This window comes from Fulvivirga ligni (assembly GCF_021389935.1).
In the GTDB taxonomy this organism is placed as follows: domain Bacteria; phylum Bacteroidota; class Bacteroidia; order Cytophagales; family Cyclobacteriaceae; genus Fulvivirga; species Fulvivirga ligni.
The window spans coordinates 2,489,650-2,720,335 of sequence record NZ_CP089979.1; the positions used below are offsets into that span (position 1 = coordinate 2,489,650).

The 230,686-nt window shown below is 38.8% G+C and carries 134 protein-coding genes, 2 tRNA genes and 1 pseudogene (2 of these 137 running past the window's edge); 88 read left to right on the forward strand and 49 right to left on the reverse strand.

Going from position 1 to position 230,686, the window contains the following annotated elements:
- From LVD16_RS11005 to LVD16_RS11120, 24 genes are all read left to right on the forward strand, one after another.
- On the forward strand, nt 1-294 hold the end of the coding sequence (locus LVD16_RS11005) for a ParB N-terminal domain-containing protein (protein ID WP_233773994.1). It extends 585 nt beyond the left edge of the window; the window shows 294 of its 879 coding nt (coding positions 586-879); its start codon lies beyond the left edge, outside the window; the stop codon is at nt 292-294.
- A gap of 141 nt (nt 295-435) precedes the next feature.
- Nucleotides 436-507: transfer RNA gene (locus LVD16_RS11010), tRNA-Glu, on the forward strand.
- 62 nt (nt 508-569) lie between these two features.
- A tRNA-Glu gene (locus tag LVD16_RS11015) sits at nt 570-641 on the forward strand.
- Between the two features lie 559 nt (nt 642-1,200).
- A complete protein-coding gene (locus LVD16_RS11020; RefSeq protein WP_233773995.1) occupies nt 1,201-2,193 on the forward strand; it encodes an ornithine carbamoyltransferase in 993 nt (330 codons plus the stop codon).
- 587 nt (nt 2,194-2,780) lie between these two features.
- A complete protein-coding gene (sbnA, locus tag LVD16_RS11025) occupies nt 2,781-3,770 on the forward strand; it encodes a 2,3-diaminopropionate biosynthesis protein SbnA (RefSeq protein ID WP_233773996.1) in 990 nt (329 codons plus the stop codon).
- Nucleotides 3,771-3,790: 20 nt separating this feature from the next.
- Nucleotides 3,791-4,759, forward strand: coding sequence for a 2,3-diaminopropionate biosynthesis protein SbnB (locus LVD16_RS11030; RefSeq protein WP_233773997.1), 969 nt, complete (start codon nt 3,791-3,793; stop codon nt 4,757-4,759).
- A 91-nt stretch (nt 4,760-4,850) separates the two neighbouring features.
- Nucleotides 4,851-5,846, forward strand: a complete 996-nt coding sequence (locus tag LVD16_RS11035; RefSeq protein WP_233773998.1) for a TauD/TfdA family dioxygenase — start codon at nt 4,851-4,853, stop codon at nt 5,844-5,846.
- Nucleotides 5,847-5,878: 32 nt separating this feature from the next.
- The gene (locus tag LVD16_RS11040; protein WP_233773999.1) at nt 5,879-6,688 is read left to right on the forward strand and encodes a phytanoyl-CoA dioxygenase family protein; all 810 of its coding nucleotides are present in this window, start codon (nt 5,879-5,881) and stop codon (nt 6,686-6,688) included.
- A gap of 61 nt (nt 6,689-6,749) precedes the next feature.
- Nucleotides 6,750-8,684: a cyclic peptide export ABC transporter gene (locus LVD16_RS11045; protein ID WP_233774000.1), complete on the forward strand. Its 1,935-nt coding sequence runs from the start codon at nt 6,750-6,752 to the stop codon at nt 8,682-8,684.
- 33 nt (nt 8,685-8,717) lie between these two features.
- Nucleotides 8,718-11,099: an ABC transporter permease gene (locus LVD16_RS11050; protein ID WP_233774001.1), complete on the forward strand. Its 2,382-nt coding sequence runs from the start codon at nt 8,718-8,720 to the stop codon at nt 11,097-11,099.
- A 52-nt stretch (nt 11,100-11,151) separates the two neighbouring features.
- On the forward strand, nt 11,152-17,496 hold the full coding sequence (locus LVD16_RS11055; protein ID WP_233774002.1) for a type I polyketide synthase: 6,345 nt from the start codon (nt 11,152-11,154) through the stop codon (nt 17,494-17,496).
- A gap of 31 nt (nt 17,497-17,527) precedes the next feature.
- Nucleotides 17,528-19,567 (forward strand): non-ribosomal peptide synthetase, encoded by a 2,040-nt coding sequence (locus LVD16_RS11060; RefSeq protein WP_233774003.1) that lies wholly within the window; start codon nt 17,528-17,530, stop codon nt 19,565-19,567.
- A 38-nt stretch (nt 19,568-19,605) separates the two neighbouring features.
- On the forward strand, nt 19,606-28,638 hold the full coding sequence (locus tag LVD16_RS11065) for a non-ribosomal peptide synthetase/type I polyketide synthase (protein WP_233774004.1): 9,033 nt from the start codon (nt 19,606-19,608) through the stop codon (nt 28,636-28,638).
- 10 nt (nt 28,639-28,648) lie between these two features.
- A complete protein-coding gene (locus LVD16_RS11070) occupies nt 28,649-33,301 on the forward strand; it encodes a non-ribosomal peptide synthetase (protein WP_233774005.1) in 4,653 nt (1,550 codons plus the stop codon).
- 33 nt (nt 33,302-33,334) lie between these two features.
- Nucleotides 33,335-44,569 (forward strand): non-ribosomal peptide synthetase, encoded by an 11,235-nt coding sequence (locus tag LVD16_RS11075; RefSeq protein ID WP_233774006.1) that lies wholly within the window; start codon nt 33,335-33,337, stop codon nt 44,567-44,569.
- A gap of 86 nt (nt 44,570-44,655) precedes the next feature.
- Nucleotides 44,656-54,342: a non-ribosomal peptide synthetase gene (locus LVD16_RS11080; protein WP_233774007.1), complete on the forward strand. Its 9,687-nt coding sequence runs from the start codon at nt 44,656-44,658 to the stop codon at nt 54,340-54,342.
- On the forward strand, nt 54,339-73,766 hold the full coding sequence (locus LVD16_RS11085; RefSeq protein ID WP_233774008.1) for a non-ribosomal peptide synthase/polyketide synthase: 19,428 nt from the start codon (nt 54,339-54,341) through the stop codon (nt 73,764-73,766). The genes LVD16_RS11080 and LVD16_RS11085 overlap by 4 nt, the downstream gene beginning before the upstream one ends.
- Nucleotides 73,767-73,828: 62 nt before the next feature.
- A complete protein-coding gene (locus LVD16_RS11090; RefSeq protein WP_233774009.1) occupies nt 73,829-74,620 on the forward strand; it encodes an aspartate/glutamate racemase family protein in 792 nt (263 codons plus the stop codon).
- Nucleotides 74,621-74,641: 21 nt separating this feature from the next.
- On the forward strand, nt 74,642-75,358 hold the full coding sequence (locus tag LVD16_RS11095) for a thioesterase II family protein (protein ID WP_233774010.1): 717 nt from the start codon (nt 74,642-74,644) through the stop codon (nt 75,356-75,358).
- Between the two features lie 250 nt (nt 75,359-75,608).
- A complete protein-coding gene (gene greB / locus LVD16_RS11100) occupies nt 75,609-76,085 on the forward strand; it encodes a transcription elongation factor GreB (RefSeq protein WP_233774011.1) in 477 nt (158 codons plus the stop codon).
- A gap of 301 nt (nt 76,086-76,386) precedes the next feature.
- Entirely contained in the window at nt 76,387-81,141 is a 4,755-nt protein-coding gene (locus LVD16_RS11105; RefSeq protein WP_233774012.1) for a T9SS type A sorting domain-containing protein, read from the forward strand.
- 151 nt (nt 81,142-81,292) lie between these two features.
- Nucleotides 81,293-82,321 (forward strand): LamG-like jellyroll fold domain-containing protein, encoded by a 1,029-nt coding sequence (locus tag LVD16_RS11110; RefSeq protein ID WP_233774013.1) that lies wholly within the window; start codon nt 81,293-81,295, stop codon nt 82,319-82,321.
- A gap of 131 nt (nt 82,322-82,452) precedes the next feature.
- Nucleotides 82,453-83,019, forward strand: coding sequence for a hypothetical protein (locus LVD16_RS11115; RefSeq protein ID WP_233774014.1), 567 nt, complete (start codon nt 82,453-82,455; stop codon nt 83,017-83,019).
- Nucleotides 83,020-83,201: 182 nt separating this feature from the next.
- Nucleotides 83,202-84,662 (forward strand): TlpA family protein disulfide reductase, encoded by a 1,461-nt coding sequence (locus LVD16_RS11120; RefSeq protein WP_233774015.1) that lies wholly within the window; start codon nt 83,202-83,204, stop codon nt 84,660-84,662.
- A gap of 124 nt (nt 84,663-84,786) precedes the next feature.
- On the opposite strand, the gene LVD16_RS11125 is transcribed toward LVD16_RS11120, so the two are convergent.
- Entirely contained in the window at nt 84,787-85,641 is an 855-nt protein-coding gene (locus LVD16_RS11125; RefSeq protein WP_233774016.1) for an AraC family transcriptional regulator, read from the reverse strand.
- Nucleotides 85,642-85,734: 93 nt separating this feature from the next.
- Here LVD16_RS11125 and LVD16_RS11130 point away from each other — a divergent pair, with 93 nt between their 5' ends.
- The 7 genes from LVD16_RS11130 (at nt 85,735) to LVD16_RS11160 (ending at nt 93,035) form a co-directional block, all read left to right on the forward strand.
- Nucleotides 85,735-86,673, forward strand: coding sequence for an NADP-dependent oxidoreductase (locus tag LVD16_RS11130; RefSeq protein WP_233774017.1), 939 nt, complete (start codon nt 85,735-85,737; stop codon nt 86,671-86,673).
- Nucleotides 86,674-86,767: 94 nt separating this feature from the next.
- The gene (locus LVD16_RS11135) at nt 86,768-87,610 is read left to right on the forward strand and encodes an aldo/keto reductase (RefSeq protein WP_233774018.1); all 843 of its coding nucleotides are present in this window, start codon (nt 86,768-86,770) and stop codon (nt 87,608-87,610) included.
- Nucleotides 87,611-87,755: 145 nt separating this feature from the next.
- A complete protein-coding gene (locus LVD16_RS11140; RefSeq protein ID WP_233774019.1) occupies nt 87,756-88,739 on the forward strand; it encodes an aldo/keto reductase in 984 nt (327 codons plus the stop codon).
- 1,301 nt (nt 88,740-90,040) lie between these two features.
- A complete protein-coding gene (locus tag LVD16_RS11145; protein ID WP_233774020.1) occupies nt 90,041-90,886 on the forward strand; it encodes a methylated-DNA--[protein]-cysteine S-methyltransferase in 846 nt (281 codons plus the stop codon).
- The gene (locus tag LVD16_RS11150; RefSeq protein ID WP_233774021.1) at nt 90,886-91,599 is read left to right on the forward strand and encodes a 2OG-Fe(II) oxygenase; all 714 of its coding nucleotides are present in this window, start codon (nt 90,886-90,888) and stop codon (nt 91,597-91,599) included. Before LVD16_RS11145 ends, LVD16_RS11150 begins: the two co-directional genes overlap by 1 nt.
- Nucleotides 91,600-92,194: 595 nt before the next feature.
- Nucleotides 92,195-92,440, forward strand: coding sequence for an Ada metal-binding domain-containing protein (locus LVD16_RS11155; protein ID WP_233774022.1), 246 nt, complete (start codon nt 92,195-92,197; stop codon nt 92,438-92,440).
- Nucleotides 92,427-93,035 carry an alpha-ketoglutarate-dependent dioxygenase AlkB family protein gene (locus LVD16_RS11160; protein WP_233774023.1) on the forward strand — a complete coding sequence of 203 codons (609 nt, stop codon included), beginning with the start codon at nt 92,427-92,429 and terminating at the stop codon, nt 93,033-93,035. Before LVD16_RS11155 ends, LVD16_RS11160 begins: the two co-directional genes overlap by 14 nt.
- Before the next feature lie 6 nt (nt 93,036-93,041).
- Here LVD16_RS11160 and LVD16_RS11165 read toward each other — a convergent pair whose 3' ends face one another.
- Entirely contained in the window at nt 93,042-94,556 is a 1,515-nt protein-coding gene (locus LVD16_RS11165) for an Ig-like domain-containing protein (RefSeq protein WP_233774024.1), read from the reverse strand.
- Between the two features lie 366 nt (nt 94,557-94,922).
- Between LVD16_RS11165 and LVD16_RS11170 the strand changes: the two genes are divergently transcribed.
- Both LVD16_RS11170 and LVD16_RS11175 read left to right on the forward strand, forming a co-directional pair.
- Entirely contained in the window at nt 94,923-95,687 is a 765-nt protein-coding gene (locus LVD16_RS11170) for a hypothetical protein (protein WP_233774025.1), read from the forward strand.
- A 164-nt stretch (nt 95,688-95,851) separates the two neighbouring features.
- Nucleotides 95,852-96,721, forward strand: a complete 870-nt coding sequence (locus tag LVD16_RS11175; RefSeq protein WP_233774026.1) for a T9SS type A sorting domain-containing protein — start codon at nt 95,852-95,854, stop codon at nt 96,719-96,721.
- Nucleotides 96,722-96,776: 55 nt separating this feature from the next.
- On the opposite strand, the gene LVD16_RS11180 is transcribed toward LVD16_RS11175, so the two are convergent.
- On the reverse strand, nt 96,777-98,096 hold the full coding sequence (locus LVD16_RS11180; protein WP_233774027.1) for an acyl-CoA dehydrogenase family protein: 1,320 nt from the start codon (nt 98,094-98,096) through the stop codon (nt 96,777-96,779).
- 81 nt (nt 98,097-98,177) lie between these two features.
- Nucleotides 98,178-100,859 (reverse strand): family 43 glycosylhydrolase, encoded by a 2,682-nt coding sequence (locus LVD16_RS11185; protein ID WP_233774028.1) that lies wholly within the window; start codon nt 100,857-100,859, stop codon nt 98,178-98,180.
- Between the two features lie 128 nt (nt 100,860-100,987).
- Between LVD16_RS11185 and hutI the strand changes: the two genes are divergently transcribed.
- On the forward strand, nt 100,988-102,226 hold the full coding sequence (gene hutI / locus LVD16_RS11190; protein ID WP_233774029.1) for an imidazolonepropionase: 1,239 nt from the start codon (nt 100,988-100,990) through the stop codon (nt 102,224-102,226).
- Here the strand turns inward: hutI and LVD16_RS11195 are convergent, their stop codons facing one another.
- The 5 genes from LVD16_RS11195 to LVD16_RS11215 all read right to left on the reverse strand — a co-directional run bounded on the left by LVD16_RS11195 (nt 102,227) and on the right by LVD16_RS11215 (nt 105,739).
- Entirely contained in the window at nt 102,227-102,631 is a 405-nt protein-coding gene (locus LVD16_RS11195; protein WP_233774030.1) for an OsmC family protein, read from the reverse strand.
- A gap of 71 nt (nt 102,632-102,702) precedes the next feature.
- The gene (locus LVD16_RS11200; protein WP_233774031.1) at nt 102,703-103,107 is read right to left on the reverse strand and encodes a response regulator; all 405 of its coding nucleotides are present in this window, start codon (nt 103,105-103,107) and stop codon (nt 102,703-102,705) included.
- Nucleotides 103,108-103,114: 7 nt separating this feature from the next.
- Nucleotides 103,115-103,711 (reverse strand): ATP-binding protein, encoded by a 597-nt coding sequence (locus LVD16_RS11205; RefSeq protein ID WP_233774032.1) that lies wholly within the window; start codon nt 103,709-103,711, stop codon nt 103,115-103,117.
- 124 nt (nt 103,712-103,835) lie between these two features.
- A complete protein-coding gene (locus tag LVD16_RS11210; protein WP_306309404.1) occupies nt 103,836-105,389 on the reverse strand; it encodes a PAS domain-containing protein in 1,554 nt (517 codons plus the stop codon).
- Entirely contained in the window at nt 105,377-105,739 is a 363-nt protein-coding gene (locus LVD16_RS11215) for a PAS domain-containing protein (RefSeq protein ID WP_233774034.1), read from the reverse strand. The genes LVD16_RS11210 and LVD16_RS11215 overlap by 13 nt, the downstream gene beginning before the upstream one ends.
- A 162-nt stretch (nt 105,740-105,901) precedes the next feature.
- Here LVD16_RS11215 and LVD16_RS11220 point away from each other — a divergent pair, with 162 nt between their 5' ends.
- Nucleotides 105,902-106,492 (forward strand): LON peptidase substrate-binding domain-containing protein, encoded by a 591-nt coding sequence (locus tag LVD16_RS11220; protein WP_233774035.1) that lies wholly within the window; start codon nt 105,902-105,904, stop codon nt 106,490-106,492.
- Between the two features lie 46 nt (nt 106,493-106,538).
- Here LVD16_RS11220 and LVD16_RS11225 read toward each other — a convergent pair whose 3' ends face one another.
- The 8 genes from LVD16_RS11225 to LVD16_RS11260 all read right to left on the reverse strand — a co-directional run bounded on the left by LVD16_RS11225 (nt 106,539) and on the right by LVD16_RS11260 (nt 120,820).
- Complete coding sequence (locus LVD16_RS11225) at nt 106,539-109,919, reverse strand: methylmalonyl-CoA mutase family protein (RefSeq protein ID WP_233774036.1); 3,381 nt, start codon at nt 109,917-109,919, stop codon at nt 106,539-106,541.
- A gap of 61 nt (nt 109,920-109,980) precedes the next feature.
- The gene (locus tag LVD16_RS11230; protein ID WP_233774037.1) at nt 109,981-112,287 is read right to left on the reverse strand and encodes a patatin-like phospholipase family protein; all 2,307 of its coding nucleotides are present in this window, start codon (nt 112,285-112,287) and stop codon (nt 109,981-109,983) included.
- A 12-nt stretch (nt 112,288-112,299) separates the two neighbouring features.
- On the reverse strand, nt 112,300-113,460 hold the full coding sequence (locus tag LVD16_RS11235; RefSeq protein WP_441716201.1) for a THUMP domain-containing class I SAM-dependent RNA methyltransferase: 1,161 nt from the start codon (nt 113,458-113,460) through the stop codon (nt 112,300-112,302).
- Between the two features lie 93 nt (nt 113,461-113,553).
- The gene (locus tag LVD16_RS11240) at nt 113,554-115,824 is read right to left on the reverse strand and encodes an aconitate hydratase (protein WP_233774039.1); all 2,271 of its coding nucleotides are present in this window, start codon (nt 115,822-115,824) and stop codon (nt 113,554-113,556) included.
- Between the two features lie 272 nt (nt 115,825-116,096).
- Nucleotides 116,097-116,786 carry a GTP cyclohydrolase I FolE gene (folE, locus tag LVD16_RS11245; protein WP_233774040.1) on the reverse strand — a complete coding sequence of 230 codons (690 nt, stop codon included), beginning with the start codon at nt 116,784-116,786 and terminating at the stop codon, nt 116,097-116,099.
- On the reverse strand, nt 116,746-117,156 hold the full coding sequence (locus tag LVD16_RS11250; protein ID WP_233774041.1) for a 6-pyruvoyl trahydropterin synthase family protein: 411 nt from the start codon (nt 117,154-117,156) through the stop codon (nt 116,746-116,748). The genes folE and LVD16_RS11250 overlap by 41 nt, the downstream gene beginning before the upstream one ends.
- Before the next feature lie 104 nt (nt 117,157-117,260).
- Nucleotides 117,261-118,163: a PorP/SprF family type IX secretion system membrane protein gene (locus tag LVD16_RS11255; protein WP_233774042.1), complete on the reverse strand. Its 903-nt coding sequence runs from the start codon at nt 118,161-118,163 to the stop codon at nt 117,261-117,263.
- A complete protein-coding gene (locus tag LVD16_RS11260; protein ID WP_233774043.1) occupies nt 118,160-120,820 on the reverse strand; it encodes an FG-GAP-like repeat-containing protein in 2,661 nt (886 codons plus the stop codon). The genes LVD16_RS11255 and LVD16_RS11260 overlap by 4 nt, the downstream gene beginning before the upstream one ends.
- Nucleotides 120,821-120,920: 100 nt before the next feature.
- Here LVD16_RS11260 and LVD16_RS11265 point away from each other — a divergent pair, with 100 nt between their 5' ends.
- Complete coding sequence (locus LVD16_RS11265; RefSeq protein WP_233774044.1) at nt 120,921-121,397, forward strand: hypothetical protein; 477 nt, start codon at nt 120,921-120,923, stop codon at nt 121,395-121,397.
- Here LVD16_RS11265 and LVD16_RS11270 read toward each other — a convergent pair.
- The 3 genes and pseudogenes from LVD16_RS11270 to LVD16_RS11280 all read right to left on the reverse strand — a co-directional run bounded on the left by LVD16_RS11270 (nt 121,387) and on the right by LVD16_RS11280 (nt 123,900).
- Nucleotides 121,387-122,547 carry a cytochrome P450 gene (locus LVD16_RS11270; protein ID WP_233774045.1) on the reverse strand — a complete coding sequence of 387 codons (1,161 nt, stop codon included), beginning with the start codon at nt 122,545-122,547 and terminating at the stop codon, nt 121,387-121,389. The genes LVD16_RS11265 and LVD16_RS11270 overlap by 11 nt on opposite strands.
- Before the next feature lie 36 nt (nt 122,548-122,583).
- Nucleotides 122,584-122,838 (reverse strand): acyl carrier protein, encoded by a 255-nt coding sequence (locus LVD16_RS11275; protein WP_233774046.1) that lies wholly within the window; start codon nt 122,836-122,838, stop codon nt 122,584-122,586.
- Nucleotides 122,822-123,900 (reverse strand): annotated as a pseudogene (locus LVD16_RS11280) (TIGR03032 family protein). Before LVD16_RS11280 ends, LVD16_RS11275 begins: the two are co-directional and overlap by 17 nt.
- Before the next feature lie 120 nt (nt 123,901-124,020).
- Here LVD16_RS11280 and LVD16_RS11285 point away from each other — a divergent pair.
- The 3 genes from LVD16_RS11285 (at nt 124,021) to LVD16_RS11295 (ending at nt 126,742) form a co-directional block, all read left to right on the forward strand.
- Nucleotides 124,021-124,677, forward strand: coding sequence for a phosphoadenylyl-sulfate reductase (locus tag LVD16_RS11285; RefSeq protein ID WP_233774047.1), 657 nt, complete (start codon nt 124,021-124,023; stop codon nt 124,675-124,677).
- Between the two features lie 92 nt (nt 124,678-124,769).
- Complete coding sequence (locus tag LVD16_RS11290; RefSeq protein ID WP_233774048.1) at nt 124,770-125,696, forward strand: NAD-dependent epimerase/dehydratase family protein; 927 nt, start codon at nt 124,770-124,772, stop codon at nt 125,694-125,696.
- 53 nt (nt 125,697-125,749) lie between these two features.
- Nucleotides 125,750-126,742 carry a 2-hydroxyacid dehydrogenase gene (locus tag LVD16_RS11295; RefSeq protein ID WP_233774049.1) on the forward strand — a complete coding sequence of 331 codons (993 nt, stop codon included), beginning with the start codon at nt 125,750-125,752 and terminating at the stop codon, nt 126,740-126,742.
- On the opposite strand, the gene LVD16_RS11300 is transcribed toward LVD16_RS11295, so the two are convergent.
- Genes LVD16_RS11300 through LVD16_RS11315 form a run of 4 tightly spaced genes read right to left on the reverse strand, consistent with a single transcriptional unit; the run spans nt 126,739 to nt 131,948 of the window.
- On the reverse strand, nt 126,739-129,189 hold the full coding sequence (locus LVD16_RS11300) for a YfhO family protein (protein WP_233774050.1): 2,451 nt from the start codon (nt 129,187-129,189) through the stop codon (nt 126,739-126,741). The two genes, LVD16_RS11295 and LVD16_RS11300, sit on opposite strands and share 4 nt — an antisense overlap.
- 59 nt (nt 129,190-129,248) lie before the next feature.
- Nucleotides 129,249-130,028, reverse strand: a complete 780-nt coding sequence (locus tag LVD16_RS11305; protein WP_233774051.1) for a sulfite exporter TauE/SafE family protein — start codon at nt 130,026-130,028, stop codon at nt 129,249-129,251.
- Entirely contained in the window at nt 130,028-131,014 is a 987-nt protein-coding gene (gene moaA / locus LVD16_RS11310) for a GTP 3',8-cyclase MoaA (protein ID WP_233774052.1), read from the reverse strand. The genes LVD16_RS11305 and moaA overlap by 1 nt, the downstream gene beginning before the upstream one ends.
- A 16-nt stretch (nt 131,015-131,030) precedes the next feature.
- The gene (locus tag LVD16_RS11315; RefSeq protein WP_233774053.1) at nt 131,031-131,948 is read right to left on the reverse strand and encodes a sterol desaturase family protein; all 918 of its coding nucleotides are present in this window, start codon (nt 131,946-131,948) and stop codon (nt 131,031-131,033) included.
- 62 nt (nt 131,949-132,010) lie between these two features.
- Between LVD16_RS11315 and moaD the strand changes: the two genes are divergently transcribed.
- The 6 genes from moaD (at nt 132,011) to LVD16_RS11345 (ending at nt 138,019) form a co-directional block, all read left to right on the forward strand.
- Entirely contained in the window at nt 132,011-132,256 is a 246-nt protein-coding gene (moaD, locus tag LVD16_RS11320) for a molybdopterin converting factor subunit 1 (protein ID WP_233774054.1), read from the forward strand.
- Between the two features lie 3 nt (nt 132,257-132,259).
- Complete coding sequence (locus LVD16_RS11325; RefSeq protein ID WP_233774055.1) at nt 132,260-132,670, forward strand: molybdenum cofactor biosynthesis protein MoaE; 411 nt, start codon at nt 132,260-132,262, stop codon at nt 132,668-132,670.
- A 67-nt stretch (nt 132,671-132,737) separates the two neighbouring features.
- Nucleotides 132,738-133,319: an RNA polymerase sigma factor gene (locus LVD16_RS11330; protein WP_233774056.1), complete on the forward strand. Its 582-nt coding sequence runs from the start codon at nt 132,738-132,740 to the stop codon at nt 133,317-133,319.
- A complete protein-coding gene (locus LVD16_RS11335) occupies nt 133,316-134,083 on the forward strand; it encodes an energy transducer TonB (RefSeq protein WP_233774057.1) in 768 nt (255 codons plus the stop codon). Before LVD16_RS11330 ends, LVD16_RS11335 begins: the two co-directional genes overlap by 4 nt.
- Nucleotide 134,084: 1 nt before the next feature.
- Entirely contained in the window at nt 134,085-136,466 is a 2,382-nt protein-coding gene (locus LVD16_RS11340; RefSeq protein WP_233774058.1) for an FG-GAP-like repeat-containing protein, read from the forward strand.
- Entirely contained in the window at nt 136,463-138,019 is a 1,557-nt protein-coding gene (locus LVD16_RS11345) for a PorP/SprF family type IX secretion system membrane protein (protein WP_233774059.1), read from the forward strand. The genes LVD16_RS11340 and LVD16_RS11345 overlap by 4 nt, the downstream gene beginning before the upstream one ends.
- Here the strand turns inward: LVD16_RS11345 and mobA are convergent.
- Nucleotides 138,003-138,545 carry a molybdenum cofactor guanylyltransferase gene (gene mobA, locus LVD16_RS11350; protein WP_233774060.1) on the reverse strand — a complete coding sequence of 181 codons (543 nt, stop codon included), beginning with the start codon at nt 138,543-138,545 and terminating at the stop codon, nt 138,003-138,005. The two genes, LVD16_RS11345 and mobA, sit on opposite strands and share 17 nt — an antisense overlap.
- Entirely contained in the window at nt 138,542-139,021 is a 480-nt protein-coding gene (gene moaC, locus LVD16_RS11355; protein WP_233774061.1) for a cyclic pyranopterin monophosphate synthase MoaC, read from the reverse strand. The genes mobA and moaC overlap by 4 nt, the downstream gene beginning before the upstream one ends.
- Before the next feature lie 20 nt (nt 139,022-139,041).
- On the opposite strand from moaC, the gene LVD16_RS11360 reads away from it, so the two are divergent.
- From LVD16_RS11360 to LVD16_RS11370, 3 genes are all read left to right on the forward strand, one after another.
- Entirely contained in the window at nt 139,042-140,232 is a 1,191-nt protein-coding gene (locus tag LVD16_RS11360) for a molybdopterin molybdotransferase MoeA (RefSeq protein WP_233774062.1), read from the forward strand.
- 77 nt (nt 140,233-140,309) lie between these two features.
- Complete coding sequence (ffh, locus tag LVD16_RS11365) at nt 140,310-141,638, forward strand: signal recognition particle protein (protein ID WP_233774063.1); 1,329 nt, start codon at nt 140,310-140,312, stop codon at nt 141,636-141,638.
- Between the two features lie 132 nt (nt 141,639-141,770).
- The gene (locus tag LVD16_RS11370) at nt 141,771-143,591 is read left to right on the forward strand and encodes a M61 family metallopeptidase (protein ID WP_233774064.1); all 1,821 of its coding nucleotides are present in this window, start codon (nt 141,771-141,773) and stop codon (nt 143,589-143,591) included.
- A 75-nt stretch (nt 143,592-143,666) separates the two neighbouring features.
- On the opposite strand, the gene LVD16_RS11375 is transcribed toward LVD16_RS11370, so the two are convergent.
- Both LVD16_RS11375 and LVD16_RS11380 read right to left on the reverse strand, forming a co-directional pair.
- Nucleotides 143,667-144,644: a pyruvate dehydrogenase complex E1 component subunit beta gene (locus tag LVD16_RS11375; RefSeq protein WP_233774065.1), complete on the reverse strand. Its 978-nt coding sequence runs from the start codon at nt 144,642-144,644 to the stop codon at nt 143,667-143,669.
- A gap of 125 nt (nt 144,645-144,769) precedes the next feature.
- The gene (locus LVD16_RS11380; RefSeq protein WP_233774066.1) at nt 144,770-146,542 is read right to left on the reverse strand and encodes a tetratricopeptide repeat protein; all 1,773 of its coding nucleotides are present in this window, start codon (nt 146,540-146,542) and stop codon (nt 144,770-144,772) included.
- Nucleotides 146,543-146,768: 226 nt separating this feature from the next.
- Here LVD16_RS11380 and LVD16_RS11385 point away from each other — a divergent pair, with 226 nt between their 5' ends.
- Nucleotides 146,769-146,987, forward strand: coding sequence for a PspC domain-containing protein (locus tag LVD16_RS11385; RefSeq protein ID WP_233774067.1), 219 nt, complete (start codon nt 146,769-146,771; stop codon nt 146,985-146,987).
- Between the two features lie 11 nt (nt 146,988-146,998).
- On the opposite strand, the gene LVD16_RS11390 is transcribed toward LVD16_RS11385, so the two are convergent.
- From LVD16_RS11390 to hisS, 5 genes are all read right to left on the reverse strand, one after another.
- Nucleotides 146,999-148,015 (reverse strand): glycosyltransferase family 2 protein, encoded by a 1,017-nt coding sequence (locus tag LVD16_RS11390; RefSeq protein WP_233774068.1) that lies wholly within the window; start codon nt 148,013-148,015, stop codon nt 146,999-147,001.
- Nucleotides 148,016-148,348, reverse strand: coding sequence for a YbaB/EbfC family nucleoid-associated protein (locus LVD16_RS11395; RefSeq protein WP_233774069.1), 333 nt, complete (start codon nt 148,346-148,348; stop codon nt 148,016-148,018). It abuts the gene before it with no gap.
- Between the two features lie 122 nt (nt 148,349-148,470).
- Entirely contained in the window at nt 148,471-150,372 is a 1,902-nt protein-coding gene (locus tag LVD16_RS11400; RefSeq protein WP_233774070.1) for a T9SS type B sorting domain-containing protein, read from the reverse strand.
- Nucleotide 150,373: 1 nt separating this feature from the next.
- Nucleotides 150,374-151,864, reverse strand: a complete 1,491-nt coding sequence (gene hutH, locus LVD16_RS11405) for a histidine ammonia-lyase (protein ID WP_233774071.1) — start codon at nt 151,862-151,864, stop codon at nt 150,374-150,376.
- On the reverse strand, nt 151,857-153,230 hold the full coding sequence (gene hisS, locus LVD16_RS11410) for a histidine--tRNA ligase (protein WP_233774072.1): 1,374 nt from the start codon (nt 153,228-153,230) through the stop codon (nt 151,857-151,859). The genes hutH and hisS overlap by 8 nt, the downstream gene beginning before the upstream one ends.
- A gap of 150 nt (nt 153,231-153,380) precedes the next feature.
- On the opposite strand from hisS, the gene LVD16_RS11415 reads away from it, so the two are divergent.
- Complete coding sequence (locus tag LVD16_RS11415; protein ID WP_233774636.1) at nt 153,381-153,599, forward strand: hypothetical protein; 219 nt, start codon at nt 153,381-153,383, stop codon at nt 153,597-153,599.
- A 59-nt stretch (nt 153,600-153,658) separates the two neighbouring features.
- Here LVD16_RS11415 and LVD16_RS11420 read toward each other — a convergent pair whose 3' ends face one another.
- A complete protein-coding gene (locus LVD16_RS11420; protein WP_233774073.1) occupies nt 153,659-154,162 on the reverse strand; it encodes a metallophosphoesterase family protein in 504 nt (167 codons plus the stop codon).
- Complete coding sequence (locus LVD16_RS11425; RefSeq protein WP_233774074.1) at nt 154,163-156,136, reverse strand: glycoside hydrolase family 97 protein; 1,974 nt, start codon at nt 156,134-156,136, stop codon at nt 154,163-154,165.
- A 122-nt stretch (nt 156,137-156,258) separates the two neighbouring features.
- On the opposite strand from LVD16_RS11425, the gene LVD16_RS11430 reads away from it, so the two are divergent.
- The 6 genes from LVD16_RS11430 to LVD16_RS11455 all read left to right on the forward strand — a co-directional run bounded on the left by LVD16_RS11430 (nt 156,259) and on the right by LVD16_RS11455 (nt 160,764).
- Nucleotides 156,259-156,816, forward strand: coding sequence for a thioredoxin family protein (locus tag LVD16_RS11430; RefSeq protein WP_233774075.1), 558 nt, complete (start codon nt 156,259-156,261; stop codon nt 156,814-156,816).
- A 61-nt stretch (nt 156,817-156,877) separates the two neighbouring features.
- Nucleotides 156,878-157,600, forward strand: a complete 723-nt coding sequence (locus LVD16_RS11435) for an SGNH/GDSL hydrolase family protein (protein WP_233774076.1) — start codon at nt 156,878-156,880, stop codon at nt 157,598-157,600.
- Nucleotides 157,601-157,739: 139 nt separating this feature from the next.
- A complete protein-coding gene (locus LVD16_RS11440; RefSeq protein WP_233774077.1) occupies nt 157,740-158,297 on the forward strand; it encodes an RNA polymerase sigma factor in 558 nt (185 codons plus the stop codon).
- 11 nt (nt 158,298-158,308) lie between these two features.
- The gene (locus LVD16_RS11445) at nt 158,309-159,088 is read left to right on the forward strand and encodes a HEAT repeat domain-containing protein (RefSeq protein ID WP_233774078.1); all 780 of its coding nucleotides are present in this window, start codon (nt 158,309-158,311) and stop codon (nt 159,086-159,088) included.
- A gap of 48 nt (nt 159,089-159,136) precedes the next feature.
- Complete coding sequence (locus LVD16_RS11450) at nt 159,137-159,949, forward strand: DUF4097 family beta strand repeat-containing protein (RefSeq protein ID WP_233774079.1); 813 nt, start codon at nt 159,137-159,139, stop codon at nt 159,947-159,949.
- A 53-nt stretch (nt 159,950-160,002) separates the two neighbouring features.
- Nucleotides 160,003-160,764 carry a hypothetical protein gene (locus LVD16_RS11455; protein ID WP_233774080.1) on the forward strand — a complete coding sequence of 254 codons (762 nt, stop codon included), beginning with the start codon at nt 160,003-160,005 and terminating at the stop codon, nt 160,762-160,764.
- A gap of 4 nt (nt 160,765-160,768) precedes the next feature.
- Here LVD16_RS11455 and LVD16_RS11460 read toward each other — a convergent pair whose 3' ends face one another.
- From LVD16_RS11460 to LVD16_RS11475, 4 genes are all read right to left on the reverse strand, one after another.
- Nucleotides 160,769-161,647, reverse strand: a complete 879-nt coding sequence (locus LVD16_RS11460; RefSeq protein ID WP_233774081.1) for a DMT family transporter — start codon at nt 161,645-161,647, stop codon at nt 160,769-160,771.
- On the reverse strand, nt 161,644-162,561 hold the full coding sequence (locus LVD16_RS11465) for an endonuclease/exonuclease/phosphatase family protein (RefSeq protein WP_233774082.1): 918 nt from the start codon (nt 162,559-162,561) through the stop codon (nt 161,644-161,646). Before LVD16_RS11465 ends, LVD16_RS11460 begins: the two co-directional genes overlap by 4 nt.
- A gap of 93 nt (nt 162,562-162,654) precedes the next feature.
- Nucleotides 162,655-163,032, reverse strand: a complete 378-nt coding sequence (locus tag LVD16_RS11470) for a VOC family protein (RefSeq protein WP_233774083.1) — start codon at nt 163,030-163,032, stop codon at nt 162,655-162,657.
- 70 nt (nt 163,033-163,102) lie between these two features.
- Nucleotides 163,103-163,921 carry a helix-turn-helix domain-containing protein gene (locus LVD16_RS11475; RefSeq protein WP_233774084.1) on the reverse strand — a complete coding sequence of 273 codons (819 nt, stop codon included), beginning with the start codon at nt 163,919-163,921 and terminating at the stop codon, nt 163,103-163,105.
- Between the two features lie 215 nt (nt 163,922-164,136).
- Here LVD16_RS11475 and LVD16_RS11480 point away from each other — a divergent pair, with 215 nt between their 5' ends.
- Nucleotides 164,137-167,382, forward strand: a complete 3,246-nt coding sequence (locus LVD16_RS11480; protein WP_233774085.1) for a hypothetical protein — start codon at nt 164,137-164,139, stop codon at nt 167,380-167,382.
- Nucleotides 167,383-167,630: 248 nt separating this feature from the next.
- Here the strand turns inward: LVD16_RS11480 and LVD16_RS11485 are convergent, their stop codons facing one another.
- From LVD16_RS11485 to LVD16_RS11500, 4 genes are all read right to left on the reverse strand, one after another.
- Nucleotides 167,631-171,071, reverse strand: a complete 3,441-nt coding sequence (locus LVD16_RS11485) for an FG-GAP-like repeat-containing protein (RefSeq protein ID WP_233774086.1) — start codon at nt 171,069-171,071, stop codon at nt 167,631-167,633.
- Nucleotides 171,072-171,194: 123 nt separating this feature from the next.
- Complete coding sequence (locus tag LVD16_RS11490) at nt 171,195-172,268, reverse strand: agmatine deiminase family protein (RefSeq protein WP_233774087.1); 1,074 nt, start codon at nt 172,266-172,268, stop codon at nt 171,195-171,197.
- Complete coding sequence (locus LVD16_RS11495) at nt 172,258-173,133, reverse strand: carbon-nitrogen hydrolase (protein ID WP_255697920.1); 876 nt, start codon at nt 173,131-173,133, stop codon at nt 172,258-172,260. The genes LVD16_RS11490 and LVD16_RS11495 overlap by 11 nt, the downstream gene beginning before the upstream one ends.
- 164 nt (nt 173,134-173,297) lie before the next feature.
- Nucleotides 173,298-175,163, reverse strand: a complete 1,866-nt coding sequence (locus tag LVD16_RS11500) for a basic secretory protein-like protein (protein ID WP_233774088.1) — start codon at nt 175,161-175,163, stop codon at nt 173,298-173,300.
- A gap of 378 nt (nt 175,164-175,541) precedes the next feature.
- Here LVD16_RS11500 and LVD16_RS11505 point away from each other — a divergent pair, with 378 nt between their 5' ends.
- Complete coding sequence (locus tag LVD16_RS11505; protein WP_233774089.1) at nt 175,542-177,518, forward strand: FGGY family carbohydrate kinase; 1,977 nt, start codon at nt 175,542-175,544, stop codon at nt 177,516-177,518.
- Here the strand turns inward: LVD16_RS11505 and LVD16_RS11510 are convergent.
- The 3 genes from LVD16_RS11510 to LVD16_RS11520 are packed head-to-tail and all read right to left on the reverse strand — an operon-like array spanning nt 177,515 to nt 182,017.
- On the reverse strand, nt 177,515-178,600 hold the full coding sequence (locus LVD16_RS11510) for a glycoside hydrolase family 26 protein (RefSeq protein ID WP_233774090.1): 1,086 nt from the start codon (nt 178,598-178,600) through the stop codon (nt 177,515-177,517). The genes LVD16_RS11505 and LVD16_RS11510 overlap by 4 nt on opposite strands.
- A gap of 46 nt (nt 178,601-178,646) precedes the next feature.
- Entirely contained in the window at nt 178,647-180,233 is a 1,587-nt protein-coding gene (locus LVD16_RS11515; RefSeq protein ID WP_233774091.1) for a glycoside hydrolase family 43 protein, read from the reverse strand.
- 8 nt (nt 180,234-180,241) lie between these two features.
- Nucleotides 180,242-182,017 carry a sugar porter family MFS transporter gene (locus tag LVD16_RS11520; RefSeq protein ID WP_233774092.1) on the reverse strand — a complete coding sequence of 592 codons (1,776 nt, stop codon included), beginning with the start codon at nt 182,015-182,017 and terminating at the stop codon, nt 180,242-180,244.
- A gap of 338 nt (nt 182,018-182,355) precedes the next feature.
- Between LVD16_RS11520 and LVD16_RS11525 the strand changes: the two genes are divergently transcribed.
- The 8 genes from LVD16_RS11525 (at nt 182,356) to LVD16_RS11560 (ending at nt 197,639) form a co-directional block, all read left to right on the forward strand.
- Nucleotides 182,356-183,849, forward strand: coding sequence for a xylulokinase (locus LVD16_RS11525; protein ID WP_233774093.1), 1,494 nt, complete (start codon nt 182,356-182,358; stop codon nt 183,847-183,849).
- 13 nt (nt 183,850-183,862) lie between these two features.
- Nucleotides 183,863-185,197: a xylose isomerase gene (gene xylA / locus LVD16_RS11530; RefSeq protein WP_233774094.1), complete on the forward strand. Its 1,335-nt coding sequence runs from the start codon at nt 183,863-183,865 to the stop codon at nt 185,195-185,197.
- A gap of 32 nt (nt 185,198-185,229) precedes the next feature.
- On the forward strand, nt 185,230-187,266 hold the full coding sequence (locus LVD16_RS11535; protein WP_233774095.1) for a transketolase family protein: 2,037 nt from the start codon (nt 185,230-185,232) through the stop codon (nt 187,264-187,266).
- Between the two features lie 274 nt (nt 187,267-187,540).
- Nucleotides 187,541-190,564, forward strand: a complete 3,024-nt coding sequence (locus LVD16_RS11540; protein ID WP_233774096.1) for a SusC/RagA family TonB-linked outer membrane protein — start codon at nt 187,541-187,543, stop codon at nt 190,562-190,564.
- 19 nt (nt 190,565-190,583) lie between these two features.
- Entirely contained in the window at nt 190,584-192,206 is a 1,623-nt protein-coding gene (locus tag LVD16_RS11545) for a RagB/SusD family nutrient uptake outer membrane protein (RefSeq protein ID WP_233774097.1), read from the forward strand.
- A 127-nt stretch (nt 192,207-192,333) separates the two neighbouring features.
- Complete coding sequence (locus LVD16_RS11550) at nt 192,334-193,029, forward strand: NUDIX hydrolase (protein ID WP_233774098.1); 696 nt, start codon at nt 192,334-192,336, stop codon at nt 193,027-193,029.
- A 128-nt stretch (nt 193,030-193,157) separates the two neighbouring features.
- Nucleotides 193,158-196,760 carry an Ig-like domain-containing protein gene (locus LVD16_RS11555; protein WP_233774099.1) on the forward strand — a complete coding sequence of 1,201 codons (3,603 nt, stop codon included), beginning with the start codon at nt 193,158-193,160 and terminating at the stop codon, nt 196,758-196,760.
- A gap of 144 nt (nt 196,761-196,904) precedes the next feature.
- Complete coding sequence (locus LVD16_RS11560) at nt 196,905-197,639, forward strand: DUF4395 family protein (RefSeq protein ID WP_233774100.1); 735 nt, start codon at nt 196,905-196,907, stop codon at nt 197,637-197,639.
- On the opposite strand, the gene LVD16_RS11565 is transcribed toward LVD16_RS11560, so the two are convergent.
- Nucleotides 197,636-200,542, reverse strand: coding sequence for a ligand-binding sensor domain-containing protein (locus LVD16_RS11565; RefSeq protein ID WP_233774101.1), 2,907 nt, complete (start codon nt 200,540-200,542; stop codon nt 197,636-197,638). The two genes, LVD16_RS11560 and LVD16_RS11565, sit on opposite strands and share 4 nt — an antisense overlap.
- Before the next feature lie 284 nt (nt 200,543-200,826).
- Between LVD16_RS11565 and LVD16_RS11570 the strand changes: the two genes are divergently transcribed.
- The 5 genes from LVD16_RS11570 (at nt 200,827) to LVD16_RS11590 (ending at nt 209,057) form a co-directional block, all read left to right on the forward strand.
- Nucleotides 200,827-203,904, forward strand: coding sequence for a SusC/RagA family TonB-linked outer membrane protein (locus LVD16_RS11570; protein ID WP_233774102.1), 3,078 nt, complete (start codon nt 200,827-200,829; stop codon nt 203,902-203,904).
- Between the two features lie 3 nt (nt 203,905-203,907).
- The gene (locus LVD16_RS11575) at nt 203,908-205,383 is read left to right on the forward strand and encodes a RagB/SusD family nutrient uptake outer membrane protein (RefSeq protein WP_233774103.1); all 1,476 of its coding nucleotides are present in this window, start codon (nt 203,908-203,910) and stop codon (nt 205,381-205,383) included.
- Nucleotides 205,384-205,404: 21 nt separating this feature from the next.
- Nucleotides 205,405-207,279: a PKD domain-containing protein gene (locus tag LVD16_RS11580; protein ID WP_233774104.1), complete on the forward strand. Its 1,875-nt coding sequence runs from the start codon at nt 205,405-205,407 to the stop codon at nt 207,277-207,279.
- 30 nt (nt 207,280-207,309) lie between these two features.
- Nucleotides 207,310-208,401 (forward strand): family 16 glycosylhydrolase, encoded by a 1,092-nt coding sequence (locus LVD16_RS11585; RefSeq protein ID WP_233774105.1) that lies wholly within the window; start codon nt 207,310-207,312, stop codon nt 208,399-208,401.
- Between the two features lie 107 nt (nt 208,402-208,508).
- The gene (locus LVD16_RS11590) at nt 208,509-209,057 is read left to right on the forward strand and encodes a DUF4920 domain-containing protein (RefSeq protein WP_233774106.1); all 549 of its coding nucleotides are present in this window, start codon (nt 208,509-208,511) and stop codon (nt 209,055-209,057) included.
- Here the strand turns inward: LVD16_RS11590 and LVD16_RS11595 are convergent, their stop codons facing one another.
- Together LVD16_RS11595 and LVD16_RS11600 are read right to left on the reverse strand one after the other, a co-directional pair.
- Nucleotides 209,058-209,426 carry a hypothetical protein gene (locus LVD16_RS11595; protein ID WP_233774107.1) on the reverse strand — a complete coding sequence of 123 codons (369 nt, stop codon included), beginning with the start codon at nt 209,424-209,426 and terminating at the stop codon, nt 209,058-209,060. It lies immediately after the preceding gene.
- Entirely contained in the window at nt 209,423-211,873 is a 2,451-nt protein-coding gene (locus tag LVD16_RS11600; protein WP_233774108.1) for a penicillin acylase family protein, read from the reverse strand. The genes LVD16_RS11595 and LVD16_RS11600 overlap by 4 nt, the downstream gene beginning before the upstream one ends.
- Nucleotides 211,874-212,003: 130 nt before the next feature.
- Here LVD16_RS11600 and LVD16_RS11605 point away from each other — a divergent pair, with 130 nt between their 5' ends.
- The 17 genes from LVD16_RS11605 to LVD16_RS11685 form a co-directional block, all read left to right on the forward strand.
- Nucleotides 212,004-212,552: a KdsC family phosphatase gene (locus LVD16_RS11605; protein ID WP_233774109.1), complete on the forward strand. Its 549-nt coding sequence runs from the start codon at nt 212,004-212,006 to the stop codon at nt 212,550-212,552.
- Nucleotides 212,553-212,575: 23 nt separating this feature from the next.
- A complete protein-coding gene (kdsA, locus tag LVD16_RS11610) occupies nt 212,576-213,394 on the forward strand; it encodes a 3-deoxy-8-phosphooctulonate synthase (RefSeq protein ID WP_370687648.1) in 819 nt (272 codons plus the stop codon).
- A 37-nt stretch (nt 213,395-213,431) separates the two neighbouring features.
- Complete coding sequence (locus tag LVD16_RS11615; RefSeq protein ID WP_233774110.1) at nt 213,432-214,382, forward strand: SDR family oxidoreductase; 951 nt, start codon at nt 213,432-213,434, stop codon at nt 214,380-214,382.
- A gap of 3 nt (nt 214,383-214,385) precedes the next feature.
- On the forward strand, nt 214,386-215,195 hold the full coding sequence (locus LVD16_RS11620) for a polysaccharide biosynthesis/export family protein (protein WP_233774111.1): 810 nt from the start codon (nt 214,386-214,388) through the stop codon (nt 215,193-215,195).
- A 4-nt stretch (nt 215,196-215,199) separates the two neighbouring features.
- The gene (locus LVD16_RS11625; RefSeq protein WP_233774112.1) at nt 215,200-217,587 is read left to right on the forward strand and encodes a GumC family protein; all 2,388 of its coding nucleotides are present in this window, start codon (nt 215,200-215,202) and stop codon (nt 217,585-217,587) included.
- A 6-nt stretch (nt 217,588-217,593) separates the two neighbouring features.
- Nucleotides 217,594-219,036 (forward strand): lipopolysaccharide biosynthesis protein, encoded by a 1,443-nt coding sequence (locus LVD16_RS11630; protein WP_233774113.1) that lies wholly within the window; start codon nt 217,594-217,596, stop codon nt 219,034-219,036.
- A 346-nt stretch (nt 219,037-219,382) separates the two neighbouring features.
- The gene (locus LVD16_RS11635; RefSeq protein ID WP_233774114.1) at nt 219,383-220,276 is read left to right on the forward strand and encodes a sulfotransferase; all 894 of its coding nucleotides are present in this window, start codon (nt 219,383-219,385) and stop codon (nt 220,274-220,276) included.
- A 1-nt stretch (nt 220,277) separates the two neighbouring features.
- Entirely contained in the window at nt 220,278-221,183 is a 906-nt protein-coding gene (locus tag LVD16_RS11640) for a glycosyltransferase (protein ID WP_233774115.1), read from the forward strand.
- 33 nt (nt 221,184-221,216) lie between these two features.
- Nucleotides 221,217-222,770 carry an aldolase catalytic domain-containing protein gene (locus tag LVD16_RS11645; protein WP_233774116.1) on the forward strand — a complete coding sequence of 518 codons (1,554 nt, stop codon included), beginning with the start codon at nt 221,217-221,219 and terminating at the stop codon, nt 222,768-222,770.
- Nucleotides 222,771-222,829: 59 nt separating this feature from the next.
- Nucleotides 222,830-223,465, forward strand: coding sequence for an acylneuraminate cytidylyltransferase family protein (locus tag LVD16_RS11650; protein ID WP_233774117.1), 636 nt, complete (start codon nt 222,830-222,832; stop codon nt 223,463-223,465).
- Nucleotides 223,443-224,066, forward strand: coding sequence for an HAD family hydrolase (locus LVD16_RS11655; protein ID WP_233774118.1), 624 nt, complete (start codon nt 223,443-223,445; stop codon nt 224,064-224,066). Before LVD16_RS11650 ends, LVD16_RS11655 begins: the two co-directional genes overlap by 23 nt.
- Nucleotides 224,067-224,858, forward strand: coding sequence for a glycosyltransferase family 29 protein (locus LVD16_RS11660; RefSeq protein ID WP_233774119.1), 792 nt, complete (start codon nt 224,067-224,069; stop codon nt 224,856-224,858).
- Entirely contained in the window at nt 224,851-225,891 is a 1,041-nt protein-coding gene (locus tag LVD16_RS11665; RefSeq protein WP_233774120.1) for a polysaccharide pyruvyl transferase family protein, read from the forward strand. Before LVD16_RS11660 ends, LVD16_RS11665 begins: the two co-directional genes overlap by 8 nt.
- Before the next feature lie 9 nt (nt 225,892-225,900).
- On the forward strand, nt 225,901-227,121 hold the full coding sequence (locus LVD16_RS11670) for a glycosyltransferase (RefSeq protein ID WP_233774121.1): 1,221 nt from the start codon (nt 225,901-225,903) through the stop codon (nt 227,119-227,121).
- 57 nt (nt 227,122-227,178) lie between these two features.
- The gene (locus LVD16_RS11675; protein ID WP_233774122.1) at nt 227,179-228,255 is read left to right on the forward strand and encodes a glycosyltransferase; all 1,077 of its coding nucleotides are present in this window, start codon (nt 227,179-227,181) and stop codon (nt 228,253-228,255) included.
- Between the two features lie 507 nt (nt 228,256-228,762).
- The gene (locus LVD16_RS11680; RefSeq protein ID WP_233774123.1) at nt 228,763-229,494 is read left to right on the forward strand and encodes a DUF1796 family putative cysteine peptidase; all 732 of its coding nucleotides are present in this window, start codon (nt 228,763-228,765) and stop codon (nt 229,492-229,494) included.
- A 476-nt stretch (nt 229,495-229,970) separates the two neighbouring features.
- On the forward strand, nt 229,971-230,686 hold the 5' end (the start) of the coding sequence (locus LVD16_RS11685) for an MBOAT family O-acyltransferase (protein ID WP_233774124.1). 733 nt of this gene lie beyond the right edge of the window; 716 of the gene's 1,449 nt are visible here — the first part of the coding sequence; the start codon lies at nt 229,971-229,973; its stop codon lies beyond the right edge, outside the window.

The following is a 230,686-nucleotide window of genomic DNA, read 5'->3' on the forward strand; positions in this document are numbered from 1 at the left end:
CTTAAGAACATTAAAAACGAGGCCGATTTGTATAACAAGGCTAAGCTCATTAAAGAGAATATCTTGGATGAGGTAGAAAGTGCTTTAACAGAAATTAAAGAAAAGCAAATTGAAGAAGCCAAAGAGTATTTCGAGTCTAAAGAGCCTTTGTTTCAGGAAAAAGATGATCAAATAGTTAGAATAAAAGGTAAGGTTATTTCAGCTATAAATAGGGCAATTAATAACAAGGATATGGATGCTATTGATGAACTTAGAAAACTTATTGAAAGACTAGAGAATCTACTCTTTAGTTAGTGAGATAAAAGGGGTGCTATGAGTCATAGTGATAATTCTTACATATAAACTGGTGTTTGCATTATCTGGGTTAAAATAAATTTTCGACATGTGTTGAAAAATGTTAGAATCATTCTTATAATTGCACCTCGTTTTAAAAGCGGTCCGTTCGTCTAGGGGTTAGGACGCCAGGTTTTCATCCTGGTAACAGGGGTTCGATTCCCCTACGGACTACAAGAAAAATACGCTTATTACCGTTTTGAGTGTATTTTGTTTTTTTGATGAAAACGGTTTATGGTCCGTTCGTCTAGGGGTTAGGACGCCAGGTTTTCATCCTGGTAACAGGGGTTCGATTCCCCTACGGACTACACAATTTTAAAGCAAAGATTCTGTTTTGCTTTTCTTTATACTTTATCCTTTATAGTTTAGATGCACTTGCTTTGTTAAAGTGAGCTATTTATCAAAACTTTGATCCTAATTTAATGCTGATTGGGTGTGTCATTGGTTTATTTTAATATTTTCCTTAATTTCAGTGATAAGATTGAGCTATAGTTTTTGCTCTAAGAGGCTCGGAATTGGTAGCTTTAAATTTCTTTAAAAATGGAATCTATCTAATTTATGAGATAGACTGGTGATCTGATGTTCAGATTGAACATTTATTTATAATTGAATTCTTTATTGGAATTAATTTTGAATGAACAGATGTACATCTTTAACTAAAGATATGTATTATCAGCTATCAAATAAAGATGTCCTTTGGTTATTGAGATGATCTGATGGGTTTTTAAAACAATTTCGTTAATAAAAGTTAGTCGTGCTCCATGACTCATTTCGAAATAAGAGTTGCTCTTGTAGAATTTAGCAGGCTAATTTTTTCGCGTAATAATTTCAATTTGTACTATTAATAAATAACTAAATTAAATCAATATGGAAAAACAAAAAGTTAAGCATTTGGTGTCATTATCTGATTTATCAAACTCTGATATAGACGAAATTGTGAGTAGGGGCGCAGACTTTTCCAGTGGGAGTGCTCAAATGAATAATTTATTAACAGATAAAATTGTAGGTATATATTTCCGGAAGACTTCTACAAGGACTCGAACTTCTTTTTCTTCAGCGGCATTAAGAATGGGAGCACAAATCATTTCATATGGACCTAATGATTTGCAGGAAAATACAGGTGAGACTGTACAGGATTCTACGGAGGTTCTTTCTCGGATGCTTCATTGTCTAGTTGCGAGAACCGCCGGATCATGTGAAGAAATGAGGTGTTTTGCTTCGCAGGACAAGATGGCAGTTATTAATGCCATGACTGCAAAAGAGCATCCTACCCAAGCAATAGCTGATCTGATTACCATAAGGAGACATTTTGGAAAAATTGAAGGACTAAGAATTGCATATGTAGGCGAGGGTAATAATACTGCGTCTGCTTTGGCACTATCATTATCTAGATACTCAGGAGTTAAACTTTGTTTTTATACTCCCAAAAATTATGGTTTAGATCAAGTTGCAAAAGAATGTGCTGAGCAACTCGCTTTACAGAGCGGTGCTGATATTAAGGAATATCATGAGTTGAAAGATATCGATAAAGAAACTGATATAATATATACTACTCGCTGGCAAACTACTGGTACATCCAAACCTGATCCAAATTGGAGAGACGCATTTGAGCCATTTAAATTGACCTCAAAGTTTATGAGTCAGTTTACTAATGCTGTCTTTATGCACGATTTACCGGCACATAGAGGTGAGGAGGTAGACGCAGAGGTTATCGACGGTTCGCTTAGCATAGTTTTCGATCAAGCAGAAAATAAATTACATGCAGCAGCGGCTGTTTTGGAATGGTGTTTATGCGAAAAAGTAAACCCATTATCAAAAAGTGAAACAAGTGATGTTCATTATTCACTCATCGCTAACTGACTTTAAACTTGTATTATAATTTAATAGAGGGTTACAGACTATTTTAGTTAATTCTGTCGAAGGTTCAGTTTGACCTTTTGAAATATTCGTAAGGATGTGGTCTATGAAATAGATTGGTAATAATTATTTCATTATCATTTATTTTGAAATTTGTTATAACTCCCATATCTTAAAGCTATATTTTAAGTAGCAAAATAAAAATCTTCTTAAACGATAAATTAAATTAATCGCATCAATTATTATTTTTAATTGATAAAGGTGAGATATTACAATTTGACTTGTGGTGTCTACCGAGTATGTTTTAGGATATAGGCAATCATGGATTCTTTTTTTGTTAATAATGTAGCTTAAGCCTACTTGTTAGATTCTTATTTAAGGGAAACATTACAGCAAGAATTTTATCCATTCATGACCGCTCTGAATTTATTCATTTATTTTATTGAAATGAGTTCAGATGATATTTTAATAAATGTCAAGAGTAATAATTGATTTCTGAAATAATTTTGATCTGTCATAGTTATTGAACTAAATGGTAAATTAACTAATCCTTTTTTTTAATTTAAAACGGCCTTATCGCTATATGTGATATGATTAATAATATTCTAAATAAGGTAGGAAATACTCCTCTTATTCCATTGAAAATTCAGGAGAGCCCTAATCTAAATGTTTTTGCCAAGTTGGAATTTTACAATCCAACGGGTAGTGTAAAGGATCGAGCAGCCTGTTACATTATGAATCGTCTGTTGAATGAACGGGTAATTAATAAAAATACAACTATTATAGAATCATCCTCGGGTAATTTTGGTGTTGCTCTTTCTGCGTATGCACGAATGCATGGATTGAAGTTTATTTGCGTTATCGATAAAAATACCTTGCCTGTTAATGAAATGCTTATAAGGTTACAAGGGGCTGAAGTTATCTGTATTACCGAACCGGACGAATTTGGCGGATACCTTATGAATAGATTGAAGAAAGTACGAGAGATAATTGATAACACTGACAATATTTATTGGGTTAATCAATATGGTAATCCATTGAACGCTCAAGCTTATTATAACTCTTTAGGTAAGGAAATATGTCTTGAGATACCCAGGCAAAAATTGGATTACCTTTTTATGGGGGTTAGTTCAGGAGGCACAATTACTGGGGTATCACAGATGGTTAAGAGGAAGCACCCTGAAGCAACCATTGTTGCAGTGGATGTGGAAGGATCTGTAATTTTTGGTAGGGAAGCTAGCAAGCGTTTTATACCCGGAATAGGATCGAGCATAAGGCCTAAAATATTGGATGATGCATTTATTGATGAAATAGAATTTGTTTCAGAAAAAGACACTATTACTTCATGTCGCGAGCTTTTAGAAAAACATAACCTTTATGCTGGAGGCTCTGCAGGTTCAGTTTATCAAGCAGTGAAGCAATATTTCCAAAATAAAGCAATAAATAACCCTGTCAATGTGATGTGTGTATTTGCAGACAGAGGGGAGCGATATATAAGTACAATATATAATGATGATTGGTGTAGAATGGTTCAAGAATATGTTGAACGAAACCATTCTAAGGCGTCAGTTTCAGTTTAAAATATTTAGAATTTCATAAAATGATCTACCTAAACGAAAATGATATAAAGCAGCAAGATTTGGATTGGAGTAGAAATGTTGAAGTTATTGCTAATGCCATAACCTGCATTAAATCCAAAGATATTTCACAGCCTGTGAAACCATATTTGCGCTATGGGAATTTGAAAAACAGAATAATAGCTATGCCAGCATATATTGGAGGGGACATACATATGTCAGGTATAAAATGGATTGCTAGCTTTCCAGACAATATAAAAAAAGGACTGGTAAGAGCTCATAGCGTTATTGTACTGAATGAGGCTGATACGGGCCTTCCTGTTGGTATTCTTAATAGTGGTTCAATTTCCGCTATCCGAACTGCTTCTGTCAGTGGCCTTGTTCTAAAGGAATATATGAAAGCTCGTAAACCTAGAGGTCTAAAGATAGGTATAACAGGTTTCGGACCGATTGGACAGTACCATTTAAGTATGTGCAGAGAAATTCTAGGAAATACTATAGATGAGGTGGCCATTTATGATCTTAAGGGAATTTCTCTGGACACTATTCCTGAGAATACAAGAGATAAAATAAGGCCCGTTACCAGTTGGGAAGAAGCTTACGAGGATGCGGATGTTTTTATAACTTGTACAGTATCTAGTGAAAGGTATATTGATAAGAAACCTAAGGTAGGATCACTTCACCTTAATGTTTCACTAAGAGATTATAAATCTGATGTTTATCCACATTTTGTGGGAGGTATTGTAGTGGATGATTGGGAAGAGGTGTGTAGGGAAAATACAGATATAGAACAGTTTCATAAAATTAATGGACTGCAAAAGGCTGATGTGTATGCAATTCAAGATATTATAGCAGATGGCGTTTTTAGTCGTATACCAGTAGATCAACCTATTATGTTTAATCCCATGGGGATGGCCGTATTTGATATAGCGATGTCCAATCATTATATGAAGTTAGCAATGGCCTCTAGTAGCGGGTTGGCACTCGAATAATGTGCGTGTTGCTCCACTATTAGAAGCTCTCTGTTATTTAAAGAATGATCAAATGATCGAATTAATCAATTAATTCTTAAAACCGTATTACATGGAACCTTCCACAGAAGCACAAATAAAATATTTAACAAACCTGAAGGGTGCTACAACATTCGATGCATCAGACCATTTTCCATTCATGATTAAACCAAAAGGTAATGCAAATGCATTACTCTGGGCAAAGGAAAATAGCGATGAATTAAATAAGCTGCTGCTTCAGCATGGGGCGTTGCTATTGAGGGGCTTTGAAATTGGTGGTGCTGAAACCTTTAATAAAATGTTTTCAACCATATCTGGAGATGCCATGGCCTATAACAATAGAACATCTCCAAGGGAACAAGTTTATAGTAATGTTTATACATCTACTAGCCACCCTAATGATCAGAATATATATATGCATACTGAGAATTCTTACTCAAGCATATTTAATAGAATAATAGCATTCTATTGCCTTAAACCTGCGAATGTAGGTGGAGAAACACCAATAGCAGATGAAAGAAAACTTTTAGCTGGTTTAAAAAAGAGCACTATTGAGAAGTTTAGAGAAAAGGGAATTCAGTATGTGCGTAATTCCATGCCGGGCATTGGTCTTGATTGGAAAACCATATATCAAACCAATGATCGGCAAAAGGTGAATGATATTCTCACATCCAATGGGCATCATTTTACTTGGGTTAGTGATGAACATTTAAGGGTGAAGTGGAGTCTCCCTGCGTTTCATCAACATCCGCTCACCTCTGAAGATATGTGGTTTAATCATATGTATTTTGGTCATAAAAGTTTGTACGATCCGGCAGTTTTGGAGTTTTTTTCGGAAGAGGATTTGCCTTTTGTTACATATTATGGAGATGGGAGTGATATAGAGCCAGATGTAATAAAAGAATTTCATGATTTTTACGAGAGTGAATCGATAGTCTTTAAATGGGAGCAAGATGATTTTTTACTTTTGGATAATCTCATGTTTTCGCACGGGAGAAAACCATTTCAAGGTGAACGTACAATACTTACCGCCATGGGGCAACCTTACCAAATGGACCGGAATATATAATACCATTTCAACTAAACTTTAAACTCAATCCAATGATTAGTCAAGAACAAATAAGCCAATACCATGAGAAAGGTTATCTTCTGCTGGAAAACTATTTCACTCCGAAGGAAGTAAGTCTAATGAATTCTCAACTTACACTGCTTATGCAGGACGATGGGCCAAGAAAGATCATAGAGTCTAATGGGGAGATAAGATCCTATTATGGAGCTCACCAGATGAATAATATTTATAACGAAGTAGCGCGTGTTAGAAAACTCGTAGAACCTGTTAAACAGATTCTTGACAGTGATATTTACATCCATCAAACCAAGGTTAATTTTAAAAAGGCGCTAAAGGGAAACTGGTGGGAATGGCATCAAGACTTTCCATATTGGAATCTTGAAGATGGTATGCCACTACCAAGGGTTACATCGGTTATGATATATCTGGATGATGTAACTGAGTTTAACGGGCCTTTAATGGTAATACCTGGGTCTCACAAGTTGGGAATTGTTTCATTCGAAGACAAGCAGCAAAGTGAGGAGGAAGTTAGCTATACAGGAGCAAATTTGAAATACACAATAGGTAGATCAATTTTAACAAAAGGGTTTGAAGATAACAATGTAGTTAGTACCATTGGAAAAGCAGGTAGTGTACTTTTCTTTCATGGGAATATTTTCCATGCCTCCAATTGTAACATGTCTCCTTTCGACAGAAGGACATACATTATTACCTACAACAGCGTAGAAAATACTTTAAATAATGTTGGAAAAGAGAGACCTGAATTCCTTTCTGAGCGCAATTTCTCTCCTTTGCAAGCCTTGGAAAATGAATGGTATCAGAATGCGGAAATAACTTCCTGAAGAAGTTGTTTTCTTGGTGTAAAAAAAAACTAAAATATTGAATCTTTTAAATTCAAAGTAAGTGGGAAATATACCTAACTATCTATACATATTTGGAGGGCTTTTAATCCTTGTGGGGGTTTCGATATCAACGGTAACCTTTGTGCAGTTTTATAGAAAAAAAAGAAGTATCCAAATCACAGCGAGAAAAGTGTACCACTATTTGGGAGGAATATTGTTACTTCTACCACTATTCATATGTGTATACTTTATCCCGGTAGCTTTTTATGATGAGAATTTTTGGAATGCAATATCTGTCAGATATGATGATATAAAGCAATCTATGATGTTTTTTAGCTTTTCTTTATTAGGCTTTTATTTGCTCACTGCGTCTACATCCTTTTTTCCTCATTATAACAAATATTATAATGAAATACCTCCACTTTTGATTTTAAGCCTTTTTCCAGGAGTTGCTAATTCAATGTTGGTAATGATCATAACAAATTTCATCAATAGTGATACTGATGTGAAGTATCTGCTTTTCTTTTTTGCCTTGTGTACCTACGTATATATTATCACTGTGAGACTAAGTAAAAGAAAGGCAGCCTATATAGGAACGTTAGTAGCAGGAGATTTGAATGTGTTGGTACTGAGAAATATTTTTGATTTCTCCTACATTAAATTTGAAAAGATTAAAAGCAGTAAAATCTATACAATTTTAAATGATGATCTTGGCATACTGATTGGATTTTCAAAAGATTTAATCAGAATTTATACTAGCGTAGTCATGGCATTGATTGTTCTTGCTTACCTATTTAGTCTTAATCTTTTAAGTTCCTTGTTGTTAGTGCTTATAACTGGTTTAATCCTCGGCTTTCACTACCTGGTATCCAACAATTATGTTAAAGCACTCCATTACGCTAAAGAGCAGCGTGAACATTATATGGATTTGGTTATGGGCTTAGCTTCAGGATTTAAAGAGTTGGTGTTACATGGGGTAAAACGTAGTGAATATCATACAGACCTTGAAGGAGGGAGTGCAGATTATTATAATGCAGATTTGAAGACAACAAACATTAATATTAATAAGATTTTATTTTCAGACTTATCTTTTATTATAGCCATAGGAGCTACTTGTTTAATGTTTCCTTTGATTTTTAATTTCAGCAAAGAATTAGTTACATCTTATGTTATAGCAACTCTGTTTTTATGGTCGCCTTTTAATACTATAATTAATGCGGTGCCTCAAATTTCGCAAGTGCAGGTTTCTTGGAAACGAATAAGTGATTTTCTCCATCATACAGCCGCAGAAGATTTAGTAGAAGAGCCATTAACCTTAACAGCTAGTAATATTAATACGGTAAATCATATTATGATGAAAGATGTTAGTTTTAATTATAAACCTGACATTAAGAATGAGGATATCACGTATGGAATAGGACCTATTAATTTTGAAGCAGATAAGGGTGAGATAGTTTTCATAATTGGTGGTAACGGAAGTGGTAAGACTACATTTTTAAAAATCCTTATAGGACTTTATAAGTCGGATAAGGGACAAATTCTAATCAATGGGCAAAAGATTAATTATAGATTTCTTGGGGAATACTTTTCTGTTATTTATAGTGATTTTTACCTCTTTAAGAAAATCTATGGTATAAAGTATGAAAGGCTAGAGCAGGTATATGAGTGGTTAGATACACTTGGCCTAGCTGATAAAGTGAAGATTGAACATGGTTCTTTTAGTACTTTGGACTTATCTCAAGGTCAAAGAAAAAGACTTGCCATATTGAAGTCTTATCTTGAGGATAGACCAATTTATTTTTTTGATGAATGTGCAGCAGATTTAGATCCTGATTTTAAAGAATTTTTTTACTACGAATTATTGCCAAAAATGCGTGATGAAGGCAAGGTACTTATCAGCATTACTCATGACGAAAAATACTTTGATGTGGCAAATAGGTGCTACAAAATGGAGATGGGTAAAATGAAGGAACTGTCTAAACTTGAAAAGGTTTAGAATTTAAATTCTAAATAATAAAATATTTAACTTATGTTAAAAAAGAACTTTTTGATAGCTGTCCGTAGATTACTTAAAAATAAAGGGCATGCTGTGGTAAATATATTGGGATTATCGATTGGCCTTGCTTCAATTATACTTATGTTATTCTACATAAAGTATGAAACCACTTATGATTCTTTTAATAGCAATTACAATGAATTGTATAGAGTTGAGCGAAGTTACAATGTTGGGAACCAAAATGAAATATGGGATTCAGCGCCTTATATTTTGGCAGGAGAGTTAAAAAGTTCTGTACCTGAAATTGAAAATGCAACTAACATTAATTATACCTCGAATTACCTCACGTTTAATGATAAAATGTATAATGAGAAAAAAGGGTTGTATGCTGATAGTAGTTTTCCTGATATGTTCACTTTTCATTTTATAGAAGGTAATAAAATTGAGGCACTGAAAGAGCCGATGAGTATTATAATTTCTGAATCGTTGGCAAACAAAATTTATGATGATGTAGATATAATTGGAGAGACACTTCTTGTCGATAAAAAGCATAACTGTGTAGTAACTGGAGTATTTCAGGACTATCCTGAAGACTCTCATTTAGACATTGATTATGTTATTTCGTATAACTCATACGAGCAATTGACCGGATTTAAACGCGATGCGGGATGGGATTATGATAATTCTACTATTTATGTACAGCTTAAAAATAATGCTAACTATAAAGATGTCTCTCAAAAGATAAAAGACATACTAATGTCTCGTGGTAAACATGAGCAGGGAGTAAGTGAATTACTAAGTTTAAGGCCAATAGGCGAGATTTATCTGAATAGTTCCAATGTAAGAGGAGGTTCAGGCGGTCAAAGAAGTGAAATAACTATAATATATATGTTTGTGGCAGTGGTAATTTTCACTGCACTTATCACCATTCTTAACTACATTAACTCGAGTACTGCACAGCTAATGTATAGAGAGTTAGAAATTGGTATTAAAAAGGTACTTGGTAGTTCACAACGTCATTTGATTTCCCAATTTATAGCAGAATCATGGGTGATGACAATTGCATCATTTATAGTCTCAATTGCGATTGTTTTTGTAGCGTTACCATTTTTCAACCAATTAATAGATAAGGAAATTTCATTTGAATTGAATAGGGATTGGCTACTTTTAATTAAGATCACTGTAGCTGTGTTTATTGTGGGAACCATTTCAGGACTTTATCCAGTATTTTATCTTTCTTCTCTCAAAGTATCGGCCTTTCTCCATGGAAACTCTTCTTTTAAACGTAGAACTCGATTAAGAAAGGTATTAGTAATATTTCAGCTAATGGTGGCCATTCCTTTGATTTTCGTTTCCATTCTTATAACTGAACAGATCAGGTATATTGAAAATAAAAATATAGGTTTTGTTAAGGGAGGTTTGTTGGTGTCAAGAGTAGAAACTGCCGGTAAAAAAGACCTAGAGCTGCTTAGGTCGTTGAAGACCATTCTACGACAAAATCCGGAGGTAGAAGAGGTAACTATCTCCAGCTCAGCTCCTTTTAATGGAGGTGGTCAGGAAACGTTTAATTGGGAGGGAGGTGAGCCAGGAAGTCAAATTGCCCTTAGGTCACATGCAATTGATTATGACTTTATAGACACTTATAAGATTCAACTTGTAGCTGGAAGGGACTTCTCAAGGGAACATGGTATGGATTTACGATCGGCATGTATGCTAAATGAAACGGCGGTTGATGCATTTGGCTGGGAAGATGCTATTGGTAAAACTATTGATGATGGACGGTTGCGCGTGATTGGGGTAGTTGAAGACTTTAACGATTATACGTTATTCAAGAGAATTCCACCTATGATATTAACTATGAATGAAGACTGGCATAATCCCTTGGTTACAATTAGAGTAAATACTGAACAGGAGGCAAGGGTACAGCAAGAGATCAATACATTATTTAATGATTATTTTCCCAATGATCCTTTGGAATTCAGGTATTTGAACACAGAGTTTGATAGCAATTTCTTGGATGCTCTTAGAAGTGCCACTAAAATGTTTATATTTTTTTCAATGTTAGCCATTCTTTTGGCGGTTCAAGGACTTTATAGTCTTGTTTCTTATTCTTTAAAAAGCCAAAAAAAGATGATTGCGGTTCGTAAGGTGTTAGGCGCGAGTATTCCGAGTCTGTTTACATTGATGATGAAAGAGTATATGATACTGTTTGCCATTGCAGGCTCTTTGGGTCTAATTTCTGTCTACTTAGCAGCAGGCAAGTTAATGAGTGTATTTGCTTACCATGTGGAGGTGAAATTATTCTACCTATTGGCAGCTGGTATGCTGGCACTCTTTGTTGTAATAATATCAGTGAGTAGCAAAATAATATCAGCGTCCAAAGAAAATCCAATAAAAGCTATAGCTGCAAAATGATAAGTAGTAATGCTTTATGTCTTAACTATTAAGGTTGAAAATTAATTGAGTTATGAGTAATGAAAAAAAACCGATAGCTATTGTAGGTATCGGATGCCGGTTCCCCGGTTCAAGTTCTTCTCCAGCGAGTTTTTGGGAGATGCTGATTAATGAAACGGATGCTATTATTGATGTGCCAGCTGATCGTTGGGATAACAGGCGTTTTTATGATGAAAATGACAATAAATCCGGAAAGATAAGGGCAAAACAGGGAGGGTTTCTTACTGAAAATATTGGGGAGTTTGATCCAATGTTCTTTGGAATTTCACCACGGGAGGCAGAGCCCCTTGACCCTCAAACACGCTTGCTCTTGGAGGTTGCTTATGAGGCCATTGAAGACAGTGGGCATACTTTAAAGGCAATTAGGGGGTCTAGAACAGGTGTATTTATTGGCGGATTTACTTTCGATAATTATGGCCTACAAACGATCAAACCTAACCGGGAGCTGATTAATTCTCATACCGCCACTGGCGTTACTTTGACCATGTATTCGAACAGATTGTCTTATACCTTTGATCTAAAAGGACCTTCAATTTCAATTGATACTGCCTGTTCTTCCTCACTTGTTTCTACACACTATGCATGCCAAAGCATATGGAATGGAGAGTCTGAAATGGCGTTAGTGGGTGGAGTTAATCTAATGTTGAGGGCAGAGAATTCGATTCTCATGAGTAAAGGGAAATTTCTTTCAAAACATAGTCGTTGTAAGGCTTTTGATAGTGATGCTGGAGGATATGTAAGAGGTGAAGGAGCAGGCATAGTTCTTTTAAAACCGTTAGATAAAGCATTGGAAGATAACGATAGGGTTTATGCACTCATTAAAGGGACTGGGGCAAATCAAGATGGCCAAACCAATGGTATAACGGTACCAAATGGTGAGTCGCAGAAGGCCTTGATTCATGAGGTATATTCCAATAGCAATGTTAATCCTGCTAAAGTTCGTTATGTAGAAGCACATGGCACTGGAACCCCAGTAGGTGATCCAATAGAGTTTAAGGCATTAAACGATGCTCTTTCTTTAAATAGAAAAGGAGATGATAAATGTTTGATAGGTTCTGTGAAGACCAACATGGGACATTTGGAAGCTGGAGCTGGAGTTGCGGGCTTAATCAAGGCCGCTCTTTGCCTGTACCATAATGAGGTGCCGGCAAATCTTCACTTTAATAAACCGAATCCTGCTTTAAATTATGAAAAGAGTTTACTGAAGGTCCCAGTGACCAGAGAGAGCCTTCCCGATACCAGAGATTCTTTTGCCTCAGTTAATTCGTTTGGTTATGGAGGTACTAACGCTCATGCAGTGTTAATGCAATATACAAAGGATGAGAAGGACTTGAGCATCTCGGAAATTCAGAAAAAGGATATGTTTATTTTTCCTATTAGTGCAGCTAGTGAATTAGCACTAAAGGAAATGGTTCTAAAATTTAGGGAATATCTTGAAGTAACAACAGATAAGTTTGCCCAAATTTTGAGCAATGCAATTTATCGAAGAACGCTTCATACAGAGCGACTTTCCATAGCTGCCACATCAAAAGCAGATCTGATTAATAAATTAGAGGCCTGGGAGGAGGATGTGCAGTTAAAAGGAGTAGCAAGATTTAGTGAAATTAATGAAGAGGCTAAAGTTGTGTTTGTATATACAGGAATGGGCCCGCAGTGGTGGAAAATGGGCAGAGAGCTTTTAGATAGCGAGCCAGTTTTCTATGATGCCTTGCTGGATTGTGATAAAGAGTTCCAGACAATATCAGGGTGGTCTGTACTAGAAGAGATGAAAAAGCCAGAGGAAAGCTCTCGTATTAAAGAAACACATATAGCACAACCTGCAAACTTTCTGGTTCAGGTTGGGCTCACTAAACTTCTAGAATACTATGGAATATCCCCTGACGCAGTGGTAGGACACAGTGTGGGTGAAGTAGCCTCTCAGTATGTTTCTGGAGCGCTTTCTCTTCGAATGGCATTAAATATTAGCTATCATAGAAGCCGTTTGCAGCATAAAACTTCTGGAATGGGGAGTATGTTAGCTGTAGGTTTGCCTGAAGAAGAGGTGCTGAAAGATCTTAAGAAATATGAAAATGTATCTATTGCTGCGGTAAACAGTCCTGGTTCAGTAACATTAGCTGGAGATACTAACCAGCTGGAAATGTTGGCTAAAAAATATGAAGAGCAAGGTTACTTTAATAGAATGTTAGAAGTTTCCGTACCTTATCATAGTCCTGTAATGAACAAGATTGAGGATGAGTTATTAGAGGAGCTTGCAAATGTTAAGGGAGGGTCTACAAATATTGACCTCTATTCGACAGTAACGGGAGATATCGTTAAAGGTGAGGAAATTAATAATAGATATTGGTGGAAAAACGTCCGTGACACAGTGCGATTCAATACCGCTATCAATTCTCTAGCACGGGATAACTACAATGTTTTTATTGAAATAGGGCCTCATCCGGTTTTAAGAAACTCAATGATAGAATGTGTTCAGAATAACCCAAAGTATCATTTCTTGCAAACTCTCAAACGGAATGAGCCTGAGCAACTTAATTTCTTTGAAAACTTAGCAGCCCTTCAAGCCATAGGGTGTAGTATCAATTGGGACAGATGGATAGGTAAAATGCCTCATCTAAACTTACCGAGTTATCCTTGGCAACGAGAACATTTTTGGATGGAATCAAGATTTTCCAGAGAAGATCGACTTGGTCGAGATGGTAGTGTTTACCTCAATACTCAAGTTCACTCACCACAACCCACCTATGAAACTGAATTAAATAAGTATTTCTTTCCATTTTTAAATGATCACATAGTGCATGGAAAGGTGGTGTTTCCAGGTGCCGGATATGTTGCTGCTGCTATTGCCCTTTACCAACAGGAAGTTAGCACCAAGACTCCTTTCAGTTTAGAAAATATTAAATTTCATCAGGTCTTAACTGTGGATAACAATAAAGTGCAGAAGCTCTACACATCTTTTAATAGAGAAAATAGGCAATATATTGTTCAGAGCAGAGATGAAGGTGAAAATAGTTCATGGTTTACTCGTTCCTCAGGAAAATTCACAATCGGGAAATACGAAAATAGTCCCAAAAATCTAAATATTGCAAGTATCAGGAGCAGGATGAACCGCCAAATCAATGAAGAAGAGGTTTACGAAAAACTTAGCAATTCAAAGCTGGAATATGGTCCTTGGTTTAGAACTATCAAAGAAATAGAAGTTGGGGATGGTGAACTTATAGCCAAAATAAAAGCTTATTCTGGATTAGAGGAGACGGATGATAACTTTTTTCATCCTACTTTACTTGATGCCTGTTTTCAATCCATGATTTTGTTTGATAGCTCTGAATTTGTGCCGGTTTCTATCGGCAGAATTAAATGTTATATGAATCCGGGTAATGAATTTTACTGTTATTCATATCTTAAATATACCACCGTAAATTCTGCTGTAGCCGATCTGCTAGTATGTAATGAAAATGGTGAAGTACTCATTGAAATAGAAGATTTTAAATGTCAGGAGCTTGTGAGCAATGTGGCTCAATCAACTGACTTTCTCAAGGATAGCTTATTTGAAGTATTCTGGGCCGAAGAAGAAGCTAAGGATTTACAACCGGATCAAGATAATGTGATTTGCGTTTTTACCTATGATTATGGACTCTGTGAACCACTTTTAAAGGAGCTACAAGGTAGAGTCATTGTATTTCAGGGAGGTACCGCCTTCAGAGAGTTAGGTGATGATCATTTTGAATTTAATACTTCTGATCCCCAGGGACTCGCCAGAGTGCTTCCTGACGTTAATACATTGCAAATATTATCTTTACTTAGTATAGACGACGTGTCTTCAGACAAAATCCAAAGTGAAGAGTGCCTCGATAAAATTATGCCTCATGTGAATCTACTAAGGTACGTGCGAGATAATCATAAAGGCAGGTTGAAGGTAAGTTTTGTAACTCAAGGAAGTCAGCTTGTATTTGATAATGATGTTGTTTCTTCAGTAGTGGGAGGCGCTATACATGGGCTCGCGCGACTCATAGGAAATGAAATGAGAAATTGTCAGGTCAATTTAGTTGATTTGCCAGGAAAAGTAGGTGATAAGATTGATATAGTCACTTGGCAAAAGGTTGCTGCTAGACTGATGTGGGATGGTAATGGCTTTGAGGAGTTGGCAGTTAGAAATGATATAATTTATACCAAAGCAGCGAAAAAGTCTATCAGTAACAAGGAGGAGAAACTTACAGAGTTGGTTTCATTTAAGGATGGACCCCTTAAACTTAATTCTTCTCGTCTGGGTGACTTAGATTCACTTCGATTTGATTATATGGAAAAGCTCGTCCCAGGTTCCGATGAAATTGAGATACTGATTGATAATACTTCGATTAATTATAAGGATTATCTTAAGGTATGCGGAAAGATTACGGCAGAGGCATTGGAAGGTACATATTGCGAAGATAAAATCGGATTAGATTGTGCTGGTACTATCTTATCAGTAGGTAAGGATGTTAAAAACTTTAGTGTGGGAGACCGAGTAATTGCTTTTGCCAGAGGCACTTACCAGTCTAGCAGTATTACCTCGGCGAAGTTAGCAGTAAAGTGCCCTGAAGGATTTTATGACCATGGTTCAGCCATAGTTACCAGTTATGTTACTGCTATATATGCTCTTAGAGACAAAGCTATGATTTCTGCTGGGGATAAGGTCCTTATACATAATGCTACTGGGGGCGTAGGAATTGCAGCCGTAAACTATGCAAAATCCGTTGGAGCAGAAATATTTGCAACGGCAGGAACTGTGGAGAAGAGAGAGTATCTGAAATCTATTGGTATCTCTAAGGTGTATAGCTCCCGTAATCTGGATTTTTTCCACGAAATAATGGAGCATACTGACAGTTATGGGGTAGATGTGGTACTTAGCTCTTTGCCTGGCGAAATGATGCACCAAAGCATGGGGCTTCTGGCTCCTTATGGTACATATCTTGAAATAGGAAAGAAAGACATTATCGATAATGCCTCCATGCCAATGAGATTTTTTCATAAAAACCTTTCTTATATTTCCATTGATGTAGATAGGATGTTGAGGGAAAGACAAGATAAAATTCAGGACTTACTGATTGATGTTTGTAATTATATTCATGCTGGACAACTAGAGGCCTTACCGATAATAAAATATCAGGCAAGTGAATTGGCAGATGCCTTCGGTCTGGTGGAGGCTAGTAAGCATATCGGTAAGGTTGTCATAAATTTTAATGAGCAGTTTGTAGAAGTAAATACAAAACGTAAATGGGGGGTTAAACCCGATATGACATATTTAATTACTGGTGGAACCAATGGTCTTGGGCTGGAAATTGCCCGGTGGCTTGCTGCTAATGGTGCCCAGAATCTTGCACTAGTTAGTAGAAGCGGCCTTAAAACTAAGCAGGCTGAAATTGCAGTGGAAAATATGATTAGAACCGGAGTGAAGGTAAAAGTTTATACCACTGATATAGCTGATTCGAATCAAGTAAATGAAATGTTTAAGAAATTAAATTCTGAATTGCCAAAGTTGATAGGGGTATTTCATGGAGCGATGGTACTCGATGATGGTTACTTGGTAGACATGAATGAGCAAAGATTCAATACCGTGCTTAAGCCTAAAGTAGATGGCGCTGTAAATCTTCACCATGCCACAAAAAACGATGACTTGGATTATTTTATAATGTTCTCATCTATTTCCTCCCTAATAGGAAATGTAGGTCAGGCAAATTATGTGGCGGCCAATGCATTTCTTGATGCTTTTGCTTGGTATAGACATGGTCTTGGTTTGCCTGCAACAACTATTAATCTTGGAGTTTTGGCAGAAGCAGGGGTAGTGGCTAGAAACAAAAACCTTGAAACTGTCTTAGATAGTGTGGGTATCAAAAGTTTTACAAATAGCCAGGTTCTGGCTGGGCTAAATCGTATATTAGAAGAGAAGCCTGTTCAAATAGGTTTTTTTGACATCAACTGGAAAGTTCTATCCAAGAATATTGGTGCTAGTGGAGTATCACTTTTTAAAAACATGATTGCAGCCAATGCCTCTTCGGATGAAAGCCTTTCAGAAAAACAAGCCGCCCATTTGCAAAATATTAAACGACTTAGTGGCTTAGAGAGGCACCTCTATATAATGAATCTATTGACTATAGAATTAGCTAAAATACTTAAAATGTCTGAAAGCCAGATTGCTCCGGACAAGGGTATTAATTTTTTAGGGATTGATTCTATTCTTTCTGTTGAACTAATCAGAAGAATCAGTGACGAACTTGCTGTAGATATGTCTCCTATGGAATTCTTGGCGGGTCCTTCAGTGAGCCAATTGGCAACTAATATTATGGAAAGAATAAAGCAAGATCAGGAAGTAGAGGTAGTTTGATTTTAAATTAAATAAATGAATCATTGAGATTATGGAGGAAGTGACATTACAGGATATATTTCGAGAAAATATCAAAAGTGGGGCTAAGAGAGGTATCACATTTCTGGATGTAGGCGGTAAATCGGATTACTTGTCTTATAAGAAATTATACCTTAAGGCTACTTGTATGTTATATAGTTTGAGGGAGAAGGGAGTTGGTGCTGGCTGTGAACTAGTATTTCAATTTCAATCAAATCAAGATTTCCTTATCACATTTTGGGCCTGCATCTTTGGTAAGATTATTCCTGTTCCAGTTACTTTTGGAGTATCTCAGGAGGGAGTAAACAAGTTATTAGGGGTGTGGAAGAAATTAAAAGACCCATACTTGATAACAGATCTTCCCGGACTAGCCGATAAAGTTGGGAAATTTGACGAAATAGAAGAAGATGTGGTGATAGCGCAAATACGTCAGCGTTGCTTATTGTATTCAAATCTTACTTCTAATATTCAGGCAGAGCCACTTGCTGCTTCTATGGATGACCTTGTCTTTATACAATTTTCATCAGGATCAACAGGTTATCCCAAAGGGGTAATGAATTGTCAAAAAAATATAATGTACAATATTAATAATTCAATTAAACACCTGGGTGTTAAAGACGATGATAGATTTTTAGGCTGGATGCCCTTGACTCATGATATGGGGCTGGTTTTTTTTCATTTGTTGCCCCTGCTTCTTAATGCTGATCAGTGGCTTCTACCACCCGTAGTTTTTCTTACTTATCCTAACCTGTGGCTTTCAAGCCTTGCTAAAGAGCAGATAACGGTGTCTGGTTCTCCTAACTTTGGATATAACCATGCCTTGGAGAATATTGACATAGCGGCAATTCAACCTCAATCATTTGATAAACTAAGAATAATGATTAGCAGCGCCGAACCGGTTTCTATAAAAGTATGTAGAGATTTTACAAATATGTTAGGTCCTTATGGATTTGGTCCCGATGTTATTTGTCCGGGGTATGGATTGGCAGAAGCCGTACTTGGTGTATCACTATGTTTTCCTGATGAGAAAGATAAATTAAAAGAGCACCAACTAAACCGACATAAGTTAAATGTTGGTGATAAGGCTGAATATATTAAAGATGACATTCGAAATGCTGCCTCTTTTGCCGATTTAGGACCTCATAATGGTACGGAAATAAATATAAAGGATGCAGATGGTAACAGCTTGCCGGAAGGAACTCTTGGATATGTTCATTTAAGAAGCCCCGCTGTAACTTCTGGTTACTATAATGACCCTGAAGCCACAAAAAAAGCCCTTTCTAAAGATGGTTGGTTTGACACTGGAGACCTTGGACTATTAAGTAACGGAAATCTTGTAATAACTGGAAGGCAAAAGGAGATGATACTAATTAATGGACAAAATTATTTTCCTAATGACCTTGACAGAGTAATAGAAGAACTTTCTATTATTGAGTTTCAGCAAGCCGCATCATGTAATATATATAATAATACAACACTTCAAGATGATATAATAGTCTTTATAGCTTACCAAGGTTCTATACAGGAATTTGTGCCATTGGCACAAGCTGTAAAAAGACACGTGAGACAGCGAGTAGGCTTACGTGTAAAGGACATTATTCAAGTTGTAAAAATTCCGAAAACTACTAGTGGAAAAGTGCAACGCTACATACTAAGAGATAACTACTCTTCTGGGATTTATAATGACTTTCTTTCAAATTTTAAAACAAAGACTAATTTGATGAGGTCAAAGGCTAAAAATTTTTCAAAAGAGGAGCTAGAAAAAATGATAATTCAATCCGCCAAGGATATTTTGGAGGTGAGTGAAATAGTTAGGTCAACTAATTTTTTTGATCTCGGAGCCACGTCTCTTCAGATCATGCAACTCAATGGTATTATTGAAGCTTATATTGATAAAGAGTTGGATGAGGTAGCGATGTTTAAATACACGAATGCTAAGGATCTTGCAAGCTATATTCACAACGAATTACTTAGCAATCCATTGGACAAAGACGATGATACAATTGACTTTTCTTCAGCAAAGGAGCGTATTAAAAGACTTATCCGTCAGTGATAAGATATTATCATGGAGATAATAAAAAATTAAATTGAATGAAATCTAATAATTATACAGGATTTGAAGTTGCGGTAATTGGAATGGCCTGTAGGTTTCCTGGAGCTTCTGATATTAACCAATTTTGGAATAATCTACAAAATGGGGTAGAATCTGTATCTCGATTTAGCGAGGATGAACTTCTGGAGTATGGTAATTTAGATCGTGATATTTTGAATCCTGCATATGTAAGAGCTAAGGGGTTAATTGAAGACGCAAACCTGTTTGATGCATCGTTTTTTGGCTTCAATCCAAATGAAGCCAATATGCTTGATCCCCAAGTGAGGCTTCTGGCCCAATGTACCTATCATGCATTAGAGGATTCAGGATATGGTTTTGAAAATAATCTTAACCGAGTTGGGGTTTTTGTAGGTGCACTTCCTAATGTGCCGTGGCAAGGACATTGTTTTAGAAATAGTGGCACAGAATACTCTGAGCAATTTTCTTCTCTTATTCTCAATGATAAGGATTTTGCAAGTACTAGGTTGTCTTATCTACTTAATTTGCACGGACCAAGTAGTACTATATATACGGCGTGTTCTACTTCTTTGGTAGCTGTTGATATGGCATGTCAAAATCTGCTAACTGGCAAATGTGACTTATCTGTTGCAGGTGGCGTGGCACTGTCACTACCCTACAAGTCTGGCTATACCTATGAACCCGGAATGATTATGTCAAAAGATGGTCATACGCGTTCTTTCGACTCAGAAGCAACAGGCACCGTGTGGAGTGATGGAGTGGGTATAGTTATATTAAAGCGTCTAGATGATGCTCTTAAAGATAGAGATAATATATATGCCATTATTAAAGGGAGTGCGGTAAACAATGATGGCAATAGGAAAGTAGGATATACGGCACCAAGTGTAAGAGGGCAGGCTGAGGTGATTCGTGAGGCGTGTATGATGGCTGAAGTAAATCCCGAAAGCATTAGCTATATAGAAGGTCATGGTAGTGCTACAAACCTTGGAGACAAAATTGAAATTACAGCATTGAATGAAGCTTTTAGCGAGGTGCCAACAGATTACAAGTGCCCAATTGGAAGTGTGAAAGCAAATATTGGACATTTGAACGTGGCGGCTGGTATAGCTGGATTTATAAAAGCCTGTCTCATGCTGAAAAATACCTCACTGCCACCATCTATTAATTTCACAAAGGCAAGTTCAAAGTTAATGGAGGGCGATGCTCATTTTTATGTAAATAGAGATTTAGTTAGATGGGAAAATACTAATTATCCTTTAAGAGCAGGAGTAAGCTCTTTTGGAATTGGCGGTACAAATGTGCATGTTATTTTAGAAGAAGCCCCTGAGCAACCTTCGAATGTAGCAGATGAAAGGGGGTCATTAGTTTGTTTTTCGGCAAAAACCGAAGAAGCACTTAACCGAACAATAAATAATTTTTCGCTATATCTTGAAAATAATAAGGAAGTAAATCTCGACAAGTTGGCTTATACCTTGCAGGTTGGGCGAGAACATTTTTCTTTCAGAAAAGCCTTTTATGCATCTAACTTGGGAGATGTTAGTCTACAATTATCGGAAAGTAGTCATGCTACTTTATCAAAAGAAACACCCCCAATAGTTTTCATGTTTCCAGGTATGGGCGCTTTATACTCTCATCTGGGGCGTGAAGTTTATGGTAAAGAAAAAGTTTTTAGAGAAGCGCTAGATCATTGTTTCTCAATATTGAAGAAAAAAACAGGCAAGAATTTTAAGGAAATACTTTATCCTGAGAAGCCTTCAAGAGTACCTGATGATTTTCAGGTGCCTCAGCTTTTAATTTTTTCCTTTGAATACTCATTGTCTCTATTACTTAAATCATGGGGTATCTCACCGGATTATATAATAGGATATAGTCTGGGGGAATATGTGGGCGCTTGTGTGGCGGGCGTCTTTGATGTTGATACTGCCCTCGAGATTCTTGTAGAAAGGGGAAGACTTATTAATAGCCTGGATACAGGTGGTATGGTAGGAGTAGGCCTTTCAGTCGAGAAAGTTCAACCTTATCTTATAGATGGAGTCAATGTTGCAATAGATAATGGTAGGTCGGTCGTTCTTGCCGGTAAGAAGGAAGTACTTCAAGAATTAAAAGTTCATCTTAGTGAGCAATCCATTGCTGCTATTGATATGAATGGTTCATATGCCCTTCATACTTCAGAGATGTTACCTATTTCAGATGAATTTCGGCAAGTAGTGGCACGGTATAGTTTAAACATACCCGAGGTGCCACTCATGTCTAATTTAACAGGTAGCTGGAGTGATGAAAATATAACCTTTCCAGATTACTGGGTTAAGCATTTGTCACAAACAATGGTTTTTAAAAAGAGTATTGCCAATTTGTTAAATGAGCACCCAAATGCTTTGTTCTTGGAAGTTGGTGCAGGTAATAGTTTGTGTAATCTGGTGCGTCGCATGGCTGATAAGACAGCACTACCAACATTGATAAATCTTGTTAGATCTGAAAATATCAAGGATTCAGATCATGCCCATCTGATAAAAGCACTAGGCACATTTTGGGAGACTGGTGGGGTAGTAGAATGGAAAGGGTACCATTATGGTAATAAAAAGGCTAAGCTTTCATTACCAGTATATCCATTCGAGGAGAAAGCCTTTAACCTTCATGTAGATAACGACTTCAAAAAGATAATACCTTATGAGGATTGCCTTGAAAGAAATAAAGACATTTCTACTTGGTTTTATACACCTTCCTGGAAGCAATTATCGATAAGCTACAATACCCAGGTAAACACGGGTAATGTCTTGATGTTGGGCTGGGAAAAGACCGTAGAACTCACCGGTCTTATGGCCGCAAATGCAAATAGAATTATTTCAGTTTCATATGGCAAAACTTTCGCTGAAATTGGCCCTGGAAGTTATGAGCAAGACTACAGTCGTGGACAGCTTGATCAATTATTTACTGAGCTTCGTAGACTAAATTTCAATCCAGATATCATCGTCGATGTAACATCACTGAAAGGAAAAACGAATCGTTCTAATGATGATTTATTTCGACTTTTAAATGTATGGCAGTCATTTTCTTCTTCAGGTATGGCTCGCAAAAATGAGAAATTAAAATATGTAGCTATATCCAAAGATATATTTACCGTTTTTGGGGATGAAGAGATAGACCCCGACAAATCAACATTAATTTCCGCAATACAGGTTATACCACAGGAGAACGCAGGTTTGAATGGCAAGATAATCGAAATAGACGGCACCTCACTTTTGAAAAACCATCAGCAGATTTATCATACTATTTATCAAGAGATAATTTCTGATAATGCTGATTCGATTATAAGTTTTCGGGGAGGTAAAAGGTGGGTTCGCAATATAGAGCCGTATGACTTGAAGTACCATAATGAACTCCAGTCCATTGTGAAACCCGATGGAACTTATATAATAATAGGAGGATTGGGAGAAATCGGACATACTCTTGGAATGTATCTTCTCTCCGCCTTTAATGCCAATGTAATTTTAATAGGTCGGTCGGCTCTGCCAAAAAAACACCAATGGATTAAGGAAAATGGAACTGATGATGAGATAAGTAAAAAAAATTCTCGTTTTGCAGAAATGGAAAAGGCCGGTGGAAGGGTTGAATTTATTCAAACAGATTCATCTTCGGTGGAACAGATGTCAAAAGTTATCGATCAGGTATCTGCTGAATATGGGAAAGTGCAGGGGATATTTCATGCAGCAGGAGTATTAGATAGAGATCTTTTCAACCTGGCTTCTAGCATTACTCAAGAACAGGTACGAGGTCATTTTCCTGCAAAGGATAAAATTTTAACTGTTTTAAAAGATATTGTTGAACATCATGAAGTTGAGTTTATCGCAGCTGTTTCATCACTTTCATCGCTTGTAGGCGGCTTAGGCATGGTAGGGTATGCTGCGGCTAATCAATACATGGATAGCTGGATAGAACGTGAAAATAGACGAAGTAATGTCAAATGGATATCACTCAATTTCTGTAACTGGGAAGGGTGGAAAGATGACTTCGCAGACCTTTCACTAAGTGATGATGCTTTAAAAACATTCATAACTCCAAAGGAGGGGAAGGAAGTATTTAAGCGCTTGCTAATGGCTAATAACAATGAAACGCAAATAGCAATATCGCCTGTGGATTTACCGTCTCTCATTGAAAAATGGAAGTCCATTGAAACGAGTAAAGAGGTAAATAAAGTAAAAAAGCAAGCAACACGTCAGGATAAGCCAGCTATTTCGGTCACTTATCAGGCACCAGAGTCAGAGATGGAGGAAAAGTTGGTAGTTATATGGGAGGAGCTATTTGGTTTTGGTCCCATAGGTGTAAATGATGATTTCATGGAGCTTGGTGGAGACTCTCTTAAGGCGGTTACTATGCTTTCTCATGTTCACAGTGTTACAGAAATGGTAATGTCTCTTCAGGATTTCTTTAAAAATACAACGATAAAGCAAATTGCGTTTCACTTGGCCTCTGCACAGAAACAGATGTTTGAACCAATACCTTTAGCTGATGATAAACCATATTATCAATTATCATCGGCACAGCGTCGCCTTTTCTTTTTACATCAGCTAAATGAAAAAAGTATCACTTATAATGAAATAGATGCAGAAACTTTATTAGGTAGACTTGATGTAGAAAAACTAAAATCCGCCTTTAAACAATTAATAAAGAGACATGAAGCATTACGTACTGAAATCTTTTTTTCGGATGGTGTACCGGTGCAGCGAGTTTTGGAAACTTGTTCTTTTGATATCGAATATTTTGAAGCCGATTCAGATAGTGTGCTGCAGATTATTGAGCAATTTCAAAGACCTTTTAATCTGGCTAAAGCTCCTTTGTTACGAGCCTGCCTCATAATGGTTGACCCAGATCAGCATGTTCTGGTGATTGAAAGACATCATATTATATCTGATGCTATTTCTAGTACAACACTTGTAAAAGATCTGGCGGCATTATATAATGGAGATGTTTTACCAAAATTGGAAGTTCAATATAAGGACTACGCAGAGTGGCAATTATCAGAAAGTAATACAGAGCGTATTAAAAAACAGGAATCTTTCTGGGTAGACAATTTGAGAGACTTTATACCTCTTACTCTACCCGTAGATTTTTCTAGAAAACCTGACCAAAGTCATACAGGTAGTCAGTTAACTTTTGAGCTTGACTCAGCAGATGTTAAGAAAATAAAGAGGGCTGCTCTGGCTGGGGGGGTAACGGTATTCAATTTTATGCTGGCGGCTTTTAACGTTCTCTTATCAAAGGTAGCAGGCCAGGAAGAAGTAATAATTGGAACTATAGTGGCGGGCAGAGATCATCCTGATATAAGAGAAACAATGGGTGTTTTTGTGAATGCTCTACCCCTAATCAACACTGTAAATAATAACCTGACTGTTGGAGATTTTGTGGAGCAGGTCAATAGTAATTCAATAAAAGCTTTTGAGCATCAGCAGTATCCTTTTGAAGATATGGTTACTAAGCTAGATCTGCCAAAAAATTTGTCTCGAAATCCAGTATTCGATGTTACTTTTGTATATCAACCGGTGGATGTAAAGGCTCATACCATCAACGGTATTGAACGTCATTCTTATCCACTGCCTTGCAATACTTCAAAGTTTGATCTGAGTCTCAACTGTTTTGATAATGGTGAGACATTGAAGTTAACCTTTGAGTATGCAGACAGTCTCTTTAAAGAATCTACAATTAGGCGGTATTCTGTATACTTTCAAAAAATTCTAGCTGAGTTTTGTGAAGATAGTAGTCAGTTACTAAGAGAAATAGAATATATACCAGAGGAAGAGAGAAAAAATATTATGGAAATGTCTACAGGACTATATGTAGATACTCCTACTATGTTGATACAGGAATATTTAGAACATCACTCCGCAATCAAACCTGAGTCGACAGCCCTAATTACAAATCATGAAAGCCTAACCTATCGTTCGTTAAATGATTACGTTTTAAAACTTGGTAGATTTTTAATGAGCAAGGGCGCCGCCAAGGATAAACTAGTGGTTTTAGCTCTTGATAGAAGTATAGATATGGTAGGAGCAATGCTGGCAATTTGGAAAGCTGGTGCAGCATATGTGCCTGTTGATCCAAACCTTCCTGAAGAAAGGTTGAATTTTATACTGAATGACACAAACCCAATACTTGTTCTCACAGAAAGTAGATACGAAAATAGATTTTCTGAGGTGAAATTTGTTGAGGTTGTAAATCTGAATTTATGGAACGTAGCAAGTCATGAACCTTTAACCTTTGACTTTCCACACCCAGATCTTGACAGCCTCGCTTATGTAATCTATACCTCTGGTTCCACAGGGAATCCAAAAGGAGTTATGGTGGAACACAAATCCGTGATAAATAGGCTTATTTGGATGCAGAATGCATATCCTATAAGTGATGCAGACAGGGTGTTGCAGAAAACCCCAGCCACCTTTGACGTATCTGTGTGGGAGCTTTTCTGGTGGATCATTCCTGGAGCTACACTTGTACTTCTTGAACCAATGGGGGAACGTTTTCCAGAAGTAATTGCCAGTACATTCAAACAGCAACAAGTTAATGTAGTACATTTTGTGCCATCTATGCTCAATGTATTTTTGGATTATTTGGATACGGAAAGCAAAAATGAGGGAATTGGATTCTCTGAATTGAGACAAGTGTTCTGCAGTGGGGAGGCTTTATCTTCAGGCACCGTTAGGCGTTTTAACCAGCTAATGGGGATGAATGGATGCAAACTTGTTAATTTATACGGCCCTACGGAAGCAACGGTAGATGTTTCATATTTCGACTGTCCTGAGCAAGATGTGCCAAATATAATACCCATCGGTAAGCCGATATCCAATTGCACCCTTTTGGTTTTAGATAACCAGTTGAATTTAGTACCTACTGGTGTTCATGGAGAGCTATGTATAGGGGGAGTGCCTGTTGCGCGAGGTTATTTAAATAGGCCCGAGCTTAATCAGGAAAAATTTGTGGATGGTCCAGAAAATATCGGAAGGCTTTATCGTACTGGTGATATTGTACGTTGGTTAGACATCGGAGACCTCGAATATATGGGGCGTTCGGATCACCAAGTTAAGGTTAGAGGGTTCAGAATAGAAGTTGGTGAGATTGAAGTGGCCTTTACGAAGCATAAAAATATAACTGAGGCGGTGGTAACCACAATTATAGGTGCAGATGGCAATAAACGACTATGTGCATATTATGTAGGACACGAGGATATGGAAGAAATTCAAATAAGACACTTTCTTCAAGCATTACTTCCAGAGTATATGCTCCCTCATTATATTATACCCATCGAGTCACTGCCTTTAACAAAGAATGGGAAGGTAGATAAGAAAAATCTGCCCGAGCCAGGAATTAATGAGTTGAGAGGCAAACAGGAAAGGGTTTTACCTACTACTGATATTGAACAACAACTGACTGATATAGTCGGACTTTTACTGAACATAAAGGATATAAGTATTACGGATAATTTTTTTCGTATTGGAGGTGATTCTATTGTCAGTATTCAGGTGGTCAATCGAGCAAGGGAGGCAGGGATTAATATTAAAACTCAAGATTTATTCAGGCATCAAACTATAGAAAGGTTGGCGGCTTTTGCTGCCTCAAATGGAGTCAGTGAAAAAGGAGAGCAAGGAATTCTTTCAGGTCCTGTACCACTAGCGCCTATGCATAAGTGGTTCCTTGCGAATGATTTTCATCTGCCTGACTTCTGGAACCAGTCTGTATTACTAAGAATATCATCTGATGTTGACCCAAAGGTAATAGAAGTAGCATTTAAGAAGCTTACACTTGTACATGATTCTCTTCGCCTTAAATTTGTGAAAAATAAGCATGGTTGGAGCCAAGAGTATGGAGCAGAACTGCAAGAACCGATTGTAGAGGTAGCGCAGATAGATCATTCTGATACTGAAAGGTTAATTCCTTTGTTCAATGATATCAATAATCAAATGTCTCTTGAGGAAGGCCGTGTGATTCGAGCTTTATTACTAAAAACCCCTCCTTCTGAATTGAATTATCTCTATATAGTGATACATCATATGGTTGTGGATGCGGTATCATGGCATATAATATTAGATTCTTTTTTCAAGTTATTGTTTGATAATATAGATGTAAGTAAAACCCTGAAGAATAAAACAAACTCGTTTAGAGAATGGTCTACGGCCATGGAAAGTTGGGGTAAATCAGATAAATTATCAAGTGAGTTGGTTTATTGGCAACATGTACTCAATCATCAGTTTGAATTAAAAGCAGATTATTCCGAAGGTTCTAATTTTGAAAAGGACGCAATAAAAATGTCTTTAAAGCTTGATGCTAATTATACGGCACGACTTATTGGTCAAAGTCAGGTGGCCTATAATACACAAGTTCCTGATCTTCTAATTCTTGCACTTACCAGAACCATTGGTCGGTGGATAGGTTCGGATGATATTGTAATCTGGTTGGAAAGACATGGGCGGGAAGATGTAGAGCTTGATGTATCCTCAACAACCGGCTGGTTCACTTCACTTTATCCTCAGTTATTAAAACTTAAAGAAAAAAGCGATTTTGAAGATGAGATCATAAGCATAAAGGAGCAGCTGAGGAGCGTACCAAATAAAGGAATTGGATATGGAGTGTTGCGTGACAAACTATTTGACAATGATCATCAGTATGAGGGTGAACACCCTTTACTATTCAATCATTTAGGGCAGCTCGATAATCTGGATAATCTTGATTATCCGGTATACATGGAGGAGTTACCGGATATTGCGAACAGTCATCAGGATAATAAGCGCACTTCAGATTTTGAGGTTTTGACTTTTATTGCCTCAGGAAATCTAAATCTACAATGGTCATATAGCAAGAACAGATGGGAAAAAGAAACCATCAGATTACTTGGTGAAACATTCTTAACTAACCTGAAAGAAATTATTGACTATTGCGCTAATAAGCAAAAAAGAAATTATACCCCGTCAGACTTTCCTTTGGCACAACTTGATCAGACAGATCTTGAGGAGGTTTTAAGAGGAAATGGTGAAGGAGATAAGGAATATAACATCTATGAAATTTAATAAGTAGAGGATGGAATTTTTAAATTATTTAAAAGATCATGGTATTGAAGTCTTTCTTAAAGATAATGATAAGCTTGAGGTAAAAACTGAAGAAGCTCAAATTGATGAGTCTTTATTACAACAGATTAGAATAAGGAAAAAGGATTTAATCAGTCATCTCCAAAATTCAGGCAAAAAAGGGGGGGGGGGGATAGTGAAAGGCATAGATGATGTTTACGCTCTGTCAGCTATACAGGAAGGTATACTTTTCCATAGTATTCTTTCTCAGTATACAGGTATGTACATTGAGCAGATTTGTTGTGAAATGACTGGTGAATTTGATGTTGAAACTTTTAAGCAAAGTCTTTCTAAACTTGTTCCATTGCACAGTATACTCCGAACTTCATTCGTTCATGAATCCATTAGCAAACCAGTACAGCGAGTTCATGCTGAAGTAGAAATACCTGTAGATACCTATGGGTTTTCATATAACGACGGAGATGAGTTAAAAGATGCACTTAATGAATTTCTAATAAAGGATAGAAATAAAGGATTTGATTTAGCGAAACCACCCCTCATTAGAATTTCACTAATAAAATTTGCGCCGGACAGTTATTATCTGGTTTGGACTAGCCACCACATTTTAATGGATGGCTGGTCAATGATGTTATTATTGGAAAAAGCATTTAGGTATTACCGGATGCTAATTCAAAATATAGAACCTAAGAAGGAAGAACTAGATGATTATAAGGACTTTATTAACTATTTGCAAAGTCAAGAGACCTCCGCAGCAAAAGAATTTTGGACTCATAATTTGGCAAGATTTGAAGAGGCTTCAGAGTTTGCATTTAAGAAAAAGAAGCTTTATTCTGTTCCTACTAGCCAATCAGCTTTTCATTTTTCATTAGATAAAAATACTTCAAGTCAATTAGTTGATGAGGCTAGGCTACGGGGGGTTACTGTAAATAATGTAATTCAAGCAGTTTGGAGCATTGTGCTTTCACGCTATACTAATCAATCTGAAGTGTCATTTGGTATAACGCTGGCAAACCGGCCAGATAATATTAAGAATATTGAGAATCGCATAGGGCTATATATTAATACACTTCCGTTTTGTGTATCGATCAACCCGGAGATTTCATTTTGGGACCTGGCAGCTTATTTAAATAACCAGCAACTGAAACTATTTGAATATCAATTTACTCCTCTAGCAGATATTCAAGATTGGGTGGGGAAAAAACCCTTATTTAATAACATTCTTGTATTTGAGAACTATCCAGTTCAGAGTCTAAATGAAAACGAGCAGCTTTTTCGGATAAATGATATTAACGTTTTTGAAAAAACCAACTATGATATATCACTCATTGTGAAATATTCAGATACTCTGGATTTTGAAGTTCAGTTTGACGAAAGTAATTATGATAACCAACAGATGTCCTGGTTGGAGGGGCACATCAAAACATTGATTACACAAGCTATTTCTTACCCTAATAGACGTGTGAAGCAAATGGAAATAATATCTATAGAGGAGAGGAATGCACTTTTTTCTAATTTTCATGAGAATAACAATCTAGCTGTGCCTGATGATTGTCTTCATCAGTTATTTGAAAAGCAAGTTGAAACCCACCCAAATCGCAAGGCACTTTACTTTGAAGGGAAGAGCTATTCTTATCTAGAACTAAACAATCGATCTAATATTTTGGCTCATGTACTAAGAGAACAAGGGGTGGGTAGGAATATATTGGTCGGACTTAGTATAGAGCGATCTGCCGAAATGGTAATAGCAATTTTTGCTATTTTGAAAGCTGGAGGGGCTTATGTTCCAGTAGATGTAAAACTACCAGAGGAACGTATTAGCTATATGCTTGAAAATAGTGGCGTTAAATTGGTCTTAACAGGTGCTTCCACTGATAAATTACACCTCATATGCGGAGAAAATGTAAAGCTTCTAGATTTGAGGTCTTTCAACTTCAATTCAGACGCCTATCAAAGAGGACCACAAAATATTAATACTCCTAATGATGCCATTTATGCACTTTATACGTCTGGGTCTACTGGTAAGCCTAAAGGAGTGGTGCTAGAGCATAGGAACATCACTAATCTTGTACGCCATTGTATTGATCGCACGTCCTTAGATTTTACCAGAGTGTTGCAATACAGCACTATTTCTTTTGATGTCTCAGTTTCTGAAATATTCTATACACTGTGTGCTGGTGGGGAGATTTTCATCATCACAGAGGAAATCAGGAACAATTTGGATCTACTTTTTAAATTTATTGATGTCCACAAAATTTGTACGGTGTTTTTTCCAATGTCACTTCTTAGAATACTTTTTAGTGATGCCCATCTCAAAGAGTTAATACCTTCTTGTATTAAGCATATACAAACAGCGGGAGAACAAGTTGTCATCAATAATAACTTTAAAACATATTTAAAAGAAAAGAATATTTTCCTGCATAATCACTACGGACCATCGGAAACCCATGTATCATCTACATTGGAGATTCATCCTACTTCCAATATTCCTGAACTTCCATCTATAGGTCGCCCAATACAAAACTGCTGGAACTATATTGTGGACGGTAACGGCTTGTTACAGCCTGTAGGAGTTCCCGGAGAACTATGGATTGGAGGTGTACCAGTAGGCCGGGAGTACATAAAGAGAGATGATTTGAACCAACATAAATTTGTGACCGATCCTTTTCATCTAGAACACAGGCTATATAAAACAGGTGATCTGGCACGTTGGCTACCTGATGGTAATATAGAATTTCTTGGTAGAATGGATCGTCAGGTCAAAATTAGAGGTTTTAGGGTTGAGCCTGGAGAAATTGAGCAGTGTTTATTGAATCATTCACAAGTAAAACAGGCAGTGGTAGGTTTTTTTACGGATGTAGATGGTAACAAAGAGATTAGGGTTTACTTTGTTAGTAATGAAACACTGGATACCGATTTACTAAGAAAATATCTTCAGAAGCATTTGCCAGACTATATGATCCCTTCAGTCTTTGTGCAAGTGCAGGATATCCCGATTACTTCAAATGGTAAAATTAATTTATCAGCACTGCCTGAAGCAGGATCGAAAAGTGTTCAGGGATATGTTCCTCCTGCTAACTATAGTGAAGAAACGCTGGTAAGCATATGTAAAGAAATATTGAATAGTAACGGCAGTGATATAAGCATGAATGATAATTTTTTGGCTATAGGAGGACATTCCATAAAGGCAATGCAGCTTATATCCAGAATCCAAAAAAAAATGAGCGTCAAGCTCAAGTTATCGGATGTCTTTGAAAATCCTGTATTAGCAGATCTGGCAGAAGTCATTACAAAGGCCAAATCAAATCCAGTAAACACTATTAAGAAGGCAGATTATAAAGCCTATTATAAAACGTCATCAATGCAAAGGCGATTATTCTTCTTACAGCGGTTTAATCCATCAATAACCACATACAATATGCCTGTGGCCTACATAGTGGGGGGCTCAATTGATTTGAAAAGAATAGAAAATGCTTTCAAAAGGCTGATTCAAAGGCATGAGGGACTAAGAACAAGTTTTGAAGTGGTTAATAATGAAGTGGTACAAAGAATTGAAAGTATCATCAATTTTAAACTAGATGTTGAGCCTGGCATAGAAGCTGAATGTGGTGATTATCTAAAGAGATTCATTCGGCCGTTTGATCTTACTCTTTCACCATTATTCAGGATAAAACTAATAAAGTTTCAGGAAGACAAGAATTTGCTCATGCTAGATTTTCATCATATAATCAGTGATGCTTTTTCTATTGATACACTTATTAAGGATTTTGGAAGCTTATATAAGGTGCAGCCTTTGACAGATCTAAAGCTTCAGTATAAGGACTACGCCGAATGGCAATACTCAACCACTTTTACGGCAATAAGGGAAAAACAGGCTGAATTCTGGCTTGAGAAATTATCCTCAGAAATACCTCGGTTAAAGTTGCCGGTATCAGGCCAGAATACAGGTGACGGAACCTATAACTTTATTATTGGCTCTAAGAAGACACAACAAATGAGACAATATGCTGAGAGGCAAGAAGTAACTATGAATATTCTGTTACAAACTTTGTTCAACGTATTGCTATCAAAAGTTTCTTATCAGGAAACTATCTGTATTGGTACTCCCATGTCTGGACGTAGATCAGAAGAACTTGAAAACGTGGTCGGAATGTTTGTGAATACTGTCGTTCTGCTAAATTATGCCGAGGCAGACAAGCTGTTTAGCAACTTCCTTCAAGAGGTGAAATATACGGCTATTGAAGCTTTTGAAAATCAGGAATACCCATATGATGAATTAGTAGAGCAACTGCGAGATAGAGATATAGGCACACAACCTCTCTTTAACATTATGTTTGAGTTTCAGAATGTTGAAGTTGGAGAGATAAGTATCCCTGGACTTACTCTAACTCAAAAACTGTTCGAAAGTAGAGAATCCAAGTTTGATTTGACTTTTGTAGTGCAGGAAACAGCAGAAGGAATACACCTTGAGTACCGGTATTCTGGTAATTACTTCACTGAAAATTCAATAACTGATTTTAATCTCAATTTGCAGCATATCATCGATCAGGTACTTAGAAATGATAATGTCACCATTGAAGAGTTAACATTTGCAGGACATCAGACAAACAATGCATTGATGCAACTAGCAAAACCCATTAGTGAATAAAACAAAGAAAACCGATAATTTCCCTTAATCAACATGAGCCAATTTTCAACAATCGATATTTCGTCAGAGACCATACAGGAGACGTTTTTGCAAAGCTTTCAACAGAATGCGGATCAATTAGCCATTTCTTCCGATGAAAAAGAATATACTTATGGTGAACTTAACCGAGTCACTAATGAAATTTCTTTATGGTTACAGCATAAGAATCTTGGTAATGGTAAACACATTGCTCTATATATTGAGGATAAATCTTCTCTTATCATTTGGATTTTAGCGGTCTTAAAGGCACGATCGGTTTTTATTCCTCTAGATACCAATCATCCCATCGAAAGAATTATACAACTTGTTGGTGCCAGTGAGTGTAATCTGATCATAAGTGACGCAGCGGGAAAGGCAGATCTTAAGGATAAAGATATTTGCACTGAAATAGTGGTTGCTTCCGAAATTATGACTGACTTACCTAAAGATATGGCAGAATTTATTCAGCCAGAATATGATGGGGAAGATAAAGTTTATATCTATTTTACTTCAGGTTCAAGCGGAACCCCGAAAGCTATTGTTGGTAAAAATTTGAGTTTAAATCATTTTATTAATTGGGAAATTAACACTTTCAATATTGATAGCACCTTTAAAGTCAGTCAGTTTATCAATCCTGGATTCGATGCTTTCTTAAGAGATATCTTTTCAGCCTTGGTCGTTGGAGGAACAATCTGCATTCCTTCTTCAAATTTATCTGGTGACGAGATCATAGAATGGATTGATAAACAAAAGATTACTCTAATTCACTGTGTGCCAAGTTTTTTTAAGCTATTTCTATCAACAGGACTTAGCAGTGTGAAATTTGAAAGCCTGAGATATATTTTAATGTCAGGTGAAAAGCTTAACACTCGTGATTTATCAGTATGGTATCAAGTGATGGGTAATAAGGTGCAGTTGGTTAATCTTTATGGTCCCTCTGAGACAACGATGATCAGGACTTTTTACTTAGTGCAACCTGGAGATGCAAAGCTGCCATCGGTACCTATAGGAAAGCCTATATCTGGCACACAAATATTCCTACTTGATAAAAATCTCCGTCCTGTTGGAGAAGGGCATGTGGGAGAAATTTTTATAAGAACAAAATATGGTACACATGGATACCTGGACAAAGAATTGAATAAAGGTTCCTTCATTGCTAATCCATATGCGAACGATAAACAGGATTTTCTTTACAAAACTGGTGATTTAGGACGATTTAACCCACAGGGTGACTTGGAATTTTTGGGTCGGGTAGACCGCCAGGTAAAGATCAGAGGAGTTCGGATAGAACCTGCCGAAATAGAAATTAAACTTCAAGAACATCCTGTAATTTCCAATGCTGTAGTAAAAGCTTTTACTGCAGATACCGGTGGTCACTTTCTTTGTGCTTATATGGTTAGAGGCCAACATGAAATTACTGCTTCAGAGGTTCGTCAATACCTGCATGATCATTTGCCTGCTTATCTCATTCCTGATCACCTCATATTTTTAGAAACCTTACCATTACTAACTAATGGTAAGATTGATGAAAGAAGTCTTCCTGATCCGCGTAAGATAGCAGATGTTCAAATTATTCCGCCTAAAACTCAGACACAAAAGGTTTTGGTGGAAATATGGGCTGAAATACTAGATATGGATATCAACTCGGTAAGTGTGGAGACAGGATTCATGGATTTGGGGGGACACTCATTAAAATTATTATTTCTTGGGAATCAAATCATGAAACGTTTTTCTGTAGATATGGAGCTTACTCGTATCGTTGAATTACAGACTATTGTCAAGTTGGGTGAGTTCATAGACTCAGCAGCTGAGGCGTCTCATGAGAAGATTCCAAAAGTTGAGACCAGGGATTTTTATCCATTATCTTCTTCTCAAAAACGACTATTTTATTTACATGCCTATGATAAAGAGTCATTGTCATATAATATGACTCAGGTTGTTACATTAAATGGAAAATTGTCCAAAGATTGGTTAGAGAAAACTTTTGAGAGACTCATCGAACGACATGAGAGCTTAAGAACTAGGTTTGGATTTGAAAATGATGAGCCTGTGCAGTATATAGCTGATAAGTTAGCATTTAAGGTGAATTATTTGGGCAAGCAAGAAAATATTGCTGATGCTATTCATCATTTTATTAAGCCGTTTGACTTATCACAGGCATCAGTATTCCGTGTTGGAGTTATAGAGGTGTCTAGTGTTGAAAATGTTTTGATAATAGATAACCATCATATTATTTCGGATGGTCTTAGTCATAATATTTTATTACAGGATTTCATGTCTTTATATAACGATGAGGAACTCCCTGAACTACACCTCCAGTATAAAGATTATGCGGTTTGGCAACAATCAGAGAGTCAAAAGCGCGCCTTGTCTTCACACAAAGAGTATTGGCTAAATGAATTTGCGGATAACATTCCTGAATTGTCCTTACCAGTAGACTATTCCTCAGTATCCGAAAGAGATGGCACAAAGGGTACAGTTAAGTTCACGCTAGGGGCTGTACAGACAGATAAATTGCGAAATCTTGCCGGAGAAGAATCTACGACACTTTTTGTGGTACTGTTGAGTATATATAACATTTTACTTTCCAAGCTCGCTAATACAGAAGATGTGATTATAGGTACTTCTGTTTCTGGTCGTTCTCACGCCGATCTTGAAAGAGTAACAGGCGTATTTATTAATGCATTGGCATTGCGCAACTATCCACATGGAGGTAAGCCGTTTCGAGAATTTTTAAAGGAAGTAAATAAGCGTACTTTTGATGCGTTTGAACATCAAAAGTACCCCTATGAGGATCTGATTGAAGCTCTTAACCTTCAGAGAGATTCGAATAAAAATCCTCTTTTCAATGTGATGTTTGAGTATTTTAACTTTGACCAGCCGGAACTAACCATTGATGGACTTAAACTGACACCAGTTGATACTGGAGCCGGTGCTGCAAAGTTTGATATCACCTTAAGGGTAAATGAGGTTAAAGATTATCTTGATCTCAGTTTTCAATATGCCAGTGATAAGTTTAAAGAGGAAACTATAATTCGATTTACAACATGGTTTGAGCGTATTGCAGAGCATATTACGGAGCAACTTGACACTCAGTTGATGAATATATCACTGTTATCGTCAGAAGATTATGATCTGTTAGCTTTATACAATAAAACTACATTAAATTATTCTTCTTCAGAAAGTTTAGTGTCAATGTTTGAACAGCAGGTGTCTCAACATCCGGATCGCGTGGCGATTTCATTTGGAGGTGAGAGTCTTACCTACAAAGAACTCAATGAATATGCTAATAGAGTAGCTCATTATCTTCTTTCAGTGGGTGTGGTACCCGGAAGTGTAGTTGCATTGTTATTGGATAGATCCTTGAATATGCTTATAGGTATTTTTGGAGTATTGAAAGCCGGAGCGGGATACTTACCATTAGATCCAGATTTACCAGAACAGCGAGTTAGCTATATGCTTGATCAAAGTCGAGCAGGAATTTTGCTATCTCAAGCTAATTACCTTGAGCAATTTTCTGCCTATCTTCCTGTGCAGGATATTGATTCACCAGTAATAACAGACAGCCCCAATACCAATCCAGGGATCGAGGTAACAGGTTCAGACCTTGCATATTGTATTTTCACATCTGGTTCTAGCGGGCGTCCTAAGGGTGTTATGATGAGCCAGGGCAGTGTTATCAACCTTGTAAAAGGTTTGGAAAGTAGAGTATATAATAATTTGGATGTATCCTCGGGTCTTCGTGTTGTCTTGGTTGCATCTTATTCTTTTGATGCATCGGGTCAGCAGATCTTTGGCGCGTTACTACATGGTCATAGTCTTTATATAACAGAAGAGGATAGCCGCCGTGATGGAGGTCAATTGCTTTCATTTTATAATACCCATTCAATAGATGTTTCGGATGGCACTCCCACCCATTTACGGATGCTGGTTAATAGTTTGGAGGAAGGTTCTACTCTATGTCTTCAGTCATGGATATTAGCAGGAGAAGCTCTTCCTAAGGATCTGGTATTAAAGTTTTATTCTCAACTAGGGGAGGGAGTACAGTTGTACAATTTTTATGGACCAACCGAGACCTGTATAGATTCTACAGGTTATCGAGTTGAGCTTTCGAATCTTGAAAAATATGATACTATCCCAATCGGTAAACCACTACCTAATGAGCGCGTTTACGTTACAGATCGATATGGCAAGTTAGTGTCTCCCGGTGTAATAGGAGAGCTCTGCATTGCAGGAGACGGGCTGGCCAGATGTTATGCAGGAGAGGAGTCTCTTACAACTGAGAAGTTCAGCACTGGCTGGGTTGATGGGGAGGATCGCGTATATCGAACAGGAGATCTGGTAAAATGGCTTCCATGTGGTAACCTGTCCTACCATGGTCGCATGGATGATCAGGTAAAGCTACGAGGTTATCGTGTAGAGTTACAGGAGATAGAGCACAGACTAAGTATGCACGAATCTATTCATGGTTCTGTGGTACTGATAAATGATGATTCAGGTGATGAGCATCTTGTGGCATATTATGAATCAGAGTTTGAGTTATCAGTAGAAGTACTGCGTCATTATCTGGAGTCTTACCTACCATCTTACATGGTTCCCTCTTATTATGTTCACATGCACAAGCTACCTTTAACAGTAAATGGTAAATTAAACCGCAGGGAGTTACCAGCATATGAGCATACTAAAGGAGAGGCATTTGTATCTCCCACTACCGATACGGAGCTGAAGCTGGCCTCTATCTGGGGTGATGTTTTAAAGCTGGATCCTGAATCTATCAGTGTGAACACTGGATTTTTTGATCTTGGAGGACATTCTCTCAAGCTTGTTTTCTTGGCTAATAAAATCAGGAAGGAACTAGGAGCAGAACTTTCACTAACACAGATTATAGAGTTACAAACTATAGCCAGGCTTGCTGCGGCTATTGTTCCTGTAGTTACTACGACACATTCATCAATACCTAAAGCTTCCCCTTCAGAGTATTATCCTTTATCCCCTTCCCAAAAAAGATTATACTTTTTACATTCTTACAATAAAGAATCACTGGCCTATAACATGACTCAGGCGGTAACTCTGAAGGGTGTTTTAGATAGAGAGAAATTGGATAATGCTTTTAAGTCACTGATTAGTCGTCATGATAGTTTACGTACATCTTTTGATTTTGTAGATGGCGTTGTTGTTCAGCGGATCAGTGATTTCACGGATTTTCAGATAGAATATTTAGAACCTCAGAACGATATCGAGAATGAAGTACTGAGTTTTATACGTCCATTTGATTTATCACAAGCCCCCTTGATACGTGCAGGGGTCATTGAAGTGGCATCTGATGAACATGTTTTGGTTGTAGATAACCATCATATTATATCAGACGGAGTTACGAACGGTATCTTATTGAAAGAGTTTATGGCCCTTTATGCTGGTCATTCTTTACCATCACTACCTCTTCAATATCATGATTATGTTGTTTGGCAGCAGCAGGAAGATCAGCAGGCTGTTTTAGCATCACAGAAAGATTTTTGGGTCAATGAATTCATAGATGAAGTAGAAGAGCTAACACTTCCGATGGATTATTCACGGCCATTAAGCAGCACCAATGAGGGGGGCATAGTCTGGTTTAATCTGGGTAAGGGCCACACATCTGCATTAAAAGCATTGGCTGGGCAGGAAAACACCACATTATTTGTGGTGATGTTAAGCATCTATAACCTGCTACTAGGTAAACTGGCCAATACAGAAGATGTGGTAGTGGGCACTTCTGTTTCCGGTCGTTCTCATTCAGATCTTGAAAGTGTAACCGGAGTATTTATTAATGCATTGGCATTGCGGAATCATCCTCATGGATCTAAGTCTTTTCGAGAGTTTTTAAGGGAGGTAAATAAGCGTACTTTTGATGCGTTTGAACATCAGGATTATCCCTATGAGGACCTTGTAGAGGCATTAAACCTTAATCGTGATAGTGCGAATCGTCATCCGTTATTCAATGTGATGTTTGAGTACTTTAACTTTGAGCATCCTGAACTTACTTTACCAGGGCTTACATTAGAACCTTTTACTTATGAATTGGGAGTTTCCCGATTCGATCTCACCTTGAGAGTTAAAGAAGAAAATGAGCAGCTTATTTTAAGTTTTCAATATTCTGGAGATTTGTTTAAAAGATCTTCTGTGGAATCATTTGCTTTAGCTTTTGAAAAGCTAACAGATGTAGCTTTAAAGCATCCGGAGTCAGCAATTATGGATATGTCAATGGTATCAGAGTATGATCTGAGCCTGTTATCTTCTTTTAACAATACATCACTTTCCTATGCAGGAGAGGCAGGCCTTGTGGCCTTGTTTGAAAAGCAGGTGTCACAATATCCTGACCGCGTGGCAGTGGTCTTTAAAGGGGAGTCGTTAACATATAGTGAGTTGAATGAACGAGCCAATCAAGTGGCTAACTATCTTTTATCTTCGGGAGTTACACAGGGTAGTATAGTAGCTCTACAGCTAGACCGCTCTGTAGATATACTCATAGGTATTTTAGGAGTATTAAAGGGCGGAGCAGGCTACTTACCAATAGACCCCGATTTACCGGAGCAACGTATTAATTATATGCTAGCACAAAGTGGTGCCGAATATTTGCTTTACCATTCGCGCTATCAGGTGGATAAATCTGTACTTCCTGTTGTGGCTATAAATGCACCAGTAATAACAGACAGCCCCAATACCAATCCAGGGATCGAGGTAACAGGTTCAGACCTTGCATATTGTATTTTCACATCTGGTTCTAGCGGGCGTCCTAAGGGTGTTATGATGAGCCAGGGCAGTGTTATCAACCTTGTAAAAGGTTTGGAAAGTAGAGTATATAATAATTTGGATGTATCCTCGGGTCTTCGTGTTGCCTTGGTTGCATCTTATTCTTTTGATGCATCGGGTCAGCAGATCTTTGGCGCGTTACTACATGGTCATAGTCTTTATATAACAGATGAGGATAGCCGCCGTGATGGAGGTCAACTGCTTTCATTTTATAATACCCATTCAATAGATGTTTCGGATGGCACTCCCACCCATTTACGGATGCTGGTTAATAGTTTGGAGGAAGGTTCTACTCTATGTCTTCAGTCATGGATATTAGCAGGAGAAGCTCTTCCTAAGGATCTGGTATTAAAGTTTTATTCTCAACTAGGGGAGGGAGTACAGTTGTACAATTTTTATGGACCAACCGAGACCTGTATAGATTCTACAGGTTATCGAGTTGAGCTTTCGAATCTTGAAAAATATGATACTATCCCAATCGGTAAACCACTACCTAATGAGCGCGTTTACGTTACAGATCGATATGGCAAGTTAGTGTCTCCCGGTGTAATAGGAGAGCTCTGCATTGCAGGAGACGGGCTGGCCAGATGTTATGCAGGAGAGGAGTCTCTTACAACTGAGAAGTTCAGCACTGGCTGGGTTGATGGGGAGGATCGCGTATATCGAACAGGAGATCTGGTAAAATGGCTTCCATGTGGTAACCTGTCCTACCATGGTCGCATGGATGATCAGGTAAAGCTACGAGGTTATCGTGTAGAGTTACAGGAGATAGAGCACAGACTAAGTATGCACGAATCTATTCATGGTTCTGTGGTACTGATAAATGATGATTCAGGTGATGAGCATCTTGTGGCATATTATGAATCAGAGTTTGAGTTATCAGTAGAAGTACTGCGTCATTATCTGGAGTCTTACCTACCATCTTACATGGTTCCCTCTTATTATGTTCACATGCACAAGCTACCTTTAACAGTAAATGGTAAATTAAACCGCAGGGAGTTACCAGCATATGAGCATACTAAAGGAGAGGCATTTGTATCTCCCACTACCGATACGGAGCTGAAGCTGGCCTCTATCTGGGGTGATGTTTTAAAGCTGGATCCTGAATCTATCAGTGTGAACACTGGATTTTTTGATCTTGGAGGACATTCTCTCAAGCTTGTTTTCTTGGCTAATAAAATCAGGAAGGAACTAGGAGCAGAACTTTCACTAACACAGATTATAGAGTTACAAACTATAGCCAGGCTTGCTGCGGCTATTGTTCCTGTAGTTACTACGACACATTCATCAATACCTAAAGCTTCCCCTTCAGAGTATTATCCTTTATCCCCTTCCCAAAAAAGATTATACTTTTTACATTCTTACAATAAAGAATCACTGGCCTATAACATGACTCAGGCGGTAACTCTGAAGGGTGTTTTAGATAGAGAGAAATTGGATAATGCTTTTAAGTCACTGATTAGTCGTCATGATAGTTTACGTACATCTTTTGATTTTGTAGATGGCGTTGTTGTTCAGCGGATCAGTGATTTCACGGATTTTCAGATAGAATATTTAGAACCTCAGAACGATATCGAGAATGAAGTACTGAGTTTTATACGTCCATTTGATTTATCACAAGCCCCCTTGATACGTGCAGGGGTCATTGAAGTGGCATCTGATGAACATGTTTTGGTTGTAGATAACCATCATATTATATCAGACGGAGTTACGAACGGTATCTTATTGAAAGAGTTTATGGCCCTTTATGCTGGTCATTCTTTACCATCACTACCTCTTCAATATCATGATTATGTTGTTTGGCAGCAGCAGGAAGATCAGCAGGCTGTTTTAGCATCACAGAAAGATTTTTGGGTCAATGAATTCATAGATGAAGTAGAAGAGCTAACACTTCCGATGGATTATTCACGGCCATTAAGCAGCACCAATGAGGGGGGCATAGTCTGGTTTAATCTGGGTAAGGGCCACACATCTGCATTAAAAGCATTGGCTGGGCAGGAAAACACCACATTATTTGTGGTGATGTTAAGCATCTATAACCTGCTACTAGGTAAACTGGCCAATACAGAAGATGTGGTAGTGGGCACTTCTGTTTCCGGTCGTTCTCATTCAGATCTTGAAAGTGTAACCGGAGTATTTATTAATGCATTGGCATTGCGGAATCATCCTCATGGATCTAAGTCTTTTCGAGAGTTTTTAAGGGAGGTAAATAAGCGTACTTTTGATGCGTTTGAACATCAGGATTATCCCTATGAGGACCTTGTAGAGGCATTAAACCTTAATCGTGATAGTGCGAATCGTCATCCGTTATTCAATGTGATGTTTGAGTACTTTAACTTTGAGCATCCTGAACTTACTTTACCAGGGCTTACATTAGAACCTTATAAGTATGATCCACCTGTGTCTCGTTTTGACCTCACCTTGAGGGTAAATGAAGAAAATGAGCAGCTTATTTTAAGTTTTCAATATTCTGGAGATTTGTTTAAAAGATCTTCTGTAGAATCATTTGCTTTAGCTTTTGAAAAGCTAACAGATGTAGCTTTAAAGCATCCGGAGTCAGCAATTATGGATATGTCAATGGTATCAGAGTATGATCTGAGCCTGTTATCTTCTTTTAACAATACATCACTTTCCTATGCAGGAGAGGCAGGCCTTGTGGCCTTGTTTGAAAAGCAGGTGTCACAATATCCTGACCGCGTGGCAGTGGTCTTTAAAGGGGAGTCGTTAACATATAGTGAGTTGAATGAACGAGCCAATCAAGTGGCTAACTATCTTTTATCTTCGGGAGTTACACAGGGTAGTATAGTAGCTCTACAGCTAGACCGCTCTGTAGATATACTCATAGGTATTTTAGGAGTATTAAAGGGCGGAGCAGGCTACTTACCAATAGACCCCGATTTACCGGAGCAACGTATTAATTATATGCTAGCACAAAGTGGTGCCGAATATTTGCTTTACCATTCGCGCTATCAGGTGGATAAATCTGTACTTCCTGTTGTGGCTATAAATGCACCAGTAATAACAGACAGCCCCAATACCAATCCAGGGATCGAGGTAACAGGTTCAGACCTTGCATATTGTATTTTCACATCTGGTTCTAGCGGGCGTCCTAAGGGTGTTATGATGAGCCAGGGCAGTGTTATCAACCTTGTAAAAGGTTTGGAAAGTAGAGTATATAATAATTTGGATGTATCCTCGGGTCTTCGTGTTGCCTTGGTTGCATCTTATTCTTTTGATGCATCGGGTCAGCAGATCTTTGGCGCGTTACTACATGGTCATAGTCTTTATATAACAGATGAGGATAGCCGCCGTGATGGAGGTCAACTGCTTTCATTTTATAATACCCATTCAATAGATGTTTCGGATGGCACTCCCACCCATTTACGGATGCTGGTTAATAGTTTGGAGGAAGGTTCTACTCTATGTCTTCAGTCATGGATATTAGCAGGAGAAGCTCTTCCTAAGGATCTGGTATTAAAGTTTTATTCTCAACTAGGGGAGGGAGTACAGCTGTACAATTTTTATGGACCAACCGAGACCTGTATAGATTCTACAGGTTATCGAGTTGAGCTTTCGAATCTTGAAAAATATGATACTATCCCAATCGGAAAGCCACTACCTAATGAGCGCGTTTATGTTACAGATCGATATGGCAAGTTAGTGTCTCCCGGTGTAATAGGAGAGCTCTGCATTGCAGGAGACGGGCTGGCCAGATGTTATGCAGGAGAGGAGTCTCTTACAACTGAGAAGTTCAGCACTGGCTGGGTTGATGGGGAGGATCGCGTATATCGAACAGGAGATCTGGTAAAATGGCTTCCATGTGGTAACCTGTCCTACCATGGTCGCATGGATGATCAGGTAAAGCTACGAGGTTATCGTGTAGAGTTACAGGAGATAGAGCACAGACTAAGTATGCACGAATCTATTCATGGTTCTGTGGTACTGATAAATGATGATTCAGGTGATGAGCATCTTGTGGCATATTATGAATCAGAGTTTGAGTTATCAGTAGAAGTACTGCGTCATTATCTGGAGTCTTACCTACCATCTTACATGGTTCCCTCTTATTATGTTCACATGCACAAGCTACCTTTAACAGTAAATGGTAAATTAAACCGCAGGGAGTTACCAGCATATGAGCATACTAAAGGAGAGGCATTTGTATCTCCCACTACCGATACGGAGCTGAAGCTGGCCTCTATCTGGGGTGATGTTTTAAAGCTGGATCCTGAATCTATCAGTGTGAACACTGGATTTTTTGATCTTGGAGGACATTCTCTAAATGCAATTCAAATAGCTAATTCAATAAAAAAGGTTTTTGGAAGCAATCTTAAACTCGCCGATATCTTTGAGAAGAGGACAATTAGACAATTAGCAGAGTTGATTGAAATGGACTTATGGCTGGATGCGGACGATGATCTGGAAGATAATAATATTAAACGAAAGGAAACAATTATCTAATAAGGCTAATACGATACATTATAAGGATAGGTGAATAGGTAGTTCGATAAAAAACTGCCCAGATAAAGAACTAATACATAAATCTGATGGAAGAATTATTATTGAAATTAAAGCAGTTAAACATTCAGCTGGCTGTCGAAAATGACAGCTTGAAACTTAATATTCCGGAAGGTGTAGATAGCCCGGAGTTGCTTCATGAAATAAAAGAAAATAAATATGATTTAATAGAATTTATTTCAAACAGAAAGCAGCGAAAACCTTCAAAAGGTATAGGGGATATGGGTGATGTTAGAAAATCTTCTAGTCTTAAGCTTACTCCACAGCAGACCCGATTGTTTATTCTGCAGGAACTTGATAGGGATTCTACCGCCTACAACCTTCCTCAGGCATATGAGATAAAAGGCTTTTTAGATAAGGCGCGCCTGCAGGATACCTTCAAGAAAATTATCAGTAGGCATGATAGCTTGAGAACAAGGTTTTTGCTGAATGAAGACAAAGCACCTGAGCAGCACGTGCTTGATGACGTACCATTCTCTATAGAATATTATAAGGCTATAGAGAGCGAAGTAGAGAATATAATGCGTGAGTTTGTTAGACCGTTTGACCTCTCTACAGCTCCTCTTATAAGGGCTGGATTGATAGAAGTTGGTGAAGGTTGCGCAATACTTCTAATCGATCTTCATCATATTATATCTGATGGAACTTCGCAGCAGATACTTGTTCAAGACTTTGGAGCAATTTATAATGGAGTCGATCTTCCGGCAGTAGATTTGCAATACGGTGATTACGTTAATTGGTATTACAGTACATCAAATCAAGCTGATATTGCTGATCAGCGTGCATTTTGGTTGAAAGAATTTTTTGGATATCAGAACCAGCTATTTCTTCCTACCGATTACATGCGGCCTAAACAGTTAACTTTTGAAGGGAAAACAGAATATTTCACCATAGGTAATACACAATCCAATTTCTTAAGAAAAATAGCTCGAGGCTCTAACACTTCTTTGTTTTCTATATTAATATCTTTCTACAGTATTCTACTTTCTAAACTTTCGGGAATCACTGATTTGGCTATAGGTACTCCTGTGGCTGGTAGATCGCATAAAGATCTTGAAAAGATATTAGGAATGTTTGTTAATACTTTATCACTACGCCTGACGCCTCATGGAAATATTAATTTCATAAATTACTTAAAGGCGGTAAGTAGAAAAACAATCTCCTCTTTTGAAAATCAGGAATATGCATATGAGAATCTATTGCATGACTTGGATTTGGATAGACATGGTGATGTAAATCCACTGTTTAATACGCTTATGGCTCTCAATAATATTAGAAAAGAGAACTCCTCAATAAGTGGACTTAATATCAGACCCTTTGAGGTGGCCAAATCCACAGCCAAGTTTGATTTATCTTTTTATTTCACAGAAAATGGTGAATCAATAGATTGTGCTATCGAATACAAGACTCAACTTTTTAGTAGTGAATCAATTAAGAGATTCTTCAATTATTTTACTAATCTCATTGATCAGGTGATGGATAATGATCAGATTTTACTGAAAGACTTATCACTTTTAAGTGATGCCGAATGTAAAGAGCTGATCAAAAGGAATGATTATTCAGATATCGGATATCCTCTCTCGGATACTCTTATCACAATGTTTGAAAGGCAGGTTTCCCTAACACCGAAGAAAGTGGCATTAGTGATGGATGATGATACAATAACCTATTCTGAACTGAATAGCAGAGCTAATCAAATTGCCTTCGAATTACGGTCTAGAGGTATTGGTCGTAATGATATCGTGTGCCTGCTATCAGGAAAAACTATGGAAACGGTGGTGCAAATGCTTGGGGTGATCAAATCAGGGGGTGCCTATCTTCCAATAGATATTACATATCCTGAAAATCGTATTCGATACTCTATTGAGAACAGTGGAGCAAAGTTGATCCTTCTAAACAAGGAATTTACTTCACTTGTAAATGGAGTGAAGTCAGAGTTGTTGTATACGGATAATATAAACCACGTAGAGCGTTTGGAAAACCCTCAACATATCAATAGTCCCACAGATCTTTGCTATGTATTATATACTTCCGGAACAACAGGAAACCCGAAGGGAGTCATGATTCAGCATAAAAATGTGGTCCGTTTGCTATTTAATGATGCCTTTCAATTTAACTTTTGCTCAACCGATGTATGGACTATGTTTCATAGTCACTGTTTTGATGTGAGTGTCTGGGAGATTTACGGTGCACTGTTAAGGGGAGGGACACTTGTAGTGGTGGCTCCGGAAGAAGCCAGAGATCCTTCAGTATATCTCGAAATAGTGCGAAAGCATGAAGTTACCGTGCTTAACCAGACGCCAACGGCATTTTATAATCTTGATGAAGTTGTAAAATTGCAGGATATAACTTTACCGCATATTAGGTATGTAATTTTTGCCGGAGAGGCCCTTCTTCCTGCCAAACTTAAAAATTGGAACAATATACATCCTAGCTGTAAGCTAGTAAATATGTACGGCATCACGGAGGTTACGGTACATATGACCTATAAGGAGATTGGAGTTGAGCAGATTAAACATAGCATAAGTAATATAGGAAGGCCACTTCCAACAGGCTCAATCTATCTGCTGGATGAACATAAAAAACCAGTGCCTCCAGGGATTACAGGAGAAATATTCGTTGGTGGACACGGTGTTGGGCGCGGATATTTAAATAACGATGAACTCACCTCTTCTCGTTTTATTTCAAATCCATTTAAATCGGGTGACATATTATATCGATCTGGAGATCTAGCTCGAATGATAGGTGGTGGAGAGTTGGAATATCTTGGTCGTTCTGACCATCAAGTTCAGTTAAAGGGGTTCAGAATAGAGCTAGGAGAAATTGAACATCAGTTAGTTCAAAATGAGTATATTGAACATGCTGTAGTGTTGGCCAAAAAGGATGAAATTGATGATCAACCTTTCCTTTGTGCCTATGTGGTAGGAACAAAAAAGCTGGAAACAGAGTACCTGCGAAATTATCTCTCGGCGAATCTGCCTTTTTACATGATTCCAGCATATTTTATGCAGGTAGAGAGTATTCCGTATACTACAAACAATAAGGTAGATCGATCCAAATTACCGGCACCTGCTTCGGCTGAATTAGATAATTATGTTGCTCCTTTAACAACAGATCAGGAGATTATGGCATCCTTATGGATGAAAAGACTGTCTGCAAGTAGGGTAGGTATTAGAGATAATTATTTCTCACTGGGCGGAGATTCTCTAAAAGCAATTGGAATTATTTCCGAAATCAATGAAAAGCTGGGTGTGAACCTTACTATTGCTGATATCTACTCGCATCAAACTATTGATGAACTAACTTATCTGATCAATAAATCAGTCAATAAGGATCAGAAAAACTTAGCGGAATTGGCTTTAGATGTCATTCATAAATTCGAAAAGAAATACAAAGCAGCAGGCCTTTATAAGGAAATATATGAAAGTGTATACCCTATGAACGGTGTGGAAAAAGGGATGGTCTATTATTCTTTAAAGAAGGCTGCTGAGGAAGAGGATATTCATAAAATTATCTATCATGAGCAGAATATTTATCCAATTCCCTTCGGATCATTTGATTTTTCAGTTTTTAAAGAATCACTTAATTTACTGGTAAAAAAGCATTCCACCCTCCGGAAAATCTATGACCTTGATTATTTTGCACATATCGTCTTAGAACATGCCGAGCCAGAGTTGAGTTATCTTGATCTATCGGGGTACCCTTCCAATATGCAGGAAAGAGCAATTAAAGAAAGAATGCATGAGGAAAAGATCAGAGGAACTGAACTTTCATTATCACTTATATGGAGAATGTGTGTGATTAAGGTGTCTGATTCACGTCATTATCTTTTATTCGATTTTCATCACTCTCTGTTTGACGGGTGGAGCTTATCAACGTTCATGACGGAATTAAATAATACCTATCTTAACCTACGATCCAATTCTCAATATATTCCTGAGCTACTGCAGGTTGCATATCAGGATCAAATACTGGCTGAAGTTGCAGCAACCTATAATGAGGATAGTGCTGAATATTGGCGACAGGAGCTTGAAGATTATCATCGTCTTCAATTTGCCAATACAGGACTTGCACATAAATATAATCATGACTTCTATGACTTGGGTAATGATCTTCGTCAGGAGTTAATGGTGGTGGCGACTCAATTCAATTCTAGTTTTAAGCATTTGTGCTTTGCAGCCTATATATATGTGATGAAAATGATCACCTCTACAAACGATGTTGTTCTTGGAATCGTCACTAATAATAGGCCGTTGGTTACAGACGGAGAAAAATTGTTGGGATGCTTCCTTAATACTATTCCTTTCAGAGCACAAATGAAAGAAGGTATGTTGTGGAGTGAATATATCGAGTATATAGAAAGCAAATTAAGGAATCTTAAAAAGCATGAAAAAGTGCCTTTTAATGAGATCTTGCAAATGATTAAAGAGCCTGTCGGTGACCAGAATCCTATATTTGACACATCATTTAATTTCGTTGATTTTCACGTTTTTAAAGAAATGATCCAGGATGAATCCGTTACGGAAGACCATGGTTTCCAGCTTGATAACTATGTTAATAATAATACACTTTTTGATTTACACGTATTCGCACATAATACTGGCTTTCAGACAGGGTTAACCTATTCTACAACCATCATTGATGAATCATTATCCTTAAGAATATACAAATATTTTAAAAACGTACTGACTGCCTTTGTACACTTCAGAGACCAACCGATGGATCAAAATACAATTTTGCCAAAGCATGAAATGCAACAGCTAATTAGTATGAATGAAGCATCTATTTTTAACCATTCTTCTGGGTACAACTCGCTAATAGAGCGATTTAAGGAACAAGTGGCGGCTCAGCCAGAGAAAATAGCTATTAAATTCGGTGATCAGTCAATGACATATACTGAACTGGACAGTCGCTCTAATCAGGTTGCAAGAAGTTTACGTGAAGAAGGAGTTGGTAGAAACATAGTGGTGGCTCTGCTGATGGGGAAAACTATGGATACCATCATAGGGATGCTGGGGATTTTGAAAGCAGGAGGAGCATACTTACCTATTGATGTTATATACCCTTCGGAAAGAATAGCTTACATGCTTGAAAATAGTGGAGCTAATATTGTCCTTACAACCGGAGAGTATGAAAACGTGATTAAAAGAGACGATTTAACAAAGATTTGTATTGAGGAAACGATGGATTTTGATGATTCTATGGTAGAATATATCAATACTCAGCAAGATCTTTGTTATATAATTTACACCTCAGGAACAACAGGCAGGCCAAAAGGAGTAATGATCGAACATCGTAATGTGCTACAATTGTTCTTTAATCAGGCACCTGTATATGATTTTAATGAAAAGGATGTATGGACTCTCTTTCATAGTCATTGTTTTGACTTTAGTGTATGGGAAATGTATGGTGCTTTACTTTATGGAGGAACACTAATTATAATTCCGGCCGAAATTGCAAAAGATCCATCTGCCTTTTTGGATATAGTTTGTACTCAAGGTGTGACTGTATTGAACCAAACACCGTCCGCATTTTATAAGTTATCAGATGAAGCCAGGGTTTCTTCAGCTCAGTTGCCTAAACTCCGGTATGTTATTTTCGGAGGGGAAATGTTAACACCTGCAAAACTCGCCTCTTGGAAATCTGATTTTCCAGATACCCGACTTATTAACCAATATGGTATTACGGAAACTTCAGTTCATGTTACATTCAAGGAACTACAAGAAAGGGAAATTGAAGCTAACACTAAAAGTATAGGTAGACCGCTGCCGCTTACATCGATATACCTTTTGGATAAAGATATGAAACTTGTGCCTCAGGGTGTAATAGGTGAAATGTATGTAGGTGGTGCAGGTAAAAGTAGAGGTTACATTAATAACGAAGCATTAACTGCATCAAGGTTTATTGATAATCCTTATCGAAAAGGAGAGAAGTTGTATAGTTCGGGAGACCTTGCACGGGTTTTAAATGATGGTGAATTAGAGTACCACGGCCGAAGTGATCATCAGGTACAACTTCGAGGATACAGAATTGAGCTTGGAGAGGTAGAAAATAGGTTAGAAGCTATTCCTGAGGTAAGCAAAGCGCTGGTCGTAATATGTGGTGATGAGGATAATAAGAAGCTTATAGGCTATCTTGCTGGTAGAGAACATTTGGCCCACAGTATAATAAAATCACAGTTAGCATCACATCTTCCAGAGTATATGATCCCGTCTGGTTATGTGTGGCTAGAGTCTTTTCCACTTACATCAAACGGAAAGATTGATAGTAGTTCATTGCCAGACCCAGATTTAACAAAAGACAAGGCATACGTATATCCTAGGAATGAAACTGAAGAAAAGTTATTGTCAATCTGGGCTGACATACTCGAACTAAACAAAACAAAAATTAGTGTTGAGACAGATTTCTTTGAACTGGGAGGCCATTCTATCACAGCCATTACACTCGTAAATAAAATTGCAGAATTATTTTCAGTAAGGGTGCCCTTAAAGGACTTTTTTTCCTACAGAACTATTGCTCAGCTGGCCGATCTAATTCCGAAACTTGAAAAAGAATTATTCATCTCAGTTGGAAAGGCACCGATTCAGGAGTATTACCCACTGTCATCAGCTCAGAAAAGAATGTATTTTCTGTTTGAATTTGACAAGTTTTCCACGGCGTATAATACTCCTACAGTATTTGAGATAATAGGTAAACCGGATGAAAGGCGCCTTGAATCTGCTCTGTTTTCTTTAGTGAAACGGCATGAGAGCCTTCGTACGACTTTTAAACTTATAAATGATCAGCCGGTTCAGCAGATAAACACAGGTGACGAGTTTACCATGGGTAGAAAACTAAGTACTGCTGAAACTCTTGCAGAGGATATTCGAAGCCTGGTACAACCTTTTAATTTGAATTCCGATTATCCGATTCGTACATGTCTGCTGAGTCTTTCTGATAAAAGGCAATTCCTGTTTGTGGACATGCATCACATTATCAGCGACCTGTTATCCAGAAATATTCTTATTAGAGATTTTATATCAGCTTATCATGAAGAGCATCAGGCACCTCTCCATCTGCAATATAAGGATTATGCGGTATGGCAGCAGAGTGAATATGTTCATCGAATAATGGATGAACAAAAGGCTTTCTGGATCTCAGAATTTACCGAAGGTGGATATCAGGTAAATCTGCCTGCAGACTATTCTCGACCATTAATGAAGAGTTATCAAGGGGCTTCGGTTGATTTTGTAATAGATAGTGAAATTACAACCGGATTAAAAAAGCTTGCAGAAAATACGGAAGCCACTCTGTTTATGGTAGTTCTTTCTGCATATAATATACTGCTTAGCAAAATGGCCCGTACTCAGGATATAGTGGTTGGCTCACCGGTATCCGGGCGGCAACACACCGACCTTGAGGGAATTATAGGTATGTTTGTTAATACCTTGGCCATCCGTAATCAGGTTGAAGGGGGGCTTACCGTACAGGGTTTTGTGAAGGAAGTACGTGAAAAAACTCTAAAATGCCTTGAGAATCAAGGTTATCAATATGAAGAGTTAGTAGATGAACTGAAGCTCAATCGTGACACAAGCAGAAACCCACTTTTCGATGTGATGTTTGTGTTTGAAAATGCTAATGATGGCACCTTTGAAACAAAGGACTTTGCACTAAAGGGCTATACAAGTGATGAACATACTTCCAAGTTCGACTTGACTTTATTTAGTATTGAGAAAGGAGATAAATTACAATGCAGCTTCCAGTATTATTCAGCAATTTTTAAAAAAGAGACAATCAATACACTTATTGATTGTTTTCAGACGCTGCTTAGACAAATTGTTGATTTCCCAGAAAAGGCAATATCTGAGCTGCATTTACTAGAAAGGGAGTCACAACTCCGGTTGATAGATCAGTTTAACGATACTATTTGTCCTTATAAGGGTAAACCAACCATTCATTTATGGTTTGAAGAACAAGCAGAGAAAACCCCGGAAGCTTTTGCACTAACCTTTAAAGGTGAGTCAATTACTTACAAAGACCTCAATGAGCGAGTCAATAAACTAGCTCGTGCTCTTAGGGCACGAGGGGTTAGACACAATGTAGTAGTTGGACTTATGGTGGAACGCTCCGTTGAAATGATTACATCATTGCTTGGTATAATGAAGGCGGGAGGGGCATATCTTCCTCTAGATAAAAGTCATCCTGAAGATAGGATAATTGGTATGATCGAAGACAGTGGTATGCAACTGCTACTTACAGATACAATACCCAAATCCTCATTAACATCATGCGTAGACTGCATCAATGTAAAAGAATGGAATGTTTCAAAATTTGATAAAGAAAACCCTCGATATCCTGGTAAAAGTGAGGATCTGGTTTACGTTATTTTCACCTCTGGTTCCACTGGAAAACCTAAGGGAGCAATGCTTACGCATGGCAATCTTACCAATCTACTAGATTTTCATATCAACCACATTGGTCTTGATGGTTCATCTGTATTACAATTCACTACTATGACTTTTGACCCTTCATTCGTGGAGATATTTTTAGGCTTGCTAACTGGCGGGGTGGTACATTTGATCGATGAGGACTTAGCTCGTGATTTTTCGAAGTTGACCTTGTACATTCAACAAAATGAAATTTGTACAATTTTTATGCCTTCGTCTTTGCTGAACCAAATATTCAATTCTGGTCACTATCAAGACCAGTTGCCCAATACACTCAGACACATAGTGACAGCAGGTGAGCAAGTTGTTGTGGGGGAGCTGTTTAAAAAATATTTGAAAGAGAATAATATTTACTTACATAATCATTACGGACCGGCAGAGACTCATGTGGTAACAAGTTATATGGTTGATCCTGAGGGAGAAATACCTTCAATGCCCTATATTGGAAGGCCCATTCAAAATACCCAGATTTACATTCTTGATGAACAAATGCAACAGGTGCCAGTTCATGCCGCTGGTGAACTTTACATTGGAGGTGAACAAGTTGGTAACGGATATATTGGAAATAAGGAACTTACTACCAGTCGCTTTATAGAAAACCCTTTTAAGCCAGGATTTACACTCTACCGTACTGGTGATCTTGCCTGTTGGAAAGCTGATGGAAATATTGAATTTCTAGGAAGGATAGATCAGCAGTTGAAACTTAACGGTGTGCGTATTGAGCCAGGGGAGATTGAAAGCCAAATTAATACCATAGAGGGCATGGTAGAATCTGTGGTAATCCTTAAATCTGTCAGGGGTGATAAGACATTAGTAGCCTATTATATTTCTGAAAGAGATATTTCTGTTAGAGAGATAAGATCACATTTGATGGATAAATTGCCAATGGTTATGGTCCCCAGCTTCTTTATCAAAGTAAGTGAGATGCCTGTAACCTCGACCGGAAAACTACATCGTGCCAGTTTGCCCGATCCGGAACCCGAAATTGCTGTTGAATATATAGCGCCAGCCAATGAAATAGAGGAAGAACTTGCGGCCTTGTATGCAAAAGTGTTGAATCTGGATGATAATAAAGTGAGTACAGAAATTAGTTTTTTTGAAATGGGGGGACACTCTTTAAAGGCCATTACTCTTATAAACGGAATTAGCCGCGCATTTAATGTAGAAATTGCACTTAGGGAAGTGTTTAGTAAGCAAACTATTAAAAGATTGGCTGATTACATTATTACCGTAAAGCAGCTTGATATAACCAAGGAAGATGGTGAGGAGATAACCAAGATAATTATATGACGATTGACGAATATATAACCGAACTGAGACAAAGAGATATAATTGTTCAGGTACGGGATAATCAACTTGAGGTGAAAGCTTCTAAGGAACTTCTTACTCCGCAGGTGGTTGGCGAACTCAGAGAAAAGAAAGATGAAATACTTGATTTTTTCCTTAAGGTGAATAATAGGAAAATTTCAGATCCCATTCTTCCTGCGGCTCCACAACCTTACTATGCTTTGTCAGCGGCGCAACATCGTATGTATTTTCTCTATGCTTACGAACGAGGGGCAGTGGCATATAATATGCCACACATCCAAAGGTTGGGCGCCTCTCTTGATGCAGATCAGTTGAGATATGCATTGAAGGAACTGGTAGTGCGTCATGAGATATTACGCACTAGCTTTGAAGAGTATGAAGATGATGTTGTGCAGGTTATTCATTCAGGATTAGACTTTGAAATAGAAGAGTATAGTTGTACAGAAGAAGGAGTGTCTACTGCAGTAGATAATTTCATTCGCCCTTTTAAACTGGAATTTAGCTCTTTTCGGGCAGGTTTGATTAACGTTGATAATGGTGACTATATATTACTCATGGATATGCACCATATTATAAGCGATGGTGTATCTGATGGAATATTACTGGATGATTTGGTAAAGCTGTATAGAGGAGAGTCGCTTTCCCCAGTCCGGCTTCATTACAAAGATTATTCAGAATGGCAGCAGAATGAGTCACAGCAGACTTTGCTTTCAAAACAAAAGTCATTCTGGCTCAATACTTACTCTGATTTAGTAAGCCCCTTGGAGCTTCCATTGGATTATGAGCGTCCGGAAGAGATGAATTATGATGGAGGTTTCCAAAAGTATACTCTTAGTAAGAAACTTAGTTCTGGTCTTCGTTTACAATCACAGGAAACAGGACACACCCTGTTTATGACATTCTTGTCCATTTTTAATATTTTTCTGGCAAAGGTGTGCAATCAGGAAGATATAGTAGTGGGCACCCCTGTAGCGGGTCGTCAGCATCCAGATCTGGAAGATGTTGTTGGACTGTTTGTAAATACTCTGCCTTTAAGAAACCATGCTACTGGAACTCTAAGTTTCCAATCCTTCCTTAAATCAGTAAAATCAAGGGTGCTACAAAGTTTTGAGAATCAAGGCTACCCTTATGAAGAGTTGGTAGATGTTCTGCATATACCCCGATCAGTGAACCGCAACCCTTTGTTTGATGTACTATTTAACTACCAAAATCTGGAAGGGCATACAGTAGATTTTGATGGTTTGGATATTATTGGCCAAGAAGCCAGTTCCCATATCATATCCAAGTTTGATTTGAGTCTGTCAGTTTCCGATGTAGGAGACTGTTTTCAAATGGAATTTGAATATAAGAGTTCATTATTTTCACCCTCCACGATAGATCGTTTTATGGGGTACCTTGAGCGAATCATATCCTCCGTATTATCAGAGCCGGGTATTCTGTTGCAGGATATAGATATTTTATCGTCTAGAGAACGAGAGGAGTTACTTGATGATTTTAGTGGTCAGGAATTTTCACATCCTATAGATAAAACAGTTTTAGATTTTTTCAAAAGTCAGGTATCCCAAACTCCAGATAACATAGCGCTAATTTATGAAGATATACAGCTAAGTTATAAGGAGCTTGATGATCGGACGAATCAATTGGCTAATTATCTAATTGAGAGAAAAGGGGTTAATATTGAAGATGTTGTAGGTATTTATCTTCGTCGCTCTGAAGAGATTGTCATAGCGATGTTAGGTATCTTGAAATCAGGGGGATCATATGTGCCAATTGATAATGAGTACACTAACGAGCGTGTAAACAAGATTATAAAGGAATCGGGAGCTGGGTGCATCATTACCGATATAGAGGTTGAGATGCTTGAAGGTTTAGATGTTATTTACATAAAAGAAGATCCGATAATTTCAGAGTCTCCATCGACTGCACCTAATGTTTCCATTTCATCCTCGTCATTGGCTTATATAATTTATACTTCAGGTAGTACTGGAGTTCCGAACGGAGTTTTGATAAGCCATAATTCCCTTTTGGATTACAGTCTGACTTTTAAGGAATATTTTTCAATAACGGCGGCTGATCGTGTTATTCAGCAGTCCTCCATAGCTTTTGATACTATAGTTGAAGAAGTTTTCCCAGCTCTTTTATCAGGTGCTTCGATTATTGTTATGCCTAATGGAGGAAGAGATATTGACTACCTGAAGAACTCTATACAGAATCATGGGGCTAATGTTTTAAGTACTACTCCTTTGGTTCTTAGTGAATTAAATACCAGTGCAGCTGAACTTCAGAACTTACGCTTGATTATAAGCGGTGGAGATGTCCTTATTCCTACTTACATTGATAGGCTGATGAATTTTTTTCCTGTTTATAATACTTATGGTCCATCCGAGGCAACCGTTTGTATAACATATAACAGAATTAATAAATTATCTGATACATCCTTAATCGGCAGGCCGGTATATAACCACCGGGTTTATATAGTTGATAAGTATGGTAAGCTGTGTGTGCGAGGTTCTGTGGGGGAGTTATGTGTAAGCGGACCAGGATTAGCCCGCGGCTACCTAAACAACCCTTCTCTCACACAAGATAAATTTGTAGATAACCCTTATGGATCAGTAGGAGATCGGATGTACCGCACGGGAGACCTAGCCCGGTGGGGTTCAGACGGTGTTCTGGAGTTTATGGGTCGTGTAGACGATCAGGTTAAAGTTCGAGGCTACCGTATAGAGCCAGGCGAGATAGAACACCAGCTACTGTTACATCCATCTATAGACAGTGCAGTAGTTGTAGCACAGGGAGAGTCAGAGAAGTACCTTGTGGCTTACTATGTATGCTCCTCAGATGTGTCCTCATCAGATCTTAGAGGTCATTTGCAATCAGTTTTACCTGATTATATGGTTCCTCCGCATTATGTACATTTATCACACTTACCTCTTACTTCCAGCGGGAAGGTAAACAAAAGGGCGCTGCCTATCCCAGATCTTACAGAAGGATCAGACTATGAAGGTGCATCCACGGCCCTGGAGAGTCAGTTGGTAGAGGTTTGGTCAGAAGTATTAAAGTTACCCGCGGCAGATATCAGTGTTACCCGCAGTTTTTTCGAGCTGGGAGGTCATTCACTACGGGCAACGGTAATGGTCAATAAGCTGGCAAAAGTTCTAGAGGTATCAGTACCCTTGCAGTCGGTATTCCGTTATCAGGATATTCGTAGCCTTAGTCGCTACATATCAGGTTTAGGAGTTACCTCATATGAGCCTATTCCTATAGCCTCAGAAAAGGCCAGTTATTCCCTGTCTCCCTCTCAGCAGCGGATGTATTTTCTATATGAGTATGACCGTAGCTCTGTAGCTTATAATATGCCCCGAGTTTTACGATTGGGCTCTACGATAAATTTAGATCAGTTAAAGTTGGCTATACATGGTCTGGTTCTTCGTCATGAGATATTACGTACCAGCTTTGAAGAGGATGAAGAAGTTGTATTTCAGCGAGTTCAAAGTGGAGAAGATTTTGCGCTAGAAACTTATAGAGGGAAAGAGTGTGAGATAGACTCAATAGTTTCAGATTTTGTACGTCCTTTTAATTTGAGTGAGAGTCCCTTCCGGGCAGGTTTAATCATTTTAGAAGAAGGGGGTTATATTTTACTCATGGATATGCATCACATAGTAAGTGATGGTGTTTCAGACGGTATACTTGTAGATGACTTTGTGCAGTTATATTCTGGTAATGACTTGCCCGAAGTTCGTCTTCATTACAAGGATTATGCGGAATGGCAGCAGTCAGATTCCCAGCAGTCATTACTAGAGTCCCAACGTACCTACTGGCTGGAGGTTTATTCTGACTCAGTGAGTCCTCTTGAGCTTCCACTGGATTATTCACGTCCAGAAGAGATGAGCTATGCAGGAGGTTTACGCAGTTATAGATTAAGTGAAGATTTGAGTATCGGCCTACGCAAGTTATCAGAAGGGAGTGAAGCTACTATGTTCATGACGTTTTTGTCGTTACTGAATATTTTTCTGAGCAAATTATGTAATCAGTCAGATATAGTAGTAGGTACTCCTGTAGCGGGTCGTCATCATGCAGATCTTGAAGATGTTGTTGGCTTGTTTGTTAACACCTTGCCATTACGTCATCATGTTGAAGGTTCTGGAAGCTTCCGTTCTTTTCTGGAGCATGTAAAAAGCGTTTCATTATCGGGCTTTGCGCATCAGGTTTATCCTTATGAAGAGTTGGTAGATATTCTGCATATACCCCGATCGGTGAACCGTAATCCTTTGTTTGATGTGATGTACTCCTATCATAACCAGGAGTCTTCTAGTGATGTTCAGGGAGATTTGGATGTTTCTCTTTATGAGGGTTCGAGTTCCCGAATTATATCCAAGTTTGATTTAAATTTTTCTATTGTAGATCAGGGGGCACAATTTGAGATTAATCTGATATACAAAACCTCATTATTTTCACCCTCCACGATAGATCGTTTTATGGGTTATATAGATCGTATTATCACTACGGTCATACCGAACCCTGATATACTTTTGAACGATATAGATATTTTATCAGCTTTAGAGCGTGATAAGTTGCTTGAAGATAGCAGAGGAGAGGAAGTGGATTATTCATCAGAGAAGACAGTTCTGGACTTATTTGAAGAGCAGGTATCTCTTACACCGGATCATATATCCTTGGTTTATCATGATCAGGAGTTGACCTACCGTGAATTAGATGCTCGTTCAAACCAGCTGGCTAATTATTTGATTCGAAGAGGTATTACATGCGGAGATATTGTTTGCATATTGTCGGAGCCATCCTTTGATTTTGTAATCGGTATTTTAGGTATATTAAAATGTGGTGCAGCTTTTCTGTCTATAGCTCCAGATTATCCTTATGAGCGAATAAATTATATATTGAAAGATAGTCAGTATAGGTTATTACTGACTCAGTCAAAATTTAGTTTAAAAATTCCTTCATTGGAGAAATATATAAATCTCGATGATCCTTCTTCGTATGATTTATCAGATGATCCATCGCAGATGTTTCCAGCAGCAAAGGATTTGGCTTATGTAATCTATACATCAGGAAGTACGGGGAATCCCAAAGGAGTTATGATCGAACACTCCTCTCTGATGAATTTGTGCAACTGGCATAACTTGCATTTTAATGTAAGTTCATCAGATCGAGCTACAAAATATGCTGGTATTGGTTTTGACGCTTCTATATGGGAAATATTCCCTTACCTAATATTGGGTGCATCTATACATATAATCGATACTTCTATTAAGTATGATGTTCATCAATTAAATAATTATTTTAATGCCAATAATATAACTATATCTTTTTTGCCAACTCAGTTGTGTGAGCAATTTTTGACTTTAACCAATCATTCTCTTCGTGTCCTGCTCACGGGTGGTGATAAGCTAAGGGTAGTGCACAAAAATGATTACAAGTTATATAATAATTACGGTCCAACGGAGAATACTGTTGTTACTACATGTTTTGAAATTGATGATGATTCCTTGGCTTTAGGAAATATACCAATCGGCAGGCCGGTATATAACCACCGGGTTTATATAGTTGATAAGTATGGTAAGCTGTGTGTACGAGGTTCTGTGGGAGAGTTATGTGTAAGCGGACCAGGATTAGCCCGCGGCTACCTAAACAACCCTTCTCTCACACAGGATAAATTTGTAGATAACCCTTATGGATCAGTAGGAGATCGGATGTACCGCACGGGAGACCTTGCCCGTTGGCGTTCAGACGGTGTTCTGGAGTTTATGGGTCGTGTAGACGATCAGGTTAAAGTTCGAGGCTACCGTATAGAGCCAGGCGAGATAGAACACCAGCTACTGTTGCATCCATCTATAGACAGTGCAGTAGTTGTAGCACAGGGAGAGTCAGAGAAGTACCTTGTGGCTTACTATGTATGCTCCTCAGATGTGTCCTCATCAGATCTTAGAGGTCATTTGCAATCTGTTTTACCTGATTATATGGTTCCTCCGCATTATGTACATTTATCACATTTGCCTCTTACTTCCAGCGGGAAGGTAAACAAAAGGGCGCTGCCTATCCCAGATCTTACAGAAGGATCAGACTATGAAGGTGCATCCACGGCCCTGGAGAGTCAGTTGGTAGAGGTTTGGTCAGAAGTATTAAAGTTACCCGCGGCAGATATCAGTGTTACCCGCAGTTTTTTCGAGCTGGGAGGTCATTCACTACGAGCAACGGTAATGGTCAATAAGCTGGCAAAAGTTCTAGAGGTATCAGTACCCTTGCAGTCGGTATTCCGTTATCAGGATATTCGTAGCCTTAGTCGCTACATATCAGGTTTAGGAGTTACCTCATATGAGCCTATTCCTATAGCCTCAGAAAAGGCCAGTTATTCCCTGTCTCCCTCTCAGCAGCGGATGTATTTTCTATATGAGTATGACCGTAGCTCTGTAGCTTATAATATGCCCCGAGTTTTACGATTGGGCTCTACGATAAATTTAGATCAGTTAAAGTTGGCTATACATGGTCTGGTTCTTCGTCATGAGATATTACGTACCAGCTTTGAAGAGGATGAAGAAGTTGTATTTCAGCGAGTTCAAAGTGGAGAAGATTTTGCGCTAGAAACTTATAGAGGGAAAGAGTGTGAGATAGACTCAATAGTTTCAGATTTTGTACGTCCTTTTAATTTGAGTGAGAGTCCCTTCCGGGCAGGTTTAATCATTTTAGAAGAAGGGGGTTATATTTTACTCATGGATATGCATCACATAGTAAGTGATGGTGTTTCAGACAGTATACTTGTAGATGACTTTGTGCAGTTATATTCTGGTAATGACTTGCCCGAAGTTCGTCTTCATTACAAGGATTATGCGGAATGGCAGCAGTCAGATTCCCAGCAGTCATTACTAGAGTCCCAACGTACCTACTGGCTGGAGGTTTATTCTGACTCAGTGAGTCCTCTTGAGCTTCCACTGGATTATTCACGTCCGGAAGAGATGAGCTATGCAGGAGGTTTACGCAGTTATAGATTAAGTGAAGATTTGAGTATCGGCCTACGCAAGTTATCAGAAGGGAGTGAAGCTACTATGTTCATGACGTTTTTGTCGTTACTGAATATTTTTCTGAGCAAATTATGTAATCAGTCAGATATAGTAGTAGGTACTCCTGTAGCGGGTCGTCATCATGCAGATCTTGAAGATGTTGTTGGCTTGTTTGTTAACACCTTGCCATTACGTCATCATGTTGAAGGTTCTGGAAGCTTCCGTTCTTTTCTGGAGCATGTAAAAAGCGTTTCATTATCGGGCTTTGCGCATCAGGTTTATCCTTATGAAGAGTTGGTAGATATTCTGCATATACCCCGATCGGTGAACCGTAATCCTTTGTTTGATGTGATGTACTCCTATCATAACCAGGAGTCTTCTAGTGATGTTCAGGGAGATTTGGATGTTTCTCTTTATGAGGGTTCGAGTTCCCGAATTATATCCAAGTTTGATTTAAATTTTTCTATTGTAGATCAGGGGGCACAATTTGAGATTAATCTGATATACAAAACCTCATTATTTTCACCCTCCACGATAGATCGTTTTATGGGTTATATAGATCGTATTATCACTACGGTCATACCGAACCCTGATATACTTTTGAACGATATAGATATTTTATCAGCTTTAGAGCGTGATAAGTTGCTTGAAGATAGCAGAGGAGAGGAAGTGGATTATTCATCAGAGAAGACAGTTCTGGACTTATTTGAAGAGCAGGTATCTCTTACACCGGATCATATATCCTTGGTTTATCATGATCAGGAGTTGACCTACCGTGAATTAGATGCTCGTTCAAACCAGCTGGCTAATTATTTGATTGAAGTACAGGGAGTTTCTCGCGGAGATATTATCGGGTTGATGGTTGATCGTTGCCCGGAGCTTATAATTGGGATGCTGGGTATCCTGAAATCAGGGTGTACTTATCTTCCTGTTGATATTAGTCAGCCAGAATTACGTATACTGAATCAGCTTGCTGAGAGTGGTTCTGTTCTTTTACTTACAGGTAGCACAGATACATGGTCAGGTAGTAGTATACCGTTGCTGAATATTAATGACCGTTCTATACTTAATTCTTCTATTAGTGCCCCGTGTGTTAGGATATCGGTTACGGATACGGTTTATATTATTTATACATCAGGCAGTACAGGTACTCCTAAAGGGGTTATGATAGGTCATGAAGGGATTGTAAATCTGATAGCTCACCAGAAGAGGTATTTTGGGATATCTGATGATGAGCGTATACTTCAGTTTTCTACGATAATATTTGATGCTTCCGTAGAGCAGATCTGGCTGGCACTATTAAGTGGTTCATCGCTGGTGCTGATCGGTAAAGATGATATTTCAGAGTCAGACAGGTTTAAAAGTTATTTAATTACTCATGGAGTCACCCATTTGCATGCTACACCGTCGTTTCTTGAGAGCATTGATATCGGTGAAGTTCCTACTTTACGCAGGGTAGTTTCCGGAGGAGAGGCTTGCAAAAGAGATCTTTACAACCGGTATAAAGGGCGCTATTTATTTTATAATAAGTATGGACCTACCGAGACAACTGTAACCAGCATTGAATACCATGCAACAGATAGTTCTTCAATCCGTTCAGAACTTCCTATAGGCAAACCTATCCAAAACACACAGGCCTATGTATTGGGTTTGAATTTGGAGGTATTACCAAAGGGTGCTATCGGAGAGCTTTACCTTGGAGGGAAGGGGCTTGCACAGGGCTACCTAAACAACCCTTCTCTCACACAAGATAAATTTGTAGATAACCCTTATGGATCAGTAGGAGATCGGATGTACCGCACGGGAGACCTAGCCCGGTGGGGTTCAGACGGTGTTCTGGAGTTTATGGGTCGTGTAGACGATCAGGTTAAAGTTCGAGGCTACCGTATAGAGCCAGGCGAGATAGAACACCAGCTACTGTTACATCCATCTATAGACAGTGCAGTAGTTGTAGCACAGGGAGAGTCAGAGAAGTACCTTGTGGCTTACTATGTATGCTCCTCAGATGTGTCCTCATCAGATCTTAGAGGTCATTTGCAATCAGTTTTACCTGATTATATGGTTCCTCCGCATTATGTACATTTATCACACTTACCTCTTACTTCCAGCGGGAAGGTAAACAAAAGGGCGCTGCCTATCCCAGATCTTACAGAAGGATCAGACTATGAAGGTGCATCCACGGCCCTGGAGAGTCAGTTGGTAGAGGTTTGGTCAGAAGTATTAAAGTTACCCGCGGCAGATATCAGTGTTACCCGCAGTTTTTTCGAGCTGGGAGGTCATTCACTACGGGCAACGGTAATGGTCAATAAGCTGGCAAAAGTTCTAGAGGTATCAGTACCCTTGCAGTCGGTATTCCGTTATCAGGATATTCGTAGCCTTAGTCGCTACATATCAGGTTTAGGAGTTACCTCATATGAGCCTATTCCTATAGCCTCAGAAAAGGCCAGTTATTCCCTGTCTCCCTCTCAGCAGCGGATGTATTTTCTATATGAGTATGACCGTAGCTCTGTAGCTTATAATATGCCCCGAGTTTTACGATTGGGCTCTACGATAAATTTAGATCAGTTAAAGTTGGCTATACATGGTCTGGTTCTTCGTCATGAGATATTACGTACCAGCTTTGAAGAGGATGAAGAAGTTGTATTTCAGCGAGTTCAAAGTGGAGAAGATTTTGCGCTAGAAACTTATAGAGGGAAAGAGTGTGAGATAGACTCAATAGTTTCAGATTTTGTACGTCCTTTTAATTTGAGTGAGAGTCCCTTCCGGGCAGGTTTAATCATTTTAGAAGAAGGGGGTTATATTTTACTCATGGATATGCATCACATAGTAAGTGATGGTGTTTCAGACAGTATACTTGTAGATGACTTTGTGCAGTTATATTCTGGTAATGACTTGCCCGAAGTTCGTCTTCATTACAAGGATTATGCGGAATGGCAGCAGTCAGATTCCCAGCAGTCATTACTAGAGTCCCAACGTACCTACTGGCTGGAGGTTTATTCTGACTCAGTGAGTCCTCTTGAGCTTCCACTGGATTATTCACGTCCAGAAGAGATGAGCTATGCAGGAGGTTTACGCAGTTATATATTAAGTGAAGATTTGAGTATCGGCCTACGCAAGTTATCAGAAGGGAGTGAAGCTACTATGTTCATGACGTTTTTGTCGTTACTGAATATTTTTCTGAGCAAATTATGTAATCAGTCAGATATAGTAGTAGGTACTCCTGTAGCGGGTCGTCATCATGCAGATCTTGAAGATGTTGTTGGCTTGTTTGTTAACACCTTGCCATTACGTCATCATGTTGAAGGTTCTGGAAGCTTCCGTTCTTTTCTGGAGCATGTAAAAAGCGTTTCATTATCGGGCTTTGCGCATCAGGTTTATCCTTATGAAGAGTTGGTAGATATTCTGCATATACCCCGATCGGTGAACCGTAATCCTTTGTTTGATGTGATGTACTCCTATCATAACCAGGAGTCTTCTAGTGATGTTCAGGGAGATTTGGATGTTTCTCTTTATGAGGGTTCGAGTTCCCATATCATATCCAAGTTTGATTTGAGTCTGTCAGTTTCCGATGTAGGAGACTGTTTTCAAATGGAATTTGAATATAAGAGTTCATTATTTTCACCCTCAACGATAGATCGTTTCATGGGGTACCTTGAGCGAATCATATCCTCCGTATTATCAGAGCCGGGTATTCTGTTGCAGGATATAGATATTTTATCGTCTAGAGAACGAGAGGAGTTACTTGATGATTTTAGTGGTCAGGAATTTTCACATCCTATAGATAAAACAGTTTTAGATTTTTTCAAAAGTCAGGTATCCCAAACTCCAGATAACATAGCACTAATTTATGAAGATATACAGCTAAGTTATAAGGAGCTTGATGATCGGACGAATCAATTGGCTAATTATCTAATTGAGAGAAAAGGGGTTAATATTGAAGATGTTGTAGGTATTTATCTTCGTCGCTCTGAAGAGATTGTCATAGCGATGTTAGGTATCTTGAAATCAGGGGGATCATATGTGCCAATTGATAATGAGTACACTAACGAGCGTGTAAACAAGATTATAAAGGAATCGGGAGCTGGGTGCATCATTACCGATATAGAGGTTGAGATGCTTGAAGGTTTAGATGTTATTTACATAAAAGAAGATCCGATAATTTCAGAGTCTCCATCGACTGCACCTAATGTTTCCATTTCATCCTCGTCATTGGCTTATATAATTTATACTTCAGGTAGTACTGGAGTTCCGAACGGAGTTTTGATAAGCCATAATTCCCTTTTGGATTACAGTCTGACTTTTAAGGAATATTTTTCAATAACGGCGGCTGATCGTGTTATTCAGCAGTCCTCCATAGCTTTTGATACTATAGTTGAAGAAGTTTTCCCAGCTCTTTTATCAGGTGCTTCGATTATTGTTATGCCTAATGGAGGAAGAGATATTGACTACCTGAAGAACTCTATACAGAATCATGGGGCTAATGTTTTAAGTACTACTCCTTTGGTTCTTAGTGAATTAAATACCAGTGCAGCTGAACTTCAGAACTTACGCTTGATTATAAGCGGTGGAGATGTCCTTATTCCTACTTACATTGATAGGCTGATGAATTTTTTTCCTGTTTATAATACTTATGGTCCATCCGAGGCAACCGTTTGTATAACATATAACAGAATTAATAAATTATCTGATACATCCTTAATCGGCAGGCCGGTATATAACCACCGGGTTTATATAGTTGATAAGTATGGTAAGCTGTGTGTGCGAGGTTCTGTGGGGGAGTTATGTGTAAGCGGACCAGGATTAGCCCGCGGCTACCTAAACAACCCTTCTCTCACACAAGATAAATTTGTAGATAACCCTTATGGATCAGTAGGAGATCGGATGTATCGCACGGGAGACCTAGCCCGGTGGGGTTCAGACGGTGTTCTGGAATTTATGGGTCGTGTAGACGATCAGGTTAAAGTTCGAGGCTACCGTATAGAGCCAGGCGAGATAGAACACCAGCTACTGTTACATCCATCTATAGACAGTGCAGTAGTTGTAGCACAGGGAGAGTCAGAGAAGTACCTTGTGGCTTACTATGTATGCTCCTCAGATGTGTCCTCATCAGATCTTAGAGGTCATTTGCAATCTGTTTTACCTGATTATATGGTTCCTCCGCATTATGTACATTTATCACATTTGCCTCTTACTTCCAGCGGGAAGGTAAACAAAAGGGCGCTGCCTATCCCAGATCTTACAGAAGGATCAGACTATGAAGGTGCATCCACGGCCCTGGAGAGTCAGTTGGTAGAGGTTTGGTCAGAAGTATTAAAGTTACCCGCGGCAGATATCAGTGTTACCCGCAGTTTTTTCGAGCTGGGAGGTCATTCACTACGAGCAACGGTAATGGTCAATAAGCTGGCAAAAGTTCTAGAGGTATCAGTACCCTTGCAGTCGGTATTCCGTTATCAGGATATTCGTAGCCTTGGTCGCTACATATCAGGTTTAGGAGTTACCTCATATGAGCCTATTCCTATAGCCTCAGAAAAGGCCAGTTATTCCCTGTCTCCCTCTCAGCAGCGGATGTATTTTTTATATGAGTATGACCGTAGCTCTGTAGCTTATAATATGCCCCGTGTTTTACGATTGGGCTCTACGATAAATTTAGATCAGTTAAAGTTGGCTATACATGGTCTGGTTCTTCGTCATGAGATATTACGTACCAGCTTTGAAGAGGATGAAGAAGTTGTATTTCAGCGAGTTCAAAGTGGAGAAGATTTTGCGTTAGAAACTTATAAAGGGAAAGAGTGTGAGATAGACTCAATAGTTTCAGATTTTGTACGTCCTTTTAATTTGAGTGAGAGTCCCTTCCGGGCAGGTTTAATCATTTTAGAAGAAGGGGGTTATATTTTACTCATGGATATGCATCACATAGTAAGTGATGGTGTTTCAGACGGTATACTTGTAGATGACTTTGTGCAGTTATATTCTGGTAATGACTTGCCCGAAGTTCGTCTTCATTACAAGGATTATGCGGAATGGCAGCAGTCAGATTCCCAGCAGTCATTACTAGAGTCCCAACGTACCTACTGGCTGGAGGTTTATTCTGACTCAGTGAGTCCTCTTGAGCTTCCACTGGATTATTCACGTCCAGAAGAGATGAGCTATGCAGGAGGTTTACGCAGTTATAGATTAAGTGAAGATTTGAGTATCGGCCTACGCAAGTTATCAGAAGGGAGTGAAGCTACTATGTTCATGACGTTTTTGTCGTTACTGAATATTTTTCTGAGCAAATTATGTAATCAGTCAGATATAGTAGTAGGTACTCCTGTAGCGGGTCGTCATCATGCAGATCTTGAAGATGTTGTTGGCTTGTTTGTTAACACCTTGCCATTACGTCATCATGTTGAAGGTTCTGGAAGCTTCCGTTCTTTTCTGGAGCATGTAAAAAGCGTTTCATTATCGGGCTTTGCGCATCAGGTTTATCCTTATGAAGAGTTGGTAGATATTCTGCATATACCCCGATCGGTGAACCGTAATCCTTTGTTTGATGTGATGTACTCCTATCATAACCAGGAGTCTTCTAGTGATGTTCAGGGAGATTTGGATGTTTCTCTTTATGAGGGTTCGAGTTCCCGAATTATATCCAAGTTTGATTTAAATTTTTCTATTGTAGATCAGGGGGCACAATTTGAGATTAATCTGATATACAAAACCTCATTATTTTCACCCTCCACGATAGATCGTTTTATGGGTTATATAGATCGTATTATCACTACGGTCATACCGAACCCTGATATACTTTTGAACGATATAGATATTTTATCAGCTTTAGAGCGTGATAAGTTGCTTGAAGATAGCAGAGGAGAGGAAGTGGATTATTCATCAGAGAAGACAGTTCTGGACTTATTTGAAGAGCAGGTATCTCTTACACCGGATCATATATCCTTGGTTTATCATGATCAGGAGTTGACCTACCGTGAATTAGATGCTCGTTCAAACCAGCTGGCTAATTATTTGATTGAAGTACAGGGAGTTTCTCGCGGAGATATTATCGGGTTGATGGTTGATCGTTGCCCGGAGCTTATAATTGGGATGCTGGGTATCCTGAAATCAGGGTGTACTTACCTTCCTGTTGATATTAGTCAGCCAGAATTACGTATACTGAATCAGCTTGCTGAGAGTGGTTCTGTTCTTTTACTTACAGATAGCACAGGTACATGGTCAGGTAGTAGTATACCGTTGCTGAATATTAATGACCGTTCTATACTTAATTCTTCTGTTAATGCCCCGTGTGTTAGGATATCGGTTACGGATACGGTTTATATTATTTATACATCAGGCAGTACAGGTACTCCTAAAGGGGTTATGATAGGTCATGAAGGGATTGTAAATCTGATAGCTCACCAGCAGAAGTATTTTGGGATATCTGATGATGAGCGTATACTTCAGTTTTCTACGATAATATTTGATGCTTCCGTAGAGCAGATCTGGCTGGCACTATTAAGTGGTTCATCGCTGGTGCTGATCGGTAAAGATGATATTTCAGAGTCAGACAGGTTTAAAAGTTATTTAATTACTCATGGGGTCACCCATTTGCATGCTACACCGTCGTTTCTTGAGAGCATTGATATCGGTGAAGTTCCTACTTTACGCAGGGTAGTTTCCGGAGGAGAGGCCTGCAAAAGAGATCTTTACAACCGGTATAAAGGGCGCTATTTGTTTTATAATGAATATGGACCTACCGAGACAACTGTCACCAGCATTGAATACCATGCAACAGATAGTTCTTCAATCCGTTCAGAACTTCCTATAGGCAAACCTATCCAAAACACACAGGCCTATGTATTGGGTTTGAATTTGGAGGTATTACCAAAGGGCGCTATCGGAGAGCTTTACCTTGGAGGGAAGGGGCTTGCACAGGGCTACCTAAACAACCCTTCTCTCACACAGGATAAATTTGTAGATAACCCTTATGGATCAGTAGGAGATCGGATGTACCGCACGGGAGACCTTGCCCGTTGGCGTTCAGACGGTGTTCTGGAGTTTATGGGTCGTGTAGACGATCAGGTTAAAGTTCGAGGCTACCGTATAGAGCCAGGCGAGATAGAACACCAGCTACTGTTGCATCCATCTATAGACAGTGCAGTAGTTGTAGCACAGGGAGAGTCAGAGAAGTACCTTGTGGCTTACTATGTATGCTCCTCAGATGTGTCCTCATCAGATCTTAGAGGTCATTTGCAATCAGTTTTACCTGATTATATGGTTCCTCCGCATTATGTACATTTATCACACTTACCTCTTACTTCCAGCGGGAAGGTAAACAAAAGGGCGCTGCCTATCCCAGATCTTACAGAAGGATCAGACTATGAAGGTGCATCCACGGCCCTGGAGAGTCAGTTGGTAGAGGTTTGGTCAGAAGTATTAAAGTTACCCGCGGCAGATATCAGTGTTACCCGCAGTTTTTTCGAGCTGGGAGGTCATTCACTACGAGCAACGGTAATGGTCAATAAGCTGGCTAAAGTTCTTGAGGTATCAGTACCCTTGCAGTCGGTATTCCGTTATCAGGATATTCGTAGCCTTGGTCGCTACATATCAGGTTTAGGAGTTACCTCATATGAGCCTATTCCTATAGCCTCAGAAAAGGCCAGTTATTCCCTGTCTCCCTCTCAGCAGCGGATGTATTTTTTATATGAGTATGACCGTAGCTCTGTAGCTTATAATATGCCCCGTGTTTTACGATTGGGCTCTACGATAAATTTAGATCAGTTAAAGTTGGCTATACATGGTCTGGTTCTTCGTCATGAGATATTACGTACCAGCTTTGAAGAGGATGAAGAAGTTGTATTTCAGCGAGTTCAAAGTGGAGAAGATTTTGCGTTAGAAACTTATAAAGGGAAAGAGTGTGAGATAGACTCAATAGTTTCAGATTTTGTACGTCCTTTTAATTTGAGTGAGAGTCCCTTCCGGGCAGGTTTAATCATTTTAGAAGAAGGGGGTTATATTTTACTCATGGATATGCATCACATAGTAAGTGATGGTGTTTCAGACGGTATACTTGTAGATGACTTTGTGCAGTTATATTCTGGTAATGACTTGCCCGAAGTTCGTCTTCATTACAAGGATTATGCGGAATGGCAGCAGTCAGATTCCCAGCAGTCATTACTAGAGTCCCAACGTACCTACTGGCTGGAGGTTTATTCTGACTCAGTGAGTCCTCTTGAGCTTCCACTGGATTATTCACGTCCAGAAGAGATGAGCTATGCAGGAGGTTTACGCAGTTATATATTAAGTGAAGATTTGAGTATCGGCCTACGCAAGTTATCAGAAGGGAGTGAAGCTACTATGTTCATGACGTTTTTGTCGTTACTGAATATTTTTCTGAGCAAATTATGTAATCAGTCAGATATAGTAGTAGGTACTCCTGTAGCGGGTCGTCATCATGCAGATCTTGAAGATGTTGTTGGCTTGTTTGTTAACACCTTGCCATTACGTCATCATGTTGAAGGTTCTGGAAGCTTCCGTTCTTTTCTGGAGCATGTAAAAAGCGTTTCATTATCGGGCTTTGCGCATCAGGTTTATCCTTATGAAGAGTTGGTAGATATTCTGCATATACCCCGATCGGTGAACCGTAATCCTTTGTTTGATGTGATGTACTCCTATCATAACCAGGAGTCTTCTAGTGATGTTCAGGGAGATTTGGATGTTTCTCTTTATGAGGGTTCGAGTTCCCGAATTATATCCAAGTTTGATTTAAATTTTTCTATTGTAGATCAGGGGGCACAATTTGAGATTAATCTGATATACAAAACCTCATTATTTTCACCCTCCACGATAGATCGTTTTATGGGTTATATAGATCGTATTATCACTACGGTCATACCGAACCCTGATATACTTTTGAGCGATATAGATATTTTATCAGCTTTAGAGCGTGATAAGTTGCTTGAAGATAGCAGAGGAGAGGAAGTGGATTATTCATCAGAGAAGACAGTTCTGGACTTATTTGAAGAGCAGGTATCTCTTACACCGGATCATATATCCTTGGTTTATCATGATCAGGAGTTGACCTACCGTGAATTAGATGCTCGTTCAAACCAGCTGGCTAATTATTTGATTGAAGTACAGGGAGTTTCTCGCGGAGATATTATCGGGTTGATGGTTGATCGTTGCCCGGAGCTTATAATTGGGATGCTGGGTATCCTGAAATCAGGGTGTACTTACCTTCCTGTTGATATTAGTCAGCCAGAATTACGTATACTGAATCAGCTTGCTGAGAGTGGTTCTGTTCTTTTACTTACAGATAGCACAGGTACATGGTCAGGTAGTAGTATACCGTTGCTGAATATTAATGACCGTTCTATACTTAATTCTTCTGTTAATGCCCCGTGTGTTAGGATATCGGTTACGGATACGGTTTATATTATTTATACATCAGGCAGTACAGGTACTCCTAAAGGGGTTATGATAGGTCATGAAGGGATTGTAAATCTGATAGCTCACCAGCAGAAGTATTTTGGGATATCTGATGATGAGCGTATACTTCAGTTTTCTACGATAATATTTGATGCTTCCGTAGAGCAGATCTGGCTGGCACTATTAAGTGGTTCATCGCTGGTGCTGATCGGTAAAGATGATATTTCAGAGTCAGACAGGTTTAAAAGTTATTTAATTACTCATGGGGTCACCCATTTGCATGCTACACCGTCGTTTCTTGAGAGCATTGATATCGGTGAAGTTCCTACTTTACGCAGGGTAGTTTCCGGAGGAGAGGCCTGCAAAAGAGATCTTTACAACCGGTATAAAGGGCGCTATTTGTTTTATAATGAATATGGACCTACCGAGACAACTGTCACCAGCATTGAATACCATGCAACAGATAGTTCTTCAATCCGTTCAGAACTTCCTATAGGCAAACCTATCCAAAACACACAGGCCTATGTATTGGGTTTGAATTTGGAGGTATTACCAAAGGGCGCTATCGGAGAGCTTTACCTTGGAGGGAAGGGGCTTGCACAGGGCTACCTAAACAACCCTTCTCTCACACAGGATAAATTTGTAGATAACCCTTATGGATCAGTAGGAGATCGGATGTACCGCACGGGAGACCTTGCCCGTTGGCGTTCAGACGGTGTTCTGGAGTTTATGGGTCGTGTAGACGATCAGGTTAAAGTTCGAGGCTACCGTATAGAGCCAGGCGAGATAGAACACCAGCTACTGTTGCATCCATCTATAGACAGTGCAGTAGTTGTAGCACAGGGAGAGTCAGAGAAGTACCTTGTGGCTTACTATGTATGCTCCTCAGATGTGTCCTCATCAGATCTTAGAGGTCATTTGCAATCTGTTTTACCTGATTATATGGTTCCTCCGCATTATGTACATTTATCACATTTGCCTCTTACTTCCAGCGGGAAGGTAAACAAAAGGGCGCTGCCTATCCCAGATCTTACAGAAGGATCAGACTATGAAGGTGCATCCACGGCCCTGGAGAGTCAGTTGGTAGAGGTTTGGTCAGAAGTATTAAAGTTACCCGCGGCAGATATCAGTGTTACCCGCAGTTTTTTCGAGCTGGGGGGTAACTCTATAAATGCAATGAAACTAATTTCTAAGATAAAAAATGTCCTCAAAGAGAATGTCGCTTTAAAAGATATATTTCATTATCAAACGATTAGAAGTTTGTCTGAAAATATCGAAAATATTCAATCTGAAGAAAATTTGGTGATTAGATTAAATGAGATAAAACAAGAGCATCGTAGTGCATTTTTTGTGCCACCTATAGTTGGATCATCTACTATATTTAAATCCTTGGCTCTCTTGCTTAATGAGCATTTCAACGCATATGGATTTCAATATAAAGGTTTTGATTATGATGAATCATTTAGCAGAAGTATCGAAGAGATGGCACAAACCTATGTAACCTTAATTGAAAAAGTCAAACCTGATAGAAATATTTCACTTATAGGGTATTCAATGGGAGCTATTGTGGCTTTTGAAATGACCAAATTATTAGAAGATCTGGGATATAATGTAGTGTTAGTATTGCTAGATAGATATCCCTATCAGGAAATTGAACATGTTAGTGATCAGTCTCTTGAAAAGATAGTTAAAAATGAGTTGCGAGACTGGTTACATGATCTTGAAAATAGTCAGCTAGAAAGACTCGAAAATCTCATTAAGAATAACATCAGAATTCAGGACGGGTATAGTGTGAGCGGCAAAATAAAAGGCAAAATAATCGCAGTGGAAGCAAAAGGGAATTCAAATCAGGGAAGAATGAGGGAATGGAGAGATTTATCTGAAGGGGGATTTGACCATCATTTTATTGATGCTGATCATTACAGTGTATTAAGAGAAGAAAATTTAATTAAAATCTCCAATTTAATTTTGAGGGAAATTTCCCAATACGCCTGAATGATATAAAATGAAATATAAGGTAAAGTGTGAAACTAGGCTAATCATTTAAAAGGAAATCCATGGATGATAAAATCATAGGAATTGTAGGGGGTATGGGACCCCAGGCAGGAGCAGCATTATTCAATGAAATATTAGCTAATACTACCGTAAAAGAGGACCAACAACATTTATCTGTAATACTAATGTCCTTTCCAAAAGATATTACTGATCGTACAGCATTTCTGGAAGGAAAAGAAAAGGTTAATCCTGCCAAAAGCATAGTCGAGGTTATTTCTAAACTTGAGTACGCCGGGGCGAAAATAATAGGATTGGCATGCAATACGTCTTATTCTCCAGAAATATATGATGTTATTATAAAAGAACTTAAACAAATAAATAGTGAAGTTCAGTTATTAAATATGCCTATAGAAACGTGTAAATACATTAGAGATAATTATAAGCAGGTACGGAGAATAGGACTGATGACTACCAATGGAACATACAAAACGGGATTATATAAGAATATCTTGGAAGATATGGGTTATGAGATTGTTATTCCAGACTTACAATTTCAGGAGAATTTCATTCATAAGATGATTTATGATCGCAATTTTGGGATTAAGTCAAATACTAATAGCATATCCAAAGAGGCGCTGTCTTTATTAGATCGGGCTTTGGGTTTTTTCTCTGAAAGAAAAGCTGATGCGATTATTCTTGGTTGTACCGAATTATCCTTAATCTTAAAGAAAGAAATGGTTGAAAATATGCTAATAATAGATTCAACACAAGTTTTTGCAAAAGCCTTAATCAGAGCAGGCAGAACCCATGAAATAAAATGCAATTCTACAATATTATTAAAACAGGAATTTTAAAATAAAAAGAATAATGAAATTATGAGTCATTTAAAATTATTTGCTTTTCCCTATGCTGGGGGTTCGTCAGGTGTTTACGATAGTTTAAAACCACTTTTGCTAGAGCAGATAGACTTTATTCCTGTAGAGCTGGCTGGGAGGGGAAAGAGGATGGGCGAAAAGCCATACGAGAATTTGGACGTTGCAATTGATGATCTCTGTAAAATTGTTATTCCTCAAATAGGTTACAGTCAATTCGCTTTCTTAGGACATAGTATGGGGGCCTTACTTTCACATGCATTAGCTAAAAGACTTGAAGATGAGTCGGTAATATCCCCGAATCACATTTTTTTTTCCGGTCGAGGGGCTATACAGGTGAAAAGGAAAAAGGATAAAATATATCATCAAATGAATGATAAACAGTTTAAAGAAGAATTACATTTGCTTGGTGGTACACCTCGAGAATTCTTTCAATACCCAGAATTAATGGAACTATTTCTGCCATTGTTGAGAAATGACTTTCGAATTTCAGAGACTACAATTAAATATGAGGACTTTAAAAAAATGAATTTTGATATAACTGTATTTACAGGAACTCAAGATGATATAACGGAAGAACAGATTAATGGCTGGAATGATTACACTACAGGTAGTTGTAATATTCACACTTTTAAAGGTGGGCACTTCTTCATTAATAATGAAATGCATTCCATTGCTCAAATCATTAATGATACCGTTGCCCAATGTATCGCTAAATAATTAAAATTTCAATATGAGAATTCATTTTAAATCTCATTAGAACAGAAATTATTTATGAATTCGCAATAACGCACTTTGTAGAAGGATGACCTATTGTTGTATCCTTTAAAAGCAGGGTTCGATTCCCCTACGGACTACAGCAGAAGCCGATCACTGAAAAGTGATCGGCTTTTTTGTTTTATTTACATTTCAAAGGCACTTTTGCATGATGATAAAGAATCCTATTCTTTATGCTAAACCTTAACCAAATATGAAAAGATCACAGCTTATAACCCCTGAGGGATTAGAGAAGCTAAAGGCTGAGTTAGATCATCTTTGGCGTGTAGAGCGACCTGAAACAACCAGAAAGGTTTCCTGGGCTGCCAGTCTTGGTGATAGATCTGAAAATGCTGACTATCATTATAATAAAAAACGACTTCGTGAGATAGACAGGCGAGTGCTTTATCTTCGAAAATGCATAGATGACTTTAAGGTAATACGTTATGACCCCCACCAGGATGGCAAAGTGATGTTTGGTGCCTGGGTGGAAATTGAGAGTGATAAAGGTTTGAAAAAGCGCCTTCGTATAGTGGGATATGAAGAGCTCATTGGTAATAAAGATTATATATCTATGGATTCGCCAATGGCGCAGGCCCTTCTCAATAAAGAAGTTGGAGATGAGGTAGTGGTGCAAACCACAGTAAGCAAGTTTGTATGGCGAATTAATAAAATTGAATACCTGAAATAGCAAGATTTCAATTGAATATATGGGAAGGCAACCTCTAGAGGTTGCCTTTTTTTATGCTTTACCGGTTTAATGCTTATTATGGGCCCATAACAGTCCATTTACCGAATAAACCTTAGCTGAGCAATCACGTGAGCATTTTATCATTTTTTTCATCCATTTCATAGAAAGCTTCCACTTAATGGAAAATATTTACCTGTTAAATTATTAATTAATTATTTGATAATCAGTATCTTATTAGTATTTGTGCCGTTTGGTTCTCCCTTTGTCATGGGATGTAATAAAATTCATAAACTGCACAAATATGAAAATTAATTTGACCAAGGTAATGTTGGGGATGATTTTGTGGGGAGCGTTAATTAATGTTTCTATAGCGCAAAATTGTGTTTCTCCTTATGATGTTGACTGGGATACCTATGCACTGGGTACCGATCCTCGAAATCAGACTTATGATGTGAGTGATGTAGAGCTAAGTATTAGTTCAATAGATATTTATGGACACGTAAGTGGCTTTTCTGTTTCTAATACCCTTCAAGGTATTAATAGTATAGTATGGGAGCAAACCATAGATAACCGAAATGAATATGCTTTAGCCACATTCAAATTCAGTAAACCCACCTACTCATTTAGTTTTACTATTTTTGACGTGGATCAGGGAGTTTTCCAGGATTCATTAACTATTAATGGTTACTCAGATGGAAAATTAGTGAGCTTGTCGGCTTCAGATGTAGTCACATCAGCAGCCAATACTTTCATAGGTAATAACACCGTGTTAGGTACTGGTTTCGCTGATAATAACACTTCTGATGGTAATGTAACCATTACCATTCCTGAAACCATTGATTCATTGGTTTTTCTTTATAATAACCATACCCCAGCCACTTTCCAAACCATAGGTATCCATGATTTTTATTGGTGCGGGGCTGATAGTGATTATGATCACGTGCTGAATGTAGACGATGCCGATGATGATAATGACGGTATTCCTGATGCCGATGAAGTAGGAGGTGTAGACCCTGGAGCAGATGAGGATGGTGATGACATTCCTGATTATATGGATCCTGATTTTTCAGCCTTTGTAGACGCCAATGGCGATGGTGTTCATGATGGTTATGACACTGATTTAGACGGTATCCCTAATCATTTAGATAGAGATTCTGATAATGATGGTATTCCTGACGCTGTAGAGGCCAATGCAGGGGTAGTGCCGGCAAATATGTCTTCTGATGGTAGATTTTCAAAAGATTATGCCATGGCTAATGATACTGACGGAGATGGTATAGTGAATGACTTTGACGCTGATAATGGTGGTTCTCCGCTTGCCCTCCCAGATACTGATGCTGATGGAATAATTGACATGCTAGATAGAGATAGTGATGGTGATGGTATCACTGATGCCGTAGAGGCTGGGGCAGAAGATGCTGATGGAGATGGCATAGCTGATAATTTTTATGACTATGATAATGATGGCTTAAACGATAGTTATGATCTTACTTTTAATGGCAATATCCTGTCTATCTCAGACACTGATAATGATGGTCTGGTAGATTATAGAGATATCGATTCAGATAAAGATGGTGTATTAGATAATGTAGAAGCTCAAAACAGTTTGGCATATCGTGCGGCTTCAGGCAGTGATTCGGATGGTGATGGTATTGATGATGCCTATGATTCTGATGCCACCGGAGCTATCGTGTTACAAGATACTGATGGTGATGGAAAGTATGACTTTATAGATGGAGATTCTGATGGAGATGGTTTAAGGGATATTTTCGAGGCCAATGATGGTAATAGCGATGGTCAGTTTGTGCTATTTAAGCATAATATAGATACTGACGGCGATGGTCTGGCTGATATGTTTGATGCTGATAATGGAGGTTCTCCTGCTGCAATTCAAAATACAGATGGTGATGGTCTGCCAGATTATAGAGATAGCGACGATGATAATGATGGTATTCTTACCCTGAATGAAGACTTTGATGCGGATAAGAATTACTCAAATGATTTTACACAAGGAGGAAGTCCTACTCCTGATTATTTATATGCCACTGATGATATGGATGGTGATGGTGTGCCTTCAAGCCTGGATGAGGATGATAATAATGATGGTATTGCTGATGTTGATCAAGGTTTTGGAGTAGATCCAGGTGCAGATGCTGATTCAGATGGCATTGAAAACTATTTAGATACAGACTATGTGCACCCTACAAAAGGCGCTTATGTAGATGCCAATCAGGATGGTATAAATGATATTTTTGATGTCGATCAGGATGGTATTCCTAATCATTTGGATCTGGATAATGATAATGATGGAATAGTGAATGCTGTTGAGGCTAATGGTGGTGTACTGCCAGCTAACATGAATGAAAATGGCCAATACCCAGCAGTTTATGTGGCTGCTAATGATAGTGATGGCGATGGATTGGTAAATGATACAGACACTAGCACTGGTGGCGTAGCATTATCTACTGACACCGATGGTGATGGTGTAGATGACTTTTTAGATGTAGATTCTGATGGTGATGGCATGCTTGACGTTGATGAAGCAGGAGCCACCTATTCTAACGCTAACGGCATAGTAGATAGCTATTCTAATATAGACGGAGATGCCCTGCCAGATTACCTTGATGCTGATAGCGATGGCGATGGAATCACAGATAATGTAGAAGGGCAATCAACAGCCGGTTATATCGCCCCGTCCGGATCTGATACTGATGGAGATGGCTTAGATAATTCATATGACGCTGATAATGGAGGAATTGCATTTGGTGCTGTTGATACAGATGCTGATGGCACACCAGATTTTCAGGATACTGATAGTGATAACGATGGCGTATCTGACTTAGTGGAAGGTCACGATAGCAATTCTGATGGTATTGCCGATAGAAGCCCTGTTGGTATTGACTCTGATGGAGATGGTTTAGACAATGCTTTTGATGCTGACAATGGTGGCGTTGCTGCGGCTGTTCAAAACACTGATGCGGCTGGAGAAGTAGATTTTAGAGATAGTGATGATGATGGTGATAATATACCCACTGAGGATGAAATGGCAGATTTAGATCCGGTAAACGGAATTAGTGACTACCTTGAGGCGACATCAAACCCTTGTGGAAGCAGCTCTGTGCAGAGAGCTGTTTCTGGAAGCGCCTCAAGCGTAGTTTTTAACGTGGGCGTGGCATCTGCTAATTTTATGTTGGGTAATCCTAATTTCGATGGAACCACTAACACGGTGAGTACTTTTGGAAATGGAGATTACATTTATATTGATATGCAGGAGTTTATACCTGCTGGTGAAACAGTTATATTATATACTGTGACTGATGCAGGTGATCAAATGCTGGTAGCTAGCGGTTTGCAAATAAACAATGGATATTTAAACCTAACTGGAAATACTTATTTTACAGATAATGCTGGTGGGAATGCTTATGTTACTTATAACTATACTGTTCCAGCTGGTGGAGCCAGATACATGTTCATTCAAAGAACAGCGGGCACTTTTTATATAGATGCGCTAGTATATAATTTTAATAAGTGCGTGAGTGATATGGATAATGATGGCATAGCTGATGATCAGGATCTTGATGACGATAATGACGGTCTCACTGATCTTCAAGAGGTTACTGCCTATGCCGCTGATCCAGATGGAGATGCTGACTATGACAATATTCCTAACTACATGGATACAGATTTTGCCGGATTTACTGATCTCAACTACGATGGTGTAGATGATAGAGCAGATTATGATGGAGACGGCATTCCTAATCACATGGATCTTGACAGCGATAATGATGGTGTGGTTGATGCAGTGGAAGCTAATGAAGGAGTGCTACCCGCTAACATGACCACCCAAGGTAAATACACTGCCTCTTATGTGAAAGCCAACGATGCAGATAGCGATGGCTTAGCTAACGACGTTGACGGCACACCTTTGTCTAACCCTGATACAGATGGCGATGGTTTAGCAGATATTTATGATAGAGATTCTGATAATGACGGTATTACAGACCTGGCAGAAGCCGGAGGAATAGATGTAGATGGAAATGGAGTGCTGGATAGCTTTGCAGATGACGATGGTGACGGACTGGGCAATTCAGTGGATTCAAATTCTGGCGGTTCAGCTTTGTCTAATCCTGATACAGATGGAGACGGTACACCTAACTATCTGGATGCTGACTCTGATAACGATGGTATCCTGGATATTATAGAAGGGCATGATGGCAACGCTAATGGTATAGCGGACTGGGATGATGATAGCAATCGTACACTCAGTGCCTCTGAGGGTAATGCAGATACAGACGGTGATGGTATTTTAGATGCCTTTGATAGAGATAATTCAGGCGAAATAGCCAGTCTTGTTGATATTGATAATGATGGTCTGTATAACTACATAGATAGTGATGATGATGGCGATGGCGTGAGTACAGCTGCCGAAGATAGCAATGGTAACAATGACTGGTCAGATGACTTTACCTCTGGTCAAAGTAGTGCTCCTGACTATCTATATAACATTTACACTACGCTTCCCGTAGAGTTGGTAAGCTTTGAAGCTAACTGGCAAGAACCTTTCGTGCTGATAGAATGGGAGACCGCCTCAGAGCTTAATAATTATGGCTTTGAAATTGAGAGATCAATTAATGGCAGGGATTTTGTTTACATAGGTTTTGTGTCTGGTAATGGTACTTCGGATCAAGTTCATAACTATGAGTTTAAAGATAGAGAGGCGGCAGCAGGCACCAGATACTATTATCGCTTAAAGCAAATTGATTATGATGATCAATATGAGTTTTCCAAAGTGGTGATGGTAGAGTCTGAAATTGAGACAAGATTGGATGTTAATGTATATCCAAACCCTAGTTCAGACTTCATAAATATTCAGATTAATGACTACGAGGCAGAAGGTCAGTTTGAGATACTGAATTATAGTGGAGAGGTTGTTTTAAATGGAACATTCTCTAATAGAAGAGAGACAGTAGATGTCCGGTCTTTAAAAACAGGAGTGTACATTTTAAGGGTCTCAACTCGTGATCAAGTAATAACAAGTAAAGTGATAAAGAAATAGTAAATATTATAGTCCACTGAGAAAAGGGGTGAGAAATCATCCCTTTTCTTTTTTCTTCTAAAAGTTAAGCATCGTTTTATCTTATCTATGAATAAAACTCTAATTTTAACCCACTAATAGCCTCATGTTATTTAATCAAACCAAACCATTCATGAACTTATTCCGATCTCTGTTAGCTTTTGTATTATTTATTTCAATTATGGCCTGTGGAGATAATGAAATAACTGGTCCATTTACAGTGGATCAAAACTTTACAATAGAAGAGAACGCGGCCAATGGAACCTATGTTGGCAAACTGGTGGCTGCATCTGGAAGTAACGTTACTTTCTCATTCAAATCTGGTAATGATCAGGGGATATTTAACCTTGAGGCTGCAAGTGGAGTAATTACAGTGGCTGATTCTAGTGGTCTGGATTATGAAACCAACCCAGAATTTAATTTAGTGGTTGAGGCTCAGGATGAATCTTCTCAGAAAGCAGATATGGCAGTTTTAATTACGCTGGCAGATGTGACACCAACCACTGATGGTCTTATGGCTTATTATTCTTTTGATGGAAGTGCGCTAAATCAATTGAGAGCATCTTTGGCTTCAGATACTACGCACGGAAAAGTTACTGCAGCCACCATACAAGCTAATGATCACGGTTTAGAAACGGATAGTGTCTACTATTTTAATGGTGCAGCTTATATCAATTTTGGTACAGACACCATTTTCGATCTGGGTAAATTTGATGATTGGACCTTGTCAGTCTGGGTAAAGCAAGAGAGTAGTGCTGAAGGTGGGGCTATTTTTAGTAAATACTGGTCTACTGAGGGTCGTAGTTATAGCTTATCCACCACCAGGTCAGGAGATGAATATGGTGTTAATTTTACAGCCTTTGTAAATAATAGCGAGGTAAGCCTTTCATCGTCTATTACAGCCAATCAATGGCAGCATATTTTAATTAAGGAAGAAGATAACAGTACGCTCACTATGTTCGTGCAGGGAGAGCAGGTAAATCAGCTAGTTCTTGAAGATATAACCATTATGCAATACGATACTGTGCCAGCTATAATGGGTGCTTATAGAGAATTCAATAGTGCATATGACAACGGATTTACTGGTCAATTAGACGACCTAAGACTATATAATGCAGCACTATCTGATGAGGATTGTAGAACTATTTTTACCGAAGAGTAAACCGGAGATTACGTATTTACCAGCCTCTGGAGCTATTGCTTTAGCAGCTCTAAATGACTATCTTACTATTAATGACCGTCGCAGCTTTCAAGTGCGGATGTTATAGATAAAATGGGATTAAAAGGCTGGCCATGAGTAAATACTGGAGTTCTCTACCTATTGTAGTGCTGGGAAGTGGAATCATTTACCTTCTTTATTTTTCAGCCTGCAATGGAGTATTTGAAATCTACTCATCTCTGTTTATTATCATAATCATTCTCGGTTATCTCGCCTTCTACTACCTGATTCAAATCATTGATTCATTGCAAAGTGGCAGAAACAAAATGAAGTACCAACCTCTACTGGTACTTTTACTGGTTTCTATTGTCGGTTATGGTATTCACCAAGTGCAGGAGCATAGTGAGAGTGAAATAATCTTAAAAGCACATAGGTCTGTTAAATATGAAGAGGATGTTTTAATTCACCTACAGGAAAATGGAAAACTAGAAATAGTTTACGGCTATGTAGAAGACCGCTGCTCCTGTCTGGAAGTGTATACGTTCAAAGACGATACATTGAAAATGCCAGAATTGAGCGAAGAACGTCAGCGTATGTTTAATTTATCTAAGGTCTTGGTCAGATCAGACCAATTTCTAATTCCCGTAGTAAATAACCAAATAGAGGCTGATAGTAGTGTGTTTTTTAAGGTTTATGATTAGGTTTTCCAAAGAGTCGGGCTTCCGGTCCTCCCGTGAATGCATGGTGTCTTCTCAATGTTTTTCCTTGAAATAGTTAAATTAATAAGTTGAATTTTATATATTTCACTCTAAATCTGCAGTGTAACGGAATAGTGTAAGAGAAGCCTTAAGAGCCTTTCGATCATTGTGTGCAAATAATTTATATGAAGTCAACCTTTGTAAACTCTATAGTTTTATCACTTATAATTAGTTTATTGAGTTGTGACCAACCTGATATAGAGTCTCCATTAGAAATCAACTTTAATTCTAGAGCATATGTTTCTTTAGAGATATTTAACATTTCTTCAGCAAGGAATTTTAAGTTCAGCTATCTTCCAAGATTATATCCAAGGCGAAGGGAGACCCCCGAATATAATATAAATAGTGATACCACCCTTATTGTGGAGCTTATCACAAATATGCCTCAAGAATTCGATTTTAATTTAATTGACCTTCAAATACCCTTTTTTTCGGTCCCTAACGACACTGTTCATATATCTATTGATTTAAAAAATGGAGATATTAATTATTCTGGAATCAATCAAAATATTAATCGTTACCTTCTTTCAAAGACTAAGATTCAGCGGAAAATTGATGCGCGAAGAAGCGAAATTTATAATGACGAATCGTTATCCTATTCTGAGTTCTGCTCTAACCTAGATTCGGTATCGAAAGTAGAAAGGAAAATAATTGACACCACCACTCTTGATTTGCCTAAGTGGTTTAGATTGTTGACAGATAAAAATATTGATTTTAAAACTGCATACTCTAAATTAAGTCTTCCCAATTATCGAAATTTTTTGAAGCTTGAAAATTCAAACATGCCATCTAAGGCAGATCTGGAATTTTTATCAAGTATAGATTTAACGTCTCCCTACAACCAATATGTGTCTAGTTTTTATTCATTTATGAATTTCTATAGTTTCTATCTGATATATGGTGATAATTATGTTATCAGTGATTCAGTTCAGTTACTTTTTAATGATTTAAGTCAATCTACCAGGATGTTTGAGGCTGCGTTAAAAACTGACCTTACTGAGGATAATTTTTTAGCTTTTGCTACTGCTCAGACTATTAGTGACATAGGCCTTGTGCGTGATAGAAGAAAAGGAAGATTAGAGTATTTAGATTCAATGTATGGCCCTGAGTCAAGTGTTGTGAAATATCTGGTTGCTGTAGATTCTGAATTAGCACAGTATAATTTGAAAAGTGGAGATACTGCGCCATCCTTCTATCTGGAAGATTTGAATAAGAACTTGCATAGCCTTCAAGATCATAGGGGTAGAATTGTACTTCTTAACTTTTACACACCAGGCTGCGTTGCCTGCAAAAAGGAAGTACCATACGAACGTGAGCTTCAGGCAAAGTACGAAGACAATTTTCAAATAATAAATGTCTGTATGACCGATTCAAAAGAGTCATTTCAGAAAACCTATTCAAAATTTCAACTTGAAGGAATTAATGTCTTTACACCTGGAAGTTGGATGAAAAAGTTAAGAGATAAATATATGATTAATGGTTATCCGCACTATGTCCTTGTTGATAGAGATGGCAATATAGTAAAGAACCATGCCTTCAAACCAAGTAGTAAAAAACTTGAACCTCTTATAGAGTCTATTTTATAAAGGAGCTAATATTAGCTATAACAAAATGATATCTCTCAGATGATCCATCTTTTTAGTACTTACCTAATAAGCACATCCTTTTATCCAATTCCTTGATATAGGAGAAGGTTTGTGAAAACACTTTTCATTGCATTTGCACCAATGCCCTTATCTCCTTCCTAAACGCTACCGGACTCATTCCTCTGTTCTTTCTAAAAAATTTATTCAAGTGGCTTTCATCTGTAAAGCCCATGTTAAAGGCAATTTCATTGATTCTTAGGTTGCTATGTTTTAGTCTGTGCTCTATGAGTTTGAGTCTGTAGTTATTAATGTATTGCTGCAGTGTTTCAGAGGTGTGTTTCTTGAAATATCGCCCAAGGTATGATTCAGAGATACCAAATATTTCACTGATGGCTTTAGACCTGATTTTCTCGGGCTCATAAATGTTTTGTTGGATGTAATGAAGAATGTCGAGTATCTTTTCTTCGCTGTATTCTGTGATGCTGTCAGGTAAGAATTTGGCAATGTTCCTGGTCACTACCACAATCAAAGTATTGATCATTTGTTGGGTAAGTTCCGTGTTGTAAAGATCCTGGTTCAGGTACTCGCGAACTATGGCTTCAACCATCGGCCTTACCAGTAGCTTATCGGTTTGATTCTTCAAAATACAGCCAGGCTGTTTGCCTGCATTTTGCAGCATAAACTCTATTCTTTCGATGTTATTAGCCTGTAAACCAGATGATTTGATATAGATATCATTAAAGCGCAGGAAGAAGAATGTGGTAGGCTTTTCTATTTCAAATTTATGACAATCATTCGGGGTGATCAGGAACATGTGATTTTCAATGTATCTGAATTTGCTGTTGTTGATACACTGCTTTCCTGATCCTGACAGTACATATACCAATTCAAAAAAGGTATTCTTATGTCCCACGGCCGGACTTTCCTCCATGGTTACATACTCTATTTCGTACGGTTGATATAAGCTCAGCTTCTGCATGACACAAAATTACCGAAAATACGAAAACATGTACCAGTATATCGCTTGTTAACTGGTATATATTTGCTATGTATTTAAACGAGAACTGAAAAAATGAAAGCAATAATAATAGAAAAAGGTGGTGGAATAGAGGAATTGAAACTGAAGGAGATTGAAAAGCCATCCGTTAATAGTAATGAAGTGCTGATTAAGGTGAGGGCCTTGAGCATTAATCCTGTAGATGTGAAGACAAGGGCAGGCAAAGCTTTTTATGGAAAGTTAGAGCAGGAAAATCCTATCGTCTTGGGTTGGGACGTGTCTGGCATAGTGGAGGAAGTTGGTGCGGATGTAACCAAGTTTAAAAAAGATGATGCGGTTTTTGGAATGGTGAACTTCCCCGGACATGGCAAGGCGTACGCAGAATATGTGGCATCTCCGGCTGATCACCTGGCTTTAAAGCCAGAGAATATATCTTTTGAAGAGGCAGCTGCAACTACACTGGCAGCCTTAACTGCTTATCAGGATCTTGTGCATCAGGCGGGTGTAAAAGCTGGACAAAAGGTGTTGGTACACGCTGCTTCTGGTGGTGTGGGGCATTATGCGGTGCAAATAGCTAAGAGCCTGGGTGCTTATGTAATTGGCTCTTCATCAGGTGCTAACAGAGATTTTGTTTTAGGGTTGGGTGCAGATGAGCACATTGATTATAAAACTCAGGATTTTGAAGACGTGGTTTCTGATGTGGATCTGGTCATCGAAATTGTAGGTGGTGATCATATCAAAAGATCTATTCGGGTCATTAAAGAAGGCGGAACATTGGTGAGCAATCTGGGACTCAATGAAGAGGCCGCCACACTGGCAAAAGAAAGGGGAGTCAAAGGAATAGCTTATTTGGTGCAATCTAATGGAGATGACATGGATCAGTTGGCGGAGCTATTGGCATCGGGCAAGGTGAAAGCCCATGTTTCGAAGACCTATCCTTTTGAGCAATTGGCAAAGGCACATGAGCAGGTAGAGACGGGCCATACAGTAGGAAAAGTAGTAGTGACAGTTTAATTGAAATTTAACTTAAAATAATGGTCTTTGGGTTAACTAAAAGCGTTTAAAGACATTATAGTAATATCAACTAACCTAATAAACTTGAATAGTTATGGTAACAGAAAAAGTAAATTTAACATATAAAATTGGCGACCTTGAAGTGAATAGATTAGGCTTCGGAGGTATGCAGCTTACGGGTAAAGGTGTTTGGGGTGAAGTTCCCGATAGAGAGAATGGAATTAAAGTGCTTCAGCAGGCAGTGGAAATGGGTGTGAACTTCATTGATACGGCTGATTCATATGGTCCATATACCAATGAAAAACTGATTGCAGATGCTTTACACCCTTATAAGGAGGGTTTAGTGATAGCCACCAAGTCGGGCTTAGAAAGGCCTGGACCTGATAACTGGGTGCCCAATGGTAGTCCTGATCATATTAAAAAAGGTATTGAAGGTAGCCTGGAAAGGCTGAATGTAGACCAGATAGACCTTTGGCAATTACATCGTATCGATTCAAAAGTGCCTGTAAGAGAAACTTTAAGACCGGTAATTGATGCCGTGGAAGCTGGAAAGATAAAGTATGTTGGGCTTTCTGAGGTTACGGTGGATCAGATCAAAGAAGTGAAAGATATTCTGCCAATTGTATCGGTTCAAAATAGATATAATCTGGGAGACAGAGAATGGGAAAAGGTGCTGGATTACACCACTGAGAAAGGTTTGGCCTTCATTCCATGGTTTCCTCTAGCTTCTGGTCCGGATAAGATGCAGGAGAAGATCGAAAAAATAGCCAATAAATATGATGCTACCACTGCTCAGATAGCATTGGCCTGGTTAATGAAAAGAGCAGAGAACATCCTGTTAATCCCGGGAACCAAATCCCTGGATCACCTGGCTGAAAATATTAAAGCTGCTGAAATAGAGCTTACAGACGAAGAGTTTGAGGCTTTATCTAAATAATAGTTGAATTTGGAAGGTGTATCAGGTGGTTAGTGTCGTGATATCGGGGTTACTTCGTTCCTCGCAAAGCCTGAGGCCCTCGAAGGCTAGACGGTATTAAAAATCGTGGGCCTGGATACACCTTCACCATAAAATAAAATCAATTATGAAACATAGAGAATTAGGAAATACAGGGGTCAAAGTATCTGCCATTGGTTTAGGTTGTATGGGCATGAGTCATGCCTATGGAGAGCGAGATGATGCAGAATCTATAGCCACTTTGAAACGTTCCATAGAGCTGGGAATCAACTTTTGGGATACCGCAGATATCTATGGTAATGGAGAAAATGAAAAGCTGATCTCGGAAGTGCTGAAAGGGCACAGAGATAACATCTTCCTGGCTACCAAATTCGGGTTTATCTGGGGAGATAATATGTATAATAACTTTGATGGATCACCCAAACATGTGAAAGAGGCAGTGGAGGCCAGTCTGAAAAGGTTAAATACAGATGTGATAGACCTTTACTATACGCATAGGGTAGATCCAAATGTGCCCATCGAGGAAACGGTAGGTGCCATGGCTGATTTAGTGAAGGAAGGAAAAGTAAAATATCTGGGGCTTTCTGAGGCATCGGCTACTTCTATAAGAAAGGCTCATGCAGTTCACCCTATTTCTGCATTACAAAGTGAGTATTCATTGCTTACCAGAGAAGTGGAAGATGAGATTATTCCATTGTGCAAAGAATTAAAAATTGCATTTGTTCCATTTAGTCCGTTAGCTCGAGGCCTGGTTACAAACACATTAAATGTATCCGACTTGAAAGAAGATGATTTTAGGAAGCAACTGCCTCGTTATCAGGAGGAATATGCCGATAATAATCAAAAACTGGCGGCAGAGTTTGCTGAAATAGCAAAGGAAAAAACATGTACACCCGCACAGTTGGCAATAGCCTGGGTTCTCCATCAGGGCGATCACATCATACCGATTCCTGGAACTAAAAAGCGTAAATATTTAGAAGAAAACGCGGGCAGTGTGGATGTTGAGCTGTCTCCGAAAGACCTTGAAAAGATTGAGGATTTATTAAAGAAATACCCAAACACAGGAGCCAGATACAGTGAGAAAATGGCTCAGATGGTCGATAAGGATTGAGGTTTGGTTCTACTAACCGGTCTGGGCTTCGAGTGCCTCAGCCTGACCTCAGAGCTTCAACCGCGTCACCCTGAGGCACTCGAAGGGTAGACGATCAGGAGGCGACTGGCTTTTTGGTGCGAAGTGATCCTTATGCACAAAACGTCATTCCGGCCGCAGCGCAGCGGAGAGCCGGAATCTTACCGCTCGGTAACAGAGACTGAACAGTAAGATTCCGGATATTCTTCCGCCCCGCTTCAGAATTCCGGAATGACGTTATGATATAACGTGAGGTTAGTATGAGGTCGCGTAAAATGAGATACGCAACGATAGAGCAAGATGGCACCACCACCGAGTCACCCTGAGGTACTCGAAGGGTAGACGATCGGATAGGTGCAGACCTTTTGGAGCGAGGTGGTCCTTATGCACAAAGCGTCATTCCGGTCGTAACGCAGTGGAGAGCCGGAATCTTACCGCTCGGTACAGAGGCTGAACAGTAAGATTCCGGATATTCTTCCGCTCCGCTTCAGAATTCCGGAATGACGTTATGATATAACGTGAGGTTAGTATGAGGTAGCGTAAAATGAGATACGCAAAGATACAGCAAGATGAAGCCACCACGGAGTCACCCTGAGGCACTCGAAGGGTAGACGATCAGGAGGTCATCCCTTAATTCCAGGACACAACCGTTCGGTAATCTATTGCCTTATGAATTTGTAAAGCTTTCCATAGTCCAGTGTTTTTACTTTTTTGCAATCGATCAAAAAAGTAACAAAAAAATCTTTCTTGCTGCAAGGTCTTCCGAGAGCTTTAGCATTCCATAGTAATGAACTGCCACCAAGGACTTGAGATAAGCCTTCTTTTCAATCTTCTTTTACCTCACGACTAAGCAGCAAGATGAAACCATACCCGAGTCACCCTGAGGCACTCGAAGGGTAGACGATCAGGAGGTGACTGGCTTTTTGGTGCGAAGTGATCCTTATGCACAAAACGTCATTCCGGCCGCAGCGCAGCGGAGAGCCGGAATCTTACCGCTCGGTAACAGAGACTGAACAGTAAGATTCCGGATATTCTTCCGCCCCGCTTCAGAATTCCGGAATGACGTTATGATATAACGTGAGGTTAGTATGAGGTCGCGTAAAATGAGATACGCGACGAAAGAGCAAGATGAAGCCACCACCGAGTCACCCTGAGGTACTCGAAGGGTAGACGATCAGATAGGTACTGACCTTTTGTGATACTACCTTAAATTAAACTCCGCAAGTTTCGGATTTTATTGGTGCCCATGTCCTGCGATTTTTGTAATATAAATTTTACAAATAATGGAAACGCAGGAAAACTTAAGCTTCAATAGAATAGCCACTGCTATAGAGTATTTACGAACTCATTTTAAGCAGCAACCCGACCTGAATGAGGTGGCTGAGAAGGTGCACCTGAGCCCTTCACACTTTCAACGCCTATTTACAGAATGGGCAGGCACCAGCCCCAAGAAATTTTTACAATACATCAGCTTGGAACATGCCAAAGGCATTTTAAAACAAGAGGAGGGAGCGACACTATTCGATGCTACCTTTGAAACGGGACTTTCCAGTACTAGTCGCTTACATGATCTCTTTATCAACATCGAGGGAATGACTCCGGCGGAGTATAAGAACGGGGGCAAAAACCTGAGTATTAACTATAGCTGGGCTGAAAGTCCATTCGGTAATTTGCTGGTGGCCTCTACACATAAAGGTATTTGTCATATGGCCTTCCACCAAGATGAAGAGGCCGCGCTTCTTGAACTACAGGCTAAATTCCCCAATGCATCTCTGTCTAGAAAGCTAGACCTAATGCAGCAAAATGCCTTGTTCATTTTTCAGAAGGATTGGAGCCAACTATCTAAAGTGAAGTTGCATCTGAAAGGCACTGATTTTCAGCTCAAAGTATGGGAGAGTTTGTTGAAGATTCCAATGGGGAAACTTTCTACTTATGGTAGAATCGCCGAGCAAATTGGCAATCCAAAAGCTTCACGAGCAGTGGGAACCGCCATTGGTTGTAATCCAGTAGCATTTTTGATTCCATGCCACAGAGTGATACAATCCTCCGGAGTGTTTGGAGGCTACATGTGGGGACCGACCAGAAAGGCCGCTATCATCGGTTGGGAAGGGGTGAAGGTAGCTCAGTAATGGAAAGTATAATTTCAAAAGTGAAAGCGGTAGACTGGCAGTCTGTGGCTACCGAAATGCATACGAAAGGATATGCCATTTTACCTGGCTTTTTATCGATAAAGGAATGTGATGAGCTAAAAGAACTCTATTCGGCTCCTGCAATTTACAGAAAAATAGTGCCGATGGAGAGGTATAGATTTGGTAGCGGAGAATATAAATATTTCAAATATCCTCTTCCCGATCTTATCGACAGTATTCGAAGGAATGTATATCCTTATTTAGCGCCTATCGCCAATACTTGGATGAAAGTTTTAAATATTGACAAGGAGTTTCCTCCAGGTTATGAGCAGTTGAAACAAGAATGTCATGAAAAAGGGCAGATGAAACCAACTCCTTTGATTTTAAAATATGGAGAAGGCGGATATAATACACTGCATCAGGATTTATATGGAGATGTTTACTTTCCTATTCAAACCCTTGTGGTGCTCAGTGATAGAGGGAAGGATTTTACCGGAGGCGAGTTCATAATGACAGAGCAGGTACCCAGAGCACAATCTAAGGCGATAGTGCTAAAGCCTAATAAAGGTGATTTAGTGATCTTTACCACCAATTTCCGGCCTGTAAAAGGATCAAGAGGCTATTACAGAGTGACTATGAAGCATGGAGTAAGTGAAGTAGAATCAGGGGAGAGATATGCTATGGGAGTTATTTTTCATGATGCGGTTTCTTAGTTTTTATATTAAACGGCCGACCTTGATGAAAATGCGTTAAGAATTTCAAGTAATGAAGCGTTAAGAAAATATCCCTGTTTGAGCCCGATGATAATCGGGTGAGTTTGGATATTTTTAGCGTATGGATTGAAATTTAGCAATTTTTATCACAGTCTTGATCTTTTTGTTTCGCTTTTGGATCAAGCCAAAAATGAAAGATCCATAAGAACTGCATAACGTTGATCTATGCTGAACCACTCTTCTATATCAAAAGAACAGCTATTTAGACTCATCAAGTCAAATGAAATACAGTTTGCTGGAAATAAGAAATTGAAAATATATGGCACCCTTCAGTGTAAATCGGGTGAACGTTGCTTGTTTATATAGCATTAAATGAATTTTAAAATTGACCTTGATGAAAATGCGTTAAGAATTTCAAGTAATGAAGCGTTAAGAAAATATCCCTGTTTGAGCCCGATGATAATCGGGTAAGTTTGGATGTTTTTAGCGTAATGGATTGAAATTTAGCAATTTTTATCACAGTCTTGATCTTTTTGTTTCGTTTTTAGATCAAGCCAAAAATGAAAGACCCTTAAGAGCTGCGAAACGTTAATCTATGCTAAACCACTCTTCTATATCAAAAGAACAGCTATTTAGACTCATCAAGTCAAATGAAATACAATTTGCCGGAAATAAGAAATTGAAAATATATGGCACGCTTCAGTGTAAATCGGGGAAACGAATGAAGCATGAATATAGAGTATTCTTTCTATCAGAAGAGGAGGCAAGAGAACAAGGCTATAGACCTTGTGGACATTGTATGAGAGAATTTTACCAACTTTGGAAATATGGATCTATTTAGCCCTCAACCAGATAAAACCACCAACTGGCTTCCTTATGGAGGTACGGTGCATTATTTCGGCTGTATCTTAAGTCAAAAGCAGGCAGATGATTACTTTAATGTTTTGATGGATACCATAGAGTGGAAGAATGATGAGGCTAACATATTCGGAAAGAAGTTCATCACTAAGCGCAAGGTCGCCTGGTATGGAGATAAGGCCTTTGAATATACTTATTCTAATACCACCAAATACGCGTTGCCCTGGACTAAAGAGCTGGAAGAACTTAAGTCTATAACAGAGAAAGAAACAGGAGAGACCTATAACTCATGCCTGCTTAACCTCTACCACACAGGAGAAGAGAGCATGGCCTGGCATAGTGATGGTGAGGAAGATCTGAAAAAGAATGGCTCCATAGGGTCCTTAAGCTTCGGGGCTGAGCGAAAATTCGCCTTTAAACATAAGAAAACCAAAGAGAAAGTAGAGCTAGTGTTAGCCCATGGCAGTCTGCTTGAGATGACTGGCACCACACAAACCCACTGGCTTCATAGGTTACCACCCACTAAAAAAATAAAAAGGCCAAGAATTAACTTGACCTTTAGGAGTATTGTGGAGTAATTGCTTTTAAAATTTTTTGCGAACTGTCATATGTTTAATAAGGCTTGATTCTATATCTGTGGCTGGATATAGTATTAATGATAGATTTTTATCAGAACTTAACGATTCATAATCTATTAGACTAACCATAAAACTTACAGCATCTCCGTTCTTGAAATTTGTCTCGGTAATTTCAGGATATGAATCGAAAATATCATTGGGTATTTCAGGAAAGTGTATTATTTCTATGGTTTTTGATCTTCTGGACCATGTATAGTTAGTGGTAGTTGATTGACTTATATTATTCGTCCATGCAGACATTATATAGTCATAGTTTCCACTAACTTCAGCAGATATTTCTTCAATATTTGAGCCCGTTATAGAAGCATGTGCGTCTATGTAAGAGAATTTTTCTGGAAGTGAACCGTGGCTTTCATTGGTATATGATACTATATCATTAGTCACTTGTGATGTTGAAATATAACTGTCGAATAAATTAGAAGTGGGTATGTTATATTCAAAGGTCTTAATGTCACTTTGATCATTAAAAGTTTTTGTAAATAAATCTTTTGTTTTAAATATTGTTTGACTATTCTGAATTCCTCGCAATGTAAAGCTTAGTATGTTGAAGGAAGGATCATTTACCTCAAAGTTTTTCGTTGTCATTTCATAATTTAGATCAGACAAAGTAATATCATAATTATTGTCGGCAATTAGATCATTGATCTGAATATAAGCAGGACCTGTTTCAGTTTCTAAGTACAGGTATGCATCTGCGTTTTCTCCATAAATATTGATTGTTAGCGGTTTCGTAAAATCGTCTATAATTAAAGATCTATTTTGCACTAAGATTTTTGCAAAAGAAAACTCTGGAATGTTCGTGAAATTGAGGATAGCATCTCCGGTGTATTCAGGAAACGGATCAATATTTTTACCAATTGTTAATTTTCTTGGGATCATACCATAGTCACTTTCAAGAAATATGTAATTATTACTAATGATAGGCATTAATACCAAGTTGTGCATAGCGAAAGTAGTATCATTAAAATCTAAAGGTCTTTTAATTATTATAGCTTCCCCTGAATTATTAGTTTTTATATAATCAATTAATTCACCTTTGTTGGTCGTCAGTAGAATGTATTGATTGGTTTTCAATGAATTTCCTAGAATGGTTAAATCAATCAAAGTATTATAAATTTTAAAATCCACCTCTTTCGAAGCTACCTGCTCATCTAAATCGTCATAAGAAACCACTTTGATTTTATAATCTCCATCGTCATAATCCTGAGAATTAAAGGTGGCTTCATAAGGCTCAGATGTTACCGTTTCTAGTAATTCTTCGCCCAAATAGAATTCCACTTTTGAAGGGAACTGATTGAAGGTGATATCCGTGGTGATTTTGATCTCATTCCACAAGGTTTGTTCTGCCTCAGGCGAGGTAATATTAATTTGATGATCTGCATCTATTGTCCCTTCATCATCCTTTTTGCAACTGATGATTATTAAGAAAAGGCTGAGAAAGATAAGTTGATGTCGTTTCATGAGTTAAAATATATTTTTTCTTATGTTAATACTACTTTATTTCAAAGGTAACAGGTAGCCTACACGCAACCTATAAAATTCTATTTTTCATTTTTAAGATGGAAGGCGATAAAGGTTATTGTTAATAATTTCAACGCCAACCATGCCTAACTTTATATAATAGAAATTACTTACAATATGGCTATTCGGCTAAATCATTGGATTCTCAAATCGCCTGTTTGATAATCAACGTCATACTTTGACAGATAGAATCTATTAAAATAAGCATTGCACTGAAAAAATACATAGCTGATAGGATAGTAAGAACCCTAGATTTTGCTCCCTAAGAAATGGTTAAATTCAATAACTAACCAAATAGAAAAAGTTATGGAATTAGTTAAAACACCCACAAGATCAGATTATGTCAAAGGCTTGGAATTGGCAAGTCCAAATCGATTAGAGCAACTGCAGCTGAAAGCCGGTCAGTTAAACCTTAGTGAGGAGCCTGACTCTGCGGCAGTTGTAGCTGGAAGCACCATTTCATTTGTATCTGGCGTACCTGCTCAACTGCAGCAAGATGTAATGAATTCAGCTCTGTTAGCGCAGTTGGCCGCAAATAAAGCTTATGACCGTGAAACACAAACGGTAAACTGGTATGATAAGTATAAAGAGGTATTAGAAAATGTTGGATGGATAATCCAGGATTTTAGCTTTAGTAGACAGGAGGCGCATGGCACCACTGTTGAAATGGATAAAGTAGTGCTGGATATTTTAGCTGCTGCCATTTCAGGAAATGAGCTTGCAGTGCTCAAGGCTACAATTGATGCACTCAGAAATGCTGATCCAAATAGCAACCAGATTAAGCTTTTTGAAAATCATGGATCTTCCGGAGAAAGTGGTAATTTCCAAATGTCTACAGCTAGGTTAAATGGTCAAGGGAGTATGGAAATGTCACTGGGGGCATTTTATTTTCATGCTAAAGAAAGTCAAACTAGATTCTTATTCTTTAGTTGGTCTACAAAGGACCTTAATCTCTATGCAGGTTCTCAAACTATAGTGCTGAATGAGGAAATATACGCTACTGTAAGAAATGCTATTACTGAGAAGTTAGGAGACAAGGCTAAAACCTTTGTGGATTCTCTTGATATCTAATCCAAAATGAAATAGAAAAGGTCTCCAATTTGGAGGCCTTTCTATATAATTTAATTTAAAATATATTTTATAATAATTATCATTTTTTTTATATATATTAAATAATGGTTCTGATGAGCCATGAGTACTATACTATGTTCAACCTTCAATAAAACCTAAATCCTATGAAAAAATCAATTTTACTATCAGTTCTATTACTATTTGCCGTGATTTCTTCTTATGGTCAAATTATTAATGTTACAGGCGGTCCTGGTCGTGTAAATAACAATACTGTTATTAAGGGCCAACCGTTTACGGCTACCGTTACGGGGTTGAACGGCACACCACAGAAATGGTCTGTAGGTATTGGTACCATAAACGGCCAATTAATCTACAGCACGTCGAGTACAACCGTTTCTAATGCCATAGTTGACCGTACCTTAACGGGAAATACTGCTCTTATATCAGTTGGTGCAACTAATGGAAGAGGTGTAGCCAGGTATTTAACTGTTCAGGATCCACCTACACCGTGTTTGTCGCAAGTAAGGTTTCTATCAGCAGAAGATTGCTCAATAGTAGCGGCCATTTTAACGCCTGTGCCAGATGGTGCTACAGGTTATAGTTGGACAGTTACACCTTCCATACCTTTTACTAACTATGGAAATTATATACAACTGAGAAATTTAAATCCTTTTAGCACCTACAATGTGTCCATAACGGTTACTGGAGGCACATGTAATGGAGCTACATTTAGGGGAACCTATAGAACAGGAGATTGCAATGGTTTTGAAGAACCATTTGGGCAGGAGGATGAAATGACTTTATTTCCTAACCCAGTAGATAACAAACAGCTTAATGTGTTACTTAATCCGAATTCGGGTAAATATCAAATTGAGGTAATGGATGAGTCTGGGAATATTCTTAAAGGCATACCAATGAGCTCTGAAGATAATATTGCCACATTCGACCTTCAATCACTTAAATCGGGTACCTACTACTTAAAATATATAAGTGGTAGTGGTAAGGAAGAGGTGAAACGTTTTGTATTAGAATGATACTTTAAAACATAATTAAGAAGGTCTCAATCCGCGGGTTGAGACCTTCTTATTATTATAAGAATGAACTGATACCAGTTATATCCCTACCTACAATCAGTGAATTTACTTCCTTGGTTCCTTCATAGGTGTAAATAGCTTCAGCATCGGCAACAAACCTTGCTATGTCATGCTCTAATAATATACCATTGCCTCCGAAAATTTCTCTTGCTTTACCTACAATTTCACGTGTATGGCGGCTGCAGGCTACTTTCGCAAGGGATGCCTGTTCATCGGTCATAGTGCCTTCATCTTGTAATTTAGAAAGGTGGAAAGCCATACTCTGAATAGCTGTGAGGTCAGTGAGCATTTCTACTAACAGATCTTGAATGAGCTGAAAGGCACCGATCGGTTTGCCAAATTGATATCGCTTGTGCGAATAATCAAGAGCCAATTCATAGGCACCGCGGGCACAACCTACTGCCTGCCAGGCAACGCCAGCACGAGTGGCTTTTAATACTTTGGCAGTGTCTTTAAAACTGTGACATTCCTGAAGTCTGTTTTCTTCGGTAATTTCACAATCTGTTAGCGTGATAATGGCATTTTGAACTGTACGAAGGGCCATTTTGTCTTTTTGCTTCTCTGCTTTAAACCCTGGATTATCTTTCTCCACGATAAAGCCATGCACTTTATGATTTTCAACATTCCTTGCCCAGATAATGATCAAGTCAGCAAAGGTGGCATTACCAATCCATTTTTTCTGTCCGTTGAGAATCCACTTATCGCCCACTTTTTTACAGGTAGTTTCCAGCCCTCCGGCTACGGCAGAGCCTACATTAGGTTCGGTGAGTCCAAAGGCGCCTATCTTTTCCATACGCTGCATGGCAGGGAGCCATTTTTGCTTTTGCTCTTCACTGCCACAGAAATAGATACTGCCCATAGCCAGCCCGCTGTGTACTCCAAAAAAGGTGGAAATAGATGTATCAACCCTGGCCATTTCCATGGTAATAAAACCCTCCAAAAGATAGCTTCCTTTTGGGCTGTTGTACCCCTGATAAGTAAGGCCAGAAATATTTAACTCAGCCATTTTCGGGATCAAATGCATAGGGAATTCGGCCTTATTCCAATATTCATTGGCTATCGGCTTCACTTCACTATTCATAAATTCTCTTACCTGAAGTTGCTTTTCTCTTTCTTCTGCTGATAGGAATCGAGCTAATTGATAGTAGTCGCCTTCAATGGCAGGCGGTGTATAAGGCTTTGATTTAGATTTGATTACGCTCATGATCTGGTACAGATCTGTTCTGTCCAGCTTACCTAGCGCCTCGAGCGTTTCTGAGACGTCTATTTCAGAGACAACCTTACCAAACTTGCGTATACTTTTAAATATTGACATGTCATTTAGTTTTGTTATAAAACAGCCCTAAATATACAATGTTCATTAAAGTAGGGTGCCCATCCGGACACCCTTATTTGTTTATTGTTTTACGAATTTTGTAACCACACTTTCTTCGGCTTGTAATAAGTAAATGCCTGGGCTAAGTTCCTCAACATTAACACTGTTATTTTCCACCTTTACTGTTTTTATTAAACGACCATCGGTACTGTATATGTGCAGCGTTGAGTCATTATATTGATCGTCTTTCAACATCAAAACATCATTTACCGGGTTAGGAGAGTGATGCTTCATGGACTCAGTAGTGCCAGCTTTTCGGGCATTATTTGGAGTTCCGTTTACACTGAAATTATTAAAGAATGTTCTGGTGGCATGTGATCTTAATCCCACCCGTCCATTAATAAAAGGATCGTTATCTGTGTGATTGATTACCAATGAGTTATTGACATATATCTGAAAATTATTATCATAAGCTCTCACTGAAATATTATACCATTGCCCTGCACTTAACGCATATGGCGCTGAGGCCAGCTCTTGCCATTCATAGTTTTCTTTGCCTAGCACTATATTGCCAGATTGTATACCAACATAATAGCCTTGGAAGAAGTCTGTGCCTAGCTGAGAATCATTTCCTGCACCGCCGTTTGCAGGATTTTTAACTCTAAACATAATGCCTGCGTTACCAGTGGCAGGGCAGATAATGTCAGCACTTACAGTATAATTATGCCATTCTGAAGATCCCATTACTCTTTTTCCAAAGTCAGGTGAGTAAGCATTTCCGTTCGAAATGGTCCAATCTCCATTGCTATAATTCCATAGGTTATTGTAACCTGAATCGAAATTATCACCTCCGGAAGCACTATTGTTGGTAGACTTTACGAATTCTAAGGTGTAAAAATCAAACTCACCTTCTACTGTTTGAAGTTTGATAATGTGCTCTCCTACAGGTAGGTATAAATTCTTTAGGTTGTGTGTTATCCAATTATTCCAATCGCCAGTGCTGGGTAAAGACGTAACACCTGTCACATCGCTGTTGTCACATTGAATCTTTACTTTGCTGGAAGCGAAGGTGGTTGCATACCTTAATCCTAAATTGTAAAATCCTGATTCTTTTACATTGACCTTATATTCATACCATTCGCCAGTGGCATTCCAGCCAATGTTGAAGCCACCTTCAGGATTTGCCCTTATATCTACGTTGCCGCTTCTATAGCCACCACCGATATTGCCGCCAGAATTGTCATATGCATTGCTGAAATGAACAGCCTGTACTTCACCAGGAATGGGCTTAGGAATATCATAGATGGCGCTACCATTCACAGCATTGTTAAAAGCAATATATCCAAAATCGGCATGATCATTAAAAGTGGTGACACCTATCTTTCCTCCGTTTAATGCTTCGTTTCGGGTGAATTTCAGCATACCGTCTATATACACTTTAAAGACATTGCCACTTTTTTCTACTCTCATGGAGTGCCATTTCTGATAATCATAACCAGCGGGTAGGTTCACAAACTGTTCTCCAGTCCAGCCACCGTTTACTTTAAAGTTTACTTCTATTCTGTTAAGAAAGCTACTCAATACGGCCTGGCCATAGTTGTTTTCATCAGTATAACTGAAGACCACTCCAAACCTTGCGTTATCAGCTCCTCTACCCATTTCTTTCATATTGAACTCAGCTGTATAATCAGAAGCTGTGCTGCTGGAGGAGACTTGTCTAAACCAGCTGGAGCCGGTTCTATTGTCTTGCCATAATAACTCCTGATTGTAGATTCCCCAGTTTCCGCCATTAATATTTTGCCAGTTGTTTCCAATGTTGTTTCTGTCCCAGCGGTCATAGAATGCTGGTAATCTGGGTGCTTGCTGAGACCAATTAGTAGGCCCCAGTACACTGAGCTGATTACCGTTAAAAGCTACTGGATCAATGTTGAGCTTTCTGTTAGGACCTATAATGGAGCTTTGTCCTAAAAGATTGTGATATGCGATATACCATGTGTCCAGATCAGGGCCAATGATATTACAGCTATGCCCCAGGCCGAAGAAGCTACCTTCGCTGTGCAATACAATCGGGTTTTCTTTTTGTCTATTGTATGGGCCTAACGGATCAGTGCTGGTGGAGCAGTACACCCGGTAGCCTTTGCTAAAAACATGATTGCCAGTGTAGATTACATAATAAAGGCCATTTCTTTTGAATATTGTGCTGCCTTCAGTCCAGCCTCTGCTCCTGGCATTGATGTTTACTGCGGCGCCGTTTACGGTAATCATATCGCTCATGGTTGCGGCCTGTATACCGTCGCCACCAGCGTATGAAAAATACTTGGAACCATCATCATCTATGAACACCGAACCGTCAATGGTTCGTCCAAAATTGCCTGTTCTTAAAACAAAAGGTCCGGTAGGAGAGGCACTTGAAAGCACATAATGGCCACGACCAGCCGGTGATGTGTACATGTAGAAAGTGCCATTCCAGTAGTTTACTTCAGGTGCGTAAGCCCCTTTAGTGATAGATTCTGTGGTGACCAAGCCTTCATAATTCCAATTGGTCATATTCCAGCTGCTCCAGCATTTTACGCCCGTCTGATCATCTCTGGTACTGCAGTATAAATAGTATTTACCCCTGAATTTTAACATGTAGGGGTCGCCGATGCCATATTCTCCCCATTCTTGCGGTAGCGTTCGGGGATTAATTACTTGAGAAAATGCTGAGAAGCTTATGAGTACACAAGCCATCAGCAGGATGGTGAGGTGAAGTGTTTTTTTCATAGCGTTTTAGGTTGAGTATATTCTTAAGAGTGACTAAAAATGAAAATCTCACTCATTTTTAACTAAATCTGTGGACACCATCTGCTAAATCATTAGTCATCTAGCACTTAAGACCTTATTTTTGCCTCATGGATATTCTTATTAAAAATATAAAGCAGTTAGTTCAGGTAAGGGAAGAGTCACTGAAATGGGTGGCAGGAGATGATATGGCGAACCTCCCTGTACTTGATAATGCTTTTTTATATATCGAAAATGGTAAAATTGCTGACTATGGCTCAATGGCAGACTTAACCATTAATACCGCAGAAGAAGTAATTGATGCTACCGGAAGATTCGTTTTCCCTTCATTTGTTGACTCTCACACGCACTTGGTGTTTGCAGCCAGCCGAGAAGAAGAGTTTGTAGATAAAATTAAAGGGTTATCCTATCAGGAAATAGCGGCGAAGGGCGGAGGAATTCTTAATTCGGCTAAAAAGCTACAGGCTACTTCGGAAGATGAACTTTTGGAAAGAACGCTCAAAAGAGCCTGGGAAATTATAGGCTTTGGAACTGGTGCAGTAGAGATAAAGAGTGGCTACGGTCTTACGCTAGAAGATGAATTGAAAATGCTCAAAGTGGCCAAAAGGGTAGGGGAGTTAACCCCATTGACGGTGAAAACTACTTTTTTAGGGGCTCATGCTTTTCCAAAAGAGATGAGCCGAGAGGACTATATAAAGCTTATAAAAGATGAAATGATTCCTGCAGTTGCGGAGCAAAAATTAGCTGAATATATTGACGCATTTTGTGAGCAAGGATTCTTCACCGTTGAGGAAACGGAAGATATTATGGAAGTGGGCAAGCGTTATGGATTAATTCCAAAAATTCATGCGAACCAGCTGAGTATCAGTGGAGGTGTACAAGTAGGAGTAAAGACGGGCGCGCTTAGTGTTGATCATTTAGAAGCTATGGGAGAGGCGGAGATTAAGGTGCTACAGGGCTCTGAAGTGATGCCTACTTTGCTTCCGGGTGCAGCATTCTATTTGGGTACTAGCTTTCCTCCCGCTCGGGATATGCTTAATGCAGGTTTACCATTAGCCTTGGCTACAGATTATAACCCAGGAAGTGCTCCTTGTGGTAAGATGGCTTTCATGCTGTCATTAGCATGTATAAAAATGAAAATGACCCCAGAAGAGGCCATTAATGCTGCTACCATTAATACGGCATACGCCATGGATCTATCTGATTCTCATGGAAGTATAACCCGCGGTAAAGTTGCTAACGTATTTATAACCAAAGAGATACCTTCTTATAGTTTTATGCCTTATTCTTTTGGAGGCGATGTAATTGAAGAGGTAGTTCTCAATGGAAAATTAGTTGAAAAGCATTAATTACTGCTTTTCAACTACTTCAGTTTCGAATGTAATGTCCGCTTTCAGTGATGATGCCACTGAGCAATATTTTTCAAGGCTAAGCTTGGTTGCTTTGTAGAGCTCATCATTGTTAGCATCTGGAGATACTAAGGTGAACTTCAGGTGGATATTAGTGAAGTATTTTGGAGCTTCACCATTGCGAGTTCCCTCAGCATCAATAATTAGGTCTACCAAAGTTTTTCTTCGTTTTTTGATTACCAAGGCTATTTCAACGGCAATACATCCGGTCAGTGCAGAAAGTACTAACTGCATGGGAGACTGGTCAGTTTTGCCAGCATCTTTCATGTCTATCTTCACTTTCTGACCTTCTTCAGTAGTGGCTACATATTCGTAGTCCGATATATAATTAGTAGTAATTTTCATTTGCTATAATCTTGTGTTTCGCTGCAAAGATGAGAAATAATTAAGGTTTCAGCCGAAATTATGAGTTTTGTTTATAGGAAATATTTTTGATGAAGATCTTTTACAATCTCTTCGGTAAGTGGTTTTGAGATGTATTCCTTTACTTCCGGATAGCTTTTGGCTCTGTCTATATCTTCTTTATAAACAGATGAGCTAAGCATGCATAAGATGGTTTTTTTAGGAAAATGTTTACTTACACTGCGGTAGTTTTCCAGAAAATCCCAACCACTCATAACGGGCATATTAATGTCCAGAAAAATGAGATCGGGAAACTCGTCACTGTTCAGCTCGGAATGTTTTATGAGGTATTCAATAGCCTTGCTGGCCTGCGGGAAAGTCATAATCTGCTCTGAAACCTCAGCCATTTCTATCACCTTCTTAAATATAAAATTAGCTACACTGTCATCATCTATGATGAGAATGTTCTTCAGTTTCATTCTAACGTTATTTTCTATCACTGTTATTGGTGAAAATGACCTTGAAGGTAGAGCCAACATCTGGGGTGCTGGTTAATTCTATTTTCCCTCCCATGGACTCAATTTGCGATTTTATAATATATAATCCAAGACCTTTACCTTCCTTGTTTTCATGGAAACGCTCGTACATTCCAAAAATCCGTTTGCTGTTCTTCTCCAGATCTATACCCAGACCATTGTCTCTCACCGTCAGGTAGATAGTGCCATTTTCATCTTTATCTGTAGTTATATCGATCTGTAGAGGCTCTTCTTTTCTGTATTTGATGGCATTAGTGAGTAGATTAAGTAATATGCTTTCTAATAACGGCTTTTTATACATCACGGCTTTCACCTTGAAATCTGTATTTATAGTAGCTTCAGCACTTTTTATTTGAGTCTCAATACTATTGTAAACACTTTTATAGACCTCTCCAAAATAGATTTTTTCATCAGCCTGATATTTTTGATCTCTGATGGCCACCAGCTTAATAAGGTCGTTAAGGCTAGAGTTAAGTTGATTGAAAGACTGCTCAATCTTGTCTATCACCACAGGGTTGCCCGGGTCACTCCAGTCATCTTTATTCAAGAATTTGATCAGTGCACCAATATTCACAATAGGACCCCGAAGATTGTGTGAAGTGATATAAGCAAATTGCCTTAACTCATGGTTAGAACTAGTAAGTTCTTCGGTGAGTTTTAGCAGTTCTTTCTCATTTTTTTTTTCTTACTGAAATGTCAGAGATCATGAGTAGAATAGCTGACTCTTCAGCTATGGTGATGATCTCAGCAGAGAGCACCACATCCTTAAAGCTGCCATCACTCACCCTGATTTCTGCTTCATAGTCATAGACTCTTTTGTTTTTGTTGAGTTCACCCACAAAGTCTTTTCTGGAGTGTTCAGTTTTCCAAAAATTAAGGTCTAATGACGTTTTGCCTATAATATCCTCTCTTTCAAGTTTCACCAGATCAGCAAAGCGCTGGTTTACATCTATCAATTCGCCATTTTTTAGATGGCTGATAGTTACAGCAATAGGGCTAATATGGAAGGCAGTGTAGAAACTCTTTAAAGATTGAGCGGCATTCAGCTCATCTTGTTTGGCCTTGGTTACGTCTCTGATGATACTCAGGACCTGGCCAAGCTTATGTTTCACAATCCGTGCTTCGAAATATTTCCTGTCATTATCTAAAATAAGTTCGAACTCAAGGGATTGACCACTATTGGTTTTATATGCTGCGAGGAATTTTTTCTGTAATGTATTAGCTATATTTTTTGGGAAAAGAGCTTCCAAATCTTTACCTACCACTTGAGCCCTCGAAACATTCAAAGATGTGTTTTCAGGTAGCTCAAAATCCAGAAAGGTGCCATCCACCTGATGGGTGAATATCATATCAGGAATAGCTTTAAGCAAGGCTTTGTTCCTAGCTTCACTTTCTTTCAGTGCCACTTCTGCCAATTTGCTTTCAGTGATATCCTGCATGGTGCCCAATAAGGTATTACCGTCTTTACTCAGCTCAGTTCGAACTTGCGTAAAACGTACCACGCCATCAGCTCGCACTATTCTAAATTCGGTCTGTTTCCTAAACTCCTTCTTGTCAATTCCTTTCAGCTTAGTCTCCAGTTTTTTTCTATCACTAGGGTGAACAAAGCTTATGGCTGTTTCAATACTGGGCTTGAACTCTGCGCGCTTTGCTCCGCAGATCTTGAACAGCTGGTCTGACCATAGCATTTCTTTAGTAGTTAGATCCAGCTCCCAGCTGCCGATGTTGGCCACATCTTGTGCATGCAGCAGGTTCATCCTACTTTTATTCAAGTCAGATTCTAATGCCTTTTGGTGACTTACATCTAGCAAGATGCCTTCTACCGATAAAAGCTGTCCATTTTGATCAAAAACACCCTGACCGCGCTCTACAATTTCTTTTATAGTCCCACCTTTGGTCTTTATTCTATAGTTGACCTCAAAAGGCTGCTTCTTTTTTAAACTTCTTTCAATAGTATTCCAAACATATTCCCTGTCTTCTGGTAAGATTAGTTTGGTGAAGTTGGTAGTGCTTTCCTTTTTGAAGTCCTCAGGGCTGTATCCGGTAAGCTCAAGAGAGGCGCTACTTACAAACTGGATGGTCCTGTTCTGATCTCCAGAGCAACTGTAGGCCATACCAGGAATGTTTTCCACGAGAGTACTTAGCTTCTTCTGGCTACTTTTTACCAGTTGCTCGTTTTTCTTCCGATCAGTAATAAACTCTGTAAACAGGATTACACCGCTGATCTCCTTTTTTCATTACGCCAAGGACGAACATCCCATCTTAAATATTCCTTTTCACCATTGGCTTTAACAAACTCATCACTATCATTAAATTCAATGGCTCCTTTTAAAGCTCTCTTGTGCACACTTTTCCAATAGGGTGCCACATCATCAAAAAGATCATAATGATTTTTACCTATGACTTCAGGGATGGTGATGGGTTTTTCCTGCACCCACCAGTCAGCCAGCCATTTTTGGCTACAGGCCACATAGTTCATCTCCTTATCAAACATAGCTACCGCCACCGGTGCATACTGGATGAAATGAAGGAGGTCTGAGTATGATTCAGAGTTGTTGATTGATTGTGAAGTCATTAATTAAGACTCAATTACAATTATGGAGGCATAAGATAATAAATAATCCCAAATAAGAGATAAGTTTTTATGTCATTGTAATCTACATAGTTGTGATCGGTTAAAGTAAAATAAATGCGCGTTATAGCATAACATTAGTATAGCGATCCTGTTCTTAAATAGATGCAGCATTTTTCTGATATACCGGTTTTCCCGTTAGCCATTTTACCATTACCAAACGAGTTAGTACCTCTGCACATTTTTGAACCTCGCTATAAGCAAATGCTGAAAGATGTGGAAGAAAAAGGAGCGTTATTTGGTATTTACTACAGCCATGGTTTGAATAAAGATAGGATGGGAGGGATCATGAAGCTTGAGAGTATTTTAAAAAGATATGAAACGGGCGAGTGTGATATATTAGCCAAGTGCGTAGATACCTTCTTGCTTACCCAATATTATAATAAATGGAAAAAGAAGCTCTACCCAGGGGGTAAAGTTTATCAACTTGATGCCTCGAAGATCGAACCTATGAGTGCTCCATTTGTGGAGAAATTCAAAGCCTATATGGCTCTCAAAAATGTCACCGACATAGATGACGATTTTGATATCCACGATATTGCCAATGAGCTAAATTTAGATATTGGTGACAGGATCAAGTATTTGAAGCTATTGAGCAATATGAAACGCGAGAAGTTTCTTTTGGAGCGCTTGAAGTATCAGAAATTCATTTTGCAGCAGGAGCAAAAACATAAGGACAGCTTTTACCTCAATTAGCCTAAAATAAAAGAAGGCAACCTTTCAGCTGCCTTCTTCATTAATTTTACATATTTCTTCGGTATTCGCCACCCACTTCAAAAAGTGAGGTAGTTATCTCACCCAGGGAGCAATATTTCGAAGCTTCCATAATAGACTCAAAAATATTTTCGTTTTGAATGGCCGCATTCTTAATCAAACCAAGTTGCTTTTGTGATTCATCTGCATAATGGTTGTGTAAGCGTCCGAGCATATCTATCTGGTATTCTTTTTCATCTTTGGTAGCTCTGATCACCTCCTGCGGTATAACCGTAGGAGACCCTTTTGAGCTTAAGAATGTATTCACACCTATGATAGGATATTGTCCTGAATGTTTCAGTGTTTCATAGTGAAGGCTCTCTTCCTGTATCTTACTACGTTGATACATGGTTTCCATCGCACCAAGAACACCACCACGTTCAGTAATTCTATCAAATTCTGTGAGTACCGCTTCTTCTACTAAATCCGTAAGTTCTTCGATAATGAATGAACCCTGTAGTGGATTTTCATTTTTGGCTAGCCCCAATTCTTTGTTAATGATTAACTGAATAGCCATAGCTCGTCTCACAGACTCTTCCGTAGGAGTAGTGATAGCTTCATCATAAGCATTGGTATGCAACGAGTTACAGTTATCATAAATAGCGTATAATGCCTGAAGGGTAGTTCTGATATCATTAAAATCAATCTCCTGAGCGTGCAACGAACGACCTGAAGTTTGAATGTGATATTTTAACATCTGAGATCTGGCATCAGCTCCATATTTTTCTCTCATGGCTTTCGCCCAGATTCTTCTTGCCACTCTACCGATTACCGCATATTCAGGATCAATTCCGTTAGAGAAGAAGAAGGATAGGTTAGGAGCAAACTTATTGATATCCATACATCTGCTCAGATAGTACTCTACATAGGTGAAGCCATTAGCTAATGTGAAGGCTAACTGTGTAATTGGGTTAGCCCCAGCCTCAGCAATGTGATACCCTGAAATGGATACAGAATAGAAGTTTCTTACGTTTTGTTCAATGAAATACTCCTGCACGTCACCCATTAATCTTAAGGCAAATTCAGTAGAGAAAATGCAGGTGTTTTGCGCCTGATCTTCCTTTAAGATGTCTGCCTGAACGGTTCCTCTTACCGTGGCTAAAGTTTTCTGTTTGATGTTCTCATAAACATCAGCAGGTAGCACCTGATCACCAGTTACGCCTAATAGCATTATTCCTAAGCCATCATTGCCTTCAGGTAAATCTCCCTGATAAGTTGGTCTTTCATCTTCACGACCTTTGTAAATGCTCTTTATCTTTGCTTCTACCTCATCTTCGAGTCCATTTTCTTTGATGTATAGCTCGCATTGCTGATCAATGGCGGCATTCATAAAGAACCCTAGAAGCATAGGAGCAGGCCCATTGATAGTCATGGAAACTGACGTTAATGGATCTGCTAGGTTAAATCCAGAGTATAGTTTTTTAGCATCGTCAAGGCAGCAGATGGAAACTCCGGCATTACCAATTTTACCATAGATATCTGGTCGGTAATCCGGGTCGTTACCATATAAGGTTACAGAGTCAAATGCGGTAGAAAGCCTTTTGGCAGGCATATCCTTACTCACATAGTGAAATCTTCTGTTCGTTCTCTCAGGGCCACCTTCACCAGCAAACATTCTAGTTGGGTCTTCACCTTCTCTTTTGAATGGATAAATACCTGCGGTATAAGGAAACTCCCCAGGAACGTTCTCCTGAAGGATCCACTGCAATCTATCTCCCCAACCTTCGTATTTAGGTAAGGCTATCTTTGGTATCTGAGAATGAGATAATGACTCCGTATGTGTTTTTATAGAAATCTCTTTATCTCTTACTTTAAAAGTATATAATTCTTTGCCGTATTTGTCCTTTTTCTCAGACCAGTCATCAAGCACTTTCTGGTTTTTCGGATCGAAGTTAAGGGCCACTTTTTCATAAGATTCCTGTAATCCCTTAATCAAGCGGTCTTTATCTTCGATGTCAGAATCTTTCAGCGTGTCTATCGACTTTTCAATGGCATAGAGCTTTTGGGCTACATCAGCCTGATTTTTAGCCCATTGATCATAGCCACGATTGGTCTCAGCTATTTCTGAAAGGTATCGGGTTCTATGTGGAGGAATAACAAAAATCTTTTCAGACATTTCATCTGTGATTTCGAAAGTAGACTCCAGGCTGGCTCCGGTCTTCTTTACAATCACATCCATTACCTCCTTATAGAGCCTGTTCATGCCAGGATCATTAAATTGAGAAGCGATAGTGCCATAAACAGGGATGTCCTCATCAGGAGTCTCCCAAAGTTGATGGTTGCGCTTATATTGTTTCTTTACATCGCGTAAAGCATCCAAAGAACCTCTCTTATCGAATTTATTAACGGCGATTACATCTGCAAAATCAAGCATATCGATCTTTTCCAGCTGCGTGGCGGCGCCGTATTCAGGCGTCATCACGTATAGACTCACATCAGAGTGGTCAGTGATTTCAGTATCTGATTGGCCGATACCAGAAGTCTCCAGAATAATAAGATCAAAAGTGCTGGCTTTCAATATTTGAATGGCCTCTTTTATATGCTTAGAAAGCGCCAGATTAGATTGTCTGGTAGCTAATGAACGCATGTAAACACGATTGTTCTTGATAGCGTTCATGCGAATTCTATCTCCTAGTAACGCTCCGCCTGTCTTTCTTTTAGACGGATCTACAGAGATAATTGCGATATTTTTATCTTCAAAGTCAATTAAAAACCTTCTTACAAGTTCATCTACTAAAGACGATTTTCCTGCACCACCGGTACCAGTTATACCTAGTACTGGTATTTCTACTTTGTCTGCCAGAGTGTGTACCTCATTCAGGTATTGCTGGTTCTTTTCCGGGAAGTTTTCGGCGGCAGATATTAACTTGGCTATGGCCAATGGAGACCTTTCTGGTAGATGAGCCACCTCACCGTTTAGGGATTCTCCAGTAGGGAAGTCGCACTGCTCTATCATGTCATTGATCATGCCTTGCAGACCCATAGATCTACCATCATCAGGAGAGTAGATGCGGGTTACACCATACTCGTGCAATTCTTTAATTTCTTCAGGGAGGATAACACCGCCACCTCCGCCGAATATCTTGATATGATCTGAACCCTTTTCTTTGAGTAGATCATACATATATTTAAAATACTCTGTGTGACCACCTTGATAAGATGTCATGGCTATGGCCTGAGCATCTTCTTGTATGGCCGTATTTACTACCTCTTCTACACTTCTATCATGCCCTAAATGTATCACTTCACAGCCTGTAGACTGAATGATTCTGCGCATGATATTAATGGCAGCATCATGACCGTCAAAAAGGCTGGCAGCGGTAACGATTCTTATCTTATTCTTGGGCTTGTAAGGCTCTACTTGCTTCATGATGGGTATTTATGTTCAGAAGCCAAAAATAAAGATTAAATAGGGATTATGCTAACAATCATTAGTTAGCCTGTGTGGGCTTGCTTTCTAGCGTCTCCTTTAAGGATTTAAGTGCGTTTTGATTGGATTTTGTCCCCAGAGTGTTGATTAAGCTGGTTTTTTCTCTACTGGTAAGTCGCCAACTCAGTGAGGCTCTCTTGATGTTCTCCATCCTTAAACTGTCAGTTTTAGGGAGGTTTTCTTTCATATATTCCTGTGGAATATATTGAATATCAATTCTCTCTATGCTTCCTGAAAACCAGTTTTTAGCATATTCCACTCTATCGTCATTGGTAATATCCTGCAGACTTTGAAAGTTTTGATATATGCTGCTAATGGGCAGAGAGAATTTCTCGAATAAGGAAAGCTTTTCTTCCTTCTTTATAGGCTCCTCTTTTTCGGAATCTCTAATAGATAGTATTACTACACCTGACGTGTTTTCAGCTATCCAACCTTTAAAGGCATATAGGAATCTTACAGCATCTGATATTCCAAAATTATCTGTAATACCCGCGTCCATAATTTCCATAGGAGGGTAGCTGGGTAATGTAATGTTGGGAGTGATGTATGGGAAGGTGGCACTCATTCTTAAACCACTTAAAAAGCGGAGGCTATCACTACTTTGTTTATTGAAAAACCTTAAAAACTCAATACCATTGATCTTCTCACCATGATAGATGGAGTCATTTACATCCATCATATAGGAAACATGCTGAGGTGAGATGTATAATTTCCGGCCATCGTTTATGATGGTGGGTGCTAAAATCAGCATAGGGATTTGAGCGCTGGTTTCAGCTGCTTTATAAGCAGAAATGGGTTTGTCCAAGACAGAACCTGTATTTCTATTGAGCTGCTGTTCAAAGGCATAGCCCCGATCTTTGGAGTAGTCCTGACCTTTATAATTGAAATCTTGAAAACCTACAAAGGTATCGTTCATGAGCAGGCTGAAGATTACGGCATTGAGGTTGTCGCTACCCAGGCTGTCAAAGTAAACCTTTGAGTATAAATCACATATCTTTTGCTGCTGTTGTCTTAAGTAAAGCTCTCTGTAATAGCTAGCTCCAATAAGCCCACCAGAGGCACCTGTAATCAGCATGGTGTGCTTCATTAGATCTCCGCCAGTGAGACTGTCTGCTTGCTGCAGCGCATGTAATGTCCAGAGAGCAGCACGCTGACCACCGCCGCTAACGCAGAGAAATACCATCTTTGGCTTTTCATCTGCAGGGAATTTTTTGCGCCAGTTATTAAGGATTACTTGTGTTGACTTTTTGTCTTCATCTAAGATCTCTGGTGCCGTAAGCTCATCTATTCTATCCAGATTATAGTTGGCAGGTTTTGCATCATAGTTCAACCCATAGGCCATATAAGTTTGATTAAATATGCCTTCTTTCACTAGTAGATTGATAGAAAGTATCATAATCACTGCTACCGTGCTGGACCAATTACCAAACCAGTAAGCAAATGCACCTGCAAACATCACGAAGATGGTGAGAAATAGCACAAAGCTGGCTGCGGCTGGCAACTGGAAGATCTCGTGATCTCTAAAAATGCCCATAACAAATAATAAGGCCAAGATCAATAACTCAATGATTACCAGATTGAAGTGGTTTTGATCGAACACCTGAAGAATGGTATTTCTGTCATAGAATCCTTGTGCTTCATCGGCTCTTTGAAAATCAAACTTCAAAGACATATAGTGATCCACTCTTATTTGCTTTTTCTTGGCAATATTGAGTTTCTTCATGGCGCTGGCTCGCGTAGCCTTGAAATTTTGCTTCAGCTTTTCATCAACCTTGCATACCACATATTTGAAAATATCCTTATTGGTAAACCAGAAGTAAGAATATAATGCGAGCAACATGATGGCATATCCGCAAATAAGCCCCAGGATATTTATGAAGAGACCATCAAAGGAAACATATTCATTAGATACCTGATATTGAATGATATAGATGACATAAGTGAATAGGAATAGAAAAGGTATCACACTGTTATTCAAGCTGAATACGGTGAAGGGCTTTGAAACTACTCCTATAAATGAAAATCTATGCCCATCATTTATGTAGGTGGTAATGTGGAAAGCTACGCTGAACCCGGAAATAACCACCCCCATTATAAAGAAGCTTGAGAAGCTTACTTTATTCAAATAAACAGGGTCAAGGAATAAATAGGGGATTCCCAGATAGTTGCCGAAGTTGCCAGAAATTATAGAAAATAGGATAAGCCAGCAAAGAAGTAAAACGTAGTTTCTCTTTACATGATTTACCAGTAGCTGTATAGGAAATAGGTAATAAAAATTCTCCCCAATTACTCTTATCCTCTCTATCATTCAGTGAATATACTATTTTTTTCTAGTGCCTGAATATAATTCATATTCTAACAAACGGCAGTCGATTTTTGCGTTGAAAAACTCGATCCTGCGTTTTGTTCTAAGGCCTATCTTTTTAGCTAGATTCAGGTTTCCGGTGAAAATGTAACCGATATAACCTGATGCTTTTTGTTTGAAAAAATCTCCTATTTCCTGATATGTTTTCTCCAGAGCTCTCTCTTCACCCAGCCTTTGTCCATACTCAGGGTTGATGAATATCACTCCCTGGTTTTCCTGAGGCAGTTCGGTATCTCGGAAATCACAGGTTTTAAAGTCAATATATTCTTCTACGCCGGCAGCTATGGCGTTTTGTCTGGCAGCTACAATGGCGGCAGGATTAAGGTCTGTGGCTATGATTTTGAAAGGTAAGTCTTTCTTTTCCATAGCTTTAGCTTCAGTCTTAAGTTTATCCCAAATTTCAGGTTTGAAAAGCTTCACATGCATAAAACCAAAGTTTTCTCTGGTTACATTGGTGAATTTCTGCTTGGCAATCAAAGCTGCTTCAATGGCAAGGGTACCGCTACCACACATGGGGTTGATGAAGTGGCTTTTGCCATTCCAGGCAGAGGCCATGATGGTGCCGGCAGCCAATGATTCCATCATAGGTGCCTTCATGGGGATTTTTCGATAGCCATGTTTGGCAATGGTTTCACCGGAAGTATCAATGTATATAGAGGCCTGGCTTTCAAACCAGTGAAGGAAGAGTACAGTCTGAGATAGGTCTTTGCCGGAATCAGGTCTTTTGCTATACTTCTCCATGAAATAGTCAGCAATGGCATCTTTCGCCCTCAGGCTGGCAAACCTTTGATCGAGAATTTTTTCATGTTTCACAAATCCTTTGATGCTGAAATAACCATCAACATCAAATATATTATCCCACTGGATTTGCTTAACTTTTTTATAAAGCTCATCAGGATGGTTGATTCGAAAGCTCGATATTTCAAATAATACCCTGTTAGCAGATCTTAAATACATATTTAAGCGCAGAGTATCATGAAATGAGCCCGTAAGCTCTACGTTCTGATGATTGATGCTGGTATCCTTAAAACCCAACGCTTTTACCTCTTGCTCTACTACACTGCTCATTCTGGGGGAGCAGGTGATAACTATTTTATGTTTTCTATGATCTTGCAATGCTTTCTTCCTTCCTTTTTATTTCCGCAAAACTATATAAAAAAAGGCTACTTCGCTTTGAAGTAGCCTTCGGTATATTGTTGATGCAAAATTTTAGTTTGCTTTTTCTTTCTCTTTGATAAGATTAAGAGCAGAACCAGCTTTGTACCATGCAATCTGCTGATTGTTGTACGTGTGGTTTGCCTTGATAGTATCTTCAGATCCATCAGCGTGCTTAACTAGTAAAGTTAACGGCTTTTCTGGAGCGAACTGATCAAGATCTAAGAAGTCGAAAGTATCGTCTTCCTGGATTTTATCATAGTCAGCTTCGTTAGCAAATGTTAAACCAAGCATACCTTGTTTCTTAAGGTTGGTCTCGTGAATTCTGGCAAATGATTTCACCAATATCACTTTCACACCTAAATGTCTTGGCTGCATTGCTGCGTGCTCACGAGAAGAACCTTCACCGTAGTTGTGGTCTCCCACTACTATTGTAGGGATGCCTTCTGCTTTGTAAGCTCTTTGTACTGCGGGAACAGTTCCGTACTCACCAGTGATCTGATTTTTAACAGAGTCAGTAGCATCGTTAAAGAAGTTTACTGCACCTGTTAAAGTGTTATCAGAAATGTTATCTAAGTGACCTCTGAATCTTAACCATGGACCTGCCATTGAAATGTGGTCAGTAGTACACTTGCCTTTAGCTTTAATTAAAAGCTTCATTCCAGTGATGTTGTTGCCATCCCATGGTTTGAATGGAGTCAATAACTGCAGACGCTTAGAGTCTGGAGCTACTTTTACCTCTACATCGCTACCATCTTCTGCAGGAGCCTGGTATCCGTTATCTTCCACATCAAAACCTTTCTCAGGTAATTCAAATCCTGAAGGAGGGTCTAACTTTACTTGCTCGCCGTCAGCGTTTGTCAAAGTATCAGTAAGTGGGTTGAAACCAAGGTCTCCACTAATAGCTAAAGCAGCTACTAATTCAGGAGAAGTTACAAAGGCATGTGTATTTGGGTTACCATCAGCTCTTTTAGAGAAGTTTCTGTTGAAAGAGTGGATGATAGTGTTTTTCTCTTTTTTGTCAGCACCAGCTCTGTCCCACTGACCGATACAAGGACCACAAGCGTTAGTAAAGATTCTTGCACCAAGATCTTCGAATACTTGTAGGATACCATCGCGGTCTACTGTGAAACGGATTTGCTCAGAACCAGGGTTAATACCGAAGTCTGATTTTGCTGTAATTTTCTTATCTATTGCTTGCTGAGCGATGGATACTGCACGTGTTAAATCTTCATAAGAAGAGTTAGTACATGATCCGATTAGTCCCCACTCAACTTTTGTAGGCCAACCATTTTTCTCAGCTTCTTCTCTCATTTTGGACACTGGAGTAGCTCTATCTGGAGTGAATGGTCCGTTAATGTGTGGCTCTAAAGTAGAAAGATCAATTTCGATAACTTGATCGAAGTATTTCTCAGGGTTAGCATATACCTCATCATCACCAGTAAGATGCTCTCTTACAGCGTTAGCGGCATCAGCTACATCTGCTCTTCCTGTTGCTCTTAAATATCTCTCCATGCTATCATCATAGCCGAAAGTAGATGTAGTAGCACCAATTTCAGCACCCATGTTACAGATAGTTCCTTTACCTGTACAAGACATTGAGGTAGCACCTTCACCAAAATATTCTACAATAGCACCAGTACCACCTTTTACAGTAAGGATACCAGCTACTTTTAATATAACATCTTTAGGAGCAGTCCAACCGTTTAATTTACCGGTAAGTTTTACTCCAATCATTTTAGGCATTTTAAGCTCCCAAGGCATTCCGGCCATAACGTCTACTGCGTCAGCACCACCAACACCAATAGCCACCATACCTAAACCACCAGCGTTTACTGTATGAGAATCGGTACCGATCATCATACCACCAGGGAATGCATAGTTTTCAAGAACCACCTGGTGAATAATACCAGCACCTGGCTTCCAGAAACCTATACCATATTTGTTTGATACTGATTCTAAGAAGTTAAATACCTCTCCACTTGCAGTTAATGAACTCTTTAAATCTTCTTTAGCACCTTCCTTGGCCAGGATAAGGTGGTCACAGTGTACTGTAGAAGGTACAGCTGCTTGTTTCTTTCCTGCTTGCATAAACTGCAAAAGGGCCATCTGTGCAGTAGCATCTTGCATAGCTACACGGTCTGGAGCAAAGTTTACGTATGATTTCGCTCTTACGAAGTTTTCTAGGTTCTGCTCTTCGTGAAGGTGAGAGTAAAGTATTTTTTCAGATAAAGTAAGCGGCTTGTTTACCACTTTTCTGGCGGCTTCAATTTTTTCTCCCATGCTGGAGTAAACCGCCTTTATCATGTCAATATCAAATGCCATATGTCTTAGCGTCTTTGTTTTTAATTTGAAATGAGTCGCAAAATTACAAAATAATATTGCTTTTTGTATTAAGAGTTATTACGGTGTCCTTATTTATATCTTCTTTAAATAATGGATGCAATTTGTGCTACTTAAAAACCTCATTTTTTACTTACTAACAGCTCTTTTGCATAAGAGTTCTGTTTATTTTATAGGTTCCGCCTATAATGAAATAGATATTTTAAATATTACACCCATATAAATGATAAAAGCCACTTTAAGTGGCTTTTAAGCTATTTTGCATTAATGTAATTCAGAAACTCGTTTTTGATCTGGTTTTCTTTAAATTTTCCAGAAAAATAAGCTGTTCCTGTTTTGCTATTAGTATCGCCTACACCTCTTGAAGCTACGCAAAGGTGAGTGGCATCGATTACTATACCTACGTCTTCGGTATTGAGGGCTTTCTTTAGCTCATTGCCAATCTGTACCGTGAGCCTTTCCTGTACCTGAGGTCTTTTGGCGAAATACTGTACTATTCTATTGATTTTAGAAAGGCCGATTACTTTCCCGGAAGAAATATAAGCTACATGAGCTTTACCAAAAATGGGTACGAAATGATGCTCGCAATGCGAGTAGAAAGTAATGTCCTTCTCTACCAGCATCTGATCATACTTGTATTTGTTATCAAAAAGTCTGGCTAAAGGCTTGTTTGCCGGATTTAAACCGCTGAAAACCTCTTTAACAAACATTTTGGCTACTCTTTTCGGGGTGCCTTTAAGGGAATCATCCGTAAGGTCCAAGCCTAAGGTTTCCATGATTTCTTTAAAGTGGCCTTCTATTTTGACCATTTTCTCCTCATCACTCATGTCGAATGCGTCTGGCTTTAGTGGAGTGTCAGCAGCAGAACCCACGTGATCATCACCTATCTCGTCAAATTCTTCTTTATCCAACGGGGTATTCGACAAAGTTTCTTTCTGTTTCATATAGTCTTATTTTTAACTCCAAATCAGCGTCAATTTCCTTTCTTAGGATGTCGTATATAATTACGGCAATATTTTCAGCAGTTGGAATTTTGTCTTTAAAATATTCTGTATCCAGATTTAGGTTTTTGTGATCGAACTTTTTAATGACGTGCTCACGAATTACATCGCTTAAGAGCTTCATATCATATACGTAACCTGTTTTAGGATTTACCTCACCTATAAGTTGTACGTAAAGTTCATAATTATGGCCATGATAATGCGGATTACTGCATTTGCCAAACACCTTGAAGTTGGTGTCATCATCCCAGTCAGGGTTAAATAGCCTGTGGGCAGCGTTAAAATGTTCTTTTCTGAAAACAGCTACTTTCAAATCGTATGCTTTTTGATTGATTTTTGAGGTGTGAATATACGTGTTAAAACATTAAGTTTAAGGAATAGTTTCCTTAACTTAAACAAACCTCAATTACCAGCATACTAGAAATATCTTTCGCTCAGGAAGTGAAAGTCAAAGATTTCAAAGTCAACTCCAAGGGTGATTTCATGGGTTGAATAGCTGGTGCCTACGGAGTTATTTCCAGGCACTTCAAATACATAACCCAGTCGAAAATGATCTTTGAAATTGAATTGGGCCAATAGGCCATAAGTGTTAAAGTTTCGGCTAAATACGCCGGCTGTATACTTGTCATGAATGACCACACTGGCATTATAGTCTACCGATAGGGGAGCATTAGATACACCTTTGAGAAGAACGGAAGGTTTTAAAGCTAATTCGGCATTTAGGTGATAAACATAACCGGCGGCCAGGTACACATGACGTTGATAAATTTCCCCTTCTAAATTGCCAAAATCCGCCGTACTATTGATCATTCTGGGTATGGAAAGACCTAGATAATAATCTTTTGCCTTTAAGGCTACACCAGCACCAAAGTTGAACTTTGAAAAATTTTGGTCTCCTTCAAATAGCTTGTCAGGATCTTTTACGTTGAGCTCGCTGTTGCTCTCTTTGTAACCGACTACTCCAGCCTGTAAGCCAAATGAGAACGTAGCATCGCCTAAATCAATTTTGTAAGATCCTGTGGCGCTAAATTCTGTATTAGTGATATTAGCTATGCCATCTCTAACGAAGATTAATCCAACCCCAACTTTATTGTCTACCAGCGAAGTATGCGCTGTAAAGCTGGTAGTTTCGGGAGCTCCGCTAAATCCGCTCCACTGGCTCCGATGACTTAAGGTAGCGTTAAATACATTATTGATTCCTGAATAAGCAGGATTGAGCACTAAAGGGTTATTCAGATATTGGGCATGAAGTGGATCTTGCTGGCTATAACCGGTCACATAGGTGACAATCATAAGTATTGGAAGTAGAAGTTTTTTCATAGTCCTCTTTTTAGTACCACGTTCCCTTTATAAGTGCCTGAAGATGTTTTAATCTTATAGAAGTAGATGCCGGATGGCAGGTCTTTCCCTTTGTTACTGGTGCCATCAAAGCGAGTTAAGTCATTGTCATAATCAACAGCATCATAAACCAAATCACCCCATCTGTTATAGAGCTCCACTTTATTAGGTAGTGATATGTTTTGAATGTCCCAATAATCATTAGCTCCATCACCATTGGGAGATATGGCTGTATAAATGTTAATATCTGAATTTGGAGGTTCTGTGCCCACCGTAATGGTCCAGCTGGTTAGCTCTGCATTATTATGGGTTGGATCTGTATTGTCATAATCAGTGGCGTATACTTCAAGCGTTTTAATGGTGGCTTGAGCATTTTCGTTGCTGTTTTTGTAGATCAAGCTTTGCAGGGCATCCATATACTCTGAAATTTCTGCACGGCCACTGAAAACTAATTCTTCCGTGGAGGCATTGAAAGATCCGGTGATGTTATCCGTATTGGTGAACTCCAGAATGTCTTCATCGGCATCATAGCCAGAGGTAAATCTTACCACTGCACTAATAATCAGATCATCGTCTGTATCTGTAATGGCCAGGTTTGAGGCAATTTCAATGGCTGTATCTTCCGTTGGGTTATAATTCAGATCGGTGAGTCCTGTTATGCTTGGAACCTCGTTCTGGTTTTCGTAGTATTTTATTTGCCCAGAATATGAGCCCACGAGTATATCTAAATCGCCATCACCATCAATATCCTGAAAAACAGGGGCTTTGGATACTTCATCATCACTTCTCTCCATGAAGGTCACTGGATCAGCAAACTGAGGAGCAGTGGGTGTACCTATGTTTTGTAGCATATGAACCATGCCGTATTTTATCCCCAGAAAGGCATCCAGATCTCCGTCATGATCAATATCTGCGAAAGCTATATTAACATCATAACCAAAGGAGGTCGATGTTAAAGGGTCTGATTCATCAATTTTTACATTATAGACGCCGTTATCATTAATATAAAATTGTAATAATCCATCATATCCGCTTATAAATACGTCTAAGTCTCCATCACTATCTATGTCAGTGAAATTTAGGTCTTCCAGGAAAAATGATTGATCAACATCCTTAAAAGGGTTATTATCGGTAGATGTCTGATTCTCGTAAGAATCAGCAGATCTCGCGAAGTACATCAGATCATAAGAGAAATAGGCATAGCTGGTGAAAATATCCTGATCGCCATCTTTATCATAATCAACCAGAAAGCTTTTAAAGCGGCCAGCATCAAATCCGATTTGAAAACTGAGATCTTCTATAAAATCATCAGATTCAGCATATTTAAAATCACCGGTATTCTCATAGTATTTACAGTTAGCGAACTGATTGTTATACTTATTGCCTGAAATGAAAACATCAAGATCGCCATCGTTATCCATATCTACCAGCTCAGGATTCGAATAACTCATCACATCCACTCCATCCACCGGGTTTGCAAGGCCCTCCTTCAGTTCCATCTGGAAATCGCCATTGTTTTTTATGTAAAATAATGGGCCAGCTTCTGAATAACCTGAATATGTAGTAAAACCTGATATAACATCCAGGTTGCCATCATCATCTAAATCAGCAAATATGGGGGAGGCGTTATATTCGTCAATGCCTACATTCAGTAATGGATTTCCCTTTTTGGTAGCAGGGTTCCAGGGGTTAGGTTCAAGGGTGTATTCATCATTATTGTTGATGTATAACTCAAAATCACCATTATTCTTACCAATGAAAAGGTCCATGTCTCCATCATCATCAATATCTGTCATCATAGGAGCGGCAAAAACATATGACTGGATATTTCTGAATGGAGAAACGGCATCTAGTTCTTTTTCAAAAACATTGTTATCATTTTTAAAATAAAGGACTGAGCTACCTGATTCATAGCTGGCTGATCTTCCAATTAATAAATCCAAATCGCCATCGCTATCTGCGTCAGCAAAATGCGGATGTATATTAGCCGAAAAGTATGAACTTGAGAAATTTTGACCTGCAAAAGGGTTAGCATCGTCATCTCTCGTGAAACTTCCGTTGTTATTATCAAAGTAAATTAGATTTCCTGCCTGGTTTCCCACAAATAAATCCATGTCACCATCACCATCTAGGTCGAAGAAGGCCGGTGAAGCGTTGCCACCTACCCTCACTTGTTTAAAGGGATTGTCCTCATCATTCACCGAGTTGAATCTAGGCTCCGTAGCAGTGCCAATGTTTTCGAAGAGGTGCACATTGCCGTACTTATCGCCATCTACCAGATCAAAGTCGCCATCATCATCAAAATCAAAAAGGGCAGGTGCATTTACAAGAGATGTATTAACCGGAGGTGGTAAAGGATTCTTTAAAGGATTATTTACAAATGGACCAAGCTGCTGTGCCTGAGCAGCGGTGGCACTTAGTATTAAACTTAAAGAGCCAGCGGCCACTCCTAGTTTCAATTGTAGGCCGAGAGCCTTTAATCTTTTGTATAGCTGCTCAACCTTTTTGATTAAGGAAAATTGCTTTCTTTTAGAAAACTGATAGAAACGCCCTGACTTTAAATTCTTGTCGAGCCTCCCTTTGAACTTACGATACTTCTGTAAAGTTTCGCTGTAGAAGGTTTGATGGTAGCGATGCATCTAATTCGGTTAAAGGTTGAAGGAGGTATCTATATATTAATATAATTTTGGTAAATTTTCTTAAAAAAGGAAACTAAATCATCTTTAAATTAATATAGTATTGAAACTAATTGATAAGTACCAGGCTTCAGTTCATAAGCAAAAAGTCATCGATTTTTGGAATCATCTGCATGCGTTGCCTTCCGGAGTAAATCCTGAGGACCGTGTGAAAGAAGTAATATATGTAGCACAAAATGAAGAAGGCCAGGTAATTGGTGTAACTACTGCGGTAAGAAATGTGGTAAAGAAGCTGAATAATAGCCCTATGTTTTTGTTTCGGACCTTGATTCATCCTACAACCAGGATTCCCGGGCTTGTAGATAAGTTGGCGGTGGAAACAAAGAATTACCTACAAGATCAATACTTAGCAGGCAAAACAGACTGTATTGGAATAATAGCGGCCATTCAGAATAAACAACTCATGGCGGCTAAACCAGAAGCGGTATGGCCTTCCACAGGGCTTACTTTTATTGGCAATAATAAAGATGGCTCTCAAATAAGGGTAGTTTATTTCGAGAAGGCAAAGATCAGCATTTGATGTTCAGATTTTTTAAAGAACGGATAGCAATGTTGTTGTTCCATTCATAGTCAAAATGCTGATATTCAGGATGTGATGAAAGAAAATTGGCTATGACTTTTTCCGTTTGCTTTACCGCCAAATGATCGCCCAGACAAAAATGAATGCCTGAGCCAAAGGCTAGATGGCGGTTGGGGTTGCGGTCTAGCCTAAACTCATCAGCATCAGGAAACTGATCAGTATCTCTATTGGCGCTGGCCACGCATAATGTCACTGTCTCACCTGCTTTTATCAGTTTTTCATCAATCAAAATATCCTCTGCAGCTATTCTTCCCAGCAAGTGTACAGGGCCATTAAATCTGAGCAGTTCATTCACAAAGGCTGGAATTAGCTGATGGTTTATAGAAAGCTTTTGCCGTTCAGCTGGCTTTTGAGAGAGAAACAAAAAAGCATTTGAAATGAGGCTCGAGGTAGTTTCCTGCCCTGCTACAAAAATGAAAATGCATATGGAGATTAATTCTCGTTCTGTTAAAGAATCATCTGTTTTTGTGTTTTCGAGGATAATACGACTAATAAAGTCATTGCCAGGATGATGTTTTTTGGTTTCAATCTGTGCTATGAAATAGTCGATAAATTTTCGGGATGCAGAATCAATATTCACCAAATCTTCCAGGCTATTGTAAAGGTTTAACACTTTCACCAGATGCTGGCTTAGCTTTTGGAGTGCTCTATAATCATCCAAAGGAATGCCCAATAAACTACAAATGGTAAGTAAAGGTATAGGAGAGGCAAGTTCTTGCACGATCTCTATTTCAGCTTTGTCAGATAAATCTTTTAAAACCCCTGAGATATTTCTATCCAAAATTTCATTGAGATTAACATAACTCCAGTTTTTAGCTATAAACTTTCTAATGCGCTCATGTTCAGGTGGGTTAATGAGCAAGATGAACTTGTTGATGGCATCTGCAATGGCAGAGAAATCCTGATCTTTACTTTCGAAATAGGTGATAGCATTATTGACCCAGTCTAGCTTGTTGCCGGTTTTGAAGCGCCCATCTCTTAAGATTGAGTTCACCAGATTAAACGAAGTAACAATCCATTCGCCGGTCTGACTTTTATACATGGGGCTCTCTTCCCTTAGTTTTTGATACATAGGAAAAGGATCCTTCATGTTTTCTGGGGAGAGGGGAGACCAGAGTGTCATGGCTTAAGCGGCGAAGTTTTCATGAAAGATTTTCTCAGACAATGAGTTTATAGTGGGATAATCCCAAAAATCCATAGGGCTCATTTCTATATTGAATTGGTTTTGAATTTGATCCATGAAATATAGGCAGCTTATAGAATCAAAACCGAGCTGGTGAAAAGTAGCTGTGGTGGTGATCTGGCTCGAATCTGTTTTCATTTCCTGAGCAGCTAACTCACGTAGATAAGCTGCTATTTCATTGCTATTTTGAGGTGACATAATCATCTTTCTTTAGAGCCCAAAAGTCGCCTTCTGGGGAGGTAATGGCTATTTTACTTTCTTCTCGGTCAGGGCTGAGTAATCCTGGTCTTTTCAGGTTGGGAATAATTTTTACATCATAAATTTCATCTACACTGTTTTCATATTTTAGAGATGCCACTTGGCTCATGGTAGGAAGATGTAATACAGTGATTCCACAAAAGATTGACCGTTTCGCTATGGGTAAGTCATTAAAGGCCGAGCTATTTTCTCTCAATCGGGATGATCCTATGAACAGGTAGTCGCCATATAGATCCATGCCCCTCACAAAGCCATCAAACTGCTTTAAGGTGGTTGTTTTTCCATTGGAAGGGTCAATGCTTATGAGTTCTCCGCTACAGATAATAGTGCATACAAGGTGCCATTGTACAATCGTGGGGAGTGAGGCATGGCCAGTCCTTCGGCTACAATGGTGTTTTCTTTCACATCCATAACTATACCTCCGCTGGTTTTGGTCGCCCTCCATCCTTCCGCATCTGATGATTTTCCCAGAGCTGTAACATACTTTGGTTCACCGTTTTGCATGGCTACACCATTTAGATGACAGCAGTCTCCTGGCTGAAGTTCGTTAATGAAATATGGTTTCCATTTAGGTTTAAAACTGTAGGTATGGTCTACCGTAGCCAGGCATGAAAACAGGGTGTTCACCATCCAAAGCTCATCATTTACCCATTCCAGATCATGCACATTCATTGGGCCGGTGTAATAGGAGGCACGTGGAAGGTACAGTGCATCGTACGTATTTCGTTGTTTAGGGTAGTTGGGGGCCATTTTGCTGGCATTGGCCAATAGAATAATGCTGTCTTCAGTGGCCAGGGCCATTTCATTATTTCTGAAACTTATGCCCATAGGCTTATTAAAATTTCTGGGCAATTGTATTAGCTTTTGATCGTCTATGGCGCTGAGGAAAATGACTTTTCCAGCCTGATAAGTGCTAATGGCTATGGTGCATTCAAGTTGGTTTAAAAGCTCAGGCAGATTAGGTGAATGGGTACAGCTAAATGGAGGTAAAGGTTTATTCATGGCTGATATTTTAACCTAAACTAATTTTTGACGTAGTTAAAGTCCAGAGATATTTTATTTTTTATTTTCAAATGGTATTCAATTGAATAACTTTGACCTAACCAAAAAGGAGGTGTATTAGTGAATTTTGATGAAATAAAAAGGCAGCTAGAGATATATAAATCGGAAGGAAGAACCATGTTTACCACTTCTTCTTTTCAATCTCACAGTATTGTATTGCTTCATATTTTAAGCAGAATAGATAATAGCATTCCTGTGGTGTTTATAAACACCGGATATCATTTTCCTGAAACTGTAGAGTTTAAAGATAAGGTGGCTACGGAGTTCAATTTAAATGTGATTGACCTGAAGTCAGAAACACCCAAGTTTATGCAGAAGGACCCTGATGGTAAGTTACTATTTACCTCTGACCCTGATCATTGCTGTTTTTTAAATAAGACGCAGCCTGTGAATAGGCTTTTAATGCAATATGATATTTGGATCAACGGTGTAAGAGCTGACCAGAGTGCGGTGCGTAAGGCTATGCAAGTAGAGCAGCCAGCCCCAAATGATACCGTGAGATTTCATCCCATGCTGGATTGGAATGCAAAAATGATTTATCAATATCAAAAAGAGTATAATTTACCTAAACATCCACTTGAAAATGCCGGCTATCTCAGCATAGGATGCGAGCCATGCACCCGCAGGGTAGATCCTGAAATGATGGAAAGAGAAGCGCGCTGGTATGGCATGAATAAAACAGAATGTGGATTACATACTGATCTGGTAAGTAAATAATTATGAAAAAAGCGGCATCCTGAATTATCCTGTTATGAGGGAAAGGTTTGCCTGCTACAATTCCATTTGACCATTAAAAGAACATTATATAAATGAAAGTTTTAGTAACGGGTGGTGCTGGTTATATAGGCACTGAATTAGTAAGTCTGCTCCTGGAAAGAGATGATGTAGAAGAAATAGTGGTGTATGATAATTTGAGTAAGAATAACGTTAATTTTTTCTTAGGTCATTCTTTGCCTAATAACTCTAAACTTAAGTTTGTAAAGGGTGAGCTTTTAGACTCACGGTTCTTGAATAAAGCATTGAAGGGTATTGATGTGGTTTATCACCTGGCGGCTAAGGTTACTACACCATTTGATAATACTGATCCTCATTTTTATGAGCAGGTAAACCACTGGGGTACGGCTGAGCTTATTTATGCTATTGAAGAAAGCGACGTGAAGAAATTTATCTTCGCTAGCAGTACTGGTGTTTATGGTTCTGCTAAAGAGGCTGTGGATGAGAGTATTACGCCTAATCCTAGAACCTTCTATGGCATCTCTAAAATGAGAGGCGAAGAGCACGCCAGCCGCTTGAAGGATAAAATGGATACTTACATTTTTAGATGCGGAAACGTATACGGCTATAATAGAAGCATGCGTTTTGATGCTGTTATCAATAAATTCGTTTTTGAAGCCCATTTCTACAAGCGCATTTCCATTCATGGAGATGGTAGACAGCAAAGGGCTTTTATCCATATAAAAAGGGTAGCTAAAGCTCTATGCGGTGTTGTAGATGGTGGACTAGATTCTGGTATATATAACCTGGTAGACAGAGATATGCAGGTGTTGGATGTGGTGGATACCCTAAAGGAACTGATACCGGAGTTGGAATTCATTTTTGTAAATCAGCATCTTAAGCTAAGACAGCTAAAGGTACAGCCTAATGAAGAGCTCAATAAAAAGCTCGGATTACAAAGCGAAAAGTCTTTCAAAGAAGAGATAGAGGAGTTTAGAGAGCGATTTAGCTTTTCGTTATAATCAGTTCTGAGGTGAGAAGGTGAAGTTGGTTAACATTATCAATTACCTAATCCATGAAAATAGCAGTTTTTAGCAGCAAATCTTACGATAAAGAGTCTCTAGAGAGTCATAACAACGGCATTGAATTTAAATATTTCGATGCCACATTAAATAAAGATACCGTTCAGTTAGCAAAGGGTTTTGATGGCATTTGCGCTTTTGTAAATGATCACCTTGATGCTGATGTTTTGCATGTGCTGGCCGCCAATAATATTAAAATAGTGGCCTTAAGGTGTGCAGGATCCAATAATGTGGACCTGGCTGTGGCCGATCAGTTGGGCATTAAAGTATATAGGGTGCCAGCTTATTCACCGCAAGCTGTGGCTGAACATGCTTTGGCCTTGATTCTTACTCTCAATAGAAAAACTCATAAAGCTTATAATCGGGTAAGGGAAGGTAACTTTTCTTTAGAGCGCCTTTCAGGCTTTGATATCTATAACAAAACAGTAGGTGTGGTAGGCACGGGAAAGATAGGGAGCATCTTTGCCAAAATGATGAACGGAATTGGCTGTAAGGTGATTGCTTATGATGCTTACGAAAATGATGAGATGAAGAAGTTGGGTATCGAATACTTACCCTTTGAGGAGCTCTTAAAACAGTCGGACATCATTTCCCTTCACTGCCCATTAACTCCTGAAACACATCACCTGATCAATAAAGATAGTTTTGCTCATATGAAAGATGGTGTAATGCTTATAAACACCAGTAGAGGAGCTTTAATAGATACTAAAGATGCCATTGAAGCCTTGAAAACCAGGCGCTTAGGTTATCTGGGTATTGATGTTTACGAACAAGAGGAGCATCTCTTTTTCAGAGATCTATCAGAAAGTGTAATAGCGGATGATATGATCACCCGCCTTATTTCATTTTCTAACGTGCTGATCACAGCTCATCAGGGATTCTTTACCTCAGAAGCTTTAAGCCAGATAGCCATTACTACCATTAAGAATATTAATGACTTTGCTGCTGGCGTTGAAAATGCTAATGAAGTAGCTGTGGAAGCTTAGGCTTCTGAAGCTTTTTGTTTAAAGCTCCAGGCTATGCTTCCCAGGAATATTACTAGCATCAAGATGCAGGCAATCAGAGCAATACTATCTCCCACCGTGTAGGCGGCAGGAGCAAATGTAAAGGTGATTGTATGTTTCCCTGCAGGTACATTGAGAGCTCTTAAAACGAAATTGGCTCTTATAATCTCAGACTCATTGCCATCTATGGTGGCGGTCCATCCTTTCGGGTAATAGATCTCTGAGAATACTGCAATACCATCTTTAGAGCTGTTAGACTCATAAACGAGCTCATTAGGCTTGTGCTTAAGCAGTTTAATACTGGCTGATGCATCATAGCTATTTTCGGCAACGGAGAATTTAGATACATCAATAACAGCCTCTTTAGAAGGATCTATTTCACAGGTGGCTGCAAATTCTTCGTCGGCAGAATTAACTTTCTTTATTGATGGCGCAAACCATGCATTTCCTAAAGCCTCGTCGTTTTTCAATATCGCATTCTTTGTTGCTCCAAACACGATATATTTGGTGTTCAGCATGTTAAGCACACCATAACCGCTCACTGAACGACCACCATTTTGAATACTGGAGATCAATTCATTAGTTTCTTTTTGAATACATCCATTAAAGAGCTCTTCATACCTTCTTAACCTGGCACCGTTGTATCCGCCTAATGATTGGTGATAATAACTTGTACGGGCATCCATGAAAGTTCCTTGAGGGTTATAAACTCTATAACTCAGGTCTTTATCTTTCTTAATTTCCTTATCGGCCTCTGTTAAGTTAAAAAATGAGTTATCTCTAGATCGTTTGTAGTTGTCTTTGCCAAAATAGCGACTGTCTACATTCCAAAGATCAATCAGAACGATCAGAGCTAGTGCCGCTGCCATAATTCCGAATGAAAGCTTTTTCTTAAGGTGAAAGAAAATGAGTGCAAAGCCAATAAGTATGAATATCAATGATCTGAAAGCATCTCCTCTCAATAAGCTTTTTCTGTCATCTTGAAGTGCTTTAAGGAACCATAATGGCAATTGACCTTCTCCTTCTCTGGTAAATGAAGCCATGCCTGCAAAAACTATTACGAGTAGGCAAAAACCACCTGTAGCGCCAAGAGCTATGAAAAACTTCTTTTGGGTTTCTTTATTTAATCCTTTGCTTAGTAAATTCTCTAGACCAATAAGTCCTAATAAAGGCATGGCCAGCATAGGCATGATCATGGTGAAAGTAACTGATCTGAATTTGTTGTAACCTGGTAAGTAGTTGAATAAGAAATAGTTAAATGAATCAAAATTACTACCCCAGCTAAGCATAATTCCTAAAACGGATACTACGGCTAGCCATATGATGTATTTTTTTTCAGCGAAAGCGCAACCAATAGCAAACAACAGACATATAACAGCACCTGCATAGTATGGAGCTGTGTAGGGCTGACTACCCCAATATGAGGAGGTATATCTAGCTAATTGATTAGCTGTTTGAGGGTCATTGATACGTTGAAGCGCTTTTAATACTTCACTATCCTTATCCTGAACTAATAAATGGCCGCTACTGCCACCATAATAGTCAGGGATCATCATTACGAATGGTTCTAAAATGCCATTACTGTATTTGAAAGCATAGCTCTTTGAAAGTCCTTCAGTGTTTTCATTTTCTGAAAGCGAAGTAGATAATTCTGATTTACCTCGCTGTGAATATTTACTGAACTCGTAAGTAGACCACATACGACCCAGAGACGTTCCTAGCGCTATAACGCCAGCTACTAATAATAAAGCGATGGTGATTGCAAAATCCTTGGTTCTATTCGTCTTTACAAATGAAACTAGCTGAACTATGCCATAAACCACTAAAATCATAAATAGATAATAGGTGATTTGAGGGTGGCCTTCTCTTAATTCTAGCGCTGTAGCTACAGTGGTGAGACCAAAACCCAATATTTTATTTTTAGTAAAGGTAAGGTGAATACCCGCTATCACCAGTGGCATAAAAGCTATTGCTCCAATTCTTGCATTATGACCTGCCCCTAGGCCGATGATCATATAAGAAGATAGACCAAAAGCCAATGCTCCGGCTATAGCTAGATAGGGCCGTACTTTAAAGGCCAGCAGCATGATGTAAAAGCAAAGGAAAGCTAAAAAGATATTACATACTGGGTGAGGAAGCCATAGAGAGGCCACTCTTTTAATACCTGATATTATACCATCACTCCACTGAATATTTACGAGATAGGCCGGCATGCCCGCAAATTGGGAATTATTCCAAAGCCCTTCTTCACCAGTTTCATTTCTATAATCTATGAGTTCCTGAGCGCCACCTTTCCATTGGTTAATGTCTTCCTGAGATATACTCTTGCTGTCAAAAAAAACGGGGCTGAAGAAAATTATTGTTACAATTAAGAATGCCAGAACGGCAATAACATGAGGTAAAACCTGTCTCTTAAAATTGATTTTCATTTGTGTTGTTTTGGTTTTAGATCACCCTTAGGTTAGTCAAGTGCTGCAAAATAGCCGTTTTATAAATCATTAAAAAAATTATCGAGATGAAACAGATGATCATTTAATATTTTCATGCTCGCAATAAATATCAGAATGGCAGTGGTGCGCTGTATGGTTCTGTTGTTAAACTTCATCACCGAAAGCCTAGAGCCAATTTGTCCTCCCAGGAAAACGGCTAAAAGCAGCGGCCAGGCCCACTCAAGGTCAATTTCTAAGGGATGTTGAAACCACTGTCCTACCAGGCCGGCTATTGAATTTACCAGGATGAAGAGACTGGAAATTGCGGCTATTCTCTTGGCTTTGTTCCAGTTGATGAAATTGAGAACTGGTGACAGGAAAATGCCACCACCTATGCCTACCATCCCAGATATAAATCCAATAGCTCCACCTATTCCGGAAGCGATGTAAGCATTTCTATTTTCTAATCTGCTCTCGGATAAGGTTTTAGTGTTTTTAAACCATAACAATATGGCTGCTAATAGCAGTGCGAAGCCGAGAATGATGAATATGAGTTTGGCTCTCAAAGGCAGATAGCCGCCAATAAAGGCTAAAGGCACACTGGCTAATACCAAAGGTAAGGAGCGTCTTAAGTTTAAATATCCTTGTTGGTAGAAGATAATAGTGCCACTTGTGACTACAATTATATTGCACATCAGGGAAGTAGATCGGAGTGTGAAGAGGTCAACACCAGCCAGAACAAGAATGGCCAAATAGCTTGATCCACCTCCAAATCCTACTGATGAATAGAATATGGCTACCAGAAAAAAGAATATGGCCAGGTAAAACGGATCTTCCATTATCCTCCTATGGTTGACATTGATTCTTCAACATTGGTGCTGCGTGCTGCTTCGGCAGCATGGCCATCTTTGTGCCTGTGTGTAAGAGCATGTGTAATAGCCTGTTTTAACTCTAAATCGCTACCGCCCGATCTTAATATAGCTTTCAGGTCTAGCTGTGTCTGATCGTAAAGACAGGTTTTAATATTACCCTCAGAGGTAAGACGTATTCTGTTGCAGCTGCCGCAGAACGTTCTCGTGTAAGCAGCAATAATGCCTATATTCCCCTGATATCCAGGTATTTGATAATTGGAGGAGGTGCTAAATTGAGGGTCTTGAAGCTTGGTAAGTGAGCCATAGTGAGTATTAAGAGTATTTAAAATTTCACGATGATTCCACTTTATAGAATTATGACCATTTCCATTAAATGGCATTTCTTCAATATATCGAATAGATAGCGGTTTGTCCTTTGTAAGGTCGGCCATCGGGATGATGTCATCTTCATTCTGCCCGTCCATCACCACCATATTTATTTTGGTGTCAATGCCTGAATCCAACAGTTTATTCAGAGTTTCTTCCACCTGAGTGAATACGTCTCTTCGTGTTATTTTAAAGAATCGCTCAGGATTTAAAGAGTCAAGACTTAAATTGATGGAGGCTATACCTAATGCTTTTAGCTCATCTATATATTGGGCAGTGAGAACGCCGTTGGTTGTGATGTGAAGTTCATTTAGACCAGCAGTTTCGCTGAGCTGCCTTAAAAAACTCATCAGATCTCTTCTTACAAAAGGTTCACCTCCCGTAATCCGAATCTTGTTAACGCCCATTTCACAGAATACCTGCGCGAGTTTGAGCATTTCTTCGTAGGTGAGTAGTTCTTTTTTAGGTAGGTAATTGATTCCCTCAGCAGGCATACAGTAGTAACACCTTAGGTTGCAACGGTCCGTTACAGCCATCCTTAAGTAGGTGATAGGTCTGCCAAAATTATCAATTATACCTTGAGACATAATTCAAATGTAAGCGTTAGTGATCAGATTGTCCATCAGATTCACTTGTTTTCCCGAAGCCATATGTAACCTGCCCTTTAAAATCATGTGGAAAGTGCTGATCTTCATCAATTCCAATCTCTATATCTCTGCCATTATATGGAATATAGGCCGTTCCAAAAAGATAGTCCCAAATGCTCAGCGACAGGCCGAAATTGACACCATATCTTCTTTCTGCAGGCAATGTCTTGGCATGATGCCATATATGCATGGACGGGTTGTTGAATATATATTTTAAAGGGCCAATGTTTAAATTAAAGTTAGCGTGATTCCAATGGCCTATAAATAGCGCGAAAATGTGCACTAAAAAGAAATCATCTATACCGAAGCCTATCATGGCCAGTGGTATGTATTCTATGGTTCTATAGGTAACAGTTTCCATCCAGTGAAAACGTAAATGGGCGGCAAAACCCATCTGCTCCACAGAGTGATGAATTTTATGAAATTGCCATAGCCTGGGGCTGTAGTGAAGTAGTCGGTGCACCCACCAGTGAATAAAATCCCTAAGTATAAAGAGTATCAAAAGTTGAAGTCCTCTAGACCAGCTGCCTATTTCAATGGCCACTAGATTCTTTAAGCCAAAAAGAGCTAAAAAATCATTGAAGAGATTTACAAATACATCTGAAACAGCATTGTAAACTACAAGAGAGAAAAGGAAGAAGTTAAAGAACATGTAGAATAGATCTAGCCAAAAATCTTTACGAAATTTAGGTTGATCTTTTCTCCATGGTTGCACCCATTCTAATAAAAAAAATATAAGACTTATTATAATGAGTCCCCAAAAGTAATTAGCGTACCAGGGTTTGTAAGAATAATTAAAAATCATCTCGTTTTTCAGGTATTCAAAGTAGCCTATATAGGCATTTTTTGCTATTTCGAGGTATTTGCTAACCATCCTGTAAATTTGGATAATATTTCTATGAACTGATTATTTTAAATAATAGTTTAGTTCTCAATATGAAATTGAAGATATTATTATTTGGTATTACAAAAGACATTATTGGCTCTGAAAGTCATGAACTTACAGTAGATAAAAAGTCTGCTAAAGTGAAAGATTTGCGAGCTGTTTTGGTAGCTGATTATCCTGATTTGGAGAAGTTAAATTCTTTGATGATTGCGGTAAATAACGAGTATGCCGAAGATAACCAAGCTATAGAAGAAACTGACGAAATAGCCTTAATTCCTCCTGTTAGTGGAGGTTGATATATGATTAAAATAACCGAGCACCCATTAAACCCAGATGACGTAGTAGGTACAGTTTATGATGACGAAGCTGGCGCTACTAACGTGTTTATTGGTACAGTAAGAGCCCACACCAAAGATAAGAAGGTAAGGAAACTTGAATTCGAGACTTACCTGAACATGGCTATTAAGGAAATTGAGAAAATCATAGAAGATGTTAAGGCTAAATGGCCGATCCATCATATCACCATTCATCATAGAGTAGGGGTGTTGACTATTGGAGAGGTAGCCGTGGTAATAGCCGTAAGTTCACCCCACAGAAGAGAGAGCTTTGCAGCCTGTGAGTATGCCATTGACACCCTAAAGAAAACTGTACCTATCTGGAAAAAGGAAGTTTTTGAAGATGGTGAGCAGTGGGTGAGTGCTCATCCTTAATTTTTTATAAAAAAAACTGTATCTTTTTTTAATTCTTGCATTAATAGGGTTGTAAATTAAAACAACCTTGGGAAATTCATTACGATTAACTTATTCGAAAAACCTGGAGATGGAGCGCTCTGAGTTGGATCTCATAAATGAGTCCAAGCAGAATCCGCGAGCGTTTGAACCACTATATAAGAAGTATTTTGATCAACTATACTCCTTTATTTTCTATCGCGTAAATGACGCCGATACCGCTAAAGAAATTACTTCTCAGGTTTTCCTCAAAGCCTTATCGAAAATTCATCAATTTCAGTACAAGGGTCTGCCTTTTTCTTCGTGGCTATATAGAATAGCTATTAATGAATGTAATATTCATTACAGAAGTTCTAAACATTCTCGCATTGTCGTCCTAGATGAGAAAACCATTGACTACTTAACTAGTGAAATGGGAACCAGCACCATATTCGATGAAGATCTCTTTCAGCAACTAGAGCTTGTCATTCAAAAGCTTAAGCCTGAGCAGGTTCAACTTGTTCAACTGAGGTTCTTTGACGAGTTGTCATTCAAAGAGATAGGGCAAATCTTAGATGTAACTGAAAATAATGCCAAGGTGAAATTGTATCGGGTTTTAGATAAAATCCGCTCTAAAATGAATGTCCAATGAAAAAGTATAGAGTTTTAAAAAATCGGAAGCCGTTAACCAACTCTGTTTTATCTGAGGCGAAGGACTTTGATGGGCTGATGGATCAGTTTGAGAGTAGAAAACAGCTTAAAATAGATCGTAAGTTCTATATAAGCACGGGCATAACCATAATAGTGGTAATAATTTTTATGGCATTTCTTAATGAAGTCTTTGTGGTAAAGCCAGCCAATGATGAGGATGCTTTTGAACAAAATAAATTACCTGAAAAGTCTATGCCGCTGGAGGCAAAGAAGCCGCAACTGGAAGTTGAAGTGCTTGATAGTGGTAAGGGTCGAGACTTGCATCAACCTTCAAAGTTACCCCAACCGGAAGTCGTAAAACCAGCGCTAAAAGAAACCCGGAAAAATGAGAGTGTGGCAGTAAAGGATTTACCAAAGTCACAAGTTGATGATACTTCAAATCCGGAAGTTACTAAAGAGGAATATGAGTATGTTGAGGCCAGGCCAATAGACGGTATGGAGGAGTTTTATTCCTATTTTGATCATAACCTGAAATATCCCCGATCAAGTGTCAAAGATTCGATCAGTGGCGTCACGCTTGTGTCCTTTTTTATAGATGTTTCTGGCCGACCTGTTGATATTTCAATTGATAAGTCTCTTGGGGCTGCATTTGATGAAGCGGCCATTGATGTGATTAAAAATATGCCTGATTGGCACCCGGCCACTATTAATGGAAAAGCCGTGAAAACTAAATTGAGTGTTCCTTTAACTTTTAATCTGAAATAATATGAGATACTGTATTTTTATTGTCTTCAGCTTAATAACCATCGGCCTGAGGGCGCAAAATTTCATCCCTAAAGATTCCGTTGAGATAGGACTCACACAAGTAGTACACTCTGAATGGAATGATCTGAATAATGACGGATTATTAGATTTCATTTTCATTTCCCATGATGGCAAGTTCATGAAGGTCCTAAACTCAGATTCCTTGTATCTGGATACATTATTTTCTTCTTACCAATTCACTGATATTTTTAAGGTGGATGATATGAATAATGATAATCTTCTGGATGTGATTATGCCTATTCACCATTTAGGAGAAAGTAAGTTGGCCATTTTCTATCAAAAGCAAGATAGCACATTTGATTTACCATATTTCCCCGGTGGGGCCAAGATTAAAGATTATGCTATTGCTGATTTTAATAATGATGGAAGAAAAGATATCGTTTTTACAGATTCACTCAGTAATTCTGACCTTAATTTTCTGTATCAGTCATCATCTAATTTTGAATTAATATCAAGTTCAAGTGAAACGGTTAACATATCCTCAATACAAATACTTGACTATGATAATAACGGCTATAAGGATTTACTTTATTCTGATGCTTCAGCAGATGAAACTCATGTTTTTTTAAATGAGTGTGAAGAATGGAGGGACTCACTACTATTTTCTCTGAGCTATCTTGAAATGGATTACACCGATTTTAATGCAGATGGTAAACCTGATCTCCTTCTTGGTGGTACCTCAAGCAGTAAGTCGTTTTTCAGTATATTATATGGAGAGTCGCCTGAAGAAATAGATTCACTTTCAGGTAAAAGCTATGATCAGATTTTTATAGCAGATATGAATAGTGATGGTATTGTAGACGTCTCTCTGTATTCTTCAAGCGGCTCACAAACGGTACTAAGTGATAGTATAAACCAAAGTTATTTTTGGGATAATACTGACAATGGAAATGTACTTTCATACGGAGATATTGACTGGGATGGGGATTTAGATAGGGCAATTTTAAGAAATGGATACTTGGTATGGATGGAGAATCTCACTGTACAAAATTTAGCACCGTTGATACCATATAATAGTTTCGTTTTTCAGAAAGGCGATGGAGATGTTATAATCTCTTGGGAATCAGGTGGTGATGACCATACTCCGAATGCCAGCTTGACCTTTGATGTTTTTGTTGGAAGTGATTTAAGTTCTAATGAGTTTTTATCATCTAATCTTGATTTAAAATCAGCAGAACGGCTTAAAGTGGCGCATGGAAACTCTGGTTATCAAAGGCAAATTTTCGTCAATAGTTTAAGCCCAGGAGAATATTTTTATGGTATTCAATCGGTAGATAATTCTTTTTACTCTGGCTTTAGACCAGGTCCGGGAAATGGTAATAGTTGTAATCAATTACCCATAGAATGTGGCTCATTCATAATTTGCGAACAAATTAGTTATCACACATACCCCACTTGTGATGGAGATGTAGATATTCAAGTGGCAGAAAATGTGGGCTGGTATTCAGAGACCTATGGTTATTTGGGGTTTACGAATCATATTGAGTACACTGTAACAGCATCGGATGTATTATACACTTCTAAGCCTGACCCTTCAAGTTGTGATGATATGCAGGTTTATATAATCACCTTTAATGAGCCATATTTATTAAATGACACCACTATTTGTGTAGACCAAACCTTAAATCTCCAGTTTCCTTTTGACCCTGAGAGTGTTGTGTGGTCATCAGAGTCGGCTGGTGTTATTTCGAATTCAAACTTCTTTAGTTATCAATTTAGTGAAGCGGAAACCATATATTATACATATACCTTTCAAGGGTGCACTGTTAGCGACTCTATTTTAGTTGATGTTAGTGAACCCGTTTTAAACCTGGTAGGTAATAGTTTTCAGACTTTAAGAGGGGATGGGGTGCAGCTCAGTGCTTCGGGTGCTGAAAGTTATCAATGGACACCTTCATCAGGGCTTAATAACCCTAATATCCCAAACCCATTCGCTACACCAAATGAGAGCACCACATATATGGTTATAGGTGTAGATTCTATCGGATGCTCTGCTGAGGGTGAAGTACTTGTTATTGTTGTAAAACAGGCATTCTTACCCAATCTGTTTAGTCCTAATGGAGACGGGAACAATGATGTGTTCTTAGCATATGGATTGCAAAATGTTGAAGATTTTTATTTTAAAATTTATGATCGTTCTGGAGTAACGGTATATGAAACTAGTAGCTATCAAGAGTTGACTGGAAAGGGCTGGGCTGGAGACTATCAGGGTAAGATGTTGGCTACGGGGGTGTATTATTGGAAGGTCACTGGTAGCTATAATGATGGACAACCAGTGTTATTTAATGAAAAACGAGAGGGAGCCATTCATTTAATGCGATGAGACTACTTTTAATCATTTTATTTACCATTTTTTATACCAGTAGCACTGCTCAGTATTTTCAATTTTCTCAGTATGACTTCACTCCTGAGAGGGTTAATCCGGCATTTATATCTGCTTCTAATCATCTCTCTGGCAGTATTATATATCGAAGACAAAGTGTATCAGAAACATTAAATATTAATACTGCAGATGTTTTTGTAAGTTATCCGCTTTTGACTAGAAGAAACAAGAGATGGTCAGCGATAGGCCTTTCATTTCTGGATGATAGATCTGGATTAACCAATATCTACAAGGTAAACGAAATGGCTCTTACGTATGCATTATATGTTCCTGTAACAAGGAATGATGAGGTGAGTCTTGGGGCAAAAGCATTATACCAAAATAGACGCTTTTCTTTAGATGGGCTTTATACCGGGAGTCAATATGTGCCAGATCGAGGGTTTCTACCTAGTGTTGATAATGGGGAGGAGGTTGAGAGCTTTCGGAGACGATTATATACGCTTAGCTTTGGTTTGGGGTGGAGGCATGTTGATCGCTATGGTCATCAGCAAAGCTATGTTGGGATATCGTTTTTTGATTTTAATAAACCACAAGAGTCCTTCTATGGAGAAGATGCTCAGCTACCCTCTACGGTGGTGTTAAGTGGTAGCTTTCTTGCGTATGAGCAGGGACCATTAAAGGTGTTTCCTGAAGCTATCGTAACGAAAAGTTCCTCTAAGGCGGTACTGAACCTCGGCGCTATCACCAGGTATGATCTCATGAGTGGTAGGACGTGGAACGGATCCGTAAATATAATTACTAAATATAATACAGGCGGTTATGTAATTGGAGGCCTTCAACTTGAAAAAACTGATTTTAAAATAGGATTTAGTTATGACCTTTCTGTTAGTTCCAAGCCTCTAAATAATGCATTTGAAGTGGGGCTGGCCTATAAAACAGAGAGAACTGCAAAAAGAAGAAATAGGGTGGGCAAACGACGAATATCTAAAAATAAAAGAAGGAAAGGAAAACGATATAGAAGGAAGGAGCCAGACACAAAGAGCAAAGTGACAAAGACTACTGAGGACGTTAGAAATAAGAGTCAAGAAAAGGATTCTGTGTTTACAGAAACAGAAGTAACAGAGGCTCAGGAGGATAAAGTTATTGTTGTTGAAGATGCTGATTCAGTTATTACAAGTTCCAGAGTAGGCGACTTTAAACATCATTCATTGAAATTAGATGAAACCAACGTATTGTTCCATTTCGATTTTAATAGTGTGGATATTGATCAGGAATCTCTAGATTACATTCGTGAATTATCCGAGGTATTAAAGAGTGATCCTAATCTTAAGGTGAAAATTGTCGGACATACTGATAGTCGGGGTAGTGCTGAGTATAATAAAAATCTATCTCTGACCAGATGTAATTCTGTTAAGAACTTATTACTACAATATGGTGTCAATGAAGATCGAGTAGAGGTGGTAGGTATGGGTGAAGAAGAGCCTTCAGAAGATAATAATACGGCCGCAGGCAGGGCGAAAAACAGAAGGGTTGAATTTATTTTGCACTATTAATATTCCTCAACTTCTCACTATCATCCTCAGAAAGCTCTATCACCTTGACATCACGTGTGTCGAGAAAGGTTTTAGGGCTTTTTTGTCCTGATTTGTAGTAAGCCGTTAGATCAGAGAAACAGGAATTCTCCCAAATCGCACAGAGGGGTTCTATGAAGCCTTTTTTGAAGCAGGTGGCGGCTTTGTGAGTATCCCTCATGGAAATCAGCTGGTTTAGTAGCTGATCATCCAAATAGGGCATATCACAAGCTATCACAAGCCAGCTGACATCGGGAAAAGCCTCATGAGCAGCTATTATTCCGGTGAGCGGTCCTTCGCAAAGCTGGTCTTCAATATAGGGGAGATTGACATCAGCTTTTTGAGCAGGGTTACAGCTAAGAAATACTTTTTCGCAGTATTTTTCCAGTAAATTGAATGCATGATCTCGCTGCGGTACATCATGATAACTGATCAGACTTTTATCAGCACCCATTCTTGAGCTTTTACCTCCTATGAGCACCAGGCCATACAAATCATGCTTGCTCATTCCCTTTTAAAGTCTTTCTTGCCTCCGGTTTTACTCATCAGTTGGGTTTGCACAATCTTAATGTCATGAGATAACGCCTTGCACATATCGTACACGGTGAGTGCGGCTACGCTGGCGCCGGTAAGCGCTTCCATCTCTACACCTGTTTTAGAGGTTGTGATGCACTGGCAGTTGATAATGATTTCATCGTTAACAACCTTTATATCTATTTTGCAATCATCAAGAGGGATAGGATGACAGAAAGGAATAAGTTCTGATGTTTTTTTAGAAGCCATTACTCCCGCTATAATGCTGGTGTGAAAAACGGGGCCTTTCTTGGTTTGAATGTCATTATCTTTGAGCTGGCTTAATATTTCTCGGCTGACTATTAACTTACTCTGGGCTTGTGCTGTTCTACGAGTGATAGATTTCAGGGAGACATCCACCATCTGAGGGTTGCCTTCATTAGAGATATGTGTAAATTTAGACTCTTCCATATTTAACAAAACTACAAAAAATGATTCATGTTGATGAAGCCAGCCGCATAGTGCTGTCTAATACATTTAAACCCGGTACAGAAAAAGTGAAAATCGATGATGCTCTTAACCGTATTCTTAAAGAAGAAGTGGTGGCAGATAGAGATTTTCCACCTTTCAATAGGGTGATGATGGATGGGATAGCCATTAAATCTGATGAGTGGGAGAGTGGTAGAAGAGAATTTTACATTGAAGGGGTGCAGACAGCAGGGGCTCCGCAAATGGCGCTTAGTGAATCAGTTAATTGCCTGGAAGTAATGACAGGAGCTATGCTGCCACAATATACAGATGTAGTAATCCGCTATGAGGACGTGGAAATTCATGATAGCATAGCAAAAGTTCTAATTGATGAAATCACTCCATTACAGAATATCCATTTAAAAGGTACTGATAGGCTTGAAGGGGAATCGCTCATTTCAAATCATAAAGTATTATCTCCAGCGGAAATAGCAGTGTTGGCCACGGTAGGAAAAGCTGAAGTAGAAGTACAGCAGTTAATAAAAGTAGCCATTGTAAGTACAGGAGATGAATTGGTGAGCGTTGACCAGACACCCAACCCTTATCAGATAAGAAGGTCTAATAGCCACGCACTATTAGCTGCATTGAAGCAGCATGGATTTACAGCCACTATCTTTCATATTAATGACGATGAAATTACATTAAAGAAAAAACTTCAGGAGATATTGAATGATTATGATGCTATTTTATTGAGTGGAGGAGTATCTAAGGGAAAAAAGGATTATGTTCCTGCGGCTCTCGAAAGCTTAAAAGTGGAAAAGCTCTTTCATAAAGTAGCCCAAAGACCAGGTAAGCCCTTTTGGTTTGGTAAGAATGATAATACTACCGTTTTCGCCTTGCCAGGCAATCCTGTGTCTACGTTCATGTGCTTTTATCGCTATGTTCTGCCATGGCTTTATGCATCTTATGAAATTGATGTACAGCCACGCACAGCTCAGCTGGCAGAAGATTTTAAGGTGGTGCCAGATCTAACCTATTTTCTGCAAGTGAAAATTAAAAGGTCTGAGTCAGGAGAGGTGATTGCTGTGCCAGTTTCGGGGCGTGGTTCTGGTGATTTGGCTAACCTTTTAGAGGCTGATGCCTTCTTGGAATTACCTCAAGGCAAAACAGAATTTAAGGCCGGAGAGGTGTATCATAGAATTGACTACAGGTAAACTATTAAAAGATGTGCTCAGTCTTCAATTTAAGTATTGAAATGCTTAGTTTTGCATCCCTATAATCCGATTTGAATATGTTCGATAATTTAAGTTATAAGTTAGATAAGGCATTACAGAACCTAAAAGGTCAGGGTAGTATCACTGAAGTAAACGTGGCTACTACTGTAAAAGAGATTCGTAGAGCTCTTATAGATGCCGATGTTAACTATAAAGTAGCAAAGGAAGTAACTGATGATATCAAGGTAAAAGCGCTCGGTAAAGATGTACTTACATCAGTTTCTCCAGGTCAGTTACTTACTAAAGTTACCAATGATGAGCTTACTGAGCTCATGGGTGGAACTAATGAAGATATTAATATAGCAGGTGATCCTGCCATTATACTTATCGCTGGTTTGCAAGGTTCTGGTAAAACTACTTTCTCAGGAAAGTTAGCCAGCTACCTAAAAGCTCAAGGCAGACAAGTGCAACTTACAGCTTGTGATATTTACCGTCCTGCGGCGATTGATCAGTTGAAAGTGTTAGGTGAGCAAATAGGTGTAGACGTATATGCTGAGCCTGAAAATAAAGATGCCGTTGAAATAGCAAGTAACGCTATTAAGCATGCCAAGCAAAACGGTAAAAAGATAGTCATTGTCGATACTGCTGGTCGTTTAGCAGTAGACGAAGAGATGATGGATGAGATCTCTAAATTGAAGGAGGCTCTGAACCCATCAGAAACGCTTTTCGTGGTTGACTCTATGACAGGTCAGGATGCTGTAAATACAGCTAAGGCCTTCAATGACAGACTAAACTTCGATGGTGTAGTTCTTACCAAGTTAGATGGTGATACCCGTGGTGGAGCAGCTATTTCTATTCGTAGAGTAGTAGAGAAGCCTATCAAATTCATCTCTACAGGTGAGAAAATGGATGCCATTGATAAGTTCCACCCAGACAGGATGGCCAACAGGATCCTGGGTATGGGTGACGTGGTGTCATTAGTAGAAAGAGCTCAGCAGACTTTTGATGAAGAAGAAGCACGAAGATTAAATAAGAAAATCAGAAAAAATCAATTTGATTTTAATGACTTCTTAACTCAGCTGGAGCAAATCAAGAAAATGGGTAACATTAAAGACCTATTGGGAATGATTCCAGGTATGGGTAAAGCTCTCAAAAATATTGATGTAGATGATGATTCATTCAAACCTATTGAAGCAATTATTAGATCTATGACAAATCAGGAAAGAGAAAATCCTGAAATACTTGACGGAAGTAGAAGAAAGCGTATTGCAAAGGGTAGTGGTACATCTGTACAAGAGGTGAACAACCTAATGAAGCAATTTGCAGACATGAAGAAACTGATGAAGACTATGAACAAAATGGGTGGAGGCAAGAGAGGTCTTGCAGCCTTAAATCCATTTGGTTAAAACATACATTCTCAATAGCAACAAAGCGGCCCTGGAATCTAATTCAGGGCCGCTTTTCTTTTTTACCCACCACTCAAGTAAAATATCCTACAGCTTTTTTGACTTCCATTCAATGGAGGTTATCTTCAAAGCATGAAAAAAATAATCTACTCCCTGGCATTTGTGCTCTTCTCAGTAATGAGCAGTACGGCACAAAATGCAGATACTATCAGATATGATGTAAGCTTTCCTAATATAGCCCATCATGAAGCAGAGATATCAGTTACATACGATCACCTAAAGGCTGGAGAGCCTCTGGAGGTACGTATGAGCATTTCTTCACCAGGAAGGTATGCCTACCATCAATTCGGTAAAAATGTATGCCGTGTAAGCGCTAAAAATGCTAAGGGCAAGTCACTAGAAGTTACTCGCATAGCTCCTGAGACATGGCAGGTGAAAGGTCATGATGGAAGTTTTACTCTGACTTATACACTTTTTGCTAATCATGCTGATGGTACCTATGCTGGTATTGACCCATTATATGCTCATCTCAATATGCCAGCCACGTTTATGTGGGCTAAAGGCCTGGAAAAGAACCCGATAAGTGTACAATATCATTTGCCTGATAATAACTGGAAAATAGCTACTCAAATGAAGCCAACAGGCTCAAATACATTCGTAGCCTCAGACCTTCAATATTTTATGGATAGCCCTACCATTATTGGTGATTTGACTATAAAGGAGTTCACTATTAAAGAAGCAGACGGTAGAAGTAAATTGATCAAGGTGGCGCTCAACAGAGGCGTGAAGGACTACGTTGCTGAGAACTTTATCACTATGGTAGAGAAGGTGGTAAAAGCTGAGCAAAAGGTTTACAAGGAGCTGCCGGACTATGACTATGGAGTATATACCTTCTTGTGTGGTTATGGACCTGAGTTCGACGGTGACGGAATGGAACACAGAAATTCAACGATGATCACTAAAAGTGGCATATTAACTACTGATAACGCTAAGGATTTTATCGGAACAGTTACTCATGAGTTTTTCCATTGCTGGAATGTAGAAAGAATACGCCCGGCAGCACTAGAGCCGTTTGATTTTGAAACCGCCAATATGAGCGGAGAGTTATGGTTCGCCGAAGGGTTTACTTCATATTACACTGAGCTCTCAATAGCCAGAGCTAATATCTGTGATGACAAGGAGTTTGGAGAGCGCTTGGCAAGAGCCTTAAACTATGTATTAAACTCCGGAGGAACGGAAATATCCAGCCCTGTGGAAATGAGCAAGCAGGCACCTTTCGTAGATGCAGCTACTTCTGTAGATCCAACTAGCTTTTATAATACCTTTACCTCATATTATCCGTATGGAGAGGTTATTGGTCTGGCGCTGGATCTAGAGTTAAGAAACAGATACAAAGACATCACGCTTGATGATCTTATGCATGCCATGTGGGTGAAGTTTGGTAAGCCATTCAAACCATACCACAATGATGATATTATGAATACCTTAGCTGAACTAACTAAGGATAAGGCTTTCGCCGAAGAGTTCTTTAATAAGTACGTGTATGGCACTGAAGTGCCTGATTATAAAACACTATTGAAAACAATGGGATATGACCTGGTTCAACCCGATTCAGCTAAAGCATCATTAGGTACTGTTAGATTCAGCTTTTCAGATGGTATGCAGGTGAGTAGCCAGCCTTCTAGAAGGACAGCGCTATATAAGGCAGGTTTAGATGTGCAGGATGTTGTTATTGCCTTAGATGGCAAGGCTTTAGCTTCTAAGGCAGAATTAGAAGGTTGGTTAGCCCAGCATAAGCCCGGTGACATAGTGAAGGTAAAGTACAGTCATTTTGGTGAGGAGGCAGAAACACAACTGACTCTTCAGGGTGGGCCTGCTTATGATGTTGTACTTATAGATGATGCTAAAAAGAAGGTGGTAGCCAAGAGAGATGCATGGTTGTTTAACGAATAAACCATTCCCATTATAACAACAAAAGGCTGATAGAAACTAATCTATCAGCCTTTTTTCTTCTAAAGGAAGAGTATCTTATTTATATGTTACTGACTTTACAGCTTCTACTGTTCTCTTCACGCTAGGTAAAATAGCATCGATAAGAGTAGGCGCATAAGGTAAAGGTACATCCATACTGTTAATTCTATGGATAGGAGCATCCAAATAATCAAAAGCATGTTTTTGAACATGGTAAGTAATCTCAGAGCTAATAGCCGCTAGAGGCCAAGCTTCTTCTACAATTACTAATCTATTAGTTTTCTTCACTGATTCTACAATAGCAGCATAATCGATAGGTCTTACTGATCTAAGGTCTATAACCTCAGCAGAGATACCATCTTTAGCTAGAGCTTCAGCAGCCTGGTCTATCACTTTCATGATTTTACCAAAACCAACTAAGGTTACATCAGAACCTTCTTTAGTTACTTTAGCAGACCCGATAGGAATAAGGTATTCTCCTTCAGGTACTTCACCCTTGTCACCATACATAAGCTCAGACTCCATGAAAATCACAGGGTCATTATCTCTTATTGAAGACTTTAATAAACCTTTAGCATCATATGGGTTAGAAGGTACTACTACCTTCAAACCTGGGCAGTTAGCAAACCAGTTTTCAAAGTTTTGAGAGTGCTGAGAGCTAAGCATTCCTGCGTTTCCTGTAGGGCCACGGAATACACAAGGAACATTAAACTGACCACCAGACATAGACATCATTTTAGCGGCACCGTTAATAACCTGATCTATAGCAACAAGAGAGAAATTAAACGTCATGAATTCAATGATAGGTCTTAGGCCGTTCATAGCAGCACCTACACCTATACCTGCGAATCCTAGCTCAGCAATAGGGGTGTCTATTACGCGCTCAGGACCGAACTCATCTAGCATGCCCTGGCTCACTTTGTAAGCACCGTTATATTCTGCAACTTCTTCGCCCATGAGGAAGACTTTTTCGTCCCTACGCATCTCTTCGCTCATAGCTTCGCCTAAGGCTTCCCTAAATTGTATTTCTCTCATTTTATCCGTTTTAAAATTGGTTTGTAAAAATAGCATTCAAGGCTTTAATCACAAAATCCATATAAACAAAAAAAGCCCCGAAGAGAATTTCTTCGGGGCTTTTTTTTAATTTATTTGCTAAGAGCTTATTTCAAGATATTTCTGAACTGCTCGTTAGATACATAAGTAGCGAACTCAAGGTCTTCTAGAGCTTTTCCTTTAAGGTCAGGATCAGCAGCTACAGCGTTTTGTAAGTTCTCATAGATAGCATCTTCATTTCCTAAGTGTGCGTTAGCGATAGCTGCACCATAGTAAGCGATACCCATCTCAGAATCTTTCTCAGTAGCTTCTTTGAAAGAAGTTAGAGCACTTTGGTAATCTTTGTTTAATACTTGAGCTAAACCTCTGTTGAATGAGTTTACAGCGTTATCTTCTGCATTAGCAGTAGACTTCACAGCATCAGGGTATTTAGCAAGCATAATTTCTACAGAACCTTTAACTCCGTTGAAACCAGGGGCCATTTCGCTGCTAGGGCTCATAGAGTCAGCTTTCTTGATGTACTCATAAGCTTTAGAAGCATTACCTTTCATCAATTCTACTGATGCCATGTTAGCATATACTTCAGCAGTTTCTTGCTTGTTTTTAGCAATCTCTAATTGAGTCATTGCCATATCACCATACTTATCAGCATCTCCTTCAATAGCCATAGCTACATATACAGCAGCAAGGTTGTTATGAGCTACCCAGCTGTCAGTTTTCTTAGTAGCAGCTTTATAGATAGCTTCTTTCTCTTGTAAAGAAGGAGTTAAAGTAGCTCCGTAAAGAAGTTCTTCTTCAGATAAAGTGTCAGCAGTAACTGAACCATCAGCTATACCTTTAGAAAGTACAGAGATTTCAGCATCTGTTTTCTTTTCTTTTACAGTAAGGATCTCAGTTTTAGCAACCCTTAATTTAGGATATAAGTCTCTGAAGATTTTCTTATAAGTAGGAAGAGCATGTAATTTATCTTCTTTGTCTTCGTAAGAACCAGGACCATTAACTACGTCTAAGATAGCTGATTTTTCTTCTGAAGTTACACCTTCATAAGTAGCTAAAGAATCTTTGAATATTGACCAGTCTTCAACAACATCTTTAGTAATGAAGTTGATAGAATCTGCCATTCCAGCATAATCATATTTCTTCATTTCTCTTTGGTAGAAGCTCTGGATAGACTCAGCTCTGTCTTTAGAAAGTCTGCTGTTGATTCTTTCAGCACCTTCAGGAGAGTGAGTACCAGTGATAGTAACAGTTCTTGTAACGTTCTTGTCAGCAATGAATGCATCTAATTTCTTACCTCTGTCACTTTGTCTCTCAGAGTATCTTAAAGCAGAGCTACCTTGTACGAAGTAGAAGTTAACTCTAGTTGGGATAAGCTCTTCTTGGTTGTTATAACCGTGATCAGCATAAGCAGGAGCGTAAACAGCTTCTACTAATTTAGATGTAGTGATAACACCAGGAGCAACTGGCATTCTATCAGTTTCTTTAGATTTTCCGTTTTTAGGGTCTAGAGCTACACCTTGTACTTCTAACATACCGGTTTTCATAGCTGGAGAATAAGCAAATGCAAATTCTTTAGACTGCTTAGGTTGCTGCTCATCAGCGTTTGGATAATCATCGGCCTTAAATTCGATAGGATCTAGCGCCACTTCATTCTCCCCGTATTTATAGAATGTATTTACAGAGTAAACCTTTCCTTTTTTCAGCATTTTAACAGGAAGATTAGCTGACATCTCAAAAGCAACTGTGTCTGCATGAACCTCCAACGGATTTGGAGTAACAGTTAAATTCTGGTCCTCCGCCATTTTTACCATTTTATTAAGGGTACAACCTGGAAGGTAGAGTACTCCAAATAAAGCTATAGCGTAGAATAATTTTCTCATTGGTTTTTGTTTTTAATGTCTGGTTGAATTGTATTCAAAATTATTGTATATAGTGAATTATGCAATAATAGTTAAAAAAAATAAGAAATAACTAAGTGACTTTTGATTATGTGCTTATTATATTTGTAAAGGCGCATATTTATCGACGAGCCACAAGATATAAAGGATTAACTGTTTAAATTGTTTATTAATAGTTAATTTTTTTTCCACTTAAAATGACTTGCACATGAAAAAAATGCAGCTTTTTTTTGAAAAATACGCTTTTGGTGTTTGCTCTAAGCTTGGAGAAAAGTTAGGTATTGCAAGTTCTAGTATCAGACTTTACTTTATCTATGCTTCCTTTCTTACCTTCGGTTCACCTCTTATTATTTACCTGGTGTTAGCCTTTGTTTTGAATATGAGAAAGCACCTGAGAAGGAAGAGAAATTCTATCTGGTATTACTAGACTAAGTCTTACTAAAACGAAATTTCGCTAAATTTTTTCAGCTTTTTGATATAGTAATCAAAGACTATAGACCCCTTATATATTGTCTCCAGTTTACGTACTTTAATCCTCTTCTGAACTGCTCTACGCTTTCTGAAATTACTACGATGATTGCTGAAAAAGTGCCAATGGGCTTTCATCACAGCAATTCCATCTTGAAGGGAATCAAAAAATATGAATTTGAAACAAGCTACCCAGTCTAGCGCTAGTCTTATAGGGAATTTGAAGAATAGGTCTTTCCTGCTGTAGTTCTTATATAATATAGAAAGGCCATTTCTAAAATTAAGATAGGTTTTCCTTGGGTTAGACTTATGTAAGGTGCCGCCACCAACATGATATACCGTGCTCTTGCCACTATAGGCTATGGAGTATCCTGCATTATTAATGCGCCAGCATAAATCTATTTCCTCCATATGAGCGAAGAAGTCAGGGTCGAAGCCTCCGAGCTCATGAAAGACATCCGCCCTAATGAAAAGGCAGGCTCCCGTAGCCCAGAATATTTGTACCTCATCATCATATTGATGATTGTCTTTTTCCAGGTCTAGAAATAGTCTGCCTCTGCAGAAAGGGTACCCGAGCTTATCGATAAAGCCACCGCCTGCGCCTGCATATTCGAAATACTCTTTATTGTCATAAGCGAGAATCTTTGGTTGGGCCGCTACTGTATTAGGATCTTTCTCCATCAAGGCGATAATAGGAGATATCCAGTTGGGTGTTACCTCTACGTCCGAGTTGAGTAGAACGTAGTATTTAGCTTTTACCTGTAATAAGGCCTCATTATAACCCGCGCTATAGCCATGGTTGCAAGTCAATTGCACCAAGGTAACTTCAGGATGATTCTCTTTGAGGTATTTCACAGAGCCGTCATTAGAGCAGTTATCTGCAACTACTATTTCGCAGCCAGGGCTATTTTTAATGACGGAAGGAAGAAAAGTACGGAGATAATGCTCTCCGTTGTAATTAAGAATGACTACAGCGGTTTCTTTCATTTAGATAATGCCGCTCAGGTCGAGGCCTGGTATGTTCGGAAGCATACCGTCTGTGCTCTTTTTAATTTCTTCTTTTGCTTTAACGTCCATTTCCTGAATGGCTTTATTTACAGCGGCCACGATAAGATCTTGCATTACCTCTTTGTCATCAGGCTTCAGTAGATCATTATCAATGTCCAGTCCGATAAGTTCTTTCTTTCCGTTAACAGTAGCTTTAACCATACCTGCGCCGGACTCACCCTCGGCTCTTAAGTGGACTAAATTTTCTTGGGCTTCTTTGATTTTGGCTTGCACTTCTTTCATTTTGCCCATCATCTTCATCATGTCAAACATAGCTTCTCTTTTTAAGGGTTTATGTTAAAACTGTTATTTGTAAAATCGTATTGTAAAAAATAAAGTTGCAAAAATGGGCTGGTTCATTAGAATAACCAAGTAATTGGAGCTTTTTGCATGAATTACTTTCTGATCAGCATTATGGTGCCGGTCTTTTTGATATCTCTGCCCGCCATATCTGTCATTTCTGCAATGAAAGCGTAGGTGCCCAGTGGCAGTTCTTTCCCATTTAAGGTGCCGTTCCAGGCTTCATTCATATCTTCAGTTGCAAATATGAGTTCACCCCAGCGGTTATAGATTTTTAAGGCAAAACTGGTGATGTATTTTCCGTTGATTTCGAAGGTGTCGTTGGTACCATTGTTATCTGGGCTGAAGGCATTGGGGTAGTAAATATTATTAGGCTTTATGAGAGTGATAGTGTTCGAAATACTGCTTTCTACATTGTCATTAGCTTGGGCTATTATCCTGTAAATTACCACTTGCTCATTATCATTGTCATCAGGGCCTTGATAGGAAATGTTATTGCCAGCATCTATAGTAGTAACTGGTGATCCAGGATAGTTTTTCTCAATAATGTAGCTGGAAATGCCATTAACATACCCTGTATAATCTGACCACTGCAGGTTCACGGTGTTGTCATTATTGAAATTACCAGTAAGAAGAATAGAGCAAGCGCTGGTGCTCTGGCTGCTTGAATTGCCACACTCATCAGTAGAGCCTATTTGGTAGCAATAGGATGCTTCTGAGGTAAGTAGCTCACTGTCAGTATAGGTAGGTGAGGGGCTGCTGCCAATGATTTCAAATCGGGTGTCGTTTCTTCGTTGAATGGTATATTCTCCGCTGCCTTCTACCTCAGGCCAGCTAAGAATGATGTCTGATCCATTAACTACGGTGCTGATGTCCTGAATTCGATCGGGAGGGGTGTTACTAAAAGCAGTTCCACATCTAGTAAGTGATCTGCTGGTAAATCCACCAGAGTAATTGGCCTGGATGGTGTAACAATAATCAACCCCACAGTTAATATCGATATCATTGTATGATCTGGTAACAGAGGCAAATGTCTGGGAAGAAGAATTGCCTTGAGATTCTTTTTCTAAAGTAAAATTAACAGATGGGTTGGCGGTTTTCCAGTTAAGCTTGTTGGCGTCGCTAACATTGGTCAAATCGAGCACTATACTGCATATTTCATTAGAGTTGGCAGTGGTATACGTGTCATCACAAATATTATATGGCCTCACCATAAAGCAATAGAAATTGTCTTTAAAATTGAGACCCGCATTAATCACCTGAGTTTCAATATTGTAAATGTGGTCACCATACCTTTGCCAACTACCGGAGTTATTAGGCTTAATATAAAGCTGATACAGTATGTCAAGCGGAAGTTTATATCTCAGCTCGATAGAAGACTCGTCTATTATTTGGAGGTCGGCTATGGTTCCTTCAGGCAGCTGGGAGTTAATAGGATTGACAGATTTAGTATTTGAGGAGCAATTATCGAAGGCACTGTTATTTAAGCCTCTGACACTTATATTTCTTATTGTATTGTTACTATATGAATAACTGGCATTAGCAGCATTTGCAGGTACCTGTATAACAGAGGTTGGCCCTGCTCCGAAGTTGATAACATATTTATCAAATCGATTATCAGTAACTTTGACTTCCACTTGATTGTTGCTGCATTTGTAAATGTCGAATTCAGGAGGTTCAGGATCTGAGATTTCTATGTCTATGTAATCCAGGCCATCTCCGGGATAAAATACACCTATTCGATAGTTTCCTGGTTCGGTATAAGTATGGGGATTAGTATCACCTTCTGATGTATCATCAGGATCATATTCGAAATAAACGGTACAATCGTTCTGAGTGGGACAAGGTTTTATGAAGTTAATCGTGACCGTAGTTCCTGGGCAACCTCCTATATAATCGACTTCAAAAAAGCCCTGAGTAGAGGAGTGTTGAGCCTTTCCTATGAATGATATAGTGCTAAGCAGAAATATTGAAATATAAAAAAGGGCCTTTTTCAAATTATAAGATTACGTTTTTCAAAAACTTCTCAGCTTTAGCCATGTCTTCATAAAGCACTCTGTCATCTTCAATAAACGGAACTTCCTCTCTAAAATTGCTCAACAAATCTTCCAGATATCCTGAAGTTTTTAAAGGTCTTCTAAACTCAATGGCCTGAGCTGCAGTGATTAATTCAACACCTAATATACGATATAAGTTGTTTACCACCTTAAAAGTTTTCGTCGCTGCGTTGGCACCCATACTTACGTGGTCCTCCTGTCCGTTAGATGACACTATGGAGTCTACAGATGAAGGTGTGCAATACTGTTTGTTTTGGCTGGCCAATGATGCCGCGGTATATTGTGGTATCATCAAACCGGAGTTAATGCCCGGGTTGGCTACCAGATAATTAGGCAGATCTCTTGATCCTGAGATCAGTTGAAAAGTTCTTCTTTCCGAGATGCTTCCTAACTCAGCCAGAGCCATGCTTAAAAAGTCTAACGGTAAGGCCAATGGCTGTCCATGGAAATTGCCTGCGCTAATGATTTGATCTTCATCAGGGAATACATTTGGGTTATCTGTAACGCCGTTGATTTCAGTAAGGAAAATATCTCTTACATAAAATATGGCATCGGCACTGGCGCCATGCACTTGCGGAATACACCTAAATGAATAAGGATCCTGAACATGCTTTTTAGCCTGAGTAATGATTTCGCTGCCCTCCAGAAGTTCTCTGAATTTTTGAGCCACTAAAATTTGGCCTTTTTGTGGTCTTATCTGATGGACTTTAGCGTCAAAAGGTTCGATGCGTCCGTCAAAAGCATCTAGGGAGATGGCTCCTATGATATTGGCCAAGTCAAATAGCCTTTCAGCATTAATTAATGACCAAATGCCGAAGGCGCTCATTAACTGGGTGCCATTTAATAAAGCCAAACCTTCTTTCGCTTTAAATTTAATAGGTTCAAAGCCTAGCTTTTGGTTCAGAGCTTTACCCGATAGTCTTTCACCTTTATAATATACCTCACCCAACCCAATTAGTGGGAGAGATAGGTGAGCCAATGGAGCCAAATCTCCACTTGCGCCCAAAGAGCCCATTTCATAAACTACAGGGTATACACCGTGATTGAAATAATCAATTAGACGATTTACCGTGGTGAGCTGTACCCCCGAATGGCCATAAGCTAATGACTGCACCTTTAATAGGAGCATTAGCTTAACTATTTCCTGCTGCACTTCATCTCCGGTGCCGCAGGCATGTGATTTCACCAGGTTTTCCTGTAAGATGCTAAGATCTTCCTTGGGAATGTTTTTATTGTATAATGAACCAAAGCCTGTGTTAATTCCATACACAGGCTCTGATGATGATGCTATTTTATGATCAAGATATTCTCGGCATTTAATGATCTTCTTCTCAGCAGAAGGAGAAAGCGCCAAAGAATAGTTGTTATTTATGATTTCCTGGATGTCCTCCAGTGATAGTGGTTCGTCTGAGATGTAATGAATTTTACCCATTCGCCTTTATCTTTTCTATAATCCCCTCAATGGTTAATTTTTCTTCTTCACCTGAAGTCATATTCTTAAATGTTAGCTGTCCTGAATTCATTTCATCAGAACCGATAACTATGGTGTAAGCAATATTCTTCTTGTCAGCATAACCAAACTGCTTTTTCAGCTTAGCTTTCTCAGGATAAATTTCTGATTTTATATCTGCTCTTCTCAGCTTGTTGAGTACTGATAAGCCATATTTTCTGGTATCATCATCAAAGTGAATGATCAAAGCCTCAGTAGAGGTAGTGGCATTTTTCGGGAAAAGATCAAGCTCTTCCAGCACATCGTAGATACGGTCTACTCCAAATGAAAAGCCCACCCCAGAAAGATCTTTCAATCCAAATACGCCGGTAAGGTCATCATATCTTCCACCACCGCTTACGCTACCGATGCTCACATTGTTTACCTTTACTTCAAAGATAGCTCCTGTGTAATAGCTTAAACCTCTGGCAAGTGATACATCAAAGTCAATGTGATTTTCTTTTAGATCAAATGATTTTAATATCTCCAGAATCTCCTCCATGTCAGCCAGTCCACTAAGACCGCTTTCAGAATCAGCGAAGATAGTTTTCAGCTGAGCGACTTTTTCTTCAGTGCTACCTGATAGTTCTAAAATTGGAACTGATTTTTTGGCAGCCTCTTCAGAAATGCCACGATCTACCATTTCTTTGAGCACCTGCTCTAGCCCTACTTTATCAAGTTTATCTATAGCAACGCAAAACTCACTTTCCTTCCCAGCGGCGCCAATAGCTTCTGTTACACCTTTAAGAATTTGTCGGTGGTTTATCTTTATGTCATAATCTGTAATACCCAGCTGAGCAAACACTTCGTTGATCATAAGTATGATCTCAGCCTCACAAATCAATGATTTCGTGCCCACCACATCAGCATCGCATTGATAAAATTCTCTATATCGGCCTCTTTGAGGTCTATCTGCTCTCCAAACAGGCTGTATTTGATACCTTTTAAAGGGCAGAGCAATATCATGCTGATTCATCACCACGTATCTGGCAAAGGGAACAGTAAGGTCATACCTTAGGCCTTTCTCTGAAATTTTAGGTAACAAAGCTTTGCTTCCACCTGAAATGTCAGCCTCATCGGCTTTAGATAAATAGTCACCAGAATTTAAAACTTTGAATAAAAGCTGATCTCCTTCATCTCCATACTTACCAGTGAGTACTGATAAGTTTTCCATAGTAGGTGTTTCTAATGGCATAAAACCATACTTTTCAAATACACTTTTTATAGCTTTGAAGATGAAGTTTCTTTTGGCCATTTGCTCTGGTCCAAAATCTCTCGTTCCTTTAGGTATAGTAGGCTTTTGACTCATGGCCGCAAAACTACAAAAAACCGGACAATTGCACCCTGATTATTCATAAGAGGTGAATTGCAAAAGAGATGAAAATATTTTAGGAACTATATTTTAATATTTGATCTATTCTGCTAACTTTGCAACCTCTTTGACAAAAATATATCGGAAATGGCAGTTACTAGACTTAAAAGAAAAGCGAAAAGAAATAAAGTAAGATCTAAAGTTAGAGTAGAGACTATACAAAGATTGAACACTAAGCCTGTTATCAAGAGTGTAGATGTAGAGCAAATTAAAGAAGAGTTCGCTAAAGACTCTAAAGGTTCTAAAACTGCTAAGAAAGAAACTAAGGCTAAGAAAGAAGAGCCTAAGGCTGAAAAAGAAGATTAATTTCTACTAACAATATTTTAAAAGGCTACCTTATTAATTGAGGTAGCCTTTTTTGCGTTTCATTGGATTTTACCTTTCTTGCCGAGCTCTATGGCTTGCATGTTCTTCACTTCCTTTCCTTCTATATCAAAGCGCATAATGGTTTTGATTTTGTGGAAGCCCTGAATACCAGCGGCTCCCGGGTTTATAAAAATCAGATTATTTAATTTAGGATCACGCATTACTTTTAAAATGTGAGAATGACCACAAATGAATATGTCTGGTGGATCAGCCTGAAGTAATGGCCTCATGTGTGGGTTGTATCTTGGCGGATAGCCACCAATGTGGGTGATCCATACGTTAAGCTCTTCACATTTAAACTTCTGATGTTCCGGGCAAACCGATGTAATCTCCTTATCATCAATATTTCCATATACTGCCTTCACAGGTTTGAAGTCTTGCAGCGGTTGTAATACGCCACTCCCAATATCTCCCGCATGCCATATTTCATCACACTCCTCAAAGTAGTCGAATACCTTGGGGTCCAGATGACTATGGGTATCCGATATTAATCCTATTCTCATTTATAATGGTTTTATGATAGCTGCCCAACCGCCGTCGGCTGCCATCTTAATCTCTATTTTGTCTTTGTTAGTTATTTTTTGGTTACTCTTTTTGTAATCTTCAGCAAACTTATGGGCATTGGCTCCATCTTCCATAATTTCAATGGTGTAATTACCTTCTGGCAAAAAGGAAAGATCTAAAATATAGTCCTTAGCGTTGGCAGCAGTCATGGCACCAACGTACCAGTTGCTTCCTTTTCTACGTGCCATTATAACATGATCCGCTATTTTACCTGATAAAGCGATGGTTTCATCCCAGGTGGTAGGGATTTGAGCAATAAAATCGGTGGTTTCCTCTTCCTGGTAGTATCTGGAAGGTGATTCGCAGAGCATCTGTAAAGGACTTTCATATATCACATACATAGCCACCTGATGACATCTGGTACCAAGGCTCATGGGTCTTGAAAAAGATATGTTGTAATTGATTTTATGGGTGTTTACCATAGAGCCTGGAGTAAAATCCATTGGGCCGGGCACCATTCTGGTAAAGGGTAGGGTCACGGTGTGTTCAGGAGTTATCAGGTCGCTCCATTTATTGTTTTCATTGCCTTTTACACCCTCATAGGAAAGTAAATTTGGATAAGCTCTGCGCAGACCAGATGGCTTAAATGCACCATGATAATCTACCAGTAGATGATGGGCCGCAGCCATTTTAGCGATGCGCTCGTAATAATTAACCATGTATTGGTCAGATCGCTGCATAAAGTCTACTTTGATGCCTTTCACACCCCAGTCCTCATATTGCTGCAATAATGTCTCTGCATCTTTATCTAATGGTTTCCATAGCGCCCATAGTATAATGCCAACGTTCTTGTTTTTGCCATATTTCACCAGTTCCGCCACATCAATGGCTTCTGTAGGTTCTGCAATATTGGTGGTAGATTTAGACCAACCTTCATCCAAAATGACATACTCTATGCCATATTTGGAAGCAAAATCAATGTAGTATTTGTAAGTGTCATTGTTAATGCCGGATTTAAAATCTACTCCATAGATGTTATTATCATTATACCAGTCCCAGGCTACTTTTCCGGGCTTTATCCAGGTTGGATCCTTTATTTGATTAGGTCGGGAAAGCTGATATACGAGCTGATTGGTTAAGAGATCTTTGTCATTTTCAGCTATAGCTAAAACTCTCCAGGGGAAATTCCTAGCACCTTTAGTCTTAGCAATATAATCAGCGTATTCTAATATCTCATTTCTGTCTCCACCTTGTTCTGTAGGAGTAGCCTTAGTTACATATTTAGGGTTTTTCGCTTCAAAAATACCATTGTCGGTTTTTGTGAGATAAAGGCCTGGATAGTCATATAGATCAGCTTCGGTAAATAATGCGCTGATGCCATCATTTTGAAATAACACCGGCAGTGAGCAAAACTTGTCTTTTTTGATTTCGCTAACCTTCACCTTCTCATAGCTTCTTTCATTGTGAGATATAATGCTCTCTTCTTCAGGGAAATAGCTGATGGTGCTCTCTGGAAATTGTAATGAGATAATTTCAGAGTCTACTATGATTTCTTTATTCTGGGTGCTGATGAAGCGATAAGCCGCACCATTATCATAAGCTCTAAATTCAATGTTGAATTTGTGAGAAAACTCTAGCAACAGCGAGTTATAATGGTCGTCAATAGATGACGTTTTTAAAGCCACTACCGGCGTGATTTTATTTTGTATGGCTTCAGTTTTCTGCTTTTTAATCTTACTAAAGCTGAGAGGTTTCCCATTGATGGTCAGTCCAATATCGCTGGGATCAAGTAAGGTTTTGTCTTTAAAGGTTACAGACCATTGAAGGTTTTCATTAGAGGTAATGTGAATGGTGACATTTCCATCCGGTGATTTGAGTTCTTGCCCATGGCTTGAAAGAGCATAACATACTAATAACAGCAGGAGTATGTAAGATTTTTTGATAATCTGATGTGTAGGGGCGAGTTTGTTCATGGTTTAGATTCATTAGGTGTAAACAATTTTCCTTAATCTTGCGTAGATATCAAAGCTTACTTCAGCTAGAAAATCATTTTCTGATATAAAGTAGGCGAATATTATAATCAAAAAGCTACAAAATGTCTCTTACACCATCAAATATGCTGCCTTTAGGTACGGTGGCTCCGCAGTTTAAACTCTATGATGCTATTTCTGAAAGAACAGTGTCTTTAGATGAAATTAAATCTGATGTGGCCACAGTGGTGATGTTTATCTGTAACCATTGCCCATATGTGAAGCATATTCAATCAGAGCTGGTAAAAATGGCAGAAGACTACATTCCTGACGGTGTGCAGTTTGTGGCTATTAGTTCTAACGATGTAGAGAATTACCCGGAGGACTCACCAGAGTTAATGAAAACAGAAGCCCGCAAATGGGGTTATCCTTTTCCTTACTTATATGATGAAACACAGTCAGTAGCAAGGTCTTATGATGCGGCCTGCACCCCAGACTTTTATGTTTTCGATGGACATATGCAGCTTGTATACCGTGGCCAGCTTGATGATTCCAGGCCAGGTAATGAGAAAGAGCTAACCGGTAGAGACTTAAGAAATACACTGGATGATATTATCAAAGGTAATCCTGTTTCGGAAGATCAAAGGCCGAGCCAGGGGTGTAATATCAAATGGAAAAAGTAACATCCTAAAAGCCGAAAACATAGTAGTTACGTATGTGTTTTAAAACCATATGCGTAATTACATGTACATATTTATAACCATATTTCTTTTGTTCGCTTGTGCAACTGACGATAACAACATGCCTGTAAATCAGCCTTCTACACCAAACAATCCTACTGATAGTCCTGATAATACTGTAGGTCAGTATTCTTTCCTTGCTTTGGGGGATTCATATACGATTGGTGAGAGTGTAGATGAAGCTGAGAGATGGCCTGTACAGTTGGCCAGTAGAATAAACAGTGGTGGATATGGTTTTACGCTTAAAGATCCAAAAATAATAGCTCGCACAGGATGGACCACCAAAGAGCTCAAGTCTGGTATTGCTTCTACAAATATTGATCAGGATTATGATTTGGTATCTTTATTAATTGGTGTGAATAATCAGTATAGAGGGCAGAGTGTAGAGACATATAAACCTGAATTTCAGGAGCTTTTAAATATGGCTATTGAATTTGCGGGGGGCAATAAGGAGCATGTGATTGTGCTATCAATACCTGATTATGGTTATACTCCCTTTGGTGCAGATAGAAAAGAAACCATAAGTAAGGAGATTGATGAATACAATGCCGCTAATAAGCAAATTACGGATGAGCTAGGTGTCAAGTATTACAATATTACTGACATTTCTCGTTCAGGAGGTGAATCCTTAGTAGCATCAGATGGGCTGCATCCTTCAGGTAAACAATACAGTGAATGGGTAGCCAAGATCCTGGCTGACTCAAACTTCATTAACACCTACAAATAAATATCTTTCACAATCCTTTTTAAAAGGCCTTTTCTGGCTAATAATTCTTTAATTTAAAAAAATATCAGCTTAGGCTGTAACCATTTTCAAATACCTCAGTTTCCCTGCCTGAATAGAGAAACGAAAAAAGAATTATTGATTGGAGTCGATTTCCGATAATGCATTGATGCTAAAAGTACAGGAGGGTGATCTCGATAAATTGGGGTTGCTATTTGAACGCTATAAAAAGGTTCTGTTCGGGTTCTTTTTTAATATGAACCACGATATGAGCCTTAGCGAAGACCTCGTGCAAAACGTTTTCGTACGGATTCTCAAATATAAGCATGGCTTTAAAGCTACAGGTGAGTTTAAGGTGTGGATGTTTCATATCGCAAGAAATGTGAATATAGACAACTTCAGAAAAAACAAATTCAAACATAGCGATTCACTCGACTCGTGGGAAGATCAGGTGTTGGATGAAGCCGGTAACCAAGAGATGGAAATGACTAAAATTGATGAGATGAGTCTCCTTGAAAAAGCATTGATCAAAATGGAGCCTGAAAAGAGAGAAGTCATCACACTTTCCAAAATAGATGGGTTGAAATATAAGCAGATCGGGGAGTTACTAAACTGCTCAGAAGGGGCGGTAAAGGTGAAGGTTTTTAGAGCGCTTCAAGATTTGAAAGAAAAATATATGCTCCTGGAGCAACGGCTATAATATTCTTAAATATGGAAGCTAAAGATTTAATTGAAAAATATAACACTGTAGGGCTCAATGCTGAAGAGATGAGGCGGATGGAGGATCTACTGGCCAGCGGAGCTATTGATTTAGATGATTTGAATGTAATCAATGAATTCAATCATAAGCTCGATGGTCTTGAAATACCTGGTCCCTCTGAGGGCATGTCAGACGGGTTTTACGCTATGCTTGCCCAGGAAAAGAAGCAATCTAAAGCTTCTGGTTCATTTGATTTGGTGCGGTGGTTTACAGTTAAACCAGCATTCAGATGGGCATATAGTTTTGGATTAGTTTTAGTCGGAGTGCTAGGAGGGTACTTTGTGAGTAGGCAACCAACTGACAATCAGCAGCTTGATCAGTTGACTTCTGAGGTGGCAGATATGAAGGAGATGATGATGCTAACCCTCATAGATAAGGAATCTACCAGTGACAGACTAAAGGCTGTAAATCTTACCTCTGAGATGACCAATGTGAGTCAAAAAGTGACTGATGCGCTGCTAAATACACTGGTTAAAGATGATAATGTAAATGTAAGGCTGGCGGCTATAGATGCCTTGTATCCATATGCTTCTAATCCAGAGGTTAGGAAAGGTATAATTAGGTCTATAGCAAAACAAGAATCGCCAATGGTGCAGGTGGCGCTGGCAGAAATGATGGTAAGGCTTCAGGTAAAGGGTTCTGTGAAGGAATTAGAGAATCTGGCAGGTAAGGAAACTACACCGCCGGAGGTGAAAGAAAAGCTAAAGGAAAGCATAGATATACTCATTTAGAAACAATAACAACACTCAAATAAATAGGTAAATTAAAACAGTAATTAGATGAAGAAAGGATTATTAAGTATAGTGATTTTGGCATTGACCTGCGGGAATTTTATAGTGGCGTTGGCTCAGGATAAAGGTGAATTTGCAGTGCCATTCAGTGATCCTGCCAAGCGTGGTAAAGTGAATGTGGATATAAAAAGTGGCTTTATAGAAGTAGTGGGAACAAGCAGAAAGGACGTTATGGTTTCCTACGAAAAGAAGAATAGTCATGGTAAAAAGTCTACCGAAAGAACGGATGGCTTAAAGAGAATCTCTGCAGGCACCTTAGATCTTGAAGTAAGTGAAAATAACAACCTTATTGATATAGAATCCAGCTCATGGGGCAGTGGCGTGAATCTCAAGATTGAGGTGCCTACGAATGTAGACCTTCACGTAGAGACTTATAATGATGGTTATGTAATGATCTCTAATGTAAATGGTGAAATTGTGGCGGAGAACTATAATGGTAAAATCACAGCTGAAAATATTTCTGGCTCACTGGTGGCCGATACTTACAACGGATCTATTAATGCTACTTTCGTGAAGGTTTCTCCTGATACGCCCATGGCATTTACCACCTACAATGGCAATGTGGATCTTACTTTTCCCTCAACTGTAAAGGCTAGCTTAAAGATGAAATCTGCTCAGGGAGAGGTTTTATCAGGTTTTGACTTCACGGTGAAGAAGAATGAGCCCATCACAAAAACTGAAAAGAAATCAGGTACTTATAAGGTGTATTTAGATGATTGGGTACGAGGCGATATCAATGGAGGAGGAGCTGAATTCATGATAAAAAATTATAATGGCGATATTTATTTAAGAAAGAAGTAACCATTGCAGATTTATGGAGTACATATTAAATAAGGTCATTAACTTAAAACAACATGAAAAATTTATTTACAGCATTAATTCTAATTATTTCTCCGCTTTTTGTCACTGCACAAACGGTTAAGCTAGATAATCTTTCCAGCTTTGATAAGCTGATTATTAAAGGAGATGTGAAGGAACTTACATTTTCACCAATGGCTTTTGGAAATCAAACTTCGCTAAGCATAGAGGGAATAGAGCAGAAGAACGTTACATCGGAGGTTTCAGCAGGTACTTTAACACTTAAGGTGGAAGGTTCTGTTGATCAGGTGAAGGTTTTTGGCAGCGCCGTTAAACGAATTGTCGGCCCGAAAGATATGGTGATTACAGGTGCAGAAACTGTAGGGGATGCCGGAAATTATGTGGTGACGAACTACACATATGGTGGTTTTGCAGATGGTATTGCGGCCTTGAACAATATGAATATTCAGATTCCTGAAATCAATATTCCTGAGATGAACTTTGAAGAATTTGAAGTGGCTATTCCTCCGATCAGCATTCCTGAAATGAATATTGATTTAGGAGAGGAGCTACATATGAGTCCTGAAGAAATGCAGGAATGGATGCAGGAAGTGCAGGAGGCAGCAATGGATGCTCAAAAGGAGGCTATGGAATGGCAGAAGGAATTTCAGCAGGAGATGCAAGAGAATGCCATGGAAAGACAGGAAGAGGCTAGAGAAGCTCAAGAGGAAGCCAAAAAAGCTCAGAAGGAATGGAAAGAGGAACAGGAGAAAATGAAATCAACTCAAAATAAATTGAAGAAAGGAAAAGAAGAATAGGTATCTATTCTTCTTTTTTTTGTGCTGATTTAGTTCTTGCACTTTCTATTATTACGGTAGTCAAAATCAGTGCTCCACCAATAAGCGTGGAGCTTTGAGGTACCTCTTTTAAGAATAGTAACCCTAGTAAAATGCCGTAAATGGGTTGGGTTCCACTTATTATACTCACAGTGGTCACTGAGAACTTTTTGAGGTTAGTAACGAATAATGTATGACCAATAGCCGTAGTTATTAATGCTAGTGCTATTGTAGGCATCCAGGCTCCTGAGATAGTTCTGATATCGTTAAAGAAAAATACCGGCCAGAATAAACAGGCCACAATTATCACCTGATAAAACATCAGCGTAGTGCCGGCGTATCGGGATACTTTTTTCTTTAGAAGTAAGTTTCTTAAAGTATAGAAAATTGAAGATACTAAGCCGCAAATGATGCCGAGTGTAGTGTCATTCCCCAAGCTAAATTCTGGAGCCAGAAAGTAAATACCAATTAAGACCAGAAACGCTAAAAGGATATGTGCAGGCTGAAATTTTGTTTTCAGTAGTAACGGTTCCAGGAAGGCGGTAAATACCGGATAAGTAAACAGAGATAGCATCCCAATAGCTACATTGGAGAGCTTGAGCGCATAGAAATAAGTAATCCAGTGGGCGCCAAGTAAAATGCCTCCTATAAGTAATGCCCATCCATCATGGGCCAGATTCACCTTCAGGCTATTCTTTTTCCAGCGGCAAAATAGATATAAAAATAAAGCTCCGAATACACATCTCCACCAGATGGTAGCTGGAGGAGGCATATTGATGTATCTTCCCAATACACCAGACGTACTCATAATGAGCATGGTAATATTGAGTATAAATAGGTTTTGTATATGTGTTTTGTCTTTCAAAGTGCTAAAGTTACTGTGATGGGGTAATGATCTGAGCCAACATAAGGACCAATGGTTCTATCAGCTACCGCCAAGTTTTTAGATACCAGACAATGGTCTAACGGGATCCTGAAAATCCAACCCCAACTGGGCCAGCTAGCTTGAATTCCGAAGCCATTTCTCGTATCCTCAAGATCAGAATTCTCTATCATTGATTTAAAATATGAGGAATATGGCGTGATATTGAGATCGCCAATTACTACTAAAGAGTCAATTTTTAGCTCTGAAATACTTTTTAAATGTTGATTTCTTGATACGGCGTAATACTCCGAAGTGGGTGGTAGAGTATGAGTGCCTAGAACGTTGACTTCAGAGCCATTTACTGCAAATTTGCAAAGTAAAGAAGGTACTTCTGACTGATCCAAAGTTAAGGTTGTGGTGCTGCTCGGTTTTTCTTTTGAATAGATGGCTATGCCAAAAGAGTCTCCCCTCAATACAGTTTGCTTGTAGGGATAATTAACCAGCGCCACCGATAGCTTATCATGCCAGTGTTTTTGGTATTCCTCAAATACCAATACGTCAGGGTTTTCAGTGTTAATGAAATTGATAGTAGCCTGATAGTTGTGATTGGACTTTAGTAGGTTGATGCTAGTGATTTTTAAATGAGTATTAGCACCATTGCTACTTAATTTAGAAGTATGAGGTAAAACTGCTATGGCGTTGGAAATGAGGAAGATGCCGGCTATAATGGCCATTCTCTTGCCGTTAGTAAATGAGAGTACTATAACGCACAGCAAAAGGCTTAGAGCGTATTGTAGCTTGAAGTTTGTAAAAAGATCCAGCTGCCAGATCATGGACCCAAAGAAGCTAAGAAAAGTAGCCAGACAGACGATAATGGCTGCTAAAGAGAATAAAATTCTGAAAGCTTTTTTCATGGATCTTGATAATGTAGATCCAAAGAAAAGCATTTATCAGGGCATTACATAGAAAAAGGGTGCTGGGTCAAAGCTCCAGGCACCCTTTAGTTCTTAATTTATAGGAGAAGTTATCCACCAGGTGTTGCCAAAAGGATCTTTGACACCACATGAGCGACCATAATCCTGATTTGCTGGAGGCATAATACTGGTTGAGCCCAAGTCAAGAGCTTTTTGATAGGTGATATCCGAATTTTCAACCCAAATGAACATCCCTGCATTAGCTTGTTTAAATTCTTCTGTGACCTGAGCAAACATAATGGTGCTTTCGCCAACTGTCACCTCGCCGTGCATGATCGTTTCCGTGTTGTCTCTCATAACTACCATTTTTTCTTTGGCATCAAAAGTACTTTCCATGAATTTCTTAAATGCAGCTGCATCTATGACTATGAGGTAGGGCATTACGGTATTATAGCCTTCTGGTATTTTCATAATTATAATGGTTTAATATTTTGCTAAGGTCTTTCTTAGATCGGTTGTACGATTGTAAAAAAGCGACATTTTAAACTTCTCTATATTCAGTTCCTTCAGCGTTGCCGAAGAAGTAGGTGCTGGGATCATAGCCTGAAAACTCCTTAAAATCTTTGATGAAGTGAGATTGGTCATAATAGCCACAGTCATGTGCTAGCTCGGTAAGGCTGTTAATCCGGCCAAAAGAATTGAGGGCTTCATTAAACCTTAGGATCCTTGAATACACCTTCGGGCTAAAACCTGAGCAGGCTTTAAATTTTCGCTCAAATTGTCTTAGAGAGAGGCAGTAACGATCCGCCATATCTTTCACATTAATTTGCCCTTGGGCTCTCACCATATGATTCACCGCATCATGAATGTAGTGCGAGGAACATTGCAATGGCAGTAATTTCTTCTCTAGAAACTGAGTGAGAAGACTTACACGATCCTCGTTAGTTCTGGCATTCATAATTCTGTCTGTGAGTTCTTCGCCTTCGGCTCCAAGTAAGGTTTGAAGGTTTACCATTTCATCACTGAGCTCATCAGAGGGTAAATTAAAAATGGCAGCTAAAGCAGGCGGATGTAGGTACACCCCGAAAATGCCAAAGTTGCCCTCGGTATCAAATCGGTGAAATTTCTTGGTCTGAGCATGCACAAGTGCTCTATCGCATCTAGTTTTTCTGTCAGCATTAATTTCATCAAAAGGGCCTTTGTAGTGGAAGAGTATTTCCGCACCACCATCGGCCACAGACCGATAAATATAAGGCTCCGGCTGAAGGAAGTTTATTTCATACACCCAAAACATACGTACATAACGCGCCAGTCTCTGTGGTGGGGGATAGGTTTTGTATAGTACTTGTTGGGATGGCATAAGTGTAATACTGGAAGATACAAGTTATAATTAATTGATTCTGATAATACTTCAGCTATTTATTTATTATTATGTTAATAATGGTATTTTTTAAATAAATAAAGTTATTTTAATTTGAGCTTGATGAGTATATTTATTGTTTGCGATACGGGTGAGTAAGCTTTTTCTTTATTCATTTTTGCTTACAATCTTTTGCAAAGTCTAAATTGAACATAATGATCAATAGAATTCTCAAAGCCTTTGTTATACTTAGCTTAGGCATGATGATGCAGCCAGTTAAAGTTTTTTCTGACGTCCACATAGCACCTATCAATTTTTCAGTAGACCCTAAGGATTCGACAATTTTGGCTAATTTTCAACAGACTTTATCACAGTTAGGTTGGCCGACATTTTATGATATTAATGCTCCCGCAAGATCTTGGAGTGGTGTTACATGGTCTAGTTATTCCGAAGGGGGCCGAGCAACTTACGTGGGATTGGATGGATCTACTTTTGGATTTCAAACTGATAGCCTGCCTGAGCAAATTAATTTATTGAAGGATTTGGATCAATTGGAAAGTTTGACCATTTCGGAAATTGGCATAACCTTTATACCCCCTCAAATTAATGAGCTTACACAGATCAAGACTTTGAGCTTAGTTTATAACAACTTAAATAGCTTGCCATCTGATATTTCCAATCTTACCAGTTTAGAGCAGGTACTTTTGAATGGTAATAAGTTCACAGACATACCTGATCTTTCAAGTCTTACTAGCTTAAAGTACCTCAATCTTAATAAAAATCCTATTGTTGAAAATTACACTATACCGCCCATGGAATCTTTGGAATTTCTTGGGCTTCAACAGTGTGGCTTAACTAGATTGCCCGAAACAATTAATCAGGTTCCTAATTTGAAGCAGCTGGTATTATCGTTTAACTATCAGCTGCAATCATTTCCCAATAATCTTAATCAGCTAACTAAACTCGAACAGTTAAGTGTAAATGAGGGAAATTTAATGGAGCTGCCTGAAGCTTTCGGAAACCTTACTTCATTGAAATTATTAGATGTTTCTAATAATAAACTAAAAAATCTACCGACCTCACTCAGCGCGCTAAACTCTTTGGAAATTATTCGTTTTCAATCAAATGAAATAGAGACTTTTCCTTTAAGCATTGCTGGGCTACCTCATTTAAAGGAAATAAATGGTAGTAGGAATAGGATGGCTGGGGGCATTCCTTCAGAATTGTTTACAAGATCAGATTTGAGAGTTGATCTATCTTTTAATATGCTTTCAGGGGTTATTTCCACCTCAGCAGCAAAGCCCATGCCCACCCTCTTTTTTATAAACAATAACTCATTTACTCTCAAGGATATTAATCCGATTTATCAAAGATTAAAGAATAATAACACCAACTTTAAATTTAATCCACAAAATTTAGTAGGCGAGAAACAGAAGTTAATTCCTCATGCGGGTTCAGAGTTGAGCCTTTCGATTAGTGCTTATACCCCATTGGCAGGAGTAACTGTAAAGTGGTACAAGACGCCAAAGTTAATTTATAATGGAGCTCCGATCCTTGTTGGAAGTGGTTTGCCTTTAGTGATAGAGAGTTTTAAACCGTTACAAGATAAAGGTATTTATTATGCCGTAATTACGCATCCTGCGCTACCGAATTTGCAAATCGAAAGTGAGAGAACTCGAGTTGTCGGTGATAATCAAGCACCGAGAATAGTAGTGAAAAATTTTCTAGCCTTTCGAAATGATTCCGTACCAAATATAACTTTCAATGTGTCTGACGATTTTACATATCAAAAGGATCTTCTAGTAAGTATTTCAGAAACTGAGAATTTGGGCTTTGAAGTTATTGCTGAAGAAACAGCTAACATTGAAAGAAGAATTATTTTAAAAGACCCAAATTGGGTAGGAGTGGATACGGTTACTTTCACAATTACGGACGAAGAGGGTGTATTTGCAGAAAAGAATGTAATCATTAAGGTGGCTGATGCTGAGAATAGCGGTCCAATAATTAAACCGATACCACCCATCTATCTCAATTTTGATTGGGCTTTTGAAAATGGTTCAGAAGGGCCCTGTTCTATGACATATATTTATAGCGCTACCACTATTTTAAGTCCTTTTGCTACTGATGATTTTGATATTATTGATGACTTATACTTCTCATTAGATCCCTTAGATAGTACAGAGTTTGCTAACAACGACAACATTTTCGTTACCATAAACCAGTTTGGTGAAACTAAGCAATTAGACATATTACTTTTTGCCTGTGAAGATACCACGTTGAATAAAACTGTCCATCTGATTGTGACAGACAAAGAAGGAGCAAAAAGCACTGCTCCAGTTACTATAATTTACAATCCATTAGCGCCTAATACTCCTCCAGTGGTACAGCCTATCCCAGATCAGCTGATGGTGAAAGGATCTCAAGGGTTTGCTGATTTGGATCTATCAGACTATGTGAAAGATGACTATCTTAATATCACTGATCTAAACTTTGAATTAGGAAGTGCTAGTAGTTTCAATATAGAATTTACTGAACGTGCAGGTACAACTTACTTAATGGCTCAGCCAATGTTTTCAGATAGTAGTTACACTCAGAAAGTTGACTTTTATGTATTTGAATCTACTAACCAGAGCAGTTATTCATCATTTAGTATCACTTTCATGGTTATAGAAACTGGGTTTATTATTTCTGGCTTGGTGATAGATGAGGATAATTTACCTGTACCTGGAGTAGAAGTTCAAGGTTATACCGAAGAAGCGTTTACAGATGAAAGTGGGAAGTATGCTATAGAAGTTATACCAGGTTGGTCTGGTACCCTGACGCCTATGCTTGCTGATTATACTTTCAGTCCAGAGCAAATTGTTTTTGAAAATGTCCAGACAGATTCTTCTCTTGCAAATTTTATCGGAACCTATGTGGGTGAATATATGATTTCTGGTACTATAAGCTTTGCCTCTAATGAGGTAGGTGTTGAGGGAGTTGTGTTAGATGGACTTATTAATGAGGATGTTATTACTGATCAGAATGGGTATTACGAGTTTTCTGTTCCTAAAGGTTGGTCTGGCACTATCACCCCAATGTTATCAGGGTATACTTTTACACCAGGGTTCATGACCTATGAGAATGTAAATGAAAATTGGAGTTTCCAGAATTATATTGCGGAGGAAGTTACCGGAGTTGATGACATTGATGCAATTCCATTCTCATTCATGCCCAATCCGGCATCGAAGTCAGTGTCCATTTATTTCAAAAAGGAAAGTATTTCTTCAGGCTCCGCTCAATTTTACATTTATGATCTCGAGGGTAGGGAGTTGAAAAAGTTTGAATTATCCCCTGAAACGGAATTTTTGATTTGGGATGGCACTGTGGATTACGGCAACAGGATTGAGTCGGGGATGTATGTTGGAGAGCTGTATAACGGGGAAAAGGTATTTCAATTGAAATTGCTGTGGATTTATTAATTTAGTTGAAACTATAGAGATAAAACATGCCCAAAAAAGAATGCCCCTCCTGCGCCATGGAAATTGATGCTAAAAGTAAGCAGTGTCCCATTTGTGGGTATGAATTCCCGGCTCAGAGTAGGTGGATGCAGGTAGTAGCAATAATAATGATTTTATTAATCCTGTATTTCTGGATTTTTTAAGGTGTATCCCAGTGAGTTTTATTTCACGGAGATACACTTTATGAAGGCTTTATGCATTTGCTTTCATTAATTCTTCATTAATCTTCCCATGAAGATATTATTTCGTACATCGATGGCCTTTATAATGTATTGGCCATTATTCCAGTCTGATACATCTATCGAGGTGTAATCGCTACCTTCCGGCTGAATGTGGTGCAGAAGTTTTCCTTGAATGCTATAAACGTACAACTCTGAAATGCCCTGGTAATCATCGTATTTATAAAAATCCTTATCAAAGGAAAGAGTTACCGCTTTGTCTGATGGGTTAGGATACACATGAAGCTCATAAGTAGAACCTTTAGATTCAAACTTAATAGTGTTTACCAGAACATTGGTAGAAATAGCATCTTCATAATCGAAGGTGATACTAGCCACAGCTTTGATTTGTTCTCCGCCCACCAGATGGTTATGAGGCTTAATAGTGAACTTAAAGAAGCCATGACTGTCCTTTTCATTGGTGGTGCTATCAGGTAAGTAGATATTATTGAAAGACACCCTTAAAATTCCTCTTTCATCGATGTTATAAGTAAAATTATGGCTTGAATTTACAGTTTTAAAGGTGGATTCATCAAGATACTCTGAAATCGGAAAGGATAGGTAAACCCTTGATGCATAATACGTTCCCACGTTCTGAAAGCGGATTCTGTAGGTGAGTGTTTCATTTTTACTCACAAACTTATCAGCACCTTCGCCTTCAGGTAATACTGCTATGTCATTGGGATCTATTGCGCCTACTATGCTATTGCTTTCCGTCATGGAATTATTGCTTTCATCAAGATCAGATCCTGTAGCTGTAATGCTCGAATACACTAATAGATCTTGCCCCACTGTGGTCTCAAGAGTAACTGAATCTGTGATGATAATGCTGGTTGAAGCCCCTGGTTCTATTGTTCCTAAATTGAAGGTGTATTCATTGTCGCCACTTAGGGTGTAGGGGTAATTTGCTTCATTAATTACCACACTGGCCGGATAAGTCAATGTAATATATGAATTATAGGCTGCTTCCGTTCCCAGGTTATTATAATGTAGTACGGATTCGGCCGTAAAGCCCCTTCGCCATGCACTGGTAGTGTAGTCAATAGATAGATCATAACCATTGCTTACAGCTTGCAGAGGAATATTAATATTAGTAGAGCTACCTGTTACGGCAAAACTATTAGGACAAGATAAATTCCAGTAATTGCTCTCCACTAATAATGATATGGTATAGCTGCCATCTTTTAGGTAAAAGGCCATTTGACCATTCATGTCAGAGGCTACAATCTTATTTTGCTCTTCGATTACCAAAGCGATATTTGCCAAAGAAGGCTCGCCGGCATCTTGAATACAGTTGTTATTGATATCATGAAAAACTACTCCTTGAACATTGCTGGCACTTTCTTCCACTATGGTGATGAATTCATTAGAAGCCTGATTTGTTACATATTGTATAATGCCGGAAGGCCATTGTACCTCTATACTGTCGATCACAGTGGCAGTGCCCAGTCCGAAATGCGATCGTAAGCTATTCTGGCTGGCAAAACCTGAAATGGGATTAACTTCTCTAAGTTGCCATGTACCATCGGTTTTTACTCTGACTTGCGCTCCAATTCCATTGGCATTACTCACCGTGCCTTCAAGTCTTATGTTAGTCCAGGTGTTATCATTCTGCTTGTTGCAATACAATCGGTCTTTCTGATCACTATGGAAGGAAAGCATTACATCTAAAAAGCCATCTTTATTGTAATCAGCCCAAGCCTGACCGTAGTTAAGTCCTAAATCAGTAGCTATTTCCTCATCAGTAACCTTGGTGAAGCTGCCAGTTCCATCATTGATGTATAAAAAGTTAGGCCCGTTGTCATTAGTTACAAAGAGATCTAAATCCGTATCGTTATCAATATCTATCCAATTGGCTCCATGGCTATGTCCACGATCTGATACTGTAATGGAACTGGTGACTTTTGTGAAAGTACCATCAGTATTATTGGTATAAAGTGCATTGTTCTGGTTAGAAGAGTTGGTTACAAAAAGATCCATGAAGCCGTCTCCATTGTAATCACCCCAGGCGCCACCTACAGAATTGTCTGTGTCAGTAACTATGCTTCCTGTGGTAATACGCTCAAATTGAAAATTACCTATGTTTTTGAATAATGAATTTGGCTGATTGTCTCCATTTGGTATGAAAATATCTACCAAACCATCATTATTATAATCTGCTAAAAGCGGAGTTGTGGAGCGGTTGCTTACCTGACTTACTGGTGTATTCTCTACTTTTGAAAAGGTGTTATTGCCGTTGTTTTTATAAAGGTGATGGAATCTCGTTTTAAAAAAGTTAGTTAATATCAAATCCACAAATCCATCATTATCAAAATCAGCGAAGGCGGCACCATGAAAATATTGAGGATGCACATCTATTCCGCTTGATGGTAACGCTGAAAAAGTCTCATTACCGTTGTTGATATAAATCATACTGGCATTCCCTGTAGCGTTAACAATGCAAACATCCAAGTCGCCATCATTATCAATATCTGCCCAGGCACTGGCTGCTGTTTTTTCTTTGCTGGTAATCCCGGAAATTGTGGTGCTGCCGAGTGAGCCGGTGTTGTTTTTAAAAATGGCATTTGCTCCTGAATTATTCTTGTCTACCACGAAAAGATCTTCCCATCCATCATTATTGTAATCTATCCAGGCGCTATTCCAGCTGTCCGTAAATGAGTTTATTAAGCTGCCATTTCCGCATTTGTCCATGTAAACATTGCTGGTGCTACAGTCAATTATTGCAATGGTAGCTTTGTCAGAAACTACAAAAGTACCAGTAGCCTCACCTACCAGGCAATCAAATTGCCCTGCATCTGTAATAGTTGCTTGTTGTATGTTTAAATTTTTTGAAGTGGCACCTGAGATATCTACTCCGTTTTTTCTCCATTGATAATTAAGTGCACCTGCGTTAGTACTTTCTGCTACCACTGAAAGATTAATATTTTCGCCATCACAAACTGTTTGGCTAAGAGGTTGGGTGAGGATGGTTGGCGGCGAAACGCTGGAGTTATCAGTGCCACTATAACCACAAATTGAAAGCAATGAATCATTGACAGGATTTACGAACTCGAATGAATAGGTAGCAGCTGGAGGAAGGTTTTCGTTGTAAAAACAATACTTTACAATAGTTGTATTGCCAGATATTTCAGGAGTAGAGGCTGGTCCAGCTACTACATTCGCCAGAACATTGCCAATCCAAATTCTCCGTATGGCAGGTGGGTTTATGATTGGCTCATCGTAAATAAGCGTTATATCACCCGTTTTTGGCAAATTTTCATCAACTACAGCATATGGAGTACCAACAAAATTATCTGCTACAGGAGTACCACTTACGCCAGCGCAGCGGTTGGCCTGTCCATTTCCATTATTCCTTTTGTCAATAACTGGACAAGTTTGTCCATAAGCTATGATTCCAATAGCGAGAAATAAAATAGTAAAAGCTGCTTTCATCCGTCCTCAATTTTGGTCTTGAGGACGAATTCAAATGCGTTGCCAGAAATTAACTATTTGATAAGCAGTGATTTAAAAATTGAAAAAATTCCATTGTAAGGAATAATTCCGTCAGATGTAAATCTATATTTTTGGTTCTTGCTGACTCAGGCAGTGAAAAGAGCCCAAGCCCCAGATAATATCGAGGGAATTAATACCAATTACCTTTCTTCCTTTAAATGCTTCAGATAAGATGCTCAGCGCTTTATCATCATTCTTGTCTTGAAAGGTTGGTACAATTACATGTTCGTTACTGATATAGAAATTTGCATATGAGGCAGGCAGGCGCATGTCCTCAAAAATGATTTCTCTAGGCATAGGTAACTCTATGATATTCAATTGTTTTCCGTCTAAAAGCCTGATTTTTTTCAGTTCTTCCAAATTCTCCTGAAGTGGCTGGTAGTTCTCGTCATTTTTATTTTCTTCAACTACCGTTACCACTGTGTCCTCATTTACAAATCTGGTGAGATCGTCTATGTGGCCATCAGTATCATCACCCACTATGCCATCTCCTAACCATAAGATCTGATCTACACCATAATAGTTATGAAGATATTCTTCTATCTGCCCCTGGTTTAAGTTGGGATTTCTGTTTTCATTTAGTAGGCATGAGGTGGTAGTTAAAAGCGTTCCTTTGCCATTAAACTCAACAGAACCACCTTCCATAACGATACCTGGATGTAAAACAGGTAAATTGTAATGCTCAGCAATTTTAGTAGGAACCACATCATCCAGATCATACGGGGGATATTTGTCTCCCCAGGCATTATAACCCCAGTCAACAATAATTTTCTTGTGTTCTGCTTTCGGGTTGATCAAAAATGCCGGCCCATGATCTCTGCACCATGCATCATTAGTAGGATGAATGAAAAATTCGACCTTACTAAGATCAGTATTGTTGTCTTGTAAATGACCAATGGCTTTAGCTTTCATTGACTCATCACAGACGTTGATCCTTACTTTTTCACTTTCAGTAAGTACTTTAATGAAATCAGCATAAGGACTATAGATGGTTTCAATTTTGCCAGGCCATGACTCCTCTTTATGAGGCCAGCTTAGCCAGGTGGCCTCATGTGGAGCAAACTCTGCTGGAAAATAATACCCTAATTCTTTAGGTGTTTGACCCTGAAAAAGTGGCGACGAACTGTTATTCTTCATCAAGAAAACGCTTAGTGATGGGTTGGTATGAATCTATTCTTCTGTCTCGCATAAATGGCCAGTGCGTACGGTATTGATCCGATTTAGCAAGGTCAAGCTCTTGTACATGAACTTCTTCCTGATCATGAGACGCTTTGTACAGAAGTTTTCCAAAGGCATTGGTAATAAATGAACCACCCCAGAATCTCATCTCGGCTTCGCTGCCCACCCGGTTTACAGACACTACAGGTACACCATTCGCTACAGAGTGTGAGCGCTGTATGGTTTGCCATGCTTGATATTGTTCATCATTAGTATCAATATCCTGATCCCTGTGCCATCCTATTGCGGTAGGGTAGAAGAGGATTTCTGCTCCTTTTAAGGCTGTAATTCTGGCTCCTTCAGGATACCACTGATCCCAGCATATAAGTACGCCTATGGTGGCAAATTTTGTTTTAAAGACTTTATAGCCTAAATCTCCTGGTGTGAAGTAAAACTTCTCATAGTAACCAGGGTCATCAGGAATATGCATTTTTCTGTACTTTCCTAAGTAAGTGCCATCTGCATCTAATACGGCTGTGGTATTGTGGTAAAGACCCTGTGCTCTCTTTTCAAATAGAGAGGCAATGATCACCACGCCTAGCTCTTTAGCTACTTCAGAAAGGGCATCAGTGGATGGTCCGGGGATAGACTCTGCCAGCTTAAAGTTTTCGTAATCTTCTACATCACAGAAATATAAAGAACGAAATAGCTCTTGCAGACAAACGATTTGCGCGCCTTGTGCAGCGGCTTCTTTTACTTTTTCAATGGCCTTGGTCAAATTCTCTTCCGGTGAAGAAGAACAAGTCATTTGAACAGTACCAATTTTTACTTTTTTATCACTCACAGATTAATAATTTATTCGGGTAAATATAATGCATAAAATAATTATTACGCATACAATTTTTATACACTGAAAGTTTTAATCTGAGTGTGTGAAATAAAAGAAATTTCACATTTTTTTAGGTAAACCGAGCCTCTCAAAGTCTGAGAGGGCTCGGCTTATCGATCTTATTGCTTTAAGAACTTACGTTTTTCAATAGAGCCATCAGACTTTTTGATTACTAGAATGTAATAACCTTTTGGCAGGTCCTGGATATTCATTTTAGTTTCATTTAACTTATTATCTGATAGGTCTTTACTAATCACTTTTTCTGTGCCAGAGTAAATGTCTACAGCTTGTAATGTTGCTGACTCACCACTTTTAACGCTAATCTCATTGGCAGCGGGATTAGGATAGACAATGTCTGTACTTGTGCTCACGATGTTATTGCTCAGTGAAGCTTGATATTGGTTCCATAAAGACTGCACGCCTTCACCTAATATATTTTGGCAGGCAGTATTCCATGACCAATTGCTGTAATCACGTGCTGACTGATTGAACTTAATGGCAAAATCCGGGTCCTTATTATCGGCTATCCAATCAAGGAAAAAGCCGGATCTTGTATAGCCGTCAGTCCAGCTTCCACCAGGGCTTGGATATCGCTGTGGCGAAAAGCCATAGGTATTAATTCTTACATAATCAGCCAGACCTTCTATAAAGCCATAAAAGTCGGTTCCGGGAGTGTAGCCACCGGCATTTTTAGGCTCCCACTGATAGCCATGAGTACCCTCATGAGCTAAAATACCTCTAAGTTCAGCTTCCACAGCGCCATAGTCTTGGTTATGACTGTTGTAATAACTCTCCATGTACCTGGAACTCACGGTAATAGAGATTTCGGGCGGACTTCCTGATTTATAGGCAACTCCATCAAAATCGCTTAAAATCAGATTGAGTTTAGTAAAATTGACACGTGCATCCAGGTTGTCTTCATAAATTTTCTGACAAATTATAAGGGTCATTTCTCTCAAGACCTGATCCATATTGGGCATGGCAGTGTTTACAATGTTAGAACCTGTGGTACCTGCCGCCTGGTTGTCAAATACCACAGTAGGGTAAGTGAAATATTGCCAGTCGGATAGGTCATCAGAGACGGTTCCTAGCAATTCCCATTCTGCTAACTGAGTAGCTCCTGCGCCATTATTCACCATATTTAAGCGGTAATAGGTATAGGAGGTGCTGTTAGAAAATGAGAAAGTCTTCTTCTGAAAACGATTAGGAAAATCTATACCATTTCTGCTATCTAATGTGGTCCAGCTAGAACCATTATTGGAACCTTGAAGCGTCCAGTTTAACGGATCTCGTGCCGCAGCATCATTAGCTGAAGTAAGTGTGTAGGCTGAAACTACCGGGGATCCACTAGCCTGAAATTGCACCCATGCCGACTGGTGAAAGGTCAGGTATTTAGTAGATGATGAATTGTCAATCAGCTTGCTAATGTCTTCATTATTAGGAGAATCAGAATACTGAGCGCTAATGGTGCCACCTAAATTGGTGATATCAGTTTGCTCGAATGTGCCAATTAATTCTAATTCAGCTAACTGAAGGGCGCCATCCCCATTGTTTACCATATTCAACCTGAAGTAGGTGTAGGCGGTAGAGTTAGAAAACGAAAACGTCTTCTTCTGAAAACGGTTTGGGAAATCTACCCCATTTCTGCTGTCTATGGTAGTCCAGCTGGTGCCATTATTAGAGCCTTGAAGTGTCCAGTTAAGCGGATCTCGAGCTGCAAAATCGTTAGCTGAGGTCAATGAATAACTGGTAATAACCGCTGCGGTGGTAGATCGAAACTGCACCCAGGCGGTACCGTGAAACGTAAGAAACTTGGTGGACGATGACCCATCGATGAGGTTGCCAATAGCCTCATTGTTCGGGGAGTCTGAATACTGTGTGCTGATAGTGCCGGGATAATCCGTAATATCAACACTTTGTGCCACCGCTTTGGATTGAGCAAAATACAGCCCAATGCAAAGCAAAGAGAGAATCATTTTTCTCATAATAAAATCGGTTTAGGTTTATGTAATTAACGATTATGAAGATAGTGGTTAAATGGATTCTGTCTAAATCGGGGTGTTGGATGAAGATAAAATGAGTGTAAGAAATCGTTTGAAATTTGTCTTATCCTAAGAGAGTGTATAAGATATAGCGCTAATACGTATCAATGAAAGGTGTATTTCTTTAGCAGTGTACCTTTTGTCGTTCTCTTTATCTATTTATCGAAAATTATGTAGAGTGTAATTTCTTGCCTCAACTTAACCTGAATGGCAGACTTCTAAATGGATAAATATTGTTAAAATTAATTATGGTCAAAATGACCATAATTAGAAAAAGTTATATATATTTACCTGACGTATAATTGACGTAATTCTGATTTTATGTATTTACTAGGCTATGATATAGGAAGTTCTTCAGTAAAGGCAAGCTTGCTGAACGTTGAGAAAAATCAGGTGAAATGCGTGGTGCAATATCCTGATAATGAGATGGATATTATCTCACGCAAGCACGGATGGGCAGAGCAGCAGCCGGAGCTCTGGTGGCAGAACTTTATCATCGTTACCAGAAAGCTTTTAGCAGAATCTAAAGTGCCAGCATCTCAGATAAAAGGTATCGGCATCTCTTATCAGATGCACGGGTTAGTGCTGGTAGACAAAGACTATCAGGTACTTAGACCTTCCATTATTTGGTGTGATAGCAGAGGTGTGGAGATTGGGAAAAGCGCTTTTAAAGAGATGGGACGGGAATATTGTCTCCAGAACTTATTAAACAGCCCTGGTAATTTCACTGCTTCCAGATTAAAGTGGGTTAAAGATAACGAGCCAAACATTTACCAAAGAGTACATAAATTTATGCTGCCCGGAGATTTTATTTCTTTAAAGCTCACAGGCGAAGCATATACCACCATTCCTGGATTATCAGAAGGGATTTTCTGGGATTTCAATGAGCAAAAAGTATCGTCAGAGCTCCTGAACTATTATGGACTTTCAGAAGAGCATATTTGTGATATTACCCCCACCTTTGGCATACAAGGCCAGGTAACAAAAGAAGCTGCCGCTTTATGTGGATTGAAGGCAGGTACTCCTGTGAGCTATAGAGCTGGGGATCAACCTACTAACGCATTGGCGCTGAATGTGATGCGCCCTAATGAGATAGCAGCAACCAGCGGAACCTCCGGAGTGGTGTATGGTGTGGTGGATAAACCCATTTTTGATTATAAATCACGAGTGAATTCATTTGCTCACGTCAATTATGAGCAGAATCATGATAGGATAGGGGTTTTGCTCTGCCTAAACGGTGCCGGAATTCAATACAGCTGGATGAAAAACCAGATCGCTCGTGGAGATAGGAATTATAAAGATATGGAGCGCATGGTATCTACAGTACCTATTGGGTGTGATGGACTATGCATATTGCCCTTCGGAAACGGAGCCGAACGTATGCTGGAAAATCAGAATATCAACTCGCACATTCATAATATACAATTCAATAGACACGATAGAGCACATTTATATAGGGCGGCTTTAGAGGGTGTTGCTTTTTCATTTGTGAGAGGCGTTAATATTCTCAAGGAAATTGGCCTTAAGGTAGATGTAATGCGGGTGGGCAATGACAATATGTTTCAGTCTGAGGTGTTTTCTACTACCATTGCTACGCTGCTTGATTGCCAGATAGAGGTGATGGACACCACCGCAGCAGTGGGAGCAGCTCGGGCAGCTGGCGTGGCTACAGGTGTTTATAGCTCACTTGAACAGGCTTTAGAGGGAGTAAGTGCAGATGTAGTTTATGAACCTGAGTATGACGGAGCGGCTTGCCATAGAGCTTATAATTATTGGCAAAGCTGCTTAGATAAGGCTTTAATGCATAACGCGGCTCGTCCGGCAAATCTTAATCTTCGAGAAGCTCTGGAAGATATGGAGCTGAAAATGGAGGAAAAAAGCAAAGAGTTGACGGCTCTTCACCTCAAAATTCAGGCTCGTGATGAGTTTTTGGAAGAACTTAAAAATGATATCAGAGATCTCCAATCGGAAAATGGCTTTGACCATTCTTATCAGCTGGATCGTATCTTGAAAAAGATTGACAATCAGATGGATAGAAGTAATCGTTGGCAGTCTTTTGAGCAACATTTTGATGTTATACATGGCGATTTTTTTAAAAACTTGAAAAGCAGTTTCCCGGGCCTTTCGGTGTCTGATGTGAAGTTGATGGCCCTTCTGAAAATGCGAATGAATACCAAGGACATTGCTGAACAGCTCAACCTCTCAGTAAGAGGGGTGGAGACCAGAAGGTACAGGCTTCGTAAAAAGCTACAGCTGGACAGGCACCTTGCTCTGGATAACTTTGTAGAGCAGATTTAATGGGTTTTATTCAGGTATTGGTACAAAGTGTCTGATGATAGAATAAACGTCTTTTTACTGGTTTCTTCTCTCCATTTTTTAGTGATCAATGAGCTTTTCTGCAGACGGGCATCTATCTTTTGAAAAGTAGGATTGTCCTTCCACATAGGCTGGGACTTCCAGTAGGAGTTGATGTAACTCACCGCTTTTATCTCATCCGGATTATCATGGATGGTTTTGAACAAAGGAATAAACCATTTTTTCCAAGCTACTTCAGCCTGTTTTGCATCAGAAAGATTTGTGGCTATAGTTTGTCCATCGAATTTAATGGTTTCGTCGCCAATGGTAGGTGTAGCCTCAGCTATGAACACTGGTTTTCCTTTTTGGCGGGCAAACTCTATCATTTTAGCTTCATCGTACCGAGCGAAGAAGGAATAGGCGCACCAGTCTACATAGTCATCACCAGGGTACCAGGCCTCCAAATGATCCAGGCTTGATGCCCAGCCGGTAGATTGCCATACAAAAGCAACATTATTCACTTCCAAGCTATCAAAGACATCATGAATATGACGGAAAGATTTGATATAGTCCTCTCTGTTATAATGATTCCACTGATGGCCATCAAACTCATAACCTACACGTAGAAATACAGGCCTCTCGCCTTGCTTTTTGATGAATTCTGCCAAGCCAACTATTAAGTCATCATGCTCACCATTAGCAACTTGTGTCTCATGGTTTACAAAAGCCAAGCCGATAGCCAAAGCCATATTTTTAAAGTCGGGATCAGACAATTGCATGGCTATGTTGCTAGGTCCATCACCCCAGTTATCCGTGGTATTTACGCCGTCCAGGCCTTTGTTGATGTGACCAAATGAGCTGTCTCCGGGTGAAAAATTAGTGTACATGGTAAAGCCAGCTGGTCGGTCGAAGTTGTCCAGGTAGCCATCATTATAGTTCTCCAATCCACCGATAGCGGCTAATTCCTGGCCCACAAAGAGCAAGACTTTGCCATCTTCAGGTTCGAACTTAGCTAGTTTCCTTGCGGGCTTAGTAAGACTCTTTTCAAGTTGGGGATCTGACTCTCTACTTTTTAAACAGCTCATCACAGTTAAAAGTAATATACAGATAATGAAGGGTTTCAAGGTCATCTTATTTTAATTCGGTATAATTGAAATGCTTAAAATCAGCAGCCTTGCCTTGACCTGATAGATCCTGGCAGCAAATGCCACAGAAGGCTCCCGTAAAGGCAGGTCTGTAGTGGTTGGTCTCATCACGCACATAGTCATCAGAAAGAATGCTGGCATCTAAGGCTGAACCTATTGGTTTCCAGGTATCAGCTTCTTTATAATGAAATTGTAATCTGTCGTAATGAAGCACGCCTTTGAGGTGAATGCCCGGTGCTAATGACTCAATAGCTATTGTTTGCGACTCAGTGACCTTACTCTTGTCATAAGTGATCACTTGAATGGTCTTTTGTTGCTGATCATCGCAGGATACAGTTAAATAGTGGAAGTGATTGGTATTATAATAAAAAATAAGCCCGGCCATCTGCTGAAAGTTAACTGGGGCGAATTCCAGGTAGGTGGAGGCTTCAATTTTAAAATGTTGTATTCTCCTCGCGATCAAGCTTTGGTAGTGAAAGGAACTTAAAGATTCTCGGCCTTTTAGCCTCAAAAATCCTGGCTTTGCCGTCAAGGTGGCCCAACTTTCTTCTATGGGAACTCTTAATGACTGAAAATGAATATCCAGCACCGGCTGATCAAAAGTCACATGATGGACACTAGGAGTAAAGTCTTGAGGTGTCTGCCCATTAGAGCTTACCAGGGATCGAGGTGTTCTTGCTCCATTTTTAAGTTGTGGCCATTGGTTGTCAGGCCAATCTATCAATTCAATGGCTGTTTCCCTACCAAGAATACATTTACCTAAGGGACTCAGTGGCCGCGCAACCAGAAAGGTAGCTAACCATTGCCCATGCTCATCCTGAATCAGATCTGCATGACCAGCTTTTTGAAGCTCAGCTTCGGGATGATGCCTGGAGGTAATGATGGGATTTTCAGGGTGAACCTCATAAGGACCTGTGATTGATTGAGAGCGAGCCACCGTAACGGCATGGCCATATTCGGTGCCACCTTCGGCCGTAATCAGGTAGTAAAATCCATCTTTCTTATATAAATGTGGCCCTTCAGTGCAGCCAAGTTCGGTACCCTTGAAAATGGTGTGGATCGGTCCGGTCAGTCTTTTTTCAGCTTCATCATATTCCTGAAGGGTGATACCTCCAAAAAAATGATTATTACGCTGATCCGTAATCATGGCCAAAAGCCATTTTTTGCCATCAGTATCATGGAAAAGTGAGGCATCAAAACCGGAAGAATTTAAATACACAGGATCTGACCATTCTCCTAAAATATTATCTGTTGTCACCAGATAGTTGTGGGTGTCTTTCCATTTACCGTCAAATGATCTTACGTTGCTATACACCAGGTAAAAGGTGTTATTATGATATGAAAGACAAGGCGCCCAAACGCCGCAAGAATCAGGATTTCCACGCATATCTAACTGCGAGATTCTGTTTAACGGTCTTGCTACTAACTCCCAGTTAATGAGGTCTTTTGAATAATGTATTTGCACACCAGGAAACCATTCAAAGGTGCTGGTGGCTATATAATAACCATCTTTAGTTTTAATGATAGAAGGATCAGGGTTAAATCCTCTTAAAATGGGGTTTTGTATCTGCATTTAAAAAATCAATTATCTATTAGTTCAGCCTCTATTTCCTCCAAAGATTTGCCTTTGGTTTCTACCACATATTTCAAAACAAAAAACAAGCACAAAATCATAAAGGCTGCGAATATGAAAAAGGTGGTGGCCGAGCCCAGTTTTTCCAGTTCGTATGGAAATATGGTGGCTACCGCAAAACTTGTCAGTGCGTTCAATGAGCCTGCTACAGAAATAGCCAGTCCTCTTGATCGATTAGGAAATATCTCAGATAGAATGGCCCACATTACCGGGCCCAGCGATATGGAAAATCCAGCTATAAAACCTAAAATGCCTATTAGCACCCAATTGGCATTAATATTAATGCTGGTGCCTAAAATAACCTGCTTATATGCATCAGCAAAGCGCAGTTCTGTTACTTCATCTGCTGATAATTCCTGATTAGCTATGATGTTCTGAGCACTACTCATCTGTAGCTCTCTGCTAAAAGCTGTTTTCAAAGTGCTAAAAAAGTCGAGTTCATTCGTATAAACTTTTCCTTTTTGTCTTTCCAATACGCTGGTAATCAGTTTGATCTCGTAGTTAATGGTATTGTAAGTGTCATGCTGCACCTCAGCTATTACCTGCCCGTTTTTATACACCGAGGCGGCTGTCTGTATGTACACAATGCTATCTTTCTGGTAGATTTTAGGGTTGGTGGCTTTGGCCTGGGCCAATACCTCAGAATCCTTCAATGACTGCTCTAGGCTAGTGATGGTATTATCAGTAACCTTATAGGTTGCTATGTAGAAAGAATAACCTACCATTACCAGAAAAGCAGCCATGATAGATGTGCCTATGATCAAAAGCGGCTTCCTACCCAATCTATCTATTACCAGCATCGATAATACGGTGAATACCATGAAGATAATACCTACAATTATGGCCTGAAGAAAGGCGGTGTCAGTGGCGCCTCCGGCCGTTTCAAAAATCATCGGGGCATAATAAAGTACTGCATTAATGCCGCTTACCTGTTGAAAGAAGGCAAGCGCAAGACCAATAATCAGCACTACTTTCATTCTTCGGGAAAACACTTCTGATAGCTTAGCTTTTTTCTCTTTTTTAGTGGCTTTAAGTGTGTTCTGGATATTCTGAAATTCAATGACTGCCTGTTCATGATCTCTCACCTTATTCAGAGTGAATTTAGCCTCTTCCAAGCGACCTTTTTGGATGAGCCACCTGGGGCTTTCTGGAATGATAAATAGAAGTATGAAATATAACGCGGCAGGGAAGGCTCCTATGCCCAGCATCCATCGCCAGTTCAGGTCTGGGTCTTCTATGAACTGAAGTATGTAGTAGTTAGAAAAGTATGCTATCGATAAACCAAGTACTATATTTAATTGGTTGATAGTGACTAGCTTACCTCTATTTTCGGGAGGAGCCATTTCAGCGATATACATAGGAGCTACTAGTATAGCTATGCCTACACCAATACCTGCAACAAATTTACAAATGATGAAAATGATAATGTGCCCCGCCAATGCTGTACCTGACGCCCCAAGCATAAATAAGAAGGCTGTAATTAATAATGCTTTCTTTCTTCCAATAGCATCGCTGATCATGCCGGCAGTTAGGTTGCCTAGAATAGATCCTAATAGAATGGCACTGGTACTAATCCCTAGCAGCAGAGGTTGGCTGGAGATATTGAAGGTGTTTTTATAGAAGGTGATGGCCCCAGAATTAACTACGCCGTCAAAACCCAAAAGAAAGCCCCCAAGTGCTACTATAACAGATATTAATACAGGGTAGAGTTGATTTTTTTTCATGAAGGCGCATTTAAATTCGCAAACGATTTCATAAAGAAAGCTATTTTGCCTAACTATCAGTAAGGTTTCACTACTGCACGAATTCGCCATAATTTATTCATTTGTACGTCATTACTCAATGGAAAAAGTTGCCAAAGTCTAGTTCCTGAAAATGCGGCTACGTCAACAGTACGCCACTGTATGGTAGTGAAGGGTTGTTGACGTATGAAATTGGCGTATTTATGAATTTAATTGACGAATGGGTGAAGTATTGAAAGTAAGTGCATTCCACATGAAAAACACCAAATTTGTGAAGTTCAACTGATTAAAAAAACGATAGCAAAACAACCAATTCCCTCATGAGTAAATATTTAATAGGTTTTGATATCGGTAGCTCGTCTATAAAGGCGGCGCTGGTAAACGCCGAGACACGGGAGACCGTAGGCATGGCGCAATACCCTGATACTGAGATGGAAATACAGGCCTTGCAGGAAGGCTGGGCCGAGCAGGATCCTGAACAGTGGTGGGAGTATGTGGCCAAAGTATGTAAAAAAGTATTAGCCCAAACCGGTGTCAACGGCGCTGATGTAGAATCGATAGGTCTTTCTTATCAGATGCATGGTTTGGTGCTGGTAGATAAAGGCCAGAAAGTACTTCGTCCTTCTATTATCTGGTGCGATAGCCGCAGTGTAGATATCGGCAATGACGCTTTTGAGGGAATAGGAGAAAAAGTATGTCATACTCACTTGCTAAATTCACCGGGTAATTTTACCGCCTCAAAACTGATGTGGGTAAAAGAAAATGAGCCTGAGGTTTATAGTAAAATACACAAGTTCATGCTTCCTGGAGATTTCATAGCTATGAAAATGACAGGGAAGATCGTTACCACCAAATCGGGCTTGTCAGAAGGTATCCTTTGGGATTTTCAGAATAATGATATCGCTCAGATGGTGCTTGATTATTATGATATTGACCGCTCCTTAGTTCCGGAAATAGCTGATACTTTCTCAGTTCAGGGCCTCGTAACCGAGCAGTCTGCCGAAATTCTGGGCTTAAAAGCAGGAATCCCTGTTACCTACCGAGCTGGTGATCAGCCCAATAATGCCTTATCCTTACAAGTGACTAAGCCAGGGGAAATCGCAGCTACCGGCGGCACTTCAGGCGTGGTGTACGCTGTGGTAGATCAGCCTTTATATGATGGGGCATCACGAGTAAATGGCTTTGCTCATGTTAATCATCAGTCTGATGCTCAGAGAATCGGAGTATTGCTTTGTATCAATGGAGCCGGGTCACAATACCGCTGGGTAAGACAAGTTGTGGGTGAAGATGTGAGCTATGAGAAAATGGAAGAGATGATCAACCAGGTGCCTATTGGTGCTGATGGCCTTCGCATTGTTCCTTTTGGAAATGGAGCCGAGCGCATGTTGGAGAATCAATTTGTAGGTGCTCAGGTCAACAATATTCAATTTAACCGCCATGGTAAAGGTCATATGTACAGAGCAGCTCTTGAAGGAGTGGCTTTTGCCTTTGTCTATGGTGTGGAGATTATAAAAAACATGGGTATTGAGACGCATGTTATTAAAGTAGGAAATGATAATTTATTCAGATCTAAAGTGTTTTCTACTACTGTGGCCACCCTTACAGGTTGCAGAATAGAAGTAATAGAAACTACCGGTGCGGTTGGAGCGGCCAGAGGATCTGGATTAGTGACAGGGAGATATAAGGAGCTGGATGATATTTATGGCAAGGCCGAGCAGGTAGATAGCTATGAAATGAGCCCTGACAAAGACCCCTACCAGAAGGCTTATAACATCTGGAAAAAAGACTTAAAGAATTTATTAGAGAACAATTAAAACCTTATGAATAATGAGTAATAACGTATTATTAGGAGACAAAGAATATTTTAAAGGCATAGGAAAAATACAGTTTGAGGGTAAGGAATCTGATAACCCTATGGCTTTTAAATATTACGACGAGAATAAAGTAGTGGCCGGAAAAAGCCTGAAAGACCACTTCAGATTTGCAGTGGCTTACTGGCATACCTTCTGTGGTACAGGTGGCGATCCTTTCGGTCCTGGCACTAAAGCTTTTCCGTGGTCTACGGCTAGTGACGTAGAGCAAGAGGCTAAAGACAAATTAGACGCTGCTTTTGAGTTCATTACCAAACTTGGTGTGCCTTACTACTGCTTCCATGATTTTGATATGGCGGCTGAAGGAACCAGCTTCAAGGAGTCTGAAAGAAGGCTGCAAATAGCTTCTGATTATGCACTAGAAAAGCAAAAAGCCAGCGGTGTGAAATTATTATGGGGTACCGCTAACCTGTTTTCAAACCCAAGGTACATGAATGGAGCTTCTACCAGCCCTGATTTTAGTGTGGTTGCTTATGCAGGTGCGCAAGTGAAAAATGCTCTGGATACAACTATCAAACTGGGTGGTGAAAACTATGTATTCTGGGGAGGTAGAGAAGGTTACATGTCTCTTCTAAACACTAATATGAAGAAAGAGCAGGATCATTTGGCTAGATTCTTACATATGGCCAAAGAGTATGCTCGTAAGCAAGGTTTCAAAGGTCAATTCTTTATTGAGCCTAAGCCCATGGAGCCTACCAAGCATCAATATGATTTCGATGCCGCTACGGTGCTAGGCTTCTTAAGAGGTTATGATCTCATGGATGATTTTAAGCTTAATTTGGAAGTGAACCATGCTACCTTGGCTCAGCACACGTTTACCCACGAACTTCAGGTGGCAGCTGATGCAGGCCTATTAGGAAGTATAGATGCTAACAGAGGTGATTATCAGAACGGCTGGGATACAGATCAATTTCCGATCAATTTATACGAACTTACTGAGGCCATGCTGATCATTCTTGAGGCTGGTGGTTTTAAAGGAGGAGGCGTAAACTTCGATGCTAAAACACGAAGAAATTCTACTGACCTTGATGATATTTTCCATGCGCATATTGGAGGAATGGATGCCTTCGCCAGAGCACTGATCACTGCCGACAGGGTATTGGAAAACAGCAACTATAAAAAACTCAGAGCCGAAAGGTACAGCTCCTTTGATGCTGGAAAAGGCCTTGATTTTGAGCAAGGTAAACTCAGTCTGGAAGACCTATATGCTATAGCTAGCGAGGCAGGAGAGCCAAAATTAATAAGTGGCAAGCAAGAGATGTACGAAAACATTATTAATCACTATCTTTGAGCCGAACAATTAAAAAAACCTAGCTAAATCTTATGGCCAATCCAAAATTAGATAAACTATCTGCTGATAACATTAGGCTACTCTCTGTAGCAATGGTTGAAAAAGCTAATTCCGGCCACCCCGGTGGACCAATGGGAGGAGCTGATTTCATGCATGTATTGTACAGTGAATTCTTGCAATTTGACCCAGACAATACAGAATGGCGTTGGAGAGATCGATTCTTTTTAGATCCAGGACACCTCTCTGCTATGTTATATTCGCAGTTATACCTTTTAGGAAATTATTCTAAAGATGATGTTTCTAACTTCCGCCAATGGGGTTCTATCACACCTGGTCACCCTGAAGTGGACCACAAAAGAGGTGTAGAGAATACATCTGGTCCTTTAGGGCAAGGACATGCCATGGGTATTGGAGCAGCATTAGCTGGTAAGTTTCTAGAGGAGAGATTTGGTAGCTGGACTGATCACACCATTTATGCTTACATTTCTGATGGTGGTATTCAGGAAGAAATAAGCCAGGGTGCTGGTCGTATTGCAGGTTACTTAGGCTTAAGTAACGTGGTAATGTTCTTCGATAGCAATGATGTGCAATTAAGTACGTATACAGATGAAGTTACTTCTGAAGATACTGCTAAAAAATATGAAGCCTGGGGATGGAACGTGACTACTATTGATGGTCATGATCATGATGCAATTAGAAAAGCGCTGAAAGATGCTAAGGCAGAAACAAAAAGACCTACATTGATCATAGGTAAAACCATCATGGGTAAAGGTGCTGTTGATGCAGATGGAAAACCTTACGAAGGTTACAGTGTACTTCACGGTAAGCCTTTAGGTGGTACTGATGCTTCTTATGAGAAAACAGTAGAAGCTTTAGGAGGAAAAGTAGATGATCCATTTGCTATTTTCGAAGATGTTGAGGCTTACTACAAAGAGATCATAGATAGAAAAAGAGAAGAAGTAAAGTCTGTGAAAGCAGAGGAAGAAAAGTGGAAAAGTGCTAACCCTGAGTTAGCTAAGAAACTTGACTTATTCTTCAGTGGTGATATTCCTGAGATTGATTTCTCACAGATACCTCAAAAAGCGAATGTAGCTTCAAGAGATGCTTCATCTGCAGTTTTAGGTTATTTGGCTGATAAAGTTGAGAACCTAATCGTAGCTTCTGCTGACTTGGCTAACAGTGATAAAACTGATGGTTTCTTAAAGAAATCAAAAGCTTTCGGAACACATGATTATGCAGGTAACTTCATGCATGCTGGTGTATCTGAATTTACAATGGCAGCTATGGCTAACGGAATGGCCCTGCACGGTGGTATCATCCCGGTGGTAGGTACTTTCTTCATATTCTCAGATTATCAAAAGCCTGCTTACAGACTTTCTGCACTTATGGAGCTTCCTGTAATTTATTTATGGACACATGATGCCTTCAGAGTAGGAGAGGATGGACCAACCCACCAGCCAATAGAGCAAGAAGCTCAGCTTAGATTGTTAGAAAAACTTCGTAACCACAAAGGTGAAAGAAGTTTATTAGCTCTAAGACCTGCTGATGCTGCTGAAACTACAGTAGCTTGGGAAATGGCTTTGAAAAATAAGAAAACACCAACCGGCTTAATCTTCTCAAGACAAGGTATTAAAGACCTTATTGCGAAGGACGGTGACCGTTATTCCGAAGCTGAAAGTGCTAGAAAAGGTGCTTACAGAGTACAATCTGTAGACGGAGCTGATGTTACTTTAGTAGCTAATGGTTCTGAGGTAGCCACTTTATTCGAAGCAGCACAGCTACTTGAAAAAGACGGTGTGAAAGCGAATATCGTTTCTGTTATTTCTGAAGGTTTATTCAGAGATCAGTCTGAAGCATACCAGGCAGAAGTAATTGATGAAAATTCACCAATATTTGCCTTAACCGCAGGCCTACCAGTAACTATGGAAGGATTAGCAGGTAAGAAAGGTAAAGTATTCGGCTTAAGCCATTTTGGTTATTCTGCACCAGCTACAACTTTAGATGAGAAGTTCGGCTTTACCGGTGAGAATATCTATAATGAAGTAAAGGCATATTTAAAGAGCCTATAATTATAAACCCCATCAGTTCTTCTGGTGGGGTTTTCTTATGTAAAATAATGTTATGGTAAAATTGACTATAAGAAAATTTTATTGTAGCTTTAGTATCTATTAATCAATCATCTACATTAATCCTTAACCTTTAAAACCTTATGCGAAATTCTACACGCCCTTTCTTTAGATATCTTATGGTAAAAATGACTATATCATGAGTTTTTCTATCTTTTTTTTAAATCGAGTCATGCAATCGATTCCAACAAATTAGATTCAATTAAATCCCTTATTTATGAAATACGTTTACTTACTGCTCTTATTTTCTGCGAGCTTTTCGGTGTCTGCGCAGAAGATACTCACCGGTAAAGTCACCACGCAAGATGGTGAAGCACTGGTAGGAGCAAGTGTAGTAGTGCAAGGCACTACTAATGGCACCATAACAGACTATAATGGTGATTATAGTCTCAAAGTACCTGACGGCAATGAGACCCTCGTTTTTAGTTTTATTGGTTATACTACTCAAGAGGTGAAGATAGGTGGAAGAGAAGAGGTGAATGTAGTCTTAGCCGAAGACATAGAATCTTTAAGTGAGGTTGTCATTATTGGGTACGGAGAGCAATCTTCCAAAGAGGTATCTACTGCGGTAGCTACAGTGGACAGAAAAACCATTGAATCACTTCCTGTAGCCAGGCCAGAACAGGTGCTACAGGGAACGGCCCCTGGGGTTATTGTTCAGCAAAACTCTGGCTCGCCGGGTTCACCATTAACTGTTCGGCTTAGAGGTGTAGGCACCGCCGGTGGTTCACAGCCACTTTACCTGGTGGATGGACTACAAGTGCCTGATCTTAATTATCTTAACTCCTCTGACATCGCAGATATTTCTATTTTAAAAGATGCAGCAGCCTCTGCAATCTATGGAGCACGTGGAGGTAATGGCGTGGTACTGGTGCAAACCAGAAAAGGGAATCGTGATAAAAAGCCACAGCTGGCTTTCAGTGGCTATTATGGCATCCAAAACCTGGCTAACAAACCTGGTCTTATGGATAGGGACCAGTATGCGGCTTATTATAATGAGTACCAGCAGCAAGCGGGCGGTACACCGCTGAGCCAAAGTGATATAACCAAACTCCCTAATACTGATTGGTATGACGAGGTGTTTGATAAGAACTCACCTATGCAGAATTATAGCGCTTCCATTTCTGGAGGGGGCGAGGCATTTTCATATTATCTGTCAGGGGGCATATTTGATCAGGTCGGAATGGTTGGAGGTGAAGAGGATAAGTCTAAATTCAACCGAAAAAATGCCAAGTTAAAGTTCGATGTAGATGTTCTGGATAATCTAAATGTTAATGTTGGCGCAGACATAGTTCACACCAACAGAGATTATCTTTTTGAAAACCAGGCAGGTACAGGTGTGGCTATTATGAACTATATAAATGCTATTCCCGCTATTTATCCTGCCTTTGATCCGGAGAATCCCAGTGTGCCTTTTCACATGGGAGATCTAAATAACCCAATAGTTGTCAATGGGGTTACCCTACCTGCCGTAGGAGCAGTTTTGAATCCACATGTTTCAATGCTTTTGAATAATAACAGAACCGTTTCTGATTTAAGAGTTTATAATATTGGGGCCACCTGGAATCCTTTTAAAAATGTGGAGGTAAGAACCAGCTATGCCCATTATAGTGATGAGTCTTTGGATAAGAATTTTTATCCTCAATATGACTATAGACCTATTCAAAATCTATTTAATGAAACGGCTGATTTCACCCAAACTACCTATGAAAATGCCTACTCACAGTGGGAAGGTAATCTGAAATACGACTTCATAAATCTCGAGGATCATAATTTAGATGTATTGGTAGGCTTTTCGGTGTTAACGGCAGAGGGTCGAATTGAAAGCCGTTCTGGCTCTGATTTTCTGGTGAATGATTTTGAAAAGATCAATTTTGCTTTGATAAAAGATGCCACCGCTATCATAAACCCTAAGCCATTTGCTTATGAAAGCGGACTTCTTTCCTTTTACGGACGCGTTAATTATAATTTTAAAGAAAAGTATTTATTCAGCGCCACCTTAAGAAATGATGCTTCATCCAAGTTTGGAGCGGACAATCGGTCGGGAACTTTCCCATCATTTTCTGCAGGGTGGGTACTTTCAGAAGAGTCATTCCTAAATACCAATAACTTCATCGATCTGCTGAAACTACGTGCTAGCTGGGGTATTAACGGTAACGATAATATATCTAACTATCAGTTCAGTACCGTGGTAAATCCGAATTCAGGTCCATCTTTTGGTGGGATGAACACCCCTGGGGTAAGTGCAGGCTTCCTGCCGAATCCTAGTGTAAAATGGGAGGAGATATCTCAAACTAACATCGGTCTAGATTTGAATGCCTTTAACAACACCTTCGGGCTTACGCTGGACTATTATGTTAAAAATACTTCAGATATGCTGGTGCCTATAGGTACGCCACTTTATATCGGTCTTAACTCGGCTGCTGCCAATGTGGCTGATGTGAAAAACACAGGATTAGAAGTACTATTGACATATAAGAAAACCTACCAAAATGATTTTTCATGGAATGTGGGATTTAACCTGGGGTATAATAAGAATGAGGTGACCAGCCTTGGTGAAAATGGGCGGCCATTGAATGGTGGTAATATTGGTTTCATTTTCTCAGACCCTATCACCAGAACAGATATTGGTCAGCCTATCGCTAGTTTCTATGGATATGAGGTAGAAAGCATTGATGACAATGGCGAACTTATTTTTAGAGATACAGATGGTGAGGCCGGAATAACGCCTAACGATAAAACCTTTATTGGTAAACCGTTCCCAGACTATACCTATGGTGTAATGTTGGGAGCCTCGTACAAAGGATTTGACATTAGCGGATTCCTCTATGGATCTCAAGGAAATGATATCTATGATGCTACGGTAAGGTTAGACGCCTCATATTCTAACAGACCCACGACTTATGTAGGAGATAACGCTCCAGGCAATATTTTAGGTACAGGTGGAACCGGAGGCTCGCAGACAGAAGTGTCAGATTTTTATGTGAAAGATGGTTCATTTACCAAGCTCAAAACCCTCACTTTAGGTTACAATCTCCCTAAAGGTTCTCTGGAAGGAATAGGGATGTCAAACCTAAGAATTTACCTGACAGGGCAAAACCTATTTACTATCACAGATTATGATGGAGTGGATCCTGAAATTGGTCAGGCTTCTACGGAGTCAGTCTTAGATGTAGGTATTGATCGTGGTTTTTACCCTCAGCCGCGAGTATTCATGGTAGGCTTTCAAGCCAGGTTTTAATGCATAACAGAAAGAAATTATGATTAATATTCAACGAATAAATCGAACTCAATGGGTGCTGGTTCTGGCTCTCATAACATGGGTGATAAGCGGCTGTGATAAAGATGAGCTACTAGAAAAAGCACCCATTACCGAACTTGACGCCGGCAAGGCACTACAAACAGAAGGCGACTATATTGCACTTACAAACTCAGTCTATGATGTACTACAGTGGCAGGTGATTAATGGAGCTCAGACTCACATGTATCCCGTAATGTTTCAGGGTATGAGAGCTGATGATTTGGTTTCTCAGTGGGATGCTTTTTGGGTGGCAGGAGCTGCTTTTGATGATTTCACCAAAATTACGCCAAGCAACCCTAGTGTCCAGGCCTTATGGACCAAGTGGTTCACCATGATTGCACGAGCCAACACAGCCATTCATTTTGTGAATCAGTTTGAAGGTTTTAGTAATGATGAATTGAAGCAAAGGCTAATAGCAGAAGCCATGTTTTTAAGGGCATTTGCTTATTTCGAACTGGTGAAAAACTTTGGAAAGGTGCCGCTAATCACTAAATACATCGAAAGCGCCAACGAGGAATTAAAGATGGAAAGAGCAGAAATCACAGTTATTTACACCCAAATAGGAGAAGATGCAATGGCAGCTGCTGAAAAGCTACCAGAAAGTTATACAGATCAATCTGACAAGGGAAGAGCTACTAAGGGTGCTGCCTACACTTTACTCGCCAAAAGCTTTTTATATCAGGAGGATTATCCAAAAGTAAAGGAATACACAGAAAAAGTAATGTCTCTGGGGTATGCTCTCGAAGAGAATTTTGCTGACAACTGGTCATTGGACAATGAATATGGTAAGGAATCTATTTTTGAAATAGGCTATGCTGACGGCTTTTCAAATATTGCTTTTGAAGGACCTGCGGCTGTCACTAATCAGGGATCAAGCTCTTATCAGATGTTTGGCTATATATTTAACGGCAGTGCTACCGGTTTTGGAAATGCAGTGCCCAGACAAGAGTTGATCAACCTTTATGAGGAAGGAGACGCCAGGAAAGATGCTACCTTCATAACTCCGGAAACGGTATTGCCAGACTTAGGAGCACAGTCATGCGGATGTCTACAGTATGATGAAAATGGAAATCTGTTATTCGGAGATGCAGGTAATGAAAGTCAGTGGGTAGGCACAGATATTTACAATTACTTCTGGAGAAAACCAGCGGCACTGGAGTCTAAGGCTACTATGAGAAAATATCATATTTCTTCAACTACTGCCTCGTCATTGCTCAATGTGGGAAGCTCTCCTTTAAATGAAAAGATTTTCCGGTACGCAGATGTTTTACTTATGCGCGCCGAAGCAGCTGCCAGCGGAGCTGGTGGAGATGGCCAGGCAGCACTGGATGCTGTCAGAGCAAGGGCGGGTTTAGACCCGGTGCCATTAACATTAGAAAATGTGAAAATGGAAAGACGTAAGGAGCTTGCCACCGAAGGGTGGGACCGATTCACTGATTTGGTCCGCTGGGGTGATGCTGCCGATGCATTGGCTTTCAAGAATTATAACGATAACAGAGACAGATACTTACCCATACCACAGTCAGAGATTGACCTGGTAGGAGAGAGTATTTTAACGCAGAATCCGGGTTATCAGAGATAATATTAGTGGCAGGCACTTAGGTGTCTGCCACTTTTTCTTTTTTGCAGCGAGAAATTTACTCACAAAGGTTAAATTTGGAAATTGTTAAAGAAATAGGTTTTCTTTAAGGTACTGCTAAAAATTTGCTATGGATTCTAAGGAGTTTTCTGATGAAATAATTGAAGCGCTTTCTATCGATACCGTTATTTTCGGTTTTGAAAAGGCTGAATTATATGTTTTGCTGGTAAAGCACGCTCAGGGAATATCCAAAGGAAAATGGGCTCTTCCGGGTGGCTGGATCAAATACAATGAAAGTGTAGATGATGCTGCTTACCGTATTTTAACGGCCCAGACCTCCGTTTCCAACATATTTCTGGAAGAACTTAAGACCTTCGGTAATGTAGATCGTTACCCTACTACCCGAGTAATAACAGTAGCCTATTACGCCTTGGTGAATAAGGAAAGCTTTAAATTAAATCCTGGAGTTAGTGTTTCAGATGTACGCTGGTTTAATGTGCATAAAGTGCCGGAACTAGCCTTTGACCACAACGATATTTTTGAATATGGTTTTGCTCATCTAAAACACAAAATTCAGCATGAACCTATTGGCTTCAACCTGCTTCCTAAAAAATTCACTCTACTGCAGATCAAAGAACTCTACGAAGCTATCCTGGAAACAGAGCTCGACAAGTCTAATTTTAGAAGGAAATTTATCAAAATGAATTTGTTAATTCCTTGTAATGAAAAGCAGAAGGATGTGGCACACAGAGCTGCTCGCCTGTATAGATTTGACGAATCTGTCTACAACAATCTCCTGAAAAAAGGATTTGTTTTTGAAATTTAAGAGCGCCCTCAGTTCTTAATTTTTAACTCTTACAGTTGGCTTAACTACGCGTATCTTATAGTCATTTTGACTGTAAGATTCATGAAGATGGTCTTCATGTATGATGTTCAATCTAAAACGTTACTACTATGTTTAGAGTACAGTTTAAAACCAATGTACTGTTAGCAGTTTTGTGCTTATTTTTTCGGGTGGCCATAGGTCAAATTTATGATCCTGGACCGGGTAAAACCTTAAGCCTCATCGGTCAAACCTATCAAAGTGAATACACTGATTATATTTCAACCACTGGTATTACACCTGCCGGTTCTTCTCACTATGCATCATTTTACTTGGGTAGAATTGAGCAAGGAGATGATGATCCTAATGCGCAATTCCTTGACTATGTGAGAAACAATGACCTGGTTGAATATGCTTTGGTGGCCTTGAGTATAAAAGACAATACCGCCGCTGGAGGTTATGGCCAAATGATAGATCCCGGCTGGCCACAATTTAACGCTAATGCCATTTGGGAGGCAACTGAAGACATTGTTAATGGCCAGTGGAATAATCAAATAGATGCTTTTTCTAATATTATGAAAAGCCGAGGAGACACTAAGTTCATGCTCCGCATCGGCTATGAAGTGAGTCTTCTTTTATTTGCTAACAGGTCTGAAACATATGCTCCTGATGTGCTAAATCGCTATGCTTCTCAAGGAATAAACGCCCTGGAGAATGCGGATCAGGTCACTGAGTGGGACCTTCAGTCTTACAAGGATGCCTATAACTACATTGCAAACCGAATTAGAAATGTCAATGGCGTAACCAATGTAAATTTTGTGTATCATCCGGTACGAGGTTACTGGGATACCTATTGGTTATATCCTGGCGATCAGTATGTTGATTGGTTTGCACTCTCTGTGTTTAATAATGATGTTTGCCTGCCCTTTGGTAACACTGCCAATTGCGCTGGAGATCCCGCTGATGGCAATCTGCTGTCTTCTTTTGATTTTGCAAGACAGAGAGGTAAGCCCTTAATGATAGCGGAATCTGCAGCTAACTCACCCGCCAATCAATCGCCTCAGGGTTTTAATGATTATCTAAGTCGGGTAGATAACCTAATTAAGTCAGAAGACATTAGAGCTTGGGTTTACATTAATTCCAACTGGTCAGAAGATAAGAATGGAGATGGTCAGCCAGACTGGGGACCAGAGTGGGGAGATTCCAGAGTTCAGAAATTTTCATCTACTTTAAGCTATTGGCAAAATTTGATGAGTGATCCACGGTACATCAACCTTAATCAAGGGGGTGGAGGTAACAGTGTGCCTCAGGTACAATGGATTAATCCGACACCATCAGAAGGTGCTAATCTTGCGGCAGGATCATCTATTTCAGTGCAAATTTCCGCTTCTGACGCTGATGGAATTTCAAACGCAAGTCTTTCAATTAATGGGAATTTTGTAAGGCAAGAAAACCTTGCTCCATATGAATGGGGTGCACAGGGGCAGAATGATCCCCTATTACAAAACTTAAATGCAGGTAACTATACCTTGTCAGTGATAGTAACTGATAATCAGGGTGCTACCACTACTATTTCCAGGTCATTTGCAATAGGAAGTAATGGCGGTGGAGGAGACTGTACTTCTAGCTCTTGTCCTCCGTCACATCAGTATTTCTTATGTGGCCAATGCTGGGAAAGCCCTGCCCAGGCGGAGTCTGGTGGATGCGCAGAGACCTGCGAAAATACCGGAGGAGACAATGGTGGAGGATCAGGCGATGATTGCACATCAACCTCATGTCCGGCAAGTCATCCATATTTACTGTGTGGGCAATGTTGGGAGAGTGCAGCACAAGCTGAATCAGGAGGATGTACTGAAACTTGTAATAATGGTTCTGGTGGAGGAGGTTCATCTAACGACCTTGTACTGTTATGGCAAAGTCCTACACCTTCCGGATCAATAGCTGGTGGAGTTAATATCACTGCTTCTGTGGGTATTTCAGCAGGACAGACTAGCGCAGTAAGTCTTTTTGTCAATGGCTCTCTGATTAATCAAGATGCTATTGCACCTTATCAATGGAGCTTGGGTAATCTTAATGATGGAGTCTATAACCTACAGGCTACAGCTACTGGAGCACAGGGAGAAGTAAGTATTTACAGAACCTTTACTGTTGGCAGTAATAATTCAGCAAAAATAGAAGGCAAGTTTACACCTCAAAATGGACAAACATTGCTCTGTATCGGTCAGGATTTAAAAGGACTGGCTGGTTATAGGTATGGAGATATTATGCCTCCGAGTTATGATTACAGTCTTGGTGCAGGGCAGGGGGGAATTCCGGAGCCAGGGGCGGCTGTGGCCTATATCTCTTTTTATTTATTAACCACACCGCAGATTGATAACATCAATTATGGTGCTACAGGAATGGATAATGGTGGCAATTTCACTGGGATTGATTCTGATTGGGGCGCCGGACCTTTAAATGCTGCCAGCACCGCCTTAGGGTGGGATCATTCGGCTCTAGTGCTAGCCATGTCTATTACAGAAAACTGGGAGCAAAATGGTTTGCAGGGGATAGCTAATGGGCAGTACGAGGCAAATATTAGCAAGCTGGCCACTTTTTGTAATGCTTTCCCTAATAAAAAGATATTCTTAAGGATCGGTTATGAGTTCGACGGTCGTTGGAATGGTACTGATCTGGCTGGTGGACTTTATCCGGCTGGTTATCATAAAACCAATGAATATAAAGCCGCGTGGAGACACATTGTAAATGGACTAAGAAGTAGAGGAGTAAGTAATGTTGCCTTTGTATGGCAGTCAAGCACCTCGCCCGTGGATGATGTTTTAGATGCTTATTATGATCATGGTAGCAACTTTGCAGCAGCCCGTGAAAATCTAAATGATTGGTACCCTGGTGATGATTATGTGGATTGGTGCGGCATTTCATGGTTTATAGCGCCTCAGGAGGCGGATAATATCTTTGGCTTTGCAGATGTCAATGGCCTTCCTAATCAAGATGATTTGGCTGATGAGATGCTCAACTTTGCCCGATCGCATAATAAACCGGTGATGATCGCTGAAGCCACACCACAGGGGTATGATCTTGAGATCAGCCAGTATGATCCTACTCCATCCCTGGTCTCCAGAGCTGCCACCGGCTGGACTTATGAGGGCGCTAAAACACTATTTACTCAGGGTATTTCTGCTGCTCAGAGTCAGTTTGCTCCTGGAACATGGTTTGAAAATATGTCTGCTCAGCAAGCATGGAACAGATGGTATGTGCCATTTCTGGACTACATTCATCAGAATGAAGATGTGATCAGAGCAGCAACCTACATCAATACAGATTGGAATGAACAAGCTAAATGGACTTATCCATACTATGAAGGCTATTGGGGAGATACCAGAATAGAGGCCAATGCTGTAATAAAGCAGAATTGGTTGAGCGAAATTCAATCCGGCTTCTGGCTGTTAGGAAGCCCAGGAATTAACTCAAATTTAAATAGTCTATCAGTAAATGCTGTTGCCAGAAAGTCCTTTTCAGAGGAGATAGAGGTGCTCAATGTAGCGATTTATCCAAACCCGGTAAATCATACGCTTAACATCCGTAAAGAAGGAACAGTAAAAGGAGTGATTCTTGATTTTTCAGGTCGTGAAGTAATGCATTTTTCTGGTAAGGAAATTGACGTTTCAAGCCTTGGTAAAGGAACATATTTTATCAAAATAAATCAGGAAATCGAGCGGTTCATAAAGTTATAGCTAAACGCTTTTACCGAAGGCTGTAAGGCCTTCGGTTTTTATTTTCCTCTATTTCAAATGATTATAAATTATTTGAACTCACTGTAATTACTTTTTCTGCAGAAAATGTATTTATAGCTAGTGTCTATATCAAATTTCGGTAAAATGAATAGGTTTTTATTACAACAGGGCTACCTTACTTGCAATCTAAGTGAGCTTGAAAATATTAATCACAGGGTTAAAATTATGCCCGCTTTTTGTATGGTGGTTACAGCCTTGGGAATTGCTTTAAATCTGCCTGTTCTCAATTTTGGGATGCTCATTTTAGGAGTTAGCGGCTTTTTTTCAAAGAAATCTCACCCATTAGACTTATTTGTAAGTAAGGTAACTCAAGCTTTTAAAGGGGATGATTTTGTACCTTCTAATCCTCTTCCCAGGCGCATAGCATGTATTACTGGAGCTTTCTTTAACTTACTTATCGGGATAGCACTTGTGCTTGATATGTACGTGCTCAGCATTATCCTGGGTGGTATCTTAGTGGTTTTGCAGGTAATAGTCATTACTACTCACTTCTGTATGGCTAGCTGGGTTTTTGAGAAAATGTCCACCTATTTAGAATCTACCGCTAATATTACTGTTCAAGAGGCACGAGAGCTTAGAATGAGGGGTGCTTTGCTCATTGATGTGAGAACACCGTCTGAGTATCAAAAGAAATTGATCGCTGGTGCTTTGAACATACCCTTTCAGATGCTTGATCAGCACACAGCTTTTCATAATAAGGAAGTGATTATTTACTGCAACAGTGGAATGCGATCTAAAGAAGCTGTGAACATTATCAATTCCAGAGGTTGGGCCAAAGCTTACAACCTCGGGAATCTTAAAAATGCCATCAGTCTTTAGAATTTAAGAATAAACTCCTGAAGATTGGTAGAGCGCTCTAGTTCTAACTTTTTCCTTAATCTATATCGACAAATTTCCACTCCTCTCACGGAAATGTTGAGTAAGTGTGCTACCTCTTTGGTGGATAAATTCATTCTTAAGTAAGCACTTAACTTCATCTCTTGTGGACTCAGGTTTGGATATTCTATTTTCAATCGGTTAGTGAAATCACCATGTACCTGATCAAAATGGAAAGAGAAGTGTTCCCAATCATCATCCTGCGAGATGTTTTTATCGATATTAGTGATGATTTTCCTTAGCTCTTTCTTCACCTCCTGATTTTTACTGCGTTTGGAAATGCCCGAGAGGTTATTTTTAATATTAGCAATAAAGCCATTTTTGTTAATCAAGTGCATAGTAGAAGTGGCCAATTCCTTGTTTTTACTCTCTATTTCCTTTGTTAAGTTTTCATTCTTCAATCTTTCGATCTCATCGGCGCTCTCTCGAGCAATGTTTTTAATTTCAGTATTCTTCCTATTAATCTCCTTCTCTTGATTTAAGGACATTGCTCTTTTCTCCTTCTTATGTTTTTTATCGAACAGGTAGAATGACACAAATAGCACAGCAATGATCAAAAGAGTATATATGATGTAGGCCAGACTCGTGCGATACCATGGCGGCAGAACAACAAATTTATAGGTCGTTATTTCACTCTCTTTGCCATAGATATTTCGAGCTTTCACATGGAAGGTGTAGGTGCCTTCATGAAGGTTAGTGTATTCCTTTTCTGTTTTTTGGGTCCAGGTACTCCAATTTTTTTCAGAATTTTCTAACCAGTATTTGTATTCAGTTCTTTCCAATCCATCCACATAGGCGGCACTATAGGTAAATTGGATGGAGTTATTCGCATAATCAATTTCAGGAACCTCTGATTTAGGCTGATGATCAATGATATCACCATTTTCTACATTAAAACCCTTAAAAAGCGTTCGCTCATCATCGGTGGTGATTTTCACTTCTCTTATTAGCGTTCTGTAGTTATAATTAGCCATATCCTGACCACTGGCATCATAGAGAATGAAACCTTCTTTAGCCCCATATAGGGCCTGATTGGCACTAAGAATACTGATATTTTGAAGATCATCATTCAACATGTTTTTTAGCTTGTTGAAAATATCATCCTTTACCGTGAAACCACCTGTAGGCTCATTCTTGAGAATTCCAATTTCGTCAGGGGAGAGGAAGTATATGTTCTGATAAGGATCTTCTGCCAGAGCAGTAACTATTTCATTATCAAAATAGTCTTTAAAGGTATCATCTATGATAAAGCGGTCAGTCTTTTCATCATACCTATAAATTTGATCTGTGGTGGTGAAAACCAGCCTGTTATTAATGTTAAAAACATTGATCAGAAGGTTGGAGGGTAGACCTGAATCCTCACCATAAAATTTCACTTTCTCAACTTTATCCAATGCATCGGAAAGTGTGATGCGATATACTCCTTTATAGCCATGAGTCATCCAAATATCACCATTATCAGCTTGTTCCATTACTCTGGAAGACTCGTTAAAACCTTCTATTTTGTTCTGGAACTCAAGTTTTCCGTTTACCTCTTTGTATAGGTTAAGGCCTTTATAATTTCCACCAATTACATAGTCAGGATGATTTTTTAGAGGTAAAAAGGTCCATGAGCCTAAAGCAGTGGATATGCTTGTGGCCTTGCTATCCTTAATTTCAAAGGCACCTTGGTGATGCCCCAAGAGCAGGTGATTTTTGACCTTTTCAATACTATAAACCTGGCCATCTGTGTTAGGTACGAAATTGTACTCAGCAGTAGCCTGGGTTGTGATTTTCTTATGAAAAAGTCCATTGTTGGTGCCTAAATAGAGGTCATTCCCGTCGAGAAAGCCTGCATAACCTGAACCAGGCACACCCACTTGCTCATCAATATAAGTGAGAGGCATACCAAGTTCTATGTAACTAATGCCATTGTTATGGCCAAGCCATAAGTTATTTTGCAAGTCCTCATAGAGACATAAAACGGTTCTGTTGTTAAGCCCCTGGCCCTTATTGAGGTGAAGAATAAGCTGGCCTTGTGGAGACATAAGATACAAACCATTATTTTGTGTACCTATGGCAAAGTTTCCGTTTCTCAATCTTATGGCACATTTAATGGAAGCATCATGAAACTCATCCATAGAACCTTCCCAAGGAGTTACGGTATGATTGTCATAAACAAAAACACCGTTGTTTTCAGTAGCAATCCATAGGTTATTTCCTGATAGAGGAATAACGCCACTCACCTTCATGCCTTTTAACTTTTCGGCATGAGCAATGGGCACTATTTGATTATTATCAATATAAGAAAGGCCAGTTTCAAGCTGGTCTATATAAAGTTGATGATTAACAAAAAAGAAATTCTCAGGAGGGTATTGGGGGTCAATAATATCAATTTTTCCATCCTGGTTATAGATGAATATCTGACTGAAGGTGCCGAAAATGACTCTATTGTCATCAATAAAGACCTTCCATGTTTCATCAAAATTTCGATATTCTTTAGGTAAACTGTCGGCTAAAGATGTATAGCTAAGTATTCCATTTGTTTTAGGATAGAGGTACCCAAAATCACCTTGCCCAGCCACATATATCTTGCCTTTATCATTAATAGCCAGGTGCCTGGCTTTAGTACCAGTTTTGGTAGCATACATTTCCCATTTACTACCATCATACTCCAGTACGCCAAAATTATTAGCCACGTAAATAAGTCCATACTTATTCTGAGTAATAGACCAGTTTTGAATACCCCCATTATATTCCTTGGTAGAGTAGTATCTGATGAAGGGTAAACCCAGGTTGTAATTCTGAGCAATTATCGATTTCGAGATGAAAAAGATAACAAAAAAGAGAATATATCTAAATTTCATTTTCACGGGTTCGGTTCAGGTATTAACTCATAACGTTGTTACTATGATGTATATCTTTCATAACAATGTGCATTATGTTGAAAATCAAAAATAGCTTTAAAAACAGTAATAAAACAAATTTTTTGTCGACTTGATGAAATATAGTGCGTGTGCAATTCGGGGAGTGATGTAATTATGATGTAGTTATAATTTTGGGAATAGTAATCAAAAATACTTGTTTGCATTAGAATTCGCAAACGATTGCGAATTTCAACTGATACTTAACCCTATAATACCTTATGAGTATGAAGAAAATCTTACTATTTAGTTTATTAATGATCCTGACACTACTTGGCTATGGTCAAAGTAAGGTGACGGGTATGGTCAAGGATGACCAGGGTGGACCTCTGCCAGGAGTAAATGTACTGGTGAAGGGCACTACCCAGGGTGCCGTTACGGGCATAGATGGTTCCTTTACTTTAATGGTTAACGAAGATGCCATTTTAGTTTTTAGCTTTATAGGCTATGTCACTGAAGAGGTGACTGTTGGCAGCAAGTCTTCAATAGATGTTACTATGAAGCAGGATGTACAGTCTCTTGAGGAAGTGGTAGTAGTAGGTTATGGTACTACAACTAAGAAAGAGTTGACAGGTTCTATTGCTGCAGTTAATAGTGACGAAATTCAAGCCTTGAATCCACAGCGTTTAGAACAAGCACTACAGGGACAAGCAGCGGGGGTGAATATATCGTCTGTATCTGGCTCACCAGGTGGAGCGTTGAATATAAGAATAAGGGGACTATCAACCAATGGTAATAATAACCCATTGATATTAGTAGATGGTGTTACATATTCTGCAGAGGGCCTCAATGCACTTAACCCATCCGATATAGAATCTATCAACGTTTTAAAGGATGCTACTGCTGGTATTTATGGAGTTAGAGCAGCTAACGGTGTTATATTTATTACTACCAAAAAAGGGAAAGTGAATACTCCTGCTTCATTAAATTTTTCTGGTTATTATGGAATTCAGGAAACGTCTAGAAAGTTAGATGTTTTAAATGCACATGAGTATGCCGTATTAAAGAATGAAACGCTAGCTTCTGGTGGTCAGGCTCCACCATTCAATAATACAAATTTAGGAGAAGGTACTAATTGGCAGGATGAAGTTTTTCAAACTGCGCCCATCCAAAATTATAGCCTTTCTGCTACTGGTGGATCAGAGAAGACAACATATGCTATTGGTGGTTCATACTTGGATCAGGAAGGTATTGTTGGTGGAGATAAGGCCAGCTTTAGAAGATATAATGCTCGTTTAAACTTTGTTACTGAACTTGCTCCAAAGCTAAAATTGGAAAATGTTCTTTTGTTCTCAAACGAGAAAAGGAAGGCTTTGCCTGAGAATACAATAGGTTCTGTTTTGTATAATACTATTAATGCATCTCCTGCAAGAGAAGTTTTTCAGGAAGATGGCTCATATAGCTATTTGACAGAAGTAAATGATATAATCAACCCACTGGCGCAAATTGAGAATTCTTACAACAGATCAATTACCAATAAACTCACAGGTAAGCAAGAATTGATTTATGATATTAACAAGGATTTTAAAGCTTCAGCTCGTGCTGGTTATAACTATGCTGTAGTTGATTCCAAAAGTTTTGCTCCACCTGTTTTCTATGGACCCGGAAAGGCTCAAAACACCTTAAGAGATGATCTAACTCCTAATGAGGTAACTATAGCTGAAGATCTTTCTATACCGGTATATAATTCATTGAATGAAAGTAAAACTGTTTACTTTGATTACACTATTGAAGGTTTCTTAAATTATGATCATGTATTCTCTGATGTACACGGCCTAAAAGCTACGTTAGGTTTTTCTTTATTCAGTGATGCTGGTGATAACTTATCAGGCTACGCCGTAAACGTACCTTATGATTCTTGGGAAAATGCGGATATACAGGCCGCCAGTGGTTCTGATTTGCTACAAAAGACAAGTTCATATACCTATAGAGATCGTCTTCAATCTTATTTCATTAGAGCAGAATATGATTACAAAGGCAAATATTTTCTTTCCGCCATTGTAAGAAGAGATGCCTCCAGCAAGTTTGGCCCTAATAAAAGAGTGGGTTATTTCCCTTCTGGGTCTGCGGCCTGGTTAGTGTCCGATGAGGACTTTTTTGAATCAAGTTTTGTTCAATTTGCCAAAGTTAGAGCCAGTTATGGTGTGACTGGAAATGATAAGATACCTGCTAATGGCTATAGAGCCCTGCTGGGTGGAGAAGGTGTTTATCCATTTGATGACCAGTTAATTGTCGGTAGAGCGATTGGTAGAATTAATAACCCAATATTACAGTGGGAGACCAACTATCAGGCGGATTTTGGAGTTGACCTTACCCTTCTAGGTAAAGTTGATGTAACACTTGATTACTATATTAAAACTACAAAGGACCTTTTATTTACACCGGATGTATCAGGTGTTTTAGGTTCATATGGCCCTGGTGGAGGTAGCCCGATTATCAATGGTGGGGATGTTCGAAATAGTGGATTAGAAGTGGCTATTAATTATGCCAATAACGTTTCTTCAGATTTCAGTTATAGCATTGGTTATAATATGGCTACAGTTCATAATGAGGTGCTCAGACTTCCTGATGGAGTTGAGTTTTTAGAGGGCGGAGCTTTTGGAGTTGGTGGTGAAACATCATCAAGAATGCAAGAAGGTTATCCTCTAGGATATTTCTTTGGTTATAAAACAGATGGTGTATATCAAAGCCAGGAAGAAGTGACTAGCAGAGGCGTGACTCAGGATGGTGCACAGGCAGGAGATTTAAGGTTCGTTGATGTAAGTGGAGATGGTAGCATCAACTTCAATAATGACTCAGATAAAACTATGATTGGCTCACCTATCCCGGATGTAACTATGGGTTTAAATTTAGGTGCTAATTACAAAGGAATAGATTTTTCTGCCAGTATATATTCATCAATTGGAAATGAAATATTAAGAAACTATGAAAGACAGCAGCCTTTATCTAACCTACTAGCCTACAGACTTGATCGCTGGACAGGGCAGGGTAGTACTAATGAGCACCCAAGATTGACCACTGAGAGTAATAAAAATAATGTAATCTCAGATTACTATGTGGAAGATGGATCTTATGTACGACTAAGAAACATTCAGCTTGGTTATACATTGCCATCTGAACTTACCAAAAAGATTGGCGCCGAACAATTTAGAATTTACGTTTCGGCCAACAATTTAATTACTCTTACCAAGTACAAAGGTTATGATCCTGATGTGAATGGCGGTGCAGGAATCGCAGGAGGAATTGACTACGGATTCTATCCTCAGCCAAGAGTTTATATGTTAGGTGTTAACTTAAAATTTTAAATAATGAACAAGTTAAATAAACTAAAAATATTAATGGTTCTATTCGCCTTGATCATTGCAAGCTGTGATGATTATATAGAGATAGAGCCTCGTTATGTGCTTGATGCTGAAAACTATTTTCAGTCTGAAAAGGACTATGAAGATGCTTTGGTAAGTGCTTATGACCTTCTACAAACATCATATCTATCATTATGGATAGGTGAAATTGCCTCTGATAATTCAATTGCTGGAGGTGAAAGTGTCACTGATACTCAGGGGCTACATGAAATAGATGAAATGAAGCATGGAGGGGTGAATAATGAGCTGAGAAATGTGTGGAGATTCATGTATGCAGGTATTACACGAACCAATTATATCTTTGAAAACAAGGATAATATTGAGTTTGAAGGAAAAACCCAGATTATGGCGCAGGCTTCCTTTCTACGCGCTTACTATTATTTTGAATTAGTGAAATTCTTTGGCGATGTACCTCTTATTGTTGATAAAAGGTTAGGAATCGATGATTTATCTTCATTGCAGAGGACTCCGAAGAGTGAAGTTTATACTCAGATAGAGACAGACTTAAAATTTGCTTCGGATAATTTAGGTTGGACCGCTGCTCAAAAAGGTAGGGTTACTAAAGGTGCAGCTCTTTCTTTATTGGGGAAAGTATATCTATATGAAAACAAGTTCACAGAGGCCGCAGCTGCATTTCAAACTGTAATTGATGAAGGTCAGTATGACTTGTTCTCTGATTATTCCACTTTGTTTAGAGCAAATAATGAGAACAATTCTGAAACTGTATTTGATGTGCAGTATGTGAGCTTAGAAGGCGGTGGATACGGATGTTTAGAGTGTTTGGAGGGTAATGCCGCTCCAGGTTTTCAAGGAATCAGAGGATATACAGGTCCAATTTATGCTGACGGTAATAGCTACAATTTGCCTACTCAAGATCTGGTGGATGAGTTTGAGGCTGGAGATCCAAGATTAGAAGCTAGTATATTAGATATAGTGGCCTTTGCCGAGGCTAGTGCAGAGCCCGTTGCATATACCGAAGGAGTTGGTGGCCATACCGGTTACTATAACAATAAATACATCAAAAGACAAGATGAACTTGGTCCCGGTGACAATGACCTTACCAGCCCTAATAACTATCGAGTGATAAGATATGCTGATGTTTTACTTATGGCAGCTGAGGCATATAACAGAATGCCGGGTGCTAATGATGATTTGGCCAGAACATATCTTAACGAGGTGAGAGACAGAGTGGGATTAGCAGCAGTTACTGCTTCAGGCAGTGAACTTACCGGTGCTATTTACCATGAGAGACGAGTAGAGCTTTCGGGAGAAGGACACCACTTTTTCGATTTGGTAAGGACAAATAGAGCTGAGGCTGAAATAGATGGTTTCACAGCTCCTAAAAATAACTTGTTTCCTATTCCTCAAGATGAGATTGATTTAGCAGGTGCAGGATGGCAGCAAAATCAAGGATATAATTAATCATTAAAAGAGAAATTGACTATGAGATATATATTAAAAAAATACTGGTTATTTCTTGTTATACTCTTGCCGTTGGCTTGCCAGGAAGAGTATGAACTGGGTGATACCCCACCTGTAGAAGCTGATGCAGCTTTTACAATGACCACAGCCGAAGATAGTGACAACAAAATCATTTTTTCTTCGGGTTCAGATAGCTTTTTGAAAATCTGGGACTTAGGTAATGGACAAACTGGAAAAGGTAATACTATCACAGGTATATATCCTGATTCGGGCACTTATGTTATAAACTTAACTGTATATAATGCGGCGGGTAGTATAAGTTCAACTCAGGAAATTTATATAGCCATGCCTGATCCTACATTACTAGACAAACCATTATATAATTTCCTTACAGGAGGTGCTGATGCCGAAAATGGTAAAGTATGGGTTATGGATTCTACCAGTAAGAGTCACTTTGGGGTAGGTCCAAATCCTGTAGATGAAGCAGCTGGATACTTCCCTAACTATTATGATGCAGGTGCTTTAGAAAAGTCTGGCGGCGGAATGTATGATGATACTTATACCTTTAAGTTAGCGGCTTATGGGTTTGAAATGGAAACTAATGGAAATGTATATATCAACCCGGCGCAGTCAGGTGAATTCAGCGAGACTTATGAAAGTCCTGTAGGCGATTTAACTGCTAACTATAACGCACCGGAAAACTTGACTTGGAATATTGTAGAAGCTGGAGAGTTTCCAATCTTAACTATTAGTAATGGAGGGTTTCTTGGGTATTACACGGGAGTATCTACCTATCAGATCATTAGCATATCTGAAAATCAAATGTTCTTGAGATACCTGGACTCGTCCACACCTGATCTCTCATGGTACATTAAGTTGATACAAGCTGGTTATGATGCCGGAGGTGGCGAAGGAGGAGGAGAGGAAGAGCCTGAAACCTACTCTTTGCCATTAACATTTGAAACTGAAGTGCCAACTTTTGACGTATTTGGAGGAAGTACCTATGAGGTGGTTGACAATCCAGATGCCTCAGGAATTAACACCTCTGCTAAGGTAGCTACTACCACTCATGGTGGAGAAACATGGGCAGGGTTATTTGTAAGTCTTACGGATCCATTAGATTTTTCTTCTTTAAATACCTTTAAAATTAAAGTATGGGCCCCACAAACTGGTACATTCAGGTTAAAGTTTGAAAACGCAGCCAATGGAGATGATTTTGTGGAAATAGATCAGGATATTACGGTAGTTGAAGAATGGCAGGAATTAAGTTTTGATGTATCGGCCGTGACGTCAGATCAATATTCTAAAATAGTGATCTTCCCGGGTTGGAATGTATCAAATGCAGGTACCTTTTATTTTGACGACATGCAGTTAGTTTCTGATAACTGTGATGGGGAAACAGGAGAATCACTAGAGCCTGATCCAGGGATTAATTTCAATTTACAATCTGATGTGAGCTTTGGACAGTTTGGTAACATTGTGGCTGGTAGAGTGCCTAACCCTAATCCTTCTGGAATAAACACTAGCTGCTTTGTGAATTCTTATGAAAAATCAGCAGGTTGTGAAACATGGTCAGGTGTTGCTTATGGACTTGATAATGCCATTGATTTTGCATCTACCACCAAGAAAGTCTTCAAGATGAAAGTATTTGCAGTGGATCAGGTTACAGATGTAGTTTTAAGATTGGAAAAGTTACCACATCCAGATACTGAACCATCTGCAGAAAGAATCGCAACTATTTCTGGTACTGGAGCTTGGGAAGAATTAACATTCGATTTCTCTGATATCACTGACCCGAACACCTATAAGAATTTAGTTATTTACTTCGAAAGAGGAGCAACCTGTGATGGAGACTCTTATTATTTCGATGATCTGGTTCAGGTGGAAGCAGATTAAGCATTATTTAAACCCTTTATTTAAGATTATATGAAAAATTATTTTTTAATCATATTTAGTTTAATTTTCCTTACCGCATGCGGTGAAGATGGCGATGGGCCTGACGCAATTGCTCCTACTAATCTAATGTTAACCACTATGGTGGGAGAGAATGGCGAGGTAAGTTTTGCAGCCACCGCAGATAACGCCAATTACTTTAATTACTATTTTGGAGAGACCTCAGGTGAAACGGCTACCTATTCAGCAGATGGGAAAGCTTCCCACACATATTCTAAGTCAGGGAGCTTCACTGTGACAGTTCGGGCTCATACTAGTCAAAGTGTTTATACCTCTGAAACAGCAAATGTTACAGTAGAAGTTGAGATTGAGGTGCCAACAGATGGCTACTCGACCCCTGAAAGTTATGAGGGAATGACTCTTGTATGGAGAGACGAATTCGATGGTAACTCATTGAACGAAGATGATTGGACTTTTGAAATCGGTAATAATGGTGGATGGGGTAATAATGAGCTGGAGTATTATCAGAAGGAAAATACTACCGTGGAAGATGGTCACCTTATCATTGAAGCTAGAAAAGAATCCAAAGGTGGATTTGACTATACCTCATCGCGGATTAAAACTCAAGACAAGCAGGTGTTTAAGTATGGCCGTATTGATATAAGAGCTGCTCTTCCAAAAGGTCAAGGTATATGGCCTGCCTTGTGGATGCTTGGTAACAATATTACTGAAGTTAGCTGGCCTAAATGCGGTGAAATTGATATAATGGAAATGGTAGGAGGTTCAGTGGATAATAGAGATGCCACTGTGCATAGTACCCTTCATTGGGATTCTAATGGTCACGCTTTCACAGGAGATTCATATGAGTTATCTTCAGGATTGTTTGCTGACGAATTTCATGTATTCACACTAATATGGAACGAAAATACAATTACTTCATATGTAGATGATCAGCAGTTTTTTATAATTGATATTAAGCCTGCGGATTTAAACGAATTTCATGAAGAATTCTTTTTACTATTCAACGTAGCTGTGGGAGGTGACTGGCCTGGAAGCCCTGATGCAAGTACTGTATTTCCACAGCGTATGGTTGTGGATTATGTGAGGGTATTTCAGGAAAATTAATCCTAATAAATTTACATTTAAAAAGCCGTTTCGTCTGAAACGGCTTTTTTTGTTTAAATTCTCACTACATTAGCATTACATTTATTTAAAACTGAAATCAAGAATCAATGAAAAAGCATTTTATCATCTTAGGTTTATGTTCTATAGTTTTTGCTTGTAATCCTAAAACAGAAAAAGACTCTGATGCTACAGACTCTACCGAAACTCAGGCTACAGCTCATGAAGATGAAGTGGAGGAAGCTGGTGAAGTAAAGCTTACCGGTAATTTCGGAGAAGACATTACAGAAGAAAATGCTATTGAAATTACAGAATTAGAGGCAGCCCTGGCTGATAGTGATTCTGTGGCCGTAAAAGTAGAAGGTGACATAGTGACTACTTGTAAGAAAAAGGGTTGCTGGATGACCATGGAAGTGCCTGAGAAAGAAGATATGAGAGTTACCTTCAAGGACTATGGTTTCTTTGTACCTACAAGCGGTGTTGAAGGAAAGCATGCCATTTTAGATGGATATGCTAAAAAGGTTACTACAGATGTAGAAACCTTAAAGCACTTCGCTAAAGATGCAGGTAAATCTCAGGAAGAGATAGATGCCATCACTGAGCCTAAAACAGAAATTACATTCGTAGCGGATGGTGTTATCATCAAGGATACTAAATAATCAAGGCTTATAAACATTGGAATCTTTTCCTTTAAAAAGATTCCTAAATAGCGTGCCGCTAGCGGCAGACAAGCCACCAACTAGCCCTCCTATTAAAGCTACAATAATTATTAGTTTATAATTATTAGCGGAAAATAGGGGGGCTACTTTGTTTGTAAGGTTGGAGCTGGTTTCGCTATCAATAATAAAGGCCATTGTTCCCCAAAGCAGAAATATGGCAAGAAAGCCTGAAAGAAATGCCATCAGACCTTTCAAATTGAATATTGCTCCTGCAGCAGATGCGAGTATGGCCAGGGACCAAAATGGATAAAAGTAATTACATAAATATCCTAGTATGATTATAGAGATGGTTTGTAAGGCAAATTTCATTGAGCAGGATTTAGTTTTTGAGTATATATCATTGAATCTTCTTGATTAGAACCTTCTGTGGTGAAAACAACGGGTAGATATTCGCCGTCTCTCCAAAGAGGAATCATATTGTCATAAAGAGGGCTGCCGGGATTACCTGATTGCCCACCCGGATAAACCACATAAGCCTGAGGTGGAGAAGTCATTTCCACAATAAAGCGCTGCGATGGACCATGGTTTCTTTTCGTGCTGTTGATAGCGTCTGCTACACCGTTTACCTGAATATTATAGGTGCTAAAGCCAGCCAAACTTCCATTGAGATCTGCCAGGTGTTTTACGAAGGTTCCCTTGTAATTACCCCAGGTCATTTCCATCTTGTTGGTTTCTTTCCATGCTGCAAGTCTTTCTAATGACATTTGAAAGGAGGTGTTAATCAATTGCGTTAAGCTCTCTTTTTCATCAGTACTAACCACATCTATGAATTTATAATCAGGAAAGTTCTTAATAATGTAAGTTGTTGTGAAGTCATTAGGTGCCTGCAAAGCCACATTAGCCTCTTTAAATTCATCCCATAGTAGTGATGTGAATTCGTACCACCAGGCTTGAAAGTAAGTAGGAGCAAAATTTTCTACCGTGTAGTTATAATCCCAATCCTGCAAGGTTTGTAATACCTTCATTTCAGATTTATCGAGATCCTTAATTTGCATAGAGTCGAGGAACAATGGTAGTACTTCCTCGGGCAAAATGCTGAAACTATTTACCTGCAGGTTCATCATATCCTTTGGTGTGATATTCTCCATTTTAGAGAGCTCTCTGTTAATGATCCTATTTCTATAGTGCTCATAATTAGCATAATAGACCCAATAAGGGTATAGAGAGTCAACAGAGTTCTGATTCGCCGAGCTTACAAATTCTCTTTCAGGATTATACTGATATGGATTTTGTGTCTTCGGTATTTCTTTCTGCCACTCGTGCAACGGGTTGTTGCCATCCATGATAAATTTACCCTGCTCTTTCCATTTGGCCACATACTGTCCTTGTACCTTCAGGGCAATGTCGCCGTTGGTAGCAGCAAAAACAATGTTTTGAGGAGGAGCATCCCAGTTTTGTACGGCTTCCACATATTCATCATGATTTTTAGCTCTGTTCAAAGCTAAAAGAGCTGTTTGAACTTGAGATTGATCATGACCAATCCAGCGTAAAGCATAATTCTTTCTCTGATTATAATCACCGAAGCTCTTATCATATACCACAGGTCCTTGCTTTGTGTAGATTACGGTGTCATAATAAGTGTCAGCCCCTTTGATCTTTATGGCCTCAATTCTTTTCTTGGTATCCATCCATTTGTTATTATAACGATACTGATTCGCCTGACCATCCTTAAACTCAATTTTATACCAGTCTCTATGGTCTCTTGGAGCATTAGTAAAACCCCAGGCGATGTTGTCATTAAAACCAATCGTAACACCAGCAGCACCAGTCATGGTAAAACCATAGACATTTACTTCAGGAGAATGAAGTTGGATCATGAACCATAAAGAGGGTAGATTCAGGCCCAGGTGTGTATCGTTACACAATATTGGCTTTCCACTGGCAGTTTTTTTGCCAGATACTGCCCAGTTATTACTTCCATTATCGGCGTCTGGCTTGGGTAATATATTTTGGATAAGATCTTCTGGTAGATCAACAGCTGGCGTATCAACATCCATCACTGTGAAATTCCATGGGTTATCACTACCTGATGGGATAACCGGAACTATACCTGGAAGATTTTCAGGAAACAAAAAGTTATAATCCTCTTTACCAAATAGTTGTAGAGCATTGGAGTTTTCAAAATCCTCGTCACGTCCTGTTAGAGCATCAATCATATACTCTAGTATAAGTGCAGATTTTATCGGTTTCCATTCTTCTGGTTCATACCCCAACAGTTTGTATTCTATAGGCAAATCCTTGTAGCTAAGCGAGTTGATATAGGCATTGACACCATCAGCATAGGCATTAACAATTTCGTTTACTTTAGGATCATTTTTCATGGTCTCATAGGTGGCCTCTGCGCCATACACCATGCCTTTTCTGCGCTGAGTACGGTCAAAATCCAAACCATTAGGCCCAATGATCTCAGATACTCTGCCTGCCGCAGCATGCGTTTGAAACTCCATCTGCCATAAACGATGCTGTGCCACTATATAGCCTTGCGCCATATATAGATCATGATTATTGGTAGCGTAGATATGAGGAACTGCGTTTTTGTCATAGGTGACGGTTACAGAATCTTTTAAACCTGGGAGGTCAATATTTGTTAGGTAGCCTAGGCTATCTTTATCAGCATTTTGCCAAAAGCCTTGTGCAGGATCCAAAAACTTGCCCAATGGAGGAATGCGGGAGCCCTTTATAGACCATTGGTTGTTTAAAGCATAAACCAAGGCCACAGTAATAACTGAAAGGAGTAGGAATTTAAATATTTTCATGACATACAATATAAGCAGAGTGTCTCATAATACTTATTAACTTTCTAAGTTATTAAACTAATTATAAAACATAGAAATATTAAGGCTAACAAGAAATAATCCTGTTATATTTGATCGATTTTTTGAAAGAATGGAACTTATTTTGCAAAAATATTCTCAATCGCAGATTGAAAAGGCGCGGAAAATAAAAGCATTTGTTTTTGATGTAGATGGCGTACTCACTGATGGGGGGATTATTTACACCAATTCTGGTGATGAATTGAAGGCTTTTAATGTAAAAGATGGCCAGATTATCAAGCATTTAAAGCAAGCGGGAATTATTGTAGGAGCTATAACAGGAAGAAAGTCTGAGCTAGTTGCTAGAAGATGTGAGGAATTAAAGCTTGACTTTTTTCATCAAGGTATCAAAAATAAGTTTGAGGTTTATTCAGAGATACTTTCAGAGTATCAGCTAACGGATGATCAGGTAGCCTATATTGGAGATGATATTATAGATCTAAAATTAGTAGATAGAGCAGGGCTCGGCATAGTACCGGCAGATGGTCTGGAGTATGTACAGCAAAAGGCAGATCTGGTGTCTACCAAAGCTGGCGGACAGGGAGTAATTAGAGAGGCAGCTGATTTTATTTTATCTGCCCAGGGTTTATTAGAAGGAATAGTAAAAGAATATTTAGCGTGAGCATAATTAAGTCAAAAGAGACGATGCAAATTACTGATAGCATCACTTTAGGAGGGGAAAATATGGTTCTATTTGCTGGACCATGTGCTGCAGAGAGTTATGATATATGTATGGAAACCGGTGAAAAGGTGAAGTCCGTATGTTCATCATTAGGAATAGACTATGTTTTTAAAGCCTCATTTGATAAGGCCAATAGAACTTCTGCGGGTTCTTATAGAGGTAAAGGTCTAGACAGTGGTTTGCAGATATTGCAGAGGGTGAAGAAGGATTTAAATGTTCCCGTGGTTACGGATATACATGAATCAGCACAGGCTGAAGAGGTAGCTTCTATTGTAGATGTACTTCAAATTCCTGCTTTTCTTTGCCGTCAGACAGATCTTCTAATAGCCGCAGCTAAAACGGGTAAGGCCATTAAGATCAAAAGAGGTCAATTTATGGCGCCTGAAGATATGAAATACGCTGTGGACAAGGTGAGGGGAGAAGGGAATAACAACGTTTGCCTCACAGAGCGTGGCGCAAGTTTTGGCTATCATAATCTGGTAGTAGATATGCGCGGCTTGCCAGTCATGAGACAGTTTTCACCTGTTGTGTTCGACGTAACTCATAGTGTGCAGCAACCGGGTGGTGCAGGTGGCACATCGGGCGGCCAAAGAGAGTTCGCTCCATTCTTGGCCAGGGCAGCAGCGGCAGCGGGCGTAGATGGTTTCTTCATAGAAACACACCCTGAGCCAGCCAAAGCCTTGAGTGATGGGCCAAATATGATACCGCTGAATGAAATTGAAGATTTCATAAATATGATTAAAGAGGTATGGGCTGTTGGCCAAAAATACACTCAACTATAATTTTTTAACCTGAAGTATTTTAGTATAATATTTTTTCATGAAAGTAATTGTTACCGGCGGAGCCGGATTTATAGGGTCAAATTTAGTAGAAGCATTACTCAATGATGATAGAGTAGAGCATGTGAGAGTTATTGATAACCTCTCGAATGGCTATTATTCTAATATTGAAGAGTTTATAGATCATCCTAAATTTTCTTTTTATGAAGATGACATAAGGAATTATGATAGAATGGTAGAGTTGACTGAAGGTTTTGATGCTATTTCTCATCAGGCGGCCTTAGGTTCAGTGCCACGTTCCATTGAAGATCCTATGATCTCTACCGAAGTGAATATTTTGGGTACAGTGAATATATTACATACCGCTGTTAAAAATAATATTGATAGAGTGATTTTAGCTTGTTCTTCAAGTACATATGGAGATAGCAAGGCACTTCCAAAAGTAGAAGATGTAATTGGAAACCCATTAAGTCCATATGCTATCACTAAATATGCAGTAGAACTTTATGCTGAGGTATTTAAAAAGACATACGGTCTTAATTATATAGGTTTTAGGTATTTCAACGTTTTTGGACCAAAGCAGAATCCAAAAAATCCATACGCAGCAGTAATACCTATATTTTGTGATGCATTCATCAACGGTAAAAGCCCGAAAATCAATGGTGATGGACACACCTCCAGAGATTTCACCTATGTAGATAATGCAGTACAGGCTAATGTGAAGGCAATATTCACTGCTAAACCAGAGGCACTAAATCAGATCTACAATGTAGCCTGTGGAGAACAAACCAGCTTAAATGAAATGGTAGATATGCTTGCAGAAATTTCAGGTAAAAAAGTAGATGTAGAGTATGGGCCAGAAAGAAAGGGAGATGTAAAACACTCTAAAGCAGACATTTCTAAGATAGAAAACTCTCTGGAGTACCAAAGTAATGTTAAATTTAAAGAAGGTCTGGCCACGGTATACGAATGGTACCAGAGAAATATGTAATTTATGACAAAGTCTTCAACCCAAACCATGCGTAGATTTTTCTATTTGGCCTTATTATTAATTTTTGCTGCTTCATGCGTTCCGAATAAAAAGTTGGTATACCTTCAGCATAAGGATGAATTAAAACATTTGGATGAGATAAAGAAGGATACAGTTTTGAGAGAATATGAGCTAGCTAATTATGAGTATACTGTTCAGCCCGAAGATATATTGTTCATAAAAGTGAAGAGTTTGACAGACGAAGAATTTGATATATTCATTACAGATAAGACAACATCAGGAGGTAATCAAAATAACATGGTTCTTTCCGGATATCTGGTAGATAAATCAGGAAATATCGAATTTCCCGAAATTGGGAAAGTTAAGGTTCTAGGCCTGACCTTGCATGAAATTAAGGAACTGGTTCAAAATCTGGCATTGAGTTATCTAGACTCACCTACCGTAGAAGTACGTTTACTTAATTTTAGAGTAACTATTTTGGGAGAGGTCAATAATGAAGGAACAGTAAATACTTTTAATAATAGGACCACAATAATGGAAAGTATTGGTTTGGCTGGAGGATTGGGAGAGTTGGCAGATCGGCATAATATAAAAATTATCAGACAAGCTAGTGGCCAGACTAGTGTGATTTATGTTGATTTGCTAGATGAGAATTTAATGGATTCAGAATATTTTTTTGTACATCAAAATGATGTCATAATTGTTCCTCCTTTAAAGCAAAGACCGTTTAGAAGATATTTTGGTCAAAATGTAAGCCTCTTTTTATCATCGGTTTCTACATTATTGCTTGTTATCAGTTTAATCAATAATTAATATTTTGAAAGACAATTTTAACAACGAGGATTTCAACTTCATTGATTCTTCACCTGAAAGAAAAAGTAATTCCATTGATTTCCGACGGATATTATTTAGAGGTCTAAAATATTGGTATTTAATAGTCCTTTCTTTATTAATTGCGGGGGCGATCGCTTATTCAATAAACAGATATGCAACGAGGATTTATACTGTTCAGGCCTCTATTTTAATTAAAGAAAATCAAGAAAACGCAGCTGGGAAACTGTTGTATAATAACTCTTTAGTAAACACTTATAGAAACTTTTACAATGAACTTTATATCATAAAGTCTATACCATTGTTAACAGAAGTGGTTGAGAGTCTTCGAATTTATACTACATTTTATCGAGAAGGGGAGATTAAGGTTACGGAATACTATGATTCAAAGATGCCTTTTAATTTTGAAATCGTTGATAATGAAAAGGGAGCGGCGCCTCGCGGTAAGAGCTTTGGATTTCAGATACTTGACAGCTCTTCGTTTAAGCTAGATGTATTCAATGGGGATAAAACAGTTAAGACTTTTGAAAGGGTCTCATTTGGTGATTCGCTAAACTTTTCAGGTTATTCTTTAGTATTGCTCCGAAATGAATTTCCTCTTAATGGGTATAAAGACAAATATCTTATAGTGTCATTTAGTGACCCGGTAAAAATGGCTATTAATTATGAAAAAAAGTTAAAAACCAGGTGGGCAGAATCAGGAGCATCGGTGGTTAATTTAGAAATTAGCGGACCATCACCTGATAAAGAGATTGATTTTATTAATGAGCTGATCCATAAGTATCAACAGTATGATTTAGGAAAAAAGAATCAGACTGCTTCTCAAACAATTCAATTTATTGATGATCAATTACTCAATATTTCAGATTCCCTGAAATATTTTGAGGGCGAAGTTGAAAGGTTTAAAGAAAATAATGTAGTGGCAAGCCTGGAAGGAGAGTCTCTCAGGCTTTATGAAAGAGTCGAGGAGTTGGAATCTAATCTGGCAAAATTGCAACTTCAGAGAAACTATTATAAGTATCTGGTAGATTATCTTGAAAAAAAGAGTGAACTGGATCAGGTGGTACCACCATCCAGTGTTGGTATTGAAGATGTTGTAATGACTAATCTAATAAGCCAATACGTTCAGACACAAATGGAGTTACAGGTACAGATTGAACGTGAGAAAAAGGAATCATCGTTGTTTGAAAAAAAGAGAGATCAATTGGTCAAACTGCGAAATGATCTGCAGGAGAGTATTCAAGGTACTTTAGCAGCACAGGCCATAACCGAAAAGTTTTTAAAAGGACAAATAAAAGAGGTTGATAAACAATTAGCCAAATTACCATCCTCTGAGAGGCGACTTATTACTATCCAAAGAAATTATTCTTTAAGTGAGAATTTATATATATTCTTAATGCAAAAGAGAGCTGAGGCCGGAATATCAAAGGCTTCTACCACGTCCGATATTGTAGTGGTCAATCCACCCAGGCAAATTGGCGGAGCTATTACCCCTCGGCCTTTTCAGAATTATCTGTTAGCTATTGGTATTGGCCTGGCTTTACCTATTTTAATCTTTGTATTAATTGAGCTACTCAATAATAAGGTTCAGTCCAAAGAAGATATTCAAAAGCTTACAACTATTCCGGTTGTGGGAGGTATTGGACACAATAATTTTAAAGACAATCTTATCGTTAATATGAAACCAATGTCTGCGGTTTCGGAAGCATTTAGATCTTTACGCTCCAATTTGAATTATTTTACTGAAGGCAGAGATAAGAATATTTTTATAGTTACCTCCTCTATTAGTGGGGAAGGAAAGACTTTTACTACCATCAACTTAGCTACTGTTTTTGCAATAAGTGGAAAGAAAGTATTGATTGTAGGTGCTGATATGCGTAAGCCACGTCTTTTTGGCGATTTTAATTTGACCAATAATATCGGATTGAGTAATTATTTATCTGGGCAGAATACTTTTGAAGATGTAGTTCAGGATACATTTGTTGATAATATCAGTCTGATTAGTGGTGGGCCTATCCCTCCGAACCCAAGCGAACTGTTGATGAATAACAAAATGTCCTCTTTAATTGAAAGGGCATTAAAGTCTTATGATTATATTCTTCTAGATACTCCACCAATTGGCTTGGTTACAGATGCATTTATTTTAACAAAATTTGCGCATCATACATTATTTCTTGTAAGACAAAATTATACGCCACGGCAAGCAATAGAAACAGTCAATGAGATTTTTCTACAGAGAAAGATATCTCATATTAGTATTCTGTTTAATGACATTAAAAAGACGGGACCTGGTTACGGTTATGGCTATGGTTACGGCTATGGTTATGGCTATGGCTATGGCCAACGAAAGGAGCATGGTTATTACCATGATTAGATTACAATGGGGGTAGGAAAGGATATCTTTTCAGGTGTTGTTTGGACTACAATTCAGACCGTTATAAATAGGGGATTCGGTTTTGTAATCAAGCTGTTTTTGGCGAGAATACTGTTTCCTGAAGATTATGGTCTGGTAGGGATGGCGACTATATTTATCGCTTTTGTTAGAGTCTTTAATGATATAGGGATAGGGGCAGCATTGATACAGCTCAAAAAGGAAAAGCTAACGGAGTTACATCTTAATACCGCATTTTGGACGGGTATAGTTTGGTCTTTGTTGGTCTATATCATTGTAAGCTTAGGAGTTGCTCCATTTGCCGCATGGTTTTATAATGAAGAATTATTAAGATTATTCATACCTATATTGAGTATAGGAGTGTTGGCTAGCCCTATTAATTTGGTTCATAGGGTGCAACTAACCAAAGATTTAAATTTTAAAAGACTCGCACTAATAAATAACTTAAGCAGTATTTTTTCAGGTGTTTTATCGTTAACGCTGGCTTATTTTGGTGCCGGTGTCTGGGCACTGGTATTTAATACAGTTTCTGCTTTTATTATAGCTATGCCTCTCTATTTTAAAGCAACAGGCTGGTACCCAAAAAGAAGGTGGAGTAAAAAATGCTTTAAAGAAATTTTTGGATTTGGTGTATACACCACAGGAACACAACTTTTTAATAAAATAACAGGACAAATAGATTACTTATTAGTGGGTAAATTTTTAGGTGCTGTATCTCTGGGACAGTACTCTTTCGCTTTTATCCTAACGGATACATTTAGAGGACAGCTTGTTGAAATTCTAAACAAAGTGATGTACCCAATATATGCAAAAATGCAAGATGATCAATCTCAAATGAATTATTATTACCTACAGGTCGTAAGGATTAATGCTTCACTTGTTTATCCAATTATGATGTATCTACTAGTTTTTGCAAATAACCTGATCCCTTTTCTTTTCGGACAAAAGTGGAATGAGTCAATTATTTTGATACAAATTTTGACAATATCTGTTATTATACATATGCTTGTGAATTCGAATGGAACCTTAATAAGGGCCGCTGGTAAACCAAATTTCGAACTCAAATTAGAAATGATTAAGACGGTGGTTCTATTTGTTCCAATGATTATTGCCGGAGTTTATTTTTATGGAGTAGTAGGCGTAGCAATAGGATATACTATCGCCAAGCTATTTGCAACAATTCTTTCATTATTTTATACCCAGAAGTTATTTAATTTAGGTATTCCTTCAGTATTAAAAGCGATAAGTACACCTTTTTTAGCGTCAGGTGTACCTGCATTGTTGGCTTTTATTTGTATAACATTAACAAATAGTTTTATTTGGTCTAATGCCATATTTATAATATTCCTTGGTTTGAATTATTATTCTTTCTTCAAAAAAGATTTAGGTATAATCTTGAAGTTTCTTAAAGGGGGAAGTAAATCTTTATAAATGCACTCACAATTATTCTTATGAGGAGTGTATCAAAAAAATACATATTTATAGTTGGTTTCACAGAAGAGACACCACAATTTTGTATGATATGATTGCCAAAATTAATAAAGTGGCTTTATGTTAAGATACCGGGGCTCAACGAATGAAAGTCAATTTTTGCAGACAATCTTTAGCTGATCTCCAGTTGGCCCAGGAAAATAGAGAGTTATGCCTCAGTATTTAAAAATATTAATGCTAAATATATTCAAAACTGGAAGAATATTAAATCTTTATTTAATCCTTATAAAAGAATGATTACTATGTTTGAGAAAGCATTTAATTAGTTTAGTTATAGTCTAAAAGATTGTTAGTTATAGAAATGGATTGTAAAATCATTTACATAGTAGGAGATGGACGTTCGGGGTCAACTTTATTGGAAAACGTTCTTCGAAATCAAAATAATACAATAAATGTTGGTGAATGTTTTAGATTTTGGGAGCGATACTATAGGAATGAAACAATTTGTGGGTGTAATAAATTGATAGGTAATTGTGAATTGTGGACAGGGGTAGATGCAAATTTAAGAAATACCTTTGGTGATGATTATGATAGTAAAAAAGTTGAACAATCTATTAAGAAATTTACGACATATAAATATCAAAAGCATTTTAATGAATTTGAAGTGTCAGAACAGTTAAAAGATTTAATTATTACATTTTATTCAAGCATAGCGCACATCTCTGGAGCTAATATTATAATAGATAGTTCTAAGTCTCCAGGGTGGGCTATTTTATTAAGTAGATTCATACCAGAGAACGTTTTGTTTATACATTTAGAACGAGAATTAGCATCAGTTGCTGACAGCTGGAAGAAGAAGGTAGTTCTGCCTGAATATGTATTGTCTCAAAGGTATATGCCAGTGAAATCAGACCTTAATATTATCAGAACATGGACAAGAGTGAAGGTTATGGGGCGTCGTTTAAAAGAAACAAACAACTATATTTTCCTGAGATATGAGGATTTGGTAAATAATTTTGAGGCTGTAATTAATCATGTTCAATTGAAATATGGATTAGAAATATTTTCAGAATTAAAATGGCGTGGAAGCCATTCAATTGCGGGTAATCCGGTTCGTGATCAAATGCTGGGAAAGGATATAATTATTACCGACAAGAAAAGTAAACTGGAGCGACTGAATAAGAAACAAGTTATGCTTTTTAGACTTTGGGAGTGGGGGTGTAATCTGTTTTTGAGGTAACATGAAATTAGCTGCTTTTGTAATTACGTATAATCGACCTGATATCATTGGTAATACTATAAAATTGATCAATGAACAAACTTTAAAACCTGATTTAGTATTAGTTGTAGATAATAGTGAATCAAATGATACTGAAAAAAACATTCGTTGCTTAGAATATAATAATATTGAATACTTAAGAACAGGTTATAATGCAGGGCCTGCAGGAGCAGCAAAATTGGCCTTAAGAGTTTTGGCTGATAAGGGGTATGATTGGGTTTATTGGGGTGATGATGATGATCCTCCAAGGAGTAAGAAAGTTTTTAGACGCTTGATTGATTTGATCGAAGATGCGCCTAATAAAGTTGAGGTTGGTGCAATAGGCTCAGTTGGAGGTTTTTTTAATCAATATACTGCAAGAGTTAGTAACATACGCAACGATCAGATTAACGCGAAAGGATTAACTGAAGTGGATCAGATACCAGGCGGACATAATTTTCTTATTAATACGAGGGTTACAAAGGCTGCAATTGAACCAACAGAAAAGTTGTTTTTTGGATTTGAGGAATTGGATTTTTGCTTAAAAATAAAAAAAGCAGGCTTTAAACTCTATATAGATGGTGAAACTGTACTTAAGAATAGAATTTTGGCAGGGAATACTGCTGAGAATTATAAATGGAAATCTACATCCTTTGGAGATTCATCGAAACTGAAAAGAAATTATTATAGCATCAGAAACATGAGTTTTATTCTTTATACTAATGGATATTATCTCGGGTGCTTATATTTTTTTAATAAAAATTTGGCGAAAGCAATGGTTGGCTTTCTTCATGGACCTAAATATGGGGTGGCAAATTTTAAAATTTTTTTTAAAGGAACTCTAGATTTTCTTTTAGGAAAATATGGGAAGCGGGATGTTGAAAGATAAAATTTAAAATATAATTTTCATACTAGAATTAAGATGAAGAAAGAATTTAAAATACTAGACTGCACATTACGTGACGGAGGATATTACACAAACTGGGATTTCAAGTCAGATTTGGTTGAGAATTATTTTAGAGCTATGGATAAATTACCCATCGATTATCTTGAGGTTGGGTATCGTAGTCGGAAATTAAACAACTATTTAGGACAATACTTTTATTGTCCTGAATATGTACTTGAAAATGCCAGGAGGTTTACTAATAAAAAGCTCGCTGTTATACTGAATCAGAAAGATTTTCCGCTAGAGGATGTAAGGAATATATTAGTTCCGGTAAAGGATTACCTTGATCTTATAAGAGTAGCTGTTAGTCCAGATAGTTTTGGTGAAGCTCTTAAGCTCGCAATTGAATTGAAGAATCATGATTTTAAGGTTGCATTCAATGTCATGTACATGTCATCCTGGACAGACAAGGGGGACTTTATTAATGAGTTATCCCAGACCTCCGGCTTGGTAGATTATTTCTATATGGTGGACTCTTTCGGTGGAGTATATCCAGAAGATGTCAAGCAAATTATTAAAATGGTAAAGGATCAAACCGATGTGCCTTTGGGTTTTCATGGACATAACAACCTAGAGCTTGGTCTGATTAATACTTTAACGGCTATAGATGAAGGCGTAGATATTGTAGATGCCACAATTACAGGTATGGGCCGTGGTGCAGGAAATCTAAAGACAGAGTTGCTACTTACAGCTTTAAATGCCAGGCAGGACTTGAACGTAGACTTTAATGCCTTAACTTCCGTGGTTGATCAATTTGAAAAACTTCAGTCGGAACATAATTGGGGTACAAATTTGCCTTACATGGTTTCTGGAGCCAACTCCTTGCCTCAAAAAGACGTGATGGAGTGGGTTACTAGAAGATTTTTTTCATTTAATAGTATTATAAGGGCTCTTCAAAACCGTAAAAAAGGAGAACAGGATAATGAGAAGTTAGATGTTTTTCAAGTAAAAGAGAAATATGAAAACGTTCTTATTGTTGGTGGAGGGCCCAATGCGGCCGACCATGCCGAGGCTATTGAACAATGGATAAAGCAAAATAATTCTATTGCAATTATTCATGCCAGTTCTAAAAATGCCAAGCATTATGAAAATCTTGTAGATGTACCGCAGTATTTCTGTCTTGTAGGAAGTGAGGGGCATCGTCTTGAGAACGTTTTTAAGCAAATGACCGATTTTAAGGGAGAGTGTGTTTTACCTCCTTTCCCGAGAGAAATGGGAACTTATATTCCAACAGCTCTGGAAGGTAGGTCTAAAGAACTAAAAGAAGTCACATTCACTAAAGTGATGAAGGATACTCATACTGTACTGGCACTGCAAACGGCCATAGATCTAGGAGCAGAACACGTTTATTTCGTAGGTTACGATGGATATATGGAAGGAAATATATCTCAGCAAGAGAAAGGTCTTTCAGAAGAAAACGAGCTTATTTTTCAAGATTTTAAGGCTTACACAGGTAACGATTTAGTATCTCTTACACCTACTAATTATAAGAAGCTTAATGTACAATCGGTTTATGGAGAGTTAGTTTAATGAAGGTTTCATTTTTTCTTCCTATAAGAACTGGTAGTCAGAGGGTTTTAAATAAAAACATGAGACCATTTGCTGGATTTCAATCTGGCATATTAGAACTCAAACTTAGGCAGTTATTAAAAAGTTCTAAAATCGATGAAGTATTACTGTCTACCAATGATATGCAAGCTTTGGCCTTGGCTAATGAGCTTGATCCGAATCAAGAAAAGATTAAGACAGTGAAGAGGCCTAATGAGCTATGTTTGGACACTACTTCTCTAACAGACCTCATTAAATACGTTCCCACTGTAGTAAAACATGATGTTATACTTTGGGGCCATGCCACTACACCTTTGGCAGGTGCAAAGATTTATGATCAGGCGGTGTTAAAGTATGTAGAGGCGCTGAGAAACGGTTTTGATTCCTTAATATCCGGATGTGCATTTAAGAATTTTTTATTCGATAGAGATACTAATAAATTAATAACAGAGCAGCAATTCGGATTGAAGTGGCCAAGAACGCAAGATTTACCAGATTTGTTCGAGGTAAATCATGTTATTTTTATGGCTCATAGGAATATCTACTTAAAGCAACAGGACAGGGTGGGGGGCAATCCCTATTTCTATGAAATGGATAAGTTGACATCTACTGATATTGACTGGGAAGAAGATTTTAAAATAGCGGAAGCACTTTATGAAAGATTTGGAAAGCTATAAGGTTATATTCTGGGATTTTGATGGGGTGATTTTAGACTCCATGTCTGTAAGAGATCAGGGATTCATTGAAGTGTTAAAGGAATATCCGGATAATCAGGTAGATAAGCTGTTGGAATTCCATAGAGCTAATGGTGGCCTGTCACGTTATGTTAAATTTAGATACTTCTTTGAGAATATATTAGGGGAGAGTATAAGTGAGAGTGAAGTAAATGGATTAGCTCAACAGTTTTCTGTGATAATGAAATCTATTTTGTCTAATCCTGAATTATTAATCAAAGATAGCGTTCAATTTATTGCTGATAATTACTCTAACTATTCAATGCATATTGTTTCTGGTTCTGATGGTGAAGAGTTAAGATATCTTTGCGAACAACTTAAAATAGATCATTATTTTCTAACCATCGAAGGCTCACCTACAGCTAAAATTGAGTTGGTGAAAAATATATTAGAAACCTATATGTATGAAAAGAATGATTGTGTTTTAATAGGTGATTCTAAAAATGACTATGATGCAGCCAAAATGAATACAATAGACTTTGCTGGTTATAATAATGAAGAACTTCGCTTATTACATTCTAGCTATATTGAAAAATTTCGATAAATGAGATATTTAAAAGCATTATTTGGCTTGTGGATAATGCCATTTAGAATTCGTTTTTTTAATCCAAAAAAAATTTTTTTAAATAAACGTGTGGCAGTAGTAGGTCCTGCTGATTCAACTCATGATGATGAAAATGGAGATATTATCGATAGTTATGATGTTGTAATAAGAATGAATAAGGCTTTGGTGACTTGGAACCCTAAGAATCAAAAATATTTGGGTACTAGAACTGATGTATTATTTCATAATTTTTATGAAAATATGAATTCAGGTGGAGGAGGGCCATTGGACTGGGAGATTTTTAAAGGACACGGAGTGAAATATCTTATTCAGCCCCGCTTTGATAAAGAGGGGTGGCGATTGATGTTTAACTATTTTAAAAAGTACTTAAATACTAAAAATTCTATATATCTATTTTCTCATAAGAACTATAGTAATATAGTGGGGCAATTTGATAAGTATCATCCCACCAGAGGCTTCTATGCTCTGAGTGCTGCGCTTGAATCGAATTGCAAGGAAGTGTTTATAACAGGGTTTACGTTTTTCAAAACACCATATGCAGAAGGTTATAGAGATAACATTCGTGATATGAAGGAGAATGAAAAACATATTCAAAATCAGGGTTTACATAATGTTGATTTAGAATATAATAATTTTTTGAAGCTACTTCAGAATACACCCATTAAGAATGTTAAAGTGGATAAAAAATTATATGCAATAATTAAAAGTGACTCTAAAGAGTTAGCGGATAAAGTTCAGATAATAAATGCATTAAACTTAAGGAATGGTTAAGAGTAATATTTACATAGATACTATTAAGGAGCAACAAAAACTTTTATTTGATTGTCTTAAAATGATTTTAAAACAGGGAGATAAGGTAGCCCTACTAGACTTTCCAAATCATAATAACGTAGGCGATAATGCTATTTGGTTAGGAGAGAAGGCCGCGTTGAAGAAAATTGGGGTGGAAGTGGTGTATGAGTGTGATATTTATGGCTTTTCCGAACTGGCGTTGCGTAAGCATCTTGGTAATGATGGAATTGTATTACTTCATGGAGGTGGTAATTTGGGTAGTGTATGGCCTGAGCACCAGAGATTTAGGGAGCGCATCATTCAGTCCTTGCAAGATATGACAGTGGTACAGTTGCCGCAAAGTGTATTTTTTGATAATGATGATGAGTTAAGAGCTTTTGGAAATATCGCGGGAGAACATCAAAATCTACATATTCTTGTTCGTGATAAGGTCAGCTTTAAAATGTTAGATGATCTTAACCTAAATGTACAACTATGCCCTGATATGGCTTTTGCCATAGGAGCCATACCTTCAGAAGGTAATCCTAAGGTTGACGTAGTATGGCTATCACGGTCCGATCATGAGTCTGCAGGCTATGACATAAATGATGCAAATTTTAAGATAGAAAAGTTAGATTGGCTTCAAGGTGAGCCTGGCAGGTACTATTCTAAATTCAGTCCGAAAATAACGGTTAGAATTAGAAGACTAGTACAGCGAATTTTCCGTCAATCTTCATTTGTCCGTAATCATTGTTGGAAAATGAATACTACCTTCTTTGATGCCTTGGCACAACGAAGATTAAACCGGGGGGTGCGTATTCTGAGTAGGGGTAAAATAGTTGCTACTGACAGACTTCATGGGCATATAATCTCAACACTAATAGGGAAACCCCAGATTTTATTTGATAATCACTATAAAAAGATTGGTAATTATAGAGATTGTTTTGAGCCTGCACATGAAGCGATATTTTACGATTTAGACAATAAATCAAATATCGAAGAGAATATATCCAAAGCTTTGGACTTTTCTTAATAGCTAACCATGATTAAGAGTAAAATATCAATCCCACTATTTGTTCCTGATTTTAATCGCTTAAGAGCTGATGCCGTTTGGGTGACCATTGCAAATTGGGCCGAAGGATTCGAGGAAAGGTATGGGAATGCTGAAGTAATATCAGGAGAAACGTCATATTCTTCTGAACAGATTAGAAGTAGATGTTTTATTTCAAAGAATGAGAATAAGCAAAAGATTAGTCCTCTACGCAAGACTTACATAGCTAAGCTCCTGGAAATTTTAATAAAAGACATAAGGTGGTTTAGGGAGGATAGGAAGGAGCTAAATGTGGCAATTGATAAATTTCAAAATGCCCCATTTTTTTGGCAGCACCATGATCTTTTTCAAACGAGAGGTTTACAAATGGCAAAAAAGATGGGGGTCCCCTCGGTTCTGTTTGTAGACGCCCCTTATGTATGGGAGTCTAAGAAATGGGGGGTACATAGATTTGGATGGGAATGGTTTGCAAAGCGCAGGGGAGATGCTGATCCGTGTAAGCAGGCTGATTTAGTTCTGGCAGTTAGTGATGAAGTAAAGCAGGCAATTTTAGATTTAGGGGTGGATGAAAAAAAAGTAATGGTAACACCATGCACAGTTTCCGCCAAAAGGTTTGATAGTGTCAAAGGAAATGAAGTTCGTCATTCTTTAGGTATAGAGGATGATTTTGTAATAGGATGGGTGGGCAGTTTTAGAAAATTCCATTCTCTTGATCTATTAGTTGAAGCTTTTAAGGATGTCGTAAACCATCTGCCACACGCAAAGCTATTGCTGGTTGGTGATGGCCCTGAGAGGATTCCAATCCAAGAGATGGTAAATCAAATGGGAATGGGTGATAAGGTAATTTTTACTGGTAACATTCCTCATAAGGATATTAATACCTTCATCAGCAGTTTTGATATAGCAATTTTACCCTCCAAGTCTACTGCTGGTTTTCATTATTCTCCCTTAAAACTCAGAGAATTTTTTGCTGCGGGTGTGCCTGTTATTGCATCTGCTGTTGGGGATGTGAAGAAAGTAATTACGGAAAGCGAAGGTGGGTGGCTTGTTTCACCGGGCTCTAAGGATTCTATATCAGAAATGATCTTAAAAATGGAATCGAATAGAGAGGCTGTTAACGATGCAAGTATAAAAGCCAGAAATTACTCCGTAAATGAGATGGGAATTTTAAAGCAAATTGATATGATTGAGTCATATTTTGCTAAGGGTTGATTATATAAGGAGTGGTTCGATCTTTTAAGGATGTATTTTAACTAAGTGACTTGAGCATTGAAAATTCTTCAAATCATACAAAAGCCTCAGCTGCGAGGGGCTGAGATATTTGCATCGCAGTTATCAGTAGAACTTGAAAAATCCGGGCATCAGGTAGATGTCTTATACCTTTTTGATATGCCAGAAATGGCTTTGGAATATCCATTGAATTATTTTGGACTTAAAGCTAGCTTTAGAAAGCGCTTTACAGATTTTAAAGCTTATCGAAAGTTGGCCAGAATTGTAAAAGAGGGTGAGTATGACATTGTCCAGGCAAATGCCGGGGATACATTGAAGTACGCCGCCTTATCAAGGTTAATATATGGATGGAAAAATAAGTTGGTATTTAGGAATGCCAATAAAATGGGTGATTTTATAAAATCTTCTGCTCATAAAAAGCTAAATCAATTTTTCTTAAGGCAAGTAGATCATTTTATATCTGTCTCTGAGAATTGCAGACTTGATTTAATAGAATTATACAGACCCGCTGTATCATCATCCACCACAATAACTATAGGTACCTATTTATTTGATGATATCGAGGCTATTCCAAAATATGCTGATAAGGTATGGATCAATGTAGGAAGTTTTGTTCCAGAAAAGAATCAATCTTTTTTGATTGATGTATTTGCTGAGTATGTAAAACAAAATGAGGACGCTCAACTATGGTTAGTTGGAGATGGAAAATTGAGGAAGCAACTGGAGGCAAAGGTGAGTGATTTAAACTTAACTCATTCTGTTAAATTTTTGGGTTTTCGTAAAGACGTTATATCCCTTATTAAGGCAGCAGATGTTATGGTAATGCCCTCAAAAATAGAAGGACTCCCTGGGGTGATTCTGGAAGCGATGTCATGCAAGATTCCGGTAATAGCATCAAATGTTGGAGGTATTCCAGAAGTAATCATAAATGGTGAAACTGGTTTTGTAATAGAGGGATTTGAAGTTGACAAATATTTATATGCCGTAAATGAACTGGACCAGCTAAATATTTATCAATACATACAAGCCAATCAAAGAAAGGCTATAGAAGCTGAATTTTTGATGAAAACGGTTTCTTGTGGTTTTGAGGATGTTTACCAAAAGGTGATTGCCTGATAGTTGTGTTAATTTACAACTTGGATATTACTTAAGATATAATGATAATTTTTGATGAAAATTTGGTTAACCCAAAATTAACGTTAGTAAGACTTCCTTTTCTAACATGAGATTTGAAATTAGTAAGCATTCTATATTAGTACATGGATATTGTTTCTGAATAAACGAGCTATCAATGAATATTGAGAGTATTGCTTATTACTGGGAATAATATTTTATTAGATACTTAATTTTAAAACATAATTGATTAGTAATTTCACTTACTGATCGATCTTACCAAATTTATTGATAAGAGTTAGATGATAAGCGAAATAATCTAAATCCTGTTATTGTAAAACATCAATTTATGCTGGAGTGTTTAAAACTTTTAATCGAATAAACTCTAGATATAAGATTTGGCAGAGGTCAAGTGTAATATTTTACATTTAGATATAATAAAAATTTTAGATAATGATAAATCAGTTCTTAAGAAGAACAATACGCAAGTTTTCTAAGAGACGAAGTATATTGAATTCAGAGATTATATTAGACGCCGTTGAAATAAGTAATACAATAAACCATTGGTTGTCGGATTCTAGTTACGTAAAGGTTTCTATGGGAGAGAATTGTAATAGCTCTTGGTATTTAAAAGAAACGGGAAATAAAGAGGCATCCTATCCCTATGATTGGATATTTTCAAGTGGAGATATTATTAGCCATACAATAAGGGATGAATTTAAATCTTTCCTCAATAAAGATATGATGTTCAATGTAAATAGAAATAAAGCAGGTCATTCATTATATCATTCATTGCTCTTTAACCATAGAAATCCTTTAAAATCAAATGAAGACTACCAATATTATGTTCGAGCATCTGACAGGTTTCTTAAACTTTTAAAAAATAACGGAAATAATATCTTATTTGTTTGTACAGTTATTCAGGAAACGAATAAAAGACCTGGTTGGACGAAGGGATTTGATAGAAGCTTTAAAGTTCCAATTAATCAAAATCTGGATTCATTCACAGAAATGATTCAATATATAAAAAGTATTAATGAAAATGTAAAATTTATTTTTATTAATCAACTAACAGAGGATAATTATAAATTAGAAATAAAGTCAATAAATTCCGTCTCCCTATGGCTGGACTTTTGTTCTGAAGGTGAAAACTCTGGAGTAAAATACTTAAATCGCCTAGATGATACCATAATGAAAATTATATATAAGGGGATGTGTCAGAAAGCTTCCTACAATAATTAATCTGTCATATTTAATTACTTAAGGGCACTAACATTTTTCTGCCATTACCAACAATTCAAAGGATCATTTTTGAAGTAAAAAATAATCAAAGGCAAGGAGTTAATTATCGAAAATGATTTTTAACCACTAAATTGAATGGTGACAAATTTAACATTCCTCTTAATTTCTTTAAGAAGTTTTTTTTGGAGGAATTCAGCAGCTTTTTGATAAGCTTTCAAGGAAGGCGTGCAGCAAGTACTTCACGGAGAAATAGAGGAACACTCAGTATGTGCCAAATATCAAAAGAAGGATAAGTAAAACACTCGAAACGAGCCTTGCGTTTCCAATCAGTTCGGTCTGAAAACCTTCATTTAAAGTACTTGTAATCATAAACAGTTAAGTGTAATATTGTCTTTGGCCTTATGTTATTTTCTTTAATTATTACTTTTCATATCTAGAACTCTTTACGAAGTAAGCTTTGAAAGCTAGTAGACTTTATGTTATTTAACTCTATTGATTTTGCGATTTTTCTGCCCATTGTATTTATCCTTTATTGGTTTGTCTTAAGTAAACAAATCAAAGTCCAGAACCTTTTGATTTTAGTCGCAAGTTATGTCTTTTATGGTTGGTGGGATTGGCGGTTTCTATCATTAATAGCGTTTAGTACGCTTGTAGACTTTATAATTGGAGTAAGTTTGAAGCGTGAACAAAGCGTTTTTAAAAGAAAGGCGTTGCTTTGGACTAGTATTTCTATCAACCTGGGTTTCCTCGCTTTTTTTAAATATTATAATTTTTTTATCAATAGTTTCGTTGACGCCTTTTCATTGTTTGGGTCTCAGTTTGAATTAAGCTCTTTAAATATAATTCTGCCTGTTGGTATAAGCTTTTATACTTTTCAAACATTAAGCTATTCTATAGATGTCTATAAAAGAAAATTGGAACCAACTAAGGATTTTATTGCCTTTGGCGCCTTTGTTAGTTTCTTCCCTCAATTAGTTGCAGGCCCCATTGAAAGAGCATCACATTTACTTCCTCAATTTTATAATCGAAGAAAGTTTGATTACGGAAAATCAATTGATGGCTTGCGTCAAATGCTATGGGGACTATTTAAAAAAATAGTAATTGCCGATAATTGTGCTGAATTTGCTAATCAAATTTTCGATAATTACGACCATCTTACAGGAAGTACTTTGATTCTAGGAGCCATTTTTTT

What these genes read in the sequence shown, in the direction of transcription:
- LVD16_RS11020 (WP_233773995.1), top strand. Translation starts at nt 1,201, where the DNA reads ATGGAAAAACAAAAAGTTAAGCATTTGGTGTCATTATCTGATTTATCA.
- sbnA (WP_233773996.1), top strand. Translation starts at nt 2,781, where the DNA reads ATGATTAATAATATTCTAAATAAGGTAGGAAATACTCCTCTTATTCCA.
- LVD16_RS11030 (WP_233773997.1), top strand. Translation starts at nt 3,791, where the DNA reads ATGATCTACCTAAACGAAAATGATATAAAGCAGCAAGATTTGGATTGG.
- LVD16_RS11035 (WP_233773998.1), top strand. Translation starts at nt 4,851, where the DNA reads ATGGAACCTTCCACAGAAGCACAAATAAAATATTTAACAAACCTGAAG.
- LVD16_RS11040 (WP_233773999.1), top strand. Translation starts at nt 5,879, where the DNA reads ATGATTAGTCAAGAACAAATAAGCCAATACCATGAGAAAGGTTATCTT.
- LVD16_RS11050 (WP_233774001.1), top strand. Translation starts at nt 8,718, where the DNA reads ATGTTAAAAAAGAACTTTTTGATAGCTGTCCGTAGATTACTTAAAAAT.
- LVD16_RS11055 (WP_233774002.1), top strand. Translation starts at nt 11,152, where the DNA reads ATGAGTAATGAAAAAAAACCGATAGCTATTGTAGGTATCGGATGCCGG.
- LVD16_RS11060 (WP_233774003.1), top strand. Translation starts at nt 17,528, where the DNA reads ATGGAGGAAGTGACATTACAGGATATATTTCGAGAAAATATCAAAAGT.
- LVD16_RS11065 (WP_233774004.1), top strand. Translation starts at nt 19,606, where the DNA reads ATGAAATCTAATAATTATACAGGATTTGAAGTTGCGGTAATTGGAATG.
- LVD16_RS11070 (WP_233774005.1), top strand. Translation starts at nt 28,649, where the DNA reads ATGGAATTTTTAAATTATTTAAAAGATCATGGTATTGAAGTCTTTCTT.
- LVD16_RS11075 (WP_233774006.1), top strand. Translation starts at nt 33,335, where the DNA reads ATGAGCCAATTTTCAACAATCGATATTTCGTCAGAGACCATACAGGAG.
- LVD16_RS11080 (WP_233774007.1), top strand. Translation starts at nt 44,656, where the DNA reads ATGGAAGAATTATTATTGAAATTAAAGCAGTTAAACATTCAGCTGGCT.
- LVD16_RS11085 (WP_233774008.1), top strand. Translation starts at nt 54,339, where the DNA reads ATGACGATTGACGAATATATAACCGAACTGAGACAAAGAGATATAATT.
- LVD16_RS11090 (WP_233774009.1), top strand. Translation starts at nt 73,829, where the DNA reads ATGGATGATAAAATCATAGGAATTGTAGGGGGTATGGGACCCCAGGCA.
- LVD16_RS11095 (WP_233774010.1), top strand. Translation starts at nt 74,642, where the DNA reads ATGAGTCATTTAAAATTATTTGCTTTTCCCTATGCTGGGGGTTCGTCA.
- greB (WP_233774011.1), top strand. Translation starts at nt 75,609, where the DNA reads ATGAAAAGATCACAGCTTATAACCCCTGAGGGATTAGAGAAGCTAAAG.
- LVD16_RS11105 (WP_233774012.1), top strand. Translation starts at nt 76,387, where the DNA reads ATGAAAATTAATTTGACCAAGGTAATGTTGGGGATGATTTTGTGGGGA.
- LVD16_RS11110 (WP_233774013.1), top strand. Translation starts at nt 81,293, where the DNA reads ATGAACTTATTCCGATCTCTGTTAGCTTTTGTATTATTTATTTCAATT.
- LVD16_RS11115 (WP_233774014.1), top strand. Translation starts at nt 82,453, where the DNA reads ATGAGTAAATACTGGAGTTCTCTACCTATTGTAGTGCTGGGAAGTGGA.
- LVD16_RS11120 (WP_233774015.1), top strand. Translation starts at nt 83,202, where the DNA reads ATGAAGTCAACCTTTGTAAACTCTATAGTTTTATCACTTATAATTAGT.
- LVD16_RS11125 (WP_233774016.1), bottom strand. Translation starts at nt 85,641, where the DNA reads ATGCAGAAGCTGAGCTTATATCAACCGTACGAAATAGAGTATGTAACC.
- LVD16_RS11130 (WP_233774017.1), top strand. Translation starts at nt 85,735, where the DNA reads ATGAAAGCAATAATAATAGAAAAAGGTGGTGGAATAGAGGAATTGAAA.
- LVD16_RS11135 (WP_233774018.1), top strand. Translation starts at nt 86,768, where the DNA reads ATGGTAACAGAAAAAGTAAATTTAACATATAAAATTGGCGACCTTGAA.
- LVD16_RS11140 (WP_233774019.1), top strand. Translation starts at nt 87,756, where the DNA reads ATGAAACATAGAGAATTAGGAAATACAGGGGTCAAAGTATCTGCCATT.
- LVD16_RS11145 (WP_233774020.1), top strand. Translation starts at nt 90,041, where the DNA reads ATGGAAACGCAGGAAAACTTAAGCTTCAATAGAATAGCCACTGCTATA.
- LVD16_RS11150 (WP_233774021.1), top strand. Translation starts at nt 90,886, where the DNA reads ATGGAAAGTATAATTTCAAAAGTGAAAGCGGTAGACTGGCAGTCTGTG.
- LVD16_RS11155 (WP_233774022.1), top strand. Translation starts at nt 92,195, where the DNA reads ATGCTAAACCACTCTTCTATATCAAAAGAACAGCTATTTAGACTCATC.
- LVD16_RS11160 (WP_233774023.1), top strand. Translation starts at nt 92,427, where the DNA reads ATGGATCTATTTAGCCCTCAACCAGATAAAACCACCAACTGGCTTCCT.
- LVD16_RS11165 (WP_233774024.1), bottom strand. Translation starts at nt 94,556, where the DNA reads ATGAAACGACATCAACTTATCTTTCTCAGCCTTTTCTTAATAATCATC.
- LVD16_RS11170 (WP_233774025.1), top strand. Translation starts at nt 94,923, where the DNA reads ATGGAATTAGTTAAAACACCCACAAGATCAGATTATGTCAAAGGCTTG.
- LVD16_RS11175 (WP_233774026.1), top strand. Translation starts at nt 95,852, where the DNA reads ATGAAAAAATCAATTTTACTATCAGTTCTATTACTATTTGCCGTGATT.
- LVD16_RS11180 (WP_233774027.1), bottom strand. Translation starts at nt 98,096, where the DNA reads ATGTCAATATTTAAAAGTATACGCAAGTTTGGTAAGGTTGTCTCTGAA.
- LVD16_RS11185 (WP_233774028.1), bottom strand. Translation starts at nt 100,859, where the DNA reads ATGAAAAAAACACTTCACCTCACCATCCTGCTGATGGCTTGTGTACTC.
- hutI (WP_233774029.1), top strand. Translation starts at nt 100,988, where the DNA reads ATGGATATTCTTATTAAAAATATAAAGCAGTTAGTTCAGGTAAGGGAA.
- LVD16_RS11195 (WP_233774030.1), bottom strand. Translation starts at nt 102,631, where the DNA reads ATGAAAATTACTACTAATTATATATCGGACTACGAATATGTAGCCACT.
- LVD16_RS11200 (WP_233774031.1), bottom strand. Translation starts at nt 103,107, where the DNA reads ATGAAACTGAAGAACATTCTCATCATAGATGATGACAGTGTAGCTAAT.
- LVD16_RS11215 (WP_233774034.1), bottom strand. Translation starts at nt 105,739, where the DNA reads ATGACTTCACAATCAATCAACAACTCTGAATCATACTCAGACCTCCTT.
- LVD16_RS11220 (WP_233774035.1), top strand. Translation starts at nt 105,902, where the DNA reads ATGCAGCATTTTTCTGATATACCGGTTTTCCCGTTAGCCATTTTACCA.
- LVD16_RS11225 (WP_233774036.1), bottom strand. Translation starts at nt 109,919, where the DNA reads ATGAAGCAAGTAGAGCCTTACAAGCCCAAGAATAAGATAAGAATCGTT.
- LVD16_RS11230 (WP_233774037.1), bottom strand. Translation starts at nt 112,287, where the DNA reads ATGATAGAGAGGATAAGAGTAATTGGGGAGAATTTTTATTACCTATTT.
- LVD16_RS11240 (WP_233774039.1), bottom strand. Translation starts at nt 115,824, where the DNA reads ATGGCATTTGATATTGACATGATAAAGGCGGTTTACTCCAGCATGGGA.
- folE (WP_233774040.1), bottom strand. Translation starts at nt 116,786, where the DNA reads ATGAAACAGAAAGAAACTTTGTCGAATACCCCGTTGGATAAAGAAGAA.
- LVD16_RS11255 (WP_233774042.1), bottom strand. Translation starts at nt 118,163, where the DNA reads ATGAAAAAACTTCTACTTCCAATACTTATGATTGTCACCTATGTGACC.
- LVD16_RS11260 (WP_233774043.1), bottom strand. Translation starts at nt 120,820, where the DNA reads ATGCATCGCTACCATCAAACCTTCTACAGCGAAACTTTACAGAAGTAT.
- LVD16_RS11270 (WP_233774045.1), bottom strand. Translation starts at nt 122,547, where the DNA reads ATGAAGGATCCTTTTCCTATGTATCAAAAACTAAGGGAAGAGAGCCCC.
- LVD16_RS11275 (WP_233774046.1), bottom strand. Translation starts at nt 122,838, where the DNA reads ATGTCACCTCAAAATAGCAATGAAATAGCAGCTTATCTACGTGAGTTA.
- LVD16_RS11290 (WP_233774048.1), top strand. Translation starts at nt 124,770, where the DNA reads ATGAAAGTTTTAGTAACGGGTGGTGCTGGTTATATAGGCACTGAATTA.
- LVD16_RS11295 (WP_233774049.1), top strand. Translation starts at nt 125,750, where the DNA reads ATGAAAATAGCAGTTTTTAGCAGCAAATCTTACGATAAAGAGTCTCTA.
- LVD16_RS11300 (WP_233774050.1), bottom strand. Translation starts at nt 129,189, where the DNA reads ATGAAAATCAATTTTAAGAGACAGGTTTTACCTCATGTTATTGCCGTT.
- LVD16_RS11305 (WP_233774051.1), bottom strand. Translation starts at nt 130,028, where the DNA reads ATGGAAGATCCGTTTTACCTGGCCATATTCTTTTTTCTGGTAGCCATA.
- moaA (WP_233774052.1), bottom strand. Translation starts at nt 131,014, where the DNA reads ATGTCTCAAGGTATAATTGATAATTTTGGCAGACCTATCACCTACTTA.
- LVD16_RS11315 (WP_233774053.1), bottom strand. Translation starts at nt 131,948, where the DNA reads ATGGTTAGCAAATACCTCGAAATAGCAAAAAATGCCTATATAGGCTAC.
- moaD (WP_233774054.1), top strand. Translation starts at nt 132,011, where the DNA reads ATGAAATTGAAGATATTATTATTTGGTATTACAAAAGACATTATTGGC.
- LVD16_RS11325 (WP_233774055.1), top strand. Translation starts at nt 132,260, where the DNA reads ATGATTAAAATAACCGAGCACCCATTAAACCCAGATGACGTAGTAGGT.
- LVD16_RS11335 (WP_233774057.1), top strand. Translation starts at nt 133,316, where the DNA reads ATGAAAAAGTATAGAGTTTTAAAAAATCGGAAGCCGTTAACCAACTCT.
- LVD16_RS11340 (WP_233774058.1), top strand. Translation starts at nt 134,085, where the DNA reads ATGAGATACTGTATTTTTATTGTCTTCAGCTTAATAACCATCGGCCTG.
- LVD16_RS11345 (WP_233774059.1), top strand. Translation starts at nt 136,463, where the DNA reads ATGAGACTACTTTTAATCATTTTATTTACCATTTTTTATACCAGTAGC.
- mobA (WP_233774060.1), bottom strand. Translation starts at nt 138,545, where the DNA reads ATGAGCAAGCATGATTTGTATGGCCTGGTGCTCATAGGAGGTAAAAGC.
- moaC (WP_233774061.1), bottom strand. Translation starts at nt 139,021, where the DNA reads ATGGAAGAGTCTAAATTTACACATATCTCTAATGAAGGCAACCCTCAG.
- LVD16_RS11360 (WP_233774062.1), top strand. Translation starts at nt 139,042, where the DNA reads ATGATTCATGTTGATGAAGCCAGCCGCATAGTGCTGTCTAATACATTT.
- ffh (WP_233774063.1), top strand. Translation starts at nt 140,310, where the DNA reads ATGTTCGATAATTTAAGTTATAAGTTAGATAAGGCATTACAGAACCTA.
- LVD16_RS11370 (WP_233774064.1), top strand. Translation starts at nt 141,771, where the DNA reads ATGAAAAAAATAATCTACTCCCTGGCATTTGTGCTCTTCTCAGTAATG.
- LVD16_RS11375 (WP_233774065.1), bottom strand. Translation starts at nt 144,644, where the DNA reads ATGAGAGAAATACAATTTAGGGAAGCCTTAGGCGAAGCTATGAGCGAA.
- LVD16_RS11380 (WP_233774066.1), bottom strand. Translation starts at nt 146,542, where the DNA reads ATGAGAAAATTATTCTACGCTATAGCTTTATTTGGAGTACTCTACCTT.
- LVD16_RS11385 (WP_233774067.1), top strand. Translation starts at nt 146,769, where the DNA reads ATGAAAAAAATGCAGCTTTTTTTTGAAAAATACGCTTTTGGTGTTTGC.
- LVD16_RS11390 (WP_233774068.1), bottom strand. Translation starts at nt 148,015, where the DNA reads ATGAAAGAAACCGCTGTAGTCATTCTTAATTACAACGGAGAGCATTAT.
- LVD16_RS11395 (WP_233774069.1), bottom strand. Translation starts at nt 148,348, where the DNA reads ATGTTTGACATGATGAAGATGATGGGCAAAATGAAAGAAGTGCAAGCC.
- hutH (WP_233774071.1), bottom strand. Translation starts at nt 151,864, where the DNA reads ATGGGTAAAATTCATTACATCTCAGACGAACCACTATCACTGGAGGAC.
- hisS (WP_233774072.1), bottom strand. Translation starts at nt 153,230, where the DNA reads ATGAGTCAAAAGCCTACTATACCTAAAGGAACGAGAGATTTTGGACCA.
- LVD16_RS11415 (WP_233774636.1), top strand. Translation starts at nt 153,381, where the DNA reads ATGGCAGTTACTAGACTTAAAAGAAAAGCGAAAAGAAATAAAGTAAGA.
- LVD16_RS11420 (WP_233774073.1), bottom strand. Translation starts at nt 154,162, where the DNA reads ATGAGAATAGGATTAATATCGGATACCCATAGTCATCTGGACCCCAAG.
- LVD16_RS11425 (WP_233774074.1), bottom strand. Translation starts at nt 156,136, where the DNA reads ATGAACAAACTCGCCCCTACACATCAGATTATCAAAAAATCTTACATA.
- LVD16_RS11430 (WP_233774075.1), top strand. Translation starts at nt 156,259, where the DNA reads ATGTCTCTTACACCATCAAATATGCTGCCTTTAGGTACGGTGGCTCCG.
- LVD16_RS11435 (WP_233774076.1), top strand. Translation starts at nt 156,878, where the DNA reads ATGTACATATTTATAACCATATTTCTTTTGTTCGCTTGTGCAACTGAC.
- LVD16_RS11445 (WP_233774078.1), top strand. Translation starts at nt 158,309, where the DNA reads ATGGAAGCTAAAGATTTAATTGAAAAATATAACACTGTAGGGCTCAAT.
- LVD16_RS11450 (WP_233774079.1), top strand. Translation starts at nt 159,137, where the DNA reads ATGAAGAAAGGATTATTAAGTATAGTGATTTTGGCATTGACCTGCGGG.
- LVD16_RS11455 (WP_233774080.1), top strand. Translation starts at nt 160,003, where the DNA reads ATGAAAAATTTATTTACAGCATTAATTCTAATTATTTCTCCGCTTTTT.
- LVD16_RS11465 (WP_233774082.1), bottom strand. Translation starts at nt 162,561, where the DNA reads ATGAAAAAAGCTTTCAGAATTTTATTCTCTTTAGCAGCCATTATCGTC.
- LVD16_RS11470 (WP_233774083.1), bottom strand. Translation starts at nt 163,032, where the DNA reads ATGAAAATACCAGAAGGCTATAATACCGTAATGCCCTACCTCATAGTC.
- LVD16_RS11475 (WP_233774084.1), bottom strand. Translation starts at nt 163,921, where the DNA reads ATGCCATCCCAACAAGTACTATACAAAACCTATCCCCCACCACAGAGA.
- LVD16_RS11480 (WP_233774085.1), top strand. Translation starts at nt 164,137, where the DNA reads ATGATCAATAGAATTCTCAAAGCCTTTGTTATACTTAGCTTAGGCATG.
- LVD16_RS11485 (WP_233774086.1), bottom strand. Translation starts at nt 171,071, where the DNA reads ATGAAAGCAGCTTTTACTATTTTATTTCTCGCTATTGGAATCATAGCT.
- LVD16_RS11490 (WP_233774087.1), bottom strand. Translation starts at nt 172,268, where the DNA reads ATGAAGAATAACAGTTCGTCGCCACTTTTTCAGGGTCAAACACCTAAA.
- LVD16_RS11500 (WP_233774088.1), bottom strand. Translation starts at nt 175,163, where the DNA reads ATGAGAAAAATGATTCTCTCTTTGCTTTGCATTGGGCTGTATTTTGCT.
- LVD16_RS11505 (WP_233774089.1), top strand. Translation starts at nt 175,542, where the DNA reads ATGTATTTACTAGGCTATGATATAGGAAGTTCTTCAGTAAAGGCAAGC.
- LVD16_RS11510 (WP_233774090.1), bottom strand. Translation starts at nt 178,600, where the DNA reads ATGAGCTGTTTAAAAAGTAGAGAGTCAGATCCCCAACTTGAAAAGAGT.
- LVD16_RS11515 (WP_233774091.1), bottom strand. Translation starts at nt 180,233, where the DNA reads ATGCAGATACAAAACCCCATTTTAAGAGGATTTAACCCTGATCCTTCT.
- LVD16_RS11520 (WP_233774092.1), bottom strand. Translation starts at nt 182,017, where the DNA reads ATGAAAAAAAATCAACTCTACCCTGTATTAATATCTGTTATAGTAGCA.
- LVD16_RS11525 (WP_233774093.1), top strand. Translation starts at nt 182,356, where the DNA reads ATGAGTAAATATTTAATAGGTTTTGATATCGGTAGCTCGTCTATAAAG.
- xylA (WP_233774094.1), top strand. Translation starts at nt 183,863, where the DNA reads ATGAGTAATAACGTATTATTAGGAGACAAAGAATATTTTAAAGGCATA.
- LVD16_RS11535 (WP_233774095.1), top strand. Translation starts at nt 185,230, where the DNA reads ATGGCCAATCCAAAATTAGATAAACTATCTGCTGATAACATTAGGCTA.
- LVD16_RS11540 (WP_233774096.1), top strand. Translation starts at nt 187,541, where the DNA reads ATGAAATACGTTTACTTACTGCTCTTATTTTCTGCGAGCTTTTCGGTG.
- LVD16_RS11545 (WP_233774097.1), top strand. Translation starts at nt 190,584, where the DNA reads ATGATTAATATTCAACGAATAAATCGAACTCAATGGGTGCTGGTTCTG.
- LVD16_RS11550 (WP_233774098.1), top strand. Translation starts at nt 192,334, where the DNA reads ATGGATTCTAAGGAGTTTTCTGATGAAATAATTGAAGCGCTTTCTATC.
- LVD16_RS11555 (WP_233774099.1), top strand. Translation starts at nt 193,158, where the DNA reads ATGTTTAGAGTACAGTTTAAAACCAATGTACTGTTAGCAGTTTTGTGC.
- LVD16_RS11560 (WP_233774100.1), top strand. Translation starts at nt 196,905, where the DNA reads ATGAATAGGTTTTTATTACAACAGGGCTACCTTACTTGCAATCTAAGT.
- LVD16_RS11565 (WP_233774101.1), bottom strand. Translation starts at nt 200,542, where the DNA reads ATGAAATTTAGATATATTCTCTTTTTTGTTATCTTTTTCATCTCGAAA.
- LVD16_RS11570 (WP_233774102.1), top strand. Translation starts at nt 200,827, where the DNA reads ATGAAGAAAATCTTACTATTTAGTTTATTAATGATCCTGACACTACTT.
- LVD16_RS11575 (WP_233774103.1), top strand. Translation starts at nt 203,908, where the DNA reads ATGAACAAGTTAAATAAACTAAAAATATTAATGGTTCTATTCGCCTTG.
- LVD16_RS11580 (WP_233774104.1), top strand. Translation starts at nt 205,405, where the DNA reads ATGAGATATATATTAAAAAAATACTGGTTATTTCTTGTTATACTCTTG.
- LVD16_RS11585 (WP_233774105.1), top strand. Translation starts at nt 207,310, where the DNA reads ATGAAAAATTATTTTTTAATCATATTTAGTTTAATTTTCCTTACCGCA.
- LVD16_RS11590 (WP_233774106.1), top strand. Translation starts at nt 208,509, where the DNA reads ATGAAAAAGCATTTTATCATCTTAGGTTTATGTTCTATAGTTTTTGCT.
- LVD16_RS11595 (WP_233774107.1), bottom strand. Translation starts at nt 209,426, where the DNA reads ATGAAATTTGCCTTACAAACCATCTCTATAATCATACTAGGATATTTA.
- LVD16_RS11600 (WP_233774108.1), bottom strand. Translation starts at nt 211,873, where the DNA reads ATGAAAATATTTAAATTCCTACTCCTTTCAGTTATTACTGTGGCCTTG.
- LVD16_RS11605 (WP_233774109.1), top strand. Translation starts at nt 212,004, where the DNA reads ATGGAACTTATTTTGCAAAAATATTCTCAATCGCAGATTGAAAAGGCG.
- kdsA (WP_370687648.1), top strand. Translation starts at nt 212,576, where the DNA reads ATGCAAATTACTGATAGCATCACTTTAGGAGGGGAAAATATGGTTCTA.
- LVD16_RS11615 (WP_233774110.1), top strand. Translation starts at nt 213,432, where the DNA reads ATGAAAGTAATTGTTACCGGCGGAGCCGGATTTATAGGGTCAAATTTA.
- LVD16_RS11620 (WP_233774111.1), top strand. Translation starts at nt 214,386, where the DNA reads ATGACAAAGTCTTCAACCCAAACCATGCGTAGATTTTTCTATTTGGCC.
- LVD16_RS11630 (WP_233774113.1), top strand. Translation starts at nt 217,594, where the DNA reads ATGGGGGTAGGAAAGGATATCTTTTCAGGTGTTGTTTGGACTACAATT.
- LVD16_RS11640 (WP_233774115.1), top strand. Translation starts at nt 220,278, where the DNA reads ATGAAATTAGCTGCTTTTGTAATTACGTATAATCGACCTGATATCATT.
- LVD16_RS11645 (WP_233774116.1), top strand. Translation starts at nt 221,217, where the DNA reads ATGAAGAAAGAATTTAAAATACTAGACTGCACATTACGTGACGGAGGA.
- LVD16_RS11650 (WP_233774117.1), top strand. Translation starts at nt 222,830, where the DNA reads ATGAGACCATTTGCTGGATTTCAATCTGGCATATTAGAACTCAAACTT.
- LVD16_RS11655 (WP_233774118.1), top strand. Translation starts at nt 223,443, where the DNA reads ATGAAAGATTTGGAAAGCTATAAGGTTATATTCTGGGATTTTGATGGG.
- LVD16_RS11660 (WP_233774119.1), top strand. Translation starts at nt 224,067, where the DNA reads ATGAGATATTTAAAAGCATTATTTGGCTTGTGGATAATGCCATTTAGA.
- LVD16_RS11665 (WP_233774120.1), top strand. Translation starts at nt 224,851, where the DNA reads ATGGTTAAGAGTAATATTTACATAGATACTATTAAGGAGCAACAAAAA.
- LVD16_RS11670 (WP_233774121.1), top strand. Translation starts at nt 225,901, where the DNA reads ATGATTAAGAGTAAAATATCAATCCCACTATTTGTTCCTGATTTTAAT.